The 229,005-nt window shown below is 70.8% G+C and carries 204 protein-coding genes and 6 tRNA genes (2 of these 210 cut by a window edge); 100 read left to right on the top strand and 110 right to left on the bottom strand.

Annotated elements, in window-relative coordinates:
* Positions 1-996, bottom strand: the 5' portion of a protein-coding gene (locus tag IE134_RS06765; RefSeq protein ID WP_098894032.1) for an NHL domain-containing thioredoxin family protein. It extends 822 nt beyond the left edge of the window; the window shows 996 of its 1,818 coding nt (coding positions 1-996); the start codon lies at positions 994-996; the stop codon falls past the left edge of the window.
* Between the two features lie 64 nt (positions 997-1,060).
* Here IE134_RS06765 and IE134_RS06760 point away from each other — a divergent pair, with 64 nt between their 5' ends.
* A complete protein-coding gene (locus IE134_RS06760; RefSeq protein WP_030707564.1) occupies positions 1,061-1,552 on the top strand; it encodes an LURP-one-related/scramblase family protein in 492 nt (163 codons plus the stop codon).
* 73 nt (positions 1,553-1,625) lie between these two features.
* Here the strand turns inward: IE134_RS06760 and IE134_RS06755 are convergent, their stop codons facing one another.
* Both IE134_RS06755 and IE134_RS06750 read right to left on the bottom strand, forming a co-directional pair.
* Complete coding sequence (locus IE134_RS06755) at positions 1,626-2,012, bottom strand: hypothetical protein (RefSeq protein ID WP_030707562.1); 387 nt, start codon at positions 2,010-2,012, stop codon at positions 1,626-1,628.
* A gap of 47 nt (positions 2,013-2,059) precedes the next feature.
* Positions 2,060-2,851: a carbon-nitrogen family hydrolase gene (locus IE134_RS06750; RefSeq protein WP_098894033.1), complete on the bottom strand. Its 792-nt coding sequence runs from the start codon at positions 2,849-2,851 to the stop codon at positions 2,060-2,062.
* A gap of 200 nt (positions 2,852-3,051) precedes the next feature.
* Here IE134_RS06750 and IE134_RS06745 point away from each other — a divergent pair, with 200 nt between their 5' ends.
* Entirely contained in the window at positions 3,052-3,876 is an 825-nt protein-coding gene (locus IE134_RS06745) for a maleylpyruvate isomerase family mycothiol-dependent enzyme (protein ID WP_010060305.1), read from the top strand.
* Positions 3,877-3,922: 46 nt separating this feature from the next.
* Here the strand turns inward: IE134_RS06745 and IE134_RS06740 are convergent, their stop codons facing one another.
* Together IE134_RS06740 and IE134_RS06735 are read right to left on the bottom strand one after the other, a co-directional pair.
* The gene (locus tag IE134_RS06740) at positions 3,923-5,230 is read right to left on the bottom strand and encodes an MFS transporter (protein WP_030707556.1); all 1,308 of its coding nucleotides are present in this window, start codon (positions 5,228-5,230) and stop codon (positions 3,923-3,925) included.
* On the bottom strand, positions 5,227-5,910 hold the full coding sequence (locus IE134_RS06735; RefSeq protein ID WP_098894053.1) for a GntR family transcriptional regulator: 684 nt from the start codon (positions 5,908-5,910) through the stop codon (positions 5,227-5,229). The genes IE134_RS06740 and IE134_RS06735 overlap by 4 nt, the downstream gene beginning before the upstream one ends.
* A gap of 127 nt (positions 5,911-6,037) precedes the next feature.
* On the opposite strand from IE134_RS06735, the gene IE134_RS06730 reads away from it, so the two are divergent.
* The 3 genes from IE134_RS06730 (at position 6,038) to IE134_RS06720 (ending at position 8,031) form a co-directional block, all read left to right on the top strand.
* Entirely contained in the window at positions 6,038-6,373 is a 336-nt protein-coding gene (locus IE134_RS06730) for an ArsR/SmtB family transcription factor (protein WP_030707551.1), read from the top strand.
* Positions 6,373-7,047: a cation diffusion facilitator family transporter gene (locus tag IE134_RS06725; RefSeq protein ID WP_030707549.1), complete on the top strand. Its 675-nt coding sequence runs from the start codon at positions 6,373-6,375 to the stop codon at positions 7,045-7,047. Before IE134_RS06730 ends, IE134_RS06725 begins: the two co-directional genes overlap by 1 nt.
* A gap of 84 nt (positions 7,048-7,131) precedes the next feature.
* Positions 7,132-8,031, top strand: coding sequence for a D-alanyl-D-alanine carboxypeptidase family protein (locus tag IE134_RS06720; RefSeq protein WP_179887934.1), 900 nt, complete (start codon positions 7,132-7,134; stop codon positions 8,029-8,031).
* Between the two features lie 78 nt (positions 8,032-8,109).
* Here IE134_RS06720 and IE134_RS06715 read toward each other — a convergent pair whose 3' ends face one another.
* From IE134_RS06715 to pdhA (IE134_RS06705), 3 genes are read right to left on the bottom strand one after another with little or no spacing between them, the layout of a single operon-like run.
* Positions 8,110-9,561: a dihydrolipoamide acetyltransferase family protein gene (locus IE134_RS06715; RefSeq protein ID WP_098894034.1), complete on the bottom strand. Its 1,452-nt coding sequence runs from the start codon at positions 9,559-9,561 to the stop codon at positions 8,110-8,112.
* Positions 9,562-9,572: 11 nt separating this feature from the next.
* Complete coding sequence (locus IE134_RS06710; protein WP_030707543.1) at positions 9,573-10,553, bottom strand: alpha-ketoacid dehydrogenase subunit beta; 981 nt, start codon at positions 10,551-10,553, stop codon at positions 9,573-9,575.
* A gap of 2 nt (positions 10,554-10,555) precedes the next feature.
* Positions 10,556-11,716 (bottom strand): pyruvate dehydrogenase (acetyl-transferring) E1 component subunit alpha, encoded by a 1,161-nt coding sequence (pdhA, locus tag IE134_RS06705; RefSeq protein WP_098894035.1) that lies wholly within the window; start codon positions 11,714-11,716, stop codon positions 10,556-10,558.
* 350 nt (positions 11,717-12,066) lie between these two features.
* On the opposite strand from pdhA (IE134_RS06705), the gene IE134_RS06700 reads away from it, so the two are divergent.
* The 3 genes from IE134_RS06700 (at position 12,067) to IE134_RS06690 (ending at position 14,428) form a co-directional block, all read left to right on the top strand.
* Entirely contained in the window at positions 12,067-12,726 is a 660-nt protein-coding gene (locus tag IE134_RS06700; RefSeq protein WP_010060319.1) for a response regulator, read from the top strand.
* Positions 12,727-12,814: 88 nt separating this feature from the next.
* Complete coding sequence (locus tag IE134_RS06695) at positions 12,815-13,267, top strand: pyridoxamine 5'-phosphate oxidase family protein (RefSeq protein ID WP_030707539.1); 453 nt, start codon at positions 12,815-12,817, stop codon at positions 13,265-13,267.
* Positions 13,268-13,396: 129 nt separating this feature from the next.
* The gene (locus IE134_RS06690) at positions 13,397-14,428 is read left to right on the top strand and encodes a phosphotransferase (RefSeq protein ID WP_030707537.1); all 1,032 of its coding nucleotides are present in this window, start codon (positions 13,397-13,399) and stop codon (positions 14,426-14,428) included.
* Between the two features lie 101 nt (positions 14,429-14,529).
* On the opposite strand, the gene IE134_RS06685 is transcribed toward IE134_RS06690, so the two are convergent.
* Positions 14,530-16,125: a protein kinase domain-containing protein gene (locus tag IE134_RS06685; protein ID WP_030707535.1), complete on the bottom strand. Its 1,596-nt coding sequence runs from the start codon at positions 16,123-16,125 to the stop codon at positions 14,530-14,532.
* Between the two features lie 353 nt (positions 16,126-16,478).
* Between IE134_RS06685 and IE134_RS06680 the strand changes: the two genes are divergently transcribed.
* The 6 genes from IE134_RS06680 (at position 16,479) to IE134_RS06655 (ending at position 24,122) form a co-directional block, all read left to right on the top strand.
* Positions 16,479-18,113, top strand: coding sequence for a protein kinase domain-containing protein (locus IE134_RS06680; protein WP_030707533.1), 1,635 nt, complete (start codon positions 16,479-16,481; stop codon positions 18,111-18,113).
* A gap of 188 nt (positions 18,114-18,301) precedes the next feature.
* Positions 18,302-19,051, top strand: a complete 750-nt coding sequence (locus IE134_RS06675; RefSeq protein ID WP_098894036.1) for a hypothetical protein — start codon at positions 18,302-18,304, stop codon at positions 19,049-19,051.
* A 70-nt stretch (positions 19,052-19,121) separates the two neighbouring features.
* Positions 19,122-19,745, top strand: a complete 624-nt coding sequence (locus tag IE134_RS06670) for a PadR family transcriptional regulator (RefSeq protein ID WP_098894037.1) — start codon at positions 19,122-19,124, stop codon at positions 19,743-19,745.
* Between the two features lie 77 nt (positions 19,746-19,822).
* Entirely contained in the window at positions 19,823-20,605 is a 783-nt protein-coding gene (locus tag IE134_RS06665; RefSeq protein WP_030707527.1) for an ABC transporter ATP-binding protein, read from the top strand.
* On the top strand, positions 20,602-23,463 hold the full coding sequence (locus tag IE134_RS06660; RefSeq protein ID WP_189429826.1) for an FtsX-like permease family protein: 2,862 nt from the start codon (positions 20,602-20,604) through the stop codon (positions 23,461-23,463). Before IE134_RS06665 ends, IE134_RS06660 begins: the two co-directional genes overlap by 4 nt.
* Before the next feature lie 110 nt (positions 23,464-23,573).
* Complete coding sequence (locus IE134_RS06655; RefSeq protein ID WP_029182253.1) at positions 23,574-24,122, top strand: bacterial proteasome activator family protein; 549 nt, start codon at positions 23,574-23,576, stop codon at positions 24,120-24,122.
* A 51-nt stretch (positions 24,123-24,173) separates the two neighbouring features.
* Here the strand turns inward: IE134_RS06655 and IE134_RS06650 are convergent, their stop codons facing one another.
* The 7 genes from IE134_RS06650 to pdhA (IE134_RS06620) all read right to left on the bottom strand — a co-directional run bounded on the left by IE134_RS06650 (position 24,174) and on the right by pdhA (IE134_RS06620) (position 32,586).
* The gene (locus IE134_RS06650; protein WP_030707523.1) at positions 24,174-25,163 is read right to left on the bottom strand and encodes an NAD(P)H-quinone oxidoreductase; all 990 of its coding nucleotides are present in this window, start codon (positions 25,161-25,163) and stop codon (positions 24,174-24,176) included.
* A gap of 49 nt (positions 25,164-25,212) precedes the next feature.
* Entirely contained in the window at positions 25,213-26,355 is a 1,143-nt protein-coding gene (locus IE134_RS06645) for a potassium channel family protein (protein ID WP_030707521.1), read from the bottom strand.
* Positions 26,313-27,947, bottom strand: coding sequence for a molybdopterin molybdotransferase MoeA (locus tag IE134_RS06640; protein ID WP_189429824.1), 1,635 nt, complete (start codon positions 27,945-27,947; stop codon positions 26,313-26,315). Before IE134_RS06640 ends, IE134_RS06645 begins: the two co-directional genes overlap by 43 nt.
* Entirely contained in the window at positions 27,944-28,879 is a 936-nt protein-coding gene (locus IE134_RS06635) for an NTP transferase domain-containing protein (RefSeq protein WP_189429823.1), read from the bottom strand. The genes IE134_RS06640 and IE134_RS06635 overlap by 4 nt, the downstream gene beginning before the upstream one ends.
* 85 nt (positions 28,880-28,964) lie before the next feature.
* On the bottom strand, positions 28,965-30,398 hold the full coding sequence (locus tag IE134_RS06630; protein ID WP_189429822.1) for a dihydrolipoamide acetyltransferase family protein: 1,434 nt from the start codon (positions 30,396-30,398) through the stop codon (positions 28,965-28,967).
* Positions 30,398-31,429 (bottom strand): alpha-ketoacid dehydrogenase subunit beta, encoded by a 1,032-nt coding sequence (locus IE134_RS06625; protein ID WP_010071366.1) that lies wholly within the window; start codon positions 31,427-31,429, stop codon positions 30,398-30,400. The genes IE134_RS06630 and IE134_RS06625 overlap by 1 nt, the downstream gene beginning before the upstream one ends.
* Positions 31,426-32,586, bottom strand: a complete 1,161-nt coding sequence (gene pdhA, locus IE134_RS06620) for a pyruvate dehydrogenase (acetyl-transferring) E1 component subunit alpha (protein WP_189429821.1) — start codon at positions 32,584-32,586, stop codon at positions 31,426-31,428. The genes IE134_RS06625 and pdhA (IE134_RS06620) overlap by 4 nt, the downstream gene beginning before the upstream one ends.
* Positions 32,587-32,862: 276 nt before the next feature.
* Here pdhA (IE134_RS06620) and IE134_RS06615 point away from each other — a divergent pair, with 276 nt between their 5' ends.
* Positions 32,863-33,432 (top strand): Lrp/AsnC family transcriptional regulator, encoded by a 570-nt coding sequence (locus IE134_RS06615; RefSeq protein ID WP_010060338.1) that lies wholly within the window; start codon positions 32,863-32,865, stop codon positions 33,430-33,432.
* Positions 33,433-33,469: 37 nt separating this feature from the next.
* On the opposite strand, the gene IE134_RS06610 is transcribed toward IE134_RS06615, so the two are convergent.
* The gene (locus IE134_RS06610; protein WP_030707511.1) at positions 33,470-34,069 is read right to left on the bottom strand and encodes a TetR/AcrR family transcriptional regulator; all 600 of its coding nucleotides are present in this window, start codon (positions 34,067-34,069) and stop codon (positions 33,470-33,472) included.
* Positions 34,070-34,192: 123 nt separating this feature from the next.
* On the opposite strand from IE134_RS06610, the gene paaN reads away from it, so the two are divergent.
* Positions 34,193-35,893, top strand: a complete 1,701-nt coding sequence (gene paaN / locus IE134_RS06605) for a phenylacetic acid degradation protein PaaN (RefSeq protein WP_189429820.1) — start codon at positions 34,193-34,195, stop codon at positions 35,891-35,893.
* A gap of 40 nt (positions 35,894-35,933) precedes the next feature.
* Here the strand turns inward: paaN and IE134_RS06600 are convergent, their stop codons facing one another.
* From IE134_RS06600 to IE134_RS06590, 3 genes are read right to left on the bottom strand one after another with little or no spacing between them, the layout of a single operon-like run.
* Positions 35,934-36,617: a TrmH family RNA methyltransferase gene (locus IE134_RS06600; RefSeq protein ID WP_030707507.1), complete on the bottom strand. Its 684-nt coding sequence runs from the start codon at positions 36,615-36,617 to the stop codon at positions 35,934-35,936.
* Positions 36,614-38,026 (bottom strand): HTTM domain-containing protein, encoded by a 1,413-nt coding sequence (locus IE134_RS06595; protein ID WP_030707506.1) that lies wholly within the window; start codon positions 38,024-38,026, stop codon positions 36,614-36,616. The genes IE134_RS06600 and IE134_RS06595 overlap by 4 nt, the downstream gene beginning before the upstream one ends.
* Positions 38,023-38,880, bottom strand: a complete 858-nt coding sequence (locus IE134_RS06590) for a DUF5819 family protein (RefSeq protein ID WP_373296769.1) — start codon at positions 38,878-38,880, stop codon at positions 38,023-38,025. The genes IE134_RS06595 and IE134_RS06590 overlap by 4 nt, the downstream gene beginning before the upstream one ends.
* Before the next feature lie 115 nt (positions 38,881-38,995).
* On the opposite strand from IE134_RS06590, the gene paaA reads away from it, so the two are divergent.
* The 6 genes from paaA (at position 38,996) to IE134_RS06560 (ending at position 43,930) form a co-directional block, all read left to right on the top strand.
* Positions 38,996-40,105 carry a 1,2-phenylacetyl-CoA epoxidase subunit PaaA gene (gene paaA / locus IE134_RS06585; protein ID WP_189429819.1) on the top strand — a complete coding sequence of 370 codons (1,110 nt, stop codon included), beginning with the start codon at positions 38,996-38,998 and terminating at the stop codon, positions 40,103-40,105.
* Positions 40,102-40,392 (top strand): 1,2-phenylacetyl-CoA epoxidase subunit PaaB, encoded by a 291-nt coding sequence (gene paaB / locus IE134_RS06580; protein WP_010060350.1) that lies wholly within the window; start codon positions 40,102-40,104, stop codon positions 40,390-40,392. The genes paaA and paaB overlap by 4 nt, the downstream gene beginning before the upstream one ends.
* A complete protein-coding gene (paaC, locus tag IE134_RS06575) occupies positions 40,389-41,105 on the top strand; it encodes a 1,2-phenylacetyl-CoA epoxidase subunit PaaC (RefSeq protein WP_189429818.1) in 717 nt (238 codons plus the stop codon). The genes paaB and paaC overlap by 4 nt, the downstream gene beginning before the upstream one ends.
* Entirely contained in the window at positions 41,099-41,596 is a 498-nt protein-coding gene (gene paaD, locus IE134_RS06570) for a 1,2-phenylacetyl-CoA epoxidase subunit PaaD (protein ID WP_030707495.1), read from the top strand. Before paaC ends, paaD begins: the two co-directional genes overlap by 7 nt.
* The gene (locus IE134_RS06565; protein WP_030707493.1) at positions 41,597-42,655 is read left to right on the top strand and encodes a 2Fe-2S iron-sulfur cluster-binding protein; all 1,059 of its coding nucleotides are present in this window, start codon (positions 41,597-41,599) and stop codon (positions 42,653-42,655) included. It begins immediately after the preceding gene.
* A 93-nt stretch (positions 42,656-42,748) separates the two neighbouring features.
* On the top strand, positions 42,749-43,930 hold the full coding sequence (locus tag IE134_RS06560; RefSeq protein WP_126932530.1) for an acyl-CoA dehydrogenase family protein: 1,182 nt from the start codon (positions 42,749-42,751) through the stop codon (positions 43,928-43,930).
* A gap of 32 nt (positions 43,931-43,962) precedes the next feature.
* On the opposite strand, the gene IE134_RS06555 is transcribed toward IE134_RS06560, so the two are convergent.
* The 4 genes from IE134_RS06555 to IE134_RS06540 form a co-directional block, all read right to left on the bottom strand.
* The gene (locus IE134_RS06555) at positions 43,963-44,307 is read right to left on the bottom strand and encodes a rhodanese-like domain-containing protein (RefSeq protein WP_030707489.1); all 345 of its coding nucleotides are present in this window, start codon (positions 44,305-44,307) and stop codon (positions 43,963-43,965) included.
* 102 nt (positions 44,308-44,409) lie between these two features.
* Positions 44,410-45,339, bottom strand: a complete 930-nt coding sequence (locus tag IE134_RS06550; protein ID WP_126932529.1) for a J domain-containing protein — start codon at positions 45,337-45,339, stop codon at positions 44,410-44,412.
* 93 nt (positions 45,340-45,432) lie between these two features.
* The gene (locus tag IE134_RS06545; RefSeq protein WP_229823355.1) at positions 45,433-46,866 is read right to left on the bottom strand and encodes a DUF2252 domain-containing protein; all 1,434 of its coding nucleotides are present in this window, start codon (positions 46,864-46,866) and stop codon (positions 45,433-45,435) included.
* Between the two features lie 118 nt (positions 46,867-46,984).
* On the bottom strand, positions 46,985-47,335 hold the full coding sequence (locus IE134_RS06540) for a winged helix-turn-helix transcriptional regulator (protein ID WP_030707486.1): 351 nt from the start codon (positions 47,333-47,335) through the stop codon (positions 46,985-46,987).
* A 147-nt stretch (positions 47,336-47,482) separates the two neighbouring features.
* On the opposite strand from IE134_RS06540, the gene IE134_RS06535 reads away from it, so the two are divergent.
* A complete protein-coding gene (locus tag IE134_RS06535) occupies positions 47,483-48,094 on the top strand; it encodes an FMN-dependent NADH-azoreductase (protein ID WP_032781678.1) in 612 nt (203 codons plus the stop codon).
* Positions 48,095-48,224: 130 nt separating this feature from the next.
* Here the strand turns inward: IE134_RS06535 and IE134_RS06530 are convergent, their stop codons facing one another.
* Both IE134_RS06530 and IE134_RS06525 read right to left on the bottom strand, forming a co-directional pair.
* Positions 48,225-49,037 carry a ScbR family autoregulator-binding transcription factor gene (locus IE134_RS06530; RefSeq protein WP_030707482.1) on the bottom strand — a complete coding sequence of 271 codons (813 nt, stop codon included), beginning with the start codon at positions 49,035-49,037 and terminating at the stop codon, positions 48,225-48,227.
* Positions 49,038-49,311: 274 nt separating this feature from the next.
* Positions 49,312-49,394, bottom strand: a tRNA-Leu gene (locus tag IE134_RS06525).
* A gap of 314 nt (positions 49,395-49,708) precedes the next feature.
* On the opposite strand from IE134_RS06525, the gene IE134_RS06520 reads away from it, so the two are divergent.
* The 6 genes from IE134_RS06520 (at position 49,709) to pknB (ending at position 57,749) form a co-directional block, all read left to right on the top strand.
* Positions 49,709-50,566, top strand: a complete 858-nt coding sequence (locus IE134_RS06520) for an FHA domain-containing protein (RefSeq protein ID WP_098894049.1) — start codon at positions 49,709-49,711, stop codon at positions 50,564-50,566.
* A gap of 10 nt (positions 50,567-50,576) precedes the next feature.
* Positions 50,577-51,095 carry an FHA domain-containing protein FhaB/FipA gene (locus tag IE134_RS06515; RefSeq protein ID WP_010060367.1) on the top strand — a complete coding sequence of 173 codons (519 nt, stop codon included), beginning with the start codon at positions 50,577-50,579 and terminating at the stop codon, positions 51,093-51,095.
* A gap of 129 nt (positions 51,096-51,224) precedes the next feature.
* Positions 51,225-52,724: a PP2C family protein-serine/threonine phosphatase gene (locus tag IE134_RS06510; RefSeq protein ID WP_030707478.1), complete on the top strand. Its 1,500-nt coding sequence runs from the start codon at positions 51,225-51,227 to the stop codon at positions 52,722-52,724.
* A 22-nt stretch (positions 52,725-52,746) separates the two neighbouring features.
* The gene (locus IE134_RS06505; RefSeq protein ID WP_030707476.1) at positions 52,747-54,147 is read left to right on the top strand and encodes an FtsW/RodA/SpoVE family cell cycle protein; all 1,401 of its coding nucleotides are present in this window, start codon (positions 52,747-52,749) and stop codon (positions 54,145-54,147) included.
* Positions 54,144-55,601 (top strand): peptidoglycan D,D-transpeptidase FtsI family protein, encoded by a 1,458-nt coding sequence (locus IE134_RS06500; RefSeq protein ID WP_030707474.1) that lies wholly within the window; start codon positions 54,144-54,146, stop codon positions 55,599-55,601. The genes IE134_RS06505 and IE134_RS06500 overlap by 4 nt, the downstream gene beginning before the upstream one ends.
* A gap of 171 nt (positions 55,602-55,772) precedes the next feature.
* The gene (pknB, locus tag IE134_RS06495; RefSeq protein WP_098016480.1) at positions 55,773-57,749 is read left to right on the top strand and encodes a Stk1 family PASTA domain-containing Ser/Thr kinase; all 1,977 of its coding nucleotides are present in this window, start codon (positions 55,773-55,775) and stop codon (positions 57,747-57,749) included.
* A 92-nt stretch (positions 57,750-57,841) separates the two neighbouring features.
* Here pknB and IE134_RS06490 read toward each other — a convergent pair whose 3' ends face one another.
* From IE134_RS06490 to IE134_RS06465, 6 genes are all read right to left on the bottom strand, one after another.
* Positions 57,842-58,579: a class E sortase gene (locus IE134_RS06490; protein WP_189429816.1), complete on the bottom strand. Its 738-nt coding sequence runs from the start codon at positions 58,577-58,579 to the stop codon at positions 57,842-57,844.
* 25 nt (positions 58,580-58,604) lie between these two features.
* Positions 58,605-59,939, bottom strand: coding sequence for a class E sortase (locus tag IE134_RS06485; protein ID WP_189429814.1), 1,335 nt, complete (start codon positions 59,937-59,939; stop codon positions 58,605-58,607).
* Entirely contained in the window at positions 59,936-60,574 is a 639-nt protein-coding gene (locus tag IE134_RS06480; RefSeq protein ID WP_030707465.1) for an aminodeoxychorismate/anthranilate synthase component II, read from the bottom strand. The genes IE134_RS06485 and IE134_RS06480 overlap by 4 nt, the downstream gene beginning before the upstream one ends.
* Complete coding sequence (locus tag IE134_RS06475; protein ID WP_010060377.1) at positions 60,571-60,759, bottom strand: hypothetical protein; 189 nt, start codon at positions 60,757-60,759, stop codon at positions 60,571-60,573. The genes IE134_RS06480 and IE134_RS06475 overlap by 4 nt, the downstream gene beginning before the upstream one ends.
* Positions 60,760-60,853: 94 nt before the next feature.
* Positions 60,854-61,549: a class E sortase gene (locus tag IE134_RS06470; RefSeq protein ID WP_098016483.1), complete on the bottom strand. Its 696-nt coding sequence runs from the start codon at positions 61,547-61,549 to the stop codon at positions 60,854-60,856.
* Between the two features lie 42 nt (positions 61,550-61,591).
* The gene (locus tag IE134_RS06465) at positions 61,592-62,359 is read right to left on the bottom strand and encodes a DUF881 domain-containing protein (RefSeq protein WP_172593814.1); all 768 of its coding nucleotides are present in this window, start codon (positions 62,357-62,359) and stop codon (positions 61,592-61,594) included.
* Between the two features lie 151 nt (positions 62,360-62,510).
* Here IE134_RS06465 and crgA point away from each other — a divergent pair, with 151 nt between their 5' ends.
* Positions 62,511-62,765: a cell division protein CrgA gene (gene crgA / locus IE134_RS06460; RefSeq protein ID WP_003967902.1), complete on the top strand. Its 255-nt coding sequence runs from the start codon at positions 62,511-62,513 to the stop codon at positions 62,763-62,765.
* 334 nt (positions 62,766-63,099) lie between these two features.
* Here the strand turns inward: crgA and IE134_RS06455 are convergent, their stop codons facing one another.
* Entirely contained in the window at positions 63,100-64,002 is a 903-nt protein-coding gene (locus IE134_RS06455) for a rhomboid family intramembrane serine protease (protein ID WP_030707460.1), read from the bottom strand.
* Between the two features lie 169 nt (positions 64,003-64,171).
* Positions 64,172-64,699 (bottom strand): peptidylprolyl isomerase, encoded by a 528-nt coding sequence (locus IE134_RS06450; RefSeq protein ID WP_030707459.1) that lies wholly within the window; start codon positions 64,697-64,699, stop codon positions 64,172-64,174.
* Positions 64,700-64,980: 281 nt separating this feature from the next.
* Here IE134_RS06450 and IE134_RS06445 point away from each other — a divergent pair, with 281 nt between their 5' ends.
* The gene (locus tag IE134_RS06445) at positions 64,981-65,691 is read left to right on the top strand and encodes a DUF5324 family protein (protein ID WP_010060389.1); all 711 of its coding nucleotides are present in this window, start codon (positions 64,981-64,983) and stop codon (positions 65,689-65,691) included.
* A 109-nt stretch (positions 65,692-65,800) separates the two neighbouring features.
* On the opposite strand, the gene IE134_RS06440 is transcribed toward IE134_RS06445, so the two are convergent.
* The gene (locus IE134_RS06440) at positions 65,801-66,385 is read right to left on the bottom strand and encodes a TerD family protein (RefSeq protein ID WP_010060390.1); all 585 of its coding nucleotides are present in this window, start codon (positions 66,383-66,385) and stop codon (positions 65,801-65,803) included.
* A gap of 116 nt (positions 66,386-66,501) precedes the next feature.
* A tRNA-Ala gene (locus IE134_RS06435) sits at positions 66,502-66,574 on the bottom strand.
* Positions 66,575-66,709: 135 nt separating this feature from the next.
* On the opposite strand from IE134_RS06435, the gene IE134_RS06430 reads away from it, so the two are divergent.
* Together IE134_RS06430 and IE134_RS06425 are read left to right on the top strand one after the other, a co-directional pair.
* Entirely contained in the window at positions 66,710-67,258 is a 549-nt protein-coding gene (locus IE134_RS06430) for a helix-turn-helix domain-containing protein (protein ID WP_010060391.1), read from the top strand.
* A gap of 147 nt (positions 67,259-67,405) precedes the next feature.
* Positions 67,406-68,788: a serine/threonine protein kinase gene (locus IE134_RS06425; RefSeq protein ID WP_098016484.1), complete on the top strand. Its 1,383-nt coding sequence runs from the start codon at positions 67,406-67,408 to the stop codon at positions 68,786-68,788.
* 39 nt (positions 68,789-68,827) lie between these two features.
* Here the strand turns inward: IE134_RS06425 and IE134_RS06420 are convergent, their stop codons facing one another.
* Together IE134_RS06420 and IE134_RS34040 are read right to left on the bottom strand one after the other, a co-directional pair.
* The gene (locus IE134_RS06420; protein WP_098016529.1) at positions 68,828-70,156 is read right to left on the bottom strand and encodes a hypothetical protein; all 1,329 of its coding nucleotides are present in this window, start codon (positions 70,154-70,156) and stop codon (positions 68,828-68,830) included.
* A 395-nt stretch (positions 70,157-70,551) separates the two neighbouring features.
* Positions 70,552-70,686 carry a DLW-39 family protein gene (locus IE134_RS34040; protein ID WP_003958712.1) on the bottom strand — a complete coding sequence of 45 codons (135 nt, stop codon included), beginning with the start codon at positions 70,684-70,686 and terminating at the stop codon, positions 70,552-70,554.
* Positions 70,687-70,977: 291 nt separating this feature from the next.
* Here IE134_RS34040 and IE134_RS06410 point away from each other — a divergent pair, with 291 nt between their 5' ends.
* A complete protein-coding gene (locus tag IE134_RS06410; protein ID WP_030707453.1) occupies positions 70,978-71,355 on the top strand; it encodes a DUF6344 domain-containing protein in 378 nt (125 codons plus the stop codon).
* Positions 71,356-71,668: 313 nt separating this feature from the next.
* On the opposite strand, the gene IE134_RS06405 is transcribed toward IE134_RS06410, so the two are convergent.
* The 9 genes from IE134_RS06405 to dnaA form a co-directional block, all read right to left on the bottom strand.
* Positions 71,669-71,745, bottom strand: a tRNA-Ile gene (locus IE134_RS06405).
* Positions 71,746-71,823: 78 nt separating this feature from the next.
* Positions 71,824-72,444: a DUF3566 domain-containing protein gene (locus IE134_RS06400; RefSeq protein ID WP_030707452.1), complete on the bottom strand. Its 621-nt coding sequence runs from the start codon at positions 72,442-72,444 to the stop codon at positions 71,824-71,826.
* Positions 72,445-72,538: 94 nt separating this feature from the next.
* Positions 72,539-75,181, bottom strand: coding sequence for a DNA gyrase subunit A (gene gyrA / locus IE134_RS06395; RefSeq protein WP_030707450.1), 2,643 nt, complete (start codon positions 75,179-75,181; stop codon positions 72,539-72,541).
* A 47-nt stretch (positions 75,182-75,228) separates the two neighbouring features.
* On the bottom strand, positions 75,229-77,301 hold the full coding sequence (gene gyrB, locus IE134_RS06390; protein WP_030707448.1) for a DNA topoisomerase (ATP-hydrolyzing) subunit B: 2,073 nt from the start codon (positions 77,299-77,301) through the stop codon (positions 75,229-75,231).
* A gap of 429 nt (positions 77,302-77,730) precedes the next feature.
* Positions 77,731-78,315: a DciA family protein gene (locus IE134_RS06385; RefSeq protein ID WP_032767653.1), complete on the bottom strand. Its 585-nt coding sequence runs from the start codon at positions 78,313-78,315 to the stop codon at positions 77,731-77,733.
* Positions 78,312-79,442 (bottom strand): DNA replication/repair protein RecF, encoded by a 1,131-nt coding sequence (recF, locus tag IE134_RS06380; RefSeq protein ID WP_030707445.1) that lies wholly within the window; start codon positions 79,440-79,442, stop codon positions 78,312-78,314. The genes IE134_RS06385 and recF overlap by 4 nt, the downstream gene beginning before the upstream one ends.
* Positions 79,443-79,531: 89 nt before the next feature.
* Positions 79,532-80,416 (bottom strand): phosphogluconate dehydrogenase (NAD(+)-dependent, decarboxylating), encoded by an 885-nt coding sequence (gnd, locus tag IE134_RS06375; RefSeq protein WP_030707443.1) that lies wholly within the window; start codon positions 80,414-80,416, stop codon positions 79,532-79,534.
* 161 nt (positions 80,417-80,577) lie between these two features.
* Complete coding sequence (gene dnaN, locus IE134_RS06370; protein ID WP_003967886.1) at positions 80,578-81,708, bottom strand: DNA polymerase III subunit beta; 1,131 nt, start codon at positions 81,706-81,708, stop codon at positions 80,578-80,580.
* 894 nt (positions 81,709-82,602) lie between these two features.
* Positions 82,603-84,498 carry a chromosomal replication initiator protein DnaA gene (dnaA, locus tag IE134_RS06365; RefSeq protein ID WP_078614291.1) on the bottom strand — a complete coding sequence of 632 codons (1,896 nt, stop codon included), beginning with the start codon at positions 84,496-84,498 and terminating at the stop codon, positions 82,603-82,605.
* Positions 84,499-84,878: 380 nt separating this feature from the next.
* Here dnaA and rpmH point away from each other — a divergent pair, with 380 nt between their 5' ends.
* The 9 genes from rpmH to IE134_RS06320 all read left to right on the top strand — a co-directional run bounded on the left by rpmH (position 84,879) and on the right by IE134_RS06320 (position 91,808).
* A complete protein-coding gene (gene rpmH, locus IE134_RS06360; RefSeq protein ID WP_003967884.1) occupies positions 84,879-85,016 on the top strand; it encodes a 50S ribosomal protein L34 in 138 nt (45 codons plus the stop codon).
* A gap of 19 nt (positions 85,017-85,035) precedes the next feature.
* Positions 85,036-85,407 carry a ribonuclease P protein component gene (gene rnpA / locus IE134_RS06355; protein ID WP_006125985.1) on the top strand — a complete coding sequence of 124 codons (372 nt, stop codon included), beginning with the start codon at positions 85,036-85,038 and terminating at the stop codon, positions 85,405-85,407.
* On the top strand, positions 85,404-85,763 hold the full coding sequence (yidD, locus tag IE134_RS06350; protein WP_078614290.1) for a membrane protein insertion efficiency factor YidD: 360 nt from the start codon (positions 85,404-85,406) through the stop codon (positions 85,761-85,763). The genes rnpA and yidD overlap by 4 nt, the downstream gene beginning before the upstream one ends.
* Before the next feature lie 3 nt (positions 85,764-85,766).
* Positions 85,767-87,032: a membrane protein insertase YidC gene (gene yidC, locus IE134_RS06345; protein WP_030707437.1), complete on the top strand. Its 1,266-nt coding sequence runs from the start codon at positions 85,767-85,769 to the stop codon at positions 87,030-87,032.
* A gap of 14 nt (positions 87,033-87,046) precedes the next feature.
* Positions 87,047-87,562 (top strand): Jag family protein, encoded by a 516-nt coding sequence (locus IE134_RS06340; protein WP_010060419.1) that lies wholly within the window; start codon positions 87,047-87,049, stop codon positions 87,560-87,562.
* Positions 87,563-87,671: 109 nt separating this feature from the next.
* Positions 87,672-88,388: a 16S rRNA (guanine(527)-N(7))-methyltransferase RsmG gene (rsmG, locus tag IE134_RS06335; protein ID WP_030707435.1), complete on the top strand. Its 717-nt coding sequence runs from the start codon at positions 87,672-87,674 to the stop codon at positions 88,386-88,388.
* A gap of 336 nt (positions 88,389-88,724) precedes the next feature.
* Positions 88,725-89,798 carry a ParA family protein gene (locus IE134_RS06330; protein WP_073822371.1) on the top strand — a complete coding sequence of 358 codons (1,074 nt, stop codon included), beginning with the start codon at positions 88,725-88,727 and terminating at the stop codon, positions 89,796-89,798.
* The gene (locus IE134_RS06325) at positions 89,795-90,886 is read left to right on the top strand and encodes a ParB/RepB/Spo0J family partition protein (protein ID WP_098016486.1); all 1,092 of its coding nucleotides are present in this window, start codon (positions 89,795-89,797) and stop codon (positions 90,884-90,886) included. Before IE134_RS06330 ends, IE134_RS06325 begins: the two co-directional genes overlap by 4 nt.
* Before the next feature lie 304 nt (positions 90,887-91,190).
* The gene (locus IE134_RS06320; RefSeq protein WP_030579485.1) at positions 91,191-91,808 is read left to right on the top strand and encodes a GNAT family N-acetyltransferase; all 618 of its coding nucleotides are present in this window, start codon (positions 91,191-91,193) and stop codon (positions 91,806-91,808) included.
* A gap of 97 nt (positions 91,809-91,905) precedes the next feature.
* Here IE134_RS06320 and trxA read toward each other — a convergent pair whose 3' ends face one another.
* The 7 genes from trxA to IE134_RS06285 all read right to left on the bottom strand — a co-directional run bounded on the left by trxA (position 91,906) and on the right by IE134_RS06285 (position 101,638).
* A complete protein-coding gene (gene trxA, locus IE134_RS06315) occupies positions 91,906-92,238 on the bottom strand; it encodes a thioredoxin (RefSeq protein ID WP_030579479.1) in 333 nt (110 codons plus the stop codon).
* Between the two features lie 46 nt (positions 92,239-92,284).
* Positions 92,285-93,256, bottom strand: a complete 972-nt coding sequence (trxB, locus tag IE134_RS06310; RefSeq protein WP_010060430.1) for a thioredoxin-disulfide reductase — start codon at positions 93,254-93,256, stop codon at positions 92,285-92,287.
* A gap of 125 nt (positions 93,257-93,381) precedes the next feature.
* Entirely contained in the window at positions 93,382-94,347 is a 966-nt protein-coding gene (locus IE134_RS06305; RefSeq protein ID WP_098895056.1) for an anti-sigma factor family protein, read from the bottom strand.
* Positions 94,344-95,060, bottom strand: a complete 717-nt coding sequence (sigM, locus tag IE134_RS06300) for an RNA polymerase sigma factor SigM (protein WP_030707431.1) — start codon at positions 95,058-95,060, stop codon at positions 94,344-94,346. Before sigM ends, IE134_RS06305 begins: the two co-directional genes overlap by 4 nt.
* A gap of 210 nt (positions 95,061-95,270) precedes the next feature.
* Complete coding sequence (locus IE134_RS06295) at positions 95,271-97,001, bottom strand: protein kinase family protein (protein ID WP_098016489.1); 1,731 nt, start codon at positions 96,999-97,001, stop codon at positions 95,271-95,273.
* A 129-nt stretch (positions 97,002-97,130) separates the two neighbouring features.
* A complete protein-coding gene (gene murJ / locus IE134_RS06290; RefSeq protein WP_098016490.1) occupies positions 97,131-99,293 on the bottom strand; it encodes a murein biosynthesis integral membrane protein MurJ in 2,163 nt (720 codons plus the stop codon).
* Positions 99,294-99,343: 50 nt separating this feature from the next.
* Positions 99,344-101,638 (bottom strand): DUF6049 family protein, encoded by a 2,295-nt coding sequence (locus IE134_RS06285; RefSeq protein ID WP_189429812.1) that lies wholly within the window; start codon positions 101,636-101,638, stop codon positions 99,344-99,346.
* 180 nt (positions 101,639-101,818) lie between these two features.
* On the opposite strand from IE134_RS06285, the gene IE134_RS06280 reads away from it, so the two are divergent.
* On the top strand, positions 101,819-103,261 hold the full coding sequence (locus IE134_RS06280; protein ID WP_030707424.1) for a CCA tRNA nucleotidyltransferase: 1,443 nt from the start codon (positions 101,819-101,821) through the stop codon (positions 103,259-103,261).
* Between the two features lie 99 nt (positions 103,262-103,360).
* Here the strand turns inward: IE134_RS06280 and IE134_RS06275 are convergent, their stop codons facing one another.
* The 3 genes from IE134_RS06275 to IE134_RS06265 form a co-directional block, all read right to left on the bottom strand.
* Positions 103,361-104,629, bottom strand: coding sequence for an MFS transporter (locus IE134_RS06275; protein ID WP_189429810.1), 1,269 nt, complete (start codon positions 104,627-104,629; stop codon positions 103,361-103,363).
* A gap of 146 nt (positions 104,630-104,775) precedes the next feature.
* Entirely contained in the window at positions 104,776-105,858 is a 1,083-nt protein-coding gene (locus tag IE134_RS06270; protein WP_030707420.1) for an inositol-3-phosphate synthase, read from the bottom strand.
* A 59-nt stretch (positions 105,859-105,917) separates the two neighbouring features.
* Entirely contained in the window at positions 105,918-106,625 is a 708-nt protein-coding gene (locus IE134_RS06265) for a PadR family transcriptional regulator (protein ID WP_030707418.1), read from the bottom strand.
* Positions 106,626-107,366: 741 nt separating this feature from the next.
* Here IE134_RS06265 and IE134_RS06260 point away from each other — a divergent pair.
* Positions 107,367-109,787 carry a transglycosylase domain-containing protein gene (locus IE134_RS06260; RefSeq protein WP_126932517.1) on the top strand — a complete coding sequence of 807 codons (2,421 nt, stop codon included), beginning with the start codon at positions 107,367-107,369 and terminating at the stop codon, positions 109,785-109,787.
* Between the two features lie 159 nt (positions 109,788-109,946).
* Positions 109,947-111,458 carry a glycosyltransferase family 87 protein gene (locus IE134_RS06255; protein WP_189429808.1) on the top strand — a complete coding sequence of 504 codons (1,512 nt, stop codon included), beginning with the start codon at positions 109,947-109,949 and terminating at the stop codon, positions 111,456-111,458.
* A 27-nt stretch (positions 111,459-111,485) separates the two neighbouring features.
* Here the strand turns inward: IE134_RS06255 and IE134_RS06250 are convergent, their stop codons facing one another.
* The 3 genes from IE134_RS06250 to IE134_RS06240 all read right to left on the bottom strand — a co-directional run bounded on the left by IE134_RS06250 (position 111,486) and on the right by IE134_RS06240 (position 114,230).
* Positions 111,486-112,517, bottom strand: coding sequence for an alanine racemase (locus IE134_RS06250; protein ID WP_030707415.1), 1,032 nt, complete (start codon positions 112,515-112,517; stop codon positions 111,486-111,488).
* A gap of 78 nt (positions 112,518-112,595) precedes the next feature.
* Complete coding sequence (locus IE134_RS06245) at positions 112,596-113,714, bottom strand: lipid II:glycine glycyltransferase FemX (RefSeq protein WP_030579441.1); 1,119 nt, start codon at positions 113,712-113,714, stop codon at positions 112,596-112,598.
* Between the two features lie 174 nt (positions 113,715-113,888).
* A complete protein-coding gene (locus IE134_RS06240) occupies positions 113,889-114,230 on the bottom strand; it encodes a hypothetical protein (protein WP_030707413.1) in 342 nt (113 codons plus the stop codon).
* Between the two features lie 332 nt (positions 114,231-114,562).
* On the opposite strand from IE134_RS06240, the gene rpsF reads away from it, so the two are divergent.
* From rpsF to rplI, 4 genes are all read left to right on the top strand, one after another.
* Positions 114,563-114,853, top strand: a complete 291-nt coding sequence (gene rpsF, locus IE134_RS06235; protein ID WP_006126011.1) for a 30S ribosomal protein S6 — start codon at positions 114,563-114,565, stop codon at positions 114,851-114,853.
* Between the two features lie 74 nt (positions 114,854-114,927).
* Positions 114,928-115,542: a single-stranded DNA-binding protein gene (locus tag IE134_RS06230; protein WP_030707411.1), complete on the top strand. Its 615-nt coding sequence runs from the start codon at positions 114,928-114,930 to the stop codon at positions 115,540-115,542.
* 43 nt (positions 115,543-115,585) lie between these two features.
* Positions 115,586-115,822: a 30S ribosomal protein S18 gene (gene rpsR, locus IE134_RS06225; protein ID WP_003967857.1), complete on the top strand. Its 237-nt coding sequence runs from the start codon at positions 115,586-115,588 to the stop codon at positions 115,820-115,822.
* A gap of 18 nt (positions 115,823-115,840) precedes the next feature.
* Positions 115,841-116,287 carry a 50S ribosomal protein L9 gene (rplI, locus tag IE134_RS06220; RefSeq protein WP_030707409.1) on the top strand — a complete coding sequence of 149 codons (447 nt, stop codon included), beginning with the start codon at positions 115,841-115,843 and terminating at the stop codon, positions 116,285-116,287.
* Positions 116,288-116,476: 189 nt separating this feature from the next.
* Here rplI and IE134_RS06215 read toward each other — a convergent pair whose 3' ends face one another.
* On the bottom strand, positions 116,477-117,814 hold the full coding sequence (locus tag IE134_RS06215; RefSeq protein ID WP_030707407.1) for an MATE family efflux transporter: 1,338 nt from the start codon (positions 117,812-117,814) through the stop codon (positions 116,477-116,479).
* Positions 117,815-118,271: 457 nt separating this feature from the next.
* Between IE134_RS06215 and dnaB the strand changes: the two genes are divergently transcribed.
* Positions 118,272-119,747, top strand: coding sequence for a replicative DNA helicase (dnaB, locus tag IE134_RS06210; RefSeq protein WP_006126016.1), 1,476 nt, complete (start codon positions 118,272-118,274; stop codon positions 119,745-119,747).
* Positions 119,748-119,753: 6 nt separating this feature from the next.
* On the opposite strand, the gene IE134_RS06205 is transcribed toward dnaB, so the two are convergent.
* A complete protein-coding gene (locus IE134_RS06205) occupies positions 119,754-120,515 on the bottom strand; it encodes a dienelactone hydrolase family protein (protein WP_179888081.1) in 762 nt (253 codons plus the stop codon).
* Between the two features lie 98 nt (positions 120,516-120,613).
* Between IE134_RS06205 and IE134_RS06200 the strand changes: the two genes are divergently transcribed.
* Both IE134_RS06200 and IE134_RS06195 read left to right on the top strand, forming a co-directional pair.
* Complete coding sequence (locus IE134_RS06200) at positions 120,614-121,390, top strand: alpha/beta fold hydrolase (protein WP_189429951.1); 777 nt, start codon at positions 120,614-120,616, stop codon at positions 121,388-121,390.
* Between the two features lie 66 nt (positions 121,391-121,456).
* Positions 121,457-122,833: a serine hydrolase domain-containing protein gene (locus IE134_RS06195; protein ID WP_189429806.1), complete on the top strand. Its 1,377-nt coding sequence runs from the start codon at positions 121,457-121,459 to the stop codon at positions 122,831-122,833.
* 81 nt (positions 122,834-122,914) lie between these two features.
* Here the strand turns inward: IE134_RS06195 and IE134_RS06190 are convergent, their stop codons facing one another.
* Positions 122,915-123,367, bottom strand: coding sequence for a GNAT family N-acetyltransferase (locus tag IE134_RS06190; RefSeq protein WP_189429803.1), 453 nt, complete (start codon positions 123,365-123,367; stop codon positions 122,915-122,917).
* Between the two features lie 41 nt (positions 123,368-123,408).
* Positions 123,409-123,867 carry a MarR family winged helix-turn-helix transcriptional regulator gene (locus tag IE134_RS06185; protein ID WP_030707398.1) on the bottom strand — a complete coding sequence of 153 codons (459 nt, stop codon included), beginning with the start codon at positions 123,865-123,867 and terminating at the stop codon, positions 123,409-123,411.
* Between the two features lie 140 nt (positions 123,868-124,007).
* Here IE134_RS06185 and IE134_RS06180 point away from each other — a divergent pair, with 140 nt between their 5' ends.
* Positions 124,008-125,219, top strand: coding sequence for an MFS transporter (locus tag IE134_RS06180; protein WP_030707396.1), 1,212 nt, complete (start codon positions 124,008-124,010; stop codon positions 125,217-125,219).
* A 120-nt stretch (positions 125,220-125,339) separates the two neighbouring features.
* On the opposite strand, the gene IE134_RS06175 is transcribed toward IE134_RS06180, so the two are convergent.
* From IE134_RS06175 to IE134_RS06155, 5 genes are all read right to left on the bottom strand, one after another.
* Complete coding sequence (locus tag IE134_RS06175; RefSeq protein WP_098016496.1) at positions 125,340-126,281, bottom strand: GNAT family N-acetyltransferase; 942 nt, start codon at positions 126,279-126,281, stop codon at positions 125,340-125,342.
* 4 nt (positions 126,282-126,285) lie between these two features.
* On the bottom strand, positions 126,286-126,813 hold the full coding sequence (locus tag IE134_RS06170) for a hypothetical protein (RefSeq protein ID WP_030707392.1): 528 nt from the start codon (positions 126,811-126,813) through the stop codon (positions 126,286-126,288).
* A gap of 120 nt (positions 126,814-126,933) precedes the next feature.
* Positions 126,934-127,413 carry an NUDIX domain-containing protein gene (locus tag IE134_RS06165; protein WP_010060465.1) on the bottom strand — a complete coding sequence of 160 codons (480 nt, stop codon included), beginning with the start codon at positions 127,411-127,413 and terminating at the stop codon, positions 126,934-126,936.
* A 44-nt stretch (positions 127,414-127,457) separates the two neighbouring features.
* Positions 127,458-128,582 (bottom strand): cystathionine gamma-lyase, encoded by a 1,125-nt coding sequence (locus IE134_RS06160; RefSeq protein ID WP_189429801.1) that lies wholly within the window; start codon positions 128,580-128,582, stop codon positions 127,458-127,460.
* Positions 128,583-128,720: 138 nt separating this feature from the next.
* Positions 128,721-129,098 (bottom strand): phage holin family protein, encoded by a 378-nt coding sequence (locus IE134_RS06155; RefSeq protein ID WP_030707384.1) that lies wholly within the window; start codon positions 129,096-129,098, stop codon positions 128,721-128,723.
* Positions 129,099-129,185: 87 nt separating this feature from the next.
* On the opposite strand from IE134_RS06155, the gene IE134_RS06150 reads away from it, so the two are divergent.
* The 4 genes from IE134_RS06150 to IE134_RS06135 all read left to right on the top strand — a co-directional run bounded on the left by IE134_RS06150 (position 129,186) and on the right by IE134_RS06135 (position 131,558).
* Positions 129,186-129,503, top strand: a complete 318-nt coding sequence (locus IE134_RS06150) for a cupin domain-containing protein (RefSeq protein WP_006126030.1) — start codon at positions 129,186-129,188, stop codon at positions 129,501-129,503.
* Between the two features lie 155 nt (positions 129,504-129,658).
* Positions 129,659-129,871: a DUF5326 family protein gene (locus IE134_RS06145; protein WP_029182270.1), complete on the top strand. Its 213-nt coding sequence runs from the start codon at positions 129,659-129,661 to the stop codon at positions 129,869-129,871.
* A 371-nt stretch (positions 129,872-130,242) separates the two neighbouring features.
* Positions 130,243-131,019 carry an IclR family transcriptional regulator gene (locus IE134_RS06140; protein WP_306471751.1) on the top strand — a complete coding sequence of 259 codons (777 nt, stop codon included), beginning with the start codon at positions 130,243-130,245 and terminating at the stop codon, positions 131,017-131,019.
* A 101-nt stretch (positions 131,020-131,120) separates the two neighbouring features.
* Entirely contained in the window at positions 131,121-131,558 is a 438-nt protein-coding gene (locus tag IE134_RS06135) for an SsgA family sporulation/cell division regulator (protein ID WP_029182272.1), read from the top strand.
* A 63-nt stretch (positions 131,559-131,621) separates the two neighbouring features.
* Here IE134_RS06135 and IE134_RS06130 read toward each other — a convergent pair whose 3' ends face one another.
* The gene (locus IE134_RS06130; protein ID WP_030707373.1) at positions 131,622-132,962 is read right to left on the bottom strand and encodes a YibE/F family protein; all 1,341 of its coding nucleotides are present in this window, start codon (positions 132,960-132,962) and stop codon (positions 131,622-131,624) included.
* 198 nt (positions 132,963-133,160) lie between these two features.
* Here IE134_RS06130 and thiC point away from each other — a divergent pair, with 198 nt between their 5' ends.
* Together thiC and IE134_RS06120 are read left to right on the top strand one after the other, a co-directional pair.
* Positions 133,161-134,951, top strand: coding sequence for a phosphomethylpyrimidine synthase ThiC (gene thiC / locus IE134_RS06125; RefSeq protein ID WP_030707371.1), 1,791 nt, complete (start codon positions 133,161-133,163; stop codon positions 134,949-134,951).
* A 392-nt stretch (positions 134,952-135,343) separates the two neighbouring features.
* Positions 135,344-135,700, top strand: coding sequence for a DUF805 domain-containing protein (locus IE134_RS06120; RefSeq protein WP_030707370.1), 357 nt, complete (start codon positions 135,344-135,346; stop codon positions 135,698-135,700).
* 91 nt (positions 135,701-135,791) lie between these two features.
* Here the strand turns inward: IE134_RS06120 and IE134_RS06115 are convergent, their stop codons facing one another.
* The 3 genes from IE134_RS06115 to IE134_RS06105 form a co-directional block, all read right to left on the bottom strand.
* A complete protein-coding gene (locus tag IE134_RS06115) occupies positions 135,792-136,622 on the bottom strand; it encodes a hypothetical protein (RefSeq protein ID WP_030707368.1) in 831 nt (276 codons plus the stop codon).
* Positions 136,623-136,826: 204 nt separating this feature from the next.
* The gene (locus IE134_RS06110; protein ID WP_256986754.1) at positions 136,827-137,924 is read right to left on the bottom strand and encodes a metallophosphoesterase; all 1,098 of its coding nucleotides are present in this window, start codon (positions 137,922-137,924) and stop codon (positions 136,827-136,829) included.
* Between the two features lie 159 nt (positions 137,925-138,083).
* Positions 138,084-139,196 (bottom strand): LacI family DNA-binding transcriptional regulator, encoded by a 1,113-nt coding sequence (locus IE134_RS06105; RefSeq protein ID WP_189429799.1) that lies wholly within the window; start codon positions 139,194-139,196, stop codon positions 138,084-138,086.
* A gap of 405 nt (positions 139,197-139,601) precedes the next feature.
* Between IE134_RS06105 and hisC the strand changes: the two genes are divergently transcribed.
* From hisC to IE134_RS06080, 5 genes are all read left to right on the top strand, one after another.
* Positions 139,602-140,681, top strand: a complete 1,080-nt coding sequence (gene hisC / locus IE134_RS06100; RefSeq protein ID WP_030707364.1) for a histidinol-phosphate transaminase — start codon at positions 139,602-139,604, stop codon at positions 140,679-140,681.
* Positions 140,682-140,977: 296 nt separating this feature from the next.
* Positions 140,978-142,489, top strand: coding sequence for a cytochrome ubiquinol oxidase subunit I (locus IE134_RS06095; protein WP_030707362.1), 1,512 nt, complete (start codon positions 140,978-140,980; stop codon positions 142,487-142,489).
* A 16-nt stretch (positions 142,490-142,505) separates the two neighbouring features.
* Positions 142,506-143,507 carry a cytochrome d ubiquinol oxidase subunit II gene (cydB, locus tag IE134_RS06090; RefSeq protein ID WP_189429797.1) on the top strand — a complete coding sequence of 334 codons (1,002 nt, stop codon included), beginning with the start codon at positions 142,506-142,508 and terminating at the stop codon, positions 143,505-143,507.
* 86 nt (positions 143,508-143,593) lie between these two features.
* The gene (gene cydD / locus IE134_RS06085) at positions 143,594-147,118 is read left to right on the top strand and encodes a thiol reductant ABC exporter subunit CydD (RefSeq protein WP_189429795.1); all 3,525 of its coding nucleotides are present in this window, start codon (positions 143,594-143,596) and stop codon (positions 147,116-147,118) included.
* 90 nt (positions 147,119-147,208) lie between these two features.
* A complete protein-coding gene (locus tag IE134_RS06080; RefSeq protein WP_189429792.1) occupies positions 147,209-148,915 on the top strand; it encodes a sensor histidine kinase in 1,707 nt (568 codons plus the stop codon).
* A gap of 28 nt (positions 148,916-148,943) precedes the next feature.
* On the opposite strand, the gene IE134_RS06075 is transcribed toward IE134_RS06080, so the two are convergent.
* Complete coding sequence (locus IE134_RS06075) at positions 148,944-149,813, bottom strand: Cof-type HAD-IIB family hydrolase (RefSeq protein WP_229823353.1); 870 nt, start codon at positions 149,811-149,813, stop codon at positions 148,944-148,946.
* 149 nt (positions 149,814-149,962) lie between these two features.
* On the opposite strand from IE134_RS06075, the gene IE134_RS06070 reads away from it, so the two are divergent.
* Positions 149,963-150,865, top strand: a complete 903-nt coding sequence (locus IE134_RS06070) for an LLM class flavin-dependent oxidoreductase (RefSeq protein ID WP_030707355.1) — start codon at positions 149,963-149,965, stop codon at positions 150,863-150,865.
* A 48-nt stretch (positions 150,866-150,913) separates the two neighbouring features.
* Here the strand turns inward: IE134_RS06070 and IE134_RS06065 are convergent, their stop codons facing one another.
* From IE134_RS06065 to IE134_RS06050, 4 genes are all read right to left on the bottom strand, one after another.
* Positions 150,914-151,456: an RNA 2'-phosphotransferase gene (locus tag IE134_RS06065; RefSeq protein WP_189429787.1), complete on the bottom strand. Its 543-nt coding sequence runs from the start codon at positions 151,454-151,456 to the stop codon at positions 150,914-150,916.
* Between the two features lie 148 nt (positions 151,457-151,604).
* Positions 151,605-152,561 carry a MerR family transcriptional regulator gene (locus IE134_RS06060; protein ID WP_373296766.1) on the bottom strand — a complete coding sequence of 319 codons (957 nt, stop codon included), beginning with the start codon at positions 152,559-152,561 and terminating at the stop codon, positions 151,605-151,607.
* Between the two features lie 11 nt (positions 152,562-152,572).
* Positions 152,573-154,345, bottom strand: coding sequence for an SDR family oxidoreductase (locus IE134_RS06055; RefSeq protein WP_189429785.1), 1,773 nt, complete (start codon positions 154,343-154,345; stop codon positions 152,573-152,575).
* Positions 154,342-155,202, bottom strand: a complete 861-nt coding sequence (locus IE134_RS06050; protein WP_189429783.1) for a M24 family metallopeptidase — start codon at positions 155,200-155,202, stop codon at positions 154,342-154,344. The genes IE134_RS06055 and IE134_RS06050 overlap by 4 nt, the downstream gene beginning before the upstream one ends.
* Before the next feature lie 260 nt (positions 155,203-155,462).
* Here IE134_RS06050 and IE134_RS06045 point away from each other — a divergent pair, with 260 nt between their 5' ends.
* The 5 genes from IE134_RS06045 to IE134_RS06025 all read left to right on the top strand — a co-directional run bounded on the left by IE134_RS06045 (position 155,463) and on the right by IE134_RS06025 (position 160,035).
* A complete protein-coding gene (locus IE134_RS06045; RefSeq protein ID WP_030707341.1) occupies positions 155,463-156,467 on the top strand; it encodes an ABC transporter ATP-binding protein in 1,005 nt (334 codons plus the stop codon).
* Entirely contained in the window at positions 156,457-157,365 is a 909-nt protein-coding gene (locus tag IE134_RS06040; protein ID WP_030707335.1) for an ABC transporter permease, read from the top strand. Before IE134_RS06045 ends, IE134_RS06040 begins: the two co-directional genes overlap by 11 nt.
* Positions 157,362-158,273, top strand: a complete 912-nt coding sequence (locus IE134_RS06035; protein ID WP_030707333.1) for an ABC transporter ATP-binding protein — start codon at positions 157,362-157,364, stop codon at positions 158,271-158,273. The genes IE134_RS06040 and IE134_RS06035 overlap by 4 nt, the downstream gene beginning before the upstream one ends.
* A gap of 30 nt (positions 158,274-158,303) precedes the next feature.
* Entirely contained in the window at positions 158,304-159,023 is a 720-nt protein-coding gene (locus tag IE134_RS06030) for an ABC transporter permease subunit (RefSeq protein ID WP_010060505.1), read from the top strand.
* Between the two features lie 307 nt (positions 159,024-159,330).
* A complete protein-coding gene (locus IE134_RS06025; RefSeq protein WP_189429781.1) occupies positions 159,331-160,035 on the top strand; it encodes a hypothetical protein in 705 nt (234 codons plus the stop codon).
* A gap of 73 nt (positions 160,036-160,108) precedes the next feature.
* On the opposite strand, the gene IE134_RS06020 is transcribed toward IE134_RS06025, so the two are convergent.
* The 9 genes from IE134_RS06020 to IE134_RS05980 all read right to left on the bottom strand — a co-directional run bounded on the left by IE134_RS06020 (position 160,109) and on the right by IE134_RS05980 (position 170,087).
* Positions 160,109-160,933 carry an HAD family hydrolase gene (locus tag IE134_RS06020; protein ID WP_010060509.1) on the bottom strand — a complete coding sequence of 275 codons (825 nt, stop codon included), beginning with the start codon at positions 160,931-160,933 and terminating at the stop codon, positions 160,109-160,111.
* Positions 160,930-162,207 carry a serine--tRNA ligase gene (gene serS, locus IE134_RS06015; RefSeq protein ID WP_030707328.1) on the bottom strand — a complete coding sequence of 426 codons (1,278 nt, stop codon included), beginning with the start codon at positions 162,205-162,207 and terminating at the stop codon, positions 160,930-160,932. The genes IE134_RS06020 and serS overlap by 4 nt, the downstream gene beginning before the upstream one ends.
* A 643-nt stretch (positions 162,208-162,850) precedes the next feature.
* Positions 162,851-163,786 (bottom strand): prephenate dehydratase, encoded by a 936-nt coding sequence (pheA, locus tag IE134_RS06010; protein WP_010060512.1) that lies wholly within the window; start codon positions 163,784-163,786, stop codon positions 162,851-162,853.
* Positions 163,787-163,867: 81 nt separating this feature from the next.
* Entirely contained in the window at positions 163,868-165,208 is a 1,341-nt protein-coding gene (efeB, locus tag IE134_RS06005; RefSeq protein WP_126931189.1) for an iron uptake transporter deferrochelatase/peroxidase subunit, read from the bottom strand.
* Positions 165,209-165,212: 4 nt separating this feature from the next.
* Positions 165,213-167,129, bottom strand: coding sequence for a copper resistance CopC/CopD family protein (locus tag IE134_RS06000; RefSeq protein ID WP_189429780.1), 1,917 nt, complete (start codon positions 167,127-167,129; stop codon positions 165,213-165,215).
* 13 nt (positions 167,130-167,142) lie between these two features.
* Positions 167,143-167,604: a copper chaperone PCu(A)C gene (locus tag IE134_RS05995; RefSeq protein ID WP_030707322.1), complete on the bottom strand. Its 462-nt coding sequence runs from the start codon at positions 167,602-167,604 to the stop codon at positions 167,143-167,145.
* Positions 167,601-168,260, bottom strand: coding sequence for an SCO family protein (locus IE134_RS05990; RefSeq protein WP_030807305.1), 660 nt, complete (start codon positions 168,258-168,260; stop codon positions 167,601-167,603). The genes IE134_RS05995 and IE134_RS05990 overlap by 4 nt, the downstream gene beginning before the upstream one ends.
* A gap of 44 nt (positions 168,261-168,304) precedes the next feature.
* Positions 168,305-169,069 carry a YcnI family copper-binding membrane protein gene (locus IE134_RS05985; protein ID WP_189429779.1) on the bottom strand — a complete coding sequence of 255 codons (765 nt, stop codon included), beginning with the start codon at positions 169,067-169,069 and terminating at the stop codon, positions 168,305-168,307.
* 148 nt (positions 169,070-169,217) lie between these two features.
* A complete protein-coding gene (locus IE134_RS05980) occupies positions 169,218-170,087 on the bottom strand; it encodes a hypothetical protein (RefSeq protein WP_189429777.1) in 870 nt (289 codons plus the stop codon).
* Positions 170,088-170,380: 293 nt separating this feature from the next.
* Here IE134_RS05980 and IE134_RS05975 point away from each other — a divergent pair, with 293 nt between their 5' ends.
* Positions 170,381-170,875, top strand: coding sequence for an ATP-binding protein (locus tag IE134_RS05975; protein ID WP_030707314.1), 495 nt, complete (start codon positions 170,381-170,383; stop codon positions 170,873-170,875).
* A gap of 36 nt (positions 170,876-170,911) precedes the next feature.
* On the opposite strand, the gene IE134_RS05970 is transcribed toward IE134_RS05975, so the two are convergent.
* Positions 170,912-172,393, bottom strand: coding sequence for an aminopeptidase P family protein (locus tag IE134_RS05970; RefSeq protein WP_098016512.1), 1,482 nt, complete (start codon positions 172,391-172,393; stop codon positions 170,912-170,914).
* A 129-nt stretch (positions 172,394-172,522) separates the two neighbouring features.
* Positions 172,523-174,010, bottom strand: a complete 1,488-nt coding sequence (locus tag IE134_RS05965; protein WP_179892547.1) for a PP2C family protein-serine/threonine phosphatase — start codon at positions 174,008-174,010, stop codon at positions 172,523-172,525.
* Positions 174,011-174,635: 625 nt separating this feature from the next.
* On the opposite strand from IE134_RS05965, the gene IE134_RS05960 reads away from it, so the two are divergent.
* Complete coding sequence (locus tag IE134_RS05960; protein WP_030707308.1) at positions 174,636-175,379, top strand: bifunctional DNA primase/polymerase; 744 nt, start codon at positions 174,636-174,638, stop codon at positions 175,377-175,379.
* A gap of 528 nt (positions 175,380-175,907) precedes the next feature.
* The gene (locus IE134_RS34520; RefSeq protein ID WP_306471755.1) at positions 175,908-176,195 is read left to right on the top strand and encodes a hypothetical protein; all 288 of its coding nucleotides are present in this window, start codon (positions 175,908-175,910) and stop codon (positions 176,193-176,195) included.
* Between the two features lie 214 nt (positions 176,196-176,409).
* Here the strand turns inward: IE134_RS34520 and IE134_RS05950 are convergent, their stop codons facing one another.
* The 3 genes from IE134_RS05950 to IE134_RS05940 form a co-directional block, all read right to left on the bottom strand.
* Positions 176,410-177,375, bottom strand: a complete 966-nt coding sequence (locus IE134_RS05950) for a DUF5926 family protein (protein ID WP_189429776.1) — start codon at positions 177,373-177,375, stop codon at positions 176,410-176,412.
* A gap of 155 nt (positions 177,376-177,530) precedes the next feature.
* Positions 177,531-178,199 (bottom strand): ATP-binding protein, encoded by a 669-nt coding sequence (locus tag IE134_RS05945; RefSeq protein WP_098016514.1) that lies wholly within the window; start codon positions 178,197-178,199, stop codon positions 177,531-177,533.
* Between the two features lie 116 nt (positions 178,200-178,315).
* Positions 178,316-179,152, bottom strand: a complete 837-nt coding sequence (locus tag IE134_RS05940) for a glycerophosphodiester phosphodiesterase (protein ID WP_030707297.1) — start codon at positions 179,150-179,152, stop codon at positions 178,316-178,318.
* Positions 179,153-179,353: 201 nt separating this feature from the next.
* Here IE134_RS05940 and IE134_RS05935 point away from each other — a divergent pair, with 201 nt between their 5' ends.
* A complete protein-coding gene (locus tag IE134_RS05935; protein ID WP_189429774.1) occupies positions 179,354-181,108 on the top strand; it encodes a trypsin-like peptidase domain-containing protein in 1,755 nt (584 codons plus the stop codon).
* An 87-nt stretch (positions 181,109-181,195) separates the two neighbouring features.
* Positions 181,196-181,285, top strand: a tRNA-Ser gene (locus IE134_RS05930).
* Between the two features lie 67 nt (positions 181,286-181,352).
* Here the strand turns inward: IE134_RS05930 and IE134_RS05925 are convergent.
* Complete coding sequence (locus IE134_RS05925; RefSeq protein ID WP_189429772.1) at positions 181,353-182,174, bottom strand: aminoglycoside phosphotransferase; 822 nt, start codon at positions 182,172-182,174, stop codon at positions 181,353-181,355.
* Positions 182,175-182,424: 250 nt separating this feature from the next.
* On the opposite strand from IE134_RS05925, the gene IE134_RS05920 reads away from it, so the two are divergent.
* Complete coding sequence (locus IE134_RS05920) at positions 182,425-183,078, top strand: DsbA family protein (protein WP_229823348.1); 654 nt, start codon at positions 182,425-182,427, stop codon at positions 183,076-183,078.
* Between the two features lie 86 nt (positions 183,079-183,164).
* Here the strand turns inward: IE134_RS05920 and IE134_RS05915 are convergent, their stop codons facing one another.
* Both IE134_RS05915 and IE134_RS05910 read right to left on the bottom strand, forming a co-directional pair.
* Positions 183,165-183,467 carry an RNA-binding protein gene (locus tag IE134_RS05915; protein WP_189429955.1) on the bottom strand — a complete coding sequence of 101 codons (303 nt, stop codon included), beginning with the start codon at positions 183,465-183,467 and terminating at the stop codon, positions 183,165-183,167.
* 31 nt (positions 183,468-183,498) lie between these two features.
* Positions 183,499-183,651 (bottom strand): hypothetical protein, encoded by a 153-nt coding sequence (locus IE134_RS05910; protein ID WP_189429770.1) that lies wholly within the window; start codon positions 183,649-183,651, stop codon positions 183,499-183,501.
* A gap of 179 nt (positions 183,652-183,830) precedes the next feature.
* Between IE134_RS05910 and IE134_RS05905 the strand changes: the two genes are divergently transcribed.
* Positions 183,831-184,178: a PRC-barrel domain containing protein gene (locus IE134_RS05905; RefSeq protein WP_189429945.1), complete on the top strand. Its 348-nt coding sequence runs from the start codon at positions 183,831-183,833 to the stop codon at positions 184,176-184,178.
* A gap of 82 nt (positions 184,179-184,260) precedes the next feature.
* Here IE134_RS05905 and IE134_RS05900 read toward each other — a convergent pair whose 3' ends face one another.
* Together IE134_RS05900 and IE134_RS05895 are read right to left on the bottom strand one after the other, a co-directional pair.
* Positions 184,261-187,233, bottom strand: coding sequence for a 3-keto-alpha-glucoside-1,2-lyase-like domain-containing protein (locus tag IE134_RS05900; RefSeq protein WP_189429767.1), 2,973 nt, complete (start codon positions 187,231-187,233; stop codon positions 184,261-184,263).
* A 241-nt stretch (positions 187,234-187,474) separates the two neighbouring features.
* On the bottom strand, positions 187,475-188,383 hold the full coding sequence (locus tag IE134_RS05895; protein WP_189429765.1) for a bifunctional DNA primase/polymerase: 909 nt from the start codon (positions 188,381-188,383) through the stop codon (positions 187,475-187,477).
* 346 nt (positions 188,384-188,729) lie between these two features.
* On the opposite strand from IE134_RS05895, the gene IE134_RS05890 reads away from it, so the two are divergent.
* From IE134_RS05890 to IE134_RS05855, 8 genes are all read left to right on the top strand, one after another.
* On the top strand, positions 188,730-189,044 hold the full coding sequence (locus IE134_RS05890) for a hypothetical protein (protein WP_010064866.1): 315 nt from the start codon (positions 188,730-188,732) through the stop codon (positions 189,042-189,044).
* Positions 189,045-189,306: 262 nt separating this feature from the next.
* The gene (locus tag IE134_RS05885; protein ID WP_126931160.1) at positions 189,307-190,467 is read left to right on the top strand and encodes an acyl-CoA dehydrogenase family protein; all 1,161 of its coding nucleotides are present in this window, start codon (positions 189,307-189,309) and stop codon (positions 190,465-190,467) included.
* The gene (locus tag IE134_RS05880) at positions 190,464-191,468 is read left to right on the top strand and encodes a bifunctional MaoC family dehydratase N-terminal/OB-fold nucleic acid binding domain-containing protein (RefSeq protein WP_030707278.1); all 1,005 of its coding nucleotides are present in this window, start codon (positions 190,464-190,466) and stop codon (positions 191,466-191,468) included. Before IE134_RS05885 ends, IE134_RS05880 begins: the two co-directional genes overlap by 4 nt.
* A 1-nt stretch (position 191,469) precedes the next feature.
* Positions 191,470-192,537: an acyl-CoA dehydrogenase family protein gene (locus IE134_RS05875; protein WP_189429763.1), complete on the top strand. Its 1,068-nt coding sequence runs from the start codon at positions 191,470-191,472 to the stop codon at positions 192,535-192,537.
* A complete protein-coding gene (locus tag IE134_RS05870; protein ID WP_030707274.1) occupies positions 192,534-192,962 on the top strand; it encodes a MaoC family dehydratase in 429 nt (142 codons plus the stop codon). Before IE134_RS05875 ends, IE134_RS05870 begins: the two co-directional genes overlap by 4 nt.
* Entirely contained in the window at positions 192,959-194,125 is a 1,167-nt protein-coding gene (locus IE134_RS05865; RefSeq protein WP_189429762.1) for a lipid-transfer protein, read from the top strand. Before IE134_RS05870 ends, IE134_RS05865 begins: the two co-directional genes overlap by 4 nt.
* 180 nt (positions 194,126-194,305) lie before the next feature.
* Positions 194,306-194,869: a SigE family RNA polymerase sigma factor gene (locus IE134_RS05860; protein WP_030707270.1), complete on the top strand. Its 564-nt coding sequence runs from the start codon at positions 194,306-194,308 to the stop codon at positions 194,867-194,869.
* A gap of 173 nt (positions 194,870-195,042) precedes the next feature.
* The gene (locus tag IE134_RS05855; RefSeq protein ID WP_086673775.1) at positions 195,043-196,695 is read left to right on the top strand and encodes a long-chain fatty acid--CoA ligase; all 1,653 of its coding nucleotides are present in this window, start codon (positions 195,043-195,045) and stop codon (positions 196,693-196,695) included.
* A 104-nt stretch (positions 196,696-196,799) separates the two neighbouring features.
* Here IE134_RS05855 and IE134_RS05850 read toward each other — a convergent pair whose 3' ends face one another.
* Together IE134_RS05850 and IE134_RS05845 are read right to left on the bottom strand one after the other, a co-directional pair.
* Entirely contained in the window at positions 196,800-200,939 is a 4,140-nt protein-coding gene (locus IE134_RS05850) for a PAS domain-containing protein (protein ID WP_189429759.1), read from the bottom strand.
* A gap of 347 nt (positions 200,940-201,286) precedes the next feature.
* Positions 201,287-201,862 carry an SSI family serine proteinase inhibitor gene (locus IE134_RS05845; protein ID WP_189429757.1) on the bottom strand — a complete coding sequence of 192 codons (576 nt, stop codon included), beginning with the start codon at positions 201,860-201,862 and terminating at the stop codon, positions 201,287-201,289.
* Between the two features lie 300 nt (positions 201,863-202,162).
* Between IE134_RS05845 and IE134_RS05840 the strand changes: the two genes are divergently transcribed.
* The 4 genes from IE134_RS05840 to IE134_RS05825 all read left to right on the top strand — a co-directional run bounded on the left by IE134_RS05840 (position 202,163) and on the right by IE134_RS05825 (position 205,028).
* A tRNA-Ser gene (locus tag IE134_RS05840) sits at positions 202,163-202,253 on the top strand.
* Between the two features lie 226 nt (positions 202,254-202,479).
* Positions 202,480-202,552: transfer RNA gene (locus tag IE134_RS05835), tRNA-Arg, on the top strand.
* Positions 202,553-203,216: 664 nt separating this feature from the next.
* Positions 203,217-203,402: a hypothetical protein gene (locus IE134_RS05830; RefSeq protein ID WP_126931155.1), complete on the top strand. Its 186-nt coding sequence runs from the start codon at positions 203,217-203,219 to the stop codon at positions 203,400-203,402.
* Between the two features lie 1,071 nt (positions 203,403-204,473).
* A complete protein-coding gene (locus IE134_RS05825; protein WP_229823347.1) occupies positions 204,474-205,028 on the top strand; it encodes a signal protein in 555 nt (184 codons plus the stop codon).
* Between the two features lie 88 nt (positions 205,029-205,116).
* Here the strand turns inward: IE134_RS05825 and IE134_RS05820 are convergent, their stop codons facing one another.
* Positions 205,117-206,316, bottom strand: coding sequence for an NAD(P)/FAD-dependent oxidoreductase (locus IE134_RS05820; RefSeq protein WP_189429944.1), 1,200 nt, complete (start codon positions 206,314-206,316; stop codon positions 205,117-205,119).
* 93 nt (positions 206,317-206,409) lie between these two features.
* Positions 206,410-207,363 carry an RNA polymerase sigma factor SigJ gene (gene sigJ, locus IE134_RS05815; protein WP_030707260.1) on the bottom strand — a complete coding sequence of 318 codons (954 nt, stop codon included), beginning with the start codon at positions 207,361-207,363 and terminating at the stop codon, positions 206,410-206,412.
* Between the two features lie 119 nt (positions 207,364-207,482).
* On the opposite strand from sigJ, the gene IE134_RS05810 reads away from it, so the two are divergent.
* From IE134_RS05810 to IE134_RS05780, 7 genes are all read left to right on the top strand, one after another.
* Entirely contained in the window at positions 207,483-208,079 is a 597-nt protein-coding gene (locus tag IE134_RS05810; protein ID WP_098894417.1) for a hypothetical protein, read from the top strand.
* A 9-nt stretch (positions 208,080-208,088) separates the two neighbouring features.
* Positions 208,089-209,072, top strand: coding sequence for a DUF2797 domain-containing protein (locus IE134_RS05805; RefSeq protein ID WP_189429755.1), 984 nt, complete (start codon positions 208,089-208,091; stop codon positions 209,070-209,072).
* Between the two features lie 43 nt (positions 209,073-209,115).
* Positions 209,116-210,009 carry an amidohydrolase family protein gene (locus IE134_RS05800; protein ID WP_098019867.1) on the top strand — a complete coding sequence of 298 codons (894 nt, stop codon included), beginning with the start codon at positions 209,116-209,118 and terminating at the stop codon, positions 210,007-210,009.
* Positions 210,010-210,094: 85 nt separating this feature from the next.
* Positions 210,095-210,841 carry a response regulator transcription factor gene (locus tag IE134_RS05795; RefSeq protein ID WP_032781893.1) on the top strand — a complete coding sequence of 249 codons (747 nt, stop codon included), beginning with the start codon at positions 210,095-210,097 and terminating at the stop codon, positions 210,839-210,841.
* An 8-nt stretch (positions 210,842-210,849) separates the two neighbouring features.
* On the top strand, positions 210,850-212,493 hold the full coding sequence (locus IE134_RS05790) for a sensor histidine kinase (protein WP_030707251.1): 1,644 nt from the start codon (positions 210,850-210,852) through the stop codon (positions 212,491-212,493).
* Between the two features lie 25 nt (positions 212,494-212,518).
* Positions 212,519-213,865, top strand: coding sequence for a bifunctional glycosyltransferase family 2/GtrA family protein (locus IE134_RS05785; protein WP_030707245.1), 1,347 nt, complete (start codon positions 212,519-212,521; stop codon positions 213,863-213,865).
* Positions 213,862-216,054: a glycosyltransferase family 39 protein gene (locus IE134_RS05780; protein WP_189429753.1), complete on the top strand. Its 2,193-nt coding sequence runs from the start codon at positions 213,862-213,864 to the stop codon at positions 216,052-216,054. The genes IE134_RS05785 and IE134_RS05780 overlap by 4 nt, the downstream gene beginning before the upstream one ends.
* 38 nt (positions 216,055-216,092) lie before the next feature.
* Here the strand turns inward: IE134_RS05780 and IE134_RS05775 are convergent, their stop codons facing one another.
* Together IE134_RS05775 and IE134_RS05770 are read right to left on the bottom strand one after the other, a co-directional pair.
* The gene (locus tag IE134_RS05775; protein ID WP_179887970.1) at positions 216,093-217,271 is read right to left on the bottom strand and encodes a serine hydrolase domain-containing protein; all 1,179 of its coding nucleotides are present in this window, start codon (positions 217,269-217,271) and stop codon (positions 216,093-216,095) included.
* 218 nt (positions 217,272-217,489) lie between these two features.
* Positions 217,490-218,383, bottom strand: coding sequence for an endonuclease/exonuclease/phosphatase family protein (locus tag IE134_RS05770; protein ID WP_098894412.1), 894 nt, complete (start codon positions 218,381-218,383; stop codon positions 217,490-217,492).
* A 238-nt stretch (positions 218,384-218,621) separates the two neighbouring features.
* Here IE134_RS05770 and IE134_RS05765 point away from each other — a divergent pair, with 238 nt between their 5' ends.
* Both IE134_RS05765 and IE134_RS05760 read left to right on the top strand, forming a co-directional pair.
* Entirely contained in the window at positions 218,622-220,190 is a 1,569-nt protein-coding gene (locus IE134_RS05765) for an MFS transporter (RefSeq protein WP_098894411.1), read from the top strand.
* Between the two features lie 248 nt (positions 220,191-220,438).
* The gene (locus tag IE134_RS05760) at positions 220,439-221,182 is read left to right on the top strand and encodes a TetR/AcrR family transcriptional regulator (RefSeq protein ID WP_030707235.1); all 744 of its coding nucleotides are present in this window, start codon (positions 220,439-220,441) and stop codon (positions 221,180-221,182) included.
* 191 nt (positions 221,183-221,373) lie between these two features.
* On the opposite strand, the gene IE134_RS05755 is transcribed toward IE134_RS05760, so the two are convergent.
* From IE134_RS05755 to IE134_RS05735, 5 genes are all read right to left on the bottom strand, one after another.
* The gene (locus tag IE134_RS05755; protein WP_229823344.1) at positions 221,374-222,408 is read right to left on the bottom strand and encodes a D-2-hydroxyacid dehydrogenase; all 1,035 of its coding nucleotides are present in this window, start codon (positions 222,406-222,408) and stop codon (positions 221,374-221,376) included.
* Between the two features lie 7 nt (positions 222,409-222,415).
* On the bottom strand, positions 222,416-222,886 hold the full coding sequence (locus IE134_RS05750; RefSeq protein ID WP_189429751.1) for a PPOX class F420-dependent oxidoreductase: 471 nt from the start codon (positions 222,884-222,886) through the stop codon (positions 222,416-222,418).
* Between the two features lie 76 nt (positions 222,887-222,962).
* Positions 222,963-223,781, bottom strand: coding sequence for a YceI family protein (locus tag IE134_RS05745; RefSeq protein ID WP_030707231.1), 819 nt, complete (start codon positions 223,779-223,781; stop codon positions 222,963-222,965).
* Between the two features lie 302 nt (positions 223,782-224,083).
* Positions 224,084-226,513 (bottom strand): DHA2 family efflux MFS transporter permease subunit, encoded by a 2,430-nt coding sequence (locus tag IE134_RS05740; protein WP_494518069.1) that lies wholly within the window; start codon positions 226,511-226,513, stop codon positions 224,084-224,086.
* 127 nt (positions 226,514-226,640) lie between these two features.
* Complete coding sequence (locus IE134_RS05735) at positions 226,641-227,153, bottom strand: MarR family winged helix-turn-helix transcriptional regulator (RefSeq protein WP_030707229.1); 513 nt, start codon at positions 227,151-227,153, stop codon at positions 226,641-226,643.
* A 270-nt stretch (positions 227,154-227,423) separates the two neighbouring features.
* On the opposite strand from IE134_RS05735, the gene IE134_RS05730 reads away from it, so the two are divergent.
* A complete protein-coding gene (locus IE134_RS05730; RefSeq protein WP_030707228.1) occupies positions 227,424-227,639 on the top strand; it encodes a hypothetical protein in 216 nt (71 codons plus the stop codon).
* A gap of 112 nt (positions 227,640-227,751) precedes the next feature.
* Here the strand turns inward: IE134_RS05730 and IE134_RS05725 are convergent, their stop codons facing one another.
* Together IE134_RS05725 and IE134_RS05720 are read right to left on the bottom strand one after the other, a co-directional pair.
* Positions 227,752-228,615, bottom strand: coding sequence for a hypothetical protein (locus IE134_RS05725; RefSeq protein ID WP_189429747.1), 864 nt, complete (start codon positions 228,613-228,615; stop codon positions 227,752-227,754).
* A gap of 90 nt (positions 228,616-228,705) precedes the next feature.
* On the bottom strand, positions 228,706-229,005 hold the 3' end of the coding sequence (locus tag IE134_RS05720; protein WP_030579030.1) for an RNA polymerase sigma factor SigF. Its footprint extends 567 nt past the window's final position; 300 of the gene's 867 nt are visible here — the last part of the coding sequence; its start codon lies off the right edge, out of view; its stop codon occupies positions 228,706-228,708.

The raw sequence follows: 229,005 nt of genomic DNA, 5'->3' as shown, positions 1-229,005 counted from the left end.
CAGGCCCTCGTTGGTGGTCCCGGCGGCGACGCGTACGGTCGCGCTCTCGGGGTCGTACGTCCACAGCTGGTGCACGCCCGCCATGGCGATCCACAGCCGGTCGCCGAACCAGGCGAGGTCCCACGGTGAGGAGAGGTCCACCTCGCGGGCCGGGCCGCTGGTCGGGGTCCCCTGCCACCACTGGCGGCCGGTCCCGGCGAGGGTGCTGGTCACCCCGGTCGTGAGGTCCAGGGCGCGGATCGCGTGGTTGACGGTGTCCGCGACGGCGACGCGGCCGTCGGGGAGCACGGCGAGCCCCTGCGGTTCGCTGAACCGGGCCTCGTCCGGGCCGCCGTTGCTCAACCCGCGTTCGCCGGTGCCGAAGTGGCGGCGTACGGTCTCGCCGTCGGCGTCCAGCTCGACCAGGCGGTGCCGGGTGGTGTCGGAGACCAGGAAGCCGCCGTCCGGCAGGAGCAGCGCCTTGCCGGGGAAGCGCAGATGCGTGGCGACGGGCTCGGGCGCGACGTAGGGGCCGTCGCCGCGGCGGAGCGTGCCCTTGGCCCCGTGCTCGGCCTCCAGCTCCTCGACGAGCTTCTCGATGGCGTGCGCGTGGCCCTCGCCCGCGTGCTGGGCGACGACATAGCCCTCGGGGTCGATCACGACGAGCGTCGGCCAGGCGCGGACCGCGTACTGCTTCCAGGTGGCGAGCTCGGGGTCGTCGAGGACGGGGTGGTGGACCTCGTAGCGCTCGACGGCGTCGACGACGGCCTGGTGCTCGGCCTCGTGGACGAACTTGGGCGAGTGGACGCCGATGATCACCACGGTGTCGCGGTGCTTCTCCTCCAGCTCGCGCAGCTCGTCCAGGACATGCAGACAGTTCACACAGCAGAACGTCCAGAAGTCGAGGATGACGATGCGTCCTCGCAGGTCAGCGAGGGTGTATTGCTGGTCGCCTGTATTGAGCCAGCCGCCCTTGCCGATGAGTTCGGGGGCGCGGACGCGTGCACGTGTTGCCATGTCACCAGTCAACACCGTCCCGGCCTGCGCGCATTCCGCCGGGCCCCGGGGGAACCTGTGCCCCATGAGACTTCTCGTACGTGAGCGGATGTTCGCCATCGGCGACGACTACTGGATCGAGGACGACGGGGGCCGGAAGGTCTTCCTGGTCGACGGCAAGGCGATGCGGCTGCGCGACACCTTCGAGTTGAAGGACGCCGACGGCCGGGTCCTGGTCGAGCTGCGGCAGAAGCTGATCAGCCTGCGCGACACGATGCTCATCGAGCGGGGCGGCGAGGAGCTGGCGAAGGTCAAGCGCAAGCGGCTGTCGCTGCTCCGCAACCACTACCGGGTGACGCTGGTGGACGGTACGGAGCTGGACGTCAGCGGCAAGATCCTGGACCGCGAGTTCGCCATCGAGTACGACGGTGAGCTGCTGGCCCAGATCTCGCGCCGCTGGCTGACCCTCCGGGACACGTACGGCATCGACGTCGTCCGGGACGACGCCGACACCGCGCTGCTCATCGCCGTGGCGATGTGCGTGATCGTCCTGGCGGACAAGGAGAGCGAGGGCTGAGCGCCCGCCCGGGCGCGGCTGTGCGTTGTTTCACGTGAAACGTGAAGCCCGGGCGGTCTGGTCCGACGGGGGCTCATCCCGCCTGTCGCGCGGCGGCCCGCCGGTCCGCCTGGACGAAGGCCGCCCCCGCGAGGGCGATGGTGGCAGCGAAGGAGACCGCGAGAGCCGGGTTGAGCCAGGACGGGACGGTCCCGCTGTTGAACACCCGGCCGTCGGTGGTGCGGCACAGGATGTGCACCGGGAGGTAGCGCACCTCGTGCGTCTCCACCCGAGCGCCTTCCGGCACGTTGGACGCGTACACGCACTGGTGCATGGGCGTCGAGTTCGTTCCCGACCCGACCTCGCTGACCGTAAGGCCGACGAGGAGAAGCCCGAGCAGGTAGAGGACGGCCGTGGCAGCGGCGGCGAAGATCGCCGTGCCACGGAGCAACGTCGATTCAGCGGCGCCCTGTTCAGCCATGGCGCTCACTGTAGACAGGGCGTCGCGACCGCCACCACGGGCAGCCCTCAGAGCGGCGGGGCCAGCCCCAGCCGGCGGTCCTTCAGGGCCGGGAACTGCTCGCGGGTCGCGCGTACCTTGTCCGCGTCCAGATCGACGGTCAGGACCTCCTCGTCCGCGCCCGCCTGGGCCAGCACCTCGCCCCAGGGGTCGACGACGATGCTGTGGCCGGCCTGCTGGACGTCGCCGTGGGTGCCCGCCGTGCCGACGGCGAGCACGTAGGCCTGGTTCTCCACGGCGCGGGCCTGCGCCAGGAGCGTCCAGTGGGAGCGGCGGCGCTCGGGCCAGCCCGCCGCGACGACGAGCGTCTCGGCGCCCGCGTCGACCAGGCCCCGGAACTGCTCGGGGAAGCGGAGGTCGTAACAGGTGGCGAGGCCCAGGGTGGTGTCCGGCAGGGTGACGGTCACCAGCTCCTCGCCCGCGCCCATCATCACCGCCTCGCCCTGATCGAAACCGAAGCGGTGGATCTTGCGGTAGGCGGCCGTGCGCTCGCCCTCGGGCGAGAAGACCAGGCTGGTGTTGTAGAGGGTGCCGTCGTCCGCGCGTTCGACGAAGGAGCCCGCGTGCAGCCAGACCCCGGCCTCGGCCGCCGCCTTCGCCATCGCCTCGTGCGTGGGGCCCTCCAGCGGCTCGGCCTCCGCCTCGAAGGCGGTGTAGGCGAACGCCCCGACCGGCCAGAGTTCGGGAAGAACCACCAGGTCGGCGCCGCGCTGGGCGACCACCAGGGAGGCCGCTCGCACTCTGCGGGCCTCGACGGATTCGTCCGGGTCTACTGCGATCTGGATGAGGGAGGCGCGCACACTACCACCGTCCTGGCATTCAAGCCGTCAACACGGGCCTACGATCGTCACACGAAAGCACTGCCGGGGTGCCTGCTCGCAGCGTAACTTAGCCACCGAACCTCCCACGCAGCTCGCCGACAGTGCCGTCAGAGCCGGCCCACCCGCCAGCATCCCTGCTCTCTCCAGCCCATGCACCGCAGAACCGCACGAGGGGTCCCGTGACCGTCCATCCCAGCCTCCAGCCCTACACCGACGCCGCGACCCACTCCATCGAGGCGATAGCCGAGCTGGTGAAGCCCCTTCCCGAGAGCGAGTGGAACCGCCGCACGCCCTGCCCGGGGTGGTCGGTGCGCGACATCGTGTCGCACGTCATCGGCATGGAGTGCGAGATGCTCGGCGACCCCCGGCCGATCCACACTTTGCCGCGCGATCTCTACCACGTGCAGAGCGACTTCGCCCGCTACATGGAGATGCAGGTCGACGTCCGGCGGCACCACACCTCCCCGGAGATCACCGCTGAGCTGGAGTACGTCCTCATCCGCCGGGCCCGCCAGATCCGCAATGAGTCGCGCAGTCCCGAGACCAAGGTCCGCGCGCCCCTGGGCGCCGAGCAGACCCTCGAAACGGCGCTGAATCTGCGGGCCTTCGACGTGTGGGTGCACGAGCAGGACCTGCGCACCACGCTCGGCCAGCCGGGCAACCTGGACTCCCCCGGCGCCCTGATCACCCGGGACATGCTGCTCCTCGGGCTCCCGAAGGTGGTCGCCAAGAGCGCGGGCGCGCCGGCCAACTCGGCGGTCGTCTTCGACGTGCACGGCCCGGTGGAGTTCCTGCGGACGGTCCGGGTCGACGCGGAGGGCCGCGGTTCGATCGACGGCGCGCCGTCGCTGGGCCCCGCCGTGACGCTGTCGCTGGACTGGGAGACCTACGTCCGCCTCGCCTGCGGCCGGGTCCGCCACGCGGCCGTCGCCGACCGGATCAAGGTCGAGGGCGACCAGGAGCTGGCCACCGCGATCCTCGACAACTTCGCCGTGACACCGTGACCCCGTTACCGCTTCACGGGCACGTGCCCGCGCCCCGGAGTGAGGGTCACGCGGGCACGTGGACGGCCTCGACGCGGCTGACCACGTGGTGCTCGCGCTCCCTGAGGGCCGCCCGTCGGCGCAGCCGCAGGATCTGGGCGACGCCGAACGCCTCCAGGACGAAGACCGAGGCGAACGCGACCCGGTAGTTGTCGCCGGTGGCGTCCAGCAGGACCCCGACGGCCAGCAGAGTGGTCATCGAGGCGACGAATCCGCCCATGTTGACGATGCCGGAGGCGGTGCCCTGGCGCTCGGGCGGGTTGGCCGGGCGGGCGAAGTCGAAGCCGACCATCGAGGCCGGTCCGCAGGCGCCCAGCACCAGGCACAGGACGATCAGCAGCCACATCGGCGTGTGGTCGGCCGGGTAGAAGATCGCGGACGCCCAGAGCAGGGCCGTCGTCGCCACCGTGCCGAGCGCGATCGGGGTCCGCGCCTCGTGGTGGCGGGCGATGATCTGCCCGTAGACGAGCCCGACCACCATGTTGGACAGCACCACCAGGGTGAGCAGCGCGCCCGCCGTGCCCCGGCTCAGCTCCTGCGCCTCGACCAGGAACGGCATTCCCCACAGCAGCAGGAACACCATCGCCGGGAACTGGGTGGTGAAGTGCACCCACATCCCGAGCCGGGTCCCCGGCTCCCGCCAGGCCGCGGCGATCTGCCGGCGGACGTACGCGGCCCCGGCGTGCTCGGCGGGCGGCGGCTCATGGCCCTCGGGGTGGTCCTTCAGGAAGAGCAGGAGCAGCACCAGCACCACGACGCCCGCCAGCGAACTGCCCACGAACGTCGTGGTCCAGCCGTAGCTGTGCAGCGCCCGCGCGATGAACAGCGTCGAGACGAGGTTGCCCGCCATCCCGAACAGCGCGGCGACCTGCCCGATCAGCGGTCCGCGCCGGGCCGGGAACCAGCGGCTGCCGAGCCGCAGCACGCTGATGAACGTCATCGCGTCGCCGCAGCCGAGCAGGGCGCGCGCGGCCAGCGCCATCCCGTACGAGGGGGAGAGCGCGAAGCCGAGCTGTCCGACGGTGAACAGGACGACCCCGATGGTGAGGACCTTCTTGGTGCCGAGCCGGTCGACCATCAGCCCGACGGGTATCTGCATGCCCGCGTAGACCAGGAGCTGGAGGATGGAGAACGTGGAGAGCGCCGAGGCGTTGACGTCGAACCGGTCGGCGGCGTCGAGTCCGGCGACGCCCAGGCTCGTCCGGAAGATGATCGCGACGAAGTAGACGGCGACGCCGATGCCCCAGACCCAGGCGGCACGCCGGCCGCCGGGCGGGTCACCGGGCAGGGAGAGCGTGGGGGCGGCCGAACTCACCGGTCCTCACCCCGCACGAGCTCCCGCACCCGGCCGACATGGCGGCGCACGACCAGGGCCGCCCCGGCGGCGTCCCCGGCCCGGATCGCCCCCAGCAGCTCACCGTGCTCGGTGATGTTGGCCTCGATCCTGCCCGGGTGCGCCTCCATCACCGCGACGCCCATGCGCAGCTGACGGTCGCGCAGCTGGTCGTAGAGGCGCGAGAGGATCTCGTTGCCCGCGTACTTGACGATCTCGGCGTGGAAACAGCGGTCCGTGACGGCCACCGCCGCCAGATCGCCGGCCTTCGCCAGCTTCCGCTGCTCCTCCAGGAGCTGTTCCAGGCGCTCGATCAGCTGCGGGGACGCGGGCACGGCCTTGCGCGCCGCGAACTCCTCGACCAGCAGCCGGGTCTCCACCACGTCCTTGATCTCCTGCGCGGAGACGGCGAGGACGAGCGCCCCCTTCTTCGGGTAGAGCTTGATCAGCCCCTCGACCTCCAGCCGCAGCAGCGCCTCGCGCACGGGCGTCCGCGAGACCCCGACCGCGTCCGCCAGATCCCCTTCGGTGAGCAGCGTCCCGCCCTCGTAACGCCGTTCCAGGACGGCTTCCTTGATGTGCGTGTAGACCCGCTCGGCGGCGGGCGGGCGCTTGAGGGAGGAGGGGGTGGACCGTACGGGGGCGGAGGATGCGGCAGGCATGCGCACAGCATAGATACAACATGCACGCATGGGGACCGGCGTCCGGATTCTGGACCTCCGGAACGCCCCGGGAGATCAGAAATAGTTCACGCTTCCCTGAATTCAGGAAGAGCTGTACTGTCACTTCATGCTGACCGTCGCTCCCGACATCGAGGTGCTCGCGCGGTTCGGCCGCGCGCTCGCCGACCCGATCCGCTGCCGCCTCCTGCTCGCGCTCCGCGAGGCCCCGGCGTACCCCTCCGACCTCGCCGAAGCCCTGGGCATCTCGCGCACCCGGCTCTCCAACCACCTGGCCTGCCTGCGCGACTGCGGCCTGGTCGTCACCTCGCCGGACGGCCGCCGCACGCGCTACGAGCTGGCCGACGAACGCCTCGGTACCGCGCTGGACGACCTGCGCTCCGCGGTGGTGGCCGTCGAGACCGACCGCACCTGCCCGGACGCGGAGACGGAGGGGTGCTGCTGATGACCACGCTCTCCCTCGGCCCCTCGCCGGCCCGCCGGGACGCGCTCGCCCGCCGGATACGGCTGCTGGTCGCCGCCACCATCGCCTACAACGTCATCGAGGCGGTCGTCGCCCTCACCGCCGGAACGCTCGCCTCCTCCAGCGCGCTGATCGGCTTCGGCCTGGACTCCGTCATCGAGGTCTCCTCCGCCGCCGCGGTCGCCTGGCAGTTCTCCGCGCGCGAGCACGCGGTGCGCGAGGCCCGGGAGAGGACGGCCCTGCGGATCATCGCCGTGTCGTTCCTCGCACTCGCCGCGTACGTCGCCGTCGACGCGGTCCGCGCGCTGACCGGGACCGGCGAGGCCGAACCCTCCCCGCTCGGCATCGTCATCGCCGCGCTCTCGCTGGCGATCATGCCGTTCCTGTCGGCCGCCCAGCGGCGCGCGGGGCGCGAGATCGGCTCCGCGTCCGCCGTCGCCGACTCGAAGCAGACCCTGCTGTGCACGTACCTCTCCGCCGTCCTGCTCGTCGGCCTGATCCTCAACGCGGCGTTCGGCTGGTCCTGGGCGGATCCGGTGGCCGCCCTGGCCATCGCCGGCATCGCGGTCAAGGAGGGTCGCGAAGCGTGGCGGGGCAAGGGCTGCTGCGCGCCGACGGCCGGGAGTCAAGCCTGCGCAAAATCACCCGTTCGATAACACATCCATTGGCCCTCGCCAGGAGTCTCATCTGCGAGCGGCACCCTTATGTAGCCGCGCATCAGGGGCATTTGGAGCGTTCAGTTGAAATTCGGCATCAAGCACATCAATCGCGTCTCCGTCACGGCCACCGTGACGCTCACCGCCGGTGCGGTGCTCGCGGGCAGCGCCTTCGCCTCCACGGCACAGGCCGCCGCGCCGCCGGCTCCGAAGATCGTCGCCAAGGGCGGCTTCCTGATGAACGACGGCACCGGGAAGACCCTCTTCACCAAGTCCGCGGACACCCGCCGGGCCACCGGTTCGACCACGAAGATCATGACGGCGCTGGTCGTCCTGTCCCAGAAGAACGTGAACCTGAATTCCAAGGTCACGATCCAGAAGGCGTACAGCGACTACATCGTCTCGAAGAACGCCTCGTCCGCCCGGCTCATCGTCGGCGACAAGGTGACGGTGGGCCAGCTCCTCTACGGCCTGATGCTCCCGTCCGGCTGCGACGCCGCGTACGCCCTGGCCGACAAGTTCGGCTCCGGCTCGACCCGTGCCGCCCGGGTGAAGTCGTTCATCGGCAAGATGAACTCCACGGCGAAGAGCCTCAAGCTGAAGAACACCCGCTTCGACTCGTTCGACGGCATCGGGAACGGCAGCAACTACTCCACCCCCCGTGACCTGACGAAGATCGCCAGCAAGGCGATGAAGAACTCCACGTTCCGCACGGTCGTCAAGACCCAGTCGACGAAGCAGAAGGTGACCACGAAGAGCGGTGGCTACCGCTACATGTCGTGGACCAACACCAACAAGCTGCTCGGCAGTTACAGCGGCGCGACCGGCGTCAAGACCGGCTCCGGCCCGACCGCCAAGTACTGCCTGGTCTTCGCGGCGACCCGTAAGGGCAAGACGGTCATCGGCACGGTGCTCACGTCGACCTCCGAGGCGAACCGCACCGCCGACGCGAAGAAGATGATGGACTACGGCTTCAAGAAGTAGCCCGCAGGCTTTGTACGGCGAAGGGGCCCGGCCCGCACGGTGTGTGCGGGCCGGGCCCCTTCGGCTGTCGCGGAAGCGTCAGGCCCAGGTGATGAGCCGCTTCGGCTGCTCCAGGATCGCCGCCACATCGGCCAGCACCTTGGAGCCCAGCTCGCCGTCGACCAGGCGGTGGTCGAACGACAGGGCCAGCGTGGTGACCTGACGCGGCTTCACCTTGCCCTTGTGCACCCACGGCTGCAGCTTGATCGCACCGACCGCCAGGATCGCGGACTCGCCCGGGTTGAGGATCGGCGTACCGGTGTCGACGCCGAAGACGCCGACGTTGGTGATGGTCACCGTGCCGCCCGCCATCGCCGCCGGGGACGTCTTGCCGTCCCGCGCCGTGGCGACCAGCTCGCCCAGCGCCTCCGCGAGCTGCGGCAGCGTCTTGTCGTGCGCGTCCTTGATGTTCGGCACGATCAGACCGCGCGGGGTGGCCGCCGCGATGCCCAGGTTGACGTAGTGCTTCTGCACGATCTCCTGGTTCGCCTCGTCCCAGGCGGCGTTGACCTCGGGGTTCCGCTTGATCGCGACGAGGAGGGCCTTGGCGATGATGAGGAGCGGGTTGACCCGCACCCCCGCCATGTCCTTGTCCTCCTTGAGCTCGGCCACGAGCTTCATCGTGCGCGTCACGTCGACCGTGACGAACTCGGTGACGTGCGGCGCGGTGAACGCGCTGCCCACCATCGCCTGCGCGATGGCCTTGCGGACGCCCTTGACCGGGATACGGGTCTCGCGGACGGAGTCGGAGACCACCCCGGGGGCCTCGGTGACCGCAGGCGCGGGGGCCACCGGGGACGCGACCGCCGCGGGAGCCTCGGCAGCGGCCGGGGCCGCCGCCGCGTGGACGTCCTCGCGGGTGATGATGCCGTCCTTGCCGGTCGGCACCACCGTCGCCAGGTCGATGCCCAGGTCCTTGGCCAGCTTGCGGACCGGGGGCTTGGCGAGCGGCCTGCCGCCCGCCGGGGCACCACTCTGCGGGGGAACGGCGGCCGGGGCCGGCGCCCCGTGCCCGTTCAGCTCGGCCTGCACCGCCGCCGCGACGGCGGCGGCCTCGGGCGCGGCGGCCGCCCCCTTGCGCGGGCGGCGCTTGGTGGAGGACTCGGCGACCCCGTAGCCCACCAGGACCGGCGTGCGGCCCTTCGGCTCGGCCTCGGCCTCCGGCGCCTCCACCGGCTCCTGCGCCGGAGCGGCGGCGGCCGGGGCGGGCGCGTCGCCGCCGCCCGGGGCCACGTCGATCGCGATGATCACCTGGCCGACATCGACGGTCGTGCCCTCGGGGAAGCGCAGCTCGTGCACCACCCCGTCGAACGGGATCGGCAGCTCGACGGCCGCCTTCGCGGTCTCGACCTCGCACACGACCTGGCCGTCGGTGACGGTGTCGCCGGGCTGGACGAACCACTTGAGGATCTCGGCCTCGGTCAGTCCTTCGCCCACGTCGGGCATCTTGAACTCACGGAAGCGAGCAGACGTTTCGGTCATCGTCGTCACGAACCCTCTCCTCAGAACGCCAGCGAGCGGTCGACGGCGTCGAGCACCCGGTCCAGGCCGGGCAGGTACTCGTCCTCCAGCCGGGCCGGCGGGTAGGGCACGCTGTAGCCGCCGACCCGCAGCACGGGAGCTTCGAGGTGGTAGAAGCAGCGCTCGGTGATCCGGGCCGCGATCTCCGCGCCGGAGCCGTAGAAGACGGGCGCCTCGTGGACGACCACGACCCGGCCGGTCTTCTCCGCCGACCTCTGGATGGCGTCGAAGTCGATGGGGGCCATCGAGCGCAGGTCCAGGACCTCGATCGACTTGCCCTCCTCCTGGGCGGCCGCGGCCGCCTCCAGGCAGACCTTGACCATCGGCCCGTACGCGACGAGCGTGAGGTCGCCGCCCTCGCGGGCGGTCACGGCCTTGTGCAGCGGGCCGGGGATGGACTCGGTGTCGACCTCGCCCTTGTCCCAGTAGCGCCGCTTGGGCTCGAAGAAGATGACCGGGTCGTCGCTCTGGACGGCCTGCTGCATCATCCAGTAGGCGTCGCTCGCGTTGGACGGCGAGACCACCTTCAGGCCCGCGACATGCGCGAAGAGCGCCTCGGGGGACTCACTGTGGTGCTCGACCGCGCCGATGCCACCGCCGTACGGAATGCGCACGACGACCGGCAGCTTGACCTTGCCGAGCGCGCGGGCGTGCATCTTGGCGAGCTGCGTGACGATCTGGTCGTACGCGGGGAAGACGAAGCCGTCGAACTGGATCTCGACGATGGGGCGGTAGCCGCGCAGGGCCAGACCGATCGCCGTGCCGACGATGCCGGACTCGGCGAGCGGGGTGTCGATCACCCGGTCCTCGCCGAAGTCCTTCTGGAGCCCGTCGGTGATCCGGAAGACGCCGCCGAGCTTGCCGACGTCCTCACCCATGATGAGGACCTTGGGGTCGGTGTCGAGGGCGAGGCGGAGCGACTCGTTGAGCGCTTTCGCGATGGACATCTTTTCCACGGCCATGGCTACTTGCCCTCCTCGGCAGAGTCGGCGAACGATGCCTGGTAGGCGGCGAACTGGGCGCGCTCCTCGTCCACGAGGGAGTTGCCGTCGGCGTAGGCGTGCTCGAACAGGGCCAGCGGCTCCGGGTCGGGCATCGCGCGTACCGCTTCCCGTACCCGCTTGCCGAGGGTCTCGCTCTCCTCCTCCAGGGCGGTGAAGAACGCCTTGTCGGCGTGGCCGGCCTTCTCCAGGTACGTCCGCAGCCGCAGGATCGGGTCCTTGGCCTCCCAGGCGGCCCGCTCCTCGTCGGCCCGGTACTTCGTCGGGTCGTCGGAGGTGGTGTGGGCGCCCATGCGGTAGGTGAACGCCTCGACGAGGGTCGGGCCCTCGCCGCGGCGGGCCCGCTCCAGCGCGGAGCGGGTGACGGCGAGACAGGCGAGGACGTCGTTGCCGTCGACGCGGACGCCGGGGAAGCCGAAGCCCTGGGCGCGCTGGTAGAGCGGCACGCGGGTCTGGCGCTCGGTGGGCTCGGAGATGGCCCACTGGTTGTTCTGGCAGAAGAAGACGACGGGGGCGTTGTAGACCGCGGAGAAGGTGAACGACTCGGCGACGTCTCCCTGGCTGGAGGCGCCGTCACCGAAGTACGCGATCACGGCGGAGTCCGCACCGTCCTTGGCGACGCCCATGGCGTAGCCGGTGGCGTGCAGCGTCTGCGAGCCGATGACGATCGTGTACAGGTGGAAGTTGTTGCTGTTCGGGTCCCAGCCGCCGTGGTTCACGCCGCGGAACATGCCGAGCAGGTTGGTCGGGTCGACGCCGCGGCACCAGGCGACGCCGTGCTCCCGATAGGTCGGGAAGACGTAGTCGTCGTCGCGCAGGGCGCGGCCACTGCCGATCTGGGCGGCCTCCTGGCCGAGCAGCGAGGCCCACAGGCCCAGCTCGCCCTGACGCTGGAGGGCGGTCGCCTCGGCGTCGAAGCGGCGGGTGAGCACCATGTCCCGGTACAGACCGCGCAGCTCTTCCGCGCTCAGGTCGATGCTGTAGTCCGGGTGCTCGACGCGCTCGCCCTCGGGCGTCAGCAGCTGTACGAGCTGGGGCTCGGCGCTCTGCGGCTTCTTCGCGGCGCTGGTCCGCTTGCTGGCGCGTCGCGGTTTACGCGCGGCGGCAGTGCTCTCCACGGTCACGTGCGTGCTCCTCCGTCGGTCCGGCCCCCGGGGTCTGCCGGGAAACCAGTGCGGCTCGCCTGAATCCGACAGCCGTGCACGGGGTGGGTGCCGGTCGGGCCGGGATCAGGCGTGACAGGTGCCCCGGCGAGCGCCCTGTCATAGGCACGTTACCCAGTGCATCGCATAACTGCGAAACCCTCTCTGACCTGCGATTTTGCTTGGATTTCCAAGTAAATCGAAAAAAACGCGAAGCGCTGCTGGTCAGGGCACTGGAAACAGCCTTGCAGGCCGCCGGAACAACGGCACGTTATCCCGCGGATCAGCGCCAGGGAAGAGCGGAGGGGAGGCGAGTATGTGAGACTGCGATCGTGCGCGAAGAAGGAAAAATCACGGTATTTCTGCTCGACGATCACGAGGTCGTCCGGCGCGGCGTCCATGAGCTGCTCGCCTCCGAACCGGACATCGAGGTGGTCGGCGAGGCCGGTACGGCCGCGGACGCCCTGGCCCGCATCCCGGCGACGCGGCCCGATGTCGCGGTGCTCGACGTGCGGCTGCCGGACGGCAGCGGGGTGGAGGTGTGCCGGGAAGTCCGTTCCCAGGACGAGAACATCAAATGCCTGATGCTCACCTCGTACGCCGATGACGAGGCGCTTTTCGACGCGATCATGGCGGGTGCCTCGGGTTATGTACTGAAGGCGATCCGCGGCAATGAACTGCTGAATGCCGTACGGGACGTGGCGGCCGGAAAATCCCTGCTGGACCCGGTGGCGACCGCTCGGGTGCTGGAGCGGCTGCGCGACGGCGGGAGCGCCAAGGGCGACGACCGGCTGGCGGGCCTCACCGAGCAGGAGCGCAAGATCCTGGACCTGATCGGGGAGGGGCTGACCAACCGCGTCATCGGGGAGCGTCTGCACCTGGCCGAGAAGACCATCAAGAACTACGTCTCCAGCCTGCTGTCCAAGCTGGGCATGGAGCGCCGCTCGCAGGCCGCCGCGTACGTCGCACGGCTCCAGGCCGAGCGCCGCTGAACCGCCCCGGGCGGCGGGACTTTGGTCCCGCGCCACCCGGGGCAGGCGACTCTTACGCGGCTCCTACGCCCGGGGGACAGTGGAAGCCATGTCCTTCGACTCCCACGGCTCCCCCCGCGAACGCCGCGCGGTCGGCACGATCGAGCGGACCGGTCCGGCCGAGCCCCTCGACCTGCTCGGCCGGGTCCCCTACGGCCGCCTCGCGACCAGCATGCGGGCCCTGCCGTTCCTGGCGGTGGCCCGGCACATCGTGAGCGACGGCCGCATCCTGCTGCGGATGCACCGGGGCTTCGGCCACCACGAGGCTTGCGACGGGAGCGTCGTCGCGTACGGGGCGGACAACTACAACGACGCGGCCTCGGGCGACGGCGGCAACCTGTGGTCGGTGCAGTTCACCGGGCCCGCCGAGATCGTGCACCTCTGCCCCGAGCAGGAGGAACTGTTCGGCGCGGCCCCTGTCAGCGTCAACGGGGAGCCCTACGCGCCGGCGTACCTCCGGGTCGATCCGCACTTCGTCACGGAACACACGCTGGACTTCTGAGGCGCTGCCCCCCTTAGCGCACTGGTCGGCGTGACCGCAAGTCCGCAAAGTGGCCACGCAGAGTGATCTAACATCTGGTAAGTGCTGCGCTCATATGTCACTCGCCCGCCTGTTCCCCCGGTCGACGAGGTGCTGCGCCGTTACCCCGGCGTGGGCGAGCCGCTCGCCTGCGAGCCGATCACCAAAGGCCTGCTGAACCACGGATACCGCGTCTCCACGACGAGCGGTTCCTACTTCCTCAAGCACCATCTCGACAAGAAGCACCTGGACGACACGAGCGGCGAACGCGCCGCGATCGTGCGCCAGCACCGTGCCACCCAGCGCCTGCAGTCGCTCGGCGTGCCCGTCGTGCCGCCGCTGACGGACACCCGGGGCGACACCGTCACCATGATCGGCGAACGCTGCTACGCCCTGCACCCCTGGGTCGAGGGCCTCCACCGGGTCGGCGCCCAGCTGACCCTCGCCCAGTCGCGCCGGCTCGGCACGCTCCTCGGCACCGTGCACACCGGCCTGGAGCAGGTGATGGCCCCGCGCGACGGCCCGCCGCGCGCGAGCCCGCCCGCCCGGCCGGGGCACCGCAGCCCGGACGCCGCCGACACCTTCGCGCTGATCGACGACCTGCTGGCCGCCGCGCGCGGCGAGGACGGCCGGGACACCCCGCGCGACGCCTTCGACGAACTCGCCGTGCACCGGCTCGTGGAGCGCCGCGCCCTGCTCGAACAGCACGCCCACCGCCGCCCGCCCACGCCGGAGGGGCCCGCCACCGGCTGGGTGCACGGGGACTTCCACCCGCTGAACCTGCTCTACCGGGGCGCCGACCCGGTCGCGATCGTGGACTGGGACCGGCTGGACGTACAGCCGCGCGCCGAGGAGGCGGTCCGGGCCGCGGCGATCTTCTTCGTCCGGCCGGCCGGGGAACTGGACCTCGCGAAGGTACGGGCCTACGCCCGGGCGTACCGGCGGGCCGCCGGGGCGGGGGCCGGGGAACTGGCGGCCGCGGTGCACCGGGTGTGGTGGGAGCGGCTCAACGACTTCTGGATACTGCGCTGGCGCTACCGCCTGGACGACCGCAGGGCCGACCCGCAGTTTCCCGCGGTGTCGGCCCTGGCGGTGTGGTGGACGCGCGAGTACGAGGCGGTGTGCGCGGCCTTCACGGAGTGAGGCGTGCCTTCACGGGGCGAAGCGTGGTGCGGACGCGCATGAGCCCGGCGCGTGCCACGAGGGCGCACGCCGGGCTCATGAGGTGGTGCGATGGCGCCGGGCTACGGCGTGGTGGCGCCGGCCGCCACCTCGCCGGGCGTCGTGCCCGTACCGCCGTCCTCGCCGCCGGCCGCGCCATCGGCGGCTCCGCCGCCCGGGGTGCCGGGGTCGGTCGTCGGGTCCGTGGGCTCGCCCGTGGGCTCCCCGGTGCTGCCCTCGTTGGTGGAGCCGTCCGACGCGCCGCCGTCCGTGTCGGTCGGCGTCGGGGACGGGCTGAACGTCGGCTCGCTCGGGGTCGGGTCCGGGGTCCACGGCGGCGGATTCGGCTCGGTCTGGCCGCCGCTGGTGGTGTCCGGCTCCTCCGGCTCCTCGCTCTCCTCCTCGGACGGCTCGTCCGATGGCTCCTCCTCGGACTGGCTGACCGAGGTGGACGGGGTGACCGGGTCCTTGTCCTTGTCGCCGTCGCCCTGCGCCGCGTTGAGGGCGAACGCGACACCCGCGCCGATCGCGATCAGGGCCAGCAGGACGAAGAGCCACATCTTGCCGCGCCCGCCGGAGCGCCGCTGCCCGCCGCCGTCGTACCCCCCGTCGTCCGGGTTGTACGGGGGCAGGATCGGGCCCTGCGAGGTGTCCCCGTGCATCGGGTGACCCGCGCCCATCACCTGAGTGGAGCCGGCCATACCGTGCGGCGGGGTCTGGCCCCCCTCGCGCAGCGCGACCGGACCGGTGTTCCAGGTGCCCGTGTGGCCGCCCTGCACCTGGAGCATCTGCAGGCTGTACTGGACGAGCCCGCGCATCTCCTCGGCGCTCTGGAACCGGTCGTCCGGGTCCTTCGCCAGCGAGCGCATCACCATCCCGTCCAGCTCCGGCGGCACCACGTCCGAGACCTCGGAGGGCGGCACCGGGATGTCCTGGACGTGCTGGTAGACCACCGAGAGCGGGGTCTCACCGGTGAACGGGGGCCGCAGCGCCAGCAGCTCGTAGAGCAGGCAGCCGGTGGCGTACAGGTCGGACCGGTGGTCGACGGCCTTGCCGAGCGCCTGCTCGGGGGAGAGGTACTGCGGCGTGCCCATGACCATGCCGGTCTGGGTCATCGTCGACTGCGCGCCGTGCAGCGCGCGGGCGATGCCGAAGTCCATCACCTTGACCGCGCCGGAATCCGTGATGATCACGTTGGCGGGCTTGATGTCGCGGTGCACGATGCCGTGCTGGTGCGAGTAGGCGAGGGCTTCCAGCACACCCGAGACGATGATCAGCGCCTGCTCGGGCGGCGGGGCCTCGGCGGTCAGGAGCAGATCGCGGATGGTGCGGCCTTCGACCAGTTCCATCACGATGTACGGGACGGTCTGGCCGCCCACGACGTCCTCGCCGGAGTCGTACACGGCGACGATCGCATGGTGGTTGAGGCCCGCGACGGACTGTGCCTCGCGGGTGAAGCGGGCCTTGGAGACCGGGTCCTCGGCCAGGTCGGAGCGCAGGAGCTTCACCGCGACCGTACGTCCGAGCCGGACGTCCTCCGCCGCGTACACCTCTGCCATGCCGCCCCGGCCGAGCCGGTGGGTCATCCGGTAACGGCCGTCACCGACGACGCCGCCGACGCCCCAGGAGTCGGTGCCATCCGAGACTCCGCCGCCGTTTGCTTCGGAATCGGGTGCCATCAGTCCTCGCCGTCGTATCTGTCCGCGCGTCCGCGGGTTCTCACGGTGCCTTGCTGCATTGCCACGTCACGCTACAGCCTCCGCCGGACACCACGGTTCCGCTCCGGCAGGATCATCGAACCGCCCGGCGCGCCCTACACGTGATTTTGATGCGTTTCCTGTAACGCTTCCGAGACGCTTCTTGTGCGTAGGGTCACGGAACGGGCACCCGGCTTGACGTGTCGGACCCCTACGGCAGACTTGGCGCGTAATCGCGTTGTACGGAACCGCGCGGCACGCAATCACGTCAGACAGTAACCAGGTCGGACAGGAACTCCGCGTGCGACCGCGCGCCGTCGAGGGGGAAGCAAGTCATGAGCCAGGACGGCGCACAGGGCCGCTATGCGGGCGGGTCGGTCGCGGGCGGCCGCTACCAGCTGCGCGACCTGCTCGGCGAGGGCGGAATGGCGTCCGTGTACCTGGCGTACGACTCCGCCCTGGACCGCCAGGTCGCGATCAAGACCCTGCACACCGAGCTCGGGCGCGAGCAGTCCTTCCGCGAGCGCTTCCGGCGCGAGGCGCAGGCCGTCGCCAAGCTCCAGCACACCAACATCGTCTCCGTCTTCGACACCGGCGAGGACGAGCTCGGCGGTGCGCTGATGCCGTACATCGTCATGGAGTACGTCGAGGGGCAGCCGCTCGGCTCGGTGCTGGCCGCCGACATCCGCACACACGGCGCGATGCCCGCCGACAAGGCCCTCAAGGTGACGGCGGACGTGCTCGCCGCCCTGGAGACCAGCCACGAGATGGGCCTGGTCCACCGGGACATCAAGCCGGGCAACGTGATGATGACCAAGCGCGGCGTCGTCAAGGTGATGGACTTCGGCATCGCCCGCGCCATGCAGTCCGGTGTCACCTCGATGACCCAGACCGGCATGGTCGTCGGCACCCCGCAGTACCTCTCCCCCGAGCAGGCCCTCGGCCGCGGCGTCGACGCCCGGTCCGACCTGTACTCGGTCGGGATCATGCTCTTCCAGCTGCTCACCGGCCGGATCCCGTTCGACGCGGACTCGCCGCTGGCCATCGCGTACGCGCATGTGCAGGAGGAGCCGGTCGCGCCCTCCAGCATCAACCGGTCGGTCACCCCGGCGATGGACGCCCTCGTCGCCCGCGCGCTCAAGAAGAACCCGAACGAGCGCTTCCCCAGCGCCGCCGCGATGCGCGACGAGATCGCCCGCGTGCTGAACGCCTCCGGCGGCCAGACCGGCGCCCCGATGATCGTGTCGGGCGGCGGGCCCGCCAACAGCGGCTCCGGCGTCGGCTCGGCGGTGTTCCCGCCGGTCGACCAGAGCACCCCGGCGCCCCACAGCGTCCAGACGCCGTACCAGCCGCATCCGCACCAGCAGCCGGGGCCGTACAGCCAGCCCACCCCCGCGCCGAGCTACGGCTATCCGCAGTCCGGCCAGGTCCAGGGCTACCCGACCCCGGGCCAGCTGTCGCACCAGACCCCGCCGCCGTACTCGATCAGCCCGCAGCACACGACGGCCGTGGGCAGCACCGGGGGCGGCGGCTCGAAGCGGAACATGCCGGTCATCGTCGGCTCGATCGTCGTGGCGCTGCTGGCCGTCGGCGGTCTGATCACCGCGATCGCCCTCCAGGGCGACGGCAAGGACGACGAGGCGGGCAAGGGCGGCGAGACGGGCACCGAGCAGGTGGAGGGCTACCGCCCGCCGGAGCGCAACCGGACGATGAAGGAAACGGACTGCTCGAACGCCTCCGAGGACTCCAACGACCCGGCGAAGGTCCGCGCGCCCAACTTCATCTACAAGGACATCCTGTCGGCGAAGTCGTGCGCGGCCGCCGCGGGCTGGACGATCAAGGTCATCGAGGAGCCGGGCAACACCTACGCCGAGGACCAGGTCGTCGGCCAGTTCCCGTCCTCCGGTGCGGCGGTCGACGAGCACGGCGCCCACTTCGAGCTGAAGGTCTCCACCGGGAAGCCTTCCTGAACACCGGTGAGCCGCCCATGACCATCGGTATGCCGTCCTGAAACGTCGGTGTCCGAAGGTGATCGTTACGGTTCGCGGATCTCGCCGGATCTTCGTCATGGACCGGTACGTGGACCGGTAACAGGCCCCTGATTTCCGGATACCGCGTCCGGGATGCCGGATGCAGGGGCCCGTGTGACGCTGATCTCATGGCTCCAGGACTCCCGGCCGCATGGTCGTCGAGGTGTGCGGTCTGTCTGCTGGCGGCGGCCGGAGCGGCGCTGGGGCCGTCAGCCGGCCCCGCCCACGGTTCCTCGGCGCCCGACGGTCCGCCGTCCGTGACCGCCACGGCCCCGGGGACGTCGAGCCCCGCCGCCACCGCGTCCGCCGCCCCGTCCTCGTCGGCCTCTCCGCCGTCGGTCCCGTCGGGCTCCGCGTCGCCCTCGGCGCTCCCCTCCGCGCTGCCCCTGCCGTCCGGCGTCCCGGCTTCCGGAGCGTCGGGGACCGGACCGGCCCCGTCATCCCCGGCGGCGACCGGAAACGGCGCGCAGACCCCCGGCGGAACCGGTTCCGGGCCCGGGGCCGACGCACCGGAGCCCTCTTCCTCCCCTTCCGCTTCGCCCGACGTATCCGGGTCGACCGCCCCCCTGGCCGGGCGCGAGGCCGGGGCAGGCAAGGCGCGTCCCGGGCGCTCGCTGTCGCCGATGGAGCTGGCGCGGGCCGAGGATCCCGTCGCGGAGGACCCGCCGGAGGAGACCGACGAGGGGATCGCGGACCTCGTTGACCTGCCTGCTTCCACCCCGCCGCCCGACGCGTTCAGCGATCCGGGACAACGGTCCGGGCAGGCGCTGGACGCGGCTGCCGTCCGGCGGGTGCAGGAGGTCTCGCTCGGTACGGGCATCGCCCTGGTCGGGCTGGGACTCGGCTTCCTCGCGTTCCGTATGCGCCGCGCGAACTGAGCGTCGCACCCTGCGGTTCCGGCTCCGACGGGACTTGCCAGGACGAACATACTCGGTATACATACTCAGTATGTCCATTCGCCACGGCCTGCTGGCCCTGCTGGAGCGGGGCCCTCGTTACGGGTCCCAGCTCCGCACCGAGTTCGAGTCGCGCACCGGCTCCACCTGGCCCCTGAACGTCGGCCAGGTCTACACGACGCTCAGCCGTCTGGAGCGCGACGGCCTGGTCGTCCAGGACGGCGCGGACGACGCCGGGCACGATCTCTACGCCATCACCGACGAGGGCCGCGCCGAACTGCGCAGCTGGTTCGAGACCCCCGTGGACCGCACCAGTCCGCCCCGCGACGAACTCGCCATCAAGCTCGCCATGGCCGTGGGAGCCCCGGGCGTCGACATCCGGGACGTCATCCAGTCCCAGCGCCACCACACGCTCAAGGCGATGCAGGACTACACCCGGCTCAAGGCCCAGGCCCTGGCCGACGTCCCCGCCAACCGGGACGAGGTGGCCTGGCTCCTCGTCGTGGAGCAGCTGATCTTCCAGGCGGAGGCCGAGGCCCGGTGGCTCGACCACTGCGAGTCCCGGCTCGTCCGCCTCGCCGAGGCCGCCGCCACCGAGCCCTCCGCCGAGCCCGGCCCCGCGGCCACCCGCGGACCGGCCCGTGCGCTGGCCGACCGGACCCGCTCCCAGCGCTGACACCGGCGCCGCCGCTTCTGCCCGACCCAGACCATTCCTGGTTCGTCACCAGGTGTTCCTAGGGGGAACCACCCGTCATGCCCACGTCCGCCACCCCACCGCCCCCGTCGTCCTCCGGGACGCCCGGCGGCAGCCCCGTACTCGAACTGCGGGCGCTGACCCGTACCCATGGCTCCGGCGTCGCCGAGGTGCACGCCCTGCGCGGGGTCCACCTCTCGGTGCACCCCGGCGAACTGGTCGCCGTGATGGGCCCCTCCGGCTCCGGCAAGTCCACCCTGCTGACCCTGGCGGGCGGGCTCGACACCGCCACGAGCGGCCAGGTCGTCATCGAGGGCCAGGACATCGCCGCCCTCGGCCCGAAGGGCATGGCGGCCCTGCGCCGCCGCAGCGTCGGCTACGTCTTCCAGGACTACAACCTCATCCCCGCCCTGACCGCCGCCGAGAACATCGCGCTGCCCCGCGAACTCGACGGCGTCTCCGTGCGCAAGGCCCGCAAGGAGGCCCTCGCCGCACTGGCCGAGATGAAGCTGGAGGAGATCGCCGACCGTTTCCCCGACGAGATGTCCGGCGGCCAGCAGCAGCGCGTCGCCATCGCCCGCGCCCTAGTCGGCGACCGGCGCCTCGTCCTCGCCGACGAGCCGACCGGAGCGCTCGACTCCGAGACCGGCGAGGCCGTCCTCGCCCTCCTGCGCACCCGCTGCGACCAGGGCGCGGCCGGCGTCATGGTGACCCATGAGCCCCGGTACGCGGCTTGGGCCGACCGGGTCGTGTTCCTCCGGGACGGCTCGATCGTCGACCAGACGGTGACCACGGGAGCCGACTCCCTGCTCGCCGCCGGAACCACCGAGGCCACCGCGTGAACCCGCTCCCCGGCTGGCGCGCAGCCTTCCGCATAGCCCGGCGCGACGCGGCACGGGCCAAGGGCCGCAGCGCCCTGGTCGTCGCGATGATCGCCCTGCCGGTCCTCGGCGTGACCGCCGCCGACCTCACCTATCGCAGCGCCCTGCCCACCAAGGCCGAGGAGCTGACGGCGGAGCTGGGGTCGGCCGACGCCGGATTCCAGGCCACGGGCATCGGCCCGGTGAAGATCCATCAGATGCCCGACGGCATCAACTGGAGCACCCCCGAGGGAGCCCCGGACCCGACCCCCGAGGAGCAGGCGAAGCCGGTGGACGTGCCGGCCGCCTTCCCGGAGGGCTCGCGGTATCTGACCGAGCGGAGTCTGCCCGCGTCGGTGACCACCCGGCACGGCATCGCCGACACCGAGATCACCGAGCTGCGCATCTCCGACCCGATGCTGCGCGGCCGCATCGAGCTGACCGACGGCGCCTACCCGAGCCGGCGCGACGAGATCGCCGCGACCTCGGACTTCGCCGAGGCGGCCGGGCTGTCCATCGGCGACCGCGTCACCGTGCGCGGCCCCGAGCAGACCTACACCCTCACCGGCACGGTCGAACTCCCCGCCGACCTGCGGGCCGACGCCCTCTACGCGCTCCCCGGCTCGGTCATCGCCCCGTGGCAGAAGGCCGCCGACCGCGACCAGTCGATCCTGCCGCCCCAGCCGGGCGATCCGTACTGGCTGGTGAAGGGCCCGGCCGGGGCGGGCGTGACCTGGCAGGACATCCTCGCGGCCAACGAGCAAGGCGTGGTGGTCACGTCCCGCCAGGTCGTCCTGAACCCGCCGCCGGACTCCGAGGTCCCGATGGCCGGGTTGAGCGGCGGGTACTCCACCGAGACGGAGACGACCGCGGCGGTCATCACCGTGGCCGCCATGGCCGTCCTGGAGATCGTGCTGCTGGCCGGTCCGGCGTTCGCCGTGGGCGCCCGCCGTTCGCGGCGGCAACTGGGACTGGTCGGCTCGTGCGGCGGCAGCCGGGGCCAGGTCCGGGCCGTGGTGCTCGCGGGCGGCGCGGTGCTCGGCGGGGTCGGCGCGCTGGCCGGCGTCGGCGCCGGGTTCGGTCTGACCGCCCTGTTCCGCCCGATGATCGAGGACTTCACCGGCCGCCGCTTCGGCGAGCTGACCGTGCAGCCCTGGGAGATCCTCGGCATCGCCGCGCTCGGGCTGGTCACCGGCGTCCTCGCCGCGCTCGCCCCGGCGATCGTCGCGGGCCGTCAGTCGGTCCTGGAGTCGCTCAGCGGCCGGCGCGGCACCCGTCGCAGCTCCCGCGTCCTGCCCGTGATCGGCGTCATCGCGCTCGTCGCGGGCGTCGGCATCGCGGTCTACGGCGGGGTGGCCGGCGACACCACGTTCGTCGCCGGCGGTTCCGTCCTGGCCGAACTGGGCGTGCTCGGCTGCATCCCGGTGATCGTCGGCTTCCTCGGCCGGCTCGGCCGACGGCTCCCGCTGACGCCCCGGATCGCCCTGCGCGACGCGGCCCGCAACCGCGGCCGGACGGCTCCCGCCGTCGCCGCCGTGATGGCGGCCGTCGCGGGCAGCGTCGCCATCGCCACGTACACCAGCAGCAACGCCGCCCAGCAGGCGTACGACTTCGTCCCCAACATGACGCCGGGCACCGTCGCGGTGGCGGCCTCCGACGTCGGCGCGGACGCCGACCTCCCCCGCTCCCGGGCGGCCGTCGAGCAGAACTACCCGGTCAGCGGCAGGCCCGCCGACTTCGGGCGGGTCTGGGCCGGCAGCGACTGCTCGGTCTACTACGAGGAGGAGAACGGCTGCGGCACCCTCGAACTCGTCAAGCCCACCGGCAAGGGCCACAGCTGCCCGCTCAAAGGAAAGGGCGCCAAGGAACTCGCCCTGCGGCTCTCCGCCGACGAGCACAAGCGGATGATGAACTCCCCGGCCTGCATGGACGAGAACTACACGATGGTCGCGTTCGGCACCGGTGAACACAAGATCGTCATCGGCGGCCCGGACATCCTCGACACCTACGCGAAGCTCGACGACCCGGCGGCGGCGAAAGCCCTGGCCGCAGGCACCCCCGTTCTGCTGAACCCGGCGTACGCGAAGAACGGCGAGGTCACCCTCAAGGCCACCCACCTCTACAACGACCGGGACAAGAAGAACCGGGCCCTGCACCCCGGCAAGGCCCGCACCACCACGGACCAGCTGAAGGTGTACGTCGCACCGGACCGCTTCGCGGCGACCCCCGGCATCCGGATGATCATGCCGGAGAAGACCGCCGCGCGGCTCGGGCTGCACGTCGAGGAGTACGGCAGTTTCTACACGCTGGCCCGCGACGCCACGGACGCCGAGACCCAGGCCGCCCATGCGGCGCTCGACCAGGCCGGGAACCGTGCGTACCTGATGAGCTCGAACGACCAGTTCCGGACTGACGACGACACCGACACGATCCTGCTGATCCTCGCCCTCTTCGCCGGAGTGGTGACCCTGGGCGCGGCGGCCATCACGACCGGGCTGTCCAAGGCCGACGCGGAGGCTGACCTCACCACGCTCAGCGCGGTGGGAGCGCCCCCGGGCGTACGGCGTTCGCTGTCGGGCTTCCAGTGCCTGGTCGTCGCCCTGACCGGGGTCCTGCTGGGAACGGCGGCGGGACTCGTCCCCGCGGTCGCCCTGCGTCTGACCGACCTGCGCGCGGCGCTGGAGAAGATGCGGGAGGACCCGATGCAGTCGGCGTACACGCCGATCGTGATGCCGTGGGAGACCGTCGGGCTGCTGGCCCTGGTCGTCCCGGTGCTCGCCGGTCTGCTGGCCGCCGCTCTCACCAGCTCCCGGGTGACCCTGGCCCGGCGCGCGGGCTGAACGGCCCGTCCGGGGCTCCCGGAAGGGTTCCGGCGCCCCCGAAAACGGTGGATCTTCCGTTTTCGGGGGCACCAACGTGGTGTACGGCACGTGTGCGAGACAATGGCGGCATGGAAATGCCGAGGAATGACCGGTCGCAGGAGCACCCGCAGGTCCTTGTCGTGGGCCAGGACGGAATGGCTATCGGCGGCGGTGCCAGTGACGACGAGTCGCGCGAGGTCCCGGTGACGGAAATGGTGGAACAGCCCGCGAAGGTCATGCGCATCGGCAGCATGATCAAGCAGCTTCTGGAGGAGGTCAGGGCGGCTCCTCTCGACGAGGCGAGCCGGGTCAGGCTCAAGGAGATCCACGCCAGCTCCGTGAAGGAGCTGGAGGACGGCCTGGCGCCCGAGCTGGTCGAGGAGCTGGAGCGGCTCTCCCTGCCGTTCACCGAGGAGTCGGTGCCCTCCGAGGCCGAGCTGCGGATCGCCCAGGCCCAGCTCGTGGGCTGGCTGGAGGGCCTCTTCCACGGCATCCAGACGGCGCTGTTCGCCCAGCAGATGGCGGCCCGCGCCCAGCTGGAGCAGATGCGCCGCGCCCTGCCGCCCGGAATGACCCACGAGGACGAGGAAGGCGGCGCGGACCCGCACGGCCCGATCCGTTCGGGCCCGTATCTGTAAATCCGCGTCCGTTCCCGGTCCGGGCCAGGCCCGGACCGGGAACGGCCCTGATCAGCCGCCCGACGGCGCCACCAGCAGGACCTTGCCGATGTGCGCACTGGACTCCAGCACCCGGTGGGCCTCGGCGGCGTCCGCCATCGGCAGCGTCCGGTCCACCACGGGCTTGACCACCCCGCCGCCGATCAACGGCCACACGTGCTCGCGTACGGCGGCGACGATGGCGGCCTTCTCCTGGAGCGGGCGGCCCCGCAGAGAGGTCGCGGTGACGGCGGCCCGCTTGGTCAGCAGGGCGCCGAGGTTCAGCTCGCCCTTGGCGCCGCCCTGGAGACCGATGATCGCGAGGCGGCCGTTGACGGCGAGCGCCTGGACGTTCCGATCCAGGTACTTGGCGCCGATCAGGTCCAGGATGACGTCGGCACCCGCTCCCGCGGTGTTCTCCCGGAGCTCCTCGACGAAGTCCTGCTCGCGGTAGTTGATGAGGATGTCCGCCCCCAGTTCGGCGCACCGGGCGAGCTTCTCCGGGCTGCCCGCCGTGACCGCGACCCGGGCCCCGACCGCCTTCGCCAGCTGGATCGCCATCGTGCCGATGCCGCTGGAGCCGCCGTGCACCAGGAAGGTCTCGCCGGGGCGCAGGTGGGACACCATGAAGACGTTGGACCACACCGTCGCGGTGACCTCGGGCAGCGCCGCGGCCTCCACCAGGCCGACGCCCTCCGGTACGGGGAGGAGCTGGCCGGCCGGAACGGCGACCTTCTCCGCGTAACCGCCGCCCGCCAGCAGCGCGCACACGGCGTCGCCGACCGCCCACCCCGTCACCCCGGGACCGAGCGCGACGATACGGCCCGCGCACTCCAGACCGGGGTAGGGGGAGGCGCCGGGCGGCGGATCGTAGAAGCCCTGCCGCTGGAGCACGTCGGCACGGTTCACAGCGCCGGCGACGACCTCGACGAGGACCTCGCCGTCACCGGGTACGGGATCGGGCACCTCGGCCCAGACGAGCGCCTCGGGGCCACCGGGTTCGGGAATCGTGATCGCATACATGGCCGCGAGGCTACTCCCGCCGGGCTCGCCCGGGCGGGCGCCTCGTCGGTCAGGGTCGCTGGTGCGGAGGCATCGGGTTCTTCGGCACCGCGGCCGAACTGGGGCTCGCCCGCACGATGGTGATGACCCGGTCCGTCAACTGCAGAGGGCTGGCCGCCGGGTCGTCGTAGCCGAGCAGCCGGTGTCCGCGCAGCACGCTGACGACCAGGTCCTCGGTCTCCCGGACGTTCTTGCCCACCTCGGCCTTTATGACCGGCCGTTCGACGAGATCGAGGCCGCTGCCCTGCTGGATCAGGTCCTCCATCACGGTGCCCGCGCTCGGGCTGAGGACGGAGAGGCCGAGCAGCCGTCCGGCGGCACTGGCGCTGGTGATCACCGCGTCCGCACCGGACTGCCGGAGCAGGGGCGCGTTCTCCTCCTCGCGGACCGCCGCCACGATCTTCGCCCCGCGGTTCAACTGGCGCGCCGTGAGCGCGACCAGGACGGCGGTGTCGTCGCGCTGGGTCGCGATGATGATCTGACGCGCCTTCTGGAGCTCGGCACGCAGCAGCACATCGCTGCGGGTGGCGTCACCGAGCACACCGGTGAAGCCCTCGGCGTTGGCAGCCTCGATCACCTTGGAGGCCGGGTCGACGATGACGATCTGGTCCTTCGACAGACCGGTGGCACAGAGGGTCAGAATCGCCGAGCGGCCCTTCGTGCCGAAGCCGACGACGACGGTGTGGTCTCGCAAGTTGGCTCTCCAACGCTTCAGCCGGAAGTCCTCCCGGGTCCGCTCCGTGAGGACCTCGAGAGTGGTACCGACCAGGATGATCAGGAACATCACGCGCAGTGGTGTCACGAGCACCACGTTGATCAGCCGTGCTCCGTCGCTGTACGGCGTGATGTCGCCGTACCCGGTGGTGGAGAGGGTGACCGTCGCGTAGTAGACCGCGTCCAGCAGGTCGACCTTGCCGTCGGCGTTGTCGTTGTAGCCGCTGCGGTCGAGCCAGACGATCAGCACGGTCGCGGCCAGCACGAGCAGCGCCATCAACAGGCGTTTGGCGACCTGGCGGGCCGGGCCGAGGGCCACCCGGCGGGGGAGCATCACCCGCGTCGGCACGACCAGTTCGTCGGCTCGCCTGGCCATCGCATCGTGGCCGGGAAGTTTCACGTGAAACACCCTTCCGTCCACGGCGTCGCCGGGGCCCATGGGAGATCCAGAATCTCCACCTCGGTGCCGGACCGTACCCCGCCCGGTGGCACCACAGCCAGTCCGTCCGCCGCGGCGATCCCCCGCAGCATCGCGGGCCCGTTGTAGCGCAGCGGCGCGACATGGTCCCGGCCGCCCGCCCGGCCCGGGCGGTGGACCACGGGGACGAGGCGGGTGTCGTGCGGATGTCCGTGCACCTCGGCGTGGACGAGTGCCCGGTACGGGTCCTGGGCGGGGCGGCCCGCGATGCCCGCGAGCAGTGGCTCCGCGAGCGTCAGCAGACCTGATACGGCCGCGAGCGGATTGCCGGGCAGCCCGACCAGATAGGGCCCGTCCGGCGACAGCCGGGCCAGCAGCATGGGGTGGCCGGGGCGGACCGCGACCCCGTCCACCAGCAGTTCGGCCCCGAGGGCGTCGAGGACCGGGTGCACATGGTCGACCGGACCGGCGGCGGTGCCCCCGGTGGTGACGATCAGGTCGGCGTCGGAGGAGGTGAGGGCGGAGCGCAGCGCCCCGGCGTCGTCCCCGAGCCGACGGGGGCCGGAGACCTCGGCGCCGAGGGCCCGCAGCCAGGGGCCGAGCATGGGGCCGAGGGCGTCCCGGATCAGCCCGTCGTGCGGCAGACCGGCGTTGAGCAGTTCGTCGCCGAGGACGAGGATGTCGACGCGCGGACGGGGCACGACCGGCAGCGCGTCGTACCCGGCGGCCGCGGCGAGGCCGAGCACCGCCGGGGTCACGACCGTCCCGGCCGGAACGAGTTGCTCGCCCGAGCGGCATTCCTGGCCCCGGGGCCTGATGTCCTGCCCGGTGACCACGGACCGCCGGGCGTGCAGCAGCCCTCTGGCCTCGTCGACGTGGGCGTGCTCGCTGCGGATGACCGCCGTGGTCTCGGGCGGTACGCGGGCACCGGTGGCGATCCGTACGGCGGTGCCGTCGGGCAGCGCGGCGGCCGGGCCGCGTCCGGCGAGAAGCCCCGCCCCGGCCTCGAACGCCCAGGGGCCGGGCCCGGCGACGGCCCAGCCGTCCATGGCCGAGGTGTCGAAGGACGGCAGATCGGTGAGCGCGCCGAGCGCCTCGGCCAGCACATGCCCGAGCGCACGGTCGAGCGGCAACCGGATCGTCGCGGGCGCACCGCCCCGCCCTGCCCGGGCCGCAACCGCCCGCGCCCGGTCCCAGGACGGGGGCGGGGTCTTTCCGGGGTCGCCCGGGAAGGCCCGATCGGGGTGAGGCGGCTGTTCGCGGCCGGGGGCCGGGGCGGCGCGGCCGTCGCGCAGGTCGCTGTCGCGGCCGTCGTAGGGGTCGCTGCCGCTGCTTCGGTCGGCGTGCGGGGCGCTGCCCGGGCCGATGTGCGAGTCGTTGCTCCGGCCGGCGTTCAGGTCCTCGTCCCGGGAGTCCCCGGGGGCTCGGGGGTCCCGACTGCGGCTCGGGCGCTCGCCCGACCCTCCGGACCGGCCCGGCCCACTCGACCCGCCGACCAGGGCGAGTGCCTGCTCGACGGCCCGCTCCTCCTCCTCGCGTGCGCGTTCGCTCGCGGACCCGGCGGCAGGGACGTCGCTGCCGGGCTCACGGTGCGGCCCGTCGGAGCCGGTCACGATGTCCCGGTCCCCTCACGGCCGGCGTCGGGCTTGGTCCCGCCCGCCGACCCGCCCGCCGCATCGCCGCCCTGACCTGCCGCCTCCGCCTCTGCTTCCCAGCGGAGCGCGAGGGCGGTGGCCTTGCGCGAGGCCTCCGCGACCGCCGCCGCGGCCCCGTCGGGGCCCGCACCGGCGCTCGCCGTGGCTGCCGCGTACCCGACCAGGAAGGTCGTGAGCGGGGCGGCGGGCCGGGCGACTCCGTGCGCGGCGTCACGGGCGAGGTCGAGCAGGACACCGGTGTCGACGTCGAGTTCGATACCCAGTTCGTTCTTGACCGAGGTGATCCATTCGTCCAGCACGACCCCATGCTCCCTGATCCGGGCTCGGGCGGCGGCGATGTCGTCCCAAGTGTCGCAGTCGAACACGGCGTCAGGACCCGCGTCGATCCGGGAGAGCTCCAGCTCGGCCGTCAGGATCCGCAGCGGCAGCCCGGCGAGGCTCCCGTACTCGGTGGCGATCAGGGCCAGCTCCCGGCGGAGCGGCTCGGCGCGGTACGCGGCCACGAGCGGTTGGTCGCGCCCGCCGGGGTCGGTGCACAGGGCGCCTTCGCGGCCGGGCCGTCCGGCGGCGGCGAGCAGCGCGTCGGCCGTGCCCGGGCCGAGGAAGGGCAGGTCGGCGGAGAGAACGAGAACGTACTCCGCCGTCGTCAGCTTCAGCCCCGCGCCCAGCGCCGCCAACGGGCCTCCGCCCTGCGGCACTTCCCGGGTCCAGACGACCGGGCGGGCGGTCGCGCGGCGGTCGCCCACCACGACGGTGCGGGCCGCGCCGTCGCAGGCCGCGAGGACCCGGTCGAGCAGCGCCCGGCCGCCCACCCGGACCCCTGGCTTGTCGGCGCCGCCGAGCCGCTTCGCGGCCCCTCCGGCAAGGACGATCACGTCGTAGGCGGTCATACGTCGAGTATGGGCGGCGCCCCGCAGCGACGCCCCCGCCGGGGTGGCCGGATGACCGGCCACCGCGACAGGGGCGCCCCCGCGACTACACGGTGCGCAGCAGCACCGCCGGCTGCTCCACGCAGTCCGCCACGTACCGGAGGAAGCCGCCCGCCGTTCCGCCGTCGCACACCCGGTGGTCGAAGGTGAGGGACAGCTGGACGACCTGACGTACGGCCAGTTCGCCTTGGTGCACCCAGGGTTTGGGCATGATGCGGCCCACGCCGAGCATCGCCGCCTCCGGGTGGTTGATGATCGGCGTCGAACCGTCGACCCCGAACACCCCGTAGTTGTTCAGCGTGAACGTGCCCCCGGTCAGCTGGGCCGGGCTGAGCTTCCCCGTACGCGCCAGCTCGGTCAGCCGGGCGATCTCGGCCCCGATCGACTCGGCGTTACGGGTGTGCGCGTCCCGGACGACCGGAACGACGAGGCCCCGCTCGGTCTGGGCCGCGAACCCGAGGTGCACGCCGGACAGCCGGACGATCTCCCGGGCCTCCGTGTCCACCGTGGAGTTGAGCTCGGGGAACCGGGCCAGCGCCGCCGTGCAGATCCTCGCCAGCAGGGCCAGGACCGATACCTTCGGCCCGGCGGACGGGCCCGTGGCGGCGTTCATCGCGGCCCTGACCGCCATCAGCTCGGTGGCGTCGGCGTCGACCCAGCAGGTGGCGTCGGGAATCTCGGTCCGGCTGCGCGACAGCTTGTCGGCGACCGCTCCGCGTACCCCGCGCAGCGGAATCCGCTCGGCGTCCACAGCAGCGGCTACGCCGTTCGGGGCTGCCGCCGGCACCTGGGCCTGCACCGGGGCCTGGGCCACCCGTGCCGTCGCCGTTGAGGTCTCCTCCGCCGTCCGGATCGCCCGGTCGACATCGGCGCGCAGGATCAGCCCGTCGGGTCCCGAACCCGCCAGCCGCCGCAGATCGATGTCGTGCTGCCGGGCCAGCCGGCGTACCAGCGGAGAGACCACGGGCACGGGCCCCTCGGACACCGAGGCTTCGGCAACCAGGACCTTGACCACGGGGGCTTCAACCCTCGGAGCCTCGACCACCGGGGCCTCGACCACCGGCGCACCGGAGACCGGGGCCTCGGTCACCGCCCGGTCGAGCCGGTCCGGACGGATGCGCCGACGGCGCGCGGCCGGTGCGCCGGTCCCGTACCCCACGAGCACGTTCCCCGAGCCGCCCGTGGACTCCGGGTCGGAGCCGGAGTCCTCGCCGGAGCCGGAAGACCCCTCCGGTGCTCCGACGGCGACCGTCAGCAGCGGTGCGCCGACGGGAAGTTCCGTGCCCTCCTCGCCGAACCGTGCGGTCACCACGCCCCCGTAGGGGCAGGGCACCTCCACCATGGCCTTGGCCGTCTCGACCTCGACGACGGGCTGGTCGATGGCGACGACATCGCCGACCTCCACCAGCCAGCGGACGATCTCGGCCTCGGTCAGTCCCTCGCCGAGGTCCGGCAGCTTGAATTCGAGCACCTGGGCCATCAGCTGTCCGCCTCCCACTGCAGCCGGGCCACCGCGTCGAGCACCCGGTCCACTCCCGGCAGATGGTGCCGCTCCAGCATGGGAGGCGGGTAGGGGATGTCGAACCCGGCCACCCGCAGCACCGGGGCCTCCAGATGGTGGAAGCACCGCTCGGTGATCCGGGCCGCGATCTCGCCGCCGGGCCCGCCGAAACCGGGGGACTCGTGCACGACGACCGCCCGTCCGGTGCGGCGCACCGAAGCGGCCACCGTCTCGTCGTCGAACGGGACCAGCGAACGCAGGTCCACCACCTCGAGGTCCCAGCCCTCGGCGAGGGCCGCTTCCGCGGCCTCCATGCAGACCGGCAGGGAGGGGCCGTACGTGATCAGGGTGGCGCTGCGCCCGGGCCGGCGCACCACGGCCTTGCCGATCGGCTCGACCGCGGCGGGGGCCTCCGGCGACCAGTCGGCCTTGGACCAGTAGAGCCGCTTCGGCTCCAGGAAGACCACCGGGTCGTCGGAGGCGATCGACTCCCGCAGCAGCCCGTACGCGTCGTCGACCGTGGCCGGCGTGACCACGTGCAGGCCGGGGGTCGCCATGTAGTACGCCTCGGAGGAGTCGCTGTGGTGCTCGACCCCGCCGATCCCGCCGCCGTACGGCACGCGCACGGTGATCGGCAGCGGCATGGCTCCGCCGGTTCGGTTGCGCATCTTGGCGACGTGGCTCATGAGCTGCTCGAACGCCGGATAGGCGAACGCGTCGAACTGCATCTCCACGACGGGCCGCAGCCCGTACATCGCCATGCCGACGGCCGCGCCGAGGATGCCCGCCTCGGCCAGCGGGGTGTCGGTGCAGCGGTCGTCGCCGAACTCCTTCGCCAGCCCGTCGGTGATCCGGAAGACCCCGCCGAGCGTGCCCACGTCCTCACCGAGCACATGGACGGTGGGGTCCTCGGCCATCGAGTCGCGGAGCGCGCGCCCGAGGGCCTGCGCCATCGTGGCCGGTTTCGCCTTCACGGGGCGGCCGTCGGCCGTCACTGCCGCGGTGGTCATCGTCCTGCCTCCGGGCCGTGCTCGTCGTGGTCCTGCTCGGCGTCCAGCTCGGCGCGCAGGGCGGCCGCCTGCTCCCGGAGCTGACTCGTCTGCTCGGCGTACACATGGGTGAAGAGGTCCATCGGGGCCAGCTCCGGATCCGCGTTCATCCGGTCGCGCAGGGCGGCGGCCATGCGTTCGGCGGCCTCCTTCGCCTGCTCGATGCCCGCGTCGTCCAGCAGCCCGCGCTCCGTCAGCTCATGCTCCAGGAGCCGCACCGGGTCGTGCGCCTTCCACGCCTCGACCTCGCTGTCGACCCGGTAGCGGGTGGCGTCGTCGGCGTTGGTGTGGGCCTCCATGCGGTAGGTGACCGCCTCGACCAGCGTCGGGCCCTCACCGCGCCGGGCCCGTGCCACGGCCTCGCTCAGCACCTGGTGCACCGCCGCCGCGTCGTTGCCGTCGACCAGGCGGCCCGGCATCCCGTATCCGACGGCCTTGTGGGCCAGGGAGGGGGCGGCGGTCTGCTTGGCCAGCGGCACGGAGATCGCGAAGCCGTTGTTCTGGACGAAGAAGACGACCGGGGCCTTCCAGACGGCCGCGAAATTCAGCGCCTCGTGGAAATCGCCCTCGCTGGTGCCGCCGTCGCCGACCATGGCGAGCGCCACCACGTCGTCGCCCTTGAGCCGGGCGGCGTGCGCCAGCCCCACGGCGTGCGGGAGCTGGGTGGCCAGCGGGGTGCACAGCGGGGCGATCCGGCGCTCGCGCGGGTCGTAACCGGTGTGCCGGTCGCCGCGCAGCAGGGTCAGCGCCTCGACCGGGTCCAGGCCGCGCGCGACGGCCGCGAGCGTGTCGCGGTAGCTGGGGAAGAGCCAGTCACGCTCCTCCAGCACCAGGGCGGCGGCGATCTCGCACGCCTCCTGACCGGTGCTCGACGGATAGACCGCGAGCCGGCCCTGCTTCGTCAGCGCGGTGGCCTGGGCGTTGTAGCGACGCCCGCGCACCAGCTCCGCGTGGAGCCGGAGCAGCAGCTCGGGGTCGACGTCGGCGACCGCGTCCGTACCGAGCACCCGGTAGGGCTCCGGGTCCGGGAGCAGCGGGGCGGGGTCGGTGATCGGCTTCCAGGCCGGGGGCGGCGTGGGCCGGTAGGCGGCCGCGCCGGGCAGCTCTTGGACCGTCATGAGAAGCACCTCCTGGCATAGAGGGAGATCGAGGGGTGTCGATCGGCGGTGTCGGGTCGATCGGCGATGTCGATGGGTGTCGATGGTGTCGATCGGAAGCGGGACATCGAGGGCTGGGCGAGGCACGGGTGTGGTGTGCCTCACCTACCGATTGTTCGGTCGCGAGCGCATTTTGGCTACAGGCACCATCAGCCTGTGGACAAACGGTTCTCCACAGCCTGGGATGGGTACAGGTCGTCCACGACAGGGAGGCGCGGGCCGATGGCAGCTGAACAAATGGCCGACAGGGGCGAGGAGCAGGACCGGACCCCGCCCACCGCGACACCGTCGGCCGCCGCCCCCGCGAGCCCGGCGCCGGAACCGGCCCCGGTTCCGCCCGCGCGGCCGCTGGACGCCATCGACCGCGACATCCTGCGGATCCTCCAGACGGACGGCCGCGCCTCGATACGGTCCGTGGCCGAGCGGGTCCATGTCTCGCGCGCCAACGCCTACGCCCGGATCAACCGGCTCGTCGAGGACGGCGTGATCCGCGGCTTCGGCGCCCGGGTCGACCACGAGCGGGCCGGCCAGGGGGCGTCCGCGTACATCACGCTCAAGATCGTGCAGAACTCCTGGCGCACCGTGCGCGAGCAGCTCCAGGCGCTGCCCGGAGCCACGCACATCGCCCTGGTCAGCGGCGACTTCGACGTACTGCTGCTGGTGCACACGCCGGACAACCGGGCGCTGCGCGAGCTGGTCCTCACCCGGATCCAGTCCATCCCCGAGGTGCTCTCGACGCGCACGCTGCTGGTGTTCGAGGAGACGGACCTCGGACCGCGCCCGGACCGGCCGGCCGAGCTCGCCTGACCGTGCCGCTCACGGGAGCCCCGTGACACGGCGGGGCTCAGCGGGCGCCGCTCGCCCGCATTCCTTCGAAAGCCAGCTGGACGACCGTGTCCGCGAGCTGCTCCTCGCCGGGGAAGCCGCCCGGCTGCGGCCGGTACCACTCGACCAGCGAGTTCACCATGCCGAACAGCAGCCGGGTCGCCAGCCGTATGTCCACGTCCGCCCGGAGGTCTCCCTCGGCGACCGCGGCCTGGAGCAGCTCCGCCACCCGCTGGTCGAACTCGCGGCGCCGCTCCAGTGCCCAGCGCTCCGTCTTCGTGTTCCCGCGCACCCGCAGCAGCAGGGTGACGTAGGGGACCTCCGCCATCAGCACGTCGACGGTCCGGCGCGTGACGTACTCGACCCGCTCGACCGCGCGCCCGCGCTGCGCCCCCGGCTCGTCGAGGATGGCGAAGAGCCCGTCGAGCGCCCGGCTCACGGCCCGGCGCAGCAGCTCCTCCTTGCCCGCCACATGGTGGTAGATGGAGGATTTCGAGATACCCGCCGCCCGGGAGAGATGCTCCATGGACGTGCCGTCGTAGCCGCGCTCGTTGAAGACACGAACGGCGACGGTGAGCAGGGTCTCCGGTGTGTACGTGTCCCGCTTGGCCGTGGTCATGTCCGCGATCCTCCCCCATGAGTTGTCCACAGGTTCCCTGGGGCCCCTTGTCCCGACCGATCGTTCGGTTACTCTAACTCCGTCCGCACGTCCCCGCCCGGCTCGATGAGGAGTTGGTCCGCCATGGCCTCCGCGCTCACCCCCCAGCAGCTGTCCGAGACCCACCGGCCCACGCTCGACCAGGCCCTCGACGTGATCAGTACCCGCGCGTACTGGTCCCCCCACCCCGAGCACCCGAAGGCGTACGGCGAGGGCGGCGCCCCGGGCAGCCTCGGTGCGGCCGAGGGCAAGGCCGCCTTCGACGCGCTGCTGGGCACCCGGTTCGACCTGGGGCAGCCGGGCACCGACGGCTGGGCCGGCGGGGAGGTCTCGCCGTACGGTCCTGAGCTCGGCATCGAGTATCCGCACGTCGACCCGGACGTCCTGCTGCCGGCGATGAAGGCCGGCACGGCCGCCTGGCGGGCGGCGGGTCCGGAGGTCCGGGCCCTGGTCTGTCTGGAGATCCTGTCGCGGATCAGCGCCCGCACCCATGAGCTGGCCCACGCCGTGATGCACACGAGCGGCCAGGCCTTCATGATGGCGTTCCAGGCGGGCGGCCCGCACGCCCAGGACCGCGGCCTGGAGGCCGTGGCGTACGCCTACCGCGAGCAGGTCCGCACCCCCGAGACCGCCGACTGGTCGAAGCCGCAGGGCAAGCGCGATCCGCTGAAGCTGCACAAGTCGTTCATCACGTCCGGCCGCGGTGTCGCGCTGGTCATCGGCTGCAACACGTTCCCCACGTGGAACGGGTATCCCGGCGTCTTCGCCTCCCTCGCCACGGGCAACCCGGTGCTGGTCAAGCCGCACCCGCGTGCCGTGCTGCCGCTGGCGCTCACGGTGTCCATCGCCCGTGAGGTCCTGGACGAGGCGGGCTTCGACCCGAATCTGGTCGCACTGGCCGCCGAGCGGCCCGGCGAGGGCATCGCCAAGACCCTGGCGGTCCGCCCCGAGGTCCGGATCATCGACTACACCGGCTCGACCGCCTTCGGCGCCTGGCTGGAGGAGAACGCCCGCCAGGCCCAGGTCTACACGGAGAAGGCCGGCGTCAACACGATCGTCGTCGACTCCACCGACGACTACCGGGGCATGCTGTCCAACCTGGCGTTCTCCCTCTCGCTGTACAGCGGCCAGATGTGCACCACCCCACAGAATCTGCTGATCCCCCGGGACGGCATCGCCACCGACGACGGCGCCAAGTCCTACAACGACGTGGTCGCCGACCTCTCGGCCGCCGTCACCGGACTGCTCGGCGACGACGCCCGCGCGTCCGCCCTGCTCGGCGCGCTGGTGAATCCGGATGTCAGGGCCCGGCTGGAGGCCGCGGGAGGCCTGGGCGAGGTCGCCCTGCCCTCGCGGACGGTCTTCAACGCCGAATTCCCCGACGCGGTCGTCCGTACGCCGGTCGTCGTGAAGCTCGACGGCACCAAGCCCGACGACGGCGCGGCCTACCTCGCGGAGTGCTTCGGACCGGTGTCCTTCGCCGTCGCCGTGGAGTCGACGTCCGCGGCCCTGGACCTGCTCCGCCGCACGATCCGGGAGCAGGGCGCGATGACGGTCGGCGCGTACACCACCTCCCCCGAGGTGGAGCGCGCGATCGAGGACGTCTGCCTGGACGAGTCGGCCCAGCTCTCGCTGAACCTGACCGGCGGGGTGTACGTCAACCAGACCGCCGCCTTCTCCGACCTCCACGGCTCCGGCGGCAATCCGGCGGCCAACGCGGCCCTGTGCGACGCGGCGTTCGTCGCCAACCGCTTCCGCGTGGTGGAGGTGCGCCGCCAGGCCTAGGCGCTTCCGCGTGGTGGAGGTGCGCCGCCAGGCGTAGGCGCTACCGGCGGGGGTCCGGGACGTCGGCGTAGCGCTGGATCCACGCGTGCATCGCGATGGCCGCGGCGGCTCCCGCGTTGATGGACCGGGTCGAGCCGAACTGCGCGATCGAGCACACCGTCGTGGCGTGCTCGCGCGCCTCCTCGGTGAGGCCCGGACCCTCCTGCCCGAACAGCAGGACGCAGCGGCGCGGCAGCTCGGTGCGCTCCAGCGGTACGGCGCCGGGAAGGTTGTCGATCCCGATGACCGGCAGCCCCTCGGCCGCCGCCCAGGCGGTCAGGTCCGCCGTGTCGGGGTGATGGCGCACATGCTGGTAACGGTCGGTGACCATGGCGCCGCGCCGGTTCCAGCGCCGCCGGCCCACGATGTGGATCTCCTTGGCCAGGAAGGCGTTGGCGGTCCGGACCACCGAGCCGATGTTGAAGTCGTGGGTCCAGTTCTCCACGGCCACGTGGAAGTCGTGCCGCCGCAGGTCGAGATCGGCGACGATCGCCTCCCGCGTCCAGTAGCGGTACGCGTCACCGACGTTGCGCCGGTCGCCCTGGGCCAGCAGCTCGGGGTCGTACCGCTCGCCCTCGGGCCAGGGCAGCGGGTGCGGCCCGACACCGATCGGCTGGCCGTAGCCGTCGTCGTACTGGAGGGGTTCCGCCGGGGGTTCTTGGGTTCTGCCGGTCTCACTGCTCACCCGACGAGCGTATGGCCCCCGCCGCCGCCCTGGAGCCGGGGCTCGTCACTGCCGCCGTGGCCGCCCTGCGCCGGGCCGTCGGCAGGCCGTCCGTACGGGCCGTCCGCGCGGGTGGGCGTACCGGGCTTCCCCGGCGTACGGGACCGGCCGGGCAGCCGGGAGAGCAGTCGCCGCCTGCCGATCGTGGCCCGGGCGCCCAGCCACACGAGGAAGGCCGTCGGCAGGAACACCGCGTCGGCCGCGATCATCGCCATGGAGAAGAAGGGCAGCCCGAGCAGCAGGGCGATCCCCGCGTGCTCGCAGATCATCACGGCCAGCAGGACGTTCTTGACCCGCCGGTTGAACAGCGTGAACGGGAAGGCGACCTGGACGATGACCGTGCCGTACGTCAGCACCATCACCATCAGCCCGCTGGCGCCCAGGATGTCCGACAGGGCGGGCCACGGGGTGAAGTAGTCGAGGTTGAGCGGGTAGTAGAGCGCGGTGCCGTCCTGCCAGCGCGACCCCTGGATCTTGTACCAGCCGGCGGTCGCGTAGATCAGACAGACCTCGGCCATGATCACGACGAGCGTGGCGTTGTGCGCGAGGTTGGCCAGCACATCGAGCAGGGTGCGGAACTCACTCCGGGGCGCGTAGCGGTCCACGGCCCACCAGACGGCGGCGGAGAGCCAGAGGATCCACAGCAGCGTCGGCAGCCACCAGGTGCCGCCGAGCCCGTCCATCGCGGTGGCCGTCACGAGGACGTAGCCGAGGGGCGCCCAGAGCACCGGGCCCACGATGTCCCGGAGGGGCGGCAGGCCCTCGGCGGCACGCTGAGCGTTGCGCGCCGCGCGGCGGGCGTCCAGCGACCAGACCTGGGCGCAACGCGTCAGCACCAGGTAGATCGCCATGAGGTGGACGACGTTGTCGCCGCCGTCGCCCATGAAGATGCTGCGGTTCTGGACCGAGAGCACGCCGACCATGAAGAGGACGGACATGGTCCGGGTCCGCCAGCCGAGCATCAGCGCCGCCGCGGACAGCAGCGTGAGGGCGTACACCGCCTCGAACCAGACCGTGCTGTCGGTCCACATCAGGACGGAGAAGGCCTCGTTTCCTTCTGTGAGCCGGCGGGCGAGGTCCCAGTGCCACGGGCTGTCCGGACCGTACAGCTCATGGCGGTGCGGCAGCTCGCGCAGCAGGAAGAAGAGGTAGGTGGCGGCGAAACCGATCCGGACGACGGCGCTCTGGTACGGGCCGAGGGCCGAGGCGGTGACACGCTGAAGGCCACGGGCCGGACCGCCACCGGGGCCGCCGACACCTTGAGGCCGGGGCCCGGTCGACTGCGGGCCGGCCGACTGCGGAGCCGGGTTCTGCGAGGCAGGGTTCTGCGGGGCCGGGTTCTGCGGGCTCTGCGGCGAGGGGATGGTCACTGGTCCGCCTCCGCACGCGCCGCGTCCCGGCTCTGTTCCGCCGCATGCTTGGGAAGATCGTCGGGCGTCACGGTCCACCAGGGGAGTACGCGGTAGACGGGCCGGGTGCTGATCTTCTCGGTGCTCCACGGGGGCGGGGCGACAGCGCTGGTGGCGGAGCGGAGCTGGATGCGCTCGATCGTGCCACCGTAGTCGCGCTCGCTCAGCCGCAGCATGGCGATGCGCCGCACGTAGCGCTCGGAGAGATCCCCGCGCAGGCCGTTGGGGCGGTTCTCGCTGTCGTGGGAGTTGATGTAGAAGTCCCAGCCCCGGCGGAGCTCGTTCTGGTCGACATGGCTGGGGAAGAGGTTGCCGCGTATCCCTTTGGCGTCCTCGTGGGTGAGGTTCATCCACCGGGTGGTGCGGCGGCCGTCGGCGTCGACCACTTCGGCCCGCACATGGACGGCGACGTTCTGCTGGAGCGGGTTGGGCGCGAACAGCTTCCAGTTCTGCTCGAACTCCGGGTAGATCCAGCGGTCGATCGCCTTCCCGTGCTCCTTGGTCAGCGTGTTGGACGGGGCGACGTGCAGGAACACCATGGCCACCTGGGTGCAGGCGAGCAGCCCGATCAGGGACAGCGCCAGGGCGGCGACCACCTGGTACGGAGTCGAGAGTCCGGCCATGCCCCGGCCGGTGACCGAGGGGTCCGGCACCGGCGACGAGGGCGTGGGGGACAAGGGCGTCGGGGGCGTGGTGACCGGCTGGTCCGCCGGTATGGCTCCGGGGATGTCCCGCGCTGCCGCCGGCCGGTTCAACGCCTGCGGCCAGGCGTCCTTCCCCCCGCCCGCAGAGCTCCTGTCGTGGTCCGAATCCATCCCGCCCCGCTCACCGTCGATCACCACTCAGTTATCCACAGGGTTGACACCCTACGGGCCTCCGACTCACCATTGAAGTCAAGGAACCGAACGATCGGTCGGTAGGGAGCCCGGGATGGCGGCAGTGACTGCGCACCAGACGACGCAGAAGACGCTCGGCACGGCGAATGCGGCGGGCGGAGCGGGTTCGACGGCCGCGGCGGGTGAGACGGACGCGCCGGCTGCGGACCACCTCGCGGCCTTCGACGCGGCGGTGGCGGCGGACGAGCGGATCGAGCCGCGCGACTGGATGCCGGACGCCTACCGGGCGACGCTGATCCGCCAGATGGCCCAGCACGCCCACTCGGAGATCATCGGCATGCAGCCCGAGGCCAACTGGATCACCCGGGCGCCCTCGCTGCGCCGCAAGGCGATCCTCATGGCCAAGGTGCAGGACGAGGCGGGCCACGGCCTGTATCTCTACAGCGCTGCCGAGACCCTGGGCACCAGCCGCGAGGAGCTGCTCGACAAGCTCCACGCGGGCCGCCAGCGCTATTCGTCGATCTTCAACTACCCCACGCTGACCTGGGCCGACGTCGGCGCGATCGGCTGGCTGGTCGACGGCGCGGCGATCACCAACCAGGTGCCGCTCTGCCGCTGCTCCTACGGCCCCTACGCCCGCGCGATGGTCCGTATCTGCAAGGAGGAATCCTTCCACCAGCGCCAGGGGTATGAGCTGCTGCTCGCCCTCAGCCGTGGCACCGAGGCCCAGCACGCCATGGCCCAGGACGCGGTAAACCGCTGGTGGTGGCCCTCGCTGATGATGTTCGGCCCGCCCGACGACGCCTCGTCGCACTCCGAGCAGTCCATGGCCTGGAAGATCAAGCGGCACTCCAACGACGAGCTGCGCCGGCGCTTCGTCGACATCTGCGTGCCCCAGGCCGAGGCGCTGGGCCTGGAGCTCCCGGACCCCGACATCCGGTGGAACGAGGAGCTGGGCGGCCACGACTTCGGCGCGATCGACTGGTCGGAGTTCCAGGAGGTCCTCAAGGGCAACGGCCCCTGCAACGACCAGCGGATCAGCCAGCGGCGCAGGGCCCACGAGGAGGGCGCCTGGGTCCGGGACGCGGCAGCCGCGTATGCCGCCAAGCACGCCCCGGCACAGACATCGCCCCGGACACCGGCATCGGCATCGGCATCGGCACAGACCAGCGCGTCCGCGCAGCATGTGGAGGAGACGGCATGAGCAGCTCGACCGACTGGCCTCTGTGGGAGGTGTTCGTGCGTTCCCGGCGCGGACTGTCCCACACCCACGCGGGCAGCCTGCACGCGCCGGACGCCGAGATGGCCCTGCGCAACGCCCGCGACCTCTACACCCGCCGCTCGGAGGGCGTCTCGATCTGGGTGGTCCCGTCCACCGCGATCACCGCCTCCTCCCCCGACGAGAAGGACTCCTTCTTCGAGCCGGCCGGCGACAAGCCCTACCGCCACCCGACGTTCTACGAGATCCCGGACGGGGTGAAGCACCTGTGAGCGCCGCACTCGCCCTCGGCGACGACGCGCTGGTGCTCTCGCACCGGCTGGGGGAGTGGGCCGGTCACGCCCCCGTCCTGGAAGAGGAGGTGGCGCTCGCCAACATCGCCCTGGACCTGCTGGGGCAGGCGCGGGTGCTGCTCTCGCTCGTCGGCGACGAGGACGAGCTGGCCTACCTCCGCGAGGAGCGCGCCTTCCGCAACCTCCAGCTGGTCGAGCAGCCGAACGGGGACTTCGCCCACACCATCGCCCGGCAGCTCTACTTCTCGGTGTACCAGCACCTGCTGTACGAGCGGCTGGCGGCCGGGGACGGCGAGTTCGCCGGTCTGGCGGCCAAGGCCGTGAAGGAGGTGGCCTACCACCGTGACCACGCCGAGCAGTGGGTTCTGCGGCTCGGGGACGGCACGGAGGAGAGCCACGGCCGGATGCAGAGCGGCCTGGACACGCTGTGGCGGTTCACCGGTGAGATGTTCCAGCCGGTCGAGGGGCTCGATTCCCCGGAATCCGGTGTCGACTGGCAGGTGCTGGAGAGCAGTTGGCTCGCCGCCGTCACCGACGTCGTCGAGCGCGCCACTCTGACCGTCCCGGCGGGCCCGCGGTCCGGGGGCTGGGCGGCGGGCGCGGGCCGGCAGGGCCTGCACACCGAGCCGTTCGGCCGCATGATCGCCGAGATGCAGCATCTGCACCGCAGTCACCCGGGGGCGTCATGGTGACCGACACCCTGCTGGAGGCGGAGCTGCGCGAGCTGGCCGGCTCCGTGCCCGACCCCGAGCTCCCGGTGCTGACCCTGGCGGAGCTGGGCGTCCTGCGGGATGTCCAGGTGGAGGGCCCGGGCCGGGTGACTGTGCGGCTCACCCCGACGTACACCGGCTGCCCGGCGATCGAGGCGATGTCCGCCGACATCGAGCGAGTGCTGCACGACCACGGCGTGCCGGAGGTCTCCGTGGTCACGGTCCTGGCCCCGGCCTGGTCGACGGACGACATCAGTGCCGAAGGACGCCGCAAGCTGGCCGAGTTCGGCATAGCGCCGCCGCGCGCCCACAGCGCCGGCGGCGGCCCCGTGCCGCTGACGCTCTCGGTGCGCTGCCCGCACTGCGGCTCCACGGACACGGAGCTGCTCAGCCGGTTCTCCTCCACGGCGTGCAAGGCCCTGCGCCGCTGCGTCGCCTGCCGTGAACCGTTCGACCATTTCAAGGAGTTGTAGATGTTCCATCCGCTCCGGGTCAGCGCGATCGAACGGATCACGGACGACGCGGTGGCCGTGACCCTCGCCGTGCCGGCCGAGCTGCGCGAGACCTTTCGCCACACCCCCGGCCAGCATCTGAACGTGCGCTACACCGTGGACGGCCAGGAGGTCCGCCGTTCGTACTCGATCTGCGCACCGGCCACCGTGCAGCCCGGCGAACCGGTGCTGCGGGTGGGCATCCGCATGGTCGAGGGCGGGGCGTTCTCCACGTACGCCCTGAAGGAACTGGCCGTCGGGGACCAGGTGGAGGCCATGCCTCCGATGGGCCGGTTCGTCCTGAAGCCGCGCCCGGGTCTGTTCGCTGCGGTGGTCGGCGGCAGCGGCATCACCCCGGTGCTGTCAATGGCGGCCACCCTGCTCGACCGGGAGCCGGCGGCCCGGTTCTGTCTGATCCGCAGCGACCGCACGGCGGCCTCGACGATGTTCCTCGACGAGGTGGCCGACCTCAAGGACCGATATCCGGACCGCTTCCAGCTGGTCACCGCACTCTCCCGGGAGGAGCAGTCGGCCGGGCTCCCCTCCGGGCGACTGGACACCGAACGCCTCACCGGCCTGCTGCCCGCCGTGCTCCCGGTCGCGGAGGTGGACGGCTGGTTCCTGTGCGGACCGCTCGGCCTCGTGCGGGGCACGGAGAAGGCCCTGAAGGCGCTCGGCGTCGACCGTTCCCGGGTCCACCAGGAGATCTTCCACGTCGACGAGGGCCCCGCCGATGCGACGGTGACCAAAGTCGCCGCCCCGTCCGACTCGGTGCTGACGGCCACCCTCCACGGCCGCTCGGGCAGCTGGCCCGTGGAGAACGCGGAATCCCTCCTGGAGACGGTGCTGCGAAGCCGCTCGGACGCCCCGTACGCGTGCAAGGGCGGGGTCTGCGGGACCTGCCGGGCATTCCTCGTCGCGGGCGAGGTCCGGATGGACCGCAACTTCGCTCTGGAACCGGAGGAGACGGAGGCGGGCTTCGTGCTGGCCTGCCAGTCGCATCCGCTCACCCCGGAGGTGGAGCTGGACTTCGACCGCTGAGGCCCGAGCGACCGCCGCACTGTTCCCTTCCCGTAGAACCTGTTCTATCTTGACGACCCGTCAGCTAGCTCAGGTCAACGGGAGGCTGGGACAGTGGACTTCACCTTCACCGAGGAACAGCAGGCGGCCGTCGAGGCGGCCAGGGCCGTCTTCTCGGATGTCGCACCCGACCGCGCGCCCAGCCCCGCCCTGACCCCGGGCGCCGTGGCGGAGGACATCGACCGGCAGCTGTGGCACGAGCTGGCGCGCACGGACCTGCTCGGGCTCACCCTGTCGCCGGACCACGGGGGCGCGGGCCTGGACCCGATCGCGCTCTGCCTGGTCCTACGGGAGTCGGCCAAGGTGCTGGCCAGAGTCCCGTTGCTGGAGAGCTGTGCGGTGGCGATGGCCCTCCAGCGGTACGGCGATCGCACCCTCGCGGCGGAGCTGCTGCCCCGGGCCGGCCGGGGCGAGCTGATCCTGACCGTCGGCGCCAACGGCCGCAGCGGCCACGATCCGGCCGAACTGGCCGTCTCCGCACGGCCGTACGGGGCGGGCGACGGGGCCGACGAAGGGAAGACCGACGGATCGGCCGGGGATTCCGGCTGGGTGCTCGACGGGGTTCAGTCCGCGGTTCCCTGGGCTCAGGTGGCCGACCGGATCGCCGTCCCCGCACACACCGACGGGGGCCACCCGGTCCTCGCCCTCGTGCCCCGTACCCGCGACGGCGTCACCCTGGCGGAACAGGTCTCCACCAACGGTGAACGCCTGGCCGAGGTCCGGCTCGACGCCGTGCGCGTGGAAGCGCGCGAGCTGATCGACGCGGCCGGCTGCTGGGACTGGCTGCGGTCCCTGCTCACCACGGGGACGTGCGCGCTGGCGCTCGGGCTGGGCGAGCGGGTGCTCGCGATGACCGCCGAATACACCGGCAAGCGCGAGCAGTTCGGGTTTCCGGTCGCGACGTTCCAGGCGGTGGCGGTCCAGGCCGCCGACCGGTACATCGATCTACGGGCGATGGAGGCGACCCTCTGGCAGGCGGCCTGGCGGATCTCCACCGACGCCGGGGGCCCGCTCCCGGCCGCGGGAGATGTCGCCGTGGCGAAGATCTGGGCCTCGGACGGGGTGCGCCGCGTCGTGCAGACCGCCCAGCATCTGCACGGCGGCTTCGGCGCGGACACCGACTACCCGCTTCACCGCTACCACGCGTGGGCGAAGCAGATCGAGCTCACGCTCGGCCCGGCAGCGGCCCACGAGGAGGCGCTGGGAGACCTGCTGGCCGCCCACCCGCTCGGCTGACAGCGACCGCGCCCGGAGAACGGGGGACCGGCTCAGAGGACGAAGGCGGGCGTCCCGTTGTCCGTGACCATCGGACGGCCGGCGCCGTCCCAGGCCTGCATGCCGCCGTCGATGTTCACCGCGTCGATGCCCTGCTGGACCAGGTACTGGGTGACCTGGGCCGACCGGCCGCCCACCCGGCACATCACATGCACGCGCCGGCCGTCATCGGCCGCCTCGGTCAGCTCGCCGAACCGGCCCACGAAGTCGCTCATCGGAATGTGCAGCGCGCCCTCGACGTGACCGGCCGCCCACTCGTCGTTCTCACGGACGTCCAGGACGAAGCCGTCCGACGGCACCGCCGCGGCGTCCACCGAGGGCAGCGGGGCGAAATTCATGGGTCATGCCTTCTCTCGTACCTACGCGGAAGAGTCATCCACTCACGGAAGAGTCACCCGGAACGCTACTGCACCCCGCCTGCCGCACCCTGCCCCCTGCGCCTACCGCGTCATCTCCGCGAGCTCGGCCTCGCGCCGGGACACCTCGCCCAGCAGCTGCTCCGCGATGTCCTCCAGCAGCTGGTCCGGGTCGTCCGGGGCCATCCGCAGCATCGAGCCGATCGCGCCGTCCTCCAGTTCCTTGGCGAGCACCGTCAGCAGCTCCTTGCGCCGGCTGAGCCACTCCAGCCGGGCGTAGAGCTCCTCGCTCTCGCTCAGCGGGGCCGGCGGCTGCACCGGTCCGGCCTCCCACTCCGCCACGAGCTCCTTGAGCAGCTCGACGTCGCCGCGGCCGTAGGCGGCGTTCACCCGGGCGATGAACTCGTCCCGGCGCTGCCGCTCCACCTCGTCCTGGGCGAGGTCCGGGTGCGCCTTGCGGGCCAGCTCCCGGTAGAGCCTGCGGGCCTCCTCGCTCGGCCTGACCCGCTTCGGCGGCCGGACCGGCTGCTCGGTGAGCATGGCCGCGGCCTCGGGGGACAGACCGTCGGTGTCCATCCAGTCGTGGAACAGCTCGTCGACCCCGGGCATCGGCATGACGACCGCCCGCGCCTCACGCGCCTTGCGTTCGTCCTCCGGATCACCGGTCTTCGCGGCCCGCGCCTCCGCGATGAGCGCGTCCAGCTCGTCGAGACGCGCGTACATCGGCCCGAGCTTCTGGTGGTGCAGCCGGGAGAAGTTCTCGACCTCCACCCGGAAGGTCTCCACCGCGATCTCGAACTCGATCAACGCCTGCTCGGCGACCTGCACCGCCCGGGCCAGCCGGGCCTCGGGGCGCGGCTCGGCATCCTCGGGACCGGCATCCTCAGGACCGGCGGGCTCGGGCGCGTCCGGCTCGGCCTCGTTCTGCTGGACGTCGTCGCTGTCCTGCGGGACGTCGTCCTGCCGGTCTTCATCGTTCCGGGTGGTCGGCACCCCGGCGGCTTCGTGGGTCACCCGTCCAGCGTATGGCCACAGCCCGGCGGCACGGGACACGTGGTGGGCCCGGTCCGGGCCCACCACCTCACGCGCGCGCCGGACACGGACCGGTCACACACCGAACTCGGCGGCCAGCCTGCCCGCCTTGATCCCCCGCAGCAGCTCGGCGTGATCCGCTTCCGTACGGTCGGCGTACGTCACCGCGAAGGCGGCCACCGCCTCGTCGAGCTCGTCGTTCTTGCCGCAGTAGCCCGCGAGCAGGCGGGGGTCGGCGCTGTGGGCGTGCGCCCGGGCGAGCAGTGCGCCGGTCATCCGCCCGTAGTCGTCGACCTGGTCGGCGGCGAGCGCGGCGGGGTCCACGCTGCCCTTGCGGTTCCGGAACTGCCGGACCTGGAACTGGCGGCCGTCGACGTCCGCCCAGCCGAGCAGGATGTCGCTGACGACCTGCATCCGCTTCTGCCCGAGCACCACCCGGCGGCCCTCGTGCGCCACCTCCGGTACGTCGAAACCGACCGCGGGCAGATAGGGGGCGAGCACCGAGGGGCGCGCCTCCTTCACCTGGAGGACCAGCGGCTCCCCTCGGTGGTCGAGTAGCAGCACCACGTACGACCGGGTCCCCACGCTGCCCGTGCCGACCACCCGGAACGCCACGTCGTGGATCGTGTACCGGGCCAGCAGCGGCACCCGGTCCTCGGAGACGGTGGAGAGATAGCCGCCGAGACCGGCGGCCACGACCGCTGCCTCGGCGTCCGGCACCCGGCGCAGCACGGGCCTGGCGTCGACGAAGCGCCGACCGCCGTCGGGGCACTCCTCGGTGGACCGGGCGGCGAACCGGGCGCTGGTGTTGTTGCGGGCCTTCTCCGAGACCCGCTCCAGGGTGCCGACCAGGTCACGGGCGTCGGTGTGCGAGACCAGCTCCTCGTCCGCGATCGCGTTCCAGGCGTCGAGTGCGGGCAGCCGGGCCAGCAGCCGCATCGTACGGCGGTAGGCGCCGGCGGCGTCGTACGCGCCCCGGCGGCAGGTGTCCTCGTCGGCCCCGGCGGCCCGGCCCGCGAGCACCAGAGAGGTGGCGAGCCGCTTGAGGTCCCACTCCCACGGCCCGAAGACGGTCTCGTCGAAGTCGTTCAGGTCGATGACCAGGCTGCCCCGGGCATCGCCGTAGAGGCCGAAGTTGGCCGCGTGGGCGTCGCCGCAGAGCTGGGCGCCCACCCCGGTGACGGGGCTGCCCATCAGGTCGTGGGCCATCAGCCCGGCCGCACCCCGTAGGAAGGCGAAGGGGGTGGCCGCCATCCGGCCCACCCGTATCGGTGTCAGACCCGGCACACGGCCCCGGTTCGACTCCTCGACGGCCCGCACCGCGTCCGGCCGGCCCGGCGGAAGGACCAGCGAGGCGTGCGAGGACCGGGGCACCCGGTCGCGGAGCGCCTTGCCCGCCGCCTTCGGTGAACTCGCGGCCCCGCGCCGGGCGAACCCGGGCACGACAGGAATACGCGGATCCGACTCCTCGGCACGCTGTTCAGGCATCGTCGTCCCGGTTTCGCCCATGGAGCGTCGCCTCCCCCACCCTCGTACACGCTCTCCGGCTGCCCGGCTGTCCCGCCCGGCCAGCAGCCCTGCCCGGCAGCGGCCGAGCACGACGGTACCTCCGATCCGGCAGCCTGTATCAGCAGCCGCCGCCGGTCTCCGGCGCCAGATACGTGTCCGCCCACTGCCCGAGCTCCTTGAGCGCGGGCTCCATCGCCGTACCGGCCTCGGTGAGCCGGTACGCGACGCGCAGCGGCGGCCCCTCGTCGACCTCGCGGATCACCAGACCCGCCGCGCCGAGTTCGGTCAGCCGGTCCGAGAGCATGCGCTCGCTGATCCCGGGAATCGCCCTGCGCAACTCGGCGAAGTGCACCGGTCGCTGCAGCAGCACCGAGACGATCGGGCCGGTCCAGCGCTTGCCGAACAACTCGAAGACCCGACTGATCCCCACATCGACCCGCCGACAGGCCCCTTCGCTGTGATCCGCCATACCTCTAGCCTACTGCGCCGCCGTTGGGAGCTTACTAAAAATAAGTAGCTATGCTATTAGTAGTTACGTACGCAATGGCTACCGCCGGACGCCCGTGAGGTCGCCTCGACCCACCCGCGCCCCCTTCCCCTCTCTGTGGAGATCCCCATGGCCACGCTTCTGCACCTCGACTCCGCCGTCTTCCCCCAGGGCTCCGCCTCCCGCGACGTCACCGCGGCGTTCGTCGAGGCCTGGCGCGAGCAGCACCCGGACGGCACCGTCGTCCACCGCGACCTCGCCGCCGATCCGCTGCCCCACCTGGATGCCGGCGCCACGGCCGCGGGCGCCGACGACCCGCTGCGCCGCGAACTGGCCGACGAACTGGCCGCGGCGGACGCCGTCCTGATCGGCGCCCCGATGTACAACTTCACGATCCCGTCCACCCTCAAGGCGTGGCTGGACCAGGTGATCATCGTCGGGCACAACGCGGGCCCCGACTCCCCCGTCGCCGGGACCCCGGTGACCGTCGTCGCCAGCCGCGGCGGTTCCTACGCTCCGGGCACCCCGCGCGAGGACTTCGAATTTGTCCAGAATTACTTGGAGAAGGTGTTCGCGGGCATGTTCTCCGCCGAGGTGGACTTCATCGTTCCCGAGCTGACCCTCGCCCACTCGCAGCCGTCGATGGCCGAGCTGGTCCCGCTCGCCGAGGCCTCCCGCGCCCAGGCGCTCGACGACGCCCGGGCGAAGGCGAAGGCCCTCGCCACCCGCCTCGCCGCCTGAGAGAACCGCAGACCTCGAAAAGCGGCGGGGCCGCGGAGCTCGTAGAAGCTCCGCGGCCCCGCCGCATCACGATCAATCGGACGTTTCACGTGAAACATGGAACGTGAAACATGGCACGTCCGGTCGCGGATCAGGCAGCCCCTCCGGCCGCCGCCACCCCCGCGCCCGCGGGCTCCTCGTCGCCCTCGTCGCCGGCCTGCCCGGCCCGCGTACCGCGAGCGGATCCACCGCCCGGCCGGGAGCCCGTGTCCGCCGCGGGATCGGAGCCGGCCTCCTTGGCCTCCGCGGCGATCCTGGCCTCCTGCTCCTCCCGCTCCGCCTTCTCACGCGCCTGGGCCGCCAGATCTACCCGGCCCTCGGGCTTGATGTGGGCGATGACACCGGGGTGAGCGATCGACGGCAGGATGTGGCGCCACATCTCCGCGACCTGCTCGCGCAGATCGGCCCGCCCGGAGTCGGCCTCCGAGACCAGCTGGATACCGGTGAACGAGGCGACGATGATTTTGGCCGACACCATCGGGTCGATCTGCGGGAACACCTCGCCGCGCTCCTGCCCCAGCTCCAGCATCCGGGCCGTCGCGTCGATCCAGTCGCCCCACGGATGCGGTCCGCCGAGGAAGACGCCCTCGATGGAGAGCCTGGTGCCGGCCCGGGCCATCGCGTTGTGGCGGAGGGCGAAAGCGAACTGCTGGCCGCCGTCCACCAGGGACTGGAGCGGCGATCCCTCCTGCTCGAACTCGACCGTGGAGGTCTGCTCGTCCATGATCGCCTGAGCGATGGCCTCCTTGGAGGCGAAGTGGAAGTACAGAGCACCCTTGGTGACCTTGGCGCGGCGGAGGATCTCCGAGATGGCGGCACGCTCGTAGCCGTAGTCGTCGAAGACACTCGCCGCGGCATCCACGATCGACCGCCACGTCTGGACCGCGCGAGCCTGCTTCGCCATTTCCTGCCTCCGGGACGTTCTGTGCGCTCAGCCCTTCACCGCCGAGCCGCCGTCGATCCAACCTCTGCGGCCAGCGTATGCAAGTGCGCCGTTGCACCGGCCATCGGTCTGTCCGGAAACCGTGCCCACACCCGCTGTCCGTACCCCGCACGTCCGTCGAAAACACGGGGCGACTCGCTCGGGAACACGCAACAACGAAGAACCCCCGCTCCGGATTTCTCCGGAGCGGGGGTTCTCCCGATTCAACTTCAGCAGCTGCGAGCACCTGCCGTTGTGCGCGAGGGGGGATTTGAACCCCCACGTCCCTAAGGACACTGGCACCTGAAGCCAGCGCGTCTGCCGTTCCGCCACTCGCGCATGAGTGGTGTTTTCAGACTCTCACCTTGGGGGGTGAGCGCCTGGCGACAAACGGAAGATTAGCACGCTGGACAGGGTGGATTCACATCCGTTGTTTCGCCGGCTCCGGGAGGGGAAGCGGGAACCCCGAACCATCGCCCCCCACTCCTCCAGAGTGCTTCCCGGGTGCGGGACACTGTGAGGAGGCCACCTCTACGATCCGTGTGAGGGGTGACACTCATCCACAGGCCAGACAAGGGGAACCAGCCGATTTCCCGACGCGTGGATACGATCAGTAAGCAGTACAGGGACGATGACAACGGAGGAGGTGCCCCATGGGGGTCATGAAGCGTTTCGAGCAGCGCCTCGAGGGGCTGGTCAACGGCACCTTCGCCAAGGTCTTCAAGTCCGAGGTGCAGCCTGTCGAGATCGCCGGCGCCCTCCAGCGCGAGTGCGACAACAACGCGACGATCTGGAACCGCGAGCGGACTGTCGTCCCCAACGACTTCATCGTCGAGCTCTCCACCCCCGACTACGAGCGGCTCAGCCCGTACTCGGGCCAGCTGGGCGACGAGCTCTCCGGCCTGGTGCGCGACTACGCCAAGCAGCAGCGCTACACGTTCATGGGCCCGATCAAGGTCCACCTGGAGAAGGCCGACGACCTCGACACCGGGCTCTACCGGGTCCGCAGCCGCACGCTGGCGTCGAGTTCGTCACAGCAGGACCCGTCGGCCCACTCCCACCAGCCCCCGGCCGGACGGCCCGGCGCCCAGCCGGCTCCCGGCGGCTACGGCTACCCCCCGAGCGCCGCTCCGCCGATGCCCGCGGCCCCGCCGCCCGGCACCGGACGGTCCTCGGCGCCCACGAGCGACCGGCGCCCGCCGACGGCGGCCGGCCCCATGCCGGACGCCCGTACGCGACGCTGGATCGAGATCAACGGCACTCGCCATCAGATTTCCCGCCCGACGTTGGTGATGGGACGATCCACCGACGCCGACGTGCGGATCGACGACCCCGGCGTATCGCGCCGGCACTGTGAGATCCGGACCGGAACGCCCTCGACGATCCAGGATCTCGGGTCCACCAACGGCATCGTGGTGGACGGGCAGCACACCACCCGCGCTACGCTCCGCGACGGCTCGCGGATCGTCGTGGGCAGCACCACCATCGTTTACCGGCAAGCCGAAGGGTGAAGCGGGGGCAATGTCAGAGCTGACCCTGACGGTCATGCGGCTAGGTTTCCTGGCTGTTCTGTGGCTGTTCGTCATCGTGGCCGTACAGGTCATCCGCAGCGACCTGTTCGGAACGCGCGTCACGCAGCGCGGCTCACGCCGCACTGCCGCCGACACGCGCCCCCAGCAGGGCCGCCAACAACAACAAGCGGCGCCGCCCCAGCAGCGCCAGCAGCCGGGTCGGCAGCGCCGCGGGGCGCCGACCAAGCTGGTCGTGTCCGAAGGCTCGCTCACGGGCACCACGGTCGCGCTCCAGGGCCAGACCATCACCCTGGGCCGGGCCCACGACTCAACGATCGTGCTGGACGACGACTACGCGTCCAGCAGGCATGCCAGGATCTACCCGGACCGTGACGGCCAGTGGATCGTCGAGGATCTCGGGTCCACCAACGGCACGTATCTGGAACGGACCCGGCTCACCACCCCGACACCAGTTCCGCTGGGCGCGCCGATCCGTATCGGCAAGACCGTCATCGAGCTGCGGAAGTAGTACGACAATGAGCGAGCGGAGCGAGCGAGCCGCGGCGGTCCCGACGGTGGACGCTGCCCGGTTCCCGACCGGAGGGTGGGCAGTGTGGCTCGAGACAGGCTGTACCCCGAGCCGACGGGCGAGGTGCGCATGAGTCTGTCGCTGCGCTTCGCCGCCGGGTCGCACAAGGGCATGATCCGCGAGGGCAACGAGGACTCCGGCTACGCCGGTCCCCGCCTCCTCGCCATCGCCGACGGCATGGGCGGTCAGGCGGCCGGTGAGGTCGCCAGCTCCGAGGTGATCTCCACCCTCGTCCCGCTCGACGACGACGTCCCCGGATCCGATCTCCTGACCTCGCTCGGCACCGCCGTGCAGCAGGCGAACGACCAGCTGCGCGTCATGGTCGAGGAGGACCCCCAGCTGGAGGGCATGGGCACCACGCTCACCGCCCTGCTCTGGACCGGTCAGCGCCTCGGCCTGGTGCACGTCGGCGACTCCCGCGCGTACCTGCTGCGCGACGGCGTCCTGACGCAGATCACCCAGGACCACACCTGGGTGCAGCGCCTCGTCGACGAGGGCCGGATCACCGAGGAAGAGGCCACCACCCACCCGCAGCGCTCCCTGCTGATGCGGGCGCTGGGCAGCGGCGACCATGTCGAGCCGGACCTCTCCATCCGCGAGGTCCGGGCCGGCGACCGCTATCTGATCTGCTCGGACGGCCTCTCCGGCGTGGTCTCGCACCAGACGATGGAAGAGACCCTCGCCAGCTACCAGGGCCCGCAGGAGACCATCCAGGAGCTCATCCAGCTCGCCCTGCGCGGCGGCGGCCCCGACAACATCACCTGCATCGTCGCCGACGTCCTGGACGTCGACAACAACGACACCCTGGCCGGGCAGCTCAACGACACCCCGGTCGTGGTCGGCGCGGTCGCCGAGAACCAGGCCCAGCTGGGCGACGGCGGGGCCATGCAGACGCCCGCCGGACGCGCGGCGGGCCTCGGCCGCCCCGTGCCCCCGCCCTCCGGCGGCTTCGGCCCGCCCGGCAGCGGCGACACCGGCTACGGCGGCATGCCGGACGGCTCCTACGACTCGTATACGGACGACGACTTCGTCAAACCGCGCGGCGGCCGTAAATGGCTGAAGCGTTCCGTCTACATCGTGCTGGCGCTGGCCGTGATCGGCGGCGGTCTGTACGGCGGCTACCGCTGGACGCAGACGCAGTACTACGTCGGCGCGAAGGACGAGAACGTCGCGCTGTTCCAGGGCATCAGCCAGGACCTCGCCTGGGTCTCGCTCTCGAAGGTCGAGAAGAACCACCCCGAGATCGAGCTCAAGTACCTGCCGCCGTACCAGCGCAAGCAGGTCGAGTCGACGATCGCCGAGGGCAACATCACCGACGCCCGCGAGAAGATCGCCGAGCTGGCCGCCCAGGCCTCCGCCTGCAAGAAGGACGCGCAGCGCCGCGCGGCCGAGGCCGAGACCCGGGCCCGTACGGGCGAGGGCGAGGCCGGCGGCACCGCCGGGGCCCCCGCCACCAGGACTTCCGCCACGTCCTCCGCCAAGGGGACCAAGCCGACCACCGCTCCCACTCCCGGCCCCAGCCTCTCGGAGGAAGAGAAGAAGCTGGTCCCGCAGTGCGGTAAGCAGTAAGCCGTAGGGGGCCTTCAGCACCATGAGCGTTGTCACCAACACGACCACCATCGGCGCGATCGACGCACCGAGCCGCCGCAACACCGAGCTGGCACTCGTCGTCTTCGCCGTCGCCATCTCGGTGTTCGCCTACGCCAACGTGGGCCTCGCCCTCAACGGCGAACTGCCCGCGGGCATGCTCGGCTACGGAGCGGGGCTCGCCCTGCTCGGCGGTGTCGCGCACCTCGTGGTGCGCAGGTTCGCCAAGTACGCCGATCCGCTGCTGCTGCCGCTGGCGATCCTGCTGAACGGGCTGGGCCTGGCACTGATCTGGCGGCTGGACCAGTCGGAACGCTTCCAGGCACTGGACACCTTCGCCCCGGCCGCCTCGAAGCAGCTGCTGTTCTCCGCCATCGGCGTCGCCACGCTGGTCGCGGTCCTGGCGATCCTGAAGGACCACCGCATCCTGCAGCGCTACACGTACATCTCCATGGTCGTGGCGCTGTTCCTGCTGATCCTGCCGATGTTCTTCCCCGCCGTGAACGGCGCCAAGATCTGGATCAAGATCCCGGGCTTCGGAACGCTCCAGCCCGGCGAGTTCGCCAAGATCATCATCACCGTGTTCTTCTCGGGCTACCTGATGGTCAAGCGGGACGCGCTGGCCCTGGCCAGCCGCCGCTTCATGGGCCTGTACCTGCCCCGCGGACGGGACCTCGGCCCGATCCTCGCCATCTGGGCGATGTCGATCCTGATCCTCGTCTTCGAGACCGACCTCGGCACCTCGCTGCTCTTCTTCGGCATGTTCGTCGTCATGCTCTACGTGGCGACCGAGCGCACCAGCTGGATCGTCTTCGGTCTGCTGATGTCGGCCGTCGGCGCGGTCAGCGTCGCCACCTTCGAACCGCACGTCCAGCAGCGCGTCACCGCCTGGCTCGACCCCTTCGCGGGCTGGGGCGAGGTGGCCGCGAGCGAGCAGATGGCGAAGTCCCTGATGGCCTTCGGCTCCGGAGGCACGCTCGGGACCGGGCTCGGGCAGGGCAACTCCGACCTGATCGGCTTCGCGGCCAACTCCGACTTCATCCTCGCCACGGTCGGCGAGGAGCTCGGGCTCGCCGGGATGATGGCCGTGCTGCTCATCTACGGCCTGATCGTCGAGCGGGGCGTACGCACCGCCCTGGCGGCCCGTGACCCGTTCGGCAAGCTGCTCGCGATCGGCCTCTCCGGCTCGTTCGCCATCCAGGTGTTCGTCGTCGCCGGCGGTGTGATGGGCCTCATCCCGCTCACCGGTATGACGATGCCGTTCCTGGCCGCGGGTGGTTCCTCCGTGCTCGCCAACTGGGCGCTGATCGCCATTCTGATCAGGATCAGCGATACCGCCCGCCGCCCGGCTCCGGCCCCCTCACCGTCGCCCGACGCCGAAATGACCCAGGTGGTCCGACCGTGAACAAGCCGCTGCGCCGGATCGCGATCTTCTGCGGCATCCTCGTCCTCTCGCTCCTCATCCGGGACAACTGGCTCCAGTACGTGCGTGCCGACGAACTGAACAGCCACAAGTACAACCGCCGCGTCGAGATCGAGCGGTACGCCCACGAGCGCGGCGACATCATCGTCGACGGCAAGGCGATCACCGGCTCCGCCGAGACCGAGGACAGCGACTTCACATACAAGCGGGTCTGGAAGAACGGCCCCCTGTGGGCCCCGGTGACCGGCTATTCGTCCCAGGCCTTCGACTCCTCGCAGCTGGAGAACCTGGAAGACGGCATCCTCACCGGCAACGACGACCAGCTGTTCTTCGACCGGACGCTGTCGATGTTCACCGGCGAGAAGAAGCGCGGCGGCAACATCGTCACCACGCTGAACGGCGACGCCCAGAAGGCCGCCTTCAAGGGGCTCGGCGAGAAGAAGGGCGCGGTGGTCGCCCTCGACCCCAAGAGCGGCGCCATCCTCGCCCTCGCGAGCACCCCGTCCTACGACCCCTCGGTCTTCGCGGGGAACTCCATGAAGGACTCGGACAACCGGCAGAAGCTCCTGAAGGACAAGGACAAGCCGATGCTCAACCGGGCATTGCGCGAGACCTACCCCCCGGGCTCCACCTTCAAGGTCGTCACCGCCGCCGCCGCCCTGGAGAACGGGCTCTACGACGACATCGACGCCAAGACGGAATCCCCGCTGCCGTGGACGCTTCCGCAGTCCACCACGGAGCTCAAGAACGAGGGCAGCATCCCCTGCAAGGACGCCTCGCTGCGGGAGGCCCTGCGCTGGTCGTGCAACACCGTCTTCGGGAAGATGAGCGACGACCTAGGCAACCGGAAGATGATCGAGCAGACGGACAAGTTCGGCTTCAACAAGGAAGTCTTCACGCCCGTCCGCGCCGACGCGAGCATCTACCCCGAGGACAACAAGCCGCAGAACGCCATGGCCGGCATCGGTCAGGCGTCGAACCGCACCACCCCGCTCCAGATGGCCATGGTGGCCTCCGCGATCGCCAACGACGGCAAGCTGATGCAGCCGTACATGGTCGCCGAGCGCCAGGCGCCCAACCTGGACCCGGTCTACACCGCCGAGCCCGAGGAACTCAGCCGCGCGCTCTCCGGTGAGAACGCCCAGAAGGTCCAGCAGATGATGGAGACCGTGGTCAAGGACGGCACGGGAACCAACGCGCAGATCCCCGGCGTCACAGTGGGCGGCAAGACCGGTACCGCCCAGCACGGTCTGAACAACAGCGAGAAGCCGTACGCCTGGTTCATCTCGTACGCGAAGACCGACAACGGCTCCCCGGTCGCCGTCGCCGTCGTGGTCGAGGACGGCAACGCCAACCGGGACGACATCTCCGGTGGCGGCCTGGCCGCTCCCATCGCGCGCGACGTGATGAAGGCGGTCATCGACAGCAAGAAGTGAGACCTGTCACGGCCGCCGCCCGTCATACCGGACATCGCATACCGGTCGGATATCGGCTGACGGGTGCGGGCTGATCACGTCACCCGTGCCCGGTAGCGTATGCGCGAACAGCGCACCGCCGCGGACCACACACGGGTGCGGTCGGGACTGACGGAGAGGGCTGGAACAGTTATGGAAGAGCCGCGTCGCCTCGGCGGCCGGTACGAGCTGGGCTCGGTGCTCGGCCGTGGTGGCATGGCCGAGGTCTACCTCGCCCACGACACCCGGCTCGGCCGCACCGTAGCGGTGAAGACGCTGCGGGCCGATCTGGCACGTGACCCGTCGTTCCAGGCCCGGTTCCGCCGAGAGGCCCAGTCGGCCGCCTCGCTCAACCACCCCGCGATCGTCGCCGTGTACGACACCGGCGAGGACTACGTCGACGGGGTCTCCATCCCGTACATCGTGATGGAGTACGTCGACGGGTCGACGCTGCGGGAGCTGCTGCACTCCGGCCGCAGGCTGCTCCCCGAGCGCACGCTGGAGATGACGGTCGGCATCCTCCAGGCCCTGGAGTACTCGCACCGCGCCCAGATCGTCCACCGCGACATCAAGCCGGCGAACGTCATGCTGACGCGCACCGGCCAGGTCAAGGTCATGGACTTCGGCATCGCCCGCGCCATGGGCGACTCCGGAATGACCATGACGCAGACCGCCGCGGTCATCGGGACCGCCCAGTACCTCTCCCCGGAGCAGGCCAAGGGCGAGCAGGTCGACGCGCGCTCCGACCTCTACTCCACCGGCTGTCTGCTCTACGAGCTGCTCGCCGTGCGGCCCCCGTTCGTCGGAGACTCACCCGTCGCGGTGGCCTACCAGCACGTCCGCGAGGAGCCGCAGCCGCCGAGCAACTTCGACCCCGAGATCACGCCCGAGATGGACGCGATCGTGTTGAAGGCGCTCACCAAGGACCCGGACTACCGCTACCAGTCCGCCGACGAGATGCGCGCCGACATCGAGGCCTGCCTCGACGGCCAGCCGGTCGCGGCCACGGCGGCGATGGGCGCCGCGGGGTACGGGGGCTACGACGGCTACAACCCCGACCAGCCCACCACCGCCCTGCGCCCGACCGATCCGAACAACGCGCAGACCTCGATGCTGCCGCCGGTCAACCCGGACGACGGCGGCTACGGCTACGACGACCGCCAGGGCCGCCGACGCCAGCAGAAGAAGAGCAACACCTCGACGATCCTGCTGGTCGTCGCGGGCATCCTGGTGCTCATCGGCGCGATCCTGATCGGCCGGGTGATCTTCTCCGACAACGGGGGCGACGACCAGGTCAAGGCCCCGAATCTGGTGGGCTCCACGCTTGAGGAGGCGCAGACGCTCGCGTCCAGAACCGGCGTCACCGTGACCAAGGGCGCCGACGAGCCGTGCGAGCAGCAGGAGAAGGGCCAGATCTGCTCCCAGGACCCGTCGCCCGACGCGATGATGGACAAGGACGGCACCGTCACGGTCGTCGTCTCGTCCGGAGCGCCGCAGATCGAGGTCCCCAACGTCCTGGAGAAGTCCGAGGACGGCGCCCGTGAGGTCCTGGAAGGAGACGGCTTCTCGGTCAACGTCACCACGGCGGAGTCCGACGAACCCGAGGGGACGGTGATCAAGCAGAACCCCAAGGGCGGCCAGAAGGCCGACGAGGAGTCCGAGGTCACCATCACGATCGCCAAGAAGACGACCGACCCGATGCCCGACGTGCGCACCCGGCAGTACGACGCCGCCGTCGCGCAGCTCAACCAGCTCGGGTTCACCAACGTCTCACGGACCGACGTCGACTCGGACAAGCCGGCCGGCGAGGTCATCGAGCAGACCCCGGCGGGCCCGAGCAACCAGGCCAAGGACGTGCAGATCGTCCTGAAGGTCTCCAAGGGCCCGGCCCAGCCGGAGAAGGTCCAGATCCCCGGTGACCTCGGCGGCAAGTCGTACCAGGACGCGAAGGGCCAGCTGGAGGGGCTCGGCTTCGTGGTCCAGCTCGCCCAGGGTTCGGTCGACAAGCCGGACGCCCGGGTGATCACCAGCAACCCGGCGCCGAACACCGAGGCGGACAAGGGCAGCACCGTCACCCTCATCACCATCGAGGGCGGCGGGGGCGGCCTCTTCGGAGGCCCGGGCGGCTGAGCCGCCGCCCGCCCCGCGGCGTACGGCGAAGGGCCCCGGTCACCACGATGGTGACCGGGGCCCTTCCCGCGTACGGGGGCCGCGACGAGGGCTCAGCCCAGCAGCTCCACCGGCTTCGTACGGTCCTTGTCGACCTTCTCCGTACGCTCCAGCTCGCCCCACACGATGTACCGGTACTTCGAGGTGTAGACCGGGGTGCAGGTCGTCAGCGTGATGTAGCGCCCGGGCTTCTTGACGCCCGACTCCTCCGGGACCGGCTGGATGACGTCGACGTTGAACTTCGAGGTCTCGGGGAGCGTCTTGTAGACCTTGTAGACGTACCAGGTGTCCTTGGTCTCGAAGACGACCGGATCGCCGTTCTTCAGCTTGTGGATGTTGTGGAACTTCGCGCCGTGCCCGTCGCGGTGCGCGGCCAGCGTGAAGTTGCCCTCGTCGTCCCAGGGGAGGGCCGACTCGACGGGGTCGGTGTAGTAGCCGGCGATGCCGTTGTTGAGGTTCTTGGGGTCGGTGCCCTTCTTGACCAGCACCTCGCCGTTCTTCATGGCGGGCGCGTGCAGGAAGCCGATGCCGTCCTTGGTGTCCAGCGCGCCCGGACCGTCCGCCCACTTGCTGCGGACCGTGTCGCCCTGCCGGTCTGCCTCGCGGTCGGCGAGCACGTTGGTCCACCACAGGGAGTAGACGACGAACAGCGCGAGCACCAGGCCCGCGGTGATGAGCAGTTCGCCGAAGACGCTGACGGCCGTCGCCACGGGGTGGCGGACGCGGCGGCGTGCCGGGGGCGGGGACGCGGACGTGTCGGTCCGCTCGTCGTGCTCGGTCCTCGCTGCCACCGCACCGTCCCTGTCGTGAGGATGTTCAGCCGACGAGCGCGTCGGGCTTCCCCTCGCTGCGTGGCCGTTCGTCGACCATCTTGCCCCAGACGATCAGCCGGTAGGTACTCGTGAATTCCGGCGTGCAGGTCGTCAGCGTGAGGTATCTGCCCGGCTTCGTGAACCCGGAACCGACCGGGATCGGCTCGATCACCGAGATGTTCGACGGCGAGGTCTGCGGGAGGATCTGGGCCATCTCGTACGTGTAGTACGCGTCCCGGGTCTCGACCACGATCGGGTCGCCGCGCTGGAGCTTGTTGATGTAGCGGAACGGTTCGCCATGGGTGTTGCGGTGACCCGCCACGGAGAAGTTGCCCTGCTTGTCGGAGGGCATCGCCGTCTTGAGCTTGCCCTCGCCGTAGTGGCCGATCATCCCCCGGTCGAGGACCTTCTCCTTGTCGATGCCCTCGGCGATCGGGGCGACGACGTCCAGCTTGGGGATGTGCATGATCGCGAAGCCCTCGCCGGGCGCGAACACCCCTGGCGTGCGGTCGCCGTTGGCCCATTCGTCCTGGATCCGGTTCGTCTCCTTGCCGGCGATCTGGTCGGCGCGGATGTTGGTCCACCACAGCTGGTAGGTGACGAACAGCAGCATCAGGACGCCCAGCGAGATGAACACCTCGCCGACCGCCCGGCTGGCGATGACCGCCGGGCTGTCCTTCGCCGCCCGCGCCGCGCGCCGGGCCTCCACGCGGGACATCGGCACCGCGGCGGCCGGGGCGGGCTTCTGCTCCGGGGCCGTCCCCGGGCGGCGACGCCCGCGCCCCTTGGCCGCCCGCCGCCGCTCGGCCCGCCCGCCGGGGGCGGGAGCGGGGTCGGGGTCGGGCTCCGTCTCCGGCGGTATGCGGGCGAGCACTTCGGTACGCGGTTCGGCGTGGAGGTCGGGTGTGTCCGGAACCGGGGCCGGTGCCGGGGCCGGTGCCGGGGCCGGAGCCCGCTCCTCGGCCGGGGGCACCGGGTCCGCCGGGGAGGCCAGGTCTGCCGGGGCCATGCGCGCAGACGGCTCCTGAGGCCCGTACCAGTCGCGTTGGTACCCGGCGGGGTCGTACCACTCGTTCGGGGCTCCCTGGGGCTGCTGAGGCCCTTGAGGAGGCGCTTGGCGGGGCGCGTACCCGGTGTCGTACGAGGACGGCGCCGCGGGTTCCGCCGCCGGGACGGTGTCCGACCGGAACCACGGCGACGTGTGCCCGCCGGGCAGCGGATCGTTGAGCGGATCCGCGAGACCGTCCACCGCCGCCACGAACGCGCCGTCGGTCCCGTACGCCCCGTGCGCGTCGGGGCCTTCCGGTCCGGCGGCGTGCCCGGGGCGGCCTGCGGTCACGCGGCGGCCTTGCCCACCACCGGCGCGAGCCCCGCCGAGCGCGCGACGGCCCCCTGGTCTCCGCACTGCTCCAGCCAGTTGGCGAGCATCAGGTGGCCGTGTTCGGTGAGCACCGACTCGGGGTGGAACTGCACGCCCTCCACCGCCCGGTCGCGGTGGCGCAGCCCCATGATGATGCCGTCCGCGGTGCGGGCGGTGACCTCCAGCTCGGGGGGCAGCTCGCCGGGTTCGGCGGCGAGCGAGTGGTAGCGCGTCGCCGTGAAGGGGGACGGCAGCCCGGTGAAGACGCCCTTGCCCTCGTGGGTCACGGGGGAGGTCTTGCCGTGCAGCAACTCCGGGGCCCGGTCGACGACACCGCCGTACGCCACCGCCATCGACTGCATCCCCAGGCAGACGCCGAAGACCGGAACGCCGGTGTCCGCGCAGTGGCGCACCATCTCGACGCAGACGCCGGCCTGCTCGGGCGTACCGGGGCCGGGCGAGAGCAGGACGCCGTCGAAGCCGTCCTGGGCGTGGGCGGGGGTCACCTCGTCGTTGCGCAGCACCTCGCACTCGGCACCGAGCTGGTACAGATACTGGACGAGGTTGAAGACGAAGCTGTCGTAGTTGTCCACGACGAGGATGCGTGCGGTCACTGGCCGGCTCCTGCTCCACCGGCGCTCGCGCCGTCGACGGTCACATCACCGAACGGGAGCAGCGGCTCCGCCCACGGGAACACGTACTGGAACAGTGCGTAGACGACCGCCAGAATCAGCGCGAGCGCGATGATGCTCCGCACCCATGCGTTGCCCGGCAGATGCCGCCAGATCCAGCCGTACATGCTGACCCCTCCATTCGGTACCCGCACCAGACTAGAGGGCCGCGGCAGAAGCGTGGGTCCGCTGGGGAAAACCACGAGTCGTGGCCGCCCCGGCTCAGTCGGCGAGCTCCGGCGGCTTCCCCTCGCTCACCGGCCGCGTGGCGTCCAGATGCGCCCAGGCGATCAGCCGGTGGCTGCTGCCCCACTCCGGTTCGCACGTGGTGAGGGTCAGATAGCGGCCGTCACTCTCGAAGCCGGAGCCGCGGGGCACGGGGTCGACGACGGCGGTGTCGGTGGGCACGGTCCGGTAGGGCCTCTTCGCGATGCGGTACGTGAACCAGGTCGTCCCGTCGTTGACGACGACCGCGTCCCCGGGCCGCAGTTTCGGGAAGTCCTTGAACGGGTCGCCGTACGTCCGCCGGTGGCCGGCCACCGCGAAGTTGCCCGTATCGCCGGGGCGGGCGGTTCCGCTGTAGTGCCCGAGCCCCTTCTGCAAGGTCCTGACCTCGGTGTTCTCCAGGACGGGCCACTCCCAGCCGGAGCCGAAGCGGGGGATGTGCATCGTCGCGAAGGGCTTTCCGTCGCGGTACGGGGCCGGGGCGGACGGCTCAGTGGAAGCGGAAGGGGGCGGCGGGGCCGGGGCCACGGGTTCGCGCGCCCACCGGCTCTGGAGGGTGTCGATCTCGCCCTCGGCCGCGTCGGCCGCTTTCACGCCGGTCCAGAACAGGAAGTAGACGACGAAGAGGACGATCAGCGCGCCCACGGTGATGCAGAGTTCGCTGAAGGTCCTGACGACGAGTCGCACCGACACCGGACCGGCCTCCCCGGGGTTCAGCTGGCGCTCGGCCAGGGCTCACTCCACAGGCTGTGCGTAGTGGAGATCCACTGTGCCCGAGTACCCGGGAAGAGTCACCGCCTCGTCCTCGTCGACTTTCCAGCCGAGCCCGTACGCCTTCACGTACAGCAGGTAGTTCTGGATCGCGGTGGAGCTGTTGAGCGCCTGCTTGAGCTTTCCGGGGTCGCCGACCGCGGTGACCTTGTACGGCGGGGAGTAGACGCGGCCCTGGAGGATCAGGGTGTTGCCGACGCAGCGGACCGCGCTGGTGGAGATCAGCCGCTGGTCCATCACCTGGATTCCGCGTGCCCCGCCCTGCCACAGCGCGTTCACCACGGCCTGCAGGTCCTGCTGGTGGATGACCAGGTCGTTGGGCTGGGGCTCGGGGTAGCCGGGGTTGGCGGTGGCGTCGGGAGGCGCGTCGTTGAGGGTCACGCTGACGGAGTCACCGGTGATCTTCGTCGTGCCGGCAGCCTGCTCCAGCGCCTTCAGCTTGGCGTCCTCGGCCTCGGTGGAGCCGTCGTCGCGCTGGGCGAGGGCGTCGATCTGGGCGCGCACGGAGGCGGCCGAATCGTTCAGCTCGGCGTTCTTCTCACTGCGCTCCCTGATCAGGTCGGAGAGCTTGAGGAGCGAGGAGTCACTGCGCAGATTGGTGCCCTTGGCCGTGTTGGCACTGGTGACGAAGATGAGTCCGGCCAGGGCGAAAACCGCAGCGGTGAGCCCCCGGACCGCCCACACGGAGGTGCGCCGGGCCGGGCCTTCGGGGGAGTCGGCAGAATTGCTCAACGTACCCTTATCTCATCAGGCGCCAGGGAAGCACTACGCTAACGGACGCTCGGGGGAGGCAGCATTCCCCCTGGCATCCCCTGGCACCCGCCCCCGGCGCCCGCCACAGATCCCTGCGCGGTCACGCAGCGCATCGACAGGAGAGTCCCTCGTGCCGAAGTCACGTATCCGCAAGAAGGCCGACTTCACGCCGCCCCCGGCGAAGCAGGCAACGGCCATCAAGCTGACCAACCGCAGCTGGGTCGCTCCGGTGATGCTGGCCCTGTTCCTCATCGGGCTGGCCTGGATCGTGGTGTTCTACGTGACCGAAGGCGATCTGCCGGTCGACGCCCTGGGCAACTGGAACATCGTGGTCGGCTTCGGCTTCATCGCCGGCGGCTTCGCCGTGTCGACCCAGTGGAAGTAGCGGACCCTTTCCGCTGCGTCGCCCCCGGCCCGTACGCGCGCCTGTAGCTGGTCGACGCTCTCCCGCGCAAGCCTTGCCCTGAGTTACCCACAGAGTTATCCACAGCCGGGGGAAAAGGTCAGACGATCTGTGGATAACCTCCACTGAAGTTGACGCCGGTGTGACTGCAGCCTCCCTCGTCGAGGGGGGCTGCAGCCCGTTGTCCGGGCGGAAAAACCCAGCTCAGCGACAAGGGGCACACATGTTCCTCTTGCCATGCACAAGATTCCGCGCACACTGTGGACAACTTCGGTCCGGCTGGGGGTGAAGAGCCCCTTCTCACCGGCCATTCCGCTCAGGTGAGCGCCAGCGTCCGGGCGACGATGATCCCGAGGGACGCCAGCAGGACGAGCGCACAGGTGCCGGTCTGCACCGCCGTACGCCGCTCGCGCGGGGCGTGGACCATGCCGACGGCGATGGCGACGCCCGCGATCAGACCACCGACGTGCGCCTCCCAGGCGATACCGCCCCAGGTGAAGGTGAAGACCAGGTTCAGCGCCAGCAGTACGAGGACCGGGCGCATGTCGTAGTTCATGCGGCGCATCAGGACGGCGGTCGCGCCGAAGAGGCCGTAGACCGCTCCGGAGGCACCGAGCGAGGGCTGGTTCTGCGCGGCGATCAGATAGGTCAGCGCGCTGCCGGCGAACCCGGACAGCAGGTAGAGGGCGAGATAGCGGGACCGGCCGAGCGCCGCCTCCAGCTGTCCGCCGAGCCACCAGAGCCCCAGCATGTTGAACCCGAGGTGCACCACTTCCTGGTGCAGGAACATCGAGGTCACCAGGCGGTACCACTGCCCCTCGGCGACGCCTTCGACGGCCCCCGGCGGCGGGCTCGGGTCCCACGCCCGGCCGAGCAGCGTCAGATCGCCCACCAGCCCGGGGCGGACGGTGACGAGGAGGAAGACGGCCAGATTGATGCCGAGCAGGACCTTGGTGACCAGGCGCGGATCGGCGGCCACCGAGCCGCCCGCCAGCGTGCGCGGCCGGCTGGCCGCCGGGTGGTGCCCGGTGCCCGAGCCCTGGCGTACGCAGTCGGGGCACTGGAAGCCGACCGAGGCGCTGACCATGCACTCGGGGCAGACCGGACGCTCGCAGCGCGTACAGCTGATGCCGGTCTCGCGGTCGGGATGGCGGTAGCAGGTCGGCGTCGGCACACCGCTTCCCGCGGCGGCACGGTCTCCCGGCGGCTGCTGGTCCATCGGTCCTGGCCTGCCTCTCGGTCCTCGGTCCTCGTCGCTCGGGCGGCGGCACGGACAGGACCGTCCCGCTCGTCCGCTATGTATGACTACGGACGGGCGGGGCGGTTGGTTCCCACGGGGATCCCCCAGGGACGCGGGGATACCCGCAGGGCCGGGTGCGTGCGGGCCGTCAGCGGGTCTCGACGACCACGGACTCGATGACCACGTCCTGGAGCGGGCGGTCCGTGCGCGGGTTGGTCGGGGTGGCCGCGATGGCGTCGACGACCTTCCGGCCCGCGTCGTCGGCCACCTCGCCGAAGATGGTGTGCTTGCCGGTCAGCCAGGCGGTCGGCGAGACGGTCAGGAAGAACTGCGAACCGTTGGTCCCCGGCCCCGCGTTGGCCATGGCCAGCAGATACGGCTTGGTGAACGCCAGCTCCGGGTGGAACTCGTCGGCGAACTTGTAGCCGGGCCCGCCGGTGCCGTTGCCCAGCGGATCGCCGCCCTGGATCATGAAACCGCTGATGACACGGTGGAAGACCGTGCCGTCGTACAGCGGGTCCGTAGAGGTCTCACCGGTCTCCGGGTTGACCCACTCGCGCTGCCCGGTGGCCAGTTCCACGAAGTTCTTCACCGTCTTGGGGGCGTGGAACGGCAGCAGCCGGATCTCGATGTCCCCCCGGTTGGTCTTCAAGGTGGCGTAAAGCTGCTCGGCCACGATCTTGCCTTCCTCTTCCCTCGCCTGCCGTCAAATCCTTCGCTGACGTCCGGCGATCCTCCCACGGACCGGGAAACGTACGGCCGGATGCCGGGCGAACCGGCGCGTTCACCGCCGAACCATGGCATTGTCGTCGGCACACTTCACATGAACCGTTTTGACCGCAAATGACGATCATGACCCGGATGCCCGTCCCGCATGCCGGGCATGGACTCAACAGGCATGATTTTGGACTGGGCGGACAGGCGGAGTACCTACCCGCCACCAAGGAGGAGGATCTCGTGACCCGCATCGACAGCGTGCGCGCCGCAACCGACTCGGCGAAGGACAGCGCGCAGCACGCCGCGGAAGTGGTGGCGCCCTACGCCGAAACAGCCAAGGACCAGGCGGCCCACCTCGCGCACGAGGCGCGCGTACGACTCGCGCCCAAGGTGACGAAGGCGGCCCAGCAGGCCCGTGTCCAGTACGCGTCCCACCTCGCGCCGCGACTGGAGCAGGCCCGTACGCACGTGCCGCCCCGGGTCGACGAGGCCGCGCACCGCGCCGCGGTCTCGACCCGGAAGGCCGCGCGGAGCGCCGCCGACTACACCGCACCGCGCGTCGAGCACGCCCGCGCGGTGGCCCTGCCCGTCGCCGAGCAGGCGTCCGCCCGCAGCGCGGCCGCCCTGGCCGCGCTGCGTACGCAGGTGACGGCCAAGGAAATCCAGAAGCTGGCCCGGAAGCACCAGCGGCGGGCCAAGGCCGGCCGAGCCGCGAAGGGGTTCCTGGTGCTGGGCGTCCTGGCGGGCGGCGCGTACGCCGCCTGGCGCTGGTGGGACAAGCAGGCCAACCCGGACTGGCTGGTCGAGCCGCCCGTCGCCACCGAGGTGGGCGACGAGCGTTCGCCGCTCAGCTCGGTCGACGGCAGCCCGCGCGCCGACCTCGACCCGGAGGTCGAGGCCAAGCAGGCGGAGGCCGAAGGGGACACCCCGGGCCTCGACGACCGTCCCTGACAGCCCGGCAGGCTGACAGGACAGCAGGACGAACGCGGCCGGGGAAACCGCTCAGGCGGTTTCCCCGGCCGCGTTCGCGTGTGCCCACCAACGCATACGGAGGGGACGACTACCGGCTGACGGCGAACCGCATCAGGGCGTGCTCGTCGCCCTGCTTGATCTTCCCGGTCTCGTTGATCACCTGGAGCTTCCAGCCCGCGCCCTCACGGATCGCCTTGGCGACGGCGACGCCGTTGTCCTGGGTGAGCATGCTCGGCCAGATGTCGGCGACCTGCTGCGAGCTCCCGCCCGTCGCGTCGTACACCTTGAAGCTGATGTTGCGCGCGTTGCTGAACGAGCTGCGCTTCTTGTAGGCCGCCGCGATGAAGACGATCGACGTGATGTTCGAAGGGATCCTGGCGAACTCGACGGTCACCGTCTCGTCGTCGCCGTCACCGTGCCCGGTCTGGTTGTCCCCGCTGTGCACCAGCGAGCCGTTGCCCAGCGGGTCGAGGGAGTCCAGGCCGGCCAGCCGCACCGGGTCGCCGCCCTGCAGCGCGATGGCGATCAGGTCGAGGTCCGTACCGGCCTTCTGCCGGATCTTCCCCATCAGGCCGCCGCTGCTCCCGACGGTCGGGTCCCAGGACGCTCCGATGGTCAGGTGCGTCACTCCGCCCAGGTCCGCCGGGCCGTCTTCCTTCGTCAACGTGATCATGCCTGAGTCCTTTGTGGCTCGACTGTTTATGTATGAAGTGTGCCTGGTGCAGCGGCGGCGGAACGCAAAAGAACCCCTCCAACCACGTTTCCGCAGGTTGGAGGGGTTCAATCAAGTGGAGCCTAGGAGATTCGAACTCCTGACATCTGCCTTGCAAAGGCAGCGCTCTACCAACTGAGCTAAGGCCCCGGGTCACCGTCGGGAACAGAGTACCGGGTACACCCCGGGTTCTTCCAAAAGGATAGGGACTCCCGGGGAACGACCACGCTCCGTAAGATGCTCGCAAGGTTCGCAGCAGCGAAGCCGCAGCGATGGGGAGACGCCATGGACGCAGCGCAACAAGAGGCGACGGCAAGAGCCAGAGAGCTTCAACGCAGTTGGTACGGAGAGCCGTTGGGGGCGCTCTTCCGTCGGCTGATCGATGATCTCGGCCTGAACCAGGCCCGGCTGGCCGCCGTTCTCGGGCTCTCCGCCCCGATGCTCTCGCAGCTGATGAGCGGCCAGCGAGCCAAGATCGGGAACCCCGCGGTGGTCCAGCGCGTCCAGGCCCTTCAGGAGCTGGCGGGCCAGGTGGCCGACGGCAGTGTCAGCGCGGGCGAGGCCACCGACCGCATGGAGGAGATCAAGAAGTCGCAGGGCGGCTCCGTCCTCACCGCGACCGGCCAGACCACCTCCACCGGCGGCGCTCCCACCGTCCGCCGTGTGGTGCGCGAGATCCAGTCCCTGCTGCGGTCGGTCGCGGCGGCCGGCGACATCATCGATGCCGCGGACGCCCTCGCCCCGACCCACCCGGAGCTGGCAGAGTTCCTCAAGGTGTACGGCGCGGGACGCACCTCGGACGCGGTCGCCCACTACGAGGGGCACCAGAGCTAGCACGCACCGACGGAAGCACGACGGAGCCAGGGCACGCGCACCGCGCAGCGCCCTGGTGCCGGCAGGACACGGGTCCGGACACCGGGACCGGAGACGGGCCGCGGCGGACGCCGCGGCACCCTACGAACGGGGAGCGGGCGCAGCGCAATGGGTGAGGTCTTCGCCGGTCGGTACGAGCTGATCGATCCGATCGGACGCGGTGGGGTCGGCGCGGTCTGGCGGGCCTGGGACCACCGCCGCCGCCGGTACGTCGCGGCCAAGGTGCTCCAGCAGAGCGACGCGCACACGCTGCTGCGCTTCGTCCGCGAGCAGGCGCTGCGCATCGAGCACCCGCACGTGCTGGCCCCGGCCAGTTGGGCCGCCGACGACGACAAGGTCCTGTTCACCATGGACCTGGTGAGCGGCGGCTCGCTCGCCCATGTCATCGGCGACTACGGCCCGTTGCCCCCGCGCTTCGTCTGCCTGCTGCTGGACCAGCTGCTATCCGGCCTCTCCACGGTGCACGCCGAAGGGGTGGTGCACCGCGACATCAAGCCCGCCAACATCCTGATGGAGGCGACCGGTACGGGCCGGCCGCATCTGCGCCTGTCCGACTTCGGCATCTCGATGCGCAAGGGCGAACCCCGGCTGACCGAGACCAACTACGTGGTCGGTACGCCCGGTTACTTCGCCCCCGAGCAGATGATGGGCGCCGAGCCCGACTTTCCCGCGGACCTCTTCGCGGTCGGCCTGGTCGCGCTGTACCTCATCCAGGGCCAGAAGCCGGACGCCCAGGCGCTGGTGGAGCACTTCGCCACGCACGGCACCCCGGGCGCCCCCGAGGGCATTCCCGAGCCGCTGTGGCAGGTTCTCGCCGGTCTGCTCCAGCCCGACCCGCACGCCCGGTTCCGTACGGCCACGGGCGCGCGCAAGGCCCTGACCGCGGCGGTCGAGATGCTGCCCGAAGCCGGCCCGGACGACGAGCCGGTGGAGGTGTTCGACCAGATCGGGCCGCTGCCCGAGGGATTCGGCCCCGACGGGCCCGTCACCGCCCCGCCGGAGCCCCCGCAGCAGCCGTCCGACCGGCAGGCCCCCGCCCCGCCGCCCGTCTCGATGTCGGAGACGGGCAGCTTCCACCTCGCGCCGCCCCCTGCGGCCTCGCAGCCCTCCGCGGCCTCGCCCGGTGTCGCACCGCCACAGCAACAGCCTTACCAGCAACCGGGATTGCAGCAGCCGGGTTTCCAGCAGCCGCCGTCCGCGCCGTACGCCGCGGACGCGCCGCCCGCGTACGCCGTCGGCGCGCCGGACCCCTCCCAGGCGCCGACCTCCGGCGTACCGCACGATCCCTCCGCCACCCGCCCCTACACCGCCCAACAGCACCAGCAGCACCAGCAGTTCCCCCCGGTGCCCGCCCCGCCGGTGCAGCACGCCGCGCCCCACCCGCCCGTACGGCGCACGCGCCCGGGACCGCCCCCGAAGGTGGCCGTCCCGGTGCTGGTGGTGGCGCTGATCTGCTTCGCGGTCGGGATCTGGGCCCTCACCCAGGTCTGACGGGCCCGCACCGCCGAAGGAAGCCCCGCCGGCGTACGGCTACCAGCCCTGCGCCGGCGGCTGGTGGCCCCCACCGGCCGGGTGACCGGCGGCCGACGCGCGGCGACGGGCCAGCAGGGTCCAGACGCCCAGACCGAGCACCAGCACCGATCCCGTGCCGATCCCGGCCGCGGCGACCACGGTCATCGGGCCGCTCTTCGCGGCCTGTTCGGCGTTCTGTCCCTTCCGAGCCACTTCCCGGTCCTGGTCGGTGACGCCGAAGACCCCGGCGTCACCCTCGTACGGGGATTCCTCGGCCTGGTTCTTCACCTGGACCGACAGCTCGAACGGGATCGGCTCGGCGCCGTAGGTCTCCTTCAGCTTCGGGCTGAGGGAGACCGACAGGTAGTACCAGCCCGCGAAGCGCATGGCGCTGACCTGGGAGGAGGGGTCGAACCGGTTGCGGTAGGCCACCGGCGGCAGCGGCCGCAGGGATGCGGACGCGGGTCCTCCGGAGTACGAGAGCGTGGCGTCGGAGACCAGCCCCTGGGCGGGGTTGGCCAGCGACAGCGTGAGCGCACTGCCGACGAACTCCTTGGTGGCACTTGTGCTGTTGGAGAGCCCGGCGGAGGCGTAGAGCTGCTGTCCCCAGTCGACCGGCACCCGGTAGAAGCGGGTCTGCCCGGGGGCGACGGTGTCCTGCCAGCGGCCGTTCTCCAGGCTGGTCGCCTCGGAGAACCCGGCCCCGCCGGACCGCTTCTGCTGCTTCCCTGTCAGCGGCTTCGCCGAGGCGGAGGGCCAGCTCTCGGGGGCCTCGGTCGGCATGGACGTACCGCTCCTGAGCTTCGGCTCCTGGAGGAAGCGCAGCTCCAGGTTCCAGGCCTCCGGACTGGAGGTGTCCTTGCTCTCGCGCTCGACGAGGACGTCGTACGGTCCGCCCTCCTGGCAGGTGCTGCCACCCTCCTCGACGGTCCGGGAGGCGTACGCGGTGATGGGACGGGCGTACGCGCCGGAGCCGAAGTTGGCCTGCCCCGAGTCGCACTGGGTGTCGTCGGTCTCCCGGAGGCTGACGGTGATGCCGTCGCCGTAGGCGACCGCGCCGCCGTCGCCGGGCACCGCGACCGCCGAGACATAGGCGGCGGAGGCGTCGTCCAGCGTGACCCGGTAGTAGAGCTTCTCGCCCGGCTCGATCGAGCTGCGGTACGGAACGCCCTCGTCCAGCGTGGACGCCTCGACGTTGGTCGCCGCGCCCTGCACGTTCTTCGCGTCGGGGTCGAACGCGTACACCCCGGGGCCCGCCGCGTGGGCCTGCCCCGGCAGGACCGCCGCCGCGCACATCGCCGCGAGTGCCGCGGCCGTCACCCGGCCCCTGTTGCGCTGCCTGTTCACGCGCTTCCCCTCGTCGTCCTCGCTCACCGGCACCCCTCGGCCGCTCAGCCGCGGCGGCCACGGCTGCTGCTGCCGCTACGGCGGCGGACGAGGAGGAGCCCTCCCGCCGCGACGACCAGGGCGCCCGCCCCGGCAGCGGCCACGATGCCGGTCCATCCTGCCCCGCCCGCACCGCCGCTGTCTCCGGCCCCAGCCGGATTACCCCTCTTGTCCGCGTTCTTCCCGGACCCCACCTGACTCTTCGCTCAAGCAATCTAGAGATTCGCTTGAGTGAACTCAAGGTCGGTGCGTCACGGGTCCGCACCAGCGAAAGGGGCCGACGCATCGGCGCCGGCCCCGGGCAGCACGAAGCCCCGGCCGCTCAGCGACCGGGGCCCGTAACAGACTGCGTCGTCTCACACACCCGAACCTGCGGGCACGGAGTCGGTCGCCTCCGTCCACAGATCCTGCTCGGCGCGATCCGCCTGGATCTGGCGGTACACGAGGAGCCCACCGATGGCGGCCAGTGCGACCAGGAGAAGCTTCTTCACCGCGCGACCTCGTCTTTCCTTGGCGTAAGGGCCTTATGTCGCCGACTATACACACCGGCCGATACCGATCGGTGACCTGCCCGGACCCCTGTGACACCCCCTCCGCGGCGTCCGGAACGACCTCCCGACACCCCCTCATCGCCGCTCGCGAGGGCCTGTCCAGCCCGGTTGCACCATACGAGTGGTGTTAATCCGAAGATCGGCGCAGAGCGGGCGTCGCTCCCCGGAATCGCGGCCGGGATCCACATGATCGGAGAAGTCAGCAACCGGACCGTCCGAAAGCGAGGGGCCATGAGCACCTTCCAGCCCAAGAACCTCTGGACCGCCTTCATCACCGCCTTCTTCGCCCTCCTGGCGTCGCTGGGCCTCGCCACCGCCGCGGCGAGCACCGCGAACGCCACGAACGCCGCCGCGCAGCCGAGCACCACGACCCACGAGCACACGGGTGCCACCGCGGCAACCCCGATCGCTCCCTCGGTCCGATGGACCCTTCCGCGTGACCGGGCCCTTCCGCCCACGATGAAGCAGCGCATCCGGGCCGAGGCCCACGGCTCCTCCCCGGCCACCCGCCACCTGGCGCTCGACCCCGCGGAGACCGCCCGGACAACCGGTCAGAGCGGCTCCCACCCCACAGCCCCGGAAGGCGACTCCCCGGCCCCGCCCCCCTGATCCCGGCGGCCCACCGCACTCCGGGGCCCCTGGTCCGGTTCACGCCGGCGCCGGGGGCCTTTTCGTGTGCCCGGGCGGCGACCTCATCCGATACGGCGTCGAGCCCCGGCGACGCCGTGCCGGCGGAGACCACCGCGTACAGCCGGAGCGAGACCGACGCCGACGAGCCCCCTCCGGTTCGCGGGCCGCCAGATGGCTGGAGCTCACCGGCCCCTGACCCGGCCACCTCGTCCGCTTCCAGCCGCCACCCGGATCTGAACACCCCGCCCACGCGAAAGGCCCCCCACCGTCTCCGGTGAGGGGCCTTCGTGTCTGGTGGGGCTAACAGGATTTGAACCTGTGGCCTCATCCTTATCAGGGATGCGCTCTAACCAACTGAGCTATAGCCCCGCCGCGCTGTACTGCTCCGCGCTGACTTCTGAAGATTAGCGCACGTCGGGGCCAGTCCCAAAATCGATACTCAGCGCGCTACTCGTCCTCGGCCAGCGTGAGCTCCACGCCGCCCACGAAGCCCGCCGACAGGTTGTAGATGAAGGCGCCCAGCGTCGCCAGCGCGGTGGCCAGGACCACGTCGATCACGGCGATGACCGAGGTGAAGATGAGCACGCGCGGCAGCGACAGGAACGACTGCAGGTCGAATCCGTTGCTCTCGTTCGAGCCGGTCGCCTCGCTGATCGTGCCGCCGACGGTCTCGAAGACGCCCATCGCGTCCATGACCATCCACAGCACCGCCGACGCCACCACCGTGCAGATGCCCAGCGCGATCGACAGCAGGAAGCTGACCTTCATCACCGACCACGGGTCGGCCTTGGCCACCCGCAGACGGGCCTTGCGGGTACGGGGCGTGGTACGCGCCCCCGTGCGCGGCTTGCGCGTCGCCTGAGCGCCGCCCGCGCCCTGCGCACCGCCCAGCGTGCCCCCGCCCTGTCCGGGGCGCTGCTGGCCGCCCTGGGTGCCGCCGCCGGGCGCCTGGTACGCCTGGGGCGGGTGGTACGGCCCCGACGGCCCCGGTGCGGGCTCACGCTCGCCGGGCAGGGGCCCGGTCGCGTAACCCTCGTACTGGGGCTGAGGCCCTCGTGTGTCCGTCACAGTGCCCCCTTGGGAGTCCGTGGCAGGGCCACGGGCACCGTTCGCTCCAGCTCCGGAAGCGGCCGAACCGGCGCCCGTGGCTCCACTCACGCTCTTACTCCTCGTGCTCCCCGGTCGAAGGCTCCGTGCCCTCGACAGTGCCCTCTGCCGTGCCTACGGCGTGGGCCTCGGCCGTCTCGCCCTCGGCATCATCGGTCCCATCGACCTCTTCCGCCTCACGGCCGGCCTCGGCGTTGCGCGCGATGCCGACGACGGCGTCGCGCTTGCCCAGATTGATCAGTTGGACGCCCATGGTGTCACGGCCCGTCTCCCTGACTTCATTGACTCGCGTACGAATCACACCACCGCCGAGCGTGATGGCGAGAATCTCGTCGGTCTCCTCGACCACCAGCGCACCGACGAGCGATCCGCGGTCCTCCACGATCTTGGCGGCCTTGATACCGAGGCCGCCGCGGCCCTGGACGCGGTACTCGTCGACGGGGGTCCGCTTCGCGTACCCGCCGTCGGTAGCGGTGAAGACGAACGTACCGGGCCGGACGACATTCATCGAGAGGAGTTCGTCGCCCTCGCGGAAACTCATCCCCTTCACACCCGAGGTGGCGCGGCCCATCGGGCGCAGCGCGTCGTCCGTCGCGGTGAACCGGATCGACTGGGCCTTCTTGCTGATGAGCAGCAGATCGTCCTCGGCCGAGACCAGCTCGGCGCCGATCAGCTCGTCGTCGCCGCCCTCCGGCATCTCGCGCAGGTTGATCGCGATGACACCGCCCGAGCGCGGGGAGTCGTAGTCCTTGAGCGCGGTCTTCTTCACGAGACCGCCCTTCGTCGCCAGGATCAGGTACGGCACGGCCTCGTAGTCGCGGATCGCGAGGATCTGGGCGATCTTCTCGTCCGGCTGGAAGGCCAGCAGGTTGGCGACGTGCTGGCCGCGCGCGTCCCGCCCGGCATCCGGGAGTTCGTAGGCCTTGGCCCGGTAGACCCGGCCCTTGTTCGTGAAGAACAGCAGCCAGTGGTGCGTCGTCGAGACGAAGAAGTGGTCGACGATGTCGTCTTCCCTGAGCTTCGTCCCGCGCACGCCCTTGCCGCCGCGCTTCTGCGACCGGTAGTCGTCCGTCTTCGTGCGCTTCACATAGCCGCTGCGGGAGATCGTGACGACGATGTCCTCCTCGGCGATCAGGTCCTCGATGGACATGTCACCGTCGAAGGGCACCAGCTGGGAGCGCCGGTCGTCGCCGAACTTGTCGACGATCGCCGCCAGCTCCTCGCTGACGATCTGGCGCTGCTTGGCGGGCGAGGCCAGGATCTCGTTGTACTCGTTGATCTTCGCCTGGAGCTCGTCGTGCTCGGCGGTGATCTTCTGGCGCTCCAGGGCGGCCAGCCGGCGCAGCTGCATCTCCAGGATCGCGTTGGCCTGGAGCTCGTCGATCTCCAGCAGGCCCATCAGGCCCTCGCGCGCGATCTCCACCGTGTTCGAGCGGCGGATGAGGGCGATGACCTCGTCGATGGCGTCCAGGGCCTTGAGGAGGCCGCGCAGGATGTGCGCCCGCTCCTCTGCCTTGCGCAGCCGGAACTTCGTCCGCCGGACGATGACCTCGATCTGATGCGTCACCCAGTGGCGGATGAACGCGTCGATCGACAGCGTGCGCGGCACCCCGTCGACGAGCGCCAGCATGTTGGCGCCGAAGTTCGTCTGGAGGTCGGTGTGCTTGTACAGGTTGTTCAGGACGACCTTGGCGACCGCGTCCCGCTTGAGGACGACGACCAGGCGCTGTCCCGTACGCGAGGAGGTCTCGTCGCGGACGTCCGCGATGCCGCCGACCCTGCCGTCCTTGACCAGGTCGGCGATCTTCTGCGCGAGGTTGTCGGGGTTGGTCTGGTACGGAAGCTCCGTGACGACCAGGCACTGGCGGCCCTGGATCTCCTCGACCGCGACGACCGCGCGCATCGTGATCGAGCCACGGCCGGTGCGGTACGCCTCCTCGATGCCCTTGCGGCCCACGACCAGCGCGCCGGTGGGGAAGTCGGGGCCCTTGATGCGCTCGATCAGCGCGTCCTGCAGCTCCTCGTGCGAGGCCTCGGGGTGATCCAGGTACCACTGGGCACCGGCGGCGACCTCGCGGAGGTTGTGCGGCGGGATGTTGGTCGCCATACCGACCGCGATCCCGGCGGAGCCGTTGACCAGCAGGTTCGGGAAGCGCGCCGGCAGAACCGTCGGCTCCTGGTTGCGGCCGTCGTAGTTGTCCTGGAAGTCGACGGTCTCCTCGTCGATGTCCCGGACCATCTCCATGGACAGCGGCATCATCTTGCACTCGGTGTACCGCATGGCGGCGGCCGGGTCGTTGCCCGGGGAACCGAAGTTGCCGTTGGAGTCCACCAGCGGCATCCGCATCGACCAGTGCTGCGCGAGGCGCACCAGGGCGTCGTAGATGGAGGAGTCGCCGTGCGGGTGGTACGTACCCATGACGTCGCCGACGACGCGGGCGCACTTGTAGAAGCCCTTCTCGGGGCGGTACCCGCCGTCGTACATCGCGTACAGCACCCGGCGGTGGACGGGCTTGAGGCCGTCCCGTACGTCGGGCAGCGCACGCGAGACGATGACGGACATCGCGTAGTCGAGATAGGAGCGCTGCATCTCCGTCTCGAGCTGGACGGGCTCGACACGCATCCCCACGCCGGGGATGGTGCCCTCCTCGTCGGGCGTCGCGGATTCGGGAGTCACAGGGGTGTTCTCGTCGGCCATTGCTGGTCAAAGTCCTTTCGAGCTGCGGCGTGGCTGGTGCGGCCGACTCAGATGTCGAGGAAGCGGACGTCCTTGGCGTTGCGCTGGATGAACGAGCGCCGCGCCTCGACGTCCTCACCCATGAGCACCGAGAACAGGTCGTCGGCCTGCGCCGCGTCGTCCAGCGTGACCTGGCCGAGGACCCGGTGGTCGACGTCCATGGTCGTGACGCGCAGCTCCTCGGCGTTCATCTCGCCGAGGCCCTTGAAGCGCTGGATCGAGTCTTCCTTGATCCGCTTGCCGTTCTGCTTGCCGAGCGCCACCAGGGCGTCGCGCTCCCGGTCCGAGTAGGCGTACTCGAAGTCGTCCCGGCCCCACTTGATCTTGTAGAGCGGCGGGCGGGAGAGGTAGACGTGCCCGGCCTCGACCAGCGGCTTCATGAAGCGGAAGAGAAAGGTCAGCAGCAGGGTGTTGATGTGCTGGCCGTCGACGTCGGCGTCCGCCATCAGGATGATCTTGTGGTAGCGGAGCTTCTCGATGTCGAAGTCCTCGTGGACCCCGGTGCCGAACGCCGAGATCAGCGCCTGGACCTCGGTGTTCTGGAGGATCTTGTCGATCCGGGCCTTCTCGACGTTCAGGATCTTGCCTCGGATGGGCAGGATCGCCTGGTACATCGGGTTGCGGCCGGACTTCGCCGAACCGCCGGCGGAGTCACCCTCGACGATGAAGATCTCGCACTTGGTGGGGTCGTTCGACTGGCAGTCGCTGAGCTTGCCCGGCAGCGAGGCGCTCTCCAGGAGCCCCTTGCGCCGCGTCAGGTCACGCGCCTTGCGGGCCGCCACACGGGCGGTCGAGGCGGCGATGCCCTTACGGATGATGTCGGCGGCCTCGTTGGGATTCCGGTCGAACCAGTCCGTCAGCTGCTCGTGGACGACCTTCTGCACGAAGGTCTTGGCCTCCGTGTTGCCCAGCTTGGTCTTCGTCTGGCCCTCGAACTGCGGCTCGCCGAGCTTCACCGAGATGATCGCGGTGAGACCCTCTCGGACGTCCTCACCGGTGAGGTTGTCGTCCTTGTCGCGCAGCAGCTTCTTGTCGCGCGCGTACCGGTTGACCAGCGAGGTCAGCGCCGCACGGAAGCCCTCCTCGTGCGTACCGCCCTCGTGCGTGTGGATCGCGTTGGCGAAGGAGTAGACACCCTCGGTGTACTGCGTGTTCCACTGCATGGCGATTTCGGCCGAGAGGAGACGGTCCTTGTCCTCGGCCTCGATGTCGATCACCGACTGGTGAATGACGTCGCCCTTGCGGGAGTTGAGGTACTTCACGAAATCGACGATGCCGTTTTCGTAGTGGTACGTGACCGAGCGGGCGGTCTCCTCCTCGGCGGGCTCGACCGCGTCGGCGCTGTCCGCGCCCGCCGTCGCCTTCGCCGACTCACGCTCGTCGGTGAGCTTGAGGGTGAGCCCCTTGTTGAGGAACGCCATCTCCTGGAAGCGGCGCGAGAGGGTCTCGAAGCTGTACTCGGTGGTCTCGAAGATGTCCCCGTCGGCCCAGAAGGTGACCGTGGTGCCGGTCTCCTCGGTGGCCTCGTGCTTGGCCAGCGGCGCGGTCGGGACACCGAGCTTGTAGTCCTGGGTCCAGCGGTATCCGTCGGTCTTGACCTCGACGGAGACCCGGGTGGACAGGGCGTTGACGACGGAGACGCCGACGCCGTGCAGACCGCCGGAGACGGCGTAGCCGCCGCCGCCGAACTTGCCGCCCGCGTGCAGCACGGTCAGCACGACCTCGACGGCCGGCTTCCCTTCGGACGGCACGATGCCGACCGGGATGCCACGGCCGTTGTCGATGACCCGCACCCCGCCGTCGGGGAGGATCGTGACGTCGATGGTGTCCGCGTGGCCCGCCATCGCTTCGTCGACGGAGTTGTCGACGACCTCTTGCACGAGGTGGTGCAGGCCGCGCTCACCGGTCGAGCCGATGTACATGCCAGGCCGCTTGCGGACCGCGTCCAGCCCTTCCAGCACGGTGATCGCGCTGGCGTCGTACGAGGTCTCGGGGACCTCGCCCGGCTCACCGGCCGTGGACGGAATGTTCTCGTTGGGGTTGCCGGAATCGGCCACGAAGCGCCCTTTCTGGCACAGCACAGGCCGTTCTCCGGACAGGCGGGAGCGGCTGCGTCGTTCGGCTTGTATCGACGACTCCCGCCTCAGCGGCGGGATTACTCACCAGTCTACCGGTAGCGCCGACATGAATGGGGGTTTGCCGGTACCTGAGTACGCATGTGCCGCCCTGAATGAGCGGCTGACGACTCCCCATATTCGGGAAGGGGCTCCAAGAGGCCCTGAAGGGCTTTGAGCGCTTCGGCCTGTCAACCCACCGCTACGGTGAGGGACGCTCCGGCCGTACCGTCCGGTTTCCTCACGCGCGAACCCTGACGAACCCACCCACAAGCTCGCCCGGTACACGACAATTTTACGCCGAAAGTGCAGCTCAGCGTTGCCATCGGCTCAGCCGCGCGACCACCTGCGGCCTCGGCCCGGCGGCCCGACCACCTGCGGCCGGCGCCCCGAGGCTCATCCGTAGGTGTCGCCCGGGCCCTTGCTGCCGGGTGCCCGCAACGGTCCGTACCGGCGCTCCGGGCCCCCCGGCCCGACCACCTTGATCATCCGTACGGTGCCCTGCCCCAGATCCGCGTTCAGCCGGGCCACCAGCTGCGGGGCCAGCAGCCGCAGCTGCGTCGCCCACGCCGTCGAGTCACAGCTCACGGTCAGCACCCGGGCGGCCGGATCGTCGTCGTACCGCAGAGGAACGCAGTGCTTCGCCAGGTCGTCGCCGACGATCTGCGGCCACCGGCCCATCACCCCGCCGACCGCCGCGGGCGTCTCCCAGCCCCGCTCGGTGATCAGCCGGCTGATCGCGGAGCCCAGCGCCTGCGGGTCCCGGCCGTCCGACCGGGCCCCCGAGCGCAGTCCGCCACCCCGCCGCGCCTGTTTCTTCTGCTGCGCCGCCGCACCCCGCGCCCTGGCCTGCTCCTTCGCGGCCCGCAACGCGACCCGGGCGAGATCGACCCCGGACACCTCGGGCGGCTTCGGGCTCCCGGCCTCCGGCGCACCGCCGACCGCGCCCGCCTCGCCCGGCCGCTCGTCCCGGCCGGTCATACGCGCTCCACCTCGCCCGCGGACACCGCGTACCGCGTCCCCGCCAGCACGCCCGGCACATCCTCCGCGACCGCGGCCGTCACCAGCACCTGCTCGCCGGGGGCCACCAGCTCCGCCAGCCGCTCCCGGCGGCGGGCGTCCAGCTCGGCGAAGACGTCGTCCAGCACCAGCACCGGCTCGTTGCCCTCGGAGCGCAGCAGCTCGTAACTGGCGAGCCGCAGCGCCAGTGCATAGCTCCAGGACTCGCCGTGACTCGCGTACCCCTTGGCCGGCATCCCGCGCAGGCCCAGCAGCAGATCGTCGCGGTGCGGTCCGACCAGCGTCACGCCCCGCTCGATCTCCTGCTTCCGGACGCCCGCGAGCGCCGCGATCAGCTGCTCGTACAGCTCGTCGCGGGTGCGCTCGGGACCCACGTCGTCGCCGACCGAGCTGCGGTACTCCAGCGCCACCGGGCCACCGCCCGGCGCGACGTCCCCGTACGCCTTGTCGGCCAGCGGCTGGAGCGTGGCGATCAGATCGAGGCGCTGCGCGAGCAACTCGGCGCCCACCCGGCCCAGGTGCTGGTCCCAGACGTCCAGGGTGGACAGATCCATCGAACGGCCGCCGTGCCGCCGGGCCATCGCCGCGGACTTCAGCAGGGTGTTGCGCTGCTTGAGCACGCGTTCGTAGTCGGAGCGGACCCCGGCCATCCGGGGCGAGCGCGCGGTGACCAGCTCGTCCAGGAACCGCCGCCGCTCACCGGGATCACCCTTGACCAGCGCCAGGTCCTCCGGGGCGAACAGCACGGTCCGCACGATGCCCAGCACATCACGCGGCCTGACCTGCGAGGACCTGTTGATACGGGCCCGGTTCGCCCGGCCCGGGTTCAGTTCCAGTTCGACCAGCTGCGAGCGCTCGCCCTGGGTCACCGCCGCCCGGATCACCGCCCGCTCCGCGCCCATGCGCACCAGCGGGGCGTCCGAGGAGACCCGGTGGCTGCCGAGGGTGGCGAGATAGCCGACGGCCTCGACGAGATTCGTCTTGCCCTGCCCGTTGGGCCCCACGAACGCGGTGACGCCCGGGTCGAGAGGGACCTCGACCCGGGCGTACGAGCGGAAGTCGGCCAGCGAGAGATGCGTGACGTGCATGGTGGCCAGCCTCTCCCGTTGTTGTCGGTGCTTCCGCTTCGCGGTTTCTCACGTCGTGCCGCGCCGCCGGATCTCCGGCGGCGGGCCGGTCAGTTCTCGGTCTTGGACTCGACCGCGTGGCCGCCGAACTGGTTGCGCAGCGCGGCGATCATCTTCATCTGCGGCGAGTCGTCCTGACGCGAGGCGAACCGCGCGAACAGCGACGCCGTGATCGCGGGCAGCGGCACCGCGTTGTCGATGGCGGCTTCCACCGTCCAGCGGCCCTCGCCCGAGTCGGCGGCGAAGCCCCGGAGCTTGTCCAGGTGCTCGTCGTCGTCCAGCGCGTTGACCGCGAGGTCGAGCAGCCAGGAACGGATGACCGTGCCCTCCTGCCAGGAGCGGAAGACCTCGCGCACATCGGTGACGGAGTCGACCTTCTCCAGCAGCTCCCAGCCCTCGGCGTAGGCCTGCATCATGGCGTACTCGATGCCGTTGTGGACCATCTTCGCGAAGTGGCCGGCACCGACCTTGCCCGCGTGGACGGAGCCGAAGTCGCCCTCGGGCTTCAGCGCGTCGAAGACCGGCTGGACCTTCGCGACGTTCTCCTCGGTGCCGCCGTACATCAGGGCGTAGCCGTTCTCCAGGCCCCAGACACCGCCGGAGACACCGCAGTCGACGAAGCCGATGCCCTTGATGCCCAGCTCGACGGCGTGCTTCTCGTCGTCGGTCCAGCGCGAGTTGCCGCCGTCGACGACGACGTCGCCGGGCGAGAGCAGCTCGGCCAGCTCGTCGATCGTGGACTGGGTCGCGGCACCGGCCGGGACCATCACCCAGACGACCCGCGGGCCCTTCAGCTTGCCCACAAGCTCTTCGAGACTGTGGACATCGGCGACATCCGGGTTGCGGTCGTAACCGATGACGGTGTGGCCTGCGCGGCGGATGCGCTCGCGCATGTTGCCGCCCATCTTGCCGAGGCCGACGAGACCGAGCTCCATCAGAGATTCCTTAAGCGTCGTGGCGATAAGCGTCGGGGCGTTTGCACCCACGACCGAGCCTACGCCCGGCCGGGGACAGCGCGGCGGGCCCGCTCCGCGCCGAGCGGGCCCGCCGGAAACTGCCGCGGAAAACGTCCCCCGATCGGGCGGGGGAGGCGGGATCAGCCGGAGAGACGCACCGGCATGATCAGGTACTTGTACGCGTCGTCCGCCTCGGCGTCGACGGCCGGGCGGCCGCTGAGCAGGGCGGGCTTGGTGGACGTGGTGAACGAGAGCTGGGCGACCGGGGAGTCGATCGCGCTCAGCCCGTCCAGCAGGAACGTCGGGTTGAAGGCGATCGAGATGTCGTCGCCCTCCAGCACCGCGTCGACCCTCTCCACAGCCTGTGCGTCGTCGCTGGAACCGGCCTCCAGGATGAGGACGCCCTGCTCGAAGCTGAGCCGTACGGGGGTGTTGCGCTCGGCGACCAGGGCCACGCGCTTGACGGCCTCGACGAAGGGGGCCGTCTCGATCACCGCGACGGAGTTGAACTCGGTCGGGAACAGCGTGCGGTACTTCGGCAGGTCGCCTTCGAGCAGCCGCGTGGTCGTGCGGCGCCCGGCGCCCTCGAAACCGATCAGGCCCTCGCCCGCGCCGGATCCGGAGAGCGCCAGGGTGACCGTGTCACCGCTGGTGAGCGCCTTGGCGGTGTCCAGGAGCGTCTTGGCGGGCACCAGGGCGACCGCGGAGGCGTCCGCGTTCTCCGGCTTCCACAGGAACTCGCGGACCGCGAAGCGGTAGCGGTCGGTGGAGGCGAGGGTGACCGTGTCGCCCTCGATCTCGATCCGCACACCGGTGAGCACGGGCAGCGTGTCGTCGCGGCCGGCGGCGATGGCGACCTGGGCGGCGGCCGAGGCGAAGACCTCACCGGGGACGGTGCCCGTGGCGGTCGGCATCTGCGGCAGCGCGGGGTACTCCTCCACAGGCAGTGTGTGGAGGGTGAAGCGGGAGGAGCCGCAGACGACCGTGGCCCGCACACCGTCGGTGGAGATCTCCACCGGGCGGTTGGGAAGGGCGCGGCAGATGTCGGCGAGCAGCCGGCCGGAGACGAGCACCGTGCCGTCCTCGTCGATCTCCGCGTCGACGGAGACCCGTGCGGAGACCTCGTAGTCGAAGCTGGAGAAGCTGAGAGCTCCGTCCTCGGCCTTCAGCAGAAGGCCCGCGAGAACGGGCGCCGGCGGACGGGCCGGGAGGCTGCGGGCCACCCAGGCCACCGCCTCCGCGAGTACATCGCGCTCCACCCGGATCTTCACCGGAACCGCCTCCTGCTGTTGCTCGCTCGCCCTGCTGGCCTTCGTCGTCTGGACCGGAGTCCGCTGCCGAGACGGCGGAGGCTCCGGGGTCCAGTCTGACGTACGGCACCGACAGCCGTTGCTGCTCGGGGTCAAGTCGGGCCAAGAGGTTCGCGGCGGTCGACGGTCGAGTTGTACACAGGCCCCACTTCGAAGCGGATTCCTGGCTAACTCTGGGTGGTAGTAGTAGTAGGCCTTGTGGATACCGTGGATAACGTCGTTTGCGCAGGTCAGCGACTGTTTTTTGTCCACCGGTCCTGTGGGTGGCGCCCGTGGACAACCCGGGCTTTCTGTGGACGGACGAAAGTTCTGCACACCCGATGCACAGGAGGGGGCCACTTCTCCCCAGACCTGTCCCCAGCTTTACCCCTGTTCCCCACAGCCCAACCCAGCCCCTTGGTGTGACGCCTTTCACTCCGGGCGGTGAGAGCGTGTGTTGCGTTGCCGAACAGTGGACAGGGGTGTGGAGAAGCAGGGCCAAGCTGGGGACAACACCGCTCAGCCTGTGGGCCGCCGGTGGACAACATCGACGGCCCCCTGTGGACGAAGATTCTGTCCACAGGCTGTGGATCATCGTTGGCCACAAATCCCCAAGCACATGACCTGGCCTGATGGAGTATCGGCAGCGCGCCCTGTGGACGCAATATGGACAACTTCCCAGTCCCCAGGCTGTGGACGGAAGATTTCTCGCACATCTGTGGAGAAGGGCCTCTGAGCTGCTCGTATTCGAACAGCGCCGGTGTGGAGGAGACTGCTGCGACGGCTCCCGGGACCCCTCAGGAACGACGAAAGGCGCCTCGCGCGGACCCTGGGAGGCCGGTGCGAGGCGCCTTGAGAGGCGTTGAGAGGGCTGCGTCAGCCGTTCTTGATGCGGTTGGTCAGCTCGGTGACCTGGTTGTAGATGGAGCGGCGCTCCGCCATCAGCGCCCGGATCTTCCGGTCCGCGTGCATCACCGTCGTATGGTCGCGGCCACCGAACTGCGCGCCGATCTTCGGCAGCGAGAGGTCGGTGAGCTCGCGGCACAGATACATGGCGATCTGGCGTGCCGTCACCAGGACCCGGCTGCGCGAGGATCCGCAGAGGTCGTCCACGGTGAGCCCGAAGTAGTCCGCGGTGGCCGCCATGATGGCCGGCGCCGTGATCTCCGGGGCGGACTCCTCGCCGCCCGGGATCAGATCCTTGAGGACGATCTCGGTCAGCCCGAGGTCCACCGGCTGCCGGTTCAGCGAGGCGAAGGCGGTCACCCGGATCAGGGCGCCCTCCAGCTCACGGATGTTGCGCGAGATCCGCGAGGCGATGAACTCCAGCACCTCCGGCGGGGCGTTGAGCTGCTCCTGCACCGCCTTCTTACGGAGGATCGCGATCCGGGTCTCCAGCTCGGGCGGCTGGACGTCGGTCGTCAGACCCCACTCGAAGCGGTTGCGCAGCCGGTCCTCCAGCGTCACCAGCTGCTTGGGCGGCCGGTCCGAGGAGAGCACGATCTGCTTGTTCGCGTTGTGCAGCGTATTGAAGGTGTGGAAGAACTCCTCCTGCGTCGACTCCTTGCTCGCCAGGAACTGGATGTCGTCGACCAGCAGGATGTCCACGTCGCGGTAGCGCTTGCGGAAGGTGTCGCCCTTGCCGTCGCGGATCGAGTTGATGAACTCGTTGGTGAACTCCTCCGAGCTCACGTACCGCACCCGGGTCCCCGGGTAGAGGCTCCGCGCGTAGTGCCCGATGGCGTGCAGCAGGTGGGTCTTGCCGAGCCCCGACTCCCCGTAGATGAACAGGGGGTTGTACGCCTTCGCGGGTGCCTCGGCGACGGCGACGGCCGCGGCGTGTGCGAACCGGTTGGACGCCCCGATGACGAAGGTGTCGAAGAGGTACTTCGGGTTCAGCCGGGCGTGCGGTTCGCCGGGACCCGGCGCGGGGGCCGGCTGGGCGCCCATCGGACCGGGGACCGAGCCGCCGGTCCGCCCGGGGCCGTGGCCCGGACCGGTCTGGCGGTGCTGCGGCTGCTGCTGGTCCTGCCGGTCGGGGCGCTGCTGCTCGTACCCCTGGTGCTCGGGCGGCTGCGACCGGTAGTCGTGGCTCGGCTGCTGCGGGCGCCCGGTGCCGTACGGCTCGCGCCACTGCTCGGCGGGCTGGTCCCGGTACTGCTCGTTCTCCCGGTACGTGTCGCTGTCGCGGTACGGCTCACCGGCGGGCTGCTCGCGGTCCTGGTACCCGCTGTGCCGCGGCTGCTGCCAGGAGAGGTCTTCCTGGGTACGCGGCCAGGCGCCGGGCTCCGGGCGCTGCTGCTGGTAGTCGGGGTAGGCCGGCCGGGCCGTCGGCATACCGTCGTCGGAGGGCCGGTGACCGTATCCGTCGTACGCGTCGCCCCGAGGAGTGTCGTCGCGCGGCTGCCCCGGGTAGCGGTGATCCTGCTGGCTCCCGCGCGGCTGGTGCTGCTGATGCGACTGGTGCATCGGGGGCGCCGGCGGGGATGGGGGATCCCCCGCGGAGTCGTCCACGGTGATCGCGATCCGGATGGGGCGGCCGCACTCCCGGGTCAGCGTCTCGCTGATGAGCGGCGCGAGCCTGCCCTCCAGGACGCGCTTGCCCCATTCATTGGGGACGGCCAGCAGTGCGGTGTCGGCGACGAGTGCCAGCGGCTGGCAGCGCTCGATCCACTGCTTGTCCTTCGGCTCGATGCCCTGCTGGCCCTCCCCGAGGAGTTGTTCCAGCACTCGTGGCCACACTGCGGCAAGATCGGCAGGTACGTCAGCCACAAGGCACGCTCTCTCGCATGTCCCACGAATGTGTGGTTCTCGGGACGGGATGGGTCGGGTCGGGTGAGCCCGGCAGTCGGGAAGGAAAAGAACCGGAGTTCCGTCACGGTAGTCAGGCCGACCCGCGCGGTTCAAGTTGTTGTCCACAGGCTGTGCACAATGGGGGGTCGCGCGGAGCCGGTTTGACCGGATGGCGTAGCCGCGCGTACCGTGACCAGGTCGAGTTGTCGATGGCTGCTGCCGCCTGCCTCCGATGGGCAAAGATCACGATCTGTGATTGTGAAGCGGTGCACTAAGGCGTTTACGCGAGTTCCTCGTGGGCGCACGGTGACAGCCAGGCGATGTCCCGCCAAGACACGAATCATTTCTGGAGCCCCCGAGTGAGCAAGCGCACCTTCCAGCCGAACAACCGCCGTCGCGCCAAGACCCACGGCTTCCGTCTGCGCATGCGTACCCGTGCCGGCCGTGCGATCCTCGCGAACCGCCGCGGCAAGGGCCGCAGCAGCCTGTCCGCCTGATCGCTCACAGGTCCATGACGTGCTGCCTACCGAGAATCGGCTGAGGCGGCGCGAGGACTTCGCGACCGCGGTACGACGAGGACGTCGAGCCGGACGTCCGCTGCTCGTCGTCCATCTACGCAGCGGTGAAACGGACCCGCACGTGACAGGGGAGACTGTTCCCCCGCCGCGTGCGGGTTTCGTTGTCAGCAAGGCCGTGGGGGGCGCCGTCGTCCGGACCGCGGTGAAGCGGAAGCTTCGCCACCTGGTCCGCGACCGGCTGGCTCAGCTGCCCCCCGGTAGCCTTGTTGTCGTACGGGCGCTGCCCGGTGCGGGCGACGCCGACCATGCACAGCTGGCCCGAGACCTGGACGCCGCTCTTCAGCGGCTGCTGGGAGGGGGCGCGCGATGAAGTACCCGCTGCTTGCTCTCATCAAGCTGTACCAGTGGACGATCAGTCCACTCCTCGGGCCTGTCTGCCGTTATTACCCGTCGTGTTCCCACTATGGATATACGTCGATCGACAGGCACGGTGCGATCAAGGGAACTGCGCTGACCGCTTGGCGCATCCTGCGGTGCAATCCGTGGTCACCCGGCGGTGTGGATCATGTCCCGCCTCGTAAGCGTCCGCGGTGGCACGAGCTGCTGCGCAATGCCGTGCGCGGCGAAAAGGGCGGGGAGTCCGCCGCTGATGTGCCGTCCGGGGGGTCGGTCTCCGAACCTCCGAGCCCGGCCGCAGAGACCTCGCCCAATGCTCAAGGAGCCTGATTAGTGGACACGATTGCCAGTCTGTTCAGCTTTATCACCACACCTGTCTCATGGGTCATCGTCCAGTTCCACAAGGTCTACGGAGCGCTCTTCGGCGATGACTCCGGATGGGCCTGGGGTCTGTCGATCGTTTCCCTGGTGGTGCTGATCCGGATCTGCCTGATCCCGCTCTTCGTGAAGCAGATCAAGTCGACCCGCAACATGCAGGTGCTCCAGCCGAAGATGAAGGCGATCCAGGAGCGCTACAAGAACGACAAGCAGCGTCAGTCCGAAGAGATGATGAAGCTGTACAAGGAGACGGGCACCAACCCGCTCTCCTCGTGCCTTCCCATCCTGGCGCAGTCCCCGTTCTTCTTCGCCCTGTACCACGTGCTGTCGTCCATCGCCTCGGGCAAGAAGATCGGCGCGATCAACCAGGACCTGCTGGACAGCGCCCGCCAGGCCCACATCTTCGGCGCCCCGCTCGCGGCGAAGTTCACGGACAGCGTCGAGAAGGTCACCTCGCTCGACGCCTCCCTGACGGACGTCCGGATCGTCACCGCGATCATGATCGTGCTGATGTCCGCGTCGCAGTTCTTCACCCAGCGCCAGCTGATGACGAAGAACGTCGACCTGACGGTGAAGACCCCGTACATGCAGCAGCAGAAGATGCTGATGTACATCTTCCCGGTCATCTTCGCCGTGATGGGCATCAACTTCCCCGTCGGTGTCCTCGTCTACTGGCTGACCACCAACGTCTGGACCATGGGTCAGCAGATGTACGTGATCAACCAGAACCCGACGCCGGGCAGCAAGGCGCAGGACGCCTACCTCCAGCGGGTGCTCAAGAGCGTGACCTCCCACGGCGAGGTGCGTGGCCGTACCCGGCGCAAGATGGTCAAGGCGATCGTCGCCAAGGGCTCCGACCGCAACGACATCGAGCGCAAGTTCATCACCGGGCTCGGCAAGCTGGGTCTCGCGGCCCAGGAGGACGGCACGGTGGCGAAGAGCGAGACCGCCACGGCCGACGCCGAGGGCGGTCAGGCGCACAAGCGCCAGCAGCCCAAGCGCCAGACCAAGGCGAAGCGCCAGACGACAGGTCACACGACGGCGGGCGCCAAGGACACGGAATCCGCGGCAGCCGGTTCCAAGACCTCGCTCGAGAAGCAGGACGCACCGCAGGACAGCAAGCCGAAGTCGGCGGGCAAGCCCGCCTCCGGCTCCTCACGCCAAGCCAAGACCGGGCAGCGCAAGGGTCCGCAGCGGCCCAAGCACCCGTCCAAGAAGTAAGAAGGAGTCCATCCGTGACGGAAGGCACCACCTCCACGGCCGCCGCTGAGGCGGGCAGCGACACCCTGACCCGCCTGGAGCAGGAGGGCGAGATCGCGGCCGACTACCTCGAGGGACTGCTCGACATCGCCGACCTCGACGGCGACATCGACATGGACGTCGAGGCGGACCGGGCCGCAGTGTCGATCATCAGCGAATCGGCACGTGACCTCCAGAAGCTCGTGGGCCGCGACGGTGAGGTCCTGGAGGCGCTCCAGGAGCTGACGCGGTTGGCCGTCCACCGGGAGACCGGCGACCGCAGCCGTCTGATGCTGGACATCGGCGGCTTCCGGGCCAAGAAGCGCGCGGTCCTCGCGGAGCTGGGTGCCAAGGCCGCGAACGAGGTCAAGAGCACGGGCGAGCCGGTGAAGCTGGACCCGATGACGCCGTTCGAGCGCAAGGTCGTGCACGACGCGATCGCCGCGGCCGGTCTCCGGAGCGAGTCGGAGGGCGAGGAGCCGCAGCGCTTCGTCGTCGTTCTCCCGGCCTGACCGGATCCTTGTACTGTCGGCCCCGTCTGTACGCAGGCGGGGCCGATCTTTGTCAGCCTGATAGTCAGCCACCCACAGTGCGCGAGTGCGGTACGGAAGGACGGTCCCCGTGACGGAGGCAGCAGAGCTCCCCCAGGCACCTGCGGAGGCGCGGGCGGTGTTCGGAGAGCTCTTCCCGGAGGCTGTCCGGTACGCGGAGCTTCTGGCGGATGCCGGGGTCAAGCGCGGCCTGATCGGCCCGCGTGAGGTCCCCCGGCTGTGGGAGCGGCACCTGCTGAACTGCGCCGTGCTCTCCGAGGTCGTGCCCGAGGGTGTCACCGTCTGCGATGTGGGCTCGGGCGCGGGTCTGCCCGGCATCCCGCTGGCTCTGGTACGCCCCGACCTCAAGATCACCCTGCTGGAACCGCTGCTCCGGCGGACGAACTTCCTCCAGGAGGTCGTCGAGCTGCTCGGCCTGGACCATGTGACGGTCGTACGCGGCCGGGCCGAGGAGGTCCTCGGGACGCTGCAGCCCGTTCAGGTGGTGACCGCCCGGGCGGTGGCGCCGCTGGACCGGCTTGCGGGCTGGGGCGTTCCGCTGCTCAAGCCGTACGGGGAGATGCTCGCGCTCAAGGGCGACACCGCGGAGGAGGAGATCGCCGGCGCCCGGGCCGCGCTCAGCAAGCTCGGCGTCGTGGAGACCGAGGTGCTCCACGTCGGCGAGGGCGTCGTCGACCCGCTCTCCACGGTGGTCCGTGTTGTGGTGGGAGAGAGCCCGGGCGGTGTGAGGTTCGCCGCAAAGAGGGCCAAGGCCGCTCGCACGGGGCGCACGCGCAGGCGTCGCTGAGGCTTCTCTGAGGCGTCTCTGATGCGGCGATATCGTCAGGCCGGGAGGGCCTGGGAGCGTGCGTTATGCGAACTCTGCTGCCTCTCGGGTTGCTTAGCAGTGTTTGGTCCGGAAAGTAGCGATACCTCACCGCTGCGGAGTGTCGTGGCCTGGTAGTTGCTCCGCAGGGGCATCGTGTTTCACGTGAAACGTCGCTCTCTGCTGCAGGGAATCATCAGCCGCGGTCGTGCGGCTGCCACGCCGCGCGACCGCAAGCCCGGACGGGTGGCCGAGTTGTCCACACGCCCGGATTCATCCACAGAACAGCGGGCCTCGCTGGTTCACGACCCCGAAAGCATGGCAGGCTCTGTTCATTGCGAGCCTGAAGTCGAGGAGAGTGAATCCTTGCGGTCCGACGCCAACATCGCGGGACCGATGACCGACCCGGTCCCCGGTCCCCGAACCGAGTCCGTGGGTGAGGGTGTTTCACGTGAAACACCGCCGCCGATGGACGACACACCCATCGGCCGTGCCGCTCAGCTGGCGGTCGAGGCCCTTGGCCGCGCCGGCGAAGGGCTGCCCCGTCCTGACCGCACCCGCGTCATGGTCGTGGCCAACCAGAAGGGCGGGGTCGGTAAGACGACCACGACGGTCAACCTTGCCGCTTCGCTGGCCCTGCACGGTGCGCGCGTTCTGGTGGTCGACCTCGACCCGCAGGGCAACGCCTCCACGGCTCTGGGCATCGATCACCATGCCGATGTCCCCTCGATCTACGACGTCCTGGTGGACAGCCGCCCCCTCTCCGAGGTGGTCCAGCCCGTACCGGACGTAGAGGGCCTCTTCTGTGCCCCCGCGACCATCGATCTCGCCGGTGCGGAGATCGAGCTGGTCTCGCTGGTGGCGCGGGAGAGCCGGCTTCAGCGGGCGATCCAGGCCTACGAGCAGCCGCTGGACTACATCCTCATCGACTGCCCGCCCTCGCTGGGACTGCTGACGGTGAACGCGCTGGTGGCTGGCGCCGAGGTGCTGATCCCCATCCAGTGCGAGTACTACGCGCTGGAAGGCCTGGGGCAGCTCCTGCGGAACGTCGACCTGGTGCGGGGCCATCTGAACCCGGATCTGCATGTCTCGACGATCCTGCTGACGATGTACGACGGACGGACGAGGCTCGCCTCCCAGGTCGCCGAGGAGGTCCGTACCCACTTCGGCAAGGAAGTGCTCCGGACGAGCATCCCGCGGTCGGTGCGCATCTCGGAGGCTCCGAGTTACGGGCAGACCGTGCTGACCTACGATCCGGGATCCAGCGGCTCGCTCTCGTATCTCGAAGCCGCCCGGGAGATCGCCCTGCGGGGCGTCGGTGTGCACTACGAGGCTCAGCACGCCCACACGAGCATTCAGAACAGCCAGCAGAACGCGGAGGGCCTTCAGTGAGTGAGCGTCGTAGAGGACTGGGGCGTGGGCTCGGTGCGCTGATCCCCGCCGCTCCTCAGGAGAAGCAGGTGCAGACGCCCGGCAGTGGCGCGGCGTCCGGCACGGGGCCGGTGCTGACGGCGGAGCGCGGGGTGGCCGCCGCGAAGGTGACAGCGCTGCCGTCCGCCCCGGTGGTGCCGGAGCCGGCGTCCGCCCCGGAGGACCGGTCCGAGCAGGGCGTCGGTACGTCCGGCGCGTACTTCGCCGAGCTCCCGATCGGGGCGATCACCCCGAACCCGCGTCAGCCCCGTGAGGTCTTCGACGAGGACGCGCTGGCCGAGCTGGTCGTCTCCATCAAGGAGGTCGGCCTTCTCCAGCCGGTCGTCGTCCGCAAGGTGGGCCCGGACAGCTATGAGCTCATCATGGGTGAGCGCCGGTGGAGGGCGTGCCGCGAAGCTGGCCTGGAGCGGATTCCCACGATCGTCCGCGCCACGGACGACGAGAAGCTGCTGCTGGACGCGCTGCTGGAGAACCTCCACCGGGCTCAGCTGAACCCGCTGGAAGAGGCCGCTGCATATGACCAGCTGCTCAAGGACTTCAAGTGCACCCATGACCAGCTGGCCGACCGGATCGGCCGCTCCCGCCCACAGGTGTCGAACACGCTGAGGCTTCTGCGGCTGTCCCCGCCGGTGCAGCGCCGGGTCGCCGCGGGCGTTCTCTCCGCCGGTCATGCCCGGGCCCTGCTGTCCGTGGACGACTCCGAGGAGCAGGACCGGCTGGCCCACCGTATCGTGGCCGAGGGGCTGTCGGTGCGGGCCGTCGAGGAGATCGTGACGCTGATGGGCTCGCGTCCCACGAGCTCTCCGAAGTCCAAGGGGCCGAGGGCCGGCGGGCGTCTGTCCCCCGCCCTGACCGACCTGGCGACGCGTCTGTCCGACCGCTTCGAGACCCGGGTGAAGGTCGACCTGGGGCAGAAGAAGGGCAAGATCGTCGTCGAGTTCGCTTCGATGGAGGACCTGGACCGCATCCTGGGCAGCCTCGCCCCGGGCGAGGGCCGGGTGCTGGAGCGTCGGCTCGCCGAGACGCCCGAGGAGGACGACGAGGGCTGAGCCTCAGGGTTTCATCGAAGGGCGGGCCGTGCGCCGGTGCATACCGGAACACGGCCCGCCCTTTGCCCTCTCTCGGTATCCGCATCACCTCTGGGTGGATACGATGCGTTCTGGGACGGCGCATCCACGGTGAACGACCTCGGAGGAGGGCGGAGACCTTGCGAAGAGTAAGCCGCAGTCGGCTCGTCACGGTCGGTCTCGGCCTGGGCGCCGTCGGCGGATTCGTCGGCAGTCTGTTCCGCGAACGGAGCGCGCTGGCGGCCGCACGTGGTGCGGCGGGCGAAGGAAGTGAGGAATCGCCGTCATGGGGCGTCGGCTCGTACCACTCACCCTGGACAACCTTCCGGATCTCCCCGAGCGTTGCCGCTCGTGCGTCTTCTGGGAGCTTGACCCGGTCAGCGGGGAAGCCGCGGTAAAGGCGGGCAAGCCGGAGCTGGAGAAGGAAGCCTGGATCTCCGCGGTTCTCCTGGAGTGGGGCTCCTGCGGCCGGGTGGTCTATGTGGACGACGTGCCGGTCGGCTTCGTGCTCTATGCCCCGCCCGCGTACGTCCCGCGCTCGACGGCGTTCCCGACCAGCCCGGTCTCCCCCGATGCCGTTCAGCTCATCACCGGCCTGATCGTTCCCGAGTACCAGGGCCAGGGGCTCGGCCGTGTCATGGTGCAGACCGTGGCCAAGGATGTTCTGCGCCGGGGCTTCAAGGCGATCGAGGCGTTCGGAGACGCACGGTCCGAGCAGGCCACCTGCGTCCTTCCCGCGGATCATCTGCTGGCCGTCGGCTTCAAGACCGTGCGGCCGCATCCCGTGCACCCGCGGCTGAGGCTGGAGCTGCGGACGACGCTCTCCTGGAAGGAAGACGTGGAGATGGCGCTCGACCGGCTTCTGGGTGCGGTCCAGAAGGAACCGGTGTTGCGGCCGTTGTGAGGCCGGTCCGCGTGCGGGCTGCCATGCGAAACGGGCCCACCCTTTCGAGGGTGGGCCCGTTTCACGTGAAACATTGCGCCGGGGCGCTGCTGCGCGGTCAGGCGCTGATGAAGCCTTCGAGGTCGCGGAGGATCGCGGCCTTCGGCTTGGCTCCGACGATGGTCTTGGCGACCTCGCCGCCCTGGTACACGTTCAGGGTCGGGATGGACATCACGCCGTACTTGGCGGCGGTGGCCGGGTTCTCGTCGATGTTGAGCTTGACGATCTCGATCTGGTCGCCGTGCTCTGCCGCGATCGCCTCCAGCGAGGGGGCGATCTGGCGGCACGGGCCGCACCAGGCAGCCCAGAAGTCCACCAGAACGGGCTTGTCGCTCTTGAGGACGACGTCGTCGAAGGTGTCATCCGTAACGTGCTTCAGGTCGCCGGCCACGGCGGCCTCCTTAGTTTCTCGGGGTGGTGGGGTGTGGTGCGGACGTTCAGACGGCCGGGGTCTTCTCCGGCTCGGCGGGCTCGGCGTCGGCCAGGGCCGCAAGGAAGCGCTCGGCGTCCAGGGCGGCGGAGCAGCCGGTGCCCGCTGCCGTGATGGCCTGACGGTAGGTGTGGTCGACCACGTCGCCGGCGCCGAAGACGCCGGTGAGGTTGGTGCGGGTAGAGGGCGCTTCGACCTTCAGGTAGCCCTCGTCGTCAAGCTCCAGCTGGCCCTTGAAGAGCTCGGTACGCGGGTCGTGGCCGACGGCGATGAAGAGTCCGGTCACGGGGAGGTCGGAGGTCTCGCCGGTCTTGGTGTTGCGCAGGGTCAGACCGGAGAGCTTCTGGTCGCCCTTGATCTCGGCGACCTCGCTGTCCCAGGCGAACTTGATCTTCGGGTCGGCGAAGGCACGGTCCTGCATGGCCTTGGAGGCGCGCAAGGTGTCACGGCGGTGGACGATCGTGACGGACTTGGCGAAGCGGGAGAGGAAGGTCGCCTCCTCCATCGCGGTGTCGCCGCCACCGATCACGGCGATGTCGTGGTCCTTGAAGAAGAAGCCGTCGCAGGTGGCGCACCAGGAGACGCCGCGTCCGGAGAGGGCGTCCTCGTTGGGCAGTCCGAGCTTGCGGTGCTGGGAACCGGTGGTGACGATGACCGACTTGGCACGGTGGACGGTGCCCGCGGTGTCGGTGACGGTCTTGATGTCACCGGTGAGGTCGACCGCGACGACGTCGTCGGGGATCAGCTCGGCGCCGAAGCGCTCGGCCTGGGCCCGCATGTTGTCCATGAGCTCGGGGCCCATGATGCCGTCCTGGAAACCGGGGAAGTTCTCCACGTCGGTGGTGTTCATCAGCGCACCACCAGCCGTGACGGCGCCCTCGAAGACCAACGGGTTCAGCGAGGCACGGGCGGTGTACAGCGCGGCGGTGTACCCGGCCGGTCCGGAGCCGATGATGATCACATTACGGACGTCGCTCACGGGTTTCTTCCTCGTTTCTGCAGACTGCCTAACTGCCTACGGGGTGGGTCAACGACTCACACCCCACCCAACGGATCCTACGGCTGATGCATTCCCGAACACGCCGCAGCGGTCGCGGACGGCCTTCAGGGGCGGTTGTAGGAGCGTGTGAGCAGCAGCTGACCGGAAGACTCCGGGGCGGTGTCCACGCAGGAGGAGGCCACGACGTAGGCCTGTACGCGAGAGGAGTCGCTCGTGTGCGGAAGGACGACGAGATAGGCGTCCGTTCCCCGGTACGTCCCCTCGTCGAGGGCGAGGGCCGGCGTGGTGCGGCCCGTGGCCTTCTGCACACAGGGGGGCACGGCCACGACGGGAGCCTGCATGGGGCTCCTGGACGGCTCGGCTTCGGGAGTGAGGGCTTCGCTCGACGACTTGGTGTCGGCCTCCGGCGGCACCTTCTTGACGCCCGGGCTCTTCTGGCTCGCCTCGTCGCCGAGGAGGTCCCGCACCTGGGCTTCGAGGGTGCCGTCCGCGTAGGCGGGCGCGCTGGTGTCCGCCGCACTGACGCCGCCGTCGGAGACCGACTTGGACGCGTCGTCGGACGGGCTGAGGGACTGGAGGAAGAAGACGCTCATCCCGATGACCGCGGCGCCGAAGGCGGTGCCGAGGACCACGGTGCGCCGACGGCGGCGGCCGGGACGGCGGCCCGGTCCGGTCGCGGCGGAGGAACGGCCCGCAGGGCGGTCCGGGGCAGCGGTGCTGCCGGTCACGGAAGCGGACCCGGTCGCCGTCCTGTTGGTCGTCGCTCCCTCGGCGGTTGTTTCACGTGAAACAACGACCGGCTCGTTCTCGCTGGAAGGGGTGGGGAGGGCTTCCGCCGCGAGGGCCGCGTCGATGCGGGCGGCGATGTCCTCGGGCATCGGCTCGGGGTCGGGCATCGTCCCGAGCAGTCCGCGGACTTCATCCAGGGAGTCCCGGACCTCTGCGCAGAGGTCGCACTCCGCGAGGTGCTGCTGGACTTCCGCAGTCCGGGAAGGGGTGAGCAGTCCCTCGGTGAGATCGGAGATCTCGGAGACCTCCGGGTGCTGAGCCAAGTCGGGCGTGGGTGTCACGGGCGCCCACCTCCTCCCTTCGTAGCGGCAGGATCGCTTGCTCCTGCGTCTCTGGGGCCTGACGCAGGTGGGACGGATGCTTCGTGCGTCTGGTTCCTTCCGTCCGCGCCGTTCTCGTCGCCGGGGTTCTGTCCCCCGGTTTCCGCGCGCAGATGGCGGACCAGGGGGGCCAGTCTCGCCCGGCCCCGGGCGCACCGGCTCTTCACGGTGCCGGTCGGCACCTCCAGGATGCTCGCGGCCTCCGCCACGGGGTAGCCCTGCATGTCGACGAGGACCAGGGCCGCCCGCTGTTCGGCGGGCAGCGTGTCCAGGGCCTTCTGGAGCTGGCGGTGGAGGTCCTGCCGTACGGCGGGGGCCTCGGCGGATTCGTGGGGTTCCAGGAGCTGGTCGAGCCGTTCCGCGTCATCCACGGGGGACGTCTTGCGGGAGGCGGCCTTACGAACCCGGTCGAGGCAGGCATTGACGGTGATCCGGTGGAGCCAGGTGGTGACGGCGGACTGGCCGCGGAAGGTGTGGGCGGCGCGGAAGGCCTTGACGAGGGCGTCCTGGACGGCGTCGGCCGCTTCCTCCCTGTCTCCCAGGGTCCGCAGTGCCACGGCCCAGAGCCGGTCGCGGTGTCGGCGTACGAGTTCACCGAAGGCGTCGGGGTCGCCCGCCACATGCTGGGCGAGCAGATCCGAGTCGCTCGGTGCCTCTGGTGGAACGGAATCCACCGTGCTCCCCCTCCGAACCGGATCCGATGTCACATATGGGCCGCGCCCGGTGAAGCGGTGCGACGGGAGAAGCCTGCCGTCACGGGCGTGACGGCCGCAACCCTTGTCGCCGCGGGTGCTCGGCGGGGCGGCACGGTCCGCCCCACAGTAGCGGTCGGGTGGGGGCGGTGATCACGGGCCGGTACGCGGGATCCGCGTACCGGCCCGTGATCAGCCGAGGACGGAGATGTCGGTGATGCCGCCGCGATATCCGCCCGTGCCGTCCGACGGGAGTTCCGTGATGTGGATGAGGACGTAGCGCGTGCGGACGGGCTCGTCGAGCGTTTCCTTGAGCGTTGACCCGGCGACCGTCCGCTTGACGATCTGCTGGTCGAAGTCGGCCGTCGAGGAGGGGGACGTGGCGTCCGGGGACGCGCCGGAGACGGTCGCCGTCTGCCCGCTGCGGTACATGGACACATCGACTCCGGAGACGTCCCGCACCTTGCCGAGGTCGACGATGATGCCGCTGCCCTGCTTGCGCTGGGGGAGGTTGCCGAAGTTGGCGAAGCCCTCGTACCGCGGGGTGACCCAGTGCGTTCCCTGGTTGCCGTCCACGGTGTTCGCCACCTCACCCTGCTTGATTCCGGAGCCGTCGGGCGTGAACTCCGTCGCCCCCGCGATGTCCAGGGGTTCGGCGGACGGTGCGGGCTTGTCGTCCTTGTTCTTGTCGTCCTCGTTCGGCTCGGTGACGCCGGTGTCGTCGGAGCCCTTGGTCCGGTCGAGCAGTGCCTCCGCGAGCTGCCAGCTGCCGAGGCCCAGGGCGGCGATGAGGAGAGCGGACACCGTCCACTTGAGCACGCGGCCGGTACGGCTCTGCAGGGGCGCCGGAGGGGCTGGCATCACGGGCTGCGTGGCGGCGGACGGGTGCGAGGACGGGCGCCCGTACGTTCCCTGTTGATAGGTCGTGCGCTGGTAGGCCGGCGGCGCGGTGAACGTGGGCTCCGGCGGAAGGATGCGCGGCATCGCCGCGACGGCCTTGGCCAGCTCGTCCGGGGTGGTGCAGGGCGGCTCCTGGCGGGAGGCGGTGGCACCGTCGTTGGCGAGCGCCCGCATGGCGAGCTCGGAGAGCCCTCGGTGGACGCCGGCCCGTACCTGGTCGGGGGCGATGAGCCCCAGGCCCTTGGGCAGACCGGCGAGTCCGTGTGCGTCGTCCCCGTACGGCCAGCGGTGGGTCAGGGCGGCGTACAGAAGGGCCCCGATGGCTTCGGTGTCCGTACGGAGGGGGCGCTCGGCGGTGATGCCCCGCAGGGCGGCGTTCACGGCGAGGCCGCGGATGCGGTACTGCCCGGTGGAGCTGCGCAGGACCGCGCCGGGGGTGAGGCGCAGATGGGAGAGGCCCTCGCGGTGGGCGGCGGCCATCGCCTGGGAGAGCTGGCTGACGAGCTGGTAGGCGTCGTGGGCCTCCATCGGCCCGGCGGCCAGCAGAGCGGTGAGTTCGGTGGCGTCCGGCAGCCATTCGTGGACCACGTAGACGAGATCGTTCTCCTCGACGGCGTCCAGGACCTGGACGAAGCGGGGGTCCCCGAGCAGGGCCGAGGAGCGGGCGGCGGCCAGCACCGAGCGGGCCCGCGGGTGGTCGGCGGGGAGCAGGTGGACGCCCACCGCCCGGCGGAGCTTCTCGTCGACCGCGCGCCAGCTGCTGAAGCCGTCCAGACGGGTGACGCACTCCTCCAGGCGGTAGCGCCCGGCGAGTTTGTGACCGCTGTGCAGATCGGGTGACGCCGGAACGGCCTCGGAACGCTTCTGCCCACCGTCCGTGTTCTCGGTGTCCTTGGGGCTCGCGCCCTTGCTGTCCTCGGCTTCCGCCGTCCCGTCGGTCGTGGCCTCGTCCGCCTTGGCGGTGAGCGGCTCGTCGCCGCTGTTGTCGGCCACGTCGACGGCAGCCGTGCTACGTTCCGCCACCGTCGTTCCTGCCTCCCCATCCGTTGCGCGATGCCAGCCAGCTCTGCACAGTCACGCCAATTGTGCCCACACTCCGGCGCTATGCACGACACGCGGAGTGCGGCGATGGTTGTGCGGGCGGGTGCTCATTCAGCGTCCGAGCCGTCCACGGACCATGCCGACCAGTCCGTTGACCTCTTCGATACGCATCTTCTTGGCCGCGACGAAGAAGATGCCCAGGAGGAGGACACCGCCGCAGACCAGTGCGGCCAGGGAGCCCAGGGCGCCGGTGCCGACCAGTTCCAGGATCCCGAATCCGACGGCGCCGCCGACCAGCGCGGCGGGCACCGCGGCCATGCAGAGGCGGGCGTAGGTCCGCACGATGTGTGCGCCGTCCAGGTCGCCGCCCAGCCGGTTGCGCAGCCGGCGCCAGGCGACGCCGACGCCGACGGCGTAGGCAAGACCGTAGGAGAAGGCCATGCCGACGACCGCCCAGCGGGCGGGCAGGACGACGTAACAGAGAGCGGAGGCCGCGGCGTTCACGGCGGCCACGATGACCGTGTTGTAGAAGGGGGTGCGGGTGTCCTCGTAGGCGTAGAACCCGCGCAGCACGACGTACTGGACGGAGTACGGGATCAGGCCGAGCGCGAAGGCCATGAGGATGAATCCCATGGACCGGGCGGCCTCGGTGCCGCTGGAGGCGTACAGCAGGGTGCACATCGGCAGGCCGAGCGCGAGGAAGGTGAAGGCCACCGGCACGATCGCGACGGCCGAGTTGCGCAGACCCTGCGAGATGTCGTCGCGGACCGCGCCGGGGTCGTTGTCGTGGGCGGCCCGGGAGATGCGGGGCAGCAGCGCGGCCATGACGGAGACGGTGATGATGGCCTGCGGCATGCCCCAGATCAGCTGGGCGTTGGAGTAGGCCAGGAAACCGGTGCCGTCCTTGCCCGAGAGCTTGCCCGCCGCCGTGGCGAGCTGGGTGACGACCAGGACACCCGCCTGGTTGGCCAGGACGAACAGCACGGTCCACTTGGCCAGCTTGACGGTCTTGCCGAGGCCGTGGCCCTTCCAGTCGAAGCGGGGGCGGAAGCGGAAGCCCGTCTCGCGCAGGTAGGGGATCATCGCCAGCGCCTGGACGACGAGTCCGAGGAGGGTGCCGATGCCGAGCAGGCGGACGCCCTCCGGCGGAATGGTGTCGACGCCCATCTGGGATTCGGCGGAGGTCCCGTAGACCCAGATGAACAGCCCGAAGGTGATGATCATGACGATGTTGTTGAGGACCGGGGTCCACATCATCGCGCCGAACTTGCCGCGGGCGTTCAGGATCTGACCCATCACCACGTGCACACCCATGAAGAAGATGGTGGGCAGGCAGTACCGGGCGAAGGTGACGGCGACGCTGTTGGCGGCCACGTCGTCGGCGATCGTGCTGGACATCAGCTGGATCAGCACCGGTGCGATGAGCACCGCGGCGGCGACGATCAGGCCGAGCGCGACCATCACCAGGGTCAGCAGTCGGTTGGCGAAGGCCTCGCCGCCGTCCTCGTCGTCCTTCATGGCGCGGACGAGCTGGGGGACGAAGACCGAGTTCAGACCGCCGCCGACGGTGAGGATGTAGATCATCGTCGGCAGGGTGTACGCGATGGTGAAGCTGTCGCCGAGCATCGCGGCGCCGAGTGCGGCGGTGATCACCAGGGACCGGACGAATCCGGTGAGCCGGGAGACGAGGGTGCCGGCGGCCATGACCGCGCTGGACTTGAGGAGCCCGGAGACCTTGCCGCCGCCGCCCTTGGCGGGCGCGGGTGCGGGAGCCGGTTCGGGCTGGGGAGGTACCGGAGGCTTCCCCGAACCTTCCTGGTCCCGGAAGAGGTGCGCGAAGGCGTCCGGCTCCTGCCGGTCGTCCGAGGCCCGGGTCACGAGGTCGTCGACGCCGACGAACTGCGTGGTCGCCGGGCGGTCCCCGTACGGCAGGTGCCGGGAGGGCCCCGCCGGCTCAGGGGGCGGGGTCTGGGCCCAGATGCGAGGGTCCGGGGCGTAAGGGGCGGGGGGCGGCTGCTGGTAGAGCGGCGCCGGCTCCTGGTAGGTGCCGGGAGGCGGCGGCGGGTGGGCGGCGCGGTCGTAGAGCGCCTCGTCCACCGGGTCCTGGGCGGTCAGGTCCTGCGCCCGGTAGGGATCGTCGTCGTAGGCGTGCTGGAGGTACGGGTCCGGCGGCACGGAGCCGTCCTGGCCCGCGCCCGGAGGAACCGGAGGCCCGCCCGGAGACGCTGCTCCGCCCGCGCCCTGCCCGCGGTCACCGTCGTACGGCGCGTTCATCGAAACCCCTACCTCATCGTCCCCGGCCGACCGGCCACGACAGACATCGCTCAACGGTCCACTTTCTCACCCGTTCCCGACGGGGCCCCGCTTTCCGGTCCGGTGTCCGGAGCCGGGTCACTCGGCTGCTCGGGTCCGTCGCCGTTGCCGTCCGCCGTGTCGCTTGCCACGGCGCGCTTGCGGTGGCTGTACATCCTGATGCCGGCCAGCACCAGGAGCAGCAGTCCGCCGGCGATGACGAGCAGCACGGTGGGTGTCACCTCGGAGACCTTCACGGTGAAGGTCATCTCCTCGCCGTACGGCGTGCCGTCCTCCGTGAAGAGCCGGGCGGTCACCTGGGCCCGGCCGTTGGCGCTGGTCGCCGTGTCGAACTTCACGGACTGGCTGTGCCCGCCCGCGATGCTGATCGGCAGCTCGGCCGTGCTTCCGTCGTCGTTGAACTTGAGCCGGATGTTGTCCGAGGTCAGCTGGAGATGCAGCCGGTCCACGCCCTGCACCAGCTTGTTCTGCACGGTGACCGGGATGGTCGCGCTGCGCCCGGAGAGGGTGACGTCGGACTTCTCGATGAGCTGCACCTCGGAGGTGAGGCTCTGCAGGTAGTCGCGGACCGCGTCCCGGTACTGCTGCGCCTCCAGGGACCGCCCGCGCCAGGACGTCGACATCGAGCGGTTCACGGCGTTGCCGAAGGGCGTCACCACGCGCTCGGGCTGCGTCAGGATCGTCTCGAAGCTGTCGAGGGACCCCTGGGTCGTGCGGATGTCCTGGAACGCCTGTGTCGGCAGTTCCTGGGCACGGAGCTTCTTCGGGTAGGCGGAGGCGCGGGGGACCTTGGTGGTGGCCCTCGGGTCGGGCTTCACCTCGGCGGCGGCCACCAGGTCGAGGGGCTGCGTCCACCGGTTGCCGGACAGCCCTTCCAGGGCGCGGGCCATCGTCTGGGCCTGCGCGGCGGTGGGCATCCGCGGTGGGGCCACGACGATGCTGCGCTCGTTGTCCGGCGCCTGCTCGGTCAGTGCGAGGGTCTGGGCGAGGAACTTCTGGACCGCGAGGGTGGAGGCGCCCGCCTTCGACATGTCGCCGTCGAACAGGGTCGACAGCCGGCCGTCCGCGACGACCGCGGTGGTTCCGCCGCCGATCGGCCGCGCCGCGCTCGGCGTGTACGGAAGTGCCGCGGTCTCTCGGAAGCTGTCGCTGCGGGCGATCACGTTGTGGGCGCCGGCCGACGTCGCCACATCGACGATGGAGGAGTCCACGGCGCCGTTCACGGGCCAGGCGAAGTCGGTGGACGGTTTCACATGGAGGATGGTCTCCACGGTGGTCGCGGCCACCGCAGAGGCGTTCTGCAGATGACTGAGCGTTCCGGAGACGGCCTTGCCGCGGTGGGCGATGGAGGCCAGATCGGGGTCCGCGAACGGCAGCGCGATCACCTTGCCGTCCTCGACCACCTTCTCCAGAGCGGTGAGCCACTGCTTGGCGACGGCCTGGTTCTTGCCCGGGACGGTCGTGTCACCCGACTCGACCTCGTACTTCCCGGCCATCGCCGCGACGCTCGCCAGGAGGTCCGGGTCGATGACCCAGGTCACGGGCAGCCGGCTGCCCAGGGCCACCATCTGCTCCAGCCGGCCACCGGGCGCCAGCTCCTTGGCCAGGTCGTCGTCGGTGAACACGGGGGTCTGCTGCTCGTCCGAGCGGGTCTCCGCCGTGACATGGGGAGACGCGATCAGCGGCCAGAGGAAGGTGAGCTTCGTCCTCTTGTCGCTCGCCTCGGGCTGCCAGGGCAGGAACGAGCGCTCGATGCCCAGCACCTGCTCGTAGGGGGCGGTGGTCGTCCGGCCGGAGACCGAGACGCCGAGCTGGTAGACGCCCGGGTCGTCCAGGCCCAGCTTGTCGACGGGGACGGTGAGCGTGAAGTCCTGGCTGATGCCCCTGGCGAGCTTGGGGAACTTCACCGTGTACTTGTCCCCGACGGTGACCGGGTCGGCGCCGGGAACGTACGTGGAGCGCTTCGCGGCGTCGTCGACCTCTCCGCGCCCGGTGAGCTGCGGTCCGACCCGGAGATCGACCTCGGCGCTGCTGATCGTCTCCTTGCCCCTGTTGGTGAGCGTTCCGGAGACGGTCAGGGTGTCGTCCTCCGACGGAACGCTCGGGGCGAGCGTGTTCAGCGACACATCGACCGTGCCGGACCCTGTGGGGGCCTTGGCGGGCTCGGTAGCCGGGGCGGCACCGGCGGCCGGAACGGCCAGGAGGCCGGCCAGCAGCGGCGCTCCGAGCACCGCCGAGGCCGTGCGCCGGAGCCACCGGCGGGCAGGAGAGGGACGAGTCCCCTGGAAGTCTGCCGCCTCGGCCACGCGCCTAACCGTCCCTCATCGTCGTCAGCTGCTGTCGGTCGTTCGGTCCTGCGTCCCCGCATGGTAACGAGATGCGGCGGGCCGAAGTGCTGGGGTCCATCGCACATGATCGCGGGTAGCGCGCAGGGCCGCCGTAAACGATGACGTCGCGCCCGGCCCGTGCACGTACCCTTTTCTGTTGTGCCGAACGCCAACGAAGAGAACGCCAGTGCACTGAGCCAGGTGCAGCACCGCGCGGTGAGTGAGCTGCTGCGGGTGTCCCCGGTCGCCGACGACCTCGCCCGCCGATTCCAGGAGGCCGGATTCGGTCTCGCGCTGGTCGGCGGATCGGTCCGCGACGCTCTGCTGGGCCGGCTCGGGAACGACCTGGACTTCACCACCGACGCCCGCCCCGAGGACGTGCTCAAGATCGTCCGCCCCTGGGCCGACTCGGTGTGGGAGGTCGGGATCGCCTTCGGCACCGTCGGCTCCCAGAAGGACGGCTACCAGATCGAGGTCACGACCTACCGGTCGGAGGCCTACGACCGGACCTCGCGCAAGCCCGAGGTCTCCTACGGCGACTCCATCGAGGACGACCTCGTGCGCCGCGACTTCACGGTCAACGCGATGGCCGTGGCGCTGCCGGAGAAGGAGTTCGTCGACCCGTACGGAGGGCTGAAGGACCTCGCCGACCGGGTGCTGCGCACGCCTGGCACGCCCGAGGCGTCCTTCTCCGACGACCCGCTGCGCATGCTGCGCGCGGCCCGCTTCGCCGCGCAGCTCGACTTCGAGGTCGCCCCCGAGGTCGTCACCGCCATGACGGAGATGGCTGCGCGGATCGACATCGTCTCCGCCGAGCGGGTCCGCGACGAGCTCAACAAACTTCTGCTCTCCCAGCACCCGCGCAAGGGCCTGGGGCTCCTGGTCGACACCGGGCTGGCCGCCCATGTGCTGCCCGAGCTTCCCGCCCTGCGCCTGGAGAGTGACGAGCATCACCGCCACAAGGACGTCTACGAGCACTCGCTGACCGTCCTGGAGCAGGCCATCGATCTGGAGGAGGACGGTCCCGACCTCGTCCTGCGGCTGGCCGCGCTCCTCCATGACATCGGCAAGCCGCGCACCCGCCGCTTCGAGAAGGACGGCCGGGTCTCCTTCCACCACCACGAGGTGGTGGGCGCGAAGATGACGAAGAAGCGGATGACCGAGCTCAAGTACTCCAACGAGCTGGTCAAGGACGTGTCGAAACTGGTGGAGCTGCACCTGCGCTTCCACGGGTACGGCGACGGCGAGTGGACCGACTCCGCGGTGCGCCGGTATGTGCGCGACGCCGGGCCGCTGCTGGAGCGGCTCCACAAGCTGACCCGTTCGGACTGCACGACCCGGAACAAGCGGAAGGCCAACGCGCTCTCCCGTACCTACGACGGCCTGGAGGAGCGCATCGCTCTGCTGCAGGAGCAGGAGGAGCTGGATTCGATCCGCCCCGATCTGGACGGCAACGAGATCATGCAGATCCTCGGGGTCGGGCCGGGACCGGTGATCGGCAAAGCGTACGGCTTCCTGCTGGAGCAGCGTCTGGAGCACGGGCCCATGGAGCGGGACGCCGCGGTGGCGGCGCTCAAGGAGTGGTGGGCACAGCAGGACTGAGCCGGACAAGGCGATGTTTCACGTGAAACATCGCCGACGGGATGTGCGGAGGGGCGTTGTTTCACGTGAAACAACGCCCCTCCGCACATCCATGACCGGCTACTGGTGGGCGTCGGTACGTCGCCAGCGGAACATCGTCACCGCGACCACCGCGTACAGCACCGAAACGACCGCCAGGACGGTCACCGATCTGCCGTCCGGGGGGAGCATCAGCGCCGCCACCCCCGCGGCGCTCACGAACGCGACGTTGAAGAGCACGTCGTAGAGCGAGAAGACCCGGCCGCGGAAGGAATCGTCGACCGAGGTCTGGACGACCGTGTCGGTCGCGATCTTCGACCCCTGCGTCACGACGCCGAGCACGAACGCGGCGACCAGCATCGGGACGGGGGCGAAGGAGAGGCCCAGGGCGGGCACCAGGACCGCGGCCGCCCCGGCACAGCCCACGATCCATCCGTACCGGCCGAGCCGGCCCACCGCCCATGGGGTGAGAAAGGCGGCGATGAAGAATCCGGCGCCGGACACCGCGACTGCCAGGCCGAGCAGGGCCAGCCCGTCGGACTCGGTGTCGGACCAGGCGTAGCGGCACAGCATGAGCACCATCACGGTGAGCGCGCCGTAACAGAAGCGGATCACGGTCATGGCGGCCAGGGCCTTGGCCGCGTGGCTCCGCTGCGCCAGATGGCGCAGCCCGGCGACGAGTCCGCGGGCGGTGACGGCGAGAGCTGCCCGCAGCCGCATCGGGCTCTCGTCGATGTCCGGCCCCAGCAGTGTGCGGGGGAGACGCAGTGAGGCCAGCGCGGAGAGCAGGTAGAGCACCGCCCCCAGGAGGACGACAGCTGCGTCGGACTCGTCGGCGATCAGCCGTACGACGAAGGCGAGGCCGCCTCCCACGGTGGCCGCCAGGGTGCCGGCGGTCGGCGAGAGGGAGTTGGCGACGACGAGGCGGTCGGTGTCGACGACCCGGGGCAGGGCGGCGGAGAGACCGGCCAGCACGAAGCGGTTGACGGCGGTGACGCAGAGGGCCGAGGCGTAGAAGAGCCAGTCGGGCACCGAGGCGAGAATCAGCAGGGCCGTGGAGCAGGCCAGGGCGGCCCGCAGGAGGTTCCCGTAGAGGAAGACCTGACGCCGGGGCCAGCGGTCCAGCAGCACCCCTGCGAAGGGCCCGATCAGGGAATAGGGCAGGAGGAGCACGGCCATGGCGGAGGCGATGGCGGCGGCCGACGTCTGCTTCTCCGGGGAGAAGACCACGTACGCGGCGAGGGCGACCTGGTAGACGCCGTCGGCGGACTGGGACAGGAGCCGCACGGTGAGCAGGCGGCGGAAGTTCCGCAGGCGCAGCAGGGTGCGCAGATCACGCGCGACAGACATGGGAGCAAGCGTCACACACGTCGGGGGTCCGCGGGCGGATTGCCCGGGGACCCCCGACGTGCGGCAGGAAGAGATGAGCGTCTCCGCTCAGGACTCCCGGTGAAGCGGCCGGCGCTTCGGTGGAGCTGTCAGCCGAGAGGGCCGGTTCAGCGCTCCGTCTCGCCCTTGATGAACTTCTCGACGTTCTCGCGGGCCTCGTCGTCGAAGTACTGGACCGGGGGCGACTTCATGAAGTAGCTGCTGGCCGACAGGATGGGGCCGCCGATGCCGCGGTCCTTGGCGATCTTCGCCGCACGGACGGCGTCGATGATGACACCGGCCGAGTTCGGGGAGTCCCACACCTCCAGCTTGTACTCCAGGTTCAGCGGAACGTCGCCGAAGGCGCGGCCCTCGAGGCGCACGTACGCCCACTTGCGGTCGTCCAGCCAGGCCACGTAGTCCGAGGGGCCGATGTGGACGTTGCCCTCGCCGAGCTCGCGGTCACGGATCTGCGAGGTGACGGCCTGCGTCTTCGAGATCTTCTTGGACTCCAGGCGCTCACGCTCGAGCATGTTCTTGAAGTCCATGTTGCCGCCGACGTTCAGCTGCATGGTGCGGTCCAGGATGACACCGCGGTCCTCGAAGAGCTTCGCCATCACGCGGTGCGTGATGGTGGCGCCCACCTGGGACTTGATGTCGTCGCCGACGATCGGGACACCGGCCTCGGTGAACTTGTCCGCCCACTCCTTGGTGCCGGCGATGAAGACCGGGAGGGCATTGACGAAGGCGACCTTGGCGTCGATGGCGCACTGCGCGTAGAACTTCGCGGCGACCTCGGAACCGACGGGCAGGTAGCAGACGAGAACGTCGACCTGCTTGTCCTTGAGGATCTGGACGATGTCGACCGGGGCGTCCGTGGACTCCTCGATCGTCTCGCGGTAGTACTTGCCGAGACCGTCGTGGGTGTGGCCGCGCTGGACGGTCACGCCCGTGTTCGGCACGTCCGCGATCTTGATGGTGTTGTTCTCGCTGGCGCCGATGGCGTCCGCGAGGTCGAGGCCGACCTTCTTCGCGTCGACGTCGAAGGCGGCGACGAACTCGACGTCGCTGACGTGGTAATCGCCGAACTGGACGTGCATCAGACCGGGCACCTTGCCGGCCGGATCGGCGTCCTTGTAGTACTCGACGCCCTGCACCAGCGAGGCGGCGCAGTTACCCACGCCTACGATGGCTACGCGAACCGAACCCATTCCGGTTGCTCCCTGTGTAATCGGTGTTTCCGATGAAGTCGCCGCGGGGTGCGATGACTTCACTTGGCGGTGTCGTCGGACGGATCCGGCGGGGTGTTGTCCCGGTGCCGGGGCAGGCCGCCCGTCTCTCCAGGTGTGTCCTGCTGAGCAGAGCCCTCGGGCGAGGATCGTCGCCGATCCCGTCCCGACCGCTCGCTCTCGATGAGCTCGTTCAGCCAGCGCACTTCGCGCTCCACGGACTCCATGCCGTGCCGCTGCAGCTCAAGTGTGTAGTCGTCGAGTCGTTCACGGGTGCGGGCGAGAGAGGCGCGCATCTTCTCCAGACGCTCCTCCAGCCGACTGCGTCGGCCTTCGAGCACCCGCATCCGCACATCGCGTTCGGTCTGGCCGAAGAAGGCGAAGCGCGCTGCGAAGTGCTCGTCCTCCCAGGCGTCGGGACCGGTGTGCGACAGCAGCTCCTCGAAGTGCTCCTTACCTTCCGCCGTCAGCCGATAGACGATCTTCGCCCGGCGTCCGGTCAGCGAGGACGAGGAAGCGGCCGAGCGTCCGGTGACCGGAGCGGTGTCCGCCGGGTCACCGGCGGGCTCCTCGATCAACCAGCCGCTGGCAACCAGCGTCTTGAGGCAGGGGTAGAGGGTCCCGTAACTGAACGCGCGGAAGATCCCCAGCGAGGTGTTGAGGCGTTTGCGCAGCTCATAGCCGTGCATCGGCGATTCGCGGAGCAGGCCGAGAACGGCGAACTCGAGGATGCCGGAACGTCGGCTCACCGGTGCCTCCTCCTTCTCCCGCTGCTTCGGTCGGCACGTCCACCGGAATCACCGGCGTACTTATGCCGTGCTGATGTATCGACTCGATACATCAGCACGATAGATCGGCCGGTCCTGTTCGACAAGGGTGACCTTCGTGAGCGGCGTCACATCGGTAATTCCCAGGGTTCGACTTGCGTTGTTTGGGGTGAAGTTCGGCCCTAGGCGGGTTTTGACCGTGCGTAGTCTGTGCGGCATGCAGACCACCGGGAACCGCGAGACGCTGACGCGCGTCAGTCATCGCGGACTGCCGGATGTACTGCGGATGAGCCTTCCGCAGCGGCTTGTCCGTAATTCGGGGGGACCGGATCTCAACTGCCGCTTCCAGGCGCTCTCGCCTGCCCGAGGAGTAGTCGTTCCATGAGCGAGCACCGTCGCAAATCGCCGCAGCCACAGGGTGGCGGGCGTGCCGCGGCCAGACGAGCCGCCCAGCAGTCGACCGGCCGCCGAGCCGCCCCGTCACGTAGAGCCACTTCTGCATCACCTTCCGAATCGCCGTCCGAGTCGTACGGCGAAGAGCGCCAGTACGGCAGTCGCGCCGAGGCCCGTCGCGCGGCCCAGAAGGGCGGCCGGCGCCGGGGCGCCGACGCCGGGGGACACGGCGCGGGCGGCGGTGGCGGCCGACGGCGCGGTGGCGGCGGGGGTGCCGAAAACGGCCCGGGGGGCCGTGGGCGCGACAACGGTGGCCCCGGCAAGAAGCGGATGATCGACTACCCGCGCCACGGGAAGTACGGGTTCCGTCGCTGGGTGCCTTCGTGGAAGCTGGTCTCGGGGCTCTGTCTCGGGTTTCTCGCCCTGTTGATGGGCGTGGCGGGCATCTCGTACGCCTTGGTGGCCAAGCCGGACATCCAGAAGGCGGCCAAGGCGCAGAACAACGTCTACTACTGGGCCGACGGCACGCCGATGGTCGCCACCGGTGGTGCGGTCAACCGCCAGATCCTCAAGTACGAGCAGATTCCGGAGGCGATGCGTAACGCCGTGATCTCCGCTGAGAACAAGAGCTTCGACACGGACCGCGGTATCGACCCGGTAGGCATAGGGCGCGCGGTGCTCAACATGGCCACGGGCGGTGAGACCCAGGGCGGGTCGACCATCACCCAGCAGTACGTGAAGAACTCGATGCTCTCCCAGGACCAGACCCTCAAGCGGAAGTTCCAGGAACTCTTCATCACGCTCAAGGTCGCCGGTGAGGATTCGAAGGAAGAGGTGATGGCGGGCTACCTCAACGTCTCGTACTACGGACGTGGGGCTTCCGGTCTGCAGGCAGCCGCCCGCACCTACTACAACAAGGACGCCGACGAACTGGATGCGAGCGAGTGCGCCTTCCTGGCCACGCTGCTCAAGGGCGCGAGCTATTACGACCCCGCCGGCGCGATCGACATCGACAAGAACAACGCGACCCCGGCGAAGAACACCGAGCGGGCCAAGGACCGTTGGAAGTGGATCCTTGACGAGCAGGTCAAGGACGGGCGGATGACTGCCGCGGAGCGCGCCAAGTTCACCAAGTTCCCGATGCCGCTGCCGAAGACCAAGGACGCCAAGCTGAGCGGCCAGACCGGCTACCTGGTGGAGCTCGCCAAGAAGTACTTCCTCGCCAACAACGACAAGGGCATCACCGCCAAGAACCTCGAACTGGGCGGCTTCGAGATCCACACCACCTTCCAGAAGAAGCGGGTGGAGCAGCTCGAAGCTGCGGTGAAGAAGGTCTACAAGGCCAAGATCCGGCCCAAGGAGCGTCCCAAGACGGACACGCACGTCGAGTTCGGCGGGGCGTCCGTGGACGCGAAGACCGGCGCCATCATCGCCACGTACGGCGGTCAGGACGCCACCACGCACTTCACGAACAACGCCGACGCCACCGGCGCCCAGGTCGGTTCGACCTGGAAGCCCTTCGTGCTGGCAGCGGCCATGCAGTACGGCGTGCGCGATCCGGCCGGTTCTCCGGAGCAGAGCGAGTCCCAGCGCACCCAGATCTCGCCGAAGAGCATCTACAACGGCGACGACGGCCTGCGGATCAGGGACTACACGGGCAAGATCTGGCTGAACGAGGACGACGAGGAATGGCGTCAGACCAACGACGGTAACTACGACTACGGTGAGATCGACCTGCGGAAGGCCATGGAGCAGTCCGCCAACTCCCCGTTCGTGCAGCTCGGCATGGATGTCGGTACGGACAAGGTCAAGGAAGTCGCCATCGCCGCCGGCCTGAAGGACGACACCTTCATGGCGGACGCGTCCGTTCCCTCGTTCTCCATCGGCACCTCGTCGCCCAGCGCCATCCGTATGGCGGGTGCTTACTCCACCTTCGCCACGAGTGGTCAGCAGAACGACACCTACTCGGTGACCGAGGTGAAGGAGGAGGGCGTGGTTGTCTTCCAGCACAAGAAGAAGCCCAAGCGCGCCTTCAGCCCGATGATCGCCGACAACGTCACGGACGTCCTGAAGAACGTCGTGGAGAACGGAACGGGCAAGCCCGCCCGTCTGGAAGGCCGTGAGGCCGCGGGCAAGACCGGTACGACCGACGGCAACCGGTCCGCCTGGTTCGTCGGGTACACCCCGCAGATCTCGACCGCCATCAGCATGTTCCGGCTCGACGACGACGAGACGAACAAGACGCGCGAGTTCGAGAAGATGTTCGGAACGGGTGGCGAGGAGAAGATCCACGGAAACTCGTTCCCGGCCTCCATCTGGCACGACTACATGACCGGGGCGATGAAGGGCAAGAAGGCCATCGCCTTCCCCGAGCCGCAGGATCCGGGCGACATCGTGTGGGGCGGCGGCGCGGTCAGTCCCAGCCCGACCCCCAGCCCCACGCCCTCGGAGACGCCCTCCGAGGAGCCGAGCCCGACGCCGACGCCCACCCAGACCACCCCGAGCCCGACGCCGACGCCGACCAAGACCTGCGGCATCTTCGACCCGAACTGCCAGGAGGCCAACGGCGGGGCGAACGCGGGGGCGGACGGCGGAGGCCAGAACGGAGGGGCCGACGGCGGCGCTGACAACGGCGGAGCCGACGGTGGTGGCGACAACACCGGAACGACCGACGGCACGGACAACGGCGGAGCCCAGGGAGCCAACGGCAACCCGGGCGGAACCGGCTCCATCTGGGGCAACTCCGGATAGCCGGACCGTCGTCCGCGCCCCTCGGGGCCGGCTCAGCACAGCGGCGAGGGCCGCCGTACCCGGGTGGGTACGGCGGCCCTCGCCGCGTTCCTGCATCCCGCGCACTCCCCCCGTGTCCCCCGAGCGGTCCTTGCCCCGGACACAGCCCCGTACGGCAGGATGTGCGGCATGCCAAGCCCCAGCGCAGAAGACACGAGCGTGCACCAGGAACCGCCCGTCGTGCGGCCCACCGATCAGGACGAGGTCGCGGCGGCCGGCAGCGAGCTGTTCGGTGGCCGGGTCGGGCGCTGGGCGCGGCTGGGCGACGGTCCGCTCACACCCGTACGCGTCGTCGCGCTGGTCATGATCGGGATGTTCGCCCTCGGCATGGTGCAGAAGATCCCCTGCTACGAGTGGGCCTGGTTCCGCGGTGCGACCTCGCAGTACACGCACGCCTGCTACTCCGACATTCCGCACCTCTTTCTGGGACGCGGGTTCGCCGACGGCCTCGTGCCGTACTTCGACCGGCTGAGCGGCGATATGCAGTACCTGGAGTACCCCGTGCTGACCGGGGTGTTCATGCAGGTCGCGGCCTGGCTGACGCTGACGCCCGACAGCGACCCCATCCAGCAGCGCGAGCAGATGTACTGGATGGTCAACGCGGGCATGCTGATGATCTGCGCGGTGGTCATCGCCGTGTGCACCGTCCGCACGCACCGGCGCCGCCCCTGGGACGGTCTGATGGTCGCGCTGGCGCCCGCGTTCGTCCTGACCGCGACCATCAACTGGGACCTGCTGGCCGTCGCCCTGACGGCCGCGGCGATGCTCATGTGGTCCCGGGGCCGGGTTCTCGCCTTCGGGATCCTCATCGGCCTGGCCACGGCCGCCAAGCTCTATCCCGTCCTCCTGCTCGGCCCGCTGCTGGTGCTCTGCTGGCGGGCGGGCCGGTGGCGCGAGTTCGGGACGGCCCTGCTGGGCGCGGGCGGGGCCTGGCTGGTGGTGAACCTGCCGGTGATGATCTTCGCCCCCGAGGGGTGGCAGAAGTTCTACACCTTCAGCCAGGAGAGGCCGATCGACTTCGGTTCGTTCTGGCTGATCATCACGCAGCGCACCGGCAAGCCCATCGACGTGGAGACGGTCAACACCGCCTCGGTCGTCCTCATGGTCGTCTTCTGCGCGGGCATCGCCGGTCTGGCGCTCTCCGCGGCCCGCAGGCCGCGCTTCGCCCAGCTGGCGTTCCTGGTGGTGGCCGCGTTCATCCTGACGAACAAGGTCTACTCACCGCAGTACGTGCTGTGGCTGATCCCGCTGGCTGTCCTGGCGCGGCCGCGCTGGCGCGACTTCCTCATCTGGCAGGCCTGCGAGGTCATGTACTTCCTCGGGATCTGGTTCTACCTCGCCTACACCAGCGGCGGGGACAAGCACCAGGGGCTTCCGCAGGAGGGCTACCAGGTCGCGATCGCCCTGCACCTGCTGGGCACGCTGTACCTGTGCGCGCTGGTCGTCCGGGACATCCTGCAGCCGGCCAAGGACCCGGTGCGCGGGGACGGGTCGGACGACCCGTCGGGCGGCGTGCTGGACGGGGCTCCGGACACGTTCGTGCTCGCGCCCGAGGCCCGCTCGTCCGGGCACGCGGCTCGGACGGACGGGCCTCAGGTGGAGTGGGGTGCTACGCCCACCCGGAACGGCTGACCCGGGGGGCTGCTCGGAACGGGCGCCTCAGCGGTCGACGAGCCGGTCGTACTGGGTGGTCGTGTGGCGCAGATGGGCGACCAGTTCGTCGCCGACCCGTGGCTCCTGGGCGTCCGAGGGGACGAACAGGATCGACACCTGCATGTGCGGCGGCTCGGCGAACCACCGCTGCTTGCCCGCCCAGACGAACGGCGACAGGTTCCGGTTGACCGTGGCCAGGCCCGCGCGGGCGACGCCCTTGGCCCTCGGCATCACGCCGTGCAGCGCCTTGGGCGCCTCCAGGCCGACCCCGTGGGACGTACCGCCGGCCACGACGACCAGCCAGCCGTCGGAGGCGGCCTTCTGCTGGCGGTAGCCGAACCGGTCGCCCTTGACGACGGGGGTGACGTCCAGGACGGCACCCCGGTACTCGGTGGCCTCGTGATCGCCGAGCCAGAGCCGGGTGCCGATCCGGGCGCGGAAGCGCGTCTGCGGGAACTGCTGCTGGAGCCGGGCCAGCTCCTCGGCGCGCAGATGGCTGACGAACATCGTGTGCAGCGGCAGCCGGGCCGCGCGCAGCCGGTCCATCCAGCCGATGACCTCCTCGACGGCGTCGGAGCCGTCGGTACGGTCCAGCGGCAGGTGCAGCGCGAAGCCTTCGAGCCGTACGTCCTCGATCGCCGCGTGCAGCTGCCCCAGCTCCTCCTCCTTGACGCCGTGGCGCTTCATCGAGCTCATGCACTCGATGACGACCCGGGCGCCCACCAGGGCGTGCACCCCGTCGACGGAGGAGACGGACCGGATGACGCGGTCCGGCAGCGGGACGGGCTCCTCGCCGCGCCGGAACGGGGTCAGGACGAGCAGGTCCCCGCTGAACCAGTCCTTGATCCGGGCCGCCTCGTAGGTCGTCCCGACGGCGAGGGTGTCGGACCCGAAGCGGATCGTCTCGTCGGCGAGGCGCTCATGGCCGAAGCCGTAGCCGTTGCCCTTGCAGACGGGTACGAGCCCGGGGAACTGGTCGATCACGGTCTTCTGGTGCGCCCGCCAGCGCGCGGTGTCGACGTAGAGGGAGAGCGCCATGGCCGGCCCGGAACCTTTCTGGTGGCTGCGGTGAATCAGGGAACGAACGGGTGGTGCCGCGAGGGGTATTGAAGCCGGTCAGCGGCGCGACATATACATGTCGAGCGCCTTGTGGAGCAGCTTGTTGAGCGGGAAGTCCCACTCGCCGACGTACTCGACGGCCTCGCCGCCGGTGCCGACCTTGAACTGGATCAGGCCGAAGAGGTGGTCGGTCTCGTCCAGCGAGTCGCTGATGCCGCGCAGGTCGTAGACGGTCGCGCCCATCGCGTAGCTGTCGCGCAGCATGCGCCACTGCATCGCGTTCGACGGCCGGACCTCGCGCCCGATGTTGTCGGAGGCGCCGTAGGAGTACCAGACGTGTCCGCCGACGACGAGCATCGTGGCCGCGGAGAGGTTCACGCCGTTGTGCCGGGCGAAGTAGAGCCGCATCCGGTTGGGGTCCTCGGAGTTGAGGACGGTCCACATGCGCTGGAAGTAGGAGAGGGGGCGCGGCCGGAAGTGGTCGCGCACGGCGGTGATCTCGTACAGCCGCTGCCACTCGGCCAGGTCCTCGTAGCCGCCCTGGACGACCTCGACGCCGGCCTTGTCGGCCTTCTTGATGTTGCGGCGCCACAGCTGGTTGAAGCCCTTGAGGACGTCTTCCAGGGAGCGGTTGGCCAGCGGGACCTGGAAGACGTAGCGGGGCTGCACGTCACCGAATCCGGCGCCGCCGTCCTCGCCCTGCTGCCAGCCCATCTTCCGCAGCCGGTCCGCGACCTCGAAGGCGCGCGGCTCGATGTGGGTGGCCTCGACGTCGCGCAGGCGCTTCACGTCCGGGTCCTGGATGCCGGACTTGATGGCCGCGGAGTCCCAGCGGCGGATGACCACCGGCGGGCCCATCTTCACGGAGAAGGCGCCCTGCTGCTTGAGGTGGGCGAGCATCGGCTGGAGCCAGTCGTCCAGGTTCGGCGCGTACCAGTTGATCACCGGGCCCTCGGGGAGGTACGCCAGGTAGCGCTTGATCTTGGGCAGCTGGCGGTACAGGACGAGGCCCGCGCCGACGATCTGGCCGTCCCGGTCGAACCAGCCCAGGTTCTCCGAGCGCCATTCGGTCTTCACATCAGCCCACGCCGGGACCTGGCAGTGACTGGCCGAAGGCAGGCTCTGGATGTATGCCAGATGCTGCTCTCGGCTGATGGTCCTCAGGGTCAGGCTCATGCGGGGCGCTCCTCGGCAGGTGTGTCCCCATCGGTCAGGGGCTCCGGCTCTCGCGCCGAAGCCTACTGTGACCGAGGGGCGCCCGGCCTGGCCCCGGGGGGACGGAATGCGACGCGGACCGGTGCGGGGTGCCCGGGCACCCCGCACCGGTCCGCGTTCCGGCCGGTGCTCCGGTCAGGTGATCACGCCGCCGAAGAGGCCGCCGTGGGCCATGCCGAGGTAGAAGCCGACCGCGGAGGCCCCAAGCCCCATGATCAGGCCGAACCTCTCCCAGGTGGTCTTCGAGATGTACTGGCCGTAGGCGCCGGTCAGAATCCCGATGAGCCCTGCCCAGGAGCTGATCAGGTGCAGATGGTGGAACATCGCTGTGACGAACGCGAGGATGCCGAGAACCCCGGTCACCACCATCAGGACGTCCTGGACGGGGTGCGGCTTGCCGTCCGTCGCGAAGAGCGAACCGGTGGCGCGGCGGCCGGTCGGGGACCGGGAGCCTGCGGGGCGGATGGTCTGTGCCATGGAGTACCTCCTGGCCGGACAGGTGGGGCGGGTGGATCCGCGCCTCTCCCGCTGCTGCGGGTGTAGCGCCTCTCACACCGCATCTGTCTCGATTGTGCCCTCTGAGCTCCTGATTTCAACCGGAAGCCGGTCTACGGGTAGTCTGTACGGTCTGCACCGGTGTCTGCCCAGGCCAGCACGGCGACTCTCTCCCCGAACCTCCTCCACGGGATCGTTCGGGAGCGGATTGTCAGTGCCGGGTGTTCTCCTCGGGGACGCCGTTGCATCACGCATCACGACCCTCCTGCCACGGAACGACCGTGGCCGCTGAGTCCAAAGGAGGTGGGTTCCACATGCGTCACTACGAGGTGATGGTCATCCTCGACCCCGATCTCGAGGAGCGAGCAGTCTCCCCGCTGATCGAGAACTTCCTCTCCGTCGTCCGTGAGGGCAACGGAAAGGTGGAGAAGGTCGACACCTGGGGCCGTCGTCGGCTCGCCTACGAGATCAAGAAGAAGCCCGAGGGCATCTACTCGGTCATCGACCTGCAGGCCGAGCCTGCGGTCGTCAAGGAGCTCGACCGCCAGATGAACCTGAACGAGTCGGTCCTCCGGACCAAGGTCCTCCGTCCCGAAGTCCACTGAGCATCTAGCTCAGCGGTTTTCGGGTCCGAGTAGCAGCAAGCAGCCAGAAGCAATCCCCGCCGAGAGGTTCACCCATGGCAGGCGAGACCGTCATCACGGTCGTCGGCAATCTCGTCGACGACCCCGAGCTGCGCTTCACCCCGTCCGGTGCGGCGGTCGCGAAGTTCCGTGTCGCGTCCACTCCCCGCATCTTCGACCGGCAGACCAATGAGTGGAAGGACGGCGAAGGCCTGTTCCTCACCTGCTCGGTCTGGCGTCAGGCGGCGGAGAACGTCGCGGAATCGCTCCAGCGAGGCATGCGCGTCGTCGTGCAGGGCCGGCTGAAGCAGCGGTCCTACGAGGACCGTGAGGGCGTCAAGCGCACGGTCTACGAGCTGGATGTCGAGGAAGTCGGCCCCAGCCTCAAGAACGCCACGGCCAAGGTCACCAAGACCACCGGTCGCGGTGGTCAGGGCGGCCAGGGTGGATACGGCGGCGGCCAGCAGGGCGGCGGCAACTGGGGCGGCGGTCCCGGTGCCGGTGGCCAGCAGGGCGGCGGCGGTGCACCCGCCGACGACCCGTGGGCAACCGGCTCGCCGGCCGGCGGCCAGGGCGGGGGACAGCAGGGCGGCGGAGGCGGCTGGGGCGGAAGCTCCGGCGGTTCCGGCGGCTCCTCTGGCGGCGGCTACTCGGACGAGCCTCCCTTCTAGGGCTGCTCGTACCCCCACTTCTTGATCACACAGGAGAAACACCATGGCGAAGCCGCCTGTGCGCAAGCCTAAGAAGAAGGTCTGCGCGTTCTGCAAGGACAAGACCCAGTACGTGGACTACAAGGACACGAACATGCTGCGGAAGTTCATTTCCGACCGTGGCAAGATCCGTGCCCGCCGCGTCACCGGCAACTGCACGCAGCACCAGCGTGACGTCGCCACGGCTGTCAAGAACAGCCGTGAGATGGCGCTGCTGCCCTACACGTCCACCGCGCGATAAGGGAAGGGTGACAACAGCATGAAGATCATCCTCACCCACGAGGTCTCCGGCCTCGGCACCGCCGGCGATGTCGTCGACGTCAAGGACGGGTACGCCCGCAACTACCTGGTTCCGCGTGGCTTCGCCATCCGCTGGACCAAGGGTGGCGAGAAGGACGTGGCGCAGATCCGCCGCGCCCGCAAGATCCACGAGATCGCGACGATCGAGCAGGCCAACGAGATCAAGGCCAAGCTCGAGGGCGTGAAGGTCCGTCTGGCTGTTCGCTCCGGCGACGCCGGCCGTCTCTTCGGCTCGGTCACCCCGGCCGACGTCGCTTCGGCGATCAAGGCCGCCGGTGGTCCCGACGTCGACAAGCGTCGCGTCGAGCTCGGCTCGCCGATCAAGACGCTCGGCGGACACCAGGTGTCCGTCCGTCTGCACCCCGAGGTCGCAGCGAAGCTCGGCGTCGAGGTCGTTGCTGCCTAAGGGCAGAGCTCAGCAGAGCCACTGAAGGGCCGCACCCTCTGGGTGCGGCCCTTCAGTGTGTCCGGATGCGTTGTGTTGGGATGCACTGTATTCGGAGGCATTGCGTTCGGAGCGACGCTGTTTCACGTGAAACGAGGGGGCTGTTTCACGTGAAACAGCCCCCTCGGAACCGGCGGCGGATCGAGCCGATCAGCGGGTGGCCCCGGTCACGATCCACCGGCCCGACCGGGTCCGCAGCCAGAGCGTGATCAGGCGGACGGCCATCATCAGGGTCATCGCCCACCAGAGCGCGGTGAGCCCGCCGCCGAGTGAGGGCACCAGGAGAGCCACGGGGGCGAAGACGGCGAGCGTCACCAGCATCGCCCAGGCGAGATAGCGCCCGTCACCGGCACCCATCAGGACGCCGTCCAGCACGAAGACCACGCCGGCGATCGGCTGAGAAACCGCCACGACCAGGAGGGCGGGGAGCAGGGTGTCCTTCACCGAGGGGTCGCTCGTGAAGAGCGGGATGAACAGCGGCCGGGCGAGCACGATGAGGACGCCGAGCACGATGCCGCAGCCGATACCCCACTCGACCATGCGGCGGCAGGCCTCGCGCGCACCCTTCTCGTCGTCCGCCCCGAGATACCGGCCGATGATCGCCTGACCCGCGATGGCGATGGCGTCGAGTGCGAAGGCGGTCAGGCTCCAGAGGGAGAGGATGATCTGGTGCGCGGCGATGTCGACGTCCCCGAGCCGGGCGGCGACGGCGGTGGCGATCATCAGGACGGCGCGCAGGGACAGGGTCCGGATCAGCAGGGGTACGCCGGCCCGCGCGCTGGCCCTGATCCCGGCCGCGTCGGGGCGCAGGGACGCACCGTGCTTTCGTGCGCCGCGGATCACCACGATGAGATAGACGGCGGCCATACCTGCCTGGGCGATCACCGTTCCCCACGCGGATCCTGCGATGCCGAGCCCGGCGCCGTAGACGAGGGTGACGTTGAGGACGGCGTTCGCCGTGAAACCGCCGATGGCGACGTACAGCGGGGTGCGGGTGTCCTGGAGGCCACGGAGTACGCCGGTGGCGGCGAGCACGACGAGCATGGCCGGGATGCCGAGGATGGAGATCCTCAGATACGTGATGGCGTACGGAGCCGCTGTGTCGGACGCGCCGAAGACGTCGACGAGCCAGGGAGCCGTCGGGATCGCGAGGGCGACGACGGCGGCTCCGAGCAGAAGGGCGAGCCAGATGCCGTCCATGCCCTGGCGGATTGCGGCGGGCAGATCGCCCGCCCCCACGCGGCGGGCGACGGCCGCCGTGGTCGCGTAGGCCAGGAAGACGAAGATGCTCACGGCCGTCATCAGAAGGGCTGCGGCGATGCCGAGGCCGGCCAGCTGCGGGGTGCCGAGGTGGCCGACGACGGCGCTGTCGACCATCACGAACAGGGGCTCGGCGACGAGTGCGCCGAACGCCGGGACGGCAAGGGCGATGATCTCGCGGTCGTGTCGTCGGCGGCCGTTCTTCGGGGTCGCGGAGGCCTGGGTCATGGGGTCAATCTAATCTTCCACAGGTAAGAGATGCAATTGTCTAGTGGTCCTTACTTGCGCCCCGTCGGGGCCCACCTTCCCGCGCCGTTTGCAGTGATCTTGAAATGAGGGCCAAAGTTTTTCTCCCCCACAGTCAGTGGACGGAGAACGCGCAGGTCAGGCGGGTCACGGTAGGAGCGCTATGAGTTTGTCCACAGTGCTGTCCCCCGGTCCGTGCACAGGTTCGGCAGGGTTCTCCACAGCATCTGGTCCGTCGTCCACATGCCCTGTGGATAACCAGATTGGCTGACGGTGCCGAGGGGCCTACCGTGGTGCGGCGCCCGCACTCCGTTCCGGCACCGGAATCCACCGAACCAGACGCGCCGGAAGTGGAGTCGGGCGACCTGTTTGTCGGTGCCGTGCCGTAAGAAAGAGTGGCACGGCTAGGTCCGCGATGCGGACGGGAGGAGGCGGCCCGGTGAGCATTCCCGAGCCTTTGGACGACCCCTGGACCGAGACCGGTCCCGGGGACCGTCTGCCCGTCTCCCGTCAGCGTCGCGGGGACCGCAAGGGGCGTGAGGACCGGCATGACCGGGGCTCGGACGAGGCCTGGGACAGCGGTGCCCCCAGCTTCGAACGGGTCCCGCCCCAGGATGTCGACGCCGAGCAGTCGGTCCTCGGCGGCATGCTGCTGTCCAAGGACGCGATCGCCGAGGTCGTCGAGGTCATCAAGGGCCACGACTTCTACCGCCCCGCCCACGAGACCGTCTTCACGGCGATCCTCGACCTCTACGCCAAGGGCGAGCCGGCCGACCCGATCACGGTCGCCGCCGAGCTGGTGAAGCGCGGAGAGATCACCAAGGTCGGCGGAGCACCGTATCTGCACACCCTGGTGCAGTCCGTGCCCACCGCGGCCAACGCCTCGTACTACGCCGAGATCGTCCACGAGCGGGCGGTGCTGCGGCGGCTGGTCGAGGCGGGCACGAAGATCACGCAGATGGGATACGCGGCGGACGGGGACGTCGACGAGATCGTCAACTCCGCGCAGGCCGAGATCTACGCGGTCACTGAGCAGCGCACCAGCGAGGACTACCTTCCCCTCGGCGACATCATGGAGGGCGCGCTCGACGAGATCGAGGCCATCGGCTCGCGTAGCGGCGAGATGACCGGTGTGCCGACGGGCTTCACGGACCTCGACGCCCTGACGAACGGTATGCACCCCGGCCAGATGATCGTCATCGCGGCTCGCCCCGCGATGGGCAAGTCCACGCTCGCGCTGGACTTCGCGCGCGCGGCGTCGATCAAGAACAACCTGCCCAGCGTCATCTTCTCCCTCGAAATGGGGCGCAACGAGATCGCGATGCGTCTGCTGTCGGCCGAGGCGCGGGTGGCCCTGCACCACATGAGGTCGGGCACGATGACGGACGAGGACTGGACACGGCTCGCGCGCCGGATGCCCGAGGTCTCGGCCGCTCCGCTCTACATCGACGACTCCCCCAACCTGTCGATGATGGAGATCCGCGCGAAGTGCCGTCGGCTCAAGCAGCGCAACGACATCAAGCTCGTGATCATCGACTATCTGCAGCTGATGCAGGCCGGTGGGTCGAAGCGGTCCGAGAGCCGTCAGCAGGAGGTTTCGGATATGTCGCGAAACCTGAAGCTGCTGGCCAAGGAGCTGGAGGTCCCGGTGATCGCGCTCTCGCAGCTGAACCGTGGCCCCGAGCAGCGTACGGACAAGAAGCCGATGGTGTCCGACCTGCGTGAGTCCGGCTCCATCGAGCAGGACGCCGACATGGTCATCCTGCTCCACCGCGAGGACGCGTACGAGAAGGAGTCACCGCGCGCGGGCGAGGCCGACATCATCGTCGGCAAGCACCGTAACGGTCCGACGGCCACCATCACCGTGGCCTTCCAGGGCCACTACTCCCGCTTCGTGGACATGGCGCAGACCTGACGGGGCTCAGCCCTTCGCCAGGGCGCGGGTGAGGAGCGGGAGCAGGCGGTCCCAGTGGAGCCGCAGGCCCGCCGGGCCGAAGGCGTCGGTGTCGGACATGGTGAAGCCGTGGACGGTGCCGGGGTAGATCTCCGAGGTGTAGGCGATCCCCGCGGCGTCCAGGGACCGGTTCAGCTCGCCGAGTGCCTCGGGGGTGATGTCCGATGCGGCGTGGCCGAAGTGGACGTCGGCGGTGAGACGGAGCAGGCTCTCGGGCCCGTCCGCGGCGACAGGGGCGTGGAACGCGGCGAGGGCGGCCACCTGGCCGGGGTGGGCCGCGGCGGTACGGGTCGCCAGGAGGCCGCCGATGCAGTAACCGGTGACCGCGACCGGTCCCGCGCCGACTTCGGGCTGATCAGCGAGGAAGCCGAGGTAGGCGTCGGCGTCGCTCAGGGTGCGTTCGGGGGTCATGTCTTTGATCAGGGGCATCAGCCGGGCGATGAGCGCGGTCCGGTCCGCTTCCCCGATGTGTGCGGGAAGATCGATGACCGGTGTCGGCCCCTCCCGGTAGAAGAAGTTGGGGACGAGCACGTAGTACCCGTGCCCGGCCAGCTCGCCGGCCAGGTCCCGGATGACGGGCCGGATACCGAAGGCGTCCGGGTACATCAGCACTCCGGGATGGCGTTCGCCGTGGTCGGGGTAGGCGGCGAAGGCGTCGGCCAGGCCGTCGGTGGTGGGGATCTGCACGGTCTTGGTGGGAATGGCGGATCTTCCTTTTCGGGAGTTCATCGCGCTCCGGTGTTCGCCGGGGCGCCAGGGGGTGTGTTCAACGAGTGTGCGTGTTCGACGAGTTACCTCGTGCACCCATACTGGCGGTCGTGACCTCGATGACACCACCCGATCCGGAGCGTGGCGCCCTGCAGGTGGCCGGGCGGCGGCTCTCCTTCTTCGACTTCGGCGGCCCGGGGCGTCCTCTGCTGGCTCTGCACGGCCACTTCGGTGAGGGGCGTACGTTCACGCGCCTTGCCGGTGAACTGGGCGACTCCTGGCGGGTGGTCGCCCCCGACCAGCGGGGCCACGGTCGTTCCGACCGTTCCGCCGACTATTCCAGGTCCGGTTACGTCGAGGACGCCGCCGCCGTGCTGGAGCATCTGGGGATCCGCGGCGCGGTCGTGCTCGGGCACTCCCTCGGCGGTGTCAACGCCTACCAACTCGCCGCCCGGCGACCGGAACTGGTGGACGCGCTGATCGTCGAGGACATCGGGGCCGAGGTCGACGACGATCTGTCCTTCGCCCTGTCCTGGCCGCACCGCGCCCCGACACGGTCCGGGCTGTTGGACGGGCTCGGCCCGTCGGCCGGCTACCTGATGGACGCCGTGCGCGAATATCCGGACGGCTGGGGCCTGGCCTTCGACCCGCAGGACATGAACGTCTCGCAGCAGCTCCTCAACGGAGACCACTGGGACGACTGGCTGGGCGCGGACTGCCCGGCCCTGCTCGTCCGTGGCATCCACAGCACGGTTCTGCACGCCGAGCATGCGAGGAGGATGACCGCACGACGTGCTCGTACCAGCCTGGTCGAGCTCCCTGCCGGCCACACCGTGCACGACACCGTGCCGGTGGAATTCGCCGGTGCCGTCAGGGGATTCCTCCACTCGCTGTGACCATGCCGGGGCTTTCCCCGGAAAATGAGTTCGTCAGGGAGCGGCCGGTCGGATAAGGGTTGGACCATGACTTCTCTCGGTGAAGACCTGCTTCCCAGTACCCGGCGCGCCCTGCTGCACCGCATCGCCGTCGCGCAGCGGGACGGGCGTGCGCCGTCCCTCGTGGCTGCGGTGGGGCGGCAGGGGCGTACGGCCTGGAGTGGGGCGCGTACGTGTGTCGACGGGCATGCTCCCGACGGCGATACGCAGTACCGGATCGGCTCGATCACCAAGACGTTCACGGCCGTTCTGGTGCTGCGGCTGCGGGACGAGGGCCTGATCGATCTGGACGACCCTCTGGAGAAGCACCTTCCCGGTACGGGCGTGGGCGGGACGACCGTCTTTCAACTGCTGTGCCACAGTGCGGGGCTGGGGGCCGAGACGCCGGCCCCCTGGTGGGAGCGGACGCCCGGCAGCCTGCGGCCGGAGATCGCCGATGTCCTGGGCGACCGGCCGCTGATGCATCCGGCCGGGCATCGTCATCACTACTCCAACCCCGGTTACACCCTGCTCGGTTCGCTGGTGGAAGCGGTTCGAGGCGTCTCGTGGGAGGAGGCGCTGCGCCGGGAGATCCTGGAGCCGTTGGGCATGCACCGGACGACGAGCGCCCCCGTGGCGCCGCACGCGGGCGGCTGGGCCGTCCACCCCTGGGCCGACGTGATGCTGAGCGAGCCTGCCGAGGACCTCGGGATCATGGCGCCCGCCGGTCAGCTCTGGTCCACCGCGGAGGATCTGCTGCGGTTCGCCGCCTTCCTGGCCGAGGGCGACGACCGGGTGCTGTCGGCCTCCTCCGTACGGGAGATGCGGACGCCCGCTGCCCCGGTCGAGATCGGCGGCAGCGGTTACGGTCTCGGGCTCCAGATCGTCGGGGGTGAAGGGCGCGTGCTCTTCGGGCACTCGGGATCGCTTCCCGGATTCGTCGCCGGCCTCTGGGTGTGCGAGGAGGAGGACGTGGCGGCGGTCGCCCTCGCCAATGCCACCTCCGGGCTGCCCGCCGCGACGGTGGCCGCCGAACTCCTGGGCATCGTCGTCGAGGCCGAGCCACGGATCCCGGAGCCCTGGCGTCCGTTGCCCGAGGTGGACGACGAACTGCTCGCGCTGACCGGCGTCTGGCACTGGGGCACCAGCACGTTCACGTTGAGCCTCACCGGGGACCGGGGCCTCCAGCTCACGCCCCTCGGCGGCAAGGGGCGCGGCGCGGCCTTCACGTACCGGCCGGACGGCACCTGGACCGGCCAGAACGACTACTACGCGGGGGAGACCCTGCGCGTCGTACGCAAGGACGACGGCTCGGTGGACCACCTCGACCTCGGCTCGTTCGTCTTCACACGTGAGCCGTACGAGGCGGGGGCGGCCGTGCCCGGCGGCGTGGACGCGGAGGGCTGGCGCGGGCTCGGCGGCTGAGCTCCGGGCCCCGGGGCGCAGGAGCGGGTGGGTGTTTCACGTGAAACACCCACCCGCTCTTCTTCCGTCAGACTTCTTCTGTCAGAGCGCCAGCTTGAAGCCCACATGGCTCGCCGTGAAACCGAGCCGCTCGTAGAAGCGGTGCGCGTCCTCGCGGGTGACATCCGAGGTCAGCTGCACCAACTGGCAGTTCTGTCGGCGGGATTCGTCCACCGCCCACTGGATGAGCTGGGTGCCGAGGCCGCTGCCGCGCTCGTCGCCGTGGATGCGGACGCCCTCGATGATCGAGCGCGTCGAGCCCCGGCGGGACAGCCCCGGGACGATGGTCAGCTGCAGGGTGCCGACGACTCGGTCCTGGCGGACGGCGACGACCACATGCTGGTTCGGGTCGTCGGCCAGCCGCTGGAGCGCTTCCCGGTACGGGGTGAGGTCGTCCGGTGACTCGCGCTGCGCGCCCAGAGGGTCGTCGGCGAGCATCGCGACGACCGCGGGCAGGTCGCCAGGAGTGGCGGGGCGTATTTCGAGATCGCTCATGATCGGCATCCTAGGGCGGGCGCCGGGGATGCCGGAGTCGGTCAGGCGGGAGCCTTCAGCTCTTCGACCGCCCTGACCAGAGGGGCGAGCTCCGGGTTCTCCGCCGCCTCGTCCAGGGCTGCCCGCAGTGCGCTGTCGTTCGTCGGCCGGGCGGCCTCCAGCAGTGCGAGCCCGGCTTCGGTGACGTCGGTGTAGATGCCCCGACGGTCGGTGTCGCACAGATACCGGGTCAGCAGCCCACGGTCCTCGAGCCGGGTGACAAGCCGGGTGGTGGCGCTCTGGCTGAGGACGACGGCGTCGGCGACCTGCTTCATCTGGAGATGCCCGCCGACGCCGTTGTGCTGCCGGCTCAACACGTCGAGCAGAGAGTACTCGCGTGCGCTGAGCCCGTGGCCGGCCTGGAGGGCCCGCTCGATACGGGCCTCGATCTTCCCGTGGAGCAGCGAGAGCGTGCACCAGCTCTGGGCAATGGCGGTCAGGGCGGGGTCGGTCGCTGTCATGTCTCTCTCCTCCGTACGGGAGCGGTGTGACTCCAGGATAGGGGACATCCGCAATAGCCCGCGTTTGCAATTAACCAGCGCCTGCAATTATTGTGGACGCTTGTAAGGCGCAGACGCAATCTCCAGGGAAGGTCAAACCCATGCCGCTAGCGCTCCTCGCTCTCGCCATCGGGGCATTCGGGATCGGAACGACCGAGTTCGTGATCATGGGGTTGCTCCCCGAGGTCGCCGGTGATTTCCAGGTCTCGATCCCGACCGCGGGCTTCCTGGTGACCGGCTACGCGCTCGGTGTGGTCCTCGGAGCCCCACTGATGACGCTGCTGGGCACCCGTGTCACCCGTAAGCGCATGCTGATGCTGCTCATGGGACTGTTCGTCGTGGGCAACGTGGTGTCCGCGCTCGCTCCGGTCTTCGGCGTCATGCTCGCCGGACGCGTGATCGCCTCCCTCGCCCACGGTGCCTTCTTCGGCATCGGCTCGGTGGTCGCGGCCGATCTGGTCGCCCCGCAGAAGAAGGCCGGGGCCATCGCCATGATGTTCACCGGGCTCACCGTCGCCAACGTCGTCGGCGTTCCTCTCGGCACGTTCATCGGACAGACCGCGGGATGGCGGACCACGTTCCTCGTCGTCGCCGCCCTTGGTGTCGTGGGACTGCTGGGCGTCGCGAAGCTCGTCCCGGAGCAGCCCAAGGCCGAAGGCGTACGCATCCGCCACGAGCTGGCCGCGTTTCGCAACGTCCAGGTCCTGCTGGCGATGGCCATGACCGTCTTGGGCTTCGGCGGAGTCTTCGCCGCGATCACCTACATCACCCCGATGATGACCGAGGTCGCCGGTTACTCGGCCTCGTCCGTCACCTGGCTGCTGGTCCTCTTCGGCCTCGGCATGGTGGGCGGCAACCTGATCGGCGGGAAGTTCGCCGACCGCCGTCTGATGCCCCTGCTGTACGTCTCGCTCGGCGCGCTCGCCGTGGTCCTCGGCCTGTTCACCGTGACCGCCCACAACAAGGTCGCCGCGGCCGTCACCATCGTCCTGATCGGCGCCCTGGGCTTCGCGACCGTGCCGCCCCTGCAGAAGCGGGTCCTCGACCAGGCGGCAGGTGCGCCGACGCTGGCCTCCGCGGTCAACATCGGGGCCTTCAACCTCGGCAACGCCCTGTCCGCCTGGCTCGGCGGTCTCGTCATCGCGGCCGGCCTCGGCTACACGGCCCCCAACTGGGTCGGCGCGGCGCTCGCCGCCTCGGCGCTGGTCCTGGCGGTGCTCTCCAGCATCCTGGAGCGCCGGGAGACCGGGAAGGGCCGGATCGTCACCGGGAGCAGCCCCGAGTCGGCCCCCGTGGCGGCTGCCCGGCACTGAGCCCCGGCGCCTCCGGGCCCGCGCAGCGGGGATCGGCCGCACTGCGGATCGGCCGCCCCGCGCTTCCTGCCGGCCGAGATTCAGCCGCACCGCCCTCGTGGCGGTGCGGCTGTTTAGGCGTCAGCCCGTCGCGACGGTCAGCGGGGCGAACCTGCGGGCGGCGTCACCGGGCAGATCCGGGATGCCGTACGCCATCACGGTGGTCCGGGAGAGGGGCTCCAGGCCGTGCTCCGTCAGCCAGCCGAGGAGTTCCTTGTGCCGGGCGTCGACATCGGCGCGCAGCGGCCGGTCCGTCGTGGCGGCCAGGGCCGTGACGAGGGCCTGTGCGGTGGCTGTGTCCCGGGCGATGAGCGGCCCCACCACCTCGGCCTGCCCGCTCGGCCAGAGCGCCGCGTAGCCGACCAGCTCCCCGTGCTCCTCGGCGACCTGGAGCCGGTCGGAGAAGGCGGGGAGCCGGGCGAGGAGATGCGTCCGGTCCGTACCGAACACGGGGAAGTCGAGCCGGACCATCGTCTGCAGATCGTCCGCCGCGGCTGGCCGGGTGGTCACGGACGAGGCCGATGACGGAAGCCCCGACGCCGGGACAGCCGAGGAGGCGGGGGAGACAGAGGCAGAAGCTGCGGGGGAGCCGCCGGGGGAGACCGCTTCGAACCGGCCGCCGACGCGTTCGGCCCGGCCGACGGGGGAGAAGCCGAGGTTTTCGTAGAGGGGCTGTCCCTGCTCCGTGGCGTACAGGGTGAGCGGGGTGTCCCCCGCCATCTCCATCACGTGCCGCATGAGCCGGCGGGCGATCCCCTGACGTGCGTAGCGTCCGGCGACGAGCATCATGCCGACGGCGATGAAGTCGGATCCGTAGGGCATGGTCAGGCAGGTCGCTGCCAGACCCTTTCCGTCCGGGGCATCGATCCCGTACCCGGTGCCGGCCGAGAGGAGCAGCCCCCACCGGTGTTCGTCGCGCGGCCAGCCGCGGTCCTCGCAGAGATCGGCGCAGGGGACCAGGTCTCCCCGGTTCAGGCGTCGGATCGGCAGGTCGACGAGGGAGCGGGGTGAAGGGCTGTGCATGGGGTCAGGCTGTCTGACGGGGTGATCGCGCGTCCACCGATTTCGCGGAACTGGCCGAGAACCGCAACCGCCTGCCGCGCCGGGTGAGCCCCCAGGGCTTGAGGATCGAGATCGCGGTGATGAAGAGATAGGTGGCGGTGGCCACCGACGGCGCGATCACGAGGTTGATGTCGACGGCTTTACCGGCGGCCGCCGCGTCGATCCCGGGGCGCAGGGAGAAGACCGACAGACCCGTTGTGATCAGGGTCAGCCAGAACTTGGTCCACACCCAGCGGTGCCGGGCCAGGCCCCACGGAGTGCCCAGCGCCAGCACCAGGCCGCTGACCAGGGCGAGCAGCGCCACCGGGACCACCAGCCAGTCCCCGAAGATCTTCATGGCCCGGGTGGCGGCTCCCACCGTGGCGGGATCGCCGGTGGCGAAGGCGGTGATGCCGAGCGCCAGCAGGCCGACGGTCAGGCCGAGCCAGCTGACGGAGACGGCGACATGGGCGACGAGGAGCCCTCGGCGTACGGGGCGCTTGAGTGGTTTCACGTGAAACACGATGCCGAGCCCGGCCGTCCTGGGGCGTCCCGCAGCGGGAGTATCCAGCGGTACCGGCCCGGGAGTAGACGCCCCGGCCGGTACCGGGGCGTGGCCGCGCCGCGTGGACTGTCAGCCCAGGTCGGGGGCGTGCATCGCCCGTACGCCTTCGATGTTGCCGTCCAGGTAGTGCCGCAGGGACAGCGGAACGAGGTGCACGGCCGCGATTCCGACCCGGCTGAACGGCACCCGGACGATCTCGTACTCCCCGGTGGGTTCGTCGATCTCCGGGCCGTGCCGCAGGGAGACGTCCATCGACGCCAGCCGGCAGACGAAGAAGTGCTGGACCTTCACCCCCGTCACGCCGCCGTCCGCGATGTGCTCCACGGTGTCGACGAAGCACGGGACCACGTCGACGATCTTGGCGCCGAGCTCCTCGTCGACCTCGCGGTGCAGCGCGTCGACGACGGTGGCGTCCTCCGGCTCGACCCCGCCGCCGGGCGTGAGCCAGTACGGATCGACTCCCGGCTTCGTGCGCTTGATCAGGATGAGATCGTCGCCGTCGAGCAGGACGGCGCGTGCGGTGCGCTTGACCACAGGACGTTCGGTCATGGCAAGAGAGTGGCCCGCGGAGAGCCGTCTGAAACTCCCCCGGCCTACCGGACCGCCGCGTCCAGCGCCTGTTCGACGTCGGCGAGCAGGTCCTCGGGGTCTTCCGCGCCCACCGAGAAACGGACGAAGCCCTCCGCGACGGCGTCGCCGCCCCAGCGGCCCCGGCGCTCCGCCGTGGATCGGACGCCGCCGAAGCTCGTCGCGTCGTCGACCAGGCGCAGCGCGGTCAGGAAGCGTTCCGCGGTGTCCCGGTCGGCCAGCTCGAAGGAGACGACGGACCCGAAGCGCCGCATCTGGCGGGCGGCGACGGCGTACGACGGGTCGGTGGGCAGCCCCGGATACCGCAGGCCCGTCACCTCCGTCCGCTTGGCCAGGGCCTCGGCGAGCGCGAGGGCGGTGGTGCACTGCCGGTCGATGCGCAGCTGGAGGGTGGACAGCGAGCGGTGGGCGAGCCAGGCCTCCATCGGTCCGGGGATCGCCCCGACGACCTTGCGCCAGCGCCGTACGTCCGCCGTCAGACGGGGGTCGCGGCAGGTCACATGGCCGAGCAGGATGTCGCCGTGGCCGGTCATGCCCTTGGTGTCACTGGCGACCGAGAAGTCGGCGCCCAGTTCCAGCGGGCGCTGGCCGATCGGGGTCGCCAGGGTGTTGTCGACGGCGACCAGGGCGCCCGCCGCGTGCGCGGCCTCCACCAGCCGCCGGATGTCGCAGACGTCGAGGCCCGGGTTGGACGGGCTCTCGATCCACAGGAGCTTCGCCCCGGTCAGCAGGGCCAGCTGGGCGTCGCCGCCGGTCGGCGCGGTCCGGACCTCGACCCCGTACGCCGCCAGCTGCTCCCGTACGAGGGGGAGCGCCTGGTAGCCGTCGTCGGGCAGGACCACGGCGTCGCCCGAGCGGACCTGGGAGAGCAGCACCGCGGTGATCGCCGCCATGCCCGAGGCGAACACCGTCGTGCCCACGTCCTCGCCGGGAGCCTCCAGCTCACCGATGGCCCGCTCCAGATGGGTCCAGGTCGGGTTGGTCTCCCGGCCGTAGGTGTACGGGCCCACGGGTTCGCCGGAGAGATGGAAGTGCGCGGCGAAGACGGGGCCGGGCAGCGTGGGTTCGAACTGCTCCGGTTCCGGAAGCCCGGCGCGTACCGCACGTGTTCCGTCGCCCATGGTGCTCATGCCTTGCTCCTTCGCTGTTCTCCCTGGTGGAGACCGGTGTCCCCTGCACTCTTCCAGAGAGGTCGGGAGCAGCCTTCCGCCGCGTACCGGAATCCCGAATGCTGGGATCCGGAGGGTGCGGAACGCGGGGTCCCCGGGTCAGTTCTCGTCGGGCAGGACGACATTGAGCGCCCAGGACACGACCGAGATGATCAGTCCGCCGAGCACCGCCGTCCAGAACCCCTCGACGTGGAAGCTGAGATCGACCACGCCGGCCAGCCAGGAGGTCAGCAACAGCATCAGGGCGTTGACCACCAGGGTGATCAACCCCAGGGTCAGGATGAACAACGGGAAGGTCAGGAGCTGGACCACCGGCTTCACCAGAGAGTTCACCAGCCCGAAGATCAGCGCCACCAGGATCAGGGTGAGGGCCTTGCGGCCCGTGCTACCGCCCTCCAGCGTGATGTTGCCGATCAGCCAGATGGCCACGGCCAGCGCACCCGCGTTGGCGATCGTCTTGACTACGAAATTCTTCATGTGTCTGATCGTGGCAGACATGATCGGTGGTGGACACCGACAGCACAGGTACAGCCGGCAGCACGGGCACAAGGGGCGGGACGGACCATGAAGGCATTCAGACTGGACGAGCTGGAGGCGGAGCGGGCCGCCAACGACGGCGCGTATCTGCAGTTCGTGCGGGAGCGCAACATGTCGGTCGGTCTGTACGCCCTGGACGCGGGAGAGCTCGATCCGCAGCAGCCCCACCAGCAGGACGAGGTCTACTTCGTCGTCAGCGGACGTGCGTCGATCACGGTGGGGATGGAGACGACCCAGGTCGGCAGGGGAAGCGTCGTCTATGTGCCCGCGGGGGTGGCCCACAAGTTCCACCACATCACCGAGGACCTCAGGGTGATGGTCGTCTTCTCGCCGCCGGAGGGCTGAGCCGCCTGCCCCGGACCTGCCGGGAGCGCGCGTTCGCGTCAGGGATCCCTAGGGGCTCGATCAGGGGTCTTCAAGGGCTGCACACGCCCGCCGCGGCCCTTCGCGCCTTTAGCATCGAGGCAAGGACTCAGAGAGACGAGGTAGAGGCGATGGCCGTGCGGGAGATATTCGCGGGAATGCCCTGGTGGGTGAAGTGGATCGCGGTGCCCGTCATTGCGATCTTCGTGTTCGGCGGTCTGATCGCCAGCGTGGTCGGCTTTGTGATCGGCCTGCTCTTCAAGGCGCTGATCTTCGTCGTGCTGGTCGGTGGACTGATCTTCGTCGTCCGCAAGTTCATGTCGTCGTCGTCCTCGCGCGGTGACTGGTAGCCCACGGGGCGACCGGCATGCCACGGACCGCGGGCCGGCGCGGGGGCCGTCCCGTCCCGTCCGGCCCGGGTGGGATTAGCCCAGCAGAGCTAAGTCCCGGAGGAAACCACCCGTCTGCCGCAGGCGGCCGATACAGTGGCAAACCGCTGCCGCCATCCGGAATGTGACCTTCCGTCACCTTGTCGATCGCCTGATCGCTCCTGGGTACGACAGTCCGGTCGTTGGCCTCCGAACGCCGGCGCCCGGATCGGTCCTCGCCGGTCACGGTCACCGGATCTCCGGTCCCCTCCGGTCCTCGGGATCGCGGCAGGCCCGTGGGGGCGGCCCCCACGGGAGGGCCGACGGCCCGTCACCATGCCTGGGGGTGACCTTTGACCACGGCATCGAGCACCGCTGTTCCGACGTTGATCGGTTCGGTTCAGCGGGCATTGAGGCTGCTGGAGGCTGTGGGCGCTCATCGGGACGGGGCGCCTGCCAAGCAACTGGCGCGGGAGGCGGGACTGCCGCTTCCGACCGCGTACCACTTGCTGCGCACCCTCACCCATGAGGGATATCTCCGCCGTGAGAACGGTGTCTTCCTCTTCGGCGCGGCCGCCGAGAACCTGACCGCGGCGCCCGGGGTCAGGAGCCGCCCGCGCCCCGTCTCCGTCGCCGACTCCCTCGACCGCTGGCGTGACGTCATCGGGGCACCGGTGTACTGCGCCGTCTACTGCGACGGCGAGATCGACCTCATCGCGGTCGCGGACGGCCCCGACACCCCGGCGGTGGAGGAGTGGGCCTCGTTCCGGGAGACCGGCCACGCGCACGCCATCGGTCAGTGTCTGCTGGCCCAGCTCGACGAGAGGGCCCGCGAGGACCACCTCGACCGGCACCCCGTTCGGCCCCTCACCCGTTACTCAGTGCGAGATCGCGCCACGCTTCTGGAACGGCTGCGCACCCTCCGACGAGGTGAACCGGTCATCGAACGCCAGGAGTACGCACTGGGGACCGTCTGCGCCGCGATTCCGGTCACGGCCGGTGCCACCATTGCGGCGATGGCCATTTCCGTACCCCTGGACCGGGAAGATCGGTTGCTGCCCGCAGTCGAACAGCTACGTGGCGAAGTCGCCAGCCTCTTGCGTTCGTTCGTGTTCTCTATCAGTATCTGAAAAATCACTCCTTGTGATCTGCTATCGCGTGCACCACGATGGCGTCAATAGGGCCATGGTGGATCATTCCTGGCCAGTTTCATCTACTGCGGGGTTGAACGATGCGCGAGTCGGTTCAAGCAGAGGTCATGATGAGCTTCCTCGTCTCCGAGGAGCTCTCGTTCCGTATTCCGGTGGAGCTCCGGTACGAGGTCGGCGATCCGTACGCCGTCCGGATGACGTTCCACCTGCCCGGCGATGCCCCTGTGACCTGGGCGTTCGGACGCGAACTGCTGCTGGACGGGCTCAACAGCCCGAGCGGCGACGGCGATGTGCACATCGGCCCGACCGAGCCCGAGGGGCTCGGAGATGTGCACATCCGGCTTCAGGTCGGCGCGGATCGCGCGCTGTTCCGGGCGGGGACGGCACCGCTGGTGGCGTTTCTCGACCGGACGGACAAGCTCGTGCCGCTCGGCCAGGAGCACACGCTGGGTGACTTCGACGGGAACCTGGAGGACGCGCTCGGCCGCATCCTCGCCGAGGAGCAGAACGCCGGCTGACCTGGCGCACCCTCCCCTTCCGCCCGCTCGTCCCGCGGCTCGCCCCCGCGTCCCGGCGGCCCGTCACCCCGTCTTACGGCGACGGCCCCGGCCGGTCCGCGCGGGTGCGGCCGTAGCCGCCTGTGCGCCGCCCGGTCCCGTGCGGTCGGCGGAGACGACCAGCGCGGCGAGCACCGTGGTCACCGGCACCGAGGCGACCAGTCCGATCGACCCGACCAGCGTGCGGACGATCTCCTCGGCGACCAGCTCGCTGTTGGCCACCGTCCCCACACTGCTCTGGGCGATGGAGAAGAGCAGCAGCAGCGGCAGCGCCGCGCCCGCGTACGCCAGCACCAGGGTGTTGACCACCGAGGCGATGTGGTCCCTTCCGATTCTGATACCTGCCCGGTACAGCCCCTTCCAACCCATCTCCGGGTCGGCCTGGTGCAGTTCCCAGACCGCGGAGGTCTGGGTGACCGTCACATCGTCGAGCACGCCGAGCGAACCGATGATGATGCCCGCCAGCAGCAGACCGCTCATGTCGATGTCCGGGTAGAGACCCTTGATGAGGCCGGTGTTGTCGTCGGTGTTGCCGCTGAGGCCGGCCCAGCCGATGAACAGGGAGCCCAGCAGTCCGATCAGCAGCAGTGAGACCAGCGTGCCGATGACCGCGACCGACGTCCGGGCTGTCACCCCGTGGCACATGTAGAGCGCCGCCAGCATGATCGCGCTGGCCCCGATCACCGCCACGACCAGCGGATTCGAGCCCTGCAGGATCGCCGGCAGGATGAAGAGCGTCAGCACGGCGAACGACACGGCCAGCGCCACCAGCGCCATCACCCCGCGCATCCGGCCGACCAGGACCACCGCCAGGGCGAAGATCCCGGCCAGAAGTGCCATCGGGATCTTCCGGTTCACGTCGATCACCGAGTACTGGAGGTCGCGCGGCGCGTCGGGGGCGTACGCGACGACCACGCCCTGACCCTCCTTCAGCTGGCGCGGCGCGTCCGGCTGGACCACCTCGACGAACCTGCGGCCCTTGTCGTCGCCGCTGGTCACCTCGACCGTCGCCTTCGCGCATTCCCCTTCCTGCTCGTTGACGGCCTCGCGCCCCGAGGGCGTGGAGGTGTCACCGGTCGGGGGCACCTGCGCGGCGTTGACGTCCGCGCAGTCGACCTGGACGACCTGGACGACCTTGCCGTCCTGGGTCTGCCGGTCGAATCCGACACCGGTGCGCTCGTGATCGGGCACGCCGCCGGGCCAGAACGCGATCAGGCCGACGACGACCGCCGTCGCGAACGGGATCACCACGGCGGCGATGACCTTGCGCAGATGCCGGGAGACCGGGGCGGCCGGCCCGTGGCTGTGCGTGTGGGTGTGGCCCTGGGGCGGCTGGGGTGCGGGGTCGTTTTGAGGGGAGGTCACGGGGCGATCATCGCAAGAACGGGAGGGCCCTCTGGTCAGCTCGCCGGAAAGGACGCTAGCGTGGAGGCACCTTTGCACACGCGGGAGCTCGGAGCACCGGGCTGAGAGGGCGCTGAGATCGCCGTACATCCGTACGGGACACGCTGCGCCGACCGCCGAACCTGTTACCGGGTAATGCCGGCGTAGGGAGTAGGTCTCATGACCACATCGGACGCACGCACGCCTGCCTCGAAACAGAACGCCGAGAACGTGGGCGACGAGGCCGGGAAGTCCATCGGCTGGCACAAGGGGTACGTCCAGGGCTCACGCCCGGACCTCCGGGTGCCGGTCCGACAGGTGCACCTCACCAACGGCAAGGACGTGACGCTGTACGACACGTCGGGGCCGTACACCGATCCCGCCATCGACACCGATGTCCGCCGGGGCCTCGCGCCCCTGCGGGAGAACTGGATCATCGCCCGCGGCGACACCGAGGAGTACGCGGGCCGCCCGGTCCGCCCCGAGGACGACGGGGTCAAGCACACCTCGCCACGTGGCGGACTGCGCAACCTCGACGCGGTCTTCCCCGGCCGTCCGCGCCAGCCGCGCCGCAGCCGCGACGGACGCCCCGTCACTCAGCTCGCGTACGCCCGACGGGGGGAGATCACCCCGGAGATGGAGTACGTGGCGATCCGGGAGAACGTCGAGGCCGAGGTCGTACGGGAGGAGATCGCGGAGGGCCGGGCGGTGCTGCCGGCCAACGTCAACCACCCCGAGATCGAGCCGATGATCATCGGCAAGCGGTTCCTGGTGAAGGTCAACGCCAACATCGGCAACTCGGCCGTCACCTCCTCCATCGAGGAGGAGGTGGACAAGATGACCTGGGCGACGAAGTGGGGCGCCGACACGGTCATGGACCTGTCCACCGGCCGCAACATCCACACCACCCGCGAGTGGGTGCTGCGCAACTCCCCCGTGCCGATCGGCACCGTCCCGCTCTACCAGGCCCTGGAGAAGGTCGACGGCCGGGCCGAGGAGCTGACCTGGGAGATCTACAAGGACACCGTCATCGAACAGGCCGAACAGGGCGTGGACTACATGACGGTGCACGCCGGAGTGCGCCTGCCGTACGTCCCGCTGACGGCCCGTCGCAAGACCGGGATCGTCTCGCGCGGCGGCTCGATCATGGCGGCCTGGTGCCTGGCACACCACAAGGAGTCGTTCCTCTACGAGCACTTCGAGGAGCTCTGCGAGATCCTCGCGACGTACGACGTCACGTACTCGCTCGGGGACGGGCTGCGTCCCGGGTCGATCGCGGACGCCAACGACGAGGCGCAGTTCGCCGAGCTCCGTACGCTGGGCGAGCTGAACACGATCGCCAAGCGGTTCGGCGTGCAGACCATGATCGAGGGCCCCGGGCATGTCCCGATGCACAAGATCAAGGAGAACATCGACCTCCAGCAGGAGATCTGCGAGGAGGCGCCGTTCTACACGCTCGGCCCGCTGACCACGGATGTCGCCCCCGCTTACGACCACATCACCTCGGGCATCGGTGCCGCGATGATCGCCTGGTGGGGCACGGCGATGCTCTGTTACGTCACGCCCAAGGAGCACCTGGGGCTGCCGAACCGGGACGACGTGAAGACGGGCGTGATCACCTACAAGATCGCCGCCCACGCGGCCGACCTGGCCAAGGGGCACCCGGGCGCCCAGGAGTGGGACGACGCGCTCTCCGACGCGCGGTTCGAGTTCCGGTGGGAGGACCAGTTCAATCTGGCCCTCGACCCGGACACGGCCCGGGAGTTCCACGACGAGACGCTGCCCGCCGAACCGGCGAAGACGGCGCACTTCTGCTCGATGTGCGGGCCGAAGTTCTGCTCGATGAAGATCTCCCAGGACATCCGGCGTCAGCACGGCGGTTCGCAGGAGGAGATCGAGGAGGGCATGGCCGAGAAGTCGAAGGAGTTCGCGGCAGCGGGGAACCGGGTCTACCTGCCGATCGCGGACTGACCCGTCCGCGGCGCGTGAAGCGCCCGGATCTGCGCGGCGCCTCGGGTTCCGGCCCGGGGCGCCGCGCAGGCGTGCGCCGGTCGCGTGCCGGTTAGCCCCGGGGCAGCTCGACCATGTCCGTCACCTGCGAGGGCGCGGTGCCCCCGTCCTTCACCGATGCGCGGCGTCGGGCGATTTGAGGTTCTCTGGGTAACTTTGTTGCTCTTGTGGGGATTTGAGATGTTTCCTGGGCTTGTTAAGCGACAGTATGGACACAGTCGTGCGGCAGCTCTGTGTACGTTCCGGGAACGGGTCAACCTGACTTGACCCGTTCCTTATCTGTGGCTTACTTTCCGGCTTGCTTGGCTGAAAGTTGGCGGCCTCCGGAACGGGGGCCCGGGGAGGGAAACACCATGAACTGGTACCTGGCTGTACTCAAGAACTACGCAGGCTTCAGCGGACGTGCGCGCCGCAAGGAGTACTGGATGTTCACGCTGATCAACTTCGTGATCGCCGTGGTGCTGCAGATCGTCGGTTTCGCGATCGACACGCAGGTTCCGTACTACATCTACTTCGCCGCGACGCTCATCCCGGCGCTCGCGGTGGCCGTTCGCCGTCTGCACGACACCGGCCGCTCCGGCTGGTGGCTGCTGATCGCGCTCGTCCCCCTGGTCGGCGCCATCGTCCTGCTCGTCTTCCTCGCCTCCGAGGGCAAGCCGGAGACGAACGAGCACGGCGTCAACCCGAAGCTGTCTCCGCAGGCCATCTGATCCACCGCTCCGGTCCGTCCGGAGCGTCCCCCGGGCCGGGCGCGGCATCTGCCGCCCCGGCCCGCGGTGTGTCCGGGACCGTGCGTCGGGCTCAGTCCGGCTGGTGCTCAGGGCCGCCGAAGTCCGGGCTCGTGAAGTCGGGGCTGGTGAAGGTCGGCCGGGGGCCGGCCGCCGGGCCGTCGTCCGGGCCCGAGAAGTCCGGCCTGCTGTACCCGACCTTCGGGATGCGGTTGGGCGAACGGTGCGGTGTCCGCGCGGCGGGCCCCGCGGTGGGGTCGGCCAGGGCGTCCCGGAAGAACGGGAGGATGCCGCGCTCCAGCAGGGCGTGGCGCCACGCCTCCCTGGCCCGCGCGACCTCCTCCGGAAGCTCCTGTTCCTCCTCCTCGGCGGCCAGGGACGTCGCGCCGTTGCGGAGGGCGGTGACGAGCAGTCCGACGGCGGCGACGAGGATTGCCGCGGCGGCGACGCAGGCGAAGAACCACCCGGCCGTGACCATGGTGCGGCCGAACGTCAGCGACGGGCTGACCGCCTTCAGCAGATAGCCGACGAGCAGGAAGATGAGCGCCGCGGTGCCGGCCAGCAGCGGGGTCAGGACCGTGATGACCGCACCTATCCCCGCGCCCGATCCGGCCGAGGTGCTCTGCGGTCCGTCCAGGCCCGGGAGCCCGTCGGCTCCTTCGGCGTCCGGAGTGCGGCGCAGTTCGCCGCGGGCCTTGATGTAGTGCTCGTACTCGGTGGCCGCGGCCGCGGTGATCAGCGCCGTGGCGCCGAGCGCCATGGTGCGCAGCTGTTCGGTGTTGAGCCGGTCCCCGACGCCCTCCAGGTCCGGGCGTTCGTGGGCGTGGCGCAGTGCGTCGCCCAGGATCCGCTCGTACTCGGGTCCGTCCTCGGCCAGCAGGTGCGGAGCGCTTGTCATCTGCATCCCCCGATGCTCCGTCGGTGCCCGGCTGCCCGCGTTGGACCGGGCGATCGGGCGGAAACGGAGGAGAGCCTGCCACTGATAGGCCGAGGATAGAGCGCTCACGGCAAGGGGTGACAGGGTGTTTCCAGAATTGGGCCCGGTGACGGGCCCGGCGATCGGCGAGGTCGGCGCGGGCTGAACCTGAAGCGCCTTCCCCGCCGACGGTCAGTCATGCAACGGGAGTTGGACCACCAGCAGCTTTCCGGCCATGGTCACTCCGCCGTCCATGGCGATGGCGAGGCCGTCCGCGTACACGTGCGGACCGTTGATCACGGGACCCGAGCTGTCCTCGCCCTCCTCCGTTCCGACCTCGCCCAGGAGGTACGGAATGGGGCTGTGACCATGGACGACGCGCTGTCCACCGTACGTCGTCAGCAGCTCGCGCACCGCCTGGGAGCCGCCCTCGTCCCGGAAGGCGAACCGCTTGGTGAGCTTGCGGAAGAGGTCCCAGCACTCGTCGGCGTCGTTACGCGTGAGAATGGCCGTGATCGTGTCGTTGACGTCCTCAATGGTGGAACCGTAGTCGAGGTAGGCCGTCGTGTCGGAGTGCATCAGCAGATGCCCGTCCTCCTCGACGACCGCGTCGAGCCGGGACATCCACTGGAGGTGGACGTCCTGGAGGCGCTCCATGTCGGTCTTCTGGCCGCCGTTCAGCAGCCAGGCCGCCTGGAAGGTGGCGGTGCCCGCCCCGGAGTTGACGGGGGTGTCGGCGAACCGCTTGGCGCCGATCAGCAGCAGTTCGTGATTGCCCATCAGGGCCTTGCAGTAGCCGCCGGCCGCCGCCGCCTCGGCGGAGAGCCGCATGACGAGGTCGATGACCCCGATGCCGTCGGGGCCGCGATCGGTGAAGTCGCCGAGGAACCACAGCCGGGCGTTGCCCGCGGCCCAGTTGCCGTCGGCGTCGATGAGGCCCTGCTCGCCGAGGGCGGCCAGCAGTTCGTCCAGGTAGCCGTGGACGTCCCCGACGACGAAGAGCGGGCCGCGGCCGTCGTCGGAAGCGGGGCGCGGCTCGGCGACCGTCTGCACCTGGACCGTGTCGCCGCGGCGGATGACCGGGAGGTCCCGCTCGGTCGGGGTGTAGCCCTCCGGCTGCTCGTCTCCCACGACGGCGTTCCCGGGGTGCGGCACCGGGGAAGGGGGCGCCCCCTGAGCCTGCGGTGGCACGGGTGTCTGCGCGTACGGCGGAACCCGGAAGTCACGCAACGTCGCCGTCCGCACCACGGGTTCCTGACCGGCCCCCTGAGTCATCGACCCCTCCACCACCGTCGCGCCGCCGTACACCTGACGGGCCCTGCCTGGTAGAGGTGGTCCGCGGTGTCGTGCGCCCATCATAGGAATGCGGATCGATCTGTGTGACGCACCAGGGGTGGTGAATCCGGGCGCACGCACGGTTCACCGGCCGATTGGTCCGATAAGAGACGATCAATCCCCGCTGGGGGAGCGCGGCGCGCTGACCGTGGTGCGCGGTGGGCGGCGTTGCGAGGAGGTCCGGACGATGAGCTCCGTCGGTATGACCTGCTCCACAGGACCGTCGTGCTCGACCCCTTCGATGGCGTCGATGAGGAGCTGGACGACGGCCGTGCCGATCCGGCGGGGCTTCAGCGAGAGCGTCGTGATGGGCGGCTCGGTGGCCGCGTACACGGTGGACTCGCTGCAGCAGACGAGCAGCAGGTCCTCGGGGACGCGCAGCCCGTAGCGGCGGGCCGCCGCGAGGAGGTCGGTCCCGTTGGGGTCGAAGAGCCCGTAGACCGCGTCGGGGCGGTCCGGGCGGGCGAGCAGCCGGTCGGCGGCGACCGCCCCCGCGCAGGGGTCGTGCGCCGGGTAGGACTCGTAGACGGGATCCTGGCCGATCCGCTCACACCAGTGGAGGTAGGCGGTGGTGGAGAGCCGGGTGTACGTGTCGGTGGTGTTGCCGGTGAGCAGGCCGATGCGGCGGGCCCCGGCGGCGGCGAGATGGTCGAGGAGGTCGAGCACGGCGGCCCGGTGGTCGTTGTCGACCCAGGCGGTGACGGGGAGCGTCCCGGCCGGGCGGCCGTCGGAGACGACGGGCAGTCCCTGGCGGACGAGTTCGGTGACGACCGGGTCCTGGTCGGAGGGGTCGATGACGACGGTTCCGTCGAGCGCGACGTTCGACCAGACGTCGTGCCGGGAGGTGGCGGGGAGGATGACGAGGGCGTAGCCGCGGGCCAGTGCCGCGGAGGTCGCGGCTCTCGCCATCTCCGCGAAGTACGCGAATTCGGTGAAGGTGAAAGGTTCATTCCCGTACGTGGTCACGGTCAGGCCGATCAGCCCCGACTTGCCCGTACGGAGGGTTCGGGCCGCGGCGGACGGGCGGTAGCCCAGGCGCTCGGCGACCTCGCGGACATGGCGGCGGGTGGCGTCCGGGAGCCTGCCCTTGCCGTTGAGCGCGTCGGAGACGGTCGTGATCGAGACTCCGGCCGCGGCGGCCACGTCACGGATCCCCGCCCGTCCTGGCCGGCCGCTGCGCCGGGGTGTCTCCGTCCGGCTCACCTGGTGCTTCCCTGCTGCTGTCATGGCGAGCCGATAGTAGGGCTCCGAGGGGTGGTCGGTCCGGTCGCATATGCGCACGTTGACAGGCACGTTTCTGCAAGGTCACGCCCCATCAAATTCCTTTCGATGCAAGGCAGTTGAAGGTTACTGCATGCGTGTGTCAGGTAGGGAAGGGTGGCAGCCTGCTGAATGTGCGATGTCTCGAAGAGGTCTCAACTCACCACTTCGGGGGACGCGCGCCACGGCGCGAGCCACCGGCGCGCGCCGGAACGGGAAACGCTCCCCCGGGCGGAGCCCTCCGGCCGGCCCCGGGGGAGGTCCCATTCCCGGGCACTGCGGTCGATTTCCCGCTCGGGCCATTCGCAGCGGGGGCCAATCCTCATAGGGTGTGCAGTATTGCTGTGAACGGACGGTCGAGGAGGACCTGCGGTGAGCGAGACGAGCCCCAAGCTGCGCGCCGAGCTGGACGGCGTTCCCGCCTATGTGCCGGGCAAGCCTGCGGCGGCCGGCGGACCGGTCGCGTACAAGCTGTCCTCCAACGAGAACCCCTATCCGCCGCTGCCGGGTGTCCTGGAGTCGGCGCTCGCCGCCGCGGGGAACTTCAACCGCTACCCGGACATGGCGTGCACCGGCCTGATGAACGAGCTGGCCGGGCGTTTCGGTGTGCCCCTCTCGCACCTCGCCACCGGAACGGGGTCGGTGGGGGTGGCCCAGCAGCTGCTCCAGGCCACCTCGGGCCCCGGTGACGAGGTCATCTACGCCTGGCGGTCCTTCGAGGCGTACCCGATCATCACCCAGGTCAGCGGCGCGACCTCGGTCAAGGTCCCGTTGACCGAGGGGGATGTGCACGACCTGGACGCGATGGCGGAGGCGATCACCGACCGGACCCGGCTGATCTTCGTCTGCAACCCCAACAACCCCACCGGCACGGTGGTGCGCCGGGCGGAGCTGGAACGGTTCCTCGACCGGGTGCCGAGCGATGTGCTGGTGGTCCTGGACGAGGCGTACAAGGAGTTCATCCGCGACGCCGACGTGCCCGACGGCATCGAGATCTACCGCGACCGGCCCAATGTGGCCGTGCTGCGGACCTTCTCCAAGGCGTACGGCCTGGCCGGGCTGCGGGTCGGGTTCGCCGTGGCGCACGAGCCGGTGGCCGCGGCGCTGCGCAAGACCGCCGTCCCCTTCGGGGTGAGCCAGCTCGCCCAGGACGCGGCGGTGGCCTCACTTCGCGCGGAGGACGAGCTGCTGGGCCGGGTCGGTTCGCTGGTCGCCGAGCGCGCCCGGGTGAGCGCGGAGCTGGCGCGGCAGGGCTGGACGGTGCCGGAGTCGCACGCGAACTTCGTCTGGCTGCGGCTCGGCGAGCGGACCCTCGACTTCGCGGGGGCCTGTGAGCGGGCCGGTGTGGTCGTCCGCCCGTTCGCGGGCGAGGGCGTACGGGTCACGATCGGCGAGACCGAGGGCAACGACCTGTTCCTCAAGGCGGCGGAGGCGTTCCGCGCGGAGCTGTAGGGCTTCGCGGCGCGCTGTGGCGCCGCCGGTACGGCCGGGTGGGCCCCGGACCTCGATCGACGAGGTCCGGGGCCCTTCGCGTGCGGCGGAGGCCCGGCCGCAGGGGGCCGAGAGCCTGGTGGCGCGGGGTGGGGACCGAAAAGGGGTACCCCCGGCGAAGGCTCCAAAAGTGTGTGCGCCATAATTGCTTGTGAATGTGAACGCGTTCACAAGCGTGCCCCGCTTTCTCCCGTAATCAGGGGAATCAAAGGGGCATAGTGCCGGTGTGACCACGGCGATGTAAGGAGACTGACGACGTGGACCTAGCTCTGGCGCCGGAGACCCTGGCGCGATGGCAGTTCGGCATCACCACCGTCTACCACTTCCTCTTCGTCCCTCTGACGATCTCGCTCGCCGCGCTCACCGCCGGCCTGCAGACCGCGTGGGTGCGGACGGAGAAGGAGAAGTACCTCAGGGCGACCAAGTTCTGGGGCAAGCTGTTCCTGATCAACATCGCCATGGGCGTAGTCACGGGCATCGTCCAGGAGTTCCAGTTCGGGATGAACTGGTCCGACTACTCGCGCTTCGTCGGCGACATCTTCGGCGCTCCGCTCGCCTTCGAGGCGCTGATCGCCTTCTTCTTCGAGTCCACCTTCATCGGTCTGTGGATCTTCGGCTGGGACAAGCTGCCGAAGAAGATCCACCTGGCCTGCATGTGGATGGTCTCGATCGGCACGATCCTCTCCGCCTACTTCATCCTGGCCGCCAACTCCTGGATGCAGCACCCGGTCGGCTACCGGATCAACGAGGAGCGCGGCCGCGCCGAGCTCACCGACTTCTGGCGGGTGCTCACCCAGGACACCGCGGTCACCCAGTTCTTCCACACCATCACGGCGGCGTTCCTGGTCGGCGGGGCCTTCATGGTCGGTATCGCCGCGTTCCACCTGGCGCGCAAGAGGCACATCCCGGTGATGCGGACCTCGCTGCGCCTGGGGCTGATCACCGTGGTGGTCGCCGGACTGCTCACCGCCGTCAGCGGCGACAGCCTCGCCAAGGTCATGTTCCGGCAGCAGCCGATGAAGATGGCCGCCGCCGAGGCTCTGTGGGACGGCCAGGAGCGGGCGCCCTTCTCGATATTCGCGTACGGGGACGTCAGCGAGGGCCACAACTCCGTGGAGATCTCGCTGCCCGGGGTGCTGTCCTTCCTCGCCAACAACGACCCGAACTCCTATGTCCCGGGCATCAACGACATCAACAAGGAGTCGCAGGAGAAGTACGGGCCCGGCGACTACCGACCCAACATCCCGGTCGCGTTCTGGAGCTTCCGGTGGATGATCGGCTTCGGGATGGCCTCCTTCGGCCTCGGCCTCCTGGGGCTCTGGCTGACCCGGAAGAAGTTCCTGCTGCCACCGGCGCTGCGGACCGGTGAGGACGAGGTGCCGCATCTGGTCCTCTTCCGGAACAAGGCGCTGAGCCCGAAGCTCACCAAGCTCTACTGGCTCGTCGCGCTCTGGACGCTGCTCTTCCCGCTGATCGCCAACTCCTGGGGCTGGATCTTCACCGAGATGGGCCGCCAGCCGTGGGTGGTCTACGGCGTGCTGGAGACGCGTGCCGGGGTCTCCCCCGGTGTCTCGCAGGGCGAGGTCATCACCTCGATGATCGTCTTCACCCTGCTCTACGCGGTGCTCGCCGTGATCGAGGTGAAGCTGCTCGTGAAGTACATCAAGGCCGGGCCGCCGGAACTCACCGAGGACGACCTCAACCCGCCCACGAAGATCGGCGGCCACGACGAAGACGACGCCGACCGGCCGATGGCCTTCTCGTACTGAGCACAGGAGCTGAGAGATGGAACTCCACGACGTCTGGTTCGTGCTCATCGCCGTCCTCTGGACCGGCTACTTCTTCCTGGAGGGGTTCGACTTCGGTATCGGGGTCCTCACCAAACTGCTGGCCCGCGACCGCAAGGAGAAGCGGGTCCTGATCAACACGATCGGGCCCGTCTGGGACGGCAACGAGGTCTGGCTGCTCAGCGCGGGCGGCGCGACCTTCGCCGCCTTCCCCGAGTGGTACGCCACCCTCTTCTCCGGCTTCTACCTACCGCTGCTGATCATCCTGTTCTGCCTGATCGTGCGGGGCGTCGCCTTCGAGTACCGCGCCAAGCGGCCCGAGGAGCGGTGGCAGACGAACTGGGAGACCGCGATCTTCTGGACCTCCCTGATCCCCGCCGTGCTGTGGGGGGTGGCGTTCGGGAACATCGTCGGGGGCGTGAAGATCGACGCCGACATGGAGTACGTCGGCAACTTCTGGGACCTCCTCAACCCGTACGCGATCCTTGGCGGGCTCGTCACGCTCACCCTCTTCACCTTCCACGGAGCGGTGTTCGCCGGCCTCAAGACGGCGGGCGACATCCGGGTCCGGGCCCGCGCCCTGGCGCTGAAGCTGGGGCCGGTCACCGCGGTCCTCGCGCTGGGCTTCCTGCTCTGGACCCAGGCCGACAACGGGAACGGCTGGAGCCTGGGCGCCCTGATCGTGGCGGTGGTGGCGCTGCTGGCCGCGATCGGCGCCATCGCCAAGGGACGTGAGGGCTGGTCGTTCGCGTTCTCGGGCGTGACCATCGCGGCGGCGGTCGCGATGCTCTTCCTGACGCTGTTCCCGAACGTCATGCCGTCCTCGCTGAACGACGCCTGGAACCTCACGGTCACCAACGCCTCGTCCAGCCCGTACACGCTCAAGATCATGACCTGGTGCGCGGGCATCGCGACGCCCGTCGTGCTGCTCTACCAGGGCTGGACCTACTGGGTCTTCCGCAAGCGCATCGGCACCCAGCACATCGCCGACGCGCACTGACTCCGGTGAGCTGCCGCAGGCCCCGCGAGGCCTGCGGCAGCTCCCGATCCCGCAGAGCTCACCGACCCCGCCGGGGGATGTTTCACGTGAAACCGATCGATCCGCGTCTGCTCCACCACGCACGGGCCACCCGCCTCTTCCTGGCGGCCGTGGTGGCTCTCGGCCTGGTCGGCGCCCTGCTGGTGATCGCCCAGGCGATGCTCATCGCCGAGATCGTGGTGGGCGGTTTCGAGGACGGGCTCACGGTCACCGACCTGCGCACCCCCCTCCTTCTCCTCGCAGCGGTCGCGATCGGCCGGGCGCTGGTCGCCTGGCTCACCGAACTGGCCGCCCACCGAGCCAGCGCGGCCGTCAAGTCCGAACTGCGCGGCCGGCTCCTGGAGCGGGCCACGCGGCTGGGCCCCGACTGGCTGAGCGGTCAGCGCACCGGTTCGCTGGTCGCGCTGGCGACCCGGGGGATCGACGCACTGGACGACTACTTCGCCCGCTACCTCCCGCAGCTCGGTCTCGCGGTCGTCGTGCCGGTGGCGGTGCTGGCCCGGATCGTCACGGAGGACTGGGTGTCGGCGGCGATCATCGTCGTCACCCTGCCGCTCATCCCGCTGTTCATGATCCTGATCGGCTGGGCCACCCAGTCCCGGATGGACCGTCAGTGGCAGCTGCTGTCCCGGCTCTCCGGCCACTTCCTGGACGTCGTCGCCGGGCTGCCGACGCTGAAGGTCTTCGGGCGGGCCAAGGCCCAGGCCGAGTCGATCCGCACGATCACCTCCGACTACCGCCGGGCCACCCTGCGCACCCTGCGGATCGCCTTCCTCTCCTCCTTCGCGCTGGAGCTGCTGGCGACCCTGTCGGTGGCCCTCGTCGCCGTCACCATCGGCATGCGGCTGGTCCACGGCGAGCTCGACCTCTACACCGGCCTGGTGGTCCTGATCCTGGCCCCCGAGGCGTATCTGCCGATCCGCCAGGTCGGGGCGCAGTACCACGCCGCCGCCGAGGGACTCTCGGCCGCCGAGGAGATCTTCGCGGTCCTGGAGACCGAACCCCGGACCTCGGGCACCGAGGACGTCCCGGACACGCTGCGCCTGGATCTGGCGGACGTGACCGTACGCCACGAGGGCCGTGCCGAATCGTCGTTGGACGCCGCGTCCCTCACCGTGGAGCCGGGGGAGACCGTCGCCCTGGTCGGCCCGAGCGGTGTCGGCAAGTCCACCCTGCTGAACGTGATCCTGGGCTTCGCCCGGCCCGACGAGGGGCACGTAAGGGTCGGGGAGCGGGACCTCGCGGACCTGGACCCCGAACGCTGGCGGAGCCGTATCGCCTGGGTCCCCCAGCGCCCCCACCTCTTCGCGGGCACGATCGCCGAGAACGTCCGCCTCGCCCGGCCCGACGCCGACGACGAGGCGGTCGTCGCGGCGCTGCGGGACGCGGGCGCGTACGACTTCGTGGCCGCCCTGCCGGACGGGATGCTGACCCCGCTCGGCGAGGACGGCGCCGGGCTCTCGGCGGGCCAGCGTCAGCGCATCGCCCTCGCCCGGGCGTTCCTCGCCGACCGGCCGCTCCTGCTGCTGGACGAGCCGACCGCGAGCCTGGACGGCGAGAGCGAGGCGGGCATCGTCGACGCCGTACGGAGGCTGGCCGCCGGGCGGACCGTGCTGCTGGTCGTCCACCGCCCGGCGCTGCTGGCGGTCGCCGACCGTGTGGTGGCGCTGGAGCCGCGCACCGACGCCCGTACGGAGGCGTACGGGGAGCCCGTCACGGGTCTCGCGGCGCCGGGCCCCGCCGTCCCGGAGCCTTTCGCGGGCGGCGAACTGCCGACCGCCCGCCCCATGGAGTCCCTCGGCTCCCCCGCGCCGGCCGGGACCCGCCCGGGACGGGTGCTCGCCCGGGTCCGCGCGTCGGCCGGGGCCCAGCGGGGACAGCTGGCCCTGGCCCTGCTGCTGGGCAGTCTGGCGGTCGGGTCGGCCGTGGGGCTCATGGCGGTCTCCGGCTGGCTGATCTCCCGCGCCTCCGAGGAGCCGCCGGTCATGTACTTGATGATGGCGGTCACCGCGACCCGCGCCTTCGGCATCGGGCGGGCCGTCTTCCGCTACGCCGAGCGGCTCGTCTCGCACGACGCCGTACTGAAGCTCCTCGCAAGCCTGCGCGTCGCCGTCTACCGGGGCCTCGAACGCATCGCCCCCGCCGGTCTGCGCACCACCCGGCGCGGGGACCTGCTGTCCCGCCTCGTCGCGGATGTGGACGCGCTCCAGGACTACTGGCTGCGCTGGCTGCTGCCCGCGTCCACCGCCGTCGTCGTGGGGACCGCCGCCGCCGGGTTCACCGGCTGGCTGCTCCCCGAGGCAGGCGTGATCCTCGCGATCGGCCTGCTGCTCGCGGGGGTCGGCGTCCCGCTCGTCAGCGGTGCCTGCGCCCGCCGTACGGAGCGTCAGCTCGCGCCCGCCCGCGCCACCCTGGCCACCCGGGTCACCGACCTGCTCGGCGGCACCGCCGAACTGACCGTCGCGGGCGCCCTGCCCGCCCGGCAGGAGCAGCTGCGCGCGGCCGACACCCTCCTGACCCGGATCGCCTCCCGGGCGGCCGCCGCGACGGCGCTGGGCGGCGGTCTTTCCGCCCTGGTCTGCGGGCTCACCGTGGTGGCCGCCGTGGCCGTCGGCGTCCCCGCCGTCAACGACGGACGGCTGTCCGGGGTCGCGCTCGCCGTGGTGGTGCTGACCCCGCTCGCCGCCTTCGAGGCCGTCGCCGGGCTACCGCTCGCCGTGCAGTACCGCCAGCGGGTCGCCCGGAGCGCGGAGCGGGTGTTCGAGGTACTGGACGCCCCCGTACCCGTACAGGAGCCCCGGACCCCGGCCGAGGAGCCCGGCTCGCCCTTCCCGCTGGAGGTACGCGGGCTGAGCGCCCGCTACCCGGGGGCCGGGCACGACGCGCTGGCCTCGCTCGACCTGACGCTGACGCCCGGACGGCGCATCGCCGTCGTGGGACCTTCCGGATCGGGCAAGACGACGCTCGCCCAGGTCCTCCTGCGCTTCCTGGACGCCTCGTCGGGGACGTACCGGCTCGGCGGCGTCGAGGCGTCCGCCCTGGACTCGGACACGGTCCGGCGCTCGGTCGGGCTGTGCGCCCAGGACGCCCATGTCTTCGACAGCACGATCCGCGAGAACCTGCGTCTGGCCCGGCCCGGGGCGACCGACGCCGACCTGCGCGACGCGCTCTCCCGGGCCCGGCTCCTGGACTGGGTGCGGGGCCTGCCGGAGGGCCTCGACACGGCCGTCGGCGAACACGGCGCCCGGCTCTCCGGCGGCCAGCGCCAGCGCCTCGCCCTGGCCCGCGCGCTGCTCGCCGACTTCCCCGTACTCGTCCTGGACGAGCCCGCCGAACACCTCGACCTGCCGACCGCCGACGCCCTCACCGCCGACCTGCTGGCCGCGACCCGGGGGCGCGCGACGGTCCTGATCACCCACCGGCTGACCGGCCTGGAGGCGGTCGACGAGGTGCTGGTGCTGGACGCGGGCCGGGTCGTGCAGCGCGGGCCGTACGCCGAACTCGCCGCCGAGGACGGGCCGCTGCGCCGCATGCTGGAGCGCGAGCGGGACACGGTGGGGGCGGGGGTGTAGGGCGGTGGGGACGGAGGTGGCCGCTGCCCTTGCGCCCATCAGGTGCATTCCCGACTTTCGCCCTGTATCGGCACTTAATAGGCTCGGGCCATGGCAGAGCCCGACCCGAAGGACTCCCTCGACGCCGCCACCCGGGCCACCCGCAGCCTCCAGGGGCTGTCCACCGAGCTGACCGCGCGGGTGCCGCAGCTCCTGGAGGCGATGCGGTCCGTCGGCGCGGGGCTGGAACTGCACTCCACCCTGGACCGGATCTGCGAGACGGCCGCCGAGCTGGCCCACGCCCGGTACGCGGCCATCGGCGTCGTCGACGAGCTGGGCAAGGGGCTTTCGGACTTCGTGACCTACGGCGTTCCGCAGGACGTGGCCGAGGAGATCGGGCGACGCCCCGACGGCCACCGGGGTCTGCTCGGCGCGCTGATCCACGACCCCGCACCGGTCCGGCTGGCCGATCTGTCCACCGACCCGCGGTCCGCGGGGTTCCCGCCGGGGCACCCCCGGATGCGGTCCTTCCTCGGGGTGCCCATCCGGGTCCAGGGGGAGATCTTCGGCAACCTCTACCTCACGGAGAAGCACGGCGGCGCGGAGTTCAGCGACTACGACCTCCACATGGTCCGGGTGCTCGCCACGGAGGCCGGGATCGCCATCGGCAACGCCAGGCTGTACGAGGCGGCGCGGCAGCGGGAGCACTGGATCGACGGTTCGGTGGCGGTCACGACGGCACTCCTGTCGGGCGGGGACGCCGACGAGGCCCTGTCCGTGGTCGCCGAACAGGCCCGCCGGCTCGCGGACGCCGCGGCCGGGATCGTGCTGCTGCCCGCCGAGGGGGGCGGTCTGGAGATCGTCGCCGTGTCGTCCGACGATCCCTCGTCCTCGCTCGGGGTGATCATCCCGGGCCGGAGCGCGGTGGTGGCGAAACTCCTCGCGGGCGAGGCGGTGTTCATCGACGACTCGGCCTCCGACGGCCGGATGGTGACCCGGCTGGCCGACCGGTTCGGCCCCAGCATGCTGCTGCCGCTCCAGAGCGGCGGCCGGGTGCTCGGCGCCCTGGCCACTCCCCGGTCCCGGGGCGCGCGCCCGTTCACGGAGGCCGAGCGGACGCTCGCCGCGCAGTTCGCCTCCCAGGCGGCGCTCGCGCTGATGATGGCCGAGGCCCAGCGGGACCGGGAGCGGCTCGCGGTGTACGAGGACCGCGACCGGATCGCCCGCGACCTCCACGACCTGGTCATCCAGCGGCTGTTCGCCACCGGGATGATGCTGGAGAGCGCCCAGCGCAGATCGGTGGTGCCCGAGGTGCGGACCGGCGTCGGCCGGGCGGTCGACGAGCTGGACGTGACGATCCAGGAGATCCGTACGGCGATCTTCGCGCTCCAGCAGGAGCCGGCCGAGGCCCCCTCGGGGCTGCGCACCCGCGTCCTGCGGGAGATCAACATGGCGGCCGTCCCGCTCGGCTTCAAGCCGTCGCACCGCTTCCTGGGCCCGGTGGACTCGCTCGTCGGCGAGCTGACCGGCAAGAACCTCGTCGCCGCGCTGCGCGAGGCCCTCTCCAACGCGTTCCGGCACGCGGAGGCGTCGCTGATCGATGTGGTCGTGGATGCGACGGTGACGCTGCCGGACGGGCGGGCCGCGGTACGGCTCTCGGTCGCCGACGACGGGGTGGGCATCCCGGAGGGCGGCCGCCGCAGCGGACTGCGCAACCTGGCTCGCCGGGCCGAGTCCCTGGGCGGGTCGAGCCGGATCGAGCCGGGCATCGGGGAGGACGGCGGCGGTACGACGGTGGTGTGGGAGGCGCCGTTGTGAGGGGTCGCCTCCCCGTTGCCGAAAGGTTTCAGCGGGCCTCGGTGCGGCCCTCCGCGCGGGGGGCGAGGATCCGCTCGATGACGACGGCGACCCCGTCCTCCTCGTTGGTCGTGGTCTGCCCCTTGGCGGCGGCCACCACGTCCGGGTGGGCGTTGCCCATGGCGAAGGAGGCGCCGGCCCAGCTGAGCATCTCGATGTCGTTGGGCATGTCGCCGAAGGCGACCACCTCGGCGGGCGCGATGCCGCGCTCGGCACAACAGGCGGCCAGGGTCGTGGCCTTGGAGACGCCGAGCCCGCTGACCTCCAGCAGCGCGGACGGGCTGGAGCGGGTGATGGACGCCCGGTCGCCGGCCGTCGTACGGGCCAGGTCGAGGAACGCGTCGGGCGCCAGCTCGGTGTGGTGCGCCAGCAGCTTGAGCACGGGCGCGCCGGCGCCCGGGGTGTCCTCGTGCAGCAGCTTCTCGGCGACGGCCACCGAGGCTCCCGGGTCCAGGTGGAACGGCGGGTAGGCCGGTTCGTAGTTGATGCCGGTGGTCATCTCGACGGCGAAGGAGGTGCCGGGGGCCGCCTCGCGCAGGGTGCGCACGACGTGGAGGGCGGCGTCGCGCTCCAGCGCCCGTACGGCGAGGAGGTCGCCGTCCGTCCGCAGATCGGTGACCACGGCGCCGTTGGCGCAGATCGCCGTGCCGTGGCTCTGGACGTGGTTCCGTACGACGTCCATCCAGCGGGCCGGCCTGCCGGTGACGAAGAAGACCTCGATCCCGGCCTCCTCGGCCGCCGTGAGGGCCGCGACGGTGCGCGCGGACAGCGTCTTGTCGTCGCGGAGCAGGGTGCCGTCGAGGTCGGTGGCGATCAGCCGGGTCACGGCGGGAAGAGGCGTATCGGTCACTGAGGTCACCGGGCCATTCTCGCCCACGAGGGTGCACGGGCGTGCGAAGGGGCGCACATTTGAGTGGGTAGGGGTGCTGATCTGCAGAAAAGTCCTCTGGCATATGCCATGGCCATCGAGTGGTCGTGGAGCGTGGGCACGGTCGTAGGCTCGGAGGCATGAGCCCCCGTCTGAGCACCGTGATCCTTCCCGTCCACCGCTGGAACGAGGGCGGTCGCGACCGCTGGCGGCGCGCGGAGGAACTGGGCTTCCACACGGCTTACACCTACGACCACCTGTCCTGGCGGACCTTCCGGGACGGCCCGTGGTTCGGGGCCCTGCCCACGCTCACCGCAGCGGCCACCGCCACCGAACGTCTGCGTCTCGGCACCCTGGTGACCTCGCCGAACTTCCGCCACCCGGTCACGCTGGCCAAGGAGCTGATCTCCCTGGACGACATCTCGGGCGGCCGGATCACGCTCGGCATCGGCGCCGGAGGCAACGGATTCGACGCCACCGCCCTGGGCCAGGAGGCCTGGACCCCGCGCGAACGCGCCGACCGGTTCGCCGAGTTCGTGCCGCTTCTGGACCGCCTGCTCACCGAGGACGCGGTGACCGAGCGCGGGACCCACTACACCGCGGACGAGGCCCGGAACATTCCCGGCTGTGTCCAGCGGCCCCGGCTGCCCTTCGCGGTCGCCGCGACCGGGCCGCGCGGGCTGAAGCTCGCCGCCCGCCACGGGCAGGCGTGGGTCACCACCGGAGACCCGAAGCTGTACGAGAACGGCACCCCGGAGGAGTCGCGGGCGGCGCTGCGGGCGCAGGGCGAGAAGTTCACTGCGGCCTGCGCGGAGATCGGCCGGGACGCCGCGGAGCCGGACCGGATCCTGCTGACGGGCTTCACCCCGGACCGCACCGCCCCGCTGGAGTCCGTGGACGCGTTCGTCGACTTCGCGGGCCGCCATGCGGAGCTGGGCTTCACGGAGATCGTCGTCCACGCCCCGATCCCGGACTCGGTCTTCGACGTCGACCCGAAGGTCTTCGAGCGCATCGCCACCGAGGCGCCCGCGCAGCTGGCGTAGGCGCGGCAGCCGGCGTGGGTCCGGCGGTTTCCCGCTCCCGGGGGTTCTTCAGTCGCGCAGGCGCAGGAACTCCGGCGGTACGGCGTCGGCGAGCCAGACGCCGTTGGCGCTGACCCGGAAGACATGCCCGGCCCGGTGCATCGCGCCCGCGTCCACGGTGAGAACGAGGGGGCGGCCGCGGCGGGCGCCGACCCGGGTGGCCGTCTCCCGGTCGGGCGACAGATGCACGTGGTGGCGGGCCATGGGGCGCAGGCCCTCGGCCCGGATCACGTCCATCACCCGGGCGACCGTCCCGTGGTAGAGGTACGCGGGCGGTTCGGCCGGCGGCAGGTCCAGGTCCACGGCGACGGTGTGGCCCTGGTTGGCGCGGATACGGTCGCCGTCCACGGTGAAGCGGCGCTTGTCGTTGACGGTGACCACGTGGTCGAGCTCGGCGCGGCTGATGGCGAAGCCGTGGAGGGCCGCCGCGCTCAGCAGGGTCTCGACGCCCACCCAGCCGTTCTCGTCGAGCGTGATGCCGATGCGCTCCGGCTGGTGCCGCAGATGTTTCGAGAGGTACTTGGACACCTTGACGGTGCGACGTTCGTCCATCCCGCCAGAGTGCCCGTAGGCGATTCATCGGTGCATCCGGATTTCTTACAGGCTTCTTTTCGTCTTTCTCCGCATCAATGTTTGATCCACAGCCAACTCAACTTATCCACAGACTATTTGACGACTCTGTGGACAACTGGCAGGCGATTTAACCCTTTTGTTCAATTTTACTCGCTCTTGCGTGAGATGAGGCGAGCGCGTCCAAGGTGCGTGCCTGCACCTCGCGTTCGGCGGCTGCCGCGACGAACGCCGCCACCTGGTCGGCGCCAACGAGTTCCTGCACAGCCTGCGTTGTCCGGCGCGGGAGGAGCACCGGACGGGTCTCGCTCCCCTCGATGGTGCTCTCCTGGGCGCCGAGGTGGTGATGCAGATGCCGGGTGGCGAACAACTGCATGGCGCGGGCCAGTTCGGCGACCACCGTCTGCTGCGCGAGCGGCCGCAGGCGGCGCACCATCGACGCCGCCTCGGCCGCGTCGGAGTCGGTGGGCGGTCGATGGCCCAGGTAGCGGGCGAAGACGTGCTCGGTGGTGAACTCCAGGAAACGGGAGGCTATGTGCTCGACCTGGCCGCGAAGCTCCCGCAGATGACCGGAGATTGCCAGCAGCGGTACCCCGGCCGCGTGCAACTCGACTGCCACCGCCAGCTCTTGCGGACTTGGCACGAGGAACTCATCGTCCCGCCCGGGCACGCGCTCCAGCACGCCGAGCGCCACGGCCTCCGCGATCGCCTCGTCGTCCTGCGCGCCGCCGAACTTCGCGTCCAGCTCCGTTCGGGTGATCCGGTCCGCCTCCTCGTCCGTCCACGGCCCCTGCACCTCCGCGACGAGCCCGAGCACCCCGCCGAGACCCCGCCCCGCGTCCCACGCCTCCAGCAACTCCTTGATGCTGGCCAGGGTGTAGCCCCGGTCGAGCAGGTCCGCGATCTGCCGCAGCCGGGCCAGATGGGCCTCCCGGTACACATTGGCCCGTCCGCGCCGCTCGGGCGTCGGGAGCAGCCCTCGGTCCTGATAGGCGCGGATCGTGCGCACCGTGGCCCCGCTGGCGTGCGCCAGGTCCTCGATCCGGTACTCGGCTGCCCCGGCTCCTGCCCCAGCCCCCGCTTCCACCCCCGCCCCGGTCACAGCGGCGGCTTCAGCCGGGCGACGGAGCGCAGCGTCCCCGGGCTCAGCCGGGACAGCAGCCGGGCGCCGCGCGCCTCCGGGGTCACCGGGACCACGGCCTGGTTGCGCACGACCGCCCGCAGGATCGCGTCGGCGACCTTCTCCGGCGGGTAGTTGCGCCGGCCGTAGAGCCGGCTCGTCCGCTTCTGGAGCCGCTCCTCTTCCGCCGCGCCGGCCCCGGCGAACCGTGTGGTGGCGGTGATGTTGGTGTTGACGATGCCGGGGCATATCGCGCTCACGCCGATGGACTTCTCCGCCAGCTCGGCCCGCAGACACTCGCTGAGCATCAGCACGGCCGCCTTCGACGTGCTGTACGCGGGCAGCACCCGGGAGGGCTGGAAGGCCGCGGCCGACGCGGTGTTGACGATGTGGCCGCCCTGGCCGCGGTCCGCCATCTGCTTGCCGAAGAACCGGCAGCCGTGGATGACGCCCCACAGATTGACGTCGAGGACCTTCTTCCACTCCTCGCTCGTGGTCTCCAGGAAGGAGCCGGAGAGCCCGATCCCGGCGTTGTTGACCAGGACGTCGACGATTCCGTACTCGGTGGCGACCCGGGCGGCGAGCTTCTCCATCTCGGCCTCGTCGCTGACGTCCACGGCCTCGCCCCAGGCCGCGGGCGCCCCGATCAGCCGCGCCATCTCCGCGGTGCGGGCGGCGCCCTCCGCGTCACGGTCCACGGCCACGATCCGGGCGCCCGCCTCGGCGAACGCGAACGCCGTGGCCCGCCCGATCCCGGAGGCCGCGCCCGTCACCAGGACCAGCTGACCGCCGAACCGCTCCGCGTAGGGGCCCTGCGCCACCGTCTGCTGCACGGGCCCGCCGTCCCGCGCGGCGGACTCGTTCGCGGTGACGAACTCGTCGATCCAGGAAGCGAGCTGGTCCGGCCGGGTGCGGGGCACCCAGTGCTTGGCCGGCAGCGAGCGGCGTACCAGCGTGGGAACCCAGTCCTCCAGGCCGTCGTAGAGCCGCTCGGAGAGGAAGGAGTCCCCGGTCGGGGTGATCAGCTGGACCGGCGCGTGGGCGTAGGCGTCCGGGCGGGGCCTGCTCAGCCGGGCACGGACGTTGTCGCGGTAGAGCCAGGCGCCGTGCGCCGCGTCGTTCGGGAGGGAGGCGGTGGGGTAGTCGCCCGCGGGGACCTTCTCCAGCCGTTCCAGGATCCCCGGCCAGCGTTTGCCGAGCGGCCCGCGCCAGGCGAGCTCGGGCAGGACGGGCGTGTGGAGCATGTACACGTACCAGGACTTCGCGCCCTGGCCGAGCAGTTGGCCCACCTTGCGCGGTGTGGGGCGGGCCATGCGGCGCTTGATCCAGTGCCCGAAGTGGTCGAGGGACGGCCCGGACATCGAGGTGAAGGAGGCGATCCGGCCCTCGGTCCGGCCGACCGTGACGAACTCCCAGGACTGGACGGACCCCCAGTCGTGACCGACCACATGCACCGGCCGGTCCGGGCTGACCGTGTCGATCACGGCGAGGAAGTCGTCGGTCAGCTTCTCCAGGGTGAAGCCGCCGCGCAGCGGCTTGGGCGCGGTGGACTTCCCGTGCCCCCGGACGTCGTACAGCACGACGTGCCAGTGCTCGGCCAGCCGTACGGCGACGTCCGACCAGATCTCCTTGCTGTCCGGATAGCCGTGGACCAGCACCACGGTCGGCCGGCCCGCGTCGCCCAGTTCGGCGACACACAGCTCGACGCCTCCCGTACGCACGGTCCGCTCACGCACCTGAGACAGATTCACGCCGTCACCTTCTCCTCGGCCCAGCGCCGCACGTGCGGCAGGTCGTCGTCCAGCCAGAAGGCGCTCTGCTCGGGGTCCTTGGAGTCGGTGACGACCAGGATCTCCTCGAACTTCGCGCCCGTACCCCGGAATCCGAGGTGGGGTTCGACCGCCCACAGGCCCGGCTGCGGCGGGTGGTCGGAGAAGCGGTAGGGGCTCCACAGCGGCGACCAGCCCTCCCGGTGGCCGTGCAGCGCGTCGCTCACGAGCCCCCTGAGGGCCTGGGTGCCGAAGCCGAAGACCTGCGGGGACCAACGGCGTTCGGCGACGCGGTCGACCTTGTGGGCGATCACGCCGAAGGGATAGGCCCGGTGCCGGTTCGCGTATCCCTGCGCCGTCATGAGGCGTTCGACATCCCCATAGATCTCGCGCAGCGAACGGCGCTCGCGCACCTCGAGCAGGATCAGCTCGCGGTGGGCCTCCAGATCGGCCAGCAGCCTGTCGTGCAGCGGATTGAGGCCGAGGCAGCCCGCATACCCGACATCGGCGGTGAACCCCTTGTACACCGGGGCCATGTCGAGGATGAACGGCATGCCCGGCTCCAGCTTCCGGTCGGTCGGGAAGAACTGCAGCGGCACCTTGAACCCGGCGAACGCCGTACGGTCCCCGAACCAGGCGAACGGCAGGTGGAACCAGTCGCGCACACCGCGCTCGCGCAGCCACACACGCTGCATCCGGGCTGCCTCGCGCTCGGTCACACCGGAGCGCAACTGGCCGGCGACCGCCTCCGCGCAGGCATAGGCGAGGCGCTGGACCTCTCTGAATCCCCTCAGCTCAGGGGTGTTGGTGTCCTGCACTGCCTTGGCCAAGCCGGTCATGCCACCGTCCGTTCCCTGCCGTGTGCGGTACGTGCTCGTAACGTGACACTGATGAATGTGACAATGTCCGGCGGCTGCGTCAAGAGGTGTGCAAGGCCTGTGGAAAACCCCGGCTCCGCGGTGGATCCACGGCGCATCCCCCTACGGGCGTGTACGCCTGGAGTCTGACGCGGATCCAACCGTCAGGGCTGACGACCCCTGTGGTCCGCGCCACTAACGTCATTTCCGTGACAGCCGTAATCGCTACCGAAGCCCTGAGCATGCGGTTCCCCCGGGTGACCGCGCTTGACCGGCTCACGTTGGACATCGGACCGGGTGTGACCGGTCTGGTGGGTTCCAACGGAGCCGGCAAGTCCACACTGATCAAGATCCTGCTGGGTCTTTCCCCCGCCACCGAAGGCCGGGCCGCGGTGCTCGGGCTCGACGTCGCGACCAGCGGCGCCGCCATCCGGGAACGGGTGGGATACATGCCCGAGCACGACTGCCTGCCGCCCGACGTCTCGGCGACCGAGTTCGTCGTGCACATGGCGCGCATGTCGGGGCTGCCGCCCACGGCGGCCCGCGAGCGCACGGCCGACACCCTGCGCCACGTCGGCCTCTACGAGGAGCGCTACCGCCCTATCGGCGGCTACTCGACCGGCATGAAGCAGCGGGTCAAGCTGGCCCAGGCCCTCGTCCACGACCCCCAGCTGGTCCTGCTCGACGAGCCGACCAACGGCCTCGACCCGGTCGGCCGGGACGAGATGCTCGGTCTGATCCGGCGGATCCACACCGACTTCGGCATCTCCGTCCTGGTGACCTCGCACCTCCTCGGCGAGCTGGAACGCACCTGCGACCACGTCGTCGTCATCGACGGCGGAACGCTCCTGCGCTCCAGCTCCACCAGCGACTTCACCCAGACCACCGCGACCCTCGCGGTCGAGGTGACCGACAGCGACACCCACCCCGACGGCACCGGTGCGCTGCGCAAGGTCCTCACCGACGCCGGGGTCACGCTCATCGGCCACGACGGGATCGACACGGAGGGTCTGCCGGGCGCGGGCCACATCCTGCTGATCGAGGCGACGGGCGAGGAGACGTACGACGTGGTCCGCGACAGCGTCGCCGGGCTCGGGCTCGGCCTGGTCCGCATGGAACAGCGCCGCCATCAGATCGCCGAGGTCTTCCGTACCGAACAGGGCGCGGCGCAGACAGCCGCCGTCCCGGCCGCGGCCGCCACCGCCGGGGCCGTCCAGCAGAAGGGAAGCGGTCGCGATGAGCACTGAGACCAAGGCCGCGGCCGGGCGCGACGCCTCCCGGATCCACAACATCGGCTACCGCTCCTACGACGGACCGCGGCTCGGCCGGGCCTACGCCCGCCGCTCCCTGTTCTCGCAGACCCTGCGGGGCTCCTTCGGACTGGGCCGCTCCGCCAAGTCCAAGGTGCTGCCCATGCTGCTGTTCGGCGTGATGGCGCTGGTCGCGGCGATCCTGGTGGCGGTCTCCATGGCCGCGCCGGACGCCAGCAAGCTGGTGGTCAAGTACACCTCGTACGCGATCTACCTCCAGGCCGTCATCGGCCTCTTCATCGCCGCCCAGGCCCCGCAGGCGGTCTCCAGGGACCTCCGTTTCAAGAGCGTCCCCCTGTACTTCTCGCGGCCGATCGAACACGCCGACTACGTGGTCGCGAAGTTCGCCGCCACCGCCTCCGCGCTCTTCATCCTCACCGGTGCGCCGCTGCTCATCCTCTATGTGGGCTCTCTGCTCGCGAAGTTCGACTTCGCCGATCAGACCAAGTGGTTCGGCCAGGGGCTGGTGTCGGTGGCGCTGCTGTCCGTGCTGTTCGCCGGGCTCGGCCTGGTGATGGCCGCCCTGACCCCGCGGCGCGGCTTCGGCGTCGCCGCGGTGATCGCCCTCCTGACCATCACCTACGGCGCCGTCTCCACGGTCCAGGCCATCGCCTGGGAGACCGGGTCGGAAGGGGCCGTGCAGTGGCTCGGCCTCTTCTCGCCGATCACCCTGATCGACGGCGTCCAGACCGCGTTCCTCGGCGCGACCTCCGCCTTCCCCGGAGGGGAAGGCCCGGGCGCCGGAGTCGGCGTGGTCTACCTGATCGTTGTTCTCGCGCTCGTCGCCGGCTCGTACGCCGTCCTGATGCGCCGCTACCGGAGGGTCGGGCTGTGACCACCATCGAGATCGACCACACCTCGCGCTGGTTCGGCAACGTGGTCGCCGTCAACGACGTCTCCATGACCGTGGGCCCCGGCGTCACCGGACTCCTCGGCCCGAACGGCGCCGGGAAGTCCACCCTCATCAACATGATGGGCGGATTCCTCGCCCCGTCGACGGGGAAGGTCACGCTCGACGGACAGCAGATCTGGCGCAACGAGAGCGTCTACAAGAAGATCGGCATCGTCCCGGAGCGGGAAGGGATGTACGACTTCCTCACCGGCAAGGAATTCGTCGTCGCCAACGCCGAACTCCAGGGTTTGGGAGGGGCCGAGGCACAGAGGGCGCTCGCCACGGTCCAGATGGAGTACGCGCAGGACCGCAAGATCGCCACGTACAGCAAGGGCATGCGCCAGCGCGTGAAGATGGCCTCCGCGCTGGTCCACGAGCCCTCGGTGCTGCTCCTGGACGAACCGTTCAACGGAATGGACCCGCGCCAGCGGATGCAGCTGATGGAGCTGCTGCGGCGGATGGGCGCCGAGGGCCGTACGGTCCTGTTCTCCTCGCACATCCTCGAAGAGGTCGAGCAACTGGCCTCGCACATCGAGGTGATCGTGGCGGGCCGGCACGCGGCCTCCGGAGACTTCCGGAAGATCCGCCGGCTGATGAAGGACCGGCCGCACCGCTATCTGGTGCGCTCCAGCGACGACCGGGCCCTCGCGGCTGCGCTCATCGCCGACCCCTCCACGGCGGGCATCGAGGTCGACCTGACCGAGAAGGCGCTGCGCATCCAGGCCGTCGACTTCGGGCGGTTCACCGAACTGCTGCCGAGGGTCGCCCGGGAGCAGGGCATCCGGCTGCTCACCGTCTCGCCGTCCGACGAGTCCCTCGAATCGGTCTTTTCCTATCTCGTAGCGGCCTGAGTAGTGGCCTGAAAGGAGCTGTGCACCGTCATGTACGACCCCACAGTCGCCCGGCTCACCTACCGGGCCCTGCTCGGCCGGCGCCGGGCCGCCATCCTGTTCGTCCTGCCCGCCCTGCTGCTGCTCATCGCCGCGGCCGTGCGGATGTTCGCCGGGGCCGACGACCAGATCGCCTCCAACGTCCTCGGCGGTTTCGCCATCGCCACGATGGTGCCGCTGATCGGCGTGATCGCGGGCACCGGGGCGATCGGCCCCGAGATCGACGACGGCTCGATCGTCTATCTGCTCGCCAAGCCGGTGAAACGTCCCACGATCATCTTCACCAAGCTGATCGTGGCCATCGCGGTGACGATGGTGTTCTCGGCGCTGCCGACGCTGCTCGCGGGACTGATCCTCAACGGCAACGGCCAGCAGATCGCCGTCGCCTACACGATCGCGGCGCTGGTCGCCTCGATCGCGTACAGCGCCCTGTTCCTGCTGCTCGGCACGGTCAGCCGGCACGCGGTCGTCCTCGGCCTGGTCTACGCGCTGGTCTGGGAGGCCCTCTTCGGCAGCCTGGTGGCCGGTGCGCGGACGCTCAGCGTCCAGCAGTGGTCCCTGGCGGTCGCCCAGAAGGTGTCGGGCGACGGCGTGGTGACCTCGGAGGTCGGCCTGCCGCTCGCCACGGTCCTGCTGGTCGCGGTCACGGTCGCCGCCACCTGGTACGCGGGCCAGAAGCTGCGGGCACTGAAGCTGGCGGGCGAGGAGTGAGGCCTGCGACCTGAGACCCCTGCCGCGTCCCGACGATCCCCGCCCTTGCCCCGGCAAGGGCGGGGATCGTCGTATGACCGGACAGACGTGCGCGTGACGTTGTGTTTATCGGGTCGTTGGGCAGGGTGCGTGGAGGCAACTGGAATCCGTGGCGTCGTAGCGATCGTGAAATCGGGGAATGCCGGCACCGGGTGAGGCTCAGCCCACCGGACCGGTCATCGAGTGAGTGGCAACCGTGAGCGTCCTCCACCCCTGAAGCCCGGGGTATGGGCCGTCCTCGTCATTCCCTCGTACGAAAGGCATACCCATGCCCACGGAAGTCGCCCTACTCGAATCGCGCGCGCTGCGCGGGGAGCAGATGGGGCGCGTCGATGTTCTCGACAAGGTGAAGAGCCTTGTCATGCTCCCGGACGGAATTCACGTTCGCACAGAGGATGTGGCTCGTTACTTCGAAGTATCCACAGGGGTCGTGAAGAAGGTGACGCAGCGGCACCGAGCCGAGGTTGAGGAGAATGGCCTCGTCGTGCTGCGCGGCTCTGATCTGCGGCTTTTCCAGAGGGACATGTTGTCTCTATGGGAGAGGGAGGGGCGGGAAAGTTATCCACAGGCTGCCACGCAGCTGACCCTCTACACCCGCCGCACCGTCCTCAACATCGCCCTGCTTCTTCGCGACAGCGACATCGCCCGCTGCGTGCGTACGTACCTCCTCGACGCCGAGGAGTCGCTCCGCACGCAGTACGCCTCCCTCGACCACCGCGTCACGCGCATCGAGAGCTGCCTCACCGGAGTCGGCAGTGCCCTGCAGGAGCTCGGGCCGGTGCTGGTGCGGATGTCGGAGCGGCTCGACAGTCTGGACCGGAAGGTGGAGATGACGCATCAGGTGGTCGGGGCGATGAGTCTGCGGCTGACGGATGTGCAGCAGGACGTCGTACGGCTCGACGGGCGGATGGACGCCTTCGCCGGGCAGCTGAAGGATCTGCGCCGCCGTGACGGGCAACGCGGGCAGCGCTGAGTGAAGCGGCCCGGCACCGTGGGAAACGGTGCCGGGCCGCTGTCGCGCTGTCCGGGGCGCGGGTGGTGCCGTCCTACCGCGCGGGCTGTACGGGCGCCGAGCGGAGCAGCTCCTCCAGCACCACCGCGATGCCGTCGTCTTCGTTGGACGCCGTGATCTCGTGGGCGACGGCCTTCAGGTCGTCGTGGGCGTTGGCCATGGCCACGCCGTGCTGGGCCCAGCCGAACATCGGGATGTCGTTCGGCATGTCACCGAAGGCGATCGTGTCGGCCGCCTTCACGCCGAGTCGGCGGGCGGCCAGCGAGAGGCCGGTCGCCTTGCTCAGGCCCAGCGGCAGGATCTCGACCACACCGGCCCCGGCCATGACCACGTCGACCAGGCTGCCGACGGCCGCCCGCGCGGCGAAGGCCAGTGCGTCGTCGTCCAGCTCCGGGTGCTGTATGTAGACCTTGTTGAGCGGGGCCGTCCACATCTCGGTGGCGTCGTCCACGAACAGATACGGAAGCGGCCCCTCCTGCACCCGGTAGCCGGGGCCGACCAGGACTTCGCCCTCAAGACCGTCGCGGCTGGCCGCCAGGTGCAACGGGCCGACCTCCGCCTCGATCTTGGACAGCGCGAGACCGGCGAGCTGGCGGTCCAGGGTCAGCGAGGTCAGCAGCTTGTGCTCGCCCGCGTGGTAGACCTGCGCGCCCTGACCGCAGACGGCGAGCCCTTCGTAACCGAGGTCGTCCAGGATGTGCCGGGTCCAGGGGACCGCGCGTCCGGTGACGATGATGTGCGCGGCACCGGCCGCCGTGGCGGCGGCCAGCGCCTCGCGGGTGCGCTCGGAGACCGTGTCGTCGCCGCGCAGCAGCGTGCCGTCGAGATCGGTCGCGACGAGCTTGTACGGGAAGGTCACTTGGCGACCGGTTCCAGGACCTCGCGCCCGCCCAGGTACGGACGGAGCACCTCGGGAACGCGGACCGAGCCGTCGGGGAGCTGGTGGTTCTCCAGGAGCGCCACGATCGTGCGCGGTACGGCGCAGAGCGTGCCGTTCAGCGTGGCCAGCGGCTGGACCTTCTTGCCGTCGCGCATCCGGACCGACAGGCGGCGGGCCTGGAAGCCGTCGCAGTTCGACGCGGAGGTCAGCTCGCGGTACTTGCCCTGGGTCGGGATCCACGCCTCGCAGTCGAACTTCCGCGAGGCCGAGGCGCCGAGGTCACCGGTGGCGACGTCGATCACCTGGAAGGGCAGTTCGAGACCGGTGAGCCACTGCTTCTCCCAGTCCAGGAGCCTGCGGTGCTCGGCCTCGGCGTCCGCCGGGTCGACGTACGAGAACATCTCGACCTTGTCGAACTGGTGGACGCGGAAGATGCCGCGGGTGTCCTTGCCGTACGTGCCGGCCTCGCGGCGGAAGCACGGGGAGAACCCGGCGTACCGCAGGGGCAGCTTGCCGGCGTCGATGATCTCGTCCATGTGGTACGCGGCGAGCGGGACCTCGGAGGTGCCGACCAGGTAGTAGTCGTCCTTCTCCAGGTGGTACACGTTCTCCGCGGCCTGGCCGAGGAAGCCGGTGCCCTCCATGGCGCGGGGGCGGACCAGCGCCGGGGTCAGCATCGGGGTGAAGCCGGCCTCGGTGGCCTGGGCGATCGCCGCGTTGACGAGGGCGAGCTCCAGGAGCGCGCCGACACCCGTGAGGTAGTAGAACCGCGAGCCGGAGACCTTCGCCCCGCGCTCCATGTCGATGGCGCCGAGCGCCTCGCCGAGCTCCAGGTGGTCCTTGGGCTCGAAGCCCTCGGCGCCGAAGTCGCGGATGGTGCCGTGCGTCTCCAGGACGACGAAGTCCTCCTCGCCGCCGACCGGCACGTCCTCGTGGACGATGTTGCCGAGCTGGAGCAGCAGCCGCTTGGCGTCGGCGTCGGCCTCGTCCTGGGCGGCGTCGGCCGCCTTGACGTCGGCCTTGAGCTGCTCGGCCTTCTTGAGGAGCTCGGTGCGCTCCTCGGGAGTGGCCTTGGGGATCAGCTTGCCTAGCGACTTCTGTTCGTTGCGGAGTTCGTCGAAGCGGACGCCGGACGACCTGCGCAGCTCGTCGGCGGAGAGCAGGGCGTCGACGAGGTCGACGTCCTCTCCACGGGCGCGCTGGGAGGCGCGAACACGGTCGGGGTCCTCACGGAGCAGGCGAAGGTCAATCACCCCTCCAGGCTACCGGTGCGCGGTTCTGGCACTCGAACCGATATTGCCGAGCGTGTCTCTATGACCGAATTGCCGGAATTGATATTTCTGGGGAGGAATCGGGGGTCGGCGGTGGTCCCGGAGCGGGAGGGGGGCGTCAATAACGGCGCTTAACTCCCCTGAACAGGGCAGAAGGTGCGGCCCACCTTGACGTACCGGCCTTGGAGGAGGCGGGAGTTGGGAGGGCGTCCGTCCCTGTTGTCCACAGGAGGGTCGGTGTCGGAATAGTTATCCACAGGCTGTGTGGAAGTTCTGTGGATGCCGGAGGGCATTCTTCCGGAAGCCGGACGAAGCCCCGTGGAATCTCCGCTCAAACCCGTCCCGCGTGCTCATTCGGATGGGATTCCATCGCCCCAAAGAGTTGATCAAGGGAATTGGGGTGACACGCGACGACTCATGCCCCCTCACGCATCTGTGGACGGCTCTGGGGCGACTGGATTGATTTGTCGACGATGTCGCATTGAGGTGTCGACTTGTCCCCAGGTCGAGAGTCGCCCCTGTGGATAACTCTCCGGAGTGCGTGACTATCTGTAGATCGCACCGCTGCGGAGCGCGTGAGAAGGCGCCCGGCAGCCTTCCCGCCGGGCATCTTCCCGCTCTTCCGTCAGATCCGGCCGTCCTGGCTGCGCGCCAGCCAGTCAGAGGCTTCCGTGAACGCCGCGTCCGACGTGCCCGCCCGCAGCGGCCGCACCTCGTCCGGCGAGACACCCGCCCGCGGGTAGGAGCCGAGGAACCGTACCTTCGGGCTGATCCGCTTCAACCCCATCAGGGCCTCCCCGACCCGCCGGTCCGCGATGTGCCCCTCCGCGTCCACGGCGAAGCAGTAGTTGCCGATGCCCTCGCCGGTCGGGCGGGACTGGATCAGCATCAGGTTGACGCCACGGACCGCGAACTCCTGGAGCAGCTCCAGCAGGGCGCCGGGATGGTCGTCGGCCAGCCAGATCACCACGGAGGTCTTGTCCGCGCCGGTCGGCGCGGAGGGCCGGGCGGGCCGGCCCACCAGGACGAAGCGGGTCTGGGCGTTCGCCGCGTCGTGGATCTCCGTCACCAGCGGCTCCAGGCCGTAGGTGGCGGCGGCGAACTCCCCGGCGAACGCGGCGTCGTACCGACCCTCCTGGACCAGCCGGGCCCCGTCCGCGTTGGACGCCGCCGACTCCCACAGGGCGCCCGGGAGGTGCTCCGCCATCCACTTGCGCACCTGCGGCTGGGCGGCCGGGTGCGCGGTGACCGTCTTGATGTCCGACAGCTTGGTCCCGGGCCGTACCAGCAGCGCGAAGGTGATGGAGAGCAGCACCTCGCGGTAGATCATCAGCGGGTCCCCGCCGGCCAGCTCGTCCAGGGTCGCGGTGATACCGCCCTCGACGGAGTTCTCGATCGGTACGAGCGCTGCCGCCGCCTCCCCGTTGCGTACGGCGTCCAGGGCGGCCGGTACGGACAGCATCGGGACGAGTTCCCGGGTGGCGGCCTCCGGGAGCGTACGGAGGGCGACCTCGGTGAAGGTGCCTTCAGGGCCGAGATAGGCGTAGCGCGTGGCTGACATACGGTCACCCTAATGCGCCCCGCGAGGCCCGCCGCGCTGTCTCAGGATGCGGTCGAACGCCCTCCCGGACCGTACGCGTGCCTACGACTCCAGGAGCCGCTGTCCCACGTACTCGCCCTCCGCCGCCCCGCCCGGCACCGCGAACACCCCGCTCGCCTCGTGCCTCAGGAACGGCGACAGCGCGTCGCCCCGGTCGAGCTTGCGCTGCACCGGCACGAAGCCCCGGAACGGGTCCGCCTGCCAGCAGATGAACAGCAGCCCGGCGTCCGGAGTGCCGTCCTCCGTGATGCCGTCGTGGTACGAGAACGGGCGGCGCAGCATGGCGGCCCCGCCGTTCTCCTCGGGCGAGGAGATCCGGGCGTGCGCGTTGTCGGGGATCACGAGCCTGCCGTCCGGGCCCGCCTTGCCGAGGTCCATCTCGGTGGTCTCGGTCCCCCCGCTCAGGGGCGCCCCGTCCGCCTTGCGCCGCCCGATGACCCGCTCCTGGCGCTCCACCGGAAGCTTCTCCCAGTCGTCCAGGAGCATCCGGATCCGGCGGACGACGGCGTACGAACCGCCCTCCATCCACTCCTGCGGCTTGCCGGGGGACGCGGGGACGAAGACGCGCCGGCCGAAGTCCTCCTCGGACGGTTTCGGGTTGCCGGTCCCGTCGATCTGGCCCATCAGGTTGCGGGCGGTCATCGGCCGGGCCGTCGCGCCGGGGGTGCGGTTGAAGCCGTTCATCTGCCACCGCACCCGTGCCGTGCCCGCGGCCTCCTTCTGGAGCGCCCGCAGTGCGTGGAAGGCGACCAGCGCGTCGTCCGCGCCGATCTGTACCCACAGGTCGCCGTTCGACCGCTTGGCGTCGAGGGCGTCGGCGGAGAACGCGGGCAGCGGGTCGAGCGCGGCGGGCAGACGGTCGGTCAGACCCGTGCGCGCGAAGAACGTACGGCCGAAGCCGAACGTGACGGTCAGGGACGACGGACCGGCGTCCAGGGCGATCCCGGTGTCGTGCCCGGGGCCGTCCGGCGCGCCCGCCGCCGGGCGGCCCGCCATCAGCTCCTTCGCCACCGCGGACCAGCGCCGCAGCAGCGCCGCCGCCTCCTTGCGCCCCGCGCCCGCCGCCAGGTCGAAGGCGGTGAGATGGCCCCGGGCCTGAAGCGGAGTGGTGATCCCCGGTTGATGTTTCCCGTGAAACATCGCCTCGGTCGCGCCGACCGTCGTCAGCGCGGTCGGCTCCTCGGGGCGGGTGGCGGCGTAACCGGCGGCCCCGCCCCCGGCGCCCAGCACCAGCCCCGTGGCGCCCGCGGCGCCCGCCGTACCCAGCAGCCGCCGCCGCGAGACGCCGGTCGGGGCGGCACCGGCACCGGCGGCCCCGTCGCCGTCGCCCGGGGTGACGGACGTGGGGGCCTGGGCCGGGGCCTGCTTCCTGGTCTTGCTCACGTGCTCAGCCGATCTTCGCGTTCTTGTCGATGGTGACCTGGTCGATGTCCGACGTCCGTACCGTCACGTCGATCTTCCAGTCCCCGGCCATTGGAATCTGTACAGCACTCGCCGACCAGTGCCCCTCGGCCAGCCGGTCCGGGACGACCGGCAGCGGGCCGATGTCCTTCGACTCCAGGGTGAGGGCCAGCTTCAGCTCGGGGACGTCCATGGGCTTGCCGTCGCTGCCGTCGATCCACACGTGCAGATCGTTGGAGCCGGTGCGGCCGGGCTCGATGTCGATGCGGACGGTGCCCTTGCCGTTCTGGCCGCCGGTGTCGAACGGCATCTTCAGGTTGACCGGGCCGCCGGCTGCGGGAGCGCTCGCGGACGGGGTGCCGCCCGCGGCCTCCTCCTCCGTACGGCCCGGCTCGGTCGACGTCAGCATGGTGGTGACGGCCAGCAGGACGACGGCGACGGCGGCCTCGGCCAGGACCGAGCGGCGCAGTCCGGAGCGCTGCGGGTCGGCGTCCCGTATCCGCTTCTTCTTCGTCGCGGTCAGGGCGGCCCGCTGACGCGCCAGTTGCGCGGCGCGCTCGGGGTCGGCCGAGACGCTTTCGGGCTCGGACTCGGATTCGGGCTCCTCCTCGGAAGCGTCTTGCGAAGCCACCGCCGAGTCCGTCAGCCGTCCCGTCCAGCGCCGGGAGAACCAGGCCACCGCCAGCAGGACGGCGATCAGCGCCACCTTGAGGATGAGCAGTTGCCCGTAGCGCGTACCGGTCAGCGCCGACCAGGAGCCGACCTGCCGCCAGGACTGGTAGATCCCGGTCGCCGCCAGGACCACGACACTGCCGAACGCGACCGCGGAGAACCGCCGGACGGCCGCGCTCCCGATGTCCGGCGTCCGGTACAGCGCGACCAGCAGCGAGGCGAGTCCGCCGAGCCAGGCGGCGACGGCCAGCAGGTGGAGGACGTCCACCGGCATGGCGATGTTCGCCTGGATGCCGGTCGAGGCGTGCTCGGACATGGCCCAGGTGGCGGCGATGCCCGTCGCGACGACCCCGCCCCCGACGGCGAGCCCGAAGGTGAGGTCCTTCTTCTCGCGTTCGTCCTCGCGCCGGGCGTACGTACCGAACAGCACGGCGATGAACAGGGCGGCGGCCCCGAGCAGCAGCAGCCGGGAGACGAGGGCGGCGCCGGGCTTGGTGTCCAGGACGGACTGGAGTCCGGCGAGGTCGATGGCGTCGGCGAACTTCCCGCTGCCGGTGTACGGGTTGCGCAGCAGCAGCATGACCAGGGTCGCCGCGGTCAGGGTGAGCCAGCCGCGGACCACGAGCCGCTGCATCGGCAGGGCGGTCGCGCCGCCCCGCCAGCAGACCAGGACGAACGCGCTGCCGCCGACGAGCAGGACGAATCCGCCGTACGCCGCGTAGCGCGCGATGTCGTAGACGACGCCGACCGGGCCGCCGCCCGCCTCCTGGGAGGGCAGGGCGACGGTGGTGTCGGAAGGGGCGCCGATGGAGAACGTGAACGCGCCGGAGATCGGGTGGCTGTCGGCGGAGATCGCCTGCCAGGCCACCGTGTAGGTGCCGTCCGGCAGCCCGGAGTGGAGCGCTACGCCGTAGCGGACGGTGGAGCCCTCGGACAGGTCCTTCGGCTCGGCGTCGGTGTCGGCGCGCTTGCCGCTCGGGTCGAGGACCCGGATGGAGTCGTCGCCCACGGCGATCGCCTCGGAGAAGCTGAGGGTGACCTCCTTGGGCGCGGTGTCCACCACCGCCCCGTCCGCCGGGTCGCTCCCGGTGAGGGCGGCGTGCGCCGACGCCGGGCCCGCGCCTGCCAGCAGCAGCCCGAAGACCAGGCTGACGAGGGCGGTGAGGAGCGCGGCGGCGGCGAGGGGCCGACGTATCGGGGACGGTCCCGCGTGCGGGGCGGTGGCAGACATCGGATTCAGTCCCTCACTGCTTCTTCGGGTTGTGGGTGGTTTCCTTCACCGGCAGGTCGACCGTGATGGGGTCGGCCTTCTCGAAGTGCAGCTCGACGGAGACCTTCTCGCCCTGCTGGGGCTTCTGCTTGAGCTTCATGAACATGATGTGGTTGCCACCGCGTTCGAGATCGAGCTCGCCGTTCGCGGGCACCTCGAAGGACGAGACCTCCCGCATCTTCTGGTCCTTCGTCTCGTGGATCGTGACGTCGTCGGAGAGCGGGCTGGTCACCGAGGTGAGCCGGTCCGCGGTGCCGCCGCTGTTCTGTACGACGAGGAAACCGGCGGCCATGTCGCTGACGGGCTGCGGCATGAAGGCGCCGACGACCTTGAGCTCCGGCTCGCCGCCCGACCCGCTGTCCGACGAGCACCCGGCCAGCGTCAGCCCGGTGGTGAGGGCGAGGACGCCGGCGAGAGCCGTGCGGCGGCGGTTCACGGCGCCTCCCCCTTGATCAGCTTGGGGAGGTCCTTGGTGTACTCCTCGGCGGAGGTGTCCTCGCCGTAGAGCACGTACCCCTCGTCCGTCTTCGGGGAGAAGGCGATGACCTGGGCGCCGTGCATCGACACGACGGTCCCGTCCTTCTCCTTCTTCGGCGCGTCGATGCCGATGCCGATCTGCCGCGCCCCGGCCTGGATGGTCGGGAAGTCGCCGGTGAGGCCGGTGAAGGTGGGGTCCTGGGCGGAGAGCCACTTGCCGAGCGAGGCGGGGGTGTCGCGCTCGGGGTCGGTGGTGACGAAGACGACCTGGAGCTTGTCCTGGTCGGCCTTGGGCAGCTCCCGCTTGGCGAGGGAGATGTTGCTCATGGTCAGCGGGCAGACGTCGGGGCAGTTGGTGTAGCCGAAGTAGATGAGCGTCGGCTTGCCCTTGGTCGCCTCGCGGAGGTCGTACTCCTTGCCGTTCGTGTCGGTGAGGACGAGGTTCGGCTTGGTGAACGGCTGGTCGAGGACGGTCGCGGCCTTGTCCTTCGGCGCGGCGCTGACGTCGGCGATCGCCGAGGAGCCCGTCTTGTCGTCACCGGAGCCGCAGGCGGAGAGGGCCAGTGCGGCCGCGGCGGCGAACGCCACGGCCGTCACTGCTTTTTTGTTGCGCATGAAAGAGATGTCCTGAACGTGGTGCGGGTGAGGGAACCGGCCGGTCAGGCCGAGCGGCGGCGTCCGGCGAGCACGCCGAACGCGACACCGGCGACACCGATGACGATGCCGATGATGCCCAGGGTGCGGGCGGTGGTGTCGCTGGAGGAGGAGGACGCGGCGGCGTGGGTCTCCTTGGTCGACGCGGCGGTGTCGGCGGCCTTGTGGTCGTCGCCGTCCTTGGCGTCGGCCTTCTTGGCGTCGTCGGCCGCGCCACCGCCGTGGTGGTCGTCGGCGGCGGCGGACAGCTTCAGGACCGGGGCGGGGCTGTCGGGCTCCTCGCCGCCCTCGGTGGGCTCCTCGATCCAGCGGACGACTTCCTTGTTGTCGTACGTCTGGATCGCCTTGAAGACGAGCTGGTCGGCGTCCTCGGGGAGCGCGCCGACGGAGACCGGGAACTGCTGGAAGTAGCCGGGGGCGATCTCGCTGTCGTCCGCGGTCCAGGTCACCTTGGAGACGGCCTCGGTGATCTTCTTGCCGTGCACTTCGAGGGGCTTGTCGAGCTTGCTCTTGTCGATCTTGATGTCCCAGCCGGGGACGGCCTGCGGGGTGACGGAGGAGAGCGGGTGGTCGGCCGGGAAGTTGACTTCGAGCTTCACCGTCGAGGCCTGGTCGCGCTCGTTGGGGACCTTGAAGTTGAGCGTGGCGTATCCGCCCTTGGCGGCCTCGCCCACCGGCTGGACGCTGACATGCGCGGCGGCCGGGCCGGCGATCAGCAGGACGGTGGACGCGGCGACGCCGCCGGCGAGGGCGATACGGGAAAGCTTCATGGCAGGAATCTCCACAGGGAAACGGAACACGGTGGTCCGGCGCGCGGATGCGCGACGGCATCACGACACCTCGGGGTGCGGTTCCGTGCGGAGGGTCGCGCGCACAGGGATGTGCGCGAGCGTCCGCGGGCCCGGTGGAGGCGTCGCGTCAGGCTGCGAGGGCGTACGGGGCCGGCGGCCCGCGCCTGATCACCAGGTGCTGCAGAGGATCCCCGGCGGTCGGCAGGGGGACGTCGTCGCCGTGACGCGGAGCGCGCGGTCCGGCCACCAGCTGCTCCCGCTCCCCGGCCCGCAGCGCGCGGACGAGGGCGAGCGCGGCGCGCAGGGACCGGAGCCGGGCCCCGGCCGCCAGCGCCTGGGCGCTGTGGGCGGAGAGCCGGGCCAGTGCGAAGAGGGCGATCTCGCCGCGGCGCAGCAGCCAGCCGGTGGCGAGCGCGACGAGGACGTGCGCCAGGAACATCGGCAGGCTCGGCAGCATCGCGGTGACCGCGGCGCAGACCTGCGCGATGCCCGAGGCCCCGTCCCCTCCCGCCGACGCGGCGGCCTGGGCCGCTCCGGACGCCCCGCCCGTCCCGGGATGGCCGTGGCCCCCCGGGAGCGTCGACGGGTCGATGCCCGCCGAGGAGACGATGCGGTGGGCTTCGGCCGCGTTCAGCCGGGCCGGTCCTTCGCCGCACACGAGCCCGGAGGCGAACCGGATGAGCGGGTTGTCGCCGCTTGTGGTCCCGGCGGTGCCGACCGGGGTGCTGCCATGGCTGCCGTACGCGAAGAGCACGTGCAGGAGGATCTGACCGCCGGCCAATGCGCCCACGATGCCCGGAAGGGAGCGTTCCCGTCCGGCGAGGAGGGCGGCGACGGCGAAGACGCCGAGGAATCCGGCGAGCAGGGTCCACGCGGGGACCGCCGTACCGGCGGCGAGCATGTGTCCGGCCGCGGACAGCACGACGCAGACCGCGGTGAACACCGCGGCCCTCATGAGCCGCAGACCGGCTCCGGCGCGTGCGAGAGGCGTGGACATGGCCGGGACATCATCGCACTGCACCCCCGTGCCCCGTACGGCAGGTCCGGAAGATCAGCCTCCGTCCCCAACCGTGCTTGTTGCGCCTGTTCGCGGGGGATGTACGAACCGGTGGGCGCACTTCGGGTACCGCGAATGCGCCCCCGGTGACCTGCGAACGGGCCGGCCCATACACCGGGCGGCCGAATATCCATATCCGCCGAACGAGGGCTCTCCCACCCGATCCGTGCTTACGAAGTGCCGGGGGCGGCAATACGTATCGATACGTCGAGCCGCAGCCAGGAGGCTGAAAGATGAGCATCTGGTGGTCTCTCCATTTGCGGCGCGAAGCTGCGAGCGTTCCGCTCGCCCGTCGTTTTCTGCTCGGCACCATGGAAACCGCGGGGGTGGATCCGGACATCTCCTTCGACCTGTCGGTCGCGCTCAGCGAAGCCTGTGCGAACGCCGTCGAGCACGGCGGCGACCGGACGGTGCTCGGGGAGCCCGGGGATTCCGGGACCGGACGCCCTTCCGCGGACTCCGGGCAGTACCGGGTCACGGCCTATCTGGACGGCGAGAAATGCCGTATCGAAGTCAGTGACTCGGGGCCGGGATTTCCGGTCCGCCGCGCGCTTCGCCCAGCCGCGCATTCCCCTCAGGCCGATGCCGATGCCGAGAACGGCCGGGGCCTCGATCTGATCCAGCAGCTCTCCGACCACGTGCAGTTCGGCAACCGGCCGGGCCACGGCGCGGTGGTGAGCTTCGACAAGGTCCTGAAATGGCGCGAGGGCGCGCTGCTCACGGTGTAGTGAGCGGCGCGCCCCGGCGCGTGTCGTACGGGAGGGTCAGCCCTTCAGCTGTGCCATCCAGGCCTCGACCTCGTCCGCCCGGCGCGGCAGCGAGTCGGAGAGGTTCCGGTTGCCGTCCTCGGTGACGAGGATGTCGTCCTCGATCCGGACGCCGATGCCCCGGTACTCCTCGGGCACGGTCAGGTCGTCGGCCTGGAAGTACAGACCGGGCTCGACCGTCAGGCAGACGCCCGGCTCCAGCGTGCCGTTGACGTACGTCTCGGTGCGCGCGGCGGCGCAGTCGTGGACGTCCATGCCGAGCATGTGGCCGGTGCCGTGCAGGGTCCAGCGGCGCTGGAGACCCAGCTCCAGGACCTTGTCCACGGACAGGTCGCCGAGCAGACCCCACTCGACGAGCTTCTCGGCGAGCACGCGCTGCGCGGCGTCGTGGAAGTCGCGGTAGTCGGCGCCGGGCTTCACGGCGGCGATGCCCGCCTCCTGGGCCTCGTACACCGCGTCGTAGATCTTGCGCTGGAGCGGCGAGAACGTGCCGTTGATCGGCAGGGTGCGCGTCACGTCGGCGGTGTAGAGGTCGTTGGTCTCGACCCCGGCGTCGAGGAGCAGCAGCTCGCCCGCGCGGACCGCGCCGTCGTTGCGGACCCAGTGCAGGGTGGTGGCGTGCGGCCCCGCGGCGCAGATCGAGCCGTAGCCGATGTCGTTGCCCTCGATGCGGGCGCGCAGGAAGAACGTGCCCTCGATGAAGCGCTCGCTGGTCGCCTCGGCCTTGTCGAGGCTCTTCACGACGTCCTCGAAGCCGCGCGCGGTGGCGTCGCACGCCTTCTGCAGCTCGGCGATCTCGAAGGCGTCCTTCACCAGGCGGGCCTCGGAGAGGTAAACGCGCAGCTCCTCGTCGCGCTCCGCGGTGACCTTGTCGGTGAGGGCGGCCTCGATGGACGCGTCGTGGCCGCGCACGTTCCGGACGGGGCCGGTGGCCTCGGCCAGCGCGGCGGGCAGCTCGCGGACGTCCTTCGCGGGGATGCCCAGCAGCTGCTCGGCCTCGGTGAGGGAGTTGCGGCGGCCGACCCACAGCTCGCCCTGGCCGTCGAGCCAGAACTCGCCGTTCTCGCGGTTGGAGCGCGGCAGCAGGTAGAGGGTGGCCTCGTGGCCGGTGTCGCCCGTCGGCTCCAGGACGAGGACGCCGTCCTGGGTCTGGTCACCGGTGAGGTACGCGTACTCGGTGGAGGCGCGGAAGGCGTACTCGGTGTCGTTGGAGCGGGTCTTCAGGTTGCCCGCGGGGATGACCAGACGCTCGCCGGGGAAGCGGGCGGAGAGCGCGGCGCGGCGGTTCGCGGTGTGCTCGGCCTGGGGGATCGGCTGGAGGCCGTGGAGCTCGGTGTCGGCCCAGCCCGACTTCATGTTCTCGGCGAGCTCGTCGGAGACGGCCGGGTAGAGGCCGTTCTTCCGCTGCTTGATCGCCTCCGCTGCTTCGTTCTCTTCGGTCTCCTGCTCCGGGGTCTCCGGGATGAGCTCCTCAGACACGATTTGTCTCTCCTTGATACGACACTGGACCATCACCCATCGTACGGGCGTACGGAAGGGGGCCCAGGGCCGAAGGACCTGTTACCGGAGAGAGCGTCGGGGAGACCTTCGCGGGGGGCGGCCGAGGCGTCAGTCGAAGTGGGCGGCGAGGATCACGACGTCCTCGGTGGAGTCGCTCCGGTCGAGGCCGTCGGGGAGCATCGCGCGCAGGACGTGGTCGGCCACGGCCGCCGGATCGTGCCGGCCCGCCTTCGGTACGGAAGCGGCGGCGGAGTGCAGCCGGGCGAAGGCGCGGTCCATCGCGTCCCCGGTGCGGCGCAGCAGCCCGTCCGTGTAGAGCAGCACCGTTTCGCCGGGGGCGGGGCTGAACTCCACGCTCGGCGCCTCCCAGCAGGCGAGCATCCCGAGCGGGGCGGAGAGCGTCGTCTCGACGTACTCGCAGCGCCGGTCGCCGAGGATCAGCGGCGGGGTGTGCCCGGCCCCGGCCAGCACGACCTTGCGGGCGGCGGGCTCGCAGTAGGCGAACAGGGCGGTCGCGGTCCGCGCGGGTTCGGTGAGCCGCAGCAGCAGTTCCAGGTCGGAGAGTACGGCGACGGGGTCCTCGCCCTCCATCACGGCGTACGCCCGCAGGCTGGCGCGGAGCCGGCCCATCGCGGCCATCGCGCTCGGCCCTGACCCGCCGACGGAGCCGACGGCGAGGCCGAGGGTGCGGTCGGGCAGCGGCAGCGCGTCGTACCAGTCGCCGCCGCCGCGGGGTCCGGTGCGGTGCCGGGCGGCGAGCTGGACGCCGGGGATCCGGGGGAGCCGACTCGGCAGCAGCTCCTCGGCGACGGCGGCGACGTCGGCCCGGGCGCGCTCCAGCTCGATCAGGCGGGCCAGGTGCTCGGTGGCGTAGCGCGCGTAGAGACCGGCGAGATGGCGCTGCTTCTGGGCGGGCTCGGCCGGTTCGTCATAGAGCCAGAGCGCCGCGCCGAGGCGGCCGGCCGCCTCGGCGGCCAGGGGGAGGGCGTAGCTCGCGGCGTAGCCGAGCCGGGTGGCGACCTCGCGGTGCCGGGGGTCGAGGTCCTGCTCGCCGAGCAGGTCGGGGGCGGCGATGCCGTCGGCCGTGTCCGGCAGCCCGTCGAGGACACGGCCCAGCGCGGTCGCCGCGCGCGGCACGGTCTCGAGGTGCCCGAGCTCGGCGTGGCTGAGCCCGAGACCGCGGGTGGCGGAGGGGCCTTCGCCGTTCGCCGGTTCCAGAACGAGAAGTCCGCGGCGGGCCCCGACGAGGGCGGCTCCGGCCTGCAACAGCTCGTCGAGGGCGGTGTCGAGGGTGCTCGTCGCGGCCAGCCGCTCGGTGAGTTCGTGCAGGGTCGTGAGGTCCGAGACCCACCCCGCCAGGCGGTCCTGGATGAAGGCTCCGGGCGGTCCCGGGACCTCTGTCAGGGGTGCAGGAGTCTGCGTTGAAACCGGAACCTCTGGATCGATTCCAGCCACTTTCGGCAGGTGTGGGGCGCTCATGGCAGCCAGCTTTCCGACCGGTGCGATTCGTCGAATAGCATCGCAAACCCCCATGTGATTCTGCGCCACTATCAGTGCATCCACATGTACACGCACAAGTAACCCGATGTCCAGCATTGTCCCTTCGGGGACCGGGCGATTCGTGCTCTCCCAGTGTCGGTTAACTTGGCCAAAAAATGCACCCTATGGACGCTATTTACGATCGACTGGGGCCGTTCGACAGGGGTACCTCCGGCGTCAGGTCGCCGGAGGAGCGTCATCCCGGGCATGCTGGGTACGTAAACGGTGATGTGCGGGCGCAGTTGTGATCGCCCAGGAACCCGGCAGTCGGGTTCGGGCGTCCTAACCCGTGAACGTGACGCCCCCGCCCCGGACGGCGGGGTTCGCACCAGGGACGGCAGGCGAGGCGCAGGCCACCCTCGCCCGGCGACCGCCGGCCCGGCTCGACCCGCTCGGTTCGACCCGCACGACTCCGCCGGAGCAGCACGACTCCGCTCGGTCGGTGAGACCTTGTCCGGTTCGACTCCGCTCGACTCTGCTCAGTTCGGCTCGGCTCTGTTCCACCTCGGATCGGTTCTTTTTCGGATCGATTCCACTCGGCTCGGCTCACGCTCGGTATCGACAGCACGCCCCGTACCGCGGAACTGACGAGCACGTACGCACAGCGAAGAGATACGCACGTGGTGTCACGCACGCGTGGCGTCATGTGGACTCGGCGTTCAACGGAAAGGAACGAGCGCTCATGCGCGAGATCCTCGGAAGGCGACGCAGGCTCCGGCTCCGGCGCAAGGAGGCGACCGCCCGGCTCGACGCGGCCCTGACCTGCGCCACCGTATGGCAGTGGCCCGTGCTTCCCGGAGTGGGGACGGCGCAGGCCGCCGACCCGTACGGCGAGAGCGCCGGCCTCGGCTGCGCCTGCCCCGAACCCGACTGCGCCGTACCGGGCGCACACCCCTTCGACCCCGGCCTGCTGGCGGCCACCACGGACGAGCGCATGGTGCGCTGGTGGTGGAGCAACCGCGCCACCGCCCCCGTGCTGCTGGCGACCGGCGGCCGCGCGCCCTGCGCGGTGAGCCTGCCCGCCGTGGCCGGCGCCAGAGCGCTGAGCGCCCTCGACGCGCTGGGCATGCGGCTCGGCCCCGTCGTGGCGACGCCGACCCGGTGGTCGCTGCTGGTCGCCCCGTACACCCTGGAGCGGCTCGGCGAACTGCTGTACGCGAAGGACTGGGTGCCCAGCTCGCTGCGGTTCCACGGCGAGGGCGGCTATCTCGTCCTGCCGCCGTCCCGGACCGGTGCGGGCCAGGTCCGCTGGGAGCGGCCCCCGGCACCGCTCGGAACGTCCGCTTCCGTGGTGTCGCGCGGACGGGCGGAGGGCGGCGCTCCGGCGGTCGCGGCCCCCTGGCTCCCGGATGTCGAGGCGGTCCTGGACGCCTTGGTCGAGGCGAGCACCGGCGCGCCGGGCGGGGGCAGCCGGCTCGCCTACTGACCCCCTGGGGCTGCGGGAAGGGGGCAGCCCGGCGTCCGGCTCACTCGAACGGGTGTGAGCCGGACAGGATCCGAGGTAATCGGGTGCCGGGCGCCCCGGCGGCACCTATTCCGTCGATATCGTCGGCCCGTCGTCAGCAATTCCGCGCAGTTGCCAGGTAGGGCCACCATGAATCTCCGCATGATCGGTCTCACGGCGGCCGTGGTGGGCGGATGCTTTGTTCCGCTGGTTGCTTCCGCGCACCCCGCCGTGGCTCCGGATGCCGTATCGGCCGATCTGGTCTCCGCGAAATCATCTGGCGAACCGCCAGAAAGTCGTAGGCCAAAGGTTTCTGATCAGCCATCCGGAGAAGATGGCGTCTCCCTTTCTTCGGCATTGCCGAAATCGCCATCGGGAATGAGCGCGGAAGCCGGTTCCCTGTCCGAGTTTGATCGCTCGGGTGCGGCGGCGTCTGAACGGTCGGGTGCGGCTGTCCGGTGCGGGCCCGAGGTGGTCGCACCGGAGGGCGTCGAAGCGCAGACCTGCGTCATGACCCGGGGAGACACGGTGTGGGCGCGCGTCTACTACCGGAATGCGACCGGTGAGGAACTCCGCCCCGTGCTGACGCTGATGGGGCCGGGCGGGCGGACCGTGGAGCTGCACTGCGCACCGGCCGCGCATGACGAGCCGGGCATCTGCGAGACGCCGCGCGTTCCCGCCTCGGGCCCGCCCGGATCCGTCACGGCGGTCGCGGAGTTCGCGGGCGCGGGCCGGGTGGAGGAGGCGCCGCTGCTGCTGCGCGCCGGATCGGAACGGGCACCGGGCGCCAGGGGCTGAGGGCCGCGCCCGGGGGTGTCACGGGGCGGGCCGCAGCCGGAAACGAGGACGCCCGGTCGCTGGCGACGGGGGATGCACCAGCGACCGGGCTTCCAGAACCGTAACAAGAGATCTGCTGTTCGCAAATTCGATCTCGCCTGTAGGGACGCGTATTTACTTGTGAGTACGGCGAGTTGTGACGCGGGTCACCGTCTGCGGCGTCCCGGTGTCACTGTCAGCTGAGAGTCACCTGACGGTTGGTGAGACCACCCCGGGCGCGCCGTTCCTCGGCGGCGAGCGGGGCGTCGGACGCGAGCGCCGTGGCCAGTCGCTCGGCGAACTCGACGGCGGGCTTCTCGCACGCCTCGGCCCCCATCGAGCTCGGCAGGTCCCAGACGGGGACCACGAGGCCGTGCGCCCGGAACGACCCGACCAGCCGGGTGTCGTCGCCGAGCGAGGAGGTGCCCGCGGCGTGCAGCCGGGCGAGCGCGTCGAGGAGCTGCTCCTCGGGGTGCGGCATGACCCAGCGCAGGTGGTTCTTCTCCGGGGTTTCGCACCAGTACGCGGCGTCGACGCCGGACAGCAGCGTCGTCGGGATCGCGGCGGCGTTCGCGCGCTCCAGCGACGCGGACACCTCGGCGGTGGCGTTCTCCGCGTCCGGCACCCAGAACTCGAACCCGGAATGTACCTCCGGCTCGAAGGCGGCGTCCGGGGCGAGAAGGTCCTGGAGGCGCGGGCCGTCGGCCGGTACGCGGCGGGCGGCGACCGGGGAGCCGGGCTCGGCCTCCAGGGCGCGCTGGAGGGTGTCCGCGAGGTCGCGGCTGAGGTCGCCGGAGGAGGTGTCGTTCTGCAGGGCGAGCAGAACGGAACCGTCGTCGCGGCGCAGCGCCGGCCAGGCCATCGGCAGGACCGTCGCGAGCTTCACCGACGGAACCCCTTCGGGCAGCCCGTCCTTGAGGGTCAGCTCGACCGTGGCGGCGGGCACCAGCTCGCGCAGCGCGACCCAGTCGCACTCGCCCGCCAGTCCCTCGAAGGGGCGATGCACGAGCTCGGTCACGGCCTGGGCGGCGGCACGACCGTGACATGCCTTGTAACGGCGGCCCGATCCGCACGGGCAGGGCTCACGGGCCCCGACGACCGGGATCTCACCGTCCTTGAGCTGCTGCTTCCCGGCCTTGGACTGAGGGCGCTTCTTGGCCATGGTGGGCATTCTCCCGATTGCGACAGTGCGGACTCGGCGCGAGCCTAGCCGCCCGGGGAGCCGTGCCCCGCCCACGTACGCGATCGGGCCTCGCCGTCCGCCCCGCCGGCAGACGCTCGCGGGCCCGTCCGCGCCGAGCCCCTTCGCCCGGGCTCTCAGCCCACGTCGTCGAGAACGTCGGAGAAGTCCAGGCCCTCGAACCCGGTGAGCCCGCCGACGCCGTTCGCGGCGGCACGGTTCGTACCGCTCGTACCGCGGCCGTTCCTGTCGGAGCCGCTGCCTCCGATGCCCGGCGGCTTCTTGGACGAGACCAGGGCCCAGACGGTGACCTCGCCGGGTGCGTCGTCCCGTACGCCCCACTCCTGGGCCAGGGCGCTGATGATGTTGAGGCCCCGGCCGCCGCGGGCCGTCACCGAAGGGGTGGCCGGAACCGGGCGGGTCGGGCCGCCGCCGTCCGTGACCTCCACGGTGAGCCCGCCGCCGGTGTCCACCCGCCAGGCGGCGCGGATGTCCCCGTCGCCGACGTCGGTGTGCCGTCCGAGCGGCCTGCCGTGCCGGCAGGCGTTGCTGAGAAGTTCGGAAAGGATCAGAACAGCGTCGTCGACGACCGCGTCCGACACCCCGTTGCCGCGCAACTGCTCACGCATCCGGTGTCGTGCCTGCCCCACGCCGGCAGGACCATGAGGAATGGCCATGCTCGACGACGCGGGCACCTCTTGTGCCACCACCAACGCCACCCCCGAAACCTCCTTTGCCCCACGCCACGGGTTGGATGCCCCACCGGGCTGGACCGGAAACCGGCCAATGCGCTGCGGGTGACGCACTCGTAACGATCGAACGCGCAGCGAATGCGCCGGAGCACACCCCGTAACGGTCGAGGTCGGGGGTGCGGCGCGTCCCTTTCCGTACCGATTCCCGACCAAACGCACCGCAGATGGTGCTAAACGCGACCCAGTTGGGACAGGACCTGCTTCGGGCGGTTGGTGATGATCGCCTCGACGCCGAGTTCGGCGCACAGCTCGACGTCGGCCGGTTCGTTCACGGTCCACACGTGCACCCGGTGCCCCGCGCGGTGCAGCCGCTCGATGTATCCGGGGTGGCTGCGCACGATCCGCATGCCGGGCCCCGCGATCCGGGCCCCGGCGGGCAGCCGCCCGTCGCGCATGCGGGGGGAGACGAACTGCATCAGGTAGACCGTGGGCAGCGTGGGGGCGGCCGCCTGGACGCGGTGGAGGGAGCGGGCGGAGAAGCTCATGATGCGGATGGGCGAGGGCCCCTCGGCGGGCGGATCGGCCAGCCCGAAGCGCTTCAGCAGCTGAAGGAGCCGTTCCTCGACCTGCCCGGCCCAGCGGGTGGGGTGCTTCGTCTCGATGGCCAGCTGCAGATCCCGCCCGGTGGCCCGCACCTCGGTGAAGAGCTCCAGGAGCCGTTCCAGGGTGAGTACGGAGGTGAGCTCGCCCGGCACCGGATCCCAGTCGGGCGACTCCTCGTGGTCCTTCCAGGAGCCGAAGTCGAGGGCGGCGAGGTCGGCGAGCTCCAGGGCGGACACGGCGCCGCGCCCGTTGGACGTACGGTTCACCCGTCGGTCGTGGACACAGACGAGGTGGCCGTCGGCGGTGAGCCGGACATCGCATTCCAGGGCGTCGGCACCGTCCTCGATCGCCTTGCGGTAGGCGGCGAGGGTGTGCTCGGGGGCGTCGTCGGAGGCCCCGCGGTGGGCGATGACCTGGATGGAGGTGTGCGCGCTGCGCTGCCGTGCGTGGGTCACCCGGGCCATGGTGTCACCGCCGCGGGGATGGCTGAGCACATGTCACCCTGGAGGTCTGTTTTGTCGGATGTAAAGATTGGTGTGCGGATGCACAGGTCCTGCTTACAGTGGCCCGACGTGTTGTGGGAAAAGCTGACCGCAGACACGTGCACAGCGGATTTCTTGCCGAATGCCGACTGGATGCCGAGTTGAACCGAGGAGCAAAGAGCTGTGAGCACCGAGAACGAGGGCAACGAGGACCGCGCCGTACCGGCCGTGCCGTCCGTACCTCCCGTGCCGGCCGACACTCCTGAACCGGCCGCCGACGAAACCACGTCACTGCCGCGGACGCCCGCGGCCCAGGACGCGCCGCCCGCGCACGACTCCGCGCAGGACACGGCGCGTCTGCCGGTGCACGACACGGGCGCGACTCCGAGCGGCCCGGCCGCTCCGGGTGCCTCCGGCGCTTCGGGCTCCGACGGCGCGTCCGGCGTATCCGACGCGGGGGCCCCGACCGCCGCTCCGGCGCACGCGGAGGCGCCGCGCCACAACCCGACGCACCAGGGCGCTCCGGGATCCGCGGGCGCGCCGGCGTACGGCCAGGGTGCCGCGCACCCGACCCCGAACCAGCCGCCTCAGCCGCCGCAGCACCCCCCGTACGGATCGAACCCCGCATACGGAGCGGAGCCCGACCTCCCCGCGGGCGCCGCTTCCTGGCCGCCGCCTCCGCCCGCCGTCCCGTCGTACGCCGGTGGGGACGCCGGTCACGCGTCCGGCGGTATCGGCAACGGGGGCGGCCACGGCCCGGTCTGGGGCGCTCCGGTCCCGCCCGGCACGGACCCCGCGGGCGGCGGCAGGAGCGGCAAGAGCAAGGCCGGCGGCCTGGTGGCGGCCGTGGCCGTGGCGGCGCTCGTCGCGGGTGGAGTCGGCGGCGCCCTCGGTTTCTGGGCGGCCGACCGCAACGACAACGGCTCCTCCGGCAGCTCGACCACGGTCTCGGCGTCGGACACCCCGAAGGACCTGAAGCGCCCGGCGGGCACGGTGGCCGGGGTCGCGGCGAAGGCGCTCCCCAGCGTGGTCACCATCGACGCACAGGGCGGCGAGGGCGAGGGCGGCACGGGCACCGGCTTCGTGTACGACAAGGAAGGCCACCTCCTCACCAACAACCACGTGGTGGCCTCCGCCGCGGAGTCCGGCGAACTGTCGGCGACGTTCTCCGACGGCAAGAAGTACGCCGCCGAGGTGGTCGGCCGGGCGCAGGGCTACGACGTGGCGGTCCTGAAGCTGAAGAACCCGCCGCAGGGCCTGGCGCCCCTCCCCCTCGGCAACTCGGAGGGCGTCGCGGTGGGCGACTCGACGATCGCGATCGGCGCGCCCTTCGGCCTGTCGAACACGGTCACCACGGGCATCATCAGCGCGAAGAACCGCCCGGTGGCGTCCGGGGACGGCCAGAGCAACAAGAACTCGTACATGAGCGCCCTGCAGACCGACGCCTCGATCAACCCGGGCAACTCCGGCGGCCCGCTGCTGGACGCGACGGGCGCGGTCATCGGCATCAACTCGGCGATCCAGTCGACCGGCGGCGGCCTCGGCCAGTCCCAGGCCGGCTCGATCGGCCTCGGCTTCGCGATCCCGATCAACCAGGCCAAGAACGTCGCCGAGCAACTGATCAAGACCGGGAAGCCGGTCTACCCGGTGATCGGCGCGACGGTGACGATGGAGGAGAAGACCGGCGGCGCGGCGATCTCCGCCGAGGGCGCGGGCGGCACCCCCGCCGTCACCCCGAACGGCCCGGCGGCCAAAGCGGGCCTGAAGGCGGGCGACGTGATCACGAAGTTCAACGACACCGTGATCGACAGCGGCCCGACCCTGATCGGCGAGATCTGGACCCGCAAGCCGGGCGAGAAGGTGACCCTCACCTATGAGCGCGACGGCAAGGAGGCCACGGCCGAAGTCACCCTGGGCCAGCGCGAGGGCGACAGCTGACCGGCTAGGCTGTCCCACGCGTCGAACCGGCCCCTCGCGGGCCTGACGGCCCATCGGCTTGCACAGCGACCGGGCGGGCCGACGCGGGGTGGGTTGCCCGAGCGGCCTAAGGGAACGGTCTTGAAAACCGTCGTGGCAGCGATGTCACCGTGGGTTCAAATCCCACACCCACCGCCAGGTGTACGGCCCCCGACCAGGAGTTTCGGTCGGGGGCCGTTCGCGTCGCACGGGGGAAGGGGCGCCACTAGCGGCTCATCCGGTGTGTACGCCAGGCCTCGGAGGCCGCCGTGAGGCGCATGGTCCACGGGGCGGGGTCGGCGTTGCTGATCTCGGCCCACACGTTCGCGTTGGCGGCGGCGAAGGCGGTGATGCCTTCGGCGGGGGCGGTGTGCCAGGAGGGGATCTCGGCGGCCCAGTGCTCGGCGGATGCGGGGGTGTGTCCGGCGGCGATGAGCCAGATGACCCAGTAGCCGGCGTCGAGCCACACCGCGCCGCGGGTCGCCCAGGCCCAGTCGACCAGGCGGGCCCGATCGCCCTGGGGAGCGTGGTCGTCGACCAGGACGTTGGTGTGGTTCAGGTCGGTGTGGAGGAGATGGGGCCCGGCGAAGTGGTGGAGGTCGTCGGGGTGGGTGGCGTAGTTCGCCAGGCGTTGTTCGGCGTGGCGCAGTTCGATGCCGGGGCAGGGGGTCTTGCCGAGGCGGCGCAGGAGGGCGGCGACTTCGGGGAGGTCGGGGGAGCCGGGGGCGTAGTCGGTGTGGTGGCCGTCGAGGGCTTCGAAGCCGAGGAGGTCCCAGCCGTCGGTCTCGACGCGCCAGCGGAGGGCGGGGGCCAGGCCGGTGTGGAAGGGGGCGACGGCGGCTTCGCGGCGCTGGGTCCAGGCGCGGGGGTGGTCGGTGCGCAGGCCCTTGATGTGCCAGGTGCCTGTGGCGGAGGTGACGCGTTCCGCGATCTCGCTGTTGAAGCCCTCGGTTGTCTCCTTGACTGTGAGGAGGGGGCCGGTGTGCTGCTCGATGGCGGCGCGGGCGGCGGGCGGCAGTCGGTCGAGGCCGATGCGGGTGGTCGCCATAGGGCTTCACTCTTCCACGACCCGGGTGACCCGCGAGCAGAAGAGCCGCTGCGGGGAGCCTTGTTGCGGCGGTGAAGGTCCTCGGGCCGACGGCCGTAATTGCTGGGAGATTCGTGACCTAGAGCTACTACAGTCTGCGCGATCAAGGGGAGGGGATCCGCAAGTGGGAGACGTAAGACGATCGGCAGTCACCATCGTGGCCGCACTGGCTGTGCTCATGATGGCGGGATGCGCCCCGAGGGGGCAGTCCATGGATGGAGCAGGCGGTGGCGCACCTGCGCCTCCGGCCTACGCGGGGGTCGGGGAGCTGCCGGAGGAACTGGCTGCGGACGGCACGACTGTCGTGGTGGGCGACCCGGCCGCGGCAACCACGGTTCGGCTGTACGAGGACCCACGCTGTCCCGTCGTCGAGGAGTTCGAGGAGTTCGAGGCGACCGGCGCCCCGGCGCTACGCGAGATGACGCTGCGCCGTGAGGCCAAGACCGAGTACACCCTCGCGTCCTTCAGGGACGACCGCGTCGGCGGCGACGGATCGAAGAGGGCGGTCAACGCCCTGCGCGCGGCCCTGGACGCGGGCAAGTTCACGGAGTACCACGCCGTGATCTTCGAGAACATGGTCGTGAACGAACTCGCGGGCGGCTACACCACGGCCTCACTCCTGAAACTCGCCGACCAGGTCGAGGGGCTGCGGGGCGAGACGTTCGACTCCGCCGTGACGACGATGAAGTACGAGGACTTCGTCACCGCTTCGCAGAAGGCCTACGAGGCCGCCGGTGGTGACGACCCCCGCGGCCCCGGCACCCCCACGGTTGCCATCAACGGCACGAAGGTCGAGGGTGACCGGCACAACTGGCTCTTCGAGAGGGAGTCGTTCGCCGCGCTTCTGGCCTCGGTGCGCAACTAGATTCATACCAGGACGAGTTCAGGTCGCCTTCGAGTTGGGGCTGCCCGGCCGTCCGGGCATGTGCGGGGCACGCGCCGCTGACCGACTCAGAAGTGATCGTTCCATTCACCGAGCCTGATCCTCACCTGCCTGTTGTGCTCGGTGTGCGAGACAACCTCGCCACTGACCTGAGCTCCCAGCGCTGGAAGACGTGCATGGGGTGGCATGGAGCCGATGTCTGCCATCCCGAGCGCGTTCGGCGCACCGACGATGCGAAGGAAAACCCCGAAGTGCCGGCGGATGATGACCTGGCCCGTGATCCGAGTGCCCACGGGAAGAGCAGCCTTGGTTGCTGACCACTCCCGGCAGTCGTCGGAGGAGGGGCCATCGGGCCTGGCGTACTCGGTCACGAGTCCATCGTGTCAGGGAGATCGTTCGACCTCAATGCTTGCCGACTCCCCCGAAGAGCTCATCGGTCATCGGCATCATCGACAGGCCTTGGCCGAGACGTACCACTGCGGATCCGGGAAGCTCCCGCGACGCGATCCGCAGTACCTCGTCGCCCGCGACGACCGCCTGCACGTCGTACCCCACCCCGCGCCTCCTTCCACCGACCGGGGGTTCATCCTGCCGGACACACGGGAAGCGCTCCTCTTCGATGCGGTCGGGCTGCTTGGCGGGCCCGGACCGGGGCATCAGCCCGGTGACGCGATCGGTAAGGCGTCGTGAGGTGTCCGGCGTGCGTCGCCGGGTGGGAGTGAGGAGACGTGGCTGTGGGCGATGTGTGGGCGTTCGGGCGGGACAGTGGCTTCGTCGGGGGGCAGGAGCTCGTGGGCTTCGACGTGGAGTCCACCGACGGGGTCATCGGGCATGTGGAGCGCCTGGAGGACGAGCCCGGCAAGCAGCACCTGGTGGTCGACACCGGGGTGTGGAAGTTCGGCAGGAGCGTGCTGATTCCGGCCGGGGCGGTGACCGTCGTGGACGGTGAGGAGCGGAAGGTGAAGGTCGCGGCGTCCCGGGAGGAAGTCAAGTCGGCTCCCCGGTTCACCACCGACAGTGAGACGACCGATCACGGGTATCTGGCCGAGGTCGGGGCGTACTACGTCTCCCTGCGGGGCTGAACCGGCAAGGGGAACCCAGCGGTGCGGCCCCCTCCCTCCGACGTCGGAGGGAGGGGGCCGCACCGCTTCGCGGGTCCGTCTGTCAGAGCCGTTCGATCCAGATGTTGCGGAACCTCGGGTTCTCACCGGGGTCCCCATGGTCCTGCAGCTTGATGTGACCCGGTGCGGGGCCCTCGGGGCGGCCCGCCCCCGTCGGGCCCGCGATGGCGACGTCCCTGTGGACCAGCTTGCCGTTCCACCGGAGGGTCACCCGCGCGTCCTCCACCTTCTTGCCGTCGCTGTCGAAGCGCGCCGCCCGGAACTCGATGTCGTAGCTCTGCCACTTGCCGGACGGCTTCGCCGCGTTGGTGTCCGGGGCCTTGCGCAGGTAGATCGAACCGGCGTCGTTCGTGGCCGGTACGTCGACTCCGAAGGACTCCAGGATCTGGAGCTCGTACCGCTCCTGGATGTAGACCCCGCTGTTGCCCCGGGCCTGTCCGGTGACGTCCGGCGAGTAGTGGGGCTGGTACCACTCGGCGTGCATCCGGAAGTCGCCGTACTTCTCCTTCGTACGGATGTCACCGCCGAAGGATTCCATGGAGCCGTCCTCCGCCACCGGCCACTTCGCCGGGCTGCCGTCGTTCGCCTCCCAGGCATCCAGGTTCGTGCCGTCGAAGAGCGTGGTGCGCTTCGTCGGGGTGACGGTGAGGTTGTCGAGGTTCACATGGCCGTCGTCCTCGGGCTCGTAGGCGTACGTGATCGTGTTCGCGCCCTTCCGCAGCGGCACCGATTCGGTGTGGGTCGCCCACGTGTTCCAGGCGACGGTGGAGTTCAGCCAGATCTGCTTCCACCGCTCGCCGTTGACGTACAGGGTCATCGACCGGGGAGTGGGCTGCGGGTCGGCGTTCTGGCCGTTCGCGTACCGCAGGGCCAGGTCGTGCTTCCCCTTCTTGTCGGCGCGTACGGCGAAGGTGGTGCGGGAGCCCGGCTCCCAGTTGTTGTCGATGAAGCCGGTACCGGAGTAGCCGGAGTGGTTGTCGTTGAACTTGGTGCCGCCGGCCAGGGACGCGGACTCCGCCTCGTACACCGGCGGCGGCTTCGACCCGTCGGGCAGCGTGTTCAGGCTGTACCAGGCCTCGGTGCTCCACAGCTCCGCCCCGGACTCCGCGGCGAAGGGGCGCGGGGACTGTACGTGCACCACGTGGCCGGGGCGCAGACCGTCCATCTTCAGGGTCACGGTCTTACGGTCCTTGGAGAGCGTCGCCGAGGTGACGTCGAGGGTCTCCTCGTCGGCCTTCGGGCCGCCGTAGCGCGGGGTCGCCACGTAACGCCACTGCTGGGCGTCGTACTTGGAGGCCAGATCTTCGGCGGTCTCGGCGGAGACCGGCTGCGTGTACTCGATCTCGAAGCCGCCGGCGACCGCCCGCATGGCGCGCATGTCGAAGGCCTCGTCGCCGGTGAGCGTGAGCTTCTGCAGGCCGAACTTGAGCTTGCCCTCCTGGCCCCAGTTCCCCGCGTCGCCGATGCCGCCGGCGTAGATCGCCCCGTCCGGGCCGAGGCTGATCCGGTTGACCCCGGCCTCCAGGCCCTGCGTCATCCGGAACACCGCGCCCTGGTACTCGCCGCCGACCTTCTCCAGGTAGGCCCGCTGGAGGCCGCCGTAGGTCACGTCGCCGAAGACCATCTGCCCGGCGAAGGGGCCCTTGGGCAGGAGGAGGGGGTTGCTCGGCGAGTTGGAGATCTCGCCGTGCGGCAGCCAGAGGACGGGCTCGGTCACCGGCTGGTCGTCGTACACGCCGTCCGGGTTGGTGTGGTGGTTGTAGAAGGCGCCCTGCTTGATCCGCACCAGCTTCGACGTCGGCACGTACGCGCCCTGGTTGTCGGTGGCGAAGATGTCGCCCCCGGGGCCCCAGCCGAGGCCGTTCGGGGTGCGCAGGCCCCCGGCCACGTACGACACCTTGCCGGTCTTCTTGTTGATCTTGAGGGTGGAGCCGCGGTTGGGCACGTTCTGCGGGTCCTGGGTCGCGCCCCCGGGAACCATCGCGATGCCCGTGCTGACGTAGAAGTGCCCCTTCTCGTACAGCAGCCCGAACGCGAACTCGTGGTAGTTGCCGCCGAACGGCCAGGTCGCGATCTGGCGGTACTCGTCGGTGACCTCGTCACCGTTCTTGTCGACCAGCGCGGTCAGGCCGTCCTTCTCGGAGACGTAGATCGTGCCGTCGACGTACTTGAGGCCCATCGGCTCCAGCAGGTCCTCGGCGACCAGCTTCTTGGTCACCTTCGACGGGTCGGTGTTCCCGGTGACGTTGTCGAGCAGGTACACCTGCCCGAGCTCGCTCTCCCTGCTGCCGCCCCAGGTGCTGACGGCCAGCCGGCCGTCCGGCAGCCAGTCCATGCCGGTGACCTGCGGTTCGAAACCGTCGGGGCGCAGATCGGTCAGCGTGTAGTCGGGGTGCACCCCGGCCAGCGGCAGGCCGTCGCCGGGTGACTCGTCGATGCCCTCGCACAGCTTCCGGCCCGGGGATGTGACCCGGGTGACGTCGGCGTCGGTGCTCAGCACCGAGGTGGGGACGACGGTGTACGCGTCCGAACCGGGTGGCCGCCACTCCAGCAGGAGGCGCTGGTCGTACTCGCCGTCCCAGTGGTCGATGCGCAGTGCGTGGTGGCCCTCGGTCAGCTCGGCCGAGCCCTCCTTGGGCTGGGCGCCGTGCTTGCCTCCGTTGTCGATGATCTGCGTGCCGTCGATGATCAGCCGGGATCCGTCGTCGCTGGTGATGCGGAAGTCGTATGTCCCGGCCGACTCGACGTTCAGGTTCGCGGTGACCTCGGTGACGAACTTGCCGCTCAGCCCGAAGTCATCGGCGGTGGTCCAGTCGATCGTCGGCTTCAGCTCGTCGACGTTGGGCGTCTGTCCGGGCTTGAGCGTGCAGAAGTCCTCCAGCGCCATCTGTACGTCGAAGACCCGCATGGTCACGCCCGGTTCCTGGGGCGGTATGTCGGGAGGCTCGGCGGTGGCCTGCCCCTGGACGAGGGTGGAGAGGAACACGGCTGAGACGAGTACGGCCAAGCGCCGCATGGGCCTGCCTCCTTGGGGGCCGAGGCAGCCGGCGGTCGGTGGCTGACGGGCTGCCGCACAACAGTGAAGGGCAGCCCTCGCAGGAAAGGCAACAGGTCTGCAAGCGCTTTCTATTTTATCGTTGTAGAGGTGATGGGTGATCGATCGTCTTCGCTCGGTCCTGTCCCTTGATGTGGGCTGCGGAAGTGGGATTCTTGGCGCCGTCTGTTGTGCTTAGAAAGCGCTGTCCAATTGTCCTCCTTCAGGCCGCGCCGTTCGTCTCCTCGCCGCGCCTCGACGTCAGCCGGGCCGCCGAGGCGATCGCGGCGCGGGCCTCGTGTTCCGGCAGGCCCGTGCGGACGGCGGCCGCGGTGAGCGCGTCGGCCAGGGCGTCGCCGAAGCCGTGTTCGTACGCGCGGCAGGCCGCCCAGAACAGGCGGGTGTTGCGCTGGCCCTCGTGCGCTGCCAGCACGAACTGGATCAGGCCTTCGCCCCGGCGGTCCGGGGTGGGGGTGAGGGTCGCGCCCCTGGTGGTCGTGGGCGGGCGGCGGGGCTGGGTGAGGAGGCGGAGCAGGGCGCGGGGGCACGGGGCCGGGGTGAGGTGGGCGGTGCCGGGGGCCAGGCGGTAGCGGCCGTGGGCGGTGACCGAGCCGGGGCCGACCAGGTAGCCGCCGCTGCCGCGGATGTCGATGCCGGGGGCGAGGCGGCCGGCGGAGTTGGGGACCGTCGCGTCGGCGGGGCCGGTCAGCCAGAGGTGGCGGCCGCCGCTCGGGGTGAGCACCGTGACCGTCGGCGGGATCGTGAACAGGTGCTGGAGGGCCAGCTGCCGCAGTGCGCCCGCCGCGTCGCTGCCGTACGCCGGGTCGACGTCCAGGTCGATGCCGATGAGGCGGTGCGGGGCGCGTCCGCAGGCGATGCCGTAGCCGGTGGCTCGGGGCGCCGCGGCGAAGAGGGCGCGGACGGCCGCGGGGTCGGTGGTGGCGTCGTGCACGCCGTGGCCCGGCAGCCCGCACTCGCCCCGGCAGTGCGCGGGAGGCTGCTCGCCGTGGTGGGGGGAGCGCAGGGCGGGGAGCTTGGTGGCGGAGAGGGGGAAGACGGGGAGGCCCCGCCCGGCGGCGGCGAGGGCATGGGCGAGGGCCAGGGTGGGGGTCTGCCGGTCGATGGTGGCCATGGAACGAGTTTCGTACATGCGTTCGAAGAAAGGAAGGGGGGTGGTCGGGGGGCGGGCGTGGGTCGGCTCGGGGGCGGCCGGTGCGGGTGGGTGGCGGAACGCTTCTTCCCCGGCGCGCCAACGGGTCGCCGCGGTCACCCCGCTGACCTGGACTTTTCTGCGGCTTAGGAGGTTTATCCGCTCTTCGTCATACGTGAGAGGGAATCGGGAGGTGGCGAGGGATTCGCCGGGGATGTGCTGGGCAACTCTGGTCTCGCGACGTTGTGAACAGCACCGGGGTGGTCGGCCAACTTCCCCGGAATCAGCCGAAGATGAAGCCGCAATTCCGTTTTCTGGAGGAAATGACATGGCAAGTATCCGTACCGCTCGCGTCCTCGCCGCCGTCGCTGCTCTGCCCCTGACCGTCGCGCTCTGCGGCGGGGTGGCCGTGGCGGACAACGGCTCCTTCGCGAACGACGGATCGAACGCGGCCGTGGCGACGATCGGCGGCAGCGGTGTCGGCGGCAACAACTCCGGCAACTCGTCCACGACCCAGCAGCAGGCCGTCGGCGCCGGTGCGTCGAACCAGAACACGTCCGCCCAGGTGAGCAACTCGGCCTTCGTGCCGATCGACCAGTCGGACCACAGCGTCGCGGTGAACTTCACGCCCTTCTTCTGGTGATCGTTCCCCGGTGAACCGGTCGCCGGTACCTCCCGGGGGGTGGGTTCCGGCGGACTGAACGGCAGCCCGTACGGCGGCACTTCGGTGTCTTCGTGCGGGCTGCTCGTGTCTTGACAGGGGTTCGGTATCTGACGGACAGTCAGATGCGTTGAGCGCGGGTCGCCGGTCGCCGGTCGCCGGTCGCCGGTCGTCGGAGCGTCGTCGTGATGTCGGGCAGCTGCGTTCTGGCCGTTGACCTGTCCGCAGCTCTGGAGGCCCCTTCGTGCATCTCGCTCCTACGGAACGCCAGCAGCGACTTCGTGTCGAACTCCGTTCGTACTTCCGTACCTTGATGGGCGGCGAGGCCGCAGTGGGGAACGAGGAGCAGCGGCGGCTGCTCCGGCGGATCGGTGCCGACGGGCTGCTCGGGCTCGGGTGGCCCGAGGCGTACGGCGGGCAGGGCCGCGGCCCCGACGAGCAGTTCGTCTTCTTCGACGAGGCATACCGGGCCGGCGCCCCCGTCTCCATGGTCACGCTCAACACCGTCGGCCCGACCCTGATGGCGTACGGCACCGAGGAACAGAAGGCGTACTTCCTGCCCCGGATCCTCGGCGGCGACCTCGTCTTCGCGATCGGCTACAGCGAGCCCGAGGCCGGTACGGACCTGGCGGCCCTGCGGACCCGCGCGGTGCGGGACGGCGACGACTGGGTCATCGACGGCCAGAAGATCTTCACCAGCAACGCCCAGCAGGCGGACTGGATCTGGCTCGCCTGCCGGACGGACCCCGAGGCCCCCAAGCACCGCGGTATCTCGATCATCCTCGTGCCCACGGACTCCCCGGGCTTCTCCTGGACGCCGATCCCCACCGTGGGCGGGGTCACCACCACCGCCACCTACTACGACGGCGTACGCGTCCCGGCCACGAACCTCGTCGGCGAGGAGAACGGCGGCTGGAAGCTCATCACCAGCCAGCTCAACCACGAACGCGTCGCCCTGGCCGCGATCGGGATGCAGGCCGAGGACTTCTACGAGCAGGCCCTCGCCCACGCCCGCACCCCCGACCCCGCGACCGGGCGCCGCCGGATCGACGAACCGTGGGTGCGCGCCCGGCTCGCGGAGGCGTACGCCCGGCTCGCGGCGACGCGCCTGCTGAACTGGCGTCTGGTCGATGCCGTCGGCTCCGGCGCACCCGCCCCCGGCGAGGCGAGCGGGGTGAAGTTCGCGGGCACGGAGAGCGCGGTCGAAGTCTACCGGATGTGCCAGGAGGCAGTCGGCGAGACCGCCCTGCTCCGGGGCGGGTCGCCCGGGTGTTTCGGGCCGGGCGGTGAGCTGGAGCGGATGAACCGGGCGGCCCAGATCAACACCTTCGGGGGCGGTGTCGGCGAGGTGCAGCGCGAGATCGTCGCGACGGCCGGGCTCGGGATGATCCGGGGCAGGCGATGAGCGGGGCGGGAGCCGAAGGCCGCCGGACGGGCGCCGACGCCCCACGCCCGGGCGCCGAAACGTCCGAGAACGCCGAGCGCGATGAGCTGTACGCGCAGCTCCGCGCCTACGAAGGCCGTGCCGCGGCCACCGCCGGGCGCGGCAAGGACCCCGTCAACGAGCCGATGATCCGGCACTGGTGCGAGGCGATGGGCGACACCTCGCCCGCCTACCGGGGCCCGGACGCCGTCGCCCCGCCGACGATGCTCCAGGCCTGGACGATGGGCGGGCTCTCCGGGCACACGGACGGCACGGGTCGCTCCGCCGCGTACGACGAGATGTTCGCGCTGCTCGACGGCGCCGGGTACACCTCCGTCGTGGCGACCGACTGCGAGCAGGAATACCCGCGGCCGCTCCGGCCCGGCGACCGGATCACCTTCGGCACGGTCATCGAGTCCGTCTCCCCGCGCAAGACGACCAAGCTCGGCACCGGCTACTTCGTCACCACCCGCACGGACGTGCACGCCGACGGCGAACGCGCCGGGACGCACCGCTTCCGCATCCTCAAGTACCGCCCCGCTCAGCGGAACAAGGACGCCGAGCCGGCGCGCCGCCCTCGCCCCGTGATCAACCGCGACAACGCCGGTTTCTGGGCCGGGGTCGCCGAACACCGCCTCCTCATCCAGCGCTGCACCGACTGCGCGACCCTCCGCCTGCCCTGGCTGCCCGGCTGCAACGCCTGCGGCGGCGCGGAGTGGGACACGGTCGAGGCGTGCGGGGAGGGCACGGTCTTCAGCCATGTCGTCATGCACCACCCGTCGTTCCCGGCCTTCGCCCCGGACGGCGAGGGCGGACCGTACGCCGTCGCACTGGTCGAACTGGCCGAGGGCGTCCGCATCGTCAGCAACGTCATCGGTGTGCCGTACGACAAGGTCCGCGTCGGCATGCCCGTACAGCTGGAATTCCTCCGTACGGACCCCGACCTCGAACTGCCGGTCTTCCGGGCGAGCGAAGGCGGTTGAGATGGACTTCACCCCGAGCGAGGAGCAGTCCGCCGCGCGGGGACTGGCCGCGCGGATCTTCGGCGACCTGTCCACGCACGAGCGGCTGACAGCGGCCGGTACGGGCACGGACGCCGAGCTGTGGAAGGAGCTGTGCGCGGCGGGGCTGCCCGCCGCCGTCGAGGACATCGGGCTGCTCGGGCTCGTCCTCCTCCTGGAGGAGCAGGGCCGGACCACCGCCCAGGTCCCGTTCGCGGTCACCTGCGTGTACGGGCTGCTCGCGGTCGCCGAGCACGGTACGGCGGAGCAGCTTGAGCGCCTGCTGCCGGGGCTGCGCGACGGTACGGCGGTGGCGACGGGCGCGTTCCCGGCGCGGGGCCGCGTGCACCTGGCGGAGGACGATGCGCTGTACGGGGCCGTGCCCTGGGTTCCGTGGCTGCGCGACGCCACCCACGTGCTGGTGGCGGACACGGACCTGGCCCTGTGGATCGTGGAGGCGAGCGCGCCCGGCGCTGAGGGGTGCGCGCCCGGCGTGACCGTCGAACCCGTCGAGACGACCGCGCCCTGGTCCGCGGGGCGGCTGGTTCTCGACGGCGTACGCGGGGAGCGGCTGGGGAACGGGCCGGAGGCGTATGCGGCCGTCCTGGCCACCGCCCGTACCGCCTTCGCCGGGCTTCAGGCCGGGGTGTGCGCGGGCTCGCTCGCCCGCGCGGTCCACCACACCGTCACCCGCGAGCAGTTCGGGCGGCCGCTCTCGACCAACCAGGGCGTCCTGCTCCGCGCCGCCGACGCCCACATGGACACCGAGGCGATCCGGGTCACCGCGTACGAGGCGGCCTGGCGTCACGACCAGCAACTAGCGTCTGGAGAACAGGCGTTGACCGCCGCCTGGTGGGCCTCGGAGGCGGGCAAGCGGGTCGTCCACGCGGGCCAGCACCTGCACGGCGGCACCGGGGCCGACCTCGACCATCCGGTCCACCGGCACTTCCTCTGGGGCCGCCAGCTCGACGCGTACCTCGGCAGCGGCAGCGAAGTCCTGGAGGAGCTGGGCCTGTTGCTGGCGGACAGCGCTCAGGGAGATGCGTCATGACGCGGGCGTACCGCGTCGGCGACGAGCTTCCGCCCCTGGACATCCCGGTGACCCGGACCCTGATCGTCGCCGGGGCCATCGCCTCGCGCGACTACCAGGACGTCCACCACGACGCGGAGCTGGCCCGGGAGAAGGGCTCCCCCGACATCTTCATGAACATCCTCACCACCAACGGGCTCGTCGGCCGCTACCTCACCGACCACTTCGGCCCCACCGCCGTCCTCCGCAAGGTCGCGATCCGGCTCGGCGCGCCCAACTACCCGGGTGACGTGATGCGGTTGACCGGACGGATCACCGAAGTGGCCGCAGGCGAACCGGCCGAAGCCGTCGTTCAGGTCACCGGCGACAACGGCATTGGCCGCCACGTCACCGGCACGGTCACCATCGCCCTCCCCGGCCCGAGCCCGAAGAGGTCCGGAACATGAGCATCCGCAGAGCCGACTCGCTCGGCGGGAAGGCCGCGATCGTCGGCATCGGCGCCACCGAGTTCTCCAAGGACTCCGGCCGCAGCGAACTGAAGCTGGCCGTCGAGGCCGTCCGCGCCGCCCTCGACGACGCCGGCCTCACCCCCGCCGACGTGGACGGGCTCGTCACCTTCACCATGGACACCAGCCCCGAGATCACCGTCGCCCAGGCGGCCGGGATCGGCGAGCTGTCGTTCTTCTCCCGGATCCACTACGGCGGCGGCGCGGCCTGCGCCACCGTGCAGCAGGCCGCCCTCGCGGTGGCGAGCGGCATCGCGGACGTCGTCGTCTGCTACCGGGCCTTCAACGAACGCTCCGGCCGCCGCTTCGGCTCCGGCGTCCAGCGGCGCGAGCCCACCGCCGAGGGCGCGGCGCTCGGCTGGAACCTGCCGTACGGGCTGCTCACCCCCGCCTCCTGGGTGGCGATGGCGGCCCAGCGCTACCTGCACACCTACGGCCTCGACCCGGAGGTCTTCGGGCATGTGGCGGTGGTCGACCGGCGGCACGCGGCGCGGAACCCGGCGGCGTACTTCCACGGGAAGCCCATCACGCTCGCCGACCACGCCGCGTCCCGCTGGATCGTGGAGCCGCTGCGGCTGCTGGACTGCTGCCAGGAGACCGACGGCGGCCAGGCCCTCGTCGTCACCAGCGTGGAGCGGGCCCGCGATCTGCCCCGGCCGCCCGCCGTCGTCGTCGCGGCGGCACAGGGTGCGGGCCGGTCGCAGGAGCAGATGACGAGCTTCTACCGGGACGGGCTCACCGGCCTGCCGGAGACCGCCGTCGTCGCCCGGCAGCTCTGGCGCAGCTCCGGACTGTCCCCGGCCGACATCAATGTGGGCATCCTCTATGACCATTTCACCCCGTTCGTCCTGATGCAGTTGGAGGAGTTCGGCTTCTGCGGGCCGGGGGAGGCGGGTGACTTCGTCGCGGCGGACGCCCTGCCCCTGAACACCCACGGGGGTCAGCTGGGGGAGGCGTACCTCCATGGGATGAACGGCATCGCGGAGGCCGTCCGGCAGATCCGGGGCACCTCGGTGAACCAGGTGGCGGGCGCGGTGAGATCCCTGGTCACGGCCGGTACGGGCGTTCCGACGTCGGGCCTGGTCCTCGGCGCGGACGGCTGAGCGGAACCGCCCGGGCCCGGGCTGCTCCCGGGGGCTCTCGGGGGTGGACCCTGACGGAGGTGGGAAGGCCCGTCCACCTTCAGGAGGTTCAGGGTGGACGCCCCCTACAACCTGAGGCGGACAGCGCTTCGGGACCTGGGGCCGATCCCTTCGGCGGTGCCCGCTCCTAGCGTGGAGTACATGACCACGCCAGTCTGCACGGGCGCCTCCAGGGCGGCCTCCGCCACCGCCGGACACCACCCCCACGCGCCCTACGCGTCGTTCTCCTCGTACGTACGGGCCCGGGGGCCGGTCCTGCTGCGTACCGCGCGCTCGCTCACCGCGAACCCGTGCGACGCGGAGGACCTGCTGCAGACCGCGCTCGCCAAGACGTACGTGGCGTGGGAGCGAATCGAGGACCACCGGGCGCTGGACGGCTACGTCCGCCGGGCCCTGCTGAACACCCGCACCTCGCAGTGGCGCAAGCGCAAGATCGACGAGTTCGCCTGCGAGGAACTGCCCGAGCGGGAGGCCGCCCCGGCACCCGACCCCGCCGAGCAGCAGTCGCTGCACGACGCGATGTGGCGCGCGGTGCTCAAGCTCCCGGACCGCCAGCGCGCGATGGTCGTCCTGCGCTACTACGAGGACCTGAGCGAGGCCCAGACGGCGGAGGTCCTCGGCGTGTCGATCGGTACGGTCAAGAGCGCCGTCTCCCGCGCCCTCGGCAAGCTCCGCGAGGACCCGGAGCTGACACCGGTCCGCTGACGCCGGTCCGGTGGCGTCGGTCCGGTTCTTCGGCCCCCAGGTTCACGATCACGGAAAAGTCTCCCGCAACGCCCCGGTCAGGAATTTTCTCCCGCGAGTAGTGACATACCGCGTGGTATGTGCGCAGAATCAGCGGAACCCTACTGCCGCGTAGCGCCCACCGGGAGGACGCCGTGCTGAGCACCATGCAGGACGTACCGCTGACTGTCACCCGCATCCTCCACCACGGGATGACGATTCACGGGAAGTCGCAGGTCACGACCTGGACCGGCGAACCCGAGCCGCACCGCCGTACCTTCGCCGAGATCGGCGCCCGCGCCACCCAGCTGGCCAACGCGCTCCGCGACGAGCTGGGCATCGACGGCGACCAGCGCGTCGCCACGCTCATGTGGAACAACGCGGAGCATGTCGAGGCCTACCTCGCCATCCCCTCCATGGGCGCCGTGCTCCACACCCTCAACCTCCGGCTGCCGCCCGAGCAGCTCGCCTGGATCGTCAACCACGCGGACGACAAGGCGGTGATCGTCAACGGTTCGCTGCTGCCGCTCCTCGTGCCGCTGCTGCCCCACCTGCCGAGCATCGAGCACGTCGTCGTGGCCGGGCCCGGCGACCGGTCCGCCCTCGCCGGGATCACGCCCCGCGTGCACGAGTACGAGGAGCTGATCGCGGGCCGCTCCACCACGTACGACTGGCCCGAGCTGGACGAACGCCAGGCCGCCGCCATGTGTTACACCTCCGGCACCACGGGCGACCCCAAGGGCGTCGTCTACTCGCACCGGTCGATCTACCTGCACTCGATGCAGGTCAACATGACCGAGTCGATGGGGCTGACCGACAAGGACACCACCCTCGTCGTCGTGCCCCAGTTCCATGTGAACGCCTGGGGCCTGCCGCACGCCACGTTCATGAGCGGCGTCAACATGCTCATGCCGGACCGCTTCCTCCAGCCCGCGCCGCTCGCCGACATGATCGAGCGCGAGCGCCCCACGCACGCGGCCGCGGTCCCCACCATCTGGCAGGGCCTGCTCGCCGAGGTCACCGCCAACCCCCGCGACCTCACCTCCATGGCCAACGTGACCATCGGCGGCGCGGCCTGCCCGCCCTCGCTGATGGAGGCGTACGACAAGCTCGGCGTCCGGCTCTGCCACGCCTGGGGCATGACGGAGACCTCGCCGCTGGGCACCATGGCCCACCCGCCCGCCGGCCTGAGCGACGAGGAGCAGTGGCCCTACCGGGTCACCCAGGGCCGCTTCCCCGCCGGAGTCGAGGCGCGGCTGGTCGGCCCCGGCGGCGAACACCTCCCGTGGGACGGCGAGTCGGCCGGTGAGCTGGAGGTCCGGGGACCCTGGATCGCCGCCGCCTACTACGGCGGGTCCAACGGTGAGCACCTGCGCCCCGAGGACAAGTTCAGCGAGGACGGCTGGCTGAAGACCGGCGACGTCGGCGTGATCAGCACCGACGGCTTCCTCACCCTCACCGACCGGGCCAAGGACGTCATCAAGTCGGGCGGCGAATGGATCTCCAGCGTCGAGCTGGAGAACGCGCTGATGGCCCACCCGGACGTCGCGGAGGCGGCCGTCGTCGCCGTACCGGACGAGAAGTGGGGCGAGCGGCCGCTCGCGACCGTCGTCCTCAAGGAGGGCGCCGCCAACGTCGACTACGAGGCGCTGAAGGCGTTCCTCGCCGAGTCGGGCATCGCCAAGTGGCAGCTGCCGGAGCGCTGGTCGGTGATCCCCGCCGTGCCGAAGACGAGCGTGGGCAAGTTCGACAAGAAGGTGATCCGCAGGCAGTACGCGGAGGGGGAGCTGGACGTCACCCAGCTCTGAGCCTCCGCTCCACCTGTGGCTCCACCTCTGGTTTCACGTGAAACAGGGCGGGGGCGGTACGGAATTCCGTACCGCCCCCGCCCTGTTCTGCAGTACGCGGATGCTCAGTTGGTGCCGATCTTCGCCAGCAGGTCGACGATCCGGGACTGGACCTCGTCGCTGGTCGACCGTTCCGCCAGGAAGAGAACGGTTTCACCCGATCCGAGCCGCGGCAGCTCCGCCTGGTCCATCCCGGCCGAGGTGTAGACGACCAGCGGGGTGCGGTTCAGCTGTCCGTTGGCCCGCAGCCAGTCGACGATTCCGGCGCGCCGACGGCGTACCTGCATCAGGTCCATCACCACGAGGTTCGGCCGCATCCGGCCCGCCAGGTCCACGGCCTCGCTGTCCGTCGCGGCGCGCGCCACCTGCATCCCGCGCCGCTCCAGGGTCTGCGTGAGCGCCACCGCGATCTCCTCGTGCTCCTCGATCAGGAGCACCCGCGAGGGATGCTGTTCGCTGTCGCGCGGGGCCAGCGCCTTGAGGAGGACGGCCGGGTCCGCGCCGTACGCCGCTTCCCGGGTCGCCTGCCCGAGACCGGCGGTGACCAGCACCGGGACCTCGGCCGCGACGGCCGCCTGGCGCAGCGACTGCAACGCGGTACGGGTGATGGGACCGGTCAGCGGGTCGACGAAGAGCGCGGCGGGGAACGCGGCGATCTGGGCGTCGACCTCCTCACGGGAGTTCACGATCACGGGACGGTAGCCCCGGTCGCTCAGCGCCTGCTGGGTCGGTACGTCGGGGGCGGGCCAGACCAGCAGCCGACGCGGGTTGTCCAGCGGCTCGGGCGGCAGCTCGTCGTCGACCGGGTGCGGGTGCGGCCGGTTGGCGACCTCGACCGCGCCCCCGGGCCCGTCCAGCGGCTCGGGACCTTCGGCGCCCTCGTCGGGCGCCCCTATGGCGTACGCACGCCCCTCCGCCACCGGCGGCGCGAGCAGCTGCCCCTCGCCGTAGGCGGCGCCGGGCTTGCCACCCGTGTGACCCTGCTGGGCGAGCTCGTGCGCCGGACCGTGGGGCTGGGCCGGGGACTGGCTCTGCTGCGCTCCGGGCGGGGGTGTGGGCGTGTTCGTCGTCGCGGGAGCGGGCGTAGGCGTCGCTCCCGACGTCGGCTGCGCGCCCCGGCGGTCCTGCTGCGCCGCGGCCTGCTGGCCCGGGGTGCGGTCGCCCTCCGGCGGGGCGGCGAGCTTGCGACGCCGGCCGGCCCCACCAAGACTCTGGTGCGGCTGGTTCTGCTGATGCGCGAGGTGCTGGGCGAACGGCACGCCCTGGCCCAGCGTGCGCACGCTGAAGGCCCTCCCCTGCGTCGAGTCGGGGTTGGTGCCCTCCGGCATCGGCTCCTCGGCGGGCAGCGGCTGCCGCCGCGCGTCCGGGGCCGGAACGCCGGGGTCACCGTCGGCCGGGTGCGCCCCGGGGCCGGTGACGGCGACGCCGGTGGTGTGCCCGGTCTGCCCGGTCTGCTCGTGGTGCCAGCTGTCGCCCCAGGAGCCGGTCTCCGGGCCCTGTCCCGCTGTCGGCGCCGGACCCTGCGGGAGGCCGTTCCCGGAGGTGTCCGTCCCGGAAACGCCCTGCCCCGGGATCCCCTGCCCGGAGGTCGCGTCCGTCTGCGGGAGGTGGTGCGCCGGGCCGTCCGGGTGCGCCTGCGGAGGAGTGTGGCCGGCCTCCGGTGCCGTACGCGCGTGATGGGCGCTCGCGTCGTCGGGGCCCACCGGAGCGATGGGGCTCACCGGGGCGTCGGGGACCACCGGCGCCCGGTCCGCGTCGGCGGGCGGCAGGGCGAAGGCGGTACGCGGACCGGCGTCCGCCGCGGTGCGCTCCTGGGCGGCGGCCAGCGCGCGCCGGGCTCGCCGGCCGCCCGGCTGCTGGGCCGGGTCCGGGTGTCCGCCGTTGCCGTTGCCATTGCCGGACGTGAGGGCGGGCAGGGCGGCGGGCTCGCCCTCCCGACGGGCTCGCCGGCCGCTGGGCGGAACGGGCTGCTGCGGGTCGACCGGGACGCCCTGGGGCGGAACGGTCTGCCCGAGCTGCGGACGGCCGCCGCCCTGGGCGTTCTCGGCCGCGGTGACGACCGCCCCCTCCGAGGGCCCGGACGGGCCGGAGGTCAGGGCCAGCGCCTGGCGCTGCGGCTGCGGCTCCCGCACGGCGTTCCCGGTGGTACCGGCGCCCGTCACGGGAGCGGTGTCCAGGGCCGCCTCGGCGGGGCTGGGACGGCCGCGCCGTCGCCCGGAGCCCTCGCCCTGCTGGGCCGGGATCAGCTCGGGGGCCTGCTGCTCCTCGGGTGCGGCCGGTCCGCGGCGCGCGCGCCGACGCCCGGTCGGCTCGGCGACGGGCCGGTCGTCGGCGACGGGAGCAGCGGGAGCCTCGGCCGCTGTGCCGTCACCCGCGCTCTCCGGCGTACCGGCCGGGCTGTCCAGGAACGCGTCGGTGGAGGACCTGCGCGCCCGGCGCCGGCCGCCGCTGGTGACGCCCGGCGCTCCGATGCCTTCCGGCGACGACGAGGACATCGGGGCGGCGGGCTCGGGCGACAGGCCGTTCCCGTCCGGCTCCGGGGGCGCGATCGTGCCGGACGCCGCGCCGATGGGCACGTCGAGGACGTACGCGCTGCCGCTCATTCCGGGCATCTCGTGGGTCTGGAGGACCCCGCCGTGGGCCTGGACGATGCCGCGGACGATCGGCTCGTGCACCGGGTCGCCCCCGGCGAACGGGCCACGCACCTCGATGCGGACGACGTCACCGCGCTGGGCGGCGGCCACGACCACGGTGGAGTCGACGTAGCCGCCTCCGGGGACGGCCCGGGTCTTGCCGGTCGAGTCGACCCCGCAGACGTCCGCGACGAGATGGGCGATGGCGGTCGCGAGCCGGCGCGCGTCGACCTCGGCCTCGATCGGCGGGGCGTGCACGGCGAACTGGGCGCGCCCGGGGCCGATCAGCTCGACCGCCCCGTCGATGCCGCCCTTCACGATCCCCTCGACCAGGGCGGGGGCCTTGTGCAGCCCCTCCACCCCCGCGTCGAGGCGCTGGTAGCCGAGGACGTTGTCGACGAGGGTGGTCATCCGGGCGTACCCGGCGGCGAGGTGGTGCAGGATCTGGTTGGCCTCGGGCCACAGCTGACCGGCCGGGTCGGAGGCGAGCGCGGACAGCTCGCCGCGCAGCTCCTCCAGGGGCCCGCGCAGCGAACCTCCGAGGACGGCGGTGAGCTGGGCGTGCTGGGCGCCCAGGGAGGCGAGCAGCTCGGCCTGGCCCTCGATCTCGGCGGCGTACCGCTCGCTGCGGTCGGCGAGCTCGGCGGCGTGCGCCTCCTTCAGCGACTCCAGCTCCTTGGCGTGCGCCTCCTTGAGCGCGGTGACCTCGGCGGAGTGGCTCGTGGTCAGCTCGGCGACGACGTTCTTGTGCTGGGCGGACAGCTCCTCGTGCGGCCGGCGGTCGGTGAACGTCATCACCGCGCCGACGAGCTGGTCCCCGTCGCGTACCGGCGCGGTCGTCAGGTCCACCGGCACCCGGTCGCCGCTCTTGGACCACAGCACCTGCCCGCGCACCCGGTGCTTGCGCCCGGACTTGAGGGTGTCGGCGAGCGGGGAGTCCTCGTACGGGAACGGCTCGCCCTCCGCCCGCGAGTGCAGGATCAGCGGGTGCAGCTCCTGGCCGCCGAGGTCGCTGGCCCGGAAGCCGAGGATCTGCGCGGCGGCGGGGTTGACGAGGACGACGCGCCCGTCGGTGTCCGTACCGACGACGCCTTCGGACGCGGCCCGCAGGATCATCTCGGTCTGCCGCTGCGAACGGGCCAGCTCGGCCTCGGTGTCGACGGTGCCGGAGAGATCGCGTACGACGATCATGAGGAGCTCGTCGCCGGTGTAGCTGGAGTGGATGTCGTTGTACGCGGCCTGTCCGCTGTCGAGGCTCGCGCTGGTGACCTCGACCGGATACTCGTGGCCGTCGGTGCGCCGCGCGGTCATCCGCGTGGGCTTGGTCCTGCCCTGCTCGTCCGCAGCCTCGGGCCGTCGCATCGACCCCGGGATCAGCTTGGAGTCGAACTCCGGCAGCAGATCGAGCAGTCCGCGACCGACGAGCGCGGTGCCCGGCGTCTCGAACATTTCGAGGGCGATGGCGTTGGCGTTGACGACCGTGCCATTGCAATTGACGAGCAGAAGCCCGTCAGGAAGGGCATCGAGTATGGCTGCGAGGCGAGCAGTGCCTCGGGATGGCCTGCTGCTCACGACGACGCTTCCTCCCTGATTACCGCACCTTGCCGACAGCGGGCCCCATCTTGCCCCTCGGGCCGCAGACTGTCACTGGAGGAGTCTAAGGCCAGGGGAGGCCCCGGGGGCGGCGGATGAGGGGGAGCTCTCACCAAGGTTCTGTGCGCGCGGTGTACGCCAGGGGCCCATGCCGTGAGCGTCCGCACACCCTGTGACGTGCGCGGACGCGGGGCGGGGCGGGCCTTTCCGGGCCCTGGGAAGGGCCGCGCCTCTTCGCCGTTGCGAACGTCCTCCGCCGTCCTCTTCACGCAGCCGACGGCCGGCGGCCGAGGGGCCGGCCGTCGACGGGCTCACCGGTCACGGGGCTACCGGACATCCGGGAGCACCGGCACGAGGCTGTTCCAGCGGGCGATCTCGCAGCCGTCGCGACGGCTGGCGGTGGTGTCCACGGCCCGGCCCTCCCAGGTGCCGACGATGCGGGCGAAGGCGTCGCCGCCGTGGATCATCGTGCACATCGTGCCCTCGGGGGTCTCTCGGAACAGCTCCTGCCGCCCGGCCCGGGTGGCCCCGGCCTCCGCCAGCCGGTCACAGGCGGCCTGCCCCTCCGGGTGGGTGCCCCCGGTGGGCCCGCACTCCAGCTCGAACGTGCCGTCGGCCCCCGGGATCCCGGTGTTCTCCACGCTCACGGTGAGCCGCGTCCGCGTCTCGTCGGCCTCACCGGCCCCCGTCCCCTCCCCGTCGTCCAGGAACCCGGGCAGCGGGAGGGGCATGGGCAGCGGGCCGAGGGCGGGCCGGGCGGCGGCGAACGGTCCGGAGGTCGGCGCGGCCGAGGGCACCGGCCCGGAGGACGCGGCCCCGGAGGCGGTGGCGGTGGACGCCGGCACGGCGGCGGCGAGGACGGCGAGCGGGACGACGGCGGAGAGGGCGAGACGGCGCAGCATGCGAAAGCTCCAGGATCTCTGCGGCGGGGCCGGCCACGGGCGACGGTCACGGACGGATCGCGGACCCGCCCCGGCGCCCCGCCGGCGGACGACGAACGGGCGACGACGACTGGACGACTGACGGAGACCCGAGGCCCCCACCCCTCTCTAACGCGCACCGCGCCCGGACGTTGCGCCACCACGCCGAACTGCTTTGCCCTGCCCCCCGGAGGCCTAGTAACGTTGGCGGCGATTGGTGGCACGACGCTCGACTGTGTCATCATCTGCACGCACCACTCGCGTCCGCGCGAGGAGTGTGGAGGAGGCGTCGCCTAGTCCGGTCTATGGCGCCGCACTGCTAATGCGGTTTGGGTCTTAAAGCCCATCGAGGGTTCAAATCCCTCCGCCTCCGCTCCATCCCGAAGCCCCGTGCCCCTGGCGCGGGGCTTCGGTCGTTCCGGGGGGAGGGAGGGGCGGGAGGGCGCGGCCGGCCTGTTCGGGGGACTGGCTGAGATAGGTCCCGCGAGGCTGTTTCCGCAGGTCAGCAGCGGTACGACTAATGGATTTCGCGTCACGGCGCAGGTCATGTAATGTTGTTCTCGCAACGCCGACCGGGAAGAAAAAGCCCGGAACGCCAAGCACTCGTAGCTTAACGGATAGAGCATCTGACTACGGATCAGAAGGTTGCAGGTTCGAATCCTGCCGAGTGCACAGCAGGCCAGAGGCCCCCAGGAGAAATCCCGGGGGCCTCTCGCGTTGCCCGTACAGCAGCGAAGTAACAGCCACCGTGGTGGCCATCGGGGTCTTCCCCTTCAAGGGCCAGACGTGTGGCATCGGCCAGGAGGTCGATCTGATCGTCGCGGCTGACCTTGCAGATCGCGACCTCGGCGTGGAAGAACGTGTGGCCCGCGCTGCAGCCGGCGAACCGCTTGCGCTGCCGCACGTGGGCGGCGGAACGGTCGGTCAGCCAGGTGATCCCAAGGGAACGGCTTGGGGGACGCAGGGCACATCGTCCGGTCCGGTAGTCATGGATCGATCCGCGCCCACTGCGGGAGGATGCTGAAATGAACATCGGGAGCCCCGCACCCTCCAACCACTGCCACGTGGCGCTCCGCGCCGGCTTTGCCGGTTCCGGGAAGCCAGTGTTCGAGACGCTTCCTGCCAGGGCTGTCGCTTCCGGCAGCTATGAACTGACGGGTAGCCCTGGCATGGTCGAGGGCTGTGCGGCCGGGGACTTGCTGAAGTCGACGCCGACGGCCTGTTCCAGGTTGAGCGCCGAGGCCCGAACCTTTGTATCCAAGCATTCGGCCAGCCACCCTTCGACGCCGAGTCGCTGGAATCCCTCACCAGCGCCTTCGTTCCCCTGGGCGGCCTGGTGGAGGCGCCCGCCGACCGGCGGTTCATCGTGGTGACGGTGCCGGCTGCTGCCGGATTCCCCGCGGTCGAGGCCGTGATGGACCTGTGGGCAACAGACCTGAGCGTGCTGGTCGAGTGGGGTTTCAGCAACGTGTTCGGACCGGACGCAGAGCCGCTGAACTGGTGGCAGTCGTCCGACGATTGACCGGAGTGGTGCATCGCTCAAGGCTGCATGGAGCGGATGAGACCAGCAGCTGACACCGACAGAAGCGTATCGGCCTGATAAGGATGAGGCCGAACCTCATGGCTCGGCACAACGCAGGCGCTGCCGTCATTGGATGGGGCGGCGCCCGGCCCCATTGACTCGCCCCCGGGGTCGCCACACGCCACCCGCGCGGTACATTGCCGGTCTCCTTGGGGGGGCGAGCATGAAGAATCCGCTGAAAGAGGGCGGTCTGTTGGACAAGGCGATGCCTTGCATCGGTTTGATCACCTCGGTCTATCTCCTGGTTCAGGGGCTGCGGTTGTACAGCTCGGGAAGTTCCGCGCTGTGGGCGCTTGCCGCCGGGGCCATGTTCTTGGTCGCGAGCATCGACGTATACCGACAAGTGCGACAGGGTCGGGGGCGCAGGGGAGCGCGGTACAGGACCGAAGTACCGCAACCACAGCAACCGTCCTCGTCCAGGGACGCCCCTCCTGGGTCATGAAGCGGCTGCACAGCAAGCCAGGGGCTCCAGTAAGATTTGGGGCCCCTGGCGTTTCAGGAGTGTCCAGCAGCGAAGTGCGGTAAGTGCGTCAACCCGGCGGTGTCGCTGCCACGACGGTTTTCAAGATCGTGCGAGGCCGGCGCAGACAGGCTTCTCCTCGGCCATCAACAAGGCCTGGTCGTCGGTTGGGCCACGGGTTGGATACCGGACCACCCCCGGACAGAGTCAGGGATGCAGCTGCACTTCAGAGTTGGATTCCTCGTCGCCGACCGCGCGGCACCGACCCTAGCTGTCGCCACTGACACGCGAGCCGATATCTCAGCGTTCAGACCTGCGCGGAACAGGGCGATGACGAGCTGCGGCGCAGCAGCGAGTTACCGCAACACGGGCAACCGAGTGCGTTCGGCGCGCGTTCGGTTCCGGGGCCGTGGATAGGGTGACCGCTCATGTCGCGCCGTCGGTTGCCCGGGGAGGCGCGCGCGGGTGGGAGGGGACGGATGAGGTTCAGGGGTGGGGCGGCGGGGCTGACTGCCGTAGTGCTGGTGGCCCTGGCGGGGTGTGGGACACGGGTGGCCGACGATCCGGGGGATGCAGCGGATGCCGGGTCCGTGGCGGCGAACGCGCGGGACACGTCTGCCGAGTTGCAGGGCCGATGGTGGACCTGGGCTGCCTCGGAGCCCGAGGCGACCAACCCTGTCGCTGACACGGACGGGAGCATGTGCGGACGTCATCAGCCGCGCGACGTCTGGTTCCTGGCCGGCACCTTCGGCGGTCAGGTCAAGCGTGACTGCCGCGTTCCCCACGGGCGGCCGATCGTCGTGCCCGTGATCAACTCCTACGGAGACCGGCAGAGTTGTGCAGCCTTCATGCGTGAAGCCCAGGGGACCGTCGTGCTCGACGGTGAGCCAGTGGAACCGGAGGCCCATGAAGGCGACGACATCGTGGTGGAGGGGGCTCCGGGCAACGCGGTCACCGGGGAGGAAGGGATCTTCATCGCCACCGGGTGTGGCCTCTGGGTGCAGGTGCCGCCCCTGGAGCCCGGAGCGCATTCACTGGTGATTCGTGGACGGTCGGGCGACTTCTCCATCGGCGTGGACTACGCGTTGACGGTCGCCGCCTCTTAGAACGCCGGGTCGGGCAGGCGGGAGACGGCGCTCGGTGGGGCGGGGCTCTCAGAGGGAGTTCGAGAGTCCCGCCCGGACCGCCGTAACCTCAAGCCGCCGGCACGCCCACCCGCGCCCGCTCCGCCGTCACCCGGCGACGGCGGGTCGGCAGGCCCAGCGTCGGGTTCGCCACGCCCCAGGCCGCGCCCTTGCAGACCAACTCCTTGTAGAGCGCCGCCAGGCGGCCGGTCAGGGCTGCGTCGACGGCCCGGTCGTCGGCGGTGACGTACTGGATCAGGCCCTCCTTGCGGCCCAGCGAGATGCACTGGTTGAAGTAGCGGGCCGAGATCGTCGGGAGCTTGCTGTCGGTGAGGCGGGCCGCGATGGCGTCGGCCGCCTGCCAGGCGGTGGGGACGCCCGAGGCGCACGACATGCGCAGCGGCTTGTCGCCGGGGCCGGTCACCAGGGCCGCGTCGCCGATGGCGTACACGTCCGGGTGGGAGACCGAACGCATCGTGGCGTCGACCGTGATCTGGCCCGTGTCGCCGGTCTCCAGTGTCGTGGCCCGGGCGATCGGGTGGACCGCGAAGCCCGTCGTCCAGATGGTGACCGCGGCCGGGATGTCGCCCTGGGGGGTGGTGACGCGGTCTGCGTGCACGGCGAGGACGGTGGTGTGTTCGTGGGTGGTGATCCGCAGGTTGCTGAACACCTTCTGCAGGTGGCGCGCGCCCTTGGGGGAGAGCCAGTCGCCCAGTCCGGCCCGGGCGATCAGGGAGACGTCGAGGTCCGGGCGGGTCTCGGCCAGTTCCGTCGCGGCCTCGACGCCGGTGAGGCCGCCGCCGACGACGGTCACGGGGCTGCCGGGGGCGAGCGCGGCCAGGCGGTCGCGCAGGCGCAGGGCTCCGTCGCGGCCGGCGATCTCGTGGGCGTGCTCCGTGGTGCCCGGGACGCCCTGGGTGTTCCAGGCACTGCCGAGGGCGTAGACGAGGGTGTCGTACTCCAGGTCCGAAGCCCCGTCCGCGCCGGTGACCGTCACCGTCCTGCGGTCGACGTCGATGCCCGTCACCCGCCCGAGGCGCAGCTCGACGCCCGTACCGGCGAACATCTCGTCGAAGGGGCGGGGGCGGAGGGGCTGGCCCACCGCCAGCTGGTGCATCCGGACGCGCTCGACGAAGTCCGCCTCGGCGTTGACGAGGGTGATGGAGACGTCCTCGCCGCGCAGCCGCCTGGCGAGGCGTCCGGCGGCGGTCGCCCCGGTGTATCCGGCTCCGATGACGACGACGCGGTGCTGCTGGATGGTCTGCCGCATGTTCTGCATGTCCCTGCACTCCTGTCTCGCGCGGTTTCGCCCCTTGAACCGGGCAGGCCGTCGATTCCTGACAGGTGGTGCGTGTGACGTGGGTCACATGTGTTGAGGGATGGTGAGGAGGGGAGTTCCGTGGTCCGTCGCCCCCCACTGCCGCGTCGCGCGTTCGAGCTTGTCGGGGTTGACCTGGCTGCGGAACGCGGCGATGCCGTCCGGCGTGAACTCCAGGCAGACCACCCCCATGACCCGGCCGTCGACCAGGACCACCAGGGCGGGCAGCCCGTTGGCGGACGAGACGTGGATCTCCGCGGTGCCGCCGATGAGGCGGCGGGCGGCCTGGTTGGGGGTGAACAGGCTCCGCATGAACTTCGCGACGGCCACGGCCCCCTCGAACGCCTTCGCGCGGGCCGGTACCTTTCCGCCGCCGTCGCCGATCGCGATGGCGTCCGCGGTGAGCAGCTGGACCAGCGGTTCGGTCCGGCCGCTGGTGGCCGCCGTGAGGAACTCCTCGACGATGCGCCGGGCGGCCGCCTCGTCGATCTCGGTACGGGTCCGGCCCGCCGCGATGTGCTTCTTGGCGCGGTGGAGGATCTGCTGGGCGGACGCCTCCGTGATGTCCAGGATCTCCGCGATCCTCCGGTGCGGGTAGCCGAAGGCCTCCCGCAGCACGTACACCACCCGCTCGTTGGGGGACAGCCGCTCCATCAGCGCGAGGACCGCGAACGAGACCGACTCGCGCTGCTCGGCGGTGTCGGCCGGGCCGAGCATCGGGTCGCCCGCGAGCAGCGGCTCCGGCAGCCACTGGCCCACGTACGTCTCGCGGCGGGCGCGCGCCGAGGTGAGCTCGTTGAGGCAGAGGTTGGTGAGGACCTTCGTCAGCCAGGCCGCGGGGACCTCGATGCGGTCGATGTCGGCGGCCTGCCAGCGCAGGAACGTGTCCTGTACGGCGTCCTCGGCATCGCTCGCCGAGCCGAGGAGGCGGTAGGCGATGGCCTTGAGGCGGGGCATGGCAGCCTCGAACTGGTCCATCTGGTTCCCGGTCAGCGCCATGGTCCGGATCCTAACGGGGAGGGGCGCGGGGGCGGGAGCGGCCGTTCGTCGTGGCGGGGGCGGGGTAGCCGACGAGTTACGGGGCGTGCTGGGCGCCCCTCCGTTCGGAGGTGGGCACAGTGGGATCGAAGGGGCAGGCGCAGCAGGGGCGTTGGCGTGATCAGTGGTGGGTCATCGGGCTGCTGGTGCTGGTGATCGGGGTCGCCGTTCGGCTGGGGTTCCGCGGCTGGTCCGCGTGGCCGGAGGCGTTGGTCGGGGGTGTCTTCTACGCCGGTTTCCTGACGTGGTTCCTGATGCGGCGCAGGCGGCAGGACGCGAAGGCCGTGGGCACCGAGCCCGACAGGGTGCCGGAGCTGGAGCGGCGCATCGCGAAGAACGGTGAGCTGCCCGACGACCCGGCCGAGCAGGAGGCCATGGTCCGGCTGATCCGGCGGCGGGAGGAGAAGCTGCGGCGCAGTCGCCGGTGGGCCTTCCCCATGCTCGGGGTGATCTTCCTGGGGATGCCGTTGCTCTGGTTCACCTCCGGCGATGTCCCGGCGGGGCTGTGGACGCTCGGCTTCGGTGTGGCGTTCATGAGCTGGATGATCTGGTTCAACCGGCGCTTCGTGCGGCGCATGGTCGCGATGCGGCAGCGGATCGAAGGTGTCGGTGGTGTCGGTGGCGTCGGTGGCGTCGGTGGCGTCGGGGGGATCGAGGGTGTCGGAGGGCGCGCTTAGCATCTCCGGATGACGTGTGCGGTCCGGGAATCCGGTGGTGGGTGGCGGTGTGCCGGGGTGCGGTGGCCCCGGGAGGTGCCCGAGCTGGGGTGGAGCCGGGGTGGTGACCGGCGGGTGAGCGTGCTCGCGTACGGGACCGGCCTCGGGTTTCGGGCCGTCGGGGAGCGGCACTGCGTGGGGGCCCGGGGGAACGTGTGCCCGCTGGGGGCCGTCGTGCCGGGGCGCTCGACCGGGGGGCGGTGCGCCGAGTGCGCGCGGCTGGACCGGGCGCATTCGGTGGCCGCCGACACGATGGCGGACGACCCCCGGACGTACCGTGTGTACCTCGCCTGGTTCGGGCCCGGCATGGTCAAGGTCGGGATCACCGGGGAGGAGCGCGGGGCCGCCCGGCTGCGGGAGCAGGGGGCCGTGGCCTTCAGCTGGCTGGGGCGCGGGCCCCTCATGGCGGCCCGGCGGACCGAGGAGGTGCTGCGGGCGGCCCTCGGGGTGCCCGACCGGATCCCGTACGCCAGGAAGCGGGCCGTACGCGGGCAGTTGCCGGGGCCGGAGGAGCGGGCCGGGGCGGTGGCGGAGCTGTACGCGCGGGCGGCGGCGCTCGAAGGGCGGGGCTGGCCTGAGTCGTTGGAGCGGCTGCCCCTCGAAGTAGTCGACCAGGTGGGCGTCTTCGGGCTCGACCGTGCGCCCGATGCCGATGCCGATGCCGATCCCGCGCCCGGCCGGTCGGTACGGGAAAGTGCGCCCGCTCCCGTCCGGGCGGTACGGGAGCTGGTCGACGGCGGCGTCGTCGCGGGGCGGCTCGTCGCGGCGGCCGGGCCCGATCTGCACCTCGCGGTGGCGGACGGGGGCGTGGTCGTGCTGGATACGCGGCTGATCACCGGCTGGGACCTGACGGCGGTGACCCGCGCGACCGGGGCGACCGAGGTGACCGGGAGCGATGTACGTGTCCCCCTCATCGACATCGGCGGCGGCGGTGTGCAGGGTGGGTTGTTCTGAACGACCGGGTGGTCGTTCCGGACGACCGGCGAAAGGCCTGCGCATGGAAACGGGAAGCGATGACGTGGTGCGGTTCCGGGAGCGGCTCGGGCTGCCCGGGATCATCGACGTGCACACCCACTTCATGCCCGAGCAGGTCCTGCGCAAGGTGTGGGCCTACTTCGACGCGGCCGGGCCGCTCACCGGGCTGGAGTGGCCGATCACCTACCGGTACGAGGAGGAGCGGCGGCTCGATCTGCTGCGGGCGTTCGGGGTGGTCCGGTTCACCGCCATGCTCTACCCGCACAAGCCCGGTATGGCCCGCTGGCTGAACGGCTGGGCCGCCGACTTCGCCGGCCGGACCCCCGACTGCCTGCACACCGCGACCCTCTTCCCGGAGGAGGGCGTCGAGGTGTACGTGAAGGAGGCCGTCGAGGCGGGGGCCCGGGTGTTCAAGTCGCACCTTCAGGTGGGTGCCTACGACGCCAATGATCCGTTGCTGGACCCGGTGTGGGGGCTGCTCGCGGAGGCCGGGATTCCGGTGGTCATGCACTGCGGGTCGGGGCCCGCGCCGGGCAAGTTCACCGGGCCGGAGCCGATCGGGCGGCTGCTGGCCCGGCACCCCCGGCTGCGGCTGATCGTCGCGCACATGGGGATGCCGGAGTACGCGGAGTTCCTGGCGCTAGCGGAGGCGTATCCGGAGGTCCGGCTCGACACGACCATGGCGTTCACCGACTTCAGCGAGCGGCTCAGCCCCTTCCCGGCGGCCGAACGCGGGCGGCTCGCCGACCTCGGGGAGCGCATCCTGCTGGGGACGGACTTCCCGAACATTCCCTACCCGTATGTCCACCAGCTGGAGGCGTTGGAGCGGCTCGGGCTGGGCGATGCGTGGTTGCGGGCGGTCTGTCACGGGAACGCGGCTGCCTTGTTCAAGCTGCCGGAGGCTCCGGAGGCTTAAGGGCCTGCTGAAACCGGACCGCTTTCTCAGGGAATTCACAGGAACGGGTCAGGCTTCTCTCACGGGCGCCTCACAGAGTGGGCCCATGACGACGACGACCGCGCCCCAGGGGCGTACCGAACTGCTCAGGCCGGACCGTACTCCCGTCCGGGTCCTGGTCGTGGACGACGAGGCTCCGCTCACCGAGCTGCTCTCGATGGCCCTGCGTTACGAGGGGTGGGAGGTGCGCAGCGCCGGGAACGGGGCCGCGGCGGTCCGGGCGGCCCGCGACTTCCGGCCGGACGCGGTGGTCCTGGACGTGATGCTCCCGGACATGGACGGGCTGGCCGTGCTGGGCCGGATGCGCCGCGAGTACGCCGATGTGCCGGTGCTCTTCCTGACCGCCCGGGACGCCGTCGAGGACCGGATCGCCGGGCTCACCGCGGGCGGCGACGACTACGTCACCAAGCCGTTCAGCCTGGAGGAGGTCGTGGCCCGGCTGCGCGGGCTCATCCGCCGCTCGGGCTCGGCCGTCGCCGCCGGGCGCGGCGAGTCCACGCTGACCGTCGGGGACCTGGTGCTCGACGAGGACAGCCACGAGGTGTGGCGGGGCGGGCAGGCGATCCACGTCACCGCCACCGAGTTCGAGCTGCTGCGCTTCCTGATGCGCAACCCGCGCCGGGTGCTCAGCAAGGCGCAGATCCTCGACCGGGTCTGGAACTACGACTTCGGCGGCCAGGCCAACGTCGTCGAGCTCTACATCTCCTACCTCCGCAAGAAGATCGACGCCGGGCGCACGCCGATGATCCACACCCGGCGCGGCGCGGGGTATCTGATCAAGCCCGGTGAGTAGGGGCCCGCATGACACTGCCGCGCAGGCCCTGGACGCTGCGGACCCGGCTCGTCGTCTCCGCCGTGTCCCTGATCGCCGTCGTCGCGGCCGTCATCGGGTCCGTCACCGCGATCGCCTTCCACAGCTACATGTACGGCAAGCTCGACGACCAGCTGCACTCCGTCGTCGAGCGCGCCCAACGGCCGCCCGGTCCGCTCCCGTTGCCCGATTCGCTGCGTGAGGCGGGTCCGCTCGGCTTCGTCGGCGGCGGCGGGCAGCCGCTCGGCACGTTCGGGGCGCTCGTCGACGCCGACGGGGACGTCACCGCGTCGAAGGTCGTCGAGGACAGCGGACTCCGCGCCCAGGAGAGCGCGAAGCCGCTGACCGGGGAGCAGCGGACCGCGCTGGAGAACGCCGCCCCGGGGGCCGGTGAGGGCACCCGGAGCGTCGATCTGCCCGGCCTCGGCGGCTACCGGGTCGAGGCCACGACCACCGCCGAGGGCGACACCGTCCTCGTCGGCATCCCCAGCGCCGAGGTGAGCGGGGCGCTGACCACCTTGATCGTCGTCGAGGTCTGCGTCACCGCCGCCGGGCTCATCGCCGCCTCGATCGCGGGTACCGTGCTCGTCGGGGTCGCCCTGCGGCCGTTGCGCCGGGTCGCCGCCACGGCCACCCGGGTCTCGGAACTCCCGCTGCACAGCGGCGAGGTGGCGCTCCTCGAACGCGTCCCGGACGCCGAGGCCGATCCCCGTACCGAGGTCGGGCAGGTGGGCGCGGCGCTCAACCGGATGCTGGGACACGTCGGTTCGGCGCTCGCCTCCCGCCAGGAGAGCGAGACGCGGGTCCGGCAGTTCGTCGCCGACGCGAGCCATGAACTGCGTACGCCGCTGGCTTCGATCCGGGGCTACGCCGAGCTGACCCGCCGCGCCGGCGGAGGAGCGGCGGGCCCGGAGCCCGATCCGGTCACCCGGCACGCGCTCGGGCGGATCGAGTCGGAGGCGGACCGGATGACGGGCCTGGTGGAGGATCTGCTGCTGCTGGCCCGGCTGGACGCCGGGCGTCCGCTCTCGTACGGCACCACCGATCTGCTTCCGCTGGTCGTGGACGCGGTGAGCGACGCCCGGGCGGCGGACGGAACAGGAGCGGAGGGGCCGGGCGCCGGCCCGGGTGCCCCGCACCGACCGGAAACCGGCCCCGGCACCGCCCGCCACCACTGGCGGCTCGAACTGCCGGACGCGGCTGAGCCCGTGACCGTACGCGCCGATCCCGAGCGGCTCCAGCAGGTGCTGGTCAACCTGCTCGCCAACGCCCGTACGCACACCCCGCCGGGGACCACCGTCACCGTCTCCGTCCAGCCGCCCGTACGGGGTGGGGAGCCGGTCACGGTGGAGGTGCGGGACGACGGGCCCGGCATCCCGGCTGAGCTGCTGCCGCACGTCTTCGAACGGTTCGCGCGGGGGGACGCGTCCCGGGCGCGGGGCGCGGACGGCGGCGGAGCGACCGGTTCCACCGGGCTCGGCCTCGCCATCGTGCAGGCCGTCGTCTCCGCGCACGGCGGCCGCGTACGGGTGGAGTCCGCGCCGGGCCGCACGGTCTTCGCGGTCCAGCTGCTGGCGGACGGCACACCGGGCATCGACTCACAGGTCGGGGACAGGCTCACCACACCGGTGTGACAGCGCGGTTGGCGAACGTCGGAACATGACCACCGACAGCAGCCTCCGGAGCGGCCCCGGAACGACCGGCCGCCGCAGTAGCAGCAGGGACGGCGGGGACGGAGAGGCCCACGGCCGGCTGCCGGGCCGGGAGCACCTTCCGGCCCGGCAGCCGGTCGCCGTGACCTCCGCCGCCCCCGTGCTCGACGTCGTCGTCCCCGTGTACAACGAGGAGAAGGACCTCCACCCCTGCGTCGTCCGCCTCCACGCCCATCTCGCGCGGACCTTCCCGTACCCCTTCCGCATCACCGTCGCCGACAACGCCAGCACCGACGCCACCCCGGCCGTGGCCGCCGCGCTCGCCGTCGAGGTGCCCGGGGTGCGGTACGTCCGGCTGGAGGAGAAGGGACGCGGGCGGGCCCTGCGGACGGTGTGGTCGGCCTCCGACGCCCCGGTCCTCGCCTACATGGACGTCGACCTCTCCACCGACCTCAACGCTCTCCTCCCCTTGGTCGCCCCGCTGATCTCCGGCCACTCCGACCTGGCCATCGGCTCGCGGCTGGCCCGGAGTTCGCGGGTGGTGCGGGGAACGAAGCGGGAGTTCATCTCGCGCGCCTACAACCTGATCCTGCGCTCGTCCCTCGCCGCCGGGTTCAGCGACGCCCAGTGCGGGTTCAAGGCGATCCGGCGCGAGGTCGCCGAGCGGCTGCTGCCGATGGTGGAGGACAGCGGCTGGTTCTTCGACACCGAGCTGCTCGTCCTCGCCGAACGGGCCGGGCTGCGCATCCACGAGGTGCCCGTCGACTGGATCGACGACCCCGACTCGACCGTCCACATCGTGCGGACGGCCACCGAGGACCTGAAAGGCGTGTGGCGGGTGGGGCGGGCGCTGGCCGTCGGCGCGCTGCCGCTGGACCGTCTGGCCCGGCCCTTCGGGGACGATCCGCGCGACCGGGCGCTGACCGGGGTGGAGCGCGGACTGGCCCGCCAGCTCATCGGATTCTGTGCCGTGGGGGTCCTCTCCACCCTCTTCTACCTCGCCCTCTACTCCCTCTTCCGGCTCGGTGTCGGCCCGCAGGTCGCCAACGGCGGCGCGCTGCTCGTCTCCGCCGTCGCCAACACCGCCGCGAACCGCCGGCTCACCTTCGGGGTACGCGGCCGGAGCGGAGCCGTCCGCCATCAGGCCCAGGGCCTGGTCGTCTTCGCGATCGGCCTCGCGCTGACCAGCGGCTCCCTCGCGGCGCTCGGCGCGGCCTCCGGCTCACCCTCGCACGGCACGGAGCTGGCCGTCCTGATCACCGCCAACCTCGCCGCCACCGTGCTGCGCTTCCTGCTCCTGCGCGCCTGGGTCTTCCCGGCCCGCGCCTGCCCCGAACCCGAGGATCTCCGATGACCACGGCCACGGCCACGATCACCACCGCCCCGCCTCCGGAACCCGATCGCGGCTCCGGCCCGGGCCCCCGCTGGGCGCGCCCCGCGCTGTACGGGCTGCTGCTCGCCGTCGGCCTCGCCTACTTCTCCAACCTCAGCGCCTCCGGCTACGCCAACTCCTTCTACTCCGCAGCCGTCCAGGCGGGCAGCCAGAGCTGGAAGGCCCTCTTCTTCGGCTCGCTGGACTCCGCGAACGCGATCACCGTCGACAAGCCCCCGGCCGCCCTCTGGCCGATGGCCCTCTCCGTTCGGCTCTTCGGGCTCAACTCCTGGGCGATCCTGGCCCCTCAGGTCCTGATGGCGCTCGCCACGGCGGCCGTGCTCAATTCCGCCGTACGCCGTCGCTTCGGGCCGGTCGCCGGGCTGATCGCGGTCGCGGTCTTCGCGCTGACGCCGGTCGCCGCGCTGATGTTCCGCTTCAACAACCCGGACGCGCTGCTGGCGTTGCTGATGACCGTCACCGTGTGGTGCGTGCTGCGGGCGCTGGAGCGGGGCCGGACGACGTGGCTGCTGTGGGCGGGGGCGGCAGTGGGTCTCGCGTTCCTGACGAAGACCCTCCAGGCGTTCCTGATCCTGCCGCCGCTGGCCGTGCTGTACGCGGTGTGCGCCCCCGTTCCCGTACGGAAGCGGATCGGCCAACTCGCGCTCTCCGCGCTGACGATGGTGGTCGCCGGCGGCTGGTGGGTCGCGATCGTGGAGCTGATGCCGGCGTCCTCGCGACCGTACGTCGGTGGCTCGCAGAACAACTCGTTCCTGGAGCTGACCTTCGGCTACAACGGCCTCGGCCGCATCAACGGCGAGGAGACCGGAAGCGTCGGCGGGGGCGGCGGCCGTGGGGGCGGCGGTGGCTGGGGCGAGACCGGCATCGGGCGGATGTTCAACTCCGAGGTCGGCGGCCAGATCGCCTGGCTGCTCCCGGCCGCGCTGATCCTGCTGGTGGCCGGTCTCTGGCTGACCCGGAAGGCGGGGCGGACGGACACCGCCCGGGCGGCGTTCCTCGCCTGGGGCGGTGCGCTGGTGATGACCGCGGCGGTGTTCAGCTTCATGGCCGGGATCTTCCACCAGTACTACACGGTGGCCCTCGCCCCGTACGTCGCGGCGCTCGTCGCCATGGGGGTCACGGTGCTCTGGGAGGAGCGGTCGGCCTGGTGGCCGCGCGCGGTGCTCGCGGGCACGGTCCTCGCGACGGCGCTCTGGGCGTACGTCCTGCTGGGCCGCACCCCGGACTACCTGCCGTGGCTGCGGTGGGCGGTGCTCGCGGGCGGGATCGTCGGCGCGCTCGGGCTGCTGGTCGTGGGGCGGTTCGGCGGGCGGGGCCTGGCCGTCGCCGTGGTGGGGCTGAGCTGCGCGGCGTCGCTGGCGGGGCCGACCGCGTACACCGTGAACACGCTGAACAGCGGCCACCAGGGCTCGATCGTGACCGCCGGTCCTTCGGCGGGCGGGTTCGGCATGGGCGGGCCCGGGGGCGGTGGCGGCCGGCCCGGTGGACCCGGCGGCGGTGACGGCGGGCAGCGCGGCGGCATGCAGCAGCCTCCCGGTCAGGGGCAGGGGCAGGGCAACCAGCAGGGCAACGCTCCGGGCGGCATGCCCACCCTGCCCGGCGGCGGCACCGCACCCGGCGGTACGGGAACGGGAACGGGAACGGGTACCGGCACCATCCCCGGCTTCGGCGAAGGCATGAGGGGCGGGGGTGGCGGCGGAGGCGGCGGCATGGGCGGCCTGCTCAACGGCGCGACCGTCGATACCGAGGCGAAGGCGCTCCTGACGAAGGACGCGGACGACTACACCTGGGTCGCCGCAGCGGTCGGCGCGCAGAACGCAGCCAGCTACCAACTCGCGACCGGCGACCCGGTGATGGCGATCGGCGGCTTCAACGGGAGCGACCCGTCGCCGACGCTCGACCGGTTCAAGAAGTACGTGGCGGAAGGGAAGATCCACTACTTCGTCTCGGGCGGCGGAATGGGCGGTGGAACGGGCGGCGGCATGCGCGGAGGCACGGCCGGCGAAGTCGGAGGCGGCATGGGCGGCGGCCCCGGCGGCATGGGCTCCTCCGGCACCTCCTCGCAGATCTCCTCCTGGGTGACCGAGAACTTCACCGAGGTCACCGTCGGCAGCGCCACGTTCTACGACCTGACGCGGCCCACGAGTTGATGGATCGGGGCGTACGCGGCCGGGTTCGGCGCAACGGGTCAGAACCCGGCCGCGTACGTCCAGAAGTCCCGCATCACCTCGGGCGCGGCCGGTCCGCCCATCTCCATCTGGGTGAGCAGGACGGCGACCGTACCCGTGGCCGGGATGACGTGGGCCGTGGTGCCGGTGCCGCCGACCCAGCCGTAGCGGCCGAGCACGTTCCAGGGGGCGGCGATCTCGACGTCCACGGCCCCGCCGAACCCCCAGCCCTGGCCCTCCGTGAACAGCCCGCTCGCGGCGCGCTGCTCCGGCGTCAGGTGGTCGGTGATCATCTGGCGGACGGACTCGCCGGCCAGCACCCGGTCGCCGGCGTCGTTCAGGCCCTCGGTGAGCAGCATCCGGCCGAAGGCGTGCCAGTCGTCGACGGTCGAGACGAGGCCCCCGGCGCCGGACGGGAACGGGGGCGGGCTGCTCCACTGCCCGTCCGGGGCGTCGATCAGCTCGGGCTCGCCACCGCCATCGGCCCCGTCCCCGCCCTTCCCGGCCCGGTAGGAGCTGGTGAACCGGCCCAGCGCGGCGGGTTCCACCCAGAACCCGGTGTCCTTCATGCCGAGGGGCTCGAAGATCCGCTCCGCCAGATACGCGGGCAGCGGGCGGTCGGCGACCCGGGCGACGAGGACGCCGAGGATGTCGGAGCACGTGTTGTAGAGCCATCCGTCGCCCGGCTGGTGCAGCAGCGGGATACGGGACAGTTCGGCCATCCAGGCGTCCGGTGCGAGACCGGTCTGCGGCTGCGGCGGCCCCTGCTTCAGCTTCTCGAACAGGGGGGCGACGGCCGGGAGCGAGAAGTCGGACGGGAAGCCGTAGCCGGCCCGGAAGGTCAGCAGGTCCAGGAGGGTGATCGGGCGGACGGCCGGCACCACGTCGTCGACCGGGCTCTGCGGGGTCCGGACGACCAGGGGCGAGGCCAGCTCGGGCAGCCACGCCGCGACCGGGTCGGCGGGGGCGATCAGGCCGTCCTCGACGAGCGTCATGGCGGCCGCCGCCACGATCGGTTTGGTGATCGAGGCAAGGCGGAACAGTGAGTCCCGCCGCATCGGCGCGGACCCGGCGCGACCGGCCGTACCGGCCGACACGGCCTCGACCCGCTCGCCCCGGGCGACCAGCGCCACCGCGCCCGGCATCGATCCCCTGGCGATGTGGGTGTCCAGCAGTTCGTGCAGGGTGGTGGTGGTCATGACCATCCTTCGTCCGTCCGGTTCCGCGTGGTCTTTCGCGGCGGCCCTCGGTGAGGAGGACGCCTTCTCACCGCGAAAGGAAGCATGCGAGCCGAAAGTGGAGACTGCGGGAGCGCCCAGGACTCATCGCCCCCGGCTCGCCCTGGCTCATCGGCCCCGGCTCGCCCCGGGCTCATCGGCCCCGGCCCTGTCGCCCCGCGCCTGCCTCCGCCCCGCCGTCACCCCCGTACCAGCAGGTCCGCCACCACGGCCCGGTGGTCGGAGGCGAGACTCTCCGGCACCCAGGCCCTCCGCACGCCGATCCTGTTCTCCGACACCGTCACGAAGTCGATCCGCTTGACCGGGTCCTGCGCCGGGAACGTGGGCGCGCCGGGGTCCGCGTCGGCCAGTTCCCGCCAGAGCGGGGCCAGTTCGGGGGCGGCGGGCTCGGCGTTGAAGTCGCCGAGCAGGATCTTCGGGCCCCGGTCCTCGGCCATGATCCGCCGGGTGTCGGCGACCTGGGCGACGCGGACGGCGGGGTCCGGGCGGTAGTCGAGGTGGGTCACGTACACGTGCACCGGCAGTCCCCGCACCCGTACGACTACCTCGCCGAACCCCGGGGCTGGTGCGGGCACCGGGTTCGGGTCCTGGGTCGAGAGGCGGGTGATCTCGTGGTTCTCGGCGCTCACGATCCGGTGCCGCGACAGCACGGCCACCCCGTACTCGGCCCGGGGCCCGCCCGGTTCGGCCGGGTCGAGGCTGTAGATCGGCGCGAAGGAGACGTACATCCGCAGTCGCCGGGCCAGTTCGCCCGCGAGATCCCGCCACTCGCTGCGGGAGCCCCAGTGCCGGTCGACCTCCTGAAGCCCGATCACATCGGCTTTCAGCGAACGGAGTTCGGCGGTCTGGCGGTCCAGGTCGAAGACACCGTCCATGCCCGCACCGGCATGGATGTTGTACGTGGCGACCCGCAGCGGCAGGCCCCGGCCCCCGGTCCCGCCGGTCCCGCCCGGTTCACCGGAAGGGGAGCCGTGGGCCGACGCGGCCGCGGCAGGCGGTGCGAGGAGCGCTCCCAGAAGGGAGGCGGCGAGGAGCAGTTGAGGGACACGGGACGAACGGCGACGCAGCGACATGGCTCTCCCAAGGGCCGGAAATCGCGCACTTTGTCAGAAAACTTGTCAGGTAAGCGACGAGAACCGTACCGCCGGGTCACCCCTCGGGTCCCAGCGGCGCGACCGGTGCGGCTCGAAAGAAATCGACTTGTACGTCGTACGGGACTGCCTTACGGTGTACAAGACAGAGTCCCGTACGCCGTACAACCACCGGCCGCACCACCACGGGCCACCCACCCATGGAGCCCAAGGAGCCCGCATGACGGCGCCCGCCGCAGAGCGACCCGACCTCTCCCACCAGGGACATCCGCAACGCTGGCTGATCCTCGGCGTCATCTGCCTGGCCCAGCTCGTGGTGCTGCTCGACAACACCGTCCTCAACGTCGCGATCCCCTCCCTCACCTCGGAGCTGAACGCGTCCACCGCCGACGTGCAGTGGATGATCAACGCCTACTCGCTCGTCCAGGCGGGCCTGCTGCTCACCGCGGGCAGCTCGGCGGACCGCTACGGGCGGAAGAAGATGCTGATGGTGGGCCTCGCCCTGTTCGGCGTCGGCTCGCTCGTGGCCGGGCTCGCCGAGTCCTCCGGCCAGCTCATCGCGGCCCGTGCCGGGATGGGCGTCGGTGGCGCGCTGCTGCTCACCACGACGCTCGCCGTCGTGGTCCAGATCTTCGACGAGACCGAGCGGGTCAAGGCGATCGGCATCTGGTCCACCGTCGCCTCCCTCGGCTTCGCGGCGGGCCCGCTGTTCGGCGGGTTCGTCCTCGACCACTTCTGGTGGGGCGCGATCTTCCTCATCAACATCCCGGTCGCCCTGCTCGGTCTGGTCGCCGTCGCCCGGCTCGTACCGGAGTCCAAGGTCGCCCAGGGCGACCGCCCCGACCTGCTGGGCGCGCTGCTCTCCACCATCGGTATGACCGCCGCCGTCTTCGCGATCATCTCCGGGCCCGAGCACGGCTGGGGCTCCGGCCGGGTGCTGCTGACGGCGTTCCTCGGCATCGCCGTGCTGGCCGGGTTCGTGCTGTGGGAGCTCAACATCCCGAACCCGATGCTCGACATGCACTTCTTCCGGAACCAGAAGTTCGTCGGAGCGGTGGCGGGCGCGATCCTGGTCGCCTTCGGGATGACCGGCTCGCTCTTCCTGCTCACCCAGCACCTGCAGTTCGTCCTCGGGTACGGGCCGTTGGAGGCGGGGCTGCGGACGGCCCCGATGGCGCTCACCGTGGTCGTCCTCAACCTCACGGGGCTGGGCGCGCGGGCGGTCCGGAAGTTCGGCACGCCCGCCGTCATCGCGGCGGGGATGAGCTGTCTGGCGGCCGGCCTGGTCGCCATCGCGGTGCTCGGCGGGGGTGACGGCGGGTACGGCGGCATGCTGTTCGGCCTGATCGTGATGGGTGTGGGCGTCGCCCTGGCCATGCCCGCGATGGCCAACGCCATCATGAGCGCCATCCCGCCCGAGAAGGCCGGGGTCGGCGCGGGCGTCAACGGCACGCTCGCGGAGTTCGGCAACGGCCTCGGGGTCGCGGTCCTCGGCGCGGTCCTCAACGCCCGGTTCGCCGCGCTCGTCCCGGCCGCCGTCGGCGCCGCCTCACTGCCCGCGGCCCTGGCGGCCGCCGACGGGCCCGCCGCCCGGGAGCAGATCAAGGACGCGTTCGCCGCGGGCCTGGAGACCAGCCAGCTCGTCGGCGCGGTGGCGGTGCTGGCGGGCGGCCTGCTCGCCGCGCTGCTGCTGCGCCGGGCCGAGCGGGTGGAGGCGGCGGCTCAGCTGCGGAAGACCGACGCTTCGCAGGCGGGGGACCGGGCAGACGCGACGGGACCGGCGGCATAGCATCGGATGTGACGCGCGTACCGGACCGTCAGCGTCCGGTACGCCGTTTTCCGGCGGGCCCGCACGGTCCGCCGTTCGGCAGGACCGCTCGGTGGCCGATCCGAGCACGACGAGGAGAGTGCGCCATGGTGTCCGGGCCCGGTTCCGAACCCGATTCCGCGTCTGAGCCGACGTCAGAGGCTGTGCCCGCGCCCGAGTCCGCGTCCGGATCGGCTCCCGCGTCGTCCGGCGGCTCGAAGGACGCCGCCGTGCGGACGAGCGTGTGGCTGGGCCGCACGGCTCCTTCGCGCTCGCGCCGGACCGAGTCCCCGGCGGGCCTGGACCGCAACCGGATCACCGAGGCGTCGGTGCGGCTGCTGGACGCCGACGGACTCGCCAAGTTCTCGATGCGCCGGCTCGCCGCCGAACTGGACGTCACCGCGATGTCCCTCTACTGGTACGTCGACACCAAGGACGACCTCCTGGAGCTGGCGCTCGACTCGGTGTACGCGGAGATCGACCGGCCCCGCGAGGACGCCGACTGGCGGGACCGGCTGCGGGAACTGGCCCGCAGCTACCGCGAACTCCTCGTCCGCCACATCTGGATCTCGCCGCTCGCCGGGACGTTCCTCAACATCGGCCCGAACTCGATGCTGTTCTCGTACGCCGTCCAGGACGTGATCCGGGACACCGGGCTGCCTCTGGAACGGCAGACGGGCGCGCTCTCGGCGGTCTTCCAGTTCGTGTACGGATTCGGCACCGTCGAGGGCAACTTCAAGGCGCGGTGCGACGCGACCGGGCTCACGCAGGACGAGTACCACCAGCACGCGATGGGCACGATCCGGGCGGAGCCGCACCTGCGGGAGATCTCCGACTACTCCGACGAGATCATGTCGGCCCGGGGCGGCGAGACGGTCGAGGAGATGCGCGAGCGGGACTTCGTGTTCGCGCTGGACCTGGTGATCGCGGGCATCGAGGCGGTGCGCGACCGGACCGGATCCCCGGCCCAGTAGCCGCGGGGCCGCCCGCGTGCCTGACGGGTTCCGGCCCAGTAGCCGCGTGGCCGAGGGGATCCGGCCCAGTAGCCGTGGGGCCGCCCGCGTGCCCGAGGGAATCCGGTCCGGTAGCCGCGTGGCCGCCCGCGTGGCCGAGGGAATCCGGTCCGGTAGCCGCGTGGCCGCCCGCGTGCCTGACGGGTTCCGGCTCAGTAGCCGCGTGCCGTGTCCACCGTCAGCCCGGGGCGCCGGCCCGCCCTCACGTCCTCCCAGCAGGCGGCGAAGTCCACGGCGATGTCCTCGTCGGTGGTGATCCCCGAGGAGTGCGAGGTGATGACCGTACGGGGCAGCTTCCACACGGGGTCTTCCGGCGCGGCCGGTTCCGCGGGCAGTACGTCCAGCACCGCCCGCCGCACCCGGCCGTCCCGCAGCGCGGTCTCCAGCGCCCCCATGTCCACGGTCGCGCCCCGCCCCACGTTGACGAATGTCGCCCCGCGCACCGCCGCGAACCGGTCGGCCCCGAAGAAGCCCTCCGTGGCCCCCGTCAACGGCAGGGTGGAGATCACCCAGCGGGCCTCACCCAGCGCCCCGGTGTCCTCGGCGGCCCCGATCACCCGGTCGAATCCCGGCGGCACCGCACGGTCGGTGCCGGGCTCCGGCCCGTACCGCGAGGTGCGGGCGACGCCCACGGTGCGCACCCCGCAGGCCGCCAGCAGCCGCCCCACCGCCTCGCCGATGCGGCCGGTGCCGTAGACCAGGGCGGTCTGCCCGGCGACGAGCTCCGAGGGGAGGCGCTCCCAGTGCGCTCGGGCGTGCTGCTCGGTGAACTCCGTTACGGACTGGGCCTCGGCGAGCATCCAGCCCAGGACGTACTGGGCCATCCGCTCGCCCATCCGGCCCACGGTCCGGGTCAGCAGCGCCGGGCCGGGCCAAGGGCCACTGGAGAGCAGCCTGTCCGACCCCGCGGTGATGCTGTGGAACCAGAGCAGCCGGTCCGTCCGCAGGGCGTCGGGCAGGGCGTCGCCCACGCAGAGGAGGGGCGCGTCGGACGGCGGCGGAACGTCCGTCAGGGGCTCCGCGCCGCGCCCGGCGATCCGCTCCAACTCCCGTACGAGGCCGGGGTCCAGCGAGGGCGCGACCAGCAGCCGGGCCCGCGCGAGGGCGTCGGGCGCGGGCAGCGGCGGGGGCGGAACGGGCAGCCCGCACCCTAGGAGCGATCGGGGCGTCCCGCTGCTCTCGCTCATCGCGCGATCAGCTCCCCGGGGCCAGGTGGGCCGGGAAGCCGCCGGTGGCGACGGGGCCCCAGCGCTCCGGGGTGACCCGGATGATCGACTTGCCCTGCGTCAGCATCGCCGCCCGGTACTCGTCCCAGTCCGGGTGCTCCCCCGAGATGTTCCGGAAGTACTCCACCAGCGGCTCGACCGAGTCCGGGGCGTCGATGACCTCCGCCGCACCGTCGACCTGCACCCACGGCCCGTCCCACTCGTCCGACAGCACGATCACGCTGACCCGCTCGTCGCGCCGGGCGTTGCGGGTCTTGGCGCGCTCGGGGTACGTCGACATGACGATCCGCCCCGCGTCGTCCACGCCGCAGGTCAGCGGGGACCCCTGGGGGCGGCCGTCGGCCCGGGTGGTGAGCAGGACCGCCCGGTGCCGGGGGCGTACGAACGCCAGCAACTCGTCGAGTTCCACGGCGGTGTTGGTCGCGATGTTCGGTGCCATGCCCACCACCCTACGACCGGGCCGAACCGCTGGCCGGGCAGCGCCTCGCCCACGACCGGCGCGAGGCGGGCCCGGGTCACGCCATGGGCAGCGCCTCGCCCTGCACCGCCTGGATGTCCAGCTCCACGCGCAGGGTCGTGCCGATCGCGGAGATGCCCGCCTGGACGACCTGGTTGTAGTTCATCGCGAAGTCGTCGCGGCGCAGTTCGGCGGTGGCGTGGAAGGCCGCGCGCACCCCGCCCCACGGGTCGGGCCCGGTGCCGAGGTAGGTCAGGTCCAGGTCGACGGGGCGCGAGACGCCGTGCATGGTCAGCTCGCCGTGCACGGTCCAGCGGTCGGGGCCCGCCGGGGCCAGCGCGGTGGAGCTGTAGGCGATCTCCGGGTACCGGTCGACGTCCAGGAAGTCCGGCGAGCGCAGGTGCTTGTCCCGCATGCCGTTGCCGGTGTCGATACTGGCCGCCCTGATCACCGCGTCGACCCGGGAGTTGTTGATCTCCTCGGCGATCTCGATCCGGCCGCCGAAGTCGGTGAACCGGCCGTGCACGCTGGAGATCCCCAGGTGCTGGGCGACCGCGCCGACCGAGGAGTGCGCGGGGTCCAGCGACCAGGCGCCCGGCGGCGGCAGCTCCACCCCGCCCTGCCGGGCCAGGACGATCTGCCCGGCCTCGATCCGGCCGCTCGCGGTGACGAGGGCGGTGGAGGCGGCGGGGGCGTACCCGACCGCCGTGACGATCACCGTGTACGCGCCGGCCGTCAGGGAGCCGTCCGTGCGGACGGCCCCGTCCTCGTCGGCCGCGGCCCGCAGCACCTGGGCGCCGGTCATGTCGGTGACCGTCACGACGGCGTGCTGGACCGCCCAGCCGTCCCGCGTCCGTACCTGTGCGCGAAGTCCCATCCGTATCTCTCCCAGAAGCCTTGGCTCGATGACTCGATGACCCGCGTGCGACGCCCCGACGACCCGGTGTCCCGTCGGACAGCGACGGAACCTGACGGAACGTGGGGGTCACATGAGTCGGGCCCCGGGGCGGTCCCGGCCGGCCGTCCCCTGCCTGCCGTACCCGCCACCCGGGGCCCCTTTCCACCCGGTCGCGACAGCCTCTCCGCTCGAAGTGCCGCCCGACCAGGGGTCTTCGCGATCCCTTCACGTGAGCCCGTGCTCTTCACGTGCTCAGGAGCACGTGCTCACGTGAGGGACCGTCACTCGCCCGGGTGGGCGAGCTCGATGTCGTGCGCGTCGACTCCCGTACCGCTGACGGTGAGGGAGCCCGCCACCGGCGGGTAGCCGGTCGCGATGACGGAGTACTCGCCCGCGTCCAGGTCGGTGAAGGCGTACGCGCCGTCCTCGCCGGTCGTCGCGGTGGCGACCACGTTGCCCGCCGCGTCGATGAGCGTGACCCGGGCGTCGCCCAGCGGACCCCGGGCGGACCCGGCCCGCACGGTGCCCCGGACCAGCGCACCGGACCGCAGCGCGGCCTCGACGCGGGTGACGCCCTGGCCGCCGATCTCCACCGGCAGCGCCAGCGGACGGAAGCCGGCCGCGTTGACCGCGACGGTCACGGAGCCCGGGATCAGCTCGCCGAAGGCGAACTCACCGGTCGGGCCGGACGCGCCGGTGGCCAGCACGTCGCCCCGGACGTCGGTCACGATGACCATCGCGCCGTCGACGGGGGCGCCGGACTCTGCGGCCCTGACGGTTCCGGCCAGTCCGCTCGTACCGGACAGCAGGATGTCGAAGGCCAGCGCTTCGTCGCCGACGACCACCGTGGACGCCTGCGGCTGGAAACCGTCGGCGGAGGCGATCAGGACGTAGCTGCCGGAGCCGGGGGCGTCCAGGGTGTAGCCGCCGTCGGTCCGGGCCACCGAGCGCCCGAGCTGCCGGCCGCCCAGCGAGATCAGGGTGACGGCCGCGCGGGCGACCGGAGCGCCCTCCGCACCGCGCACCACACCGTGGACGGGGGTGCCCTGGACGGTGTCGTGAGGGGCTTCCGCCGTGTCGACCGAGGTGACCCCGGCCGCGCCCTCGGAGACCAGGCCGGCCGCGCCGACGGTGGCGGGCACGGGGATCTCGGCGGTATCGACGGCGGCCGGAGCCTGGTCCGACGCCTCGGTGGGGGCGTCGTTCGCCGCGCTGGTCTTCAGGGCGACCTCCTTGATGAAGATCGTCACAATGAAGGCGATGAGCGCGCACGGAGCGGCGTACAGGAAGACGTCGCCGACGCCGTGCCCGTAAGCGGACTCCATGACCAGGCGGAACGGCTCGGGCAGCTTGTCCAGGTCGGGGATGCCCCCGCCGCCGGTGCCGCCGTGGCCGAGCTTGGCGCCCTCGGGACCGAGCGCGGCGAGGCCGTCCTTGACGTACTGGGTGACCCGGTTGCCGAGGACCGCGCCGAGCGCCGAGACGCCGATCGCACCGCCGAGGGAGCGGAAGAAGGTGACGACGGAACTGGCGGAACCGAGGTCCTCGGGAGCGACCTGGTTCTGCGTGGCGAGGACCAGGTTCTGCATCATCATGCCGATGCCGAGACCCATGACGAACATGAAGACCGCGACGTGCCAGTACGGGGTGTCGTACCGGATCGTGCCCAGCAGCCCGAGACCGGCCGTGACCAGGAAGCCACCGGTGACCAGCCACGCCTTCCAGCGCCCGGTCTTGGTAATGACCTGACCGGAGATCGTCGAGGAGAGGAAGAGGCCCGCGATCATCGGGATGGTCATGACGCCGGACATCGTCGGCGACTTGCCGCGCGCCAGCTGGAAGTACTGGCTGAAGAAGACCGTCCCCGCGAACATCGCGATGCCCACGAACAGCGAGGCGATCGAGGCCAGCGTGATGGTGCGGTTACGGAAGAGGCGCAGCGGGATGATGGGTTCCTTGGCCCGCGACTCGATGAACACGAAGATCAGGCCGAGCAGGACCGAGCCCGCGACCATCACGTACGTCTGCCACGACAGCCAGTCGTACTTGTCGCCCGCGAAGGTCACCCAGACCAGCAGCAGGGAGACGGCGGCGCTGATGAAGAACGCGCCGGACCAGTCGACCTTGACGCCCTCGCGCTTGACGACGGGCAGCTTCAGGGTCTTCTGGAGCACGATCAGCGCGATGACCGCGAACGGCACGCCGACGTAGAAGCACCAGCGCCAGCCCATCCAGCTCGTGTCGGTGATGACACCGCCGAGCAGCGGACCGCCGACGGTGGCGACGGCGAAGACCGCGCCCAGGTAGCCGCTGTAGCGGCCGCGCTCGCGCGGGGCGATCATCGCGGCCATGACGATCTGCGCGAGGGCGGAGAGGCCGCCGACGCCGATGCCCTGGATCACGCGGCAGGCGATGAGCATGCCGCTGCTGGTCGACAGACCGGCGACGACCGAGCCCAGGACGTAGATGACCAGGGCTATCTGGACCAGCAGCTTCTTGCTGAAGAGGTCGGCGAGCTTGCCCCAGAGCGGGGTGGTGGCGGTCATGGCCAGCAGCGAGGCCGTCACGACCCAGGTGTAGGCGCTCTGGCCGCCGCCGAGGTCGGAGATGATCTCGGGCAGGGCGTTGGAGACGACCGTCGACGACAGGATCGCGACGAACATGCCGAGCAGCAGCCCGGTCAGTGCCTCCATGATCTGCCGGTGTGTCATCGGCGTGCCGTCGGGGGCGCCGGAGGCGTTGCCGCCGCCGTGCCCTCCGTGCTTGGCGTGGCCGCCCCGCACACCGGTGGGTGTGGTCGTAGCCATTGAGTTCCTTATCCGTGCGTATTTGCTTCTGTTACACAGGTGTACGGGCGTGAGCCTCGTCGCCGAGGCCGGTCCTGCACTCGCCGGTGTGACGTCCGGGGGCGCAGCCGCCGGATCCGCGACAGGCGAAGCTGTCACGCAGCCGGGACAGCAGCGCGATGAGCAGGCCGACGTCGTCGTCGGACCAGTCCTGGAGGTTGTGGGCGAACACCTCGGTGGTCCGCCGGGTCAGTTCGTCGAGCTGCGCGTGTCCGCCGGGGGTCAGCCGCAGGATGCGGGACCGCTTGTCCGCCGGGTCCGGAGACCGTTCGATCCAGCCGCGATCGGCCACATGGGCCACGTGGCGACTGGTCACCGACATGTCCACGGACAGCAGCTCGGCGAGCCGGCTGATCCGCATCTCGCCGTGCCGGTCCAGGAGGGTCAGTACGGCGGCGGATCCCGCGGGGCACTCGGGGGGCAGCGCTCGGGCGAGCCCCCTTTTGACGGCCCCGACGGCACTGAGCTGTCGGGCCAGTTCCTCGTAACTACTCCGTGCGGCCACGGGAACCCCCAGCACACTCACGACTATGTTGTTGCTTAGGGCAACGATAGAAGCCGTTGGTTGCTGCAGGCAAACGAAAACAGCCTTGCAGAAGTAAAGGAACGCAAAAGCCTCCGTAGGGTCGAGGTCAAGCGCCTGCGCCGCCGGTCTCCCGCTTCCTTGCCCGTGCGATTTTCGGACGATCTTCAGATACGCCGCCGCAGGTAGGGCGGGGTGCCCGGTGGCCCCGGGGGTTGGGCCGGGGGTCCGAGTTCGCTAGGGTCCTGCCCCATGGCACACAACCCCCACGCCCCTCAGCCGGGCCCCGAGGGCAACCAGGACCCGGCGGGCAGCACGCAGATGTTCCGCGCCTTCGTCGACGAGGGCGAGCCGCAGCGCCGGCAGCAGCCCGCGGCGACCTCGTCCGGGCCGAAGGTCGGGGTGATCGCGGCCGTGATCGCGGTCGTCGTCGTCCTCGGCGCGGTGGCCTGGCTCGCCCTGAGCTGACGAGGCCGCACTGAGCTGACGAGGCCCGCGCCGAGCTGGCGAGCGGCCGTACGACGGTGCTGCCGCACGGCAGCACGTCGGCGCGCTGATCCGTGACCTCCGCCGTGCGGGGTCACTCCCACACGGCGGAGACGTCCTGGGTCTCGACGCGCATCCCCAGCGGGACCCGCCAGGACTCCACGCAGACGGTGTACGTCTTCGAGCGCGTCGAGCCCGCGCTGATCGGGGCGGGCAGGGGCTGGGACGAGGTGATGGTCGCCCAGTCGACGCCGAGTGCCCCGATGATGTGCGTGGCGAAGGTGACGGTCCCCGAGCGCGCCGGGGAGCCTCCGGTGTTGCGGAACTCCACGGTCACCTTCTCGCACCACCGCTTGTCCGCCGCCGCCCGCTGCGGGGCGCTGAGCGTGAGTGCGGCCGGGGTCGCGGGCGGAGCGGGGGGCTTCGGGCTGCCGGGGGTGTCGGGACTGCCGGATCCCGGAGGCGACGGGTTGTCGGTGCCCCCGCCGCCCGGTGGGGACCCGGCTCCGCCGCTGCCGCCCGGCTTCGAGGGCGTGGAGGGGTCTGCGGGCTGCGAGGGGGCTTCCCCCGGTCCGCCGGACGCACCGGCCGCCTGACGCCCGTCCGGCACTCCCGTACGCGCCCCATCGGACCCGTCCTGGGCGTCGCCGGACCGGCCGCCGCCCGAGGAACCGGCGCTCGGCGACGTACCGGGACCCGGTGCCGTACCACCGCTCGGTGACGTACCACCGCCACCACCCCCGCCACTTCCGTCGAGGGGGGTGAGCGTCACGTCGCCCGAGGGCGCCCCGCCCGAGGGAGGCTTCGAGCTTCCGGCGGCCGCGCCCACGGCCGTGTAACCGTCGCCCGGCCCGCTGCCGCAGCCGGACAGCAGGCCGGTGCCCAGGCACAGCGCGGCCGCCGAGGCGGCGATGGCAGTGCCTCGGCGGCCGGTGGAGCCGTATGTCTGACGTCGCATCGCGTCAGTGTGTCTGACGCCCCGTCACATAAGAACCCTCGTGAACCACTTTTCCGGCTCTGCGGACCTGCGGTTCGGCGGCTCTCCTGCTCAGTCGGCGATGAGCCCTTCCCTGAGCTGCGCGAGCGTGCGGGTCAGCAGCCGGGAGACGTGCATCTGGGAGATGCCGACCTCCTCGCCGATCTGCGACTGGGTCATGTTCGCGAAGAAGCGGAGCATGATGATCTGGCGCTCGCGCGGGGCGAGTTTGGCCAGCAGCGGCTTGAGGGACTCGCGGTATTCGACGCCCTCCAGCGCCGTGTCCTCGTACCCGAGGCGGTCGGCGAGCGAGCCCTCGCCGCCGTCGTCCTCGGGGGAGGGGGAGTCCAGCGAGGAGGCGGTGTAGGCGTT

This window comes from Streptomyces rubiginosohelvolus, assembly GCF_014649875.1.
Taxonomy (GTDB): domain Bacteria; phylum Actinomycetota; class Actinomycetes; order Streptomycetales; family Streptomycetaceae; genus Streptomyces; species Streptomyces rubiginosohelvolus.
The sequence above is the reverse complement of the archived record's forward strand: the minus strand, read 5'-3'. Positions and strand labels throughout refer to the sequence as shown.

Excerpts from the sequence above, each read along its gene's own strand:
- IE134_RS06760 (WP_030707564.1), top strand. The coding sequence starts at position 1,061 with ATGAGACTTCTCGTACGTGAGCGGATGTTCGCCATCGGCGACGACTAC.
- IE134_RS06755 (WP_030707562.1), bottom strand. The coding sequence starts at position 2,012 with ATGGCTGAACAGGGCGCCGCTGAATCGACGTTGCTCCGTGGCACGGCG.
- IE134_RS06735 (WP_098894053.1), bottom strand. The coding sequence starts at position 5,910 with ATGCCTGCCGCATCCTCCGCCCCCGTACGGTCCACCCCCTCCTCCCTC.
- IE134_RS06730 (WP_030707551.1), top strand. The coding sequence starts at position 6,038 with ATGCTGACCGTCGCTCCCGACATCGAGGTGCTCGCGCGGTTCGGCCGC.
- IE134_RS06725 (WP_030707549.1), top strand. The coding sequence starts at position 6,373 with ATGACCACGCTCTCCCTCGGCCCCTCGCCGGCCCGCCGGGACGCGCTC.
- IE134_RS06710 (WP_030707543.1), bottom strand. The coding sequence starts at position 10,553 with ATGGCCGTGGAAAAGATGTCCATCGCGAAAGCGCTCAACGAGTCGCTC.
- IE134_RS06695 (WP_030707539.1), top strand. The coding sequence starts at position 12,815 with ATGTCCTTCGACTCCCACGGCTCCCCCCGCGAACGCCGCGCGGTCGGC.
- IE134_RS06685 (WP_030707535.1), bottom strand. The coding sequence starts at position 16,125 with ATGGCACCCGATTCCGAAGCAAACGGCGGCGGAGTCTCGGATGGCACC.
- IE134_RS06680 (WP_030707533.1), top strand. The coding sequence starts at position 16,479 with ATGAGCCAGGACGGCGCACAGGGCCGCTATGCGGGCGGGTCGGTCGCG.
- IE134_RS06675 (WP_098894036.1), top strand. The coding sequence starts at position 18,302 with ATGGCTCCAGGACTCCCGGCCGCATGGTCGTCGAGGTGTGCGGTCTGT.
- IE134_RS06670 (WP_098894037.1), top strand. The coding sequence starts at position 19,122 with ATGTCCATTCGCCACGGCCTGCTGGCCCTGCTGGAGCGGGGCCCTCGT.
- IE134_RS06665 (WP_030707527.1), top strand. The coding sequence starts at position 19,823 with ATGCCCACGTCCGCCACCCCACCGCCCCCGTCGTCCTCCGGGACGCCC.
- IE134_RS06655 (WP_029182253.1), top strand. The coding sequence starts at position 23,574 with ATGGAAATGCCGAGGAATGACCGGTCGCAGGAGCACCCGCAGGTCCTT.
- IE134_RS06650 (WP_030707523.1), bottom strand. The coding sequence starts at position 25,163 with ATGTATGCGATCACGATTCCCGAACCCGGTGGCCCCGAGGCGCTCGTC.
- IE134_RS06645 (WP_030707521.1), bottom strand. The coding sequence starts at position 26,355 with ATGGGCCCCGGCGACGCCGTGGACGGAAGGGTGTTTCACGTGAAACTT.
- IE134_RS06635 (WP_189429823.1), bottom strand. The coding sequence starts at position 28,879 with ATGACCGCCTACGACGTGATCGTCCTTGCCGGAGGGGCCGCGAAGCGG.
- IE134_RS06630 (WP_189429822.1), bottom strand. The coding sequence starts at position 30,398 with ATGGCCCAGGTGCTCGAATTCAAGCTGCCGGACCTCGGCGAGGGACTG.
- IE134_RS06625 (WP_010071366.1), bottom strand. The coding sequence starts at position 31,429 with ATGACCACCGCGGCAGTGACGGCCGACGGCCGCCCCGTGAAGGCGAAA.
- pdhA (WP_189429821.1), bottom strand. The coding sequence starts at position 32,586 with ATGACGGTCCAAGAGCTGCCCGGCGCGGCCGCCTACCGGCCCACGCCG.
- IE134_RS06615 (WP_010060338.1), top strand. The coding sequence starts at position 32,863 with ATGGCCGACAGGGGCGAGGAGCAGGACCGGACCCCGCCCACCGCGACA.
- IE134_RS06610 (WP_030707511.1), bottom strand. The coding sequence starts at position 34,069 with ATGACCACGGCCAAGCGGGACACGTACACACCGGAGACCCTGCTCACC.
- paaN (WP_189429820.1), top strand. The coding sequence starts at position 34,193 with ATGGCCTCCGCGCTCACCCCCCAGCAGCTGTCCGAGACCCACCGGCCC.
- IE134_RS06590 (WP_373296769.1), bottom strand. The coding sequence starts at position 38,880 with ATGGATTCGGACCACGACAGGAGCTCTGCGGGCGGGGGGAAGGACGCC.
- paaA (WP_189429819.1), top strand. The coding sequence starts at position 38,996 with ATGGCGGCAGTGACTGCGCACCAGACGACGCAGAAGACGCTCGGCACG.
- paaB (WP_010060350.1), top strand. The coding sequence starts at position 40,102 with ATGAGCAGCTCGACCGACTGGCCTCTGTGGGAGGTGTTCGTGCGTTCC.
- paaD (WP_030707495.1), top strand. The coding sequence starts at position 41,099 with ATGGTGACCGACACCCTGCTGGAGGCGGAGCTGCGCGAGCTGGCCGGC.
- IE134_RS06565 (WP_030707493.1), top strand. The coding sequence starts at position 41,597 with ATGTTCCATCCGCTCCGGGTCAGCGCGATCGAACGGATCACGGACGAC.
- IE134_RS06555 (WP_030707489.1), bottom strand. The coding sequence starts at position 44,307 with ATGAATTTCGCCCCGCTGCCCTCGGTGGACGCCGCGGCGGTGCCGTCG.
- IE134_RS06545 (WP_229823355.1), bottom strand. The coding sequence starts at position 46,866 with ATGGGCGAAACCGGGACGACGATGCCTGAACAGCGTGCCGAGGAGTCG.
- IE134_RS06540 (WP_030707486.1), bottom strand. The coding sequence starts at position 47,335 with ATGGCGGATCACAGCGAAGGGGCCTGTCGGCGGGTCGATGTGGGGATC.
- IE134_RS06535 (WP_032781678.1), top strand. The coding sequence starts at position 47,483 with ATGGCCACGCTTCTGCACCTCGACTCCGCCGTCTTCCCCCAGGGCTCC.
- IE134_RS06530 (WP_030707482.1), bottom strand. The coding sequence starts at position 49,037 with ATGGCGAAGCAGGCTCGCGCGGTCCAGACGTGGCGGTCGATCGTGGAT.
- IE134_RS06520 (WP_098894049.1), top strand. The coding sequence starts at position 49,709 with ATGGGGGTCATGAAGCGTTTCGAGCAGCGCCTCGAGGGGCTGGTCAAC.
- IE134_RS06515 (WP_010060367.1), top strand. The coding sequence starts at position 50,577 with ATGTCAGAGCTGACCCTGACGGTCATGCGGCTAGGTTTCCTGGCTGTT.
- IE134_RS06510 (WP_030707478.1), top strand. The coding sequence starts at position 51,225 with ATGAGTCTGTCGCTGCGCTTCGCCGCCGGGTCGCACAAGGGCATGATC.
- IE134_RS06505 (WP_030707476.1), top strand. The coding sequence starts at position 52,747 with ATGAGCGTTGTCACCAACACGACCACCATCGGCGCGATCGACGCACCG.
- pknB (WP_098016480.1), top strand. The coding sequence starts at position 55,773 with ATGGAAGAGCCGCGTCGCCTCGGCGGCCGGTACGAGCTGGGCTCGGTG.
- IE134_RS06475 (WP_010060377.1), bottom strand. The coding sequence starts at position 60,759 with ATGTACGGCTGGATCTGGCGGCATCTGCCGGGCAACGCATGGGTGCGG.
- IE134_RS06455 (WP_030707460.1), bottom strand. The coding sequence starts at position 64,002 with ATGGACCAGCAGCCGCCGGGAGACCGTGCCGCCGCGGGAAGCGGTGTG.
- IE134_RS06440 (WP_010060390.1), bottom strand. The coding sequence starts at position 66,385 with ATGATCACGTTGACGAAGGAAGACGGCCCGGCGGACCTGGGCGGAGTG.
- IE134_RS06430 (WP_010060391.1), top strand. The coding sequence starts at position 66,710 with ATGGACGCAGCGCAACAAGAGGCGACGGCAAGAGCCAGAGAGCTTCAA.
- IE134_RS06425 (WP_098016484.1), top strand. The coding sequence starts at position 67,406 with ATGGGTGAGGTCTTCGCCGGTCGGTACGAGCTGATCGATCCGATCGGA.
- IE134_RS06410 (WP_030707453.1), top strand. The coding sequence starts at position 70,978 with ATGAGCACCTTCCAGCCCAAGAACCTCTGGACCGCCTTCATCACCGCC.
- gyrA (WP_030707450.1), bottom strand. The coding sequence starts at position 75,181 with ATGGCCGACGAGAACACCCCTGTGACTCCCGAATCCGCGACGCCCGAC.
- IE134_RS06385 (WP_032767653.1), bottom strand. The coding sequence starts at position 78,315 with ATGACCGGCCGGGACGAGCGGCCGGGCGAGGCGGGCGCGGTCGGCGGT.
- recF (WP_030707445.1), bottom strand. The coding sequence starts at position 79,442 with ATGCACGTCACGCATCTCTCGCTGGCCGACTTCCGCTCGTACGCCCGG.
- gnd (WP_030707443.1), bottom strand. The coding sequence starts at position 80,416 with ATGGAGCTCGGTCTCGTCGGCCTCGGCAAGATGGGCGGCAACATGCGC.
- yidD (WP_078614290.1), top strand. The coding sequence starts at position 85,404 with ATGAAGTACCCGCTGCTTGCTCTCATCAAGCTGTACCAGTGGACGATC.
- IE134_RS06330 (WP_073822371.1), top strand. The coding sequence starts at position 88,725 with ATGGCAGGCTCTGTTCATTGCGAGCCTGAAGTCGAGGAGAGTGAATCC.
- IE134_RS06320 (WP_030579485.1), top strand. The coding sequence starts at position 91,191 with ATGGGGCGTCGGCTCGTACCACTCACCCTGGACAACCTTCCGGATCTC.
- murJ (WP_098016490.1), bottom strand. The coding sequence starts at position 99,293 with ATGAACGCGCCGTACGACGGTGACCGCGGGCAGGGCGCGGGCGGAGCA.
- IE134_RS06275 (WP_189429810.1), bottom strand. The coding sequence starts at position 104,629 with ATGTCTGTCGCGCGTGATCTGCGCACCCTGCTGCGCCTGCGGAACTTC.
- IE134_RS06270 (WP_030707420.1), bottom strand. The coding sequence starts at position 105,858 with ATGGGTTCGGTTCGCGTAGCCATCGTAGGCGTGGGTAACTGCGCCGCC.
- IE134_RS06260 (WP_126932517.1), top strand. The coding sequence starts at position 107,367 with ATGATCGACTACCCGCGCCACGGGAAGTACGGGTTCCGTCGCTGGGTG.
- IE134_RS06255 (WP_189429808.1), top strand. The coding sequence starts at position 109,947 with ATGTGCGGCATGCCAAGCCCCAGCGCAGAAGACACGAGCGTGCACCAG.
- IE134_RS06250 (WP_030707415.1), bottom strand. The coding sequence starts at position 112,517 with ATGGCGCTCTCCCTCTACGTCGACACCGCGCGCTGGCGGGCGCACCAG.
- IE134_RS06245 (WP_030579441.1), bottom strand. The coding sequence starts at position 113,714 with ATGAGCCTGACCCTGAGGACCATCAGCCGAGAGCAGCATCTGGCATAC.
- IE134_RS06240 (WP_030707413.1), bottom strand. The coding sequence starts at position 114,230 with ATGGCACAGACCATCCGCCCCGCAGGCTCCCGGTCCCCGACCGGCCGC.
- rpsF (WP_006126011.1), top strand. The coding sequence starts at position 114,563 with ATGCGTCACTACGAGGTGATGGTCATCCTCGACCCCGATCTCGAGGAG.
- IE134_RS06230 (WP_030707411.1), top strand. The coding sequence starts at position 114,928 with ATGGCAGGCGAGACCGTCATCACGGTCGTCGGCAATCTCGTCGACGAC.
- rpsR (WP_003967857.1), top strand. The coding sequence starts at position 115,586 with ATGGCGAAGCCGCCTGTGCGCAAGCCTAAGAAGAAGGTCTGCGCGTTC.
- rplI (WP_030707409.1), top strand. The coding sequence starts at position 115,841 with ATGAAGATCATCCTCACCCACGAGGTCTCCGGCCTCGGCACCGCCGGC.
- IE134_RS06215 (WP_030707407.1), bottom strand. The coding sequence starts at position 117,814 with ATGACCCAGGCCTCCGCGACCCCGAAGAACGGCCGCCGACGACACGAC.
- IE134_RS06205 (WP_179888081.1), bottom strand. The coding sequence starts at position 120,515 with ATGAACTCCCGAAAAGGAAGATCCGCCATTCCCACCAAGACCGTGCAG.
- IE134_RS06200 (WP_189429951.1), top strand. The coding sequence starts at position 120,614 with ATGACACCACCCGATCCGGAGCGTGGCGCCCTGCAGGTGGCCGGGCGG.
- IE134_RS06195 (WP_189429806.1), top strand. The coding sequence starts at position 121,457 with ATGACTTCTCTCGGTGAAGACCTGCTTCCCAGTACCCGGCGCGCCCTG.
- IE134_RS06190 (WP_189429803.1), bottom strand. The coding sequence starts at position 123,367 with ATGAGCGATCTCGAAATACGCCCCGCCACTCCTGGCGACCTGCCCGCG.
- IE134_RS06185 (WP_030707398.1), bottom strand. The coding sequence starts at position 123,867 with ATGACAGCGACCGACCCCGCCCTGACCGCCATTGCCCAGAGCTGGTGC.
- IE134_RS06180 (WP_030707396.1), top strand. The coding sequence starts at position 124,008 with ATGCCGCTAGCGCTCCTCGCTCTCGCCATCGGGGCATTCGGGATCGGA.
- IE134_RS06175 (WP_098016496.1), bottom strand. The coding sequence starts at position 126,281 with ATGCACAGCCCTTCACCCCGCTCCCTCGTCGACCTGCCGATCCGACGC.
- IE134_RS06165 (WP_010060465.1), bottom strand. The coding sequence starts at position 127,413 with ATGACCGAACGTCCTGTGGTCAAGCGCACCGCACGCGCCGTCCTGCTC.
- IE134_RS06160 (WP_189429801.1), bottom strand. The coding sequence starts at position 128,582 with ATGAGCACCATGGGCGACGGAACACGTGCGGTACGCGCCGGGCTTCCG.
- IE134_RS06155 (WP_030707384.1), bottom strand. The coding sequence starts at position 129,098 with ATGAAGAATTTCGTAGTCAAGACGATCGCCAACGCGGGTGCGCTGGCC.
- IE134_RS06150 (WP_006126030.1), top strand. The coding sequence starts at position 129,186 with ATGAAGGCATTCAGACTGGACGAGCTGGAGGCGGAGCGGGCCGCCAAC.
- IE134_RS06135 (WP_029182272.1), top strand. The coding sequence starts at position 131,121 with ATGCGCGAGTCGGTTCAAGCAGAGGTCATGATGAGCTTCCTCGTCTCC.
- thiC (WP_030707371.1), top strand. The coding sequence starts at position 133,161 with ATGACCACATCGGACGCACGCACGCCTGCCTCGAAACAGAACGCCGAG.
- IE134_RS06120 (WP_030707370.1), top strand. The coding sequence starts at position 135,344 with ATGAACTGGTACCTGGCTGTACTCAAGAACTACGCAGGCTTCAGCGGA.
- IE134_RS06115 (WP_030707368.1), bottom strand. The coding sequence starts at position 136,622 with ATGCAGATGACAAGCGCTCCGCACCTGCTGGCCGAGGACGGACCCGAG.
- IE134_RS06105 (WP_189429799.1), bottom strand. The coding sequence starts at position 139,196 with ATGACAGCAGCAGGGAAGCACCAGGTGAGCCGGACGGAGACACCCCGG.
- cydB (WP_189429797.1), top strand. The coding sequence starts at position 142,506 with ATGGAACTCCACGACGTCTGGTTCGTGCTCATCGCCGTCCTCTGGACC.
- IE134_RS06080 (WP_189429792.1), top strand. The coding sequence starts at position 147,209 with ATGGCAGAGCCCGACCCGAAGGACTCCCTCGACGCCGCCACCCGGGCC.
- IE134_RS06070 (WP_030707355.1), top strand. The coding sequence starts at position 149,963 with ATGAGCCCCCGTCTGAGCACCGTGATCCTTCCCGTCCACCGCTGGAAC.
- IE134_RS06065 (WP_189429787.1), bottom strand. The coding sequence starts at position 151,456 with ATGGACGAACGTCGCACCGTCAAGGTGTCCAAGTACCTCTCGAAACAT.
- IE134_RS06050 (WP_189429783.1), bottom strand. The coding sequence starts at position 155,202 with ATGACCGGCTTGGCCAAGGCAGTGCAGGACACCAACACCCCTGAGCTG.
- IE134_RS06045 (WP_030707341.1), top strand. The coding sequence starts at position 155,463 with ATGCGGTTCCCCCGGGTGACCGCGCTTGACCGGCTCACGTTGGACATC.
- IE134_RS06040 (WP_030707335.1), top strand. The coding sequence starts at position 156,457 with ATGAGCACTGAGACCAAGGCCGCGGCCGGGCGCGACGCCTCCCGGATC.
- IE134_RS06030 (WP_010060505.1), top strand. The coding sequence starts at position 158,304 with ATGTACGACCCCACAGTCGCCCGGCTCACCTACCGGGCCCTGCTCGGC.
- IE134_RS06025 (WP_189429781.1), top strand. The coding sequence starts at position 159,331 with ATGCCCACGGAAGTCGCCCTACTCGAATCGCGCGCGCTGCGCGGGGAG.
- pheA (WP_010060512.1), bottom strand. The coding sequence starts at position 163,786 with ATGTCAGCCACGCGCTACGCCTATCTCGGCCCTGAAGGCACCTTCACC.
- IE134_RS06000 (WP_189429780.1), bottom strand. The coding sequence starts at position 167,129 with ATGTCTGCCACCGCCCCGCACGCGGGACCGTCCCCGATACGTCGGCCC.
- IE134_RS05990 (WP_030807305.1), bottom strand. The coding sequence starts at position 168,260 with ATGCGCAACAAAAAAGCAGTGACGGCCGTGGCGTTCGCCGCCGCGGCC.
- IE134_RS05985 (WP_189429779.1), bottom strand. The coding sequence starts at position 169,069 with ATGAAGCTTTCCCGTATCGCCCTCGCCGGCGGCGTCGCCGCGTCCACC.
- IE134_RS05980 (WP_189429777.1), bottom strand. The coding sequence starts at position 170,087 with ATGTCCACGCCTCTCGCACGCGCCGGAGCCGGTCTGCGGCTCATGAGG.
- IE134_RS05975 (WP_030707314.1), top strand. The coding sequence starts at position 170,381 with ATGAGCATCTGGTGGTCTCTCCATTTGCGGCGCGAAGCTGCGAGCGTT.
- IE134_RS05965 (WP_179892547.1), bottom strand. The coding sequence starts at position 174,010 with ATGCTGGACATCGGGTTACTTGTGCGTGTACATGTGGATGCACTGATA.
- IE134_RS05960 (WP_030707308.1), top strand. The coding sequence starts at position 174,636 with ATGCGCGAGATCCTCGGAAGGCGACGCAGGCTCCGGCTCCGGCGCAAG.
- IE134_RS34520 (WP_306471755.1), top strand. The coding sequence starts at position 175,908 with ATGACCCGGGGAGACACGGTGTGGGCGCGCGTCTACTACCGGAATGCG.
- IE134_RS05950 (WP_189429776.1), bottom strand. The coding sequence starts at position 177,375 with ATGGCCAAGAAGCGCCCTCAGTCCAAGGCCGGGAAGCAGCAGCTCAAG.
- IE134_RS05940 (WP_030707297.1), bottom strand. The coding sequence starts at position 179,152 with ATGGCCCGGGTGACCCACGCACGGCAGCGCAGCGCGCACACCTCCATC.
- IE134_RS05925 (WP_189429772.1), bottom strand. The coding sequence starts at position 182,174 with ATGGCGACCACCCGCATCGGCCTCGACCGACTGCCGCCCGCCGCCCGC.
- IE134_RS05920 (WP_229823348.1), top strand. The coding sequence starts at position 182,425 with ATGGATGGAGCAGGCGGTGGCGCACCTGCGCCTCCGGCCTACGCGGGG.
- IE134_RS05900 (WP_189429767.1), bottom strand. The coding sequence starts at position 187,233 with ATGCGGCGCTTGGCCGTACTCGTCTCAGCCGTGTTCCTCTCCACCCTC.
- IE134_RS05895 (WP_189429765.1), bottom strand. The coding sequence starts at position 188,383 with ATGGCCACCATCGACCGGCAGACCCCCACCCTGGCCCTCGCCCATGCC.
- IE134_RS05890 (WP_010064866.1), top strand. The coding sequence starts at position 188,730 with ATGGCAAGTATCCGTACCGCTCGCGTCCTCGCCGCCGTCGCTGCTCTG.
- IE134_RS05880 (WP_030707278.1), top strand. The coding sequence starts at position 190,464 with ATGAGCGGGGCGGGAGCCGAAGGCCGCCGGACGGGCGCCGACGCCCCA.
- IE134_RS05875 (WP_189429763.1), top strand. The coding sequence starts at position 191,470 with ATGGACTTCACCCCGAGCGAGGAGCAGTCCGCCGCGCGGGGACTGGCC.
- IE134_RS05870 (WP_030707274.1), top strand. The coding sequence starts at position 192,534 with ATGACGCGGGCGTACCGCGTCGGCGACGAGCTTCCGCCCCTGGACATC.
- IE134_RS05865 (WP_189429762.1), top strand. The coding sequence starts at position 192,959 with ATGAGCATCCGCAGAGCCGACTCGCTCGGCGGGAAGGCCGCGATCGTC.
- IE134_RS05860 (WP_030707270.1), top strand. The coding sequence starts at position 194,306 with ATGACCACGCCAGTCTGCACGGGCGCCTCCAGGGCGGCCTCCGCCACC.
- IE134_RS05845 (WP_189429757.1), bottom strand. The coding sequence starts at position 201,862 with ATGCTGCGCCGTCTCGCCCTCTCCGCCGTCGTCCCGCTCGCCGTCCTC.
- IE134_RS05820 (WP_189429944.1), bottom strand. The coding sequence starts at position 206,316 with ATGCGGCAGACCATCCAGCAGCACCGCGTCGTCGTCATCGGAGCCGGA.
- sigJ (WP_030707260.1), bottom strand. The coding sequence starts at position 207,363 with ATGGCGCTGACCGGGAACCAGATGGACCAGTTCGAGGCTGCCATGCCC.
- IE134_RS05805 (WP_189429755.1), top strand. The coding sequence starts at position 208,089 with ATGACGTGTGCGGTCCGGGAATCCGGTGGTGGGTGGCGGTGTGCCGGG.
- IE134_RS05800 (WP_098019867.1), top strand. The coding sequence starts at position 209,116 with ATGGAAACGGGAAGCGATGACGTGGTGCGGTTCCGGGAGCGGCTCGGG.
- IE134_RS05795 (WP_032781893.1), top strand. The coding sequence starts at position 210,095 with ATGACGACGACGACCGCGCCCCAGGGGCGTACCGAACTGCTCAGGCCG.
- IE134_RS05790 (WP_030707251.1), top strand. The coding sequence starts at position 210,850 with ATGACACTGCCGCGCAGGCCCTGGACGCTGCGGACCCGGCTCGTCGTC.
- IE134_RS05785 (WP_030707245.1), top strand. The coding sequence starts at position 212,519 with ATGACCACCGACAGCAGCCTCCGGAGCGGCCCCGGAACGACCGGCCGC.
- IE134_RS05780 (WP_189429753.1), top strand. The coding sequence starts at position 213,862 with ATGACCACGGCCACGGCCACGATCACCACCGCCCCGCCTCCGGAACCC.
- IE134_RS05775 (WP_179887970.1), bottom strand. The coding sequence starts at position 217,271 with ATGACCACCACCACCCTGCACGAACTGCTGGACACCCACATCGCCAGG.
- IE134_RS05770 (WP_098894412.1), bottom strand. The coding sequence starts at position 218,383 with ATGTCGCTGCGTCGCCGTTCGTCCCGTGTCCCTCAACTGCTCCTCGCC.
- IE134_RS05765 (WP_098894411.1), top strand. The coding sequence starts at position 218,622 with ATGACGGCGCCCGCCGCAGAGCGACCCGACCTCTCCCACCAGGGACAT.
- IE134_RS05755 (WP_229823344.1), bottom strand. The coding sequence starts at position 222,408 with ATGAGCGAGAGCAGCGGGACGCCCCGATCGCTCCTAGGGTGCGGGCTG.
- IE134_RS05750 (WP_189429751.1), bottom strand. The coding sequence starts at position 222,886 with ATGGCACCGAACATCGCGACCAACACCGCCGTGGAACTCGACGAGTTG.
- IE134_RS05745 (WP_030707231.1), bottom strand. The coding sequence starts at position 223,781 with ATGGGACTTCGCGCACAGGTACGGACGCGGGACGGCTGGGCGGTCCAG.
- IE134_RS05740 (WP_494518069.1), bottom strand. The coding sequence starts at position 226,513 with ATGACACACCGGCAGATCATGGAGGCACTGACCGGGCTGCTGCTCGGC.
- IE134_RS05730 (WP_030707228.1), top strand. The coding sequence starts at position 227,424 with ATGGCACACAACCCCCACGCCCCTCAGCCGGGCCCCGAGGGCAACCAG.
- IE134_RS05725 (WP_189429747.1), bottom strand. The coding sequence starts at position 228,615 with ATGCGACGTCAGACATACGGCTCCACCGGCCGCCGAGGCACTGCCATC.